Origin of the sequence: Sphingomonas sp. CFBP 13714, assembly GCF_014842205.1 — a bacterium.
Classification (GTDB): domain Bacteria; phylum Pseudomonadota; class Alphaproteobacteria; order Sphingomonadales; family Sphingomonadaceae; genus Sphingomonas; species Sphingomonas aerolata.
This window is the reverse complement of the sequence record NZ_JACYVG010000007.1, coordinates 57,672-242,587: the sequence shown is the minus strand read 5'-3', so window position 1 is coordinate 242,587 and position 184,916 is coordinate 57,672. Positions and strand designations below refer to the sequence as shown.

167 protein-coding genes, 1 tRNA gene and 1 pseudogene (1 of these 169 only partly in view) are annotated in these 184,916 nt (G+C 67.5%); 81 read left to right on the top strand and 88 right to left on the bottom strand.

Annotation, left to right across the window (positions count from 1 at the left end; all coding sequences use genetic code 11):
* Positions 1-86 precede the first annotated feature (86 nt).
* From IFT54_RS16645 to IFT54_RS16615, 7 genes are all read right to left on the bottom strand, one after another.
* Positions 87-1,358 (bottom strand): Y-family DNA polymerase, encoded by a 1,272-nt coding sequence (locus IFT54_RS16645; RefSeq protein WP_192071422.1) that lies wholly within the window; start codon positions 1,356-1,358, stop codon positions 87-89.
* Positions 1,355-1,780, bottom strand: coding sequence for a LexA family protein (locus IFT54_RS16640; RefSeq protein WP_192071421.1), 426 nt, complete (start codon positions 1,778-1,780; stop codon positions 1,355-1,357). The genes IFT54_RS16645 and IFT54_RS16640 overlap by 4 nt, the downstream gene beginning before the upstream one ends.
* A gap of 441 nt (positions 1,781-2,221) precedes the next feature.
* Positions 2,222-3,724, bottom strand: coding sequence for a hypothetical protein (locus tag IFT54_RS16635; protein WP_192071420.1), 1,503 nt, complete (start codon positions 3,722-3,724; stop codon positions 2,222-2,224).
* A complete protein-coding gene (locus IFT54_RS16630) occupies positions 3,721-5,976 on the bottom strand; it encodes a KGGVGR-motif variant AAA ATPase (protein ID WP_274604166.1) in 2,256 nt (751 codons plus the stop codon). The genes IFT54_RS16635 and IFT54_RS16630 overlap by 4 nt, the downstream gene beginning before the upstream one ends.
* Positions 5,976-6,686 (bottom strand): helix-turn-helix domain-containing protein, encoded by a 711-nt coding sequence (locus IFT54_RS16625; protein ID WP_192071418.1) that lies wholly within the window; start codon positions 6,684-6,686, stop codon positions 5,976-5,978. Before IFT54_RS16625 ends, IFT54_RS16630 begins: the two co-directional genes overlap by 1 nt.
* 363 nt (positions 6,687-7,049) lie before the next feature.
* Positions 7,050-7,763 (bottom strand): replication protein A, encoded by a 714-nt coding sequence (locus IFT54_RS16620; RefSeq protein WP_192071417.1) that lies wholly within the window; start codon positions 7,761-7,763, stop codon positions 7,050-7,052.
* Between the two features lie 144 nt (positions 7,764-7,907).
* Entirely contained in the window at positions 7,908-8,612 is a 705-nt protein-coding gene (locus tag IFT54_RS16615; protein ID WP_192071416.1) for a dihydrofolate reductase family protein, read from the bottom strand.
* Positions 8,613-8,775: 163 nt separating this feature from the next.
* Here IFT54_RS16615 and IFT54_RS16610 point away from each other — a divergent pair, with 163 nt between their 5' ends.
* Positions 8,776-9,780 (top strand): SDR family oxidoreductase, encoded by a 1,005-nt coding sequence (locus tag IFT54_RS16610; RefSeq protein WP_192071415.1) that lies wholly within the window; start codon positions 8,776-8,778, stop codon positions 9,778-9,780.
* A 144-nt stretch (positions 9,781-9,924) separates the two neighbouring features.
* Positions 9,925-10,734 (top strand): retroviral-like aspartic protease family protein, encoded by an 810-nt coding sequence (locus tag IFT54_RS20935; protein WP_192071414.1) that lies wholly within the window; start codon positions 9,925-9,927, stop codon positions 10,732-10,734.
* 57 nt (positions 10,735-10,791) lie between these two features.
* Here the strand turns inward: IFT54_RS20935 and IFT54_RS16600 are convergent, their stop codons facing one another.
* The gene (locus tag IFT54_RS16600) at positions 10,792-11,631 is read right to left on the bottom strand and encodes a hydroxypyruvate isomerase family protein (protein ID WP_192071413.1); all 840 of its coding nucleotides are present in this window, start codon (positions 11,629-11,631) and stop codon (positions 10,792-10,794) included.
* A gap of 154 nt (positions 11,632-11,785) precedes the next feature.
* Between IFT54_RS16600 and IFT54_RS16595 the strand changes: the two genes are divergently transcribed.
* Positions 11,786-12,061 (top strand): hypothetical protein, encoded by a 276-nt coding sequence (locus IFT54_RS16595; RefSeq protein ID WP_243845694.1) that lies wholly within the window; start codon positions 11,786-11,788, stop codon positions 12,059-12,061.
* 10 nt (positions 12,062-12,071) lie between these two features.
* Here IFT54_RS16595 and IFT54_RS16590 read toward each other — a convergent pair whose 3' ends face one another.
* Positions 12,072-12,599, bottom strand: a complete 528-nt coding sequence (locus IFT54_RS16590; RefSeq protein ID WP_192071412.1) for a hypothetical protein — start codon at positions 12,597-12,599, stop codon at positions 12,072-12,074.
* A gap of 97 nt (positions 12,600-12,696) precedes the next feature.
* Complete coding sequence (locus IFT54_RS16585) at positions 12,697-12,957, bottom strand: hypothetical protein (protein ID WP_037532231.1); 261 nt, start codon at positions 12,955-12,957, stop codon at positions 12,697-12,699.
* Between the two features lie 244 nt (positions 12,958-13,201).
* On the opposite strand from IFT54_RS16585, the gene IFT54_RS16580 reads away from it, so the two are divergent.
* Positions 13,202-14,320, top strand: a complete 1,119-nt coding sequence (locus tag IFT54_RS16580; RefSeq protein ID WP_037532237.1) for a fatty acid desaturase family protein — start codon at positions 13,202-13,204, stop codon at positions 14,318-14,320.
* 77 nt (positions 14,321-14,397) lie between these two features.
* A complete protein-coding gene (locus tag IFT54_RS16575; protein WP_192071411.1) occupies positions 14,398-14,715 on the top strand; it encodes a hypothetical protein in 318 nt (105 codons plus the stop codon).
* A gap of 76 nt (positions 14,716-14,791) precedes the next feature.
* On the opposite strand, the gene IFT54_RS16570 is transcribed toward IFT54_RS16575, so the two are convergent.
* From IFT54_RS16570 to IFT54_RS16555, 4 genes are all read right to left on the bottom strand, one after another.
* Positions 14,792-15,883: an acyl-CoA dehydrogenase family protein gene (locus IFT54_RS16570; protein ID WP_192071410.1), complete on the bottom strand. Its 1,092-nt coding sequence runs from the start codon at positions 15,881-15,883 to the stop codon at positions 14,792-14,794.
* A gap of 4 nt (positions 15,884-15,887) precedes the next feature.
* A complete protein-coding gene (locus tag IFT54_RS16565) occupies positions 15,888-17,096 on the bottom strand; it encodes an acyl-CoA dehydrogenase family protein (protein ID WP_192071443.1) in 1,209 nt (402 codons plus the stop codon).
* Positions 17,097-17,263: 167 nt separating this feature from the next.
* Positions 17,264-18,808, bottom strand: a complete 1,545-nt coding sequence (locus IFT54_RS16560) for an alginate export family protein (protein ID WP_416365559.1) — start codon at positions 18,806-18,808, stop codon at positions 17,264-17,266.
* 61 nt (positions 18,809-18,869) lie between these two features.
* Complete coding sequence (locus tag IFT54_RS16555) at positions 18,870-20,219, bottom strand: dicarboxylate/amino acid:cation symporter (protein ID WP_031393226.1); 1,350 nt, start codon at positions 20,217-20,219, stop codon at positions 18,870-18,872.
* 203 nt (positions 20,220-20,422) lie between these two features.
* Between IFT54_RS16555 and IFT54_RS16550 the strand changes: the two genes are divergently transcribed.
* Positions 20,423-22,207, top strand: a complete 1,785-nt coding sequence (locus IFT54_RS16550) for a sensor histidine kinase (RefSeq protein WP_197984716.1) — start codon at positions 20,423-20,425, stop codon at positions 22,205-22,207.
* Positions 22,204-23,529, top strand: coding sequence for a sigma-54-dependent transcriptional regulator (locus IFT54_RS16545; protein ID WP_056409201.1), 1,326 nt, complete (start codon positions 22,204-22,206; stop codon positions 23,527-23,529). Before IFT54_RS16550 ends, IFT54_RS16545 begins: the two co-directional genes overlap by 4 nt.
* A gap of 227 nt (positions 23,530-23,756) precedes the next feature.
* Here IFT54_RS16545 and IFT54_RS16540 read toward each other — a convergent pair whose 3' ends face one another.
* From IFT54_RS16540 to rpiA, 15 genes are all read right to left on the bottom strand, one after another.
* On the bottom strand, positions 23,757-24,812 hold the full coding sequence (locus IFT54_RS16540) for an AbrB family transcriptional regulator (RefSeq protein WP_192071408.1): 1,056 nt from the start codon (positions 24,810-24,812) through the stop codon (positions 23,757-23,759).
* Entirely contained in the window at positions 24,809-25,471 is a 663-nt protein-coding gene (locus IFT54_RS16535) for a hypothetical protein (RefSeq protein ID WP_192071441.1), read from the bottom strand. The genes IFT54_RS16540 and IFT54_RS16535 overlap by 4 nt, the downstream gene beginning before the upstream one ends.
* Positions 25,468-26,766: an Hsp70 family protein gene (locus IFT54_RS16530; RefSeq protein WP_192071407.1), complete on the bottom strand. Its 1,299-nt coding sequence runs from the start codon at positions 26,764-26,766 to the stop codon at positions 25,468-25,470. Before IFT54_RS16530 ends, IFT54_RS16535 begins: the two co-directional genes overlap by 4 nt.
* Before the next feature lie 100 nt (positions 26,767-26,866).
* Positions 26,867-30,127 carry a PAS domain-containing protein gene (locus tag IFT54_RS16525; protein WP_192071406.1) on the bottom strand — a complete coding sequence of 1,087 codons (3,261 nt, stop codon included), beginning with the start codon at positions 30,125-30,127 and terminating at the stop codon, positions 26,867-26,869.
* 47 nt (positions 30,128-30,174) lie between these two features.
* On the bottom strand, positions 30,175-30,657 hold the full coding sequence (locus tag IFT54_RS16520) for a YaiI/YqxD family protein (RefSeq protein ID WP_192071405.1): 483 nt from the start codon (positions 30,655-30,657) through the stop codon (positions 30,175-30,177).
* A gap of 288 nt (positions 30,658-30,945) precedes the next feature.
* Complete coding sequence (locus IFT54_RS16515; RefSeq protein ID WP_056409192.1) at positions 30,946-32,712, bottom strand: DEAD/DEAH box helicase; 1,767 nt, start codon at positions 32,710-32,712, stop codon at positions 30,946-30,948.
* A 57-nt stretch (positions 32,713-32,769) separates the two neighbouring features.
* Positions 32,770-33,942: an NAD(P)/FAD-dependent oxidoreductase gene (locus tag IFT54_RS16510; protein WP_274604165.1), complete on the bottom strand. Its 1,173-nt coding sequence runs from the start codon at positions 33,940-33,942 to the stop codon at positions 32,770-32,772.
* Positions 33,943-34,250: 308 nt separating this feature from the next.
* Entirely contained in the window at positions 34,251-34,433 is a 183-nt protein-coding gene (locus IFT54_RS16505; protein WP_031396458.1) for a hypothetical protein, read from the bottom strand.
* Positions 34,433-34,888, bottom strand: coding sequence for a GreA/GreB family elongation factor (locus tag IFT54_RS16500; protein ID WP_031441771.1), 456 nt, complete (start codon positions 34,886-34,888; stop codon positions 34,433-34,435). Before IFT54_RS16500 ends, IFT54_RS16505 begins: the two co-directional genes overlap by 1 nt.
* A gap of 4 nt (positions 34,889-34,892) precedes the next feature.
* Entirely contained in the window at positions 34,893-35,636 is a 744-nt protein-coding gene (locus IFT54_RS16495; protein ID WP_031396456.1) for an HAD-IIB family hydrolase, read from the bottom strand.
* The gene (locus IFT54_RS16490; RefSeq protein ID WP_192071404.1) at positions 35,633-36,445 is read right to left on the bottom strand and encodes a Cof-type HAD-IIB family hydrolase; all 813 of its coding nucleotides are present in this window, start codon (positions 36,443-36,445) and stop codon (positions 35,633-35,635) included. The genes IFT54_RS16495 and IFT54_RS16490 overlap by 4 nt, the downstream gene beginning before the upstream one ends.
* A complete protein-coding gene (gene gnd / locus IFT54_RS16485) occupies positions 36,442-37,425 on the bottom strand; it encodes a phosphogluconate dehydrogenase (NAD(+)-dependent, decarboxylating) (protein WP_037528983.1) in 984 nt (327 codons plus the stop codon). The genes IFT54_RS16490 and gnd overlap by 4 nt, the downstream gene beginning before the upstream one ends.
* A 147-nt stretch (positions 37,426-37,572) precedes the next feature.
* On the bottom strand, positions 37,573-38,697 hold the full coding sequence (gene tal / locus IFT54_RS16480) for a transaldolase (protein ID WP_192071403.1): 1,125 nt from the start codon (positions 38,695-38,697) through the stop codon (positions 37,573-37,575).
* Entirely contained in the window at positions 38,697-40,790 is a 2,094-nt protein-coding gene (tkt, locus tag IFT54_RS16475) for a transketolase (RefSeq protein ID WP_192071402.1), read from the bottom strand. Before tkt ends, tal begins: the two co-directional genes overlap by 1 nt.
* Positions 40,791-40,860: 70 nt before the next feature.
* Positions 40,861-41,535 carry a ribose-5-phosphate isomerase RpiA gene (gene rpiA, locus IFT54_RS16470; RefSeq protein ID WP_192071401.1) on the bottom strand — a complete coding sequence of 225 codons (675 nt, stop codon included), beginning with the start codon at positions 41,533-41,535 and terminating at the stop codon, positions 40,861-40,863.
* Positions 41,536-42,058: 523 nt separating this feature from the next.
* On the opposite strand from rpiA, the gene IFT54_RS16465 reads away from it, so the two are divergent.
* The 3 genes from IFT54_RS16465 to IFT54_RS16455 are packed head-to-tail and all read left to right on the top strand — an operon-like array spanning position 42,059 to position 48,090.
* Positions 42,059-43,249 (top strand): efflux RND transporter periplasmic adaptor subunit, encoded by a 1,191-nt coding sequence (locus IFT54_RS16465; RefSeq protein WP_056679550.1) that lies wholly within the window; start codon positions 42,059-42,061, stop codon positions 43,247-43,249.
* Between the two features lie 6 nt (positions 43,250-43,255).
* On the top strand, positions 43,256-46,531 hold the full coding sequence (locus IFT54_RS16460) for a multidrug efflux RND transporter permease subunit (RefSeq protein WP_042467751.1): 3,276 nt from the start codon (positions 43,256-43,258) through the stop codon (positions 46,529-46,531).
* The gene (locus IFT54_RS16455) at positions 46,528-48,090 is read left to right on the top strand and encodes an efflux transporter outer membrane subunit (RefSeq protein WP_192071400.1); all 1,563 of its coding nucleotides are present in this window, start codon (positions 46,528-46,530) and stop codon (positions 48,088-48,090) included. The genes IFT54_RS16460 and IFT54_RS16455 overlap by 4 nt, the downstream gene beginning before the upstream one ends.
* A 46-nt stretch (positions 48,091-48,136) precedes the next feature.
* Here IFT54_RS16455 and IFT54_RS16450 read toward each other — a convergent pair whose 3' ends face one another.
* The gene (locus tag IFT54_RS16450) at positions 48,137-48,574 is read right to left on the bottom strand and encodes a phasin family protein (RefSeq protein ID WP_236701822.1); all 438 of its coding nucleotides are present in this window, start codon (positions 48,572-48,574) and stop codon (positions 48,137-48,139) included.
* A gap of 262 nt (positions 48,575-48,836) precedes the next feature.
* On the opposite strand from IFT54_RS16450, the gene acnA reads away from it, so the two are divergent.
* The gene (gene acnA / locus IFT54_RS16445) at positions 48,837-51,521 is read left to right on the top strand and encodes an aconitate hydratase AcnA (protein ID WP_192071399.1); all 2,685 of its coding nucleotides are present in this window, start codon (positions 48,837-48,839) and stop codon (positions 51,519-51,521) included.
* Positions 51,522-51,980: 459 nt separating this feature from the next.
* Here acnA and mtnP read toward each other — a convergent pair whose 3' ends face one another.
* The 9 genes from mtnP to IFT54_RS16400 form a co-directional block, all read right to left on the bottom strand.
* Positions 51,981-52,844: an S-methyl-5'-thioadenosine phosphorylase gene (gene mtnP / locus IFT54_RS16440; RefSeq protein WP_192071398.1), complete on the bottom strand. Its 864-nt coding sequence runs from the start codon at positions 52,842-52,844 to the stop codon at positions 51,981-51,983.
* Entirely contained in the window at positions 52,841-54,232 is a 1,392-nt protein-coding gene (locus tag IFT54_RS16435; RefSeq protein ID WP_107931942.1) for an amino acid permease, read from the bottom strand. The genes mtnP and IFT54_RS16435 overlap by 4 nt, the downstream gene beginning before the upstream one ends.
* Positions 54,233-54,399: 167 nt before the next feature.
* Positions 54,400-54,753: a HesB/IscA family protein gene (locus IFT54_RS16430; protein WP_031441054.1), complete on the bottom strand. Its 354-nt coding sequence runs from the start codon at positions 54,751-54,753 to the stop codon at positions 54,400-54,402.
* Positions 54,754-54,880: 127 nt separating this feature from the next.
* A complete protein-coding gene (locus IFT54_RS16425; protein ID WP_031395029.1) occupies positions 54,881-55,342 on the bottom strand; it encodes an SUF system Fe-S cluster assembly protein in 462 nt (153 codons plus the stop codon).
* The gene (locus IFT54_RS16420; protein WP_197984724.1) at positions 55,339-56,547 is read right to left on the bottom strand and encodes a cysteine desulfurase; all 1,209 of its coding nucleotides are present in this window, start codon (positions 56,545-56,547) and stop codon (positions 55,339-55,341) included. Before IFT54_RS16420 ends, IFT54_RS16425 begins: the two co-directional genes overlap by 4 nt.
* A gap of 2 nt (positions 56,548-56,549) precedes the next feature.
* Positions 56,550-57,623 (bottom strand): SufD family Fe-S cluster assembly protein, encoded by a 1,074-nt coding sequence (locus IFT54_RS16415; RefSeq protein ID WP_192071396.1) that lies wholly within the window; start codon positions 57,621-57,623, stop codon positions 56,550-56,552.
* Between the two features lie 157 nt (positions 57,624-57,780).
* On the bottom strand, positions 57,781-58,524 hold the full coding sequence (gene sufC, locus IFT54_RS16410; RefSeq protein WP_056020499.1) for a Fe-S cluster assembly ATPase SufC: 744 nt from the start codon (positions 58,522-58,524) through the stop codon (positions 57,781-57,783).
* Positions 58,525-58,620: 96 nt separating this feature from the next.
* A complete protein-coding gene (gene sufB, locus IFT54_RS16405; RefSeq protein ID WP_056020496.1) occupies positions 58,621-60,111 on the bottom strand; it encodes a Fe-S cluster assembly protein SufB in 1,491 nt (496 codons plus the stop codon).
* 124 nt (positions 60,112-60,235) lie between these two features.
* Complete coding sequence (locus tag IFT54_RS16400; protein WP_166746936.1) at positions 60,236-60,664, bottom strand: SUF system Fe-S cluster assembly regulator; 429 nt, start codon at positions 60,662-60,664, stop codon at positions 60,236-60,238.
* Positions 60,665-60,898: 234 nt separating this feature from the next.
* Here IFT54_RS16400 and IFT54_RS16395 point away from each other — a divergent pair, with 234 nt between their 5' ends.
* The 3 genes from IFT54_RS16395 (at position 60,899) to IFT54_RS16385 (ending at position 65,760) form a co-directional block, all read left to right on the top strand.
* The gene (locus IFT54_RS16395; RefSeq protein ID WP_192071395.1) at positions 60,899-61,930 is read left to right on the top strand and encodes a quinone-dependent dihydroorotate dehydrogenase; all 1,032 of its coding nucleotides are present in this window, start codon (positions 60,899-60,901) and stop codon (positions 61,928-61,930) included.
* A gap of 91 nt (positions 61,931-62,021) precedes the next feature.
* Positions 62,022-63,770, top strand: coding sequence for a gamma-glutamyltransferase (ggt, locus tag IFT54_RS16390; protein ID WP_192071394.1), 1,749 nt, complete (start codon positions 62,022-62,024; stop codon positions 63,768-63,770).
* Between the two features lie 199 nt (positions 63,771-63,969).
* Positions 63,970-65,760 (top strand): AMP-dependent synthetase/ligase, encoded by a 1,791-nt coding sequence (locus tag IFT54_RS16385; protein WP_192071393.1) that lies wholly within the window; start codon positions 63,970-63,972, stop codon positions 65,758-65,760.
* 33 nt (positions 65,761-65,793) lie between these two features.
* Here IFT54_RS16385 and IFT54_RS16380 read toward each other — a convergent pair whose 3' ends face one another.
* Together IFT54_RS16380 and IFT54_RS16375 are read right to left on the bottom strand one after the other, a co-directional pair.
* Positions 65,794-66,279 carry a hypothetical protein gene (locus tag IFT54_RS16380; RefSeq protein ID WP_037531841.1) on the bottom strand — a complete coding sequence of 162 codons (486 nt, stop codon included), beginning with the start codon at positions 66,277-66,279 and terminating at the stop codon, positions 65,794-65,796.
* A 151-nt stretch (positions 66,280-66,430) separates the two neighbouring features.
* Positions 66,431-69,409 (bottom strand): M16 family metallopeptidase, encoded by a 2,979-nt coding sequence (locus IFT54_RS16375; protein WP_192071392.1) that lies wholly within the window; start codon positions 69,407-69,409, stop codon positions 66,431-66,433.
* A gap of 153 nt (positions 69,410-69,562) precedes the next feature.
* Here IFT54_RS16375 and IFT54_RS16370 point away from each other — a divergent pair, with 153 nt between their 5' ends.
* The 12 genes from IFT54_RS16370 to IFT54_RS16315 all read left to right on the top strand — a co-directional run bounded on the left by IFT54_RS16370 (position 69,563) and on the right by IFT54_RS16315 (position 80,284).
* Positions 69,563-70,441 (top strand): aspartyl/asparaginyl beta-hydroxylase domain-containing protein, encoded by an 879-nt coding sequence (locus tag IFT54_RS16370; protein WP_192071391.1) that lies wholly within the window; start codon positions 69,563-69,565, stop codon positions 70,439-70,441.
* Between the two features lie 57 nt (positions 70,442-70,498).
* Positions 70,499-71,071, top strand: coding sequence for a NifU family protein (locus IFT54_RS16365; RefSeq protein ID WP_192071390.1), 573 nt, complete (start codon positions 70,499-70,501; stop codon positions 71,069-71,071).
* The gene (locus IFT54_RS16360) at positions 71,071-71,670 is read left to right on the top strand and encodes a malonic semialdehyde reductase (RefSeq protein WP_192071389.1); all 600 of its coding nucleotides are present in this window, start codon (positions 71,071-71,073) and stop codon (positions 71,668-71,670) included. The genes IFT54_RS16365 and IFT54_RS16360 overlap by 1 nt, the downstream gene beginning before the upstream one ends.
* A gap of 39 nt (positions 71,671-71,709) precedes the next feature.
* A complete protein-coding gene (tsaB, locus tag IFT54_RS16355) occupies positions 71,710-72,342 on the top strand; it encodes a tRNA (adenosine(37)-N6)-threonylcarbamoyltransferase complex dimerization subunit type 1 TsaB (RefSeq protein WP_056409152.1) in 633 nt (210 codons plus the stop codon).
* Positions 72,342-72,851 (top strand): GNAT family N-acetyltransferase, encoded by a 510-nt coding sequence (locus tag IFT54_RS16350; protein ID WP_166746943.1) that lies wholly within the window; start codon positions 72,342-72,344, stop codon positions 72,849-72,851. Before tsaB ends, IFT54_RS16350 begins: the two co-directional genes overlap by 1 nt.
* A gap of 75 nt (positions 72,852-72,926) precedes the next feature.
* The gene (locus tag IFT54_RS16345) at positions 72,927-73,349 is read left to right on the top strand and encodes a Fur family transcriptional regulator (protein ID WP_031394622.1); all 423 of its coding nucleotides are present in this window, start codon (positions 72,927-72,929) and stop codon (positions 73,347-73,349) included.
* A gap of 79 nt (positions 73,350-73,428) precedes the next feature.
* Complete coding sequence (locus IFT54_RS16340) at positions 73,429-74,067, top strand: lysophospholipid acyltransferase family protein (RefSeq protein WP_244649116.1); 639 nt, start codon at positions 73,429-73,431, stop codon at positions 74,065-74,067.
* Between the two features lie 376 nt (positions 74,068-74,443).
* The gene (gene miaB, locus IFT54_RS16335) at positions 74,444-75,778 is read left to right on the top strand and encodes a tRNA (N6-isopentenyl adenosine(37)-C2)-methylthiotransferase MiaB (protein ID WP_192071388.1); all 1,335 of its coding nucleotides are present in this window, start codon (positions 74,444-74,446) and stop codon (positions 75,776-75,778) included.
* Between the two features lie 425 nt (positions 75,779-76,203).
* Positions 76,204-77,208: a PhoH family protein gene (locus IFT54_RS16330; RefSeq protein ID WP_056409148.1), complete on the top strand. Its 1,005-nt coding sequence runs from the start codon at positions 76,204-76,206 to the stop codon at positions 77,206-77,208.
* A gap of 123 nt (positions 77,209-77,331) precedes the next feature.
* Positions 77,332-77,841 (top strand): rRNA maturation RNase YbeY, encoded by a 510-nt coding sequence (ybeY, locus tag IFT54_RS16325; protein ID WP_031393855.1) that lies wholly within the window; start codon positions 77,332-77,334, stop codon positions 77,839-77,841.
* Between the two features lie 8 nt (positions 77,842-77,849).
* Entirely contained in the window at positions 77,850-78,749 is a 900-nt protein-coding gene (locus IFT54_RS16320) for a hemolysin family protein (RefSeq protein ID WP_056409144.1), read from the top strand.
* A gap of 209 nt (positions 78,750-78,958) precedes the next feature.
* Positions 78,959-80,284 (top strand): PQQ-dependent sugar dehydrogenase, encoded by a 1,326-nt coding sequence (locus IFT54_RS16315; RefSeq protein ID WP_056409142.1) that lies wholly within the window; start codon positions 78,959-78,961, stop codon positions 80,282-80,284.
* A gap of 123 nt (positions 80,285-80,407) precedes the next feature.
* On the opposite strand, the gene IFT54_RS16310 is transcribed toward IFT54_RS16315, so the two are convergent.
* Together IFT54_RS16310 and IFT54_RS16305 are read right to left on the bottom strand one after the other, a co-directional pair.
* Positions 80,408-80,710 carry a polyhydroxyalkanoic acid system family protein gene (locus IFT54_RS16310; RefSeq protein WP_031438938.1) on the bottom strand — a complete coding sequence of 101 codons (303 nt, stop codon included), beginning with the start codon at positions 80,708-80,710 and terminating at the stop codon, positions 80,408-80,410.
* Between the two features lie 10 nt (positions 80,711-80,720).
* Positions 80,721-81,140 (bottom strand): VOC family protein, encoded by a 420-nt coding sequence (locus tag IFT54_RS16305; protein ID WP_192071387.1) that lies wholly within the window; start codon positions 81,138-81,140, stop codon positions 80,721-80,723.
* A 694-nt stretch (positions 81,141-81,834) separates the two neighbouring features.
* Between IFT54_RS16305 and lnt the strand changes: the two genes are divergently transcribed.
* Both lnt and metK read left to right on the top strand, forming a co-directional pair.
* Positions 81,835-83,394, top strand: coding sequence for an apolipoprotein N-acyltransferase (lnt, locus tag IFT54_RS16300; RefSeq protein WP_342354852.1), 1,560 nt, complete (start codon positions 81,835-81,837; stop codon positions 83,392-83,394).
* A gap of 72 nt (positions 83,395-83,466) precedes the next feature.
* On the top strand, positions 83,467-84,684 hold the full coding sequence (gene metK, locus IFT54_RS16295) for a methionine adenosyltransferase (protein ID WP_031395305.1): 1,218 nt from the start codon (positions 83,467-83,469) through the stop codon (positions 84,682-84,684).
* 91 nt (positions 84,685-84,775) lie between these two features.
* Here metK and IFT54_RS16290 read toward each other — a convergent pair whose 3' ends face one another.
* The 4 genes from IFT54_RS16290 to IFT54_RS16275 all read right to left on the bottom strand — a co-directional run bounded on the left by IFT54_RS16290 (position 84,776) and on the right by IFT54_RS16275 (position 87,812).
* Positions 84,776-85,888 carry an AI-2E family transporter gene (locus IFT54_RS16290; protein WP_192071438.1) on the bottom strand — a complete coding sequence of 371 codons (1,113 nt, stop codon included), beginning with the start codon at positions 85,886-85,888 and terminating at the stop codon, positions 84,776-84,778.
* Between the two features lie 89 nt (positions 85,889-85,977).
* Complete coding sequence (locus IFT54_RS16285; RefSeq protein ID WP_042466252.1) at positions 85,978-86,262, bottom strand: hypothetical protein; 285 nt, start codon at positions 86,260-86,262, stop codon at positions 85,978-85,980.
* Positions 86,263-86,295: 33 nt separating this feature from the next.
* Positions 86,296-86,967: a phosphatase PAP2 family protein gene (locus tag IFT54_RS16280; protein ID WP_192071385.1), complete on the bottom strand. Its 672-nt coding sequence runs from the start codon at positions 86,965-86,967 to the stop codon at positions 86,296-86,298.
* The gene (locus IFT54_RS16275; RefSeq protein ID WP_192071384.1) at positions 86,967-87,812 is read right to left on the bottom strand and encodes a formate/nitrite transporter family protein; all 846 of its coding nucleotides are present in this window, start codon (positions 87,810-87,812) and stop codon (positions 86,967-86,969) included. The genes IFT54_RS16280 and IFT54_RS16275 overlap by 1 nt, the downstream gene beginning before the upstream one ends.
* Positions 87,813-87,877: 65 nt before the next feature.
* Between IFT54_RS16275 and trmB the strand changes: the two genes are divergently transcribed.
* On the top strand, positions 87,878-88,558 hold the full coding sequence (gene trmB, locus IFT54_RS16270; protein ID WP_056409132.1) for a tRNA (guanosine(46)-N7)-methyltransferase TrmB: 681 nt from the start codon (positions 87,878-87,880) through the stop codon (positions 88,556-88,558).
* Here trmB and IFT54_RS16265 read toward each other — a convergent pair.
* On the bottom strand, positions 88,555-89,643 hold the full coding sequence (locus IFT54_RS16265) for a GNAT family N-acetyltransferase (protein WP_192071383.1): 1,089 nt from the start codon (positions 89,641-89,643) through the stop codon (positions 88,555-88,557). The genes trmB and IFT54_RS16265 overlap by 4 nt on opposite strands.
* A 122-nt stretch (positions 89,644-89,765) precedes the next feature.
* Between IFT54_RS16265 and IFT54_RS16260 the strand changes: the two genes are divergently transcribed.
* From IFT54_RS16260 to IFT54_RS16245, 4 genes are all read left to right on the top strand, one after another.
* The gene (locus IFT54_RS16260) at positions 89,766-90,242 is read left to right on the top strand and encodes a DUF2721 domain-containing protein (protein ID WP_031440529.1); all 477 of its coding nucleotides are present in this window, start codon (positions 89,766-89,768) and stop codon (positions 90,240-90,242) included.
* Entirely contained in the window at positions 90,239-90,652 is a 414-nt protein-coding gene (locus tag IFT54_RS16255; RefSeq protein ID WP_166746950.1) for a DUF4345 domain-containing protein, read from the top strand. Before IFT54_RS16260 ends, IFT54_RS16255 begins: the two co-directional genes overlap by 4 nt.
* 39 nt (positions 90,653-90,691) lie before the next feature.
* Positions 90,692-91,888, top strand: coding sequence for a thiolase family protein (locus tag IFT54_RS16250; protein WP_192071382.1), 1,197 nt, complete (start codon positions 90,692-90,694; stop codon positions 91,886-91,888).
* A gap of 222 nt (positions 91,889-92,110) precedes the next feature.
* On the top strand, positions 92,111-92,782 hold the full coding sequence (locus tag IFT54_RS16245; RefSeq protein WP_192071381.1) for a peptidylprolyl isomerase: 672 nt from the start codon (positions 92,111-92,113) through the stop codon (positions 92,780-92,782).
* A 19-nt stretch (positions 92,783-92,801) separates the two neighbouring features.
* On the opposite strand, the gene IFT54_RS16240 is transcribed toward IFT54_RS16245, so the two are convergent.
* The 3 genes from IFT54_RS16240 to IFT54_RS16230 are packed head-to-tail and all read right to left on the bottom strand — an operon-like array spanning position 92,802 to position 96,528.
* Positions 92,802-94,157, bottom strand: a complete 1,356-nt coding sequence (locus tag IFT54_RS16240) for a dihydrolipoamide acetyltransferase family protein (RefSeq protein ID WP_107045644.1) — start codon at positions 94,155-94,157, stop codon at positions 92,802-92,804.
* Positions 94,157-95,164: an alpha-ketoacid dehydrogenase subunit beta gene (locus IFT54_RS16235; RefSeq protein WP_031394420.1), complete on the bottom strand. Its 1,008-nt coding sequence runs from the start codon at positions 95,162-95,164 to the stop codon at positions 94,157-94,159. Before IFT54_RS16235 ends, IFT54_RS16240 begins: the two co-directional genes overlap by 1 nt.
* Before the next feature lie 56 nt (positions 95,165-95,220).
* Positions 95,221-96,528: a thiamine pyrophosphate-dependent enzyme gene (locus IFT54_RS16230; RefSeq protein WP_192007551.1), complete on the bottom strand. Its 1,308-nt coding sequence runs from the start codon at positions 96,526-96,528 to the stop codon at positions 95,221-95,223.
* A gap of 204 nt (positions 96,529-96,732) precedes the next feature.
* On the opposite strand from IFT54_RS16230, the gene IFT54_RS16225 reads away from it, so the two are divergent.
* On the top strand, positions 96,733-97,080 hold the full coding sequence (locus IFT54_RS16225) for an MmcQ/YjbR family DNA-binding protein (RefSeq protein ID WP_192071380.1): 348 nt from the start codon (positions 96,733-96,735) through the stop codon (positions 97,078-97,080).
* A gap of 12 nt (positions 97,081-97,092) precedes the next feature.
* Here IFT54_RS16225 and IFT54_RS16220 read toward each other — a convergent pair whose 3' ends face one another.
* Positions 97,093-98,109 (bottom strand): fumarylacetoacetate hydrolase family protein, encoded by a 1,017-nt coding sequence (locus tag IFT54_RS16220; protein ID WP_192071379.1) that lies wholly within the window; start codon positions 98,107-98,109, stop codon positions 97,093-97,095.
* A 157-nt stretch (positions 98,110-98,266) separates the two neighbouring features.
* On the opposite strand from IFT54_RS16220, the gene gloB reads away from it, so the two are divergent.
* The 13 genes from gloB to IFT54_RS16155 all read left to right on the top strand — a co-directional run bounded on the left by gloB (position 98,267) and on the right by IFT54_RS16155 (position 115,655).
* On the top strand, positions 98,267-98,995 hold the full coding sequence (gene gloB, locus IFT54_RS16215; protein ID WP_192071378.1) for a hydroxyacylglutathione hydrolase: 729 nt from the start codon (positions 98,267-98,269) through the stop codon (positions 98,993-98,995).
* 40 nt (positions 98,996-99,035) lie between these two features.
* Positions 99,036-99,452: a hypothetical protein gene (locus IFT54_RS16210; protein ID WP_192071377.1), complete on the top strand. Its 417-nt coding sequence runs from the start codon at positions 99,036-99,038 to the stop codon at positions 99,450-99,452.
* Between the two features lie 2 nt (positions 99,453-99,454).
* The gene (locus IFT54_RS16205) at positions 99,455-99,817 is read left to right on the top strand and encodes a hypothetical protein (protein ID WP_056679464.1); all 363 of its coding nucleotides are present in this window, start codon (positions 99,455-99,457) and stop codon (positions 99,815-99,817) included.
* Between the two features lie 135 nt (positions 99,818-99,952).
* Complete coding sequence (locus IFT54_RS16200; RefSeq protein ID WP_192071376.1) at positions 99,953-102,124, top strand: TonB-dependent receptor; 2,172 nt, start codon at positions 99,953-99,955, stop codon at positions 102,122-102,124.
* 193 nt (positions 102,125-102,317) lie between these two features.
* Positions 102,318-102,941, top strand: coding sequence for a glutathione S-transferase (locus IFT54_RS16195; protein WP_192071375.1), 624 nt, complete (start codon positions 102,318-102,320; stop codon positions 102,939-102,941).
* A gap of 142 nt (positions 102,942-103,083) precedes the next feature.
* Positions 103,084-105,423 (top strand): TonB-dependent receptor domain-containing protein, encoded by a 2,340-nt coding sequence (locus tag IFT54_RS16190; protein WP_192071437.1) that lies wholly within the window; start codon positions 103,084-103,086, stop codon positions 105,421-105,423.
* A 145-nt stretch (positions 105,424-105,568) separates the two neighbouring features.
* On the top strand, positions 105,569-106,687 hold the full coding sequence (locus tag IFT54_RS16185) for a DUF47 family protein (RefSeq protein ID WP_056679450.1): 1,119 nt from the start codon (positions 105,569-105,571) through the stop codon (positions 106,685-106,687).
* 258 nt (positions 106,688-106,945) lie between these two features.
* Positions 106,946-107,944, top strand: a complete 999-nt coding sequence (locus IFT54_RS16180) for an inorganic phosphate transporter (protein WP_031394897.1) — start codon at positions 106,946-106,948, stop codon at positions 107,942-107,944.
* Positions 107,945-108,020: 76 nt separating this feature from the next.
* On the top strand, positions 108,021-110,693 hold the full coding sequence (locus IFT54_RS16175; RefSeq protein WP_107931877.1) for an EAL domain-containing protein: 2,673 nt from the start codon (positions 108,021-108,023) through the stop codon (positions 110,691-110,693).
* A gap of 408 nt (positions 110,694-111,101) precedes the next feature.
* Positions 111,102-112,988: a ribonucleoside-diphosphate reductase subunit alpha gene (locus IFT54_RS16170; RefSeq protein ID WP_409349135.1), complete on the top strand. Its 1,887-nt coding sequence runs from the start codon at positions 111,102-111,104 to the stop codon at positions 112,986-112,988.
* A gap of 182 nt (positions 112,989-113,170) precedes the next feature.
* Positions 113,171-113,917 (top strand): hypothetical protein, encoded by a 747-nt coding sequence (locus tag IFT54_RS16165; RefSeq protein WP_192071374.1) that lies wholly within the window; start codon positions 113,171-113,173, stop codon positions 113,915-113,917.
* Positions 113,914-115,083 carry a M48 family metallopeptidase gene (locus tag IFT54_RS16160; RefSeq protein WP_192071373.1) on the top strand — a complete coding sequence of 390 codons (1,170 nt, stop codon included), beginning with the start codon at positions 113,914-113,916 and terminating at the stop codon, positions 115,081-115,083. The genes IFT54_RS16165 and IFT54_RS16160 overlap by 4 nt, the downstream gene beginning before the upstream one ends.
* The gene (locus IFT54_RS16155) at positions 115,083-115,655 is read left to right on the top strand and encodes a hypothetical protein (RefSeq protein WP_192071372.1); all 573 of its coding nucleotides are present in this window, start codon (positions 115,083-115,085) and stop codon (positions 115,653-115,655) included. The genes IFT54_RS16160 and IFT54_RS16155 overlap by 1 nt, the downstream gene beginning before the upstream one ends.
* Here the strand turns inward: IFT54_RS16155 and IFT54_RS16150 are convergent.
* The 5 genes from IFT54_RS16150 to IFT54_RS16130 form a co-directional block, all read right to left on the bottom strand.
* Positions 115,652-117,883, bottom strand: a complete 2,232-nt coding sequence (locus IFT54_RS16150; RefSeq protein ID WP_192071371.1) for an ATP-binding protein — start codon at positions 117,881-117,883, stop codon at positions 115,652-115,654. The genes IFT54_RS16155 and IFT54_RS16150 overlap by 4 nt on opposite strands.
* Positions 117,884-118,011: 128 nt before the next feature.
* Positions 118,012-119,688, bottom strand: coding sequence for a response regulator (locus IFT54_RS16145; RefSeq protein ID WP_192071370.1), 1,677 nt, complete (start codon positions 119,686-119,688; stop codon positions 118,012-118,014).
* 10 nt (positions 119,689-119,698) lie between these two features.
* A complete protein-coding gene (locus tag IFT54_RS16140; protein WP_056680741.1) occupies positions 119,699-121,207 on the bottom strand; it encodes an ATPase domain-containing protein in 1,509 nt (502 codons plus the stop codon).
* Between the two features lie 171 nt (positions 121,208-121,378).
* Entirely contained in the window at positions 121,379-123,187 is a 1,809-nt protein-coding gene (locus IFT54_RS16135) for a DUF885 domain-containing protein (protein WP_192071369.1), read from the bottom strand.
* A 66-nt stretch (positions 123,188-123,253) separates the two neighbouring features.
* Positions 123,254-123,457, bottom strand: a complete 204-nt coding sequence (locus IFT54_RS16130; protein ID WP_192071368.1) for a DUF5818 domain-containing protein — start codon at positions 123,455-123,457, stop codon at positions 123,254-123,256.
* 176 nt (positions 123,458-123,633) lie between these two features.
* Between IFT54_RS16130 and nhaA the strand changes: the two genes are divergently transcribed.
* Both nhaA and IFT54_RS16120 read left to right on the top strand, forming a co-directional pair.
* A complete protein-coding gene (nhaA, locus tag IFT54_RS16125; protein ID WP_192071367.1) occupies positions 123,634-125,022 on the top strand; it encodes a Na+/H+ antiporter NhaA in 1,389 nt (462 codons plus the stop codon).
* Between the two features lie 63 nt (positions 125,023-125,085).
* Positions 125,086-125,397, top strand: coding sequence for a hypothetical protein (locus tag IFT54_RS16120; RefSeq protein WP_192071366.1), 312 nt, complete (start codon positions 125,086-125,088; stop codon positions 125,395-125,397).
* Positions 125,398-125,858: 461 nt separating this feature from the next.
* Here the strand turns inward: IFT54_RS16120 and IFT54_RS16115 are convergent, their stop codons facing one another.
* Positions 125,859-126,107 (bottom strand): DUF2171 domain-containing protein, encoded by a 249-nt coding sequence (locus IFT54_RS16115; protein ID WP_031396615.1) that lies wholly within the window; start codon positions 126,105-126,107, stop codon positions 125,859-125,861.
* 56 nt (positions 126,108-126,163) lie between these two features.
* On the opposite strand from IFT54_RS16115, the gene IFT54_RS16110 reads away from it, so the two are divergent.
* Genes IFT54_RS16110 through IFT54_RS16090 form a run of 5 tightly spaced genes read left to right on the top strand, consistent with a single transcriptional unit; the run spans position 126,164 to position 129,004 of the window.
* Positions 126,164-126,367, top strand: coding sequence for a hypothetical protein (locus IFT54_RS16110; RefSeq protein ID WP_031396614.1), 204 nt, complete (start codon positions 126,164-126,166; stop codon positions 126,365-126,367).
* The gene (locus tag IFT54_RS16105) at positions 126,364-126,627 is read left to right on the top strand and encodes a hypothetical protein (protein WP_031396613.1); all 264 of its coding nucleotides are present in this window, start codon (positions 126,364-126,366) and stop codon (positions 126,625-126,627) included. Before IFT54_RS16110 ends, IFT54_RS16105 begins: the two co-directional genes overlap by 4 nt.
* A 45-nt stretch (positions 126,628-126,672) precedes the next feature.
* Positions 126,673-127,728, top strand: coding sequence for a ribonucleotide-diphosphate reductase subunit beta (locus IFT54_RS16100; protein ID WP_056409090.1), 1,056 nt, complete (start codon positions 126,673-126,675; stop codon positions 127,726-127,728).
* Entirely contained in the window at positions 127,725-128,219 is a 495-nt protein-coding gene (locus tag IFT54_RS20780) for a type II toxin-antitoxin system antitoxin SocA domain-containing protein (protein WP_192071365.1), read from the top strand. Before IFT54_RS16100 ends, IFT54_RS20780 begins: the two co-directional genes overlap by 4 nt.
* Positions 128,219-129,004: a hypothetical protein gene (locus tag IFT54_RS16090; protein WP_192071364.1), complete on the top strand. Its 786-nt coding sequence runs from the start codon at positions 128,219-128,221 to the stop codon at positions 129,002-129,004. Before IFT54_RS20780 ends, IFT54_RS16090 begins: the two co-directional genes overlap by 1 nt.
* Here the strand turns inward: IFT54_RS16090 and IFT54_RS16085 are convergent.
* The 6 genes from IFT54_RS16085 to IFT54_RS16060 all read right to left on the bottom strand — a co-directional run bounded on the left by IFT54_RS16085 (position 129,001) and on the right by IFT54_RS16060 (position 133,552).
* Positions 129,001-129,216, bottom strand: coding sequence for a hypothetical protein (locus tag IFT54_RS16085; RefSeq protein ID WP_192071363.1), 216 nt, complete (start codon positions 129,214-129,216; stop codon positions 129,001-129,003). The two genes, IFT54_RS16090 and IFT54_RS16085, sit on opposite strands and share 4 nt — an antisense overlap.
* Before the next feature lie 39 nt (positions 129,217-129,255).
* Positions 129,256-130,020, bottom strand: a complete 765-nt coding sequence (locus tag IFT54_RS16080) for a thermonuclease family protein (RefSeq protein WP_342354851.1) — start codon at positions 130,018-130,020, stop codon at positions 129,256-129,258.
* A 232-nt stretch (positions 130,021-130,252) separates the two neighbouring features.
* Positions 130,253-130,918 carry a hypothetical protein gene (locus tag IFT54_RS16075; protein ID WP_056409088.1) on the bottom strand — a complete coding sequence of 222 codons (666 nt, stop codon included), beginning with the start codon at positions 130,916-130,918 and terminating at the stop codon, positions 130,253-130,255.
* 265 nt (positions 130,919-131,183) lie between these two features.
* Positions 131,184-131,804: a hypothetical protein gene (locus IFT54_RS16070; protein ID WP_192071362.1), complete on the bottom strand. Its 621-nt coding sequence runs from the start codon at positions 131,802-131,804 to the stop codon at positions 131,184-131,186.
* 74 nt (positions 131,805-131,878) lie between these two features.
* Positions 131,879-132,220, bottom strand: a complete 342-nt coding sequence (locus IFT54_RS16065) for a hypothetical protein (protein ID WP_037530490.1) — start codon at positions 132,218-132,220, stop codon at positions 131,879-131,881.
* A 72-nt stretch (positions 132,221-132,292) separates the two neighbouring features.
* A complete protein-coding gene (locus IFT54_RS16060) occupies positions 132,293-133,552 on the bottom strand; it encodes a multidrug effflux MFS transporter (RefSeq protein ID WP_183935045.1) in 1,260 nt (419 codons plus the stop codon).
* A gap of 141 nt (positions 133,553-133,693) precedes the next feature.
* Here IFT54_RS16060 and IFT54_RS16055 point away from each other — a divergent pair, with 141 nt between their 5' ends.
* A complete protein-coding gene (locus IFT54_RS16055; protein ID WP_192071361.1) occupies positions 133,694-134,650 on the top strand; it encodes an isopenicillin N synthase family dioxygenase in 957 nt (318 codons plus the stop codon).
* Between the two features lie 315 nt (positions 134,651-134,965).
* Here IFT54_RS16055 and IFT54_RS16050 read toward each other — a convergent pair whose 3' ends face one another.
* From IFT54_RS16050 to hflK, 5 genes are all read right to left on the bottom strand, one after another.
* The gene (locus IFT54_RS16050; protein WP_192071360.1) at positions 134,966-136,198 is read right to left on the bottom strand and encodes a M20 metallopeptidase family protein; all 1,233 of its coding nucleotides are present in this window, start codon (positions 136,196-136,198) and stop codon (positions 134,966-134,968) included.
* 563 nt (positions 136,199-136,761) lie between these two features.
* A complete protein-coding gene (locus IFT54_RS16045; RefSeq protein WP_192071359.1) occupies positions 136,762-138,405 on the bottom strand; it encodes a helicase HerA-like domain-containing protein in 1,644 nt (547 codons plus the stop codon).
* Positions 138,406-138,515: 110 nt separating this feature from the next.
* Complete coding sequence (locus tag IFT54_RS16040; RefSeq protein ID WP_192071358.1) at positions 138,516-140,081, bottom strand: Do family serine endopeptidase; 1,566 nt, start codon at positions 140,079-140,081, stop codon at positions 138,516-138,518.
* Between the two features lie 105 nt (positions 140,082-140,186).
* Positions 140,187-141,053 carry a protease modulator HflC gene (gene hflC / locus IFT54_RS16035; RefSeq protein WP_031395778.1) on the bottom strand — a complete coding sequence of 289 codons (867 nt, stop codon included), beginning with the start codon at positions 141,051-141,053 and terminating at the stop codon, positions 140,187-140,189.
* Complete coding sequence (gene hflK / locus IFT54_RS16030) at positions 141,050-142,216, bottom strand: protease modulator HflK (RefSeq protein ID WP_107931848.1); 1,167 nt, start codon at positions 142,214-142,216, stop codon at positions 141,050-141,052. Before hflK ends, hflC begins: the two co-directional genes overlap by 4 nt.
* A gap of 69 nt (positions 142,217-142,285) precedes the next feature.
* Here hflK and IFT54_RS16025 point away from each other — a divergent pair, with 69 nt between their 5' ends.
* The 4 genes from IFT54_RS16025 (at position 142,286) to IFT54_RS16010 (ending at position 144,811) form a co-directional block, all read left to right on the top strand.
* Positions 142,286-143,236 carry an Mrp/NBP35 family ATP-binding protein gene (locus IFT54_RS16025; RefSeq protein ID WP_192071357.1) on the top strand — a complete coding sequence of 317 codons (951 nt, stop codon included), beginning with the start codon at positions 142,286-142,288 and terminating at the stop codon, positions 143,234-143,236.
* 140 nt (positions 143,237-143,376) lie between these two features.
* The gene (locus IFT54_RS16020; RefSeq protein WP_192071356.1) at positions 143,377-143,820 is read left to right on the top strand and encodes a CoA-binding protein; all 444 of its coding nucleotides are present in this window, start codon (positions 143,377-143,379) and stop codon (positions 143,818-143,820) included.
* Between the two features lie 76 nt (positions 143,821-143,896).
* A complete protein-coding gene (locus tag IFT54_RS16015) occupies positions 143,897-144,235 on the top strand; it encodes a hypothetical protein (RefSeq protein ID WP_192071355.1) in 339 nt (112 codons plus the stop codon).
* Positions 144,236-144,355: 120 nt separating this feature from the next.
* The gene (locus IFT54_RS16010) at positions 144,356-144,811 is read left to right on the top strand and encodes a hypothetical protein (protein WP_192071354.1); all 456 of its coding nucleotides are present in this window, start codon (positions 144,356-144,358) and stop codon (positions 144,809-144,811) included.
* 127 nt (positions 144,812-144,938) lie between these two features.
* Here IFT54_RS16010 and IFT54_RS16005 read toward each other — a convergent pair whose 3' ends face one another.
* Positions 144,939-146,228, bottom strand: a complete 1,290-nt coding sequence (locus IFT54_RS16005) for a homoserine dehydrogenase (RefSeq protein WP_056409065.1) — start codon at positions 146,226-146,228, stop codon at positions 144,939-144,941.
* Between the two features lie 98 nt (positions 146,229-146,326).
* Between IFT54_RS16005 and IFT54_RS16000 the strand changes: the two genes are divergently transcribed.
* Positions 146,327-149,074 (top strand): [protein-PII] uridylyltransferase, encoded by a 2,748-nt coding sequence (locus tag IFT54_RS16000; protein ID WP_192071353.1) that lies wholly within the window; start codon positions 146,327-146,329, stop codon positions 149,072-149,074.
* 210 nt (positions 149,075-149,284) lie between these two features.
* On the opposite strand, the gene IFT54_RS15995 is transcribed toward IFT54_RS16000, so the two are convergent.
* The 4 genes from IFT54_RS15995 to IFT54_RS15980 all read right to left on the bottom strand — a co-directional run bounded on the left by IFT54_RS15995 (position 149,285) and on the right by IFT54_RS15980 (position 156,040).
* Positions 149,285-152,104, bottom strand: coding sequence for a TonB-dependent receptor (locus IFT54_RS15995; RefSeq protein WP_192071352.1), 2,820 nt, complete (start codon positions 152,102-152,104; stop codon positions 149,285-149,287).
* Positions 152,105-152,438: 334 nt separating this feature from the next.
* Positions 152,439-152,969 (bottom strand): translation initiation factor IF-3, encoded by a 531-nt coding sequence (infC, locus tag IFT54_RS15990; RefSeq protein ID WP_031396176.1) that lies wholly within the window; start codon positions 152,967-152,969, stop codon positions 152,439-152,441.
* Between the two features lie 99 nt (positions 152,970-153,068).
* Complete coding sequence (gene thrS, locus IFT54_RS15985; RefSeq protein ID WP_031396175.1) at positions 153,069-155,060, bottom strand: threonine--tRNA ligase; 1,992 nt, start codon at positions 155,058-155,060, stop codon at positions 153,069-153,071.
* A gap of 164 nt (positions 155,061-155,224) precedes the next feature.
* Entirely contained in the window at positions 155,225-156,040 is an 816-nt protein-coding gene (locus tag IFT54_RS15980) for an LD-carboxypeptidase (protein WP_192071351.1), read from the bottom strand.
* A 48-nt stretch (positions 156,041-156,088) separates the two neighbouring features.
* On the opposite strand from IFT54_RS15980, the gene IFT54_RS15975 reads away from it, so the two are divergent.
* From IFT54_RS15975 to IFT54_RS15945, 7 genes are all read left to right on the top strand, one after another.
* Positions 156,089-157,513, top strand: a complete 1,425-nt coding sequence (locus tag IFT54_RS15975; protein ID WP_192071350.1) for a UDP-N-acetylmuramate--L-alanine ligase — start codon at positions 156,089-156,091, stop codon at positions 157,511-157,513.
* Positions 157,514-157,549: 36 nt separating this feature from the next.
* The gene (locus IFT54_RS15970) at positions 157,550-157,804 is read left to right on the top strand and encodes a DUF6356 family protein (RefSeq protein WP_031395112.1); all 255 of its coding nucleotides are present in this window, start codon (positions 157,550-157,552) and stop codon (positions 157,802-157,804) included.
* Between the two features lie 436 nt (positions 157,805-158,240).
* Entirely contained in the window at positions 158,241-158,648 is a 408-nt protein-coding gene (locus IFT54_RS15965) for a hypothetical protein (RefSeq protein WP_192071349.1), read from the top strand.
* Complete coding sequence (locus IFT54_RS15960; RefSeq protein WP_192071348.1) at positions 158,645-158,848, top strand: helix-turn-helix transcriptional regulator; 204 nt, start codon at positions 158,645-158,647, stop codon at positions 158,846-158,848. The genes IFT54_RS15965 and IFT54_RS15960 overlap by 4 nt, the downstream gene beginning before the upstream one ends.
* A 38-nt stretch (positions 158,849-158,886) precedes the next feature.
* Positions 158,887-159,624 carry an alpha/beta fold hydrolase gene (locus tag IFT54_RS15955; RefSeq protein WP_192071347.1) on the top strand — a complete coding sequence of 246 codons (738 nt, stop codon included), beginning with the start codon at positions 158,887-158,889 and terminating at the stop codon, positions 159,622-159,624.
* Positions 159,621-160,433, top strand: a complete 813-nt coding sequence (locus IFT54_RS15950; RefSeq protein ID WP_320481960.1) for a hypothetical protein — start codon at positions 159,621-159,623, stop codon at positions 160,431-160,433. Before IFT54_RS15955 ends, IFT54_RS15950 begins: the two co-directional genes overlap by 4 nt.
* 154 nt (positions 160,434-160,587) lie before the next feature.
* Positions 160,588-161,001, top strand: a complete 414-nt coding sequence (locus tag IFT54_RS15945; RefSeq protein WP_037531709.1) for a VOC family protein — start codon at positions 160,588-160,590, stop codon at positions 160,999-161,001.
* A 38-nt stretch (positions 161,002-161,039) separates the two neighbouring features.
* On the opposite strand, the gene IFT54_RS15940 is transcribed toward IFT54_RS15945, so the two are convergent.
* On the bottom strand, positions 161,040-161,300 hold the full coding sequence (locus tag IFT54_RS15940; protein WP_192071346.1) for a DUF6894 family protein: 261 nt from the start codon (positions 161,298-161,300) through the stop codon (positions 161,040-161,042).
* Between the two features lie 298 nt (positions 161,301-161,598).
* On the opposite strand from IFT54_RS15940, the gene IFT54_RS15935 reads away from it, so the two are divergent.
* The 3 genes from IFT54_RS15935 (at position 161,599) to IFT54_RS15925 (ending at position 164,334) form a co-directional block, all read left to right on the top strand.
* Positions 161,599-162,339 (top strand): Crp/Fnr family transcriptional regulator, encoded by a 741-nt coding sequence (locus tag IFT54_RS15935; protein ID WP_342354850.1) that lies wholly within the window; start codon positions 161,599-161,601, stop codon positions 162,337-162,339.
* A 240-nt stretch (positions 162,340-162,579) separates the two neighbouring features.
* Complete coding sequence (locus tag IFT54_RS15930; RefSeq protein WP_166746984.1) at positions 162,580-164,010, top strand: DEAD/DEAH box helicase; 1,431 nt, start codon at positions 162,580-162,582, stop codon at positions 164,008-164,010.
* Between the two features lie 57 nt (positions 164,011-164,067).
* A complete protein-coding gene (locus IFT54_RS15925; RefSeq protein WP_037530941.1) occupies positions 164,068-164,334 on the top strand; it encodes a hypothetical protein in 267 nt (88 codons plus the stop codon).
* A 442-nt stretch (positions 164,335-164,776) separates the two neighbouring features.
* Here the strand turns inward: IFT54_RS15925 and hslU are convergent, their stop codons facing one another.
* From hslU to IFT54_RS15900, 5 genes and pseudogenes are all read right to left on the bottom strand, one after another.
* Complete coding sequence (gene hslU / locus IFT54_RS15920) at positions 164,777-166,072, bottom strand: ATP-dependent protease ATPase subunit HslU (RefSeq protein WP_031393589.1); 1,296 nt, start codon at positions 166,070-166,072, stop codon at positions 164,777-164,779.
* Between the two features lie 124 nt (positions 166,073-166,196).
* A complete protein-coding gene (gene hslV / locus IFT54_RS15915) occupies positions 166,197-166,739 on the bottom strand; it encodes an ATP-dependent protease subunit HslV (protein ID WP_081874259.1) in 543 nt (180 codons plus the stop codon).
* Positions 166,740-166,951: 212 nt separating this feature from the next.
* Positions 166,952-167,179 (bottom strand): annotated as a pseudogene (locus IFT54_RS15910) (3TM-type holin); the annotation flags it as partial.
* Between the two features lie 71 nt (positions 167,180-167,250).
* Positions 167,251-167,787 (bottom strand): glycoside hydrolase family 108 protein, encoded by a 537-nt coding sequence (locus IFT54_RS15905; RefSeq protein ID WP_192071344.1) that lies wholly within the window; start codon positions 167,785-167,787, stop codon positions 167,251-167,253.
* Positions 167,788-167,972: 185 nt separating this feature from the next.
* Positions 167,973-168,158 carry a DUF4169 family protein gene (locus IFT54_RS15900; RefSeq protein ID WP_056409275.1) on the bottom strand — a complete coding sequence of 62 codons (186 nt, stop codon included), beginning with the start codon at positions 168,156-168,158 and terminating at the stop codon, positions 167,973-167,975.
* 57 nt (positions 168,159-168,215) lie between these two features.
* On the opposite strand from IFT54_RS15900, the gene IFT54_RS15895 reads away from it, so the two are divergent.
* On the top strand, positions 168,216-168,674 hold the full coding sequence (locus IFT54_RS15895) for a DUF3617 domain-containing protein (RefSeq protein ID WP_192071343.1): 459 nt from the start codon (positions 168,216-168,218) through the stop codon (positions 168,672-168,674).
* A gap of 75 nt (positions 168,675-168,749) precedes the next feature.
* Here IFT54_RS15895 and IFT54_RS15890 read toward each other — a convergent pair.
* Positions 168,750-168,826, bottom strand: a tRNA-Pro gene (locus IFT54_RS15890).
* 200 nt (positions 168,827-169,026) lie between these two features.
* Here IFT54_RS15890 and yajC point away from each other — a divergent pair.
* The 4 genes from yajC to IFT54_RS15870 are packed head-to-tail and all read left to right on the top strand — an operon-like array spanning position 169,027 to position 172,359.
* The gene (gene yajC / locus IFT54_RS15885) at positions 169,027-169,365 is read left to right on the top strand and encodes a preprotein translocase subunit YajC (protein WP_037532337.1); all 339 of its coding nucleotides are present in this window, start codon (positions 169,027-169,029) and stop codon (positions 169,363-169,365) included.
* Positions 169,365-170,969 (top strand): protein translocase subunit SecD, encoded by a 1,605-nt coding sequence (gene secD, locus IFT54_RS15880; RefSeq protein ID WP_056409036.1) that lies wholly within the window; start codon positions 169,365-169,367, stop codon positions 170,967-170,969. The genes yajC and secD overlap by 1 nt, the downstream gene beginning before the upstream one ends.
* A gap of 16 nt (positions 170,970-170,985) precedes the next feature.
* Positions 170,986-171,951 carry a protein translocase subunit SecF gene (gene secF, locus IFT54_RS15875; protein WP_031441217.1) on the top strand — a complete coding sequence of 322 codons (966 nt, stop codon included), beginning with the start codon at positions 170,986-170,988 and terminating at the stop codon, positions 171,949-171,951.
* A gap of 39 nt (positions 171,952-171,990) precedes the next feature.
* Positions 171,991-172,359, top strand: coding sequence for an Mth938-like domain-containing protein (locus IFT54_RS15870; protein ID WP_192071434.1), 369 nt, complete (start codon positions 171,991-171,993; stop codon positions 172,357-172,359).
* A gap of 27 nt (positions 172,360-172,386) precedes the next feature.
* Here IFT54_RS15870 and IFT54_RS15865 read toward each other — a convergent pair whose 3' ends face one another.
* From IFT54_RS15865 to IFT54_RS15855, 3 genes are all read right to left on the bottom strand, one after another.
* Positions 172,387-173,568: a glycosyltransferase gene (locus IFT54_RS15865; protein ID WP_192071342.1), complete on the bottom strand. Its 1,182-nt coding sequence runs from the start codon at positions 173,566-173,568 to the stop codon at positions 172,387-172,389.
* A gap of 43 nt (positions 173,569-173,611) precedes the next feature.
* The gene (locus tag IFT54_RS15860) at positions 173,612-174,094 is read right to left on the bottom strand and encodes a hemerythrin domain-containing protein (protein WP_056409029.1); all 483 of its coding nucleotides are present in this window, start codon (positions 174,092-174,094) and stop codon (positions 173,612-173,614) included.
* Positions 174,095-174,171: 77 nt separating this feature from the next.
* Positions 174,172-175,179 carry a class 1 fructose-bisphosphatase gene (locus tag IFT54_RS15855; protein ID WP_031395046.1) on the bottom strand — a complete coding sequence of 336 codons (1,008 nt, stop codon included), beginning with the start codon at positions 175,177-175,179 and terminating at the stop codon, positions 174,172-174,174.
* Between the two features lie 170 nt (positions 175,180-175,349).
* On the opposite strand from IFT54_RS15855, the gene IFT54_RS15850 reads away from it, so the two are divergent.
* Genes IFT54_RS15850 through IFT54_RS15840 form a run of 3 tightly spaced genes read left to right on the top strand, consistent with a single transcriptional unit; the run spans position 175,350 to position 178,341 of the window.
* The gene (locus tag IFT54_RS15850) at positions 175,350-176,474 is read left to right on the top strand and encodes an 8-amino-7-oxononanoate synthase (RefSeq protein ID WP_192071341.1); all 1,125 of its coding nucleotides are present in this window, start codon (positions 175,350-175,352) and stop codon (positions 176,472-176,474) included.
* Positions 176,471-177,094 carry a dethiobiotin synthase gene (gene bioD / locus IFT54_RS15845; protein WP_192071340.1) on the top strand — a complete coding sequence of 208 codons (624 nt, stop codon included), beginning with the start codon at positions 176,471-176,473 and terminating at the stop codon, positions 177,092-177,094. The genes IFT54_RS15850 and bioD overlap by 4 nt, the downstream gene beginning before the upstream one ends.
* Positions 177,091-178,341 (top strand): adenosylmethionine--8-amino-7-oxononanoate transaminase, encoded by a 1,251-nt coding sequence (locus tag IFT54_RS15840; RefSeq protein ID WP_192071339.1) that lies wholly within the window; start codon positions 177,091-177,093, stop codon positions 178,339-178,341. Before bioD ends, IFT54_RS15840 begins: the two co-directional genes overlap by 4 nt.
* On the opposite strand, the gene IFT54_RS15835 is transcribed toward IFT54_RS15840, so the two are convergent.
* Positions 178,338-179,000 (bottom strand): sulfite oxidase-like oxidoreductase, encoded by a 663-nt coding sequence (locus tag IFT54_RS15835; protein ID WP_192071338.1) that lies wholly within the window; start codon positions 178,998-179,000, stop codon positions 178,338-178,340. The two genes, IFT54_RS15840 and IFT54_RS15835, sit on opposite strands and share 4 nt — an antisense overlap.
* A gap of 98 nt (positions 179,001-179,098) precedes the next feature.
* On the opposite strand from IFT54_RS15835, the gene IFT54_RS15830 reads away from it, so the two are divergent.
* Positions 179,099-180,199: a glycosyl transferase gene (locus IFT54_RS15830; RefSeq protein WP_192071337.1), complete on the top strand. Its 1,101-nt coding sequence runs from the start codon at positions 179,099-179,101 to the stop codon at positions 180,197-180,199.
* Between the two features lie 85 nt (positions 180,200-180,284).
* On the top strand, positions 180,285-181,454 hold the full coding sequence (locus tag IFT54_RS15825) for an aspartyl/asparaginyl beta-hydroxylase domain-containing protein (RefSeq protein ID WP_244649114.1): 1,170 nt from the start codon (positions 180,285-180,287) through the stop codon (positions 181,452-181,454).
* 18 nt (positions 181,455-181,472) lie between these two features.
* On the opposite strand, the gene IFT54_RS15820 is transcribed toward IFT54_RS15825, so the two are convergent.
* The 3 genes from IFT54_RS15820 to IFT54_RS15810 all read right to left on the bottom strand — a co-directional run bounded on the left by IFT54_RS15820 (position 181,473) and on the right by IFT54_RS15810 (position 183,777).
* A complete protein-coding gene (locus IFT54_RS15820) occupies positions 181,473-182,018 on the bottom strand; it encodes an energy transducer TonB (RefSeq protein ID WP_031393775.1) in 546 nt (181 codons plus the stop codon).
* Positions 182,019-182,129: 111 nt separating this feature from the next.
* Positions 182,130-183,443 (bottom strand): aspartyl/asparaginyl beta-hydroxylase domain-containing protein, encoded by a 1,314-nt coding sequence (locus IFT54_RS15815; protein ID WP_342354848.1) that lies wholly within the window; start codon positions 183,441-183,443, stop codon positions 182,130-182,132.
* On the bottom strand, positions 183,433-183,777 hold the full coding sequence (locus IFT54_RS15810) for a hypothetical protein (RefSeq protein ID WP_192071336.1): 345 nt from the start codon (positions 183,775-183,777) through the stop codon (positions 183,433-183,435). Before IFT54_RS15810 ends, IFT54_RS15815 begins: the two co-directional genes overlap by 11 nt.
* 93 nt (positions 183,778-183,870) lie before the next feature.
* Between IFT54_RS15810 and IFT54_RS15805 the strand changes: the two genes are divergently transcribed.
* On the top strand, positions 183,871-184,916 hold the 5' portion of the coding sequence (locus IFT54_RS15805) for a hypothetical protein (RefSeq protein ID WP_244649112.1). The gene runs 16 nt beyond the window's last position; only the first 1,046 of its 1,062 coding nucleotides appear in the window; its start codon is at positions 183,871-183,873; its stop codon lies off the right edge, out of view.

Here is a 184,916-nt window from a genome sequence, read left to right as displayed (position 1 = left end):
GTAACGCAGGTCGATGTTTACGGCGTTGCCCTCTTAAGGAACGTCTGCTCTCCACCAAGCCCGGACATTCGCGTGCGCTCGCCAACCTATCGCGCACGTACTTTCGGCACCTCACGGATGTCGGTTGTCCAAGCGGGTGATTTCATTTCGGATCGCATCTTCCACTGCCGCTTGAAGCCTTGCGAAGCGGTCGTGGCGGCAAACTTTCCAAAGCGGGTGTTGATCTCGTCCAGGGCGCCCATCAACCGGTCGCGCTTGTCCGTGTCGCCCTCGAACAATGTCCGGGGGCGCATATCCGCCGCGATCAGATCGTCGAGCAGTATGCCGGCCTTGGTGTACGCATAGCCATCGCGCCAGGCGGCCGACGCGCCGCGCTTCGCCGCGGCGATGAGTTCCAGGCTGTCGCTGGTCATCGGGTGTAGAGCCACGGTGCGCGAGCCGGCATATTGCGGCCGGTCGGGTTTGTGTCTGTTGGTGTGGAAGAACGCGGTCAGCCGGCCCGCGACGAGCCCATGCGAGCGAAGCTTCTCGCCCGCCCGCATCGCATATTGCGTGAGCGCGCCGAACAGCGTGTGGAAGTCGCTCACCGGCGTGCCGAACGAGCGCGTGACTGCCATGCCCTTGCGTTGCGGGGCGATGGTCTCGACCGCATCGGACGGGACGCCGCGCAGCTCGCCGACCAGGCGCTCGAGCACGACCGTGCCGACCGCGCGCGCCTGCTTCATCGGCATGTCGCGCAGCGCGCCGGCATTGTCGATGCCGAGCGCCAGCAGCTTCCGTGCCGTCGCACCGCCCACGCCCCAGACGTCCTCGACCGGAAACCGGTCCATCACCCATTTGCGAACCGCATCATCCCGCAGATCGGCCACGCCGTCGAACATCGGGTTCTTCTTGGCCGCGGCGTTGCCAAGCTTCGCCAGCGTCTTTGTGTCACCGATGCCGACGCAGGTGGGGATCGTCGTCCACTGGCGCACTTGGGCGCGCATCGCGTTCACGTGCGCGACCAGGTCCCGGTCCTCGAAGCCGGTCAGGTCGAGGAAGGTTTCGTCGATCGAGTAGATCTCGAAGTCCCGCGCGAAGGCATCGCATGCCGCGACGACCCGGCGCTGCATGTCGCCATACAGGGTATAGTTTGACGACAGGACGCGGATCCCGTGCGCGCGGATCTTGTCGCGCAGCAGGTGGACGGGCTCGCCCATCTTGATGCCGAGCGCCTTGGCCTCTGCCGAGCGGGCGACGGCGCATCCGTCATTGTTCGACAGCACGATCACGGGCACGCCGATGAGGCTGCTGTCGAACGCGCGCTCGCACGAGACATAGTAGTTGTTGCAGTCGATGAGCGCGATCGGCCCGCTCACCGGACTTGGCGCGCGACGCCGACGACGACGCCCCAGATCTCGACATTCTCGTCGACGAGCGTGTGCGGGTAGCCTTCCGCTTCGGGGACGAGCCAGTGCCGGCCATCCATGTGTCGCAGGCGCTTCAGCGTGCGGTCTCCATGGACCAGGGCGACGACGATCGCGCCCGCGCGCGGCGTCTTGGATCGGTCGACGACGATCAGGTCGCCGTCGTTGATGCCCGCGCCCAGCATGGAGTGGCCGTCGACGCGCATGATGTAGCTGGCGGCGGGGTGCTGGACGAGCCAGGCGCCGAGGTCGATCGGCTCCTCCATGTCGTCCTGTGCCGGCGACGGAAAGCCAGCTGGCGTCCGCGACAGGAAGAACGGCACCTCGAGCGGTATCAGGTCGAACGGGACATCGTGGAGGTGGAGGTGTTGCATGACGGTTCCCGCGACTCTTTGGACCGCCATCTAGCGCGAGTCGGAACATAAAGGGAACACATGATTTCAGTGGGGTACTGCCATTTGCGCTGGGACCACGTCCGTCACCCGGTTGCGCTGTGGCGGCATAGCGCCGGCCAGCCCTCGAAGCCCGCCAGGCGATCCGGACCGGACCAAGCGGCTACAAGCCCGCGCCCCCAAAAGCAGCGCAAGAACCCCCGCCTCGCCCGCGGGCTTTTTGGGCCTCTCTTGATGCAAACTGAGATTTGATGCGAGGCTTAGGGAAACTGTGGCCTTTTAGGCCTTTTTGACGTGCATCTGCTGATGCGGATTGACGCACCTAGCCAGAATTTCGACGACGCTCCTCAGACCCTGCGCAAGGGCGCCATCAACGTCGAACGTGCATGGCACTGCCACTTCCATCTCTTGATGACCATCGATCTATTTTTGTACCCAGCCCGTTCGCGAACGCCATCGTATCGAACCATGACGCCGATGTGCGCTCTCGGGCGTAACCTGCGCCATAACGCCGGTTGGCTCGCCTGGATCGCCCCGATTTGTATATTTGGGGCCAACGGCCACCCCCATTTCATCACCCGAATATTTTTTTATTTGCCAGTGTTTCATTGTTAGGCTGCTAACAACTATAAATCGGGCTTCCGACATACCTGATAGGTCTTCCGCGCGCTTGGATGGCCATCGCCCGATGGATGTGCCACTATCCAAGATCGGCACAATTACCCAATCTGGTCTAAATTCTTGTAAAAGTTGGCCTACCAAGCTCATCATAATATCTTGGCAGATTAAAACGACACAACGCCCTAGTCCATCAACGTCTGCCACCGTAATCGAGTCGGACCATGTTATGCGTTCCATAAGCTGCGGCGGAGTACTGCCGCCACATATATCCAAATTGTCTGACGTGCTCTTGAGCATTCCATAAGCCGATACCTTTCGGTGACGCCAAAGCGTCGCGCCGTGCCCATTTATGATTGTTGCTTCATTATAGGGATAGCCGCTTTCACCATCGCTTGAGACTATCGATGATTGAGATAGGCCTGATCCTGAAACTAACATTCTTGGCCGTTCACCGGACATGGCAGATAAACCAGCCGCAATCTTTTCAATGTCGGCTTCGTCAATGGTCAATTCTGGAGCAACGACGATGTCACTGTCAGGGCGCTCTTGAACTGCCTTCAAGAGTATATCAGACGGTTCGTATCCAACGCCCTTCACAACATCAAGAAATGTCACCTTCCCATCTGGCGTTACTACTGGAACCAAGTCGCTCCCGTTCTCTGCCAGAGGTACGAACGTGACTACCTCACTCGCAGCGCGATCGTGCCTATTTCCAACGCCACAATCAGTCGACTGGTCTATTACCTTTACGGTAACATTAATGGTACGACCGTCCTCCTTGAACGATGTCCGGTCGATTACTTTTACCGCTGCAAACTGATCTACTAGCGAGAATGTAGCCTCTTCCAGCGCAAGTTTGGGACTACGCGCAAAAGGACCGCGAGCGATTAGCATCAGCTCGTCATTTGCTGCGTAAGCTCCACCTACGGTACGCAGTTCCCGCACGTCGTTAAGCCACGACGGCAACGTGCTCGACCCCATACCGGAAACGATTGAACGAGGATGAATAGCAAGCAAAGCATCGTCAATTCCACGCATAGCAGCTAAAGCTATACTCGCTCGAAGGCGCCGTGCCATAAATTGGGTGCCTGGATCCCAATGCACTTCAAGAGAGTCGCAAAGCGAGCCGACGGCCTCGGTTGGATCATCCTTAGCGAGCGCGCCACGAACAGCCGGAGCTAGCATTAACGGTAATTCAACTTCACCAGACAGCCTTTCACGGCTCATTTTGCTGACGTACCGCCATAGCAACAAAAATAGCCCAGCCGGATCTTTGGCACCCTTCCAATCTCGAGGCTGACTCATTTGCTGGCCCGAAATAGTCGATCCCGCATTTTCTCAACTCGCCGTCGCAGCGACTCTACCGCTGACTCCGGCGCCTCCGCACTCGCTAACACCTCAGCCAGTGAAATGTACGCCGCAAATATCTTCCGAAATTGTACCTCATTCTGCTTTTCGTCGCTATTTACAACAATTCGGGTAGCGCGATTTAGCTGTTGCTCGGCAGCCTCAGCGATAGCAACCAGGGCATCATTACGAAGCGGGTTGTCCAGATCAGCCACCAAGGCGAGCTGCTCTAACAAACGACTGAACTCAATAACCTCGGTTACGCCGTGCATACCGATACCGATGGGTACCCGCAGCCCTTTGGGCCGCGCAAACGCCGCGATCGAAAAGTTGATGCTCTGATTACCTGCGTCGGCGTCTCGAAGAATTATACTCGTCAACTTTATAAAGCGATCTATGCCGCGCGTTACGCTAGGGCGCCACAATTGCGCAGCCGTAACTACCCTGTTGCTGGCCAAAGGATCATCCTCGTCCAGCTGAGCTAAGCCAACATGCGCCTCTGCCGCCAAGCTGCGCCCACGCGAACCCTCTGGCCCTTCCAGCAATTTAATCACTCTTTGCCATTGCTCAGCGGGGTTTCCGAGCTTGGGATCCCGTGTGAACACGTTAGCACGTTGCGCCGCTATTTCGGCATGACCAAGAGCAACCCCTTCGGCTTCCTCAGGCTGAATAGGCCCACTAATCTCGTCTAGAAGACTTTGAGCATAATCTAACTCGTCTTCCACTTTACCCCAAGGGGTGCTGGGCTTGCGCAGCCGTGCATTTTCGACATGGAGATGCGCTCGACGCACGAGCGTACCAGTAGTTTGCGGCCCGGAAGCAAGGATCGCGTCGCGTTCCGCATTTCCTTTCAGGCTTCTCTCGCGATTTCCGCTCGCCCAGCGTATATCATATTCATCAAGAGCGTTCACGAGATGCAGGCGCCAATCGCCTTCACCTATTGAATGAAGCTGGCGAAGTAAAAGAATGGCCTTTTGCGCTAGTATCTCTGTTGGAAACTCTCGGTCGTCACTCCATAACCAATCAGAAGCCTGCAATCCGGCAGAAACAAGCGCCTCAACATAGTCAGCATGAAGCTCCCGGCTAGGATCTGCATCGAGAGCACCATCAAGGAACCTTGCAATTTCCTCGAATGCTCGATCTGGATCGGCAGTCTTTAGCGAGCCAAGGTATTCAACTGTCGTCATACGCGGCTGGAGACGACGACGAACTGAATCTATCCAAACCTGATCGACTTTTGGAACATCAAAAGCGGCACCGGTTATTTCCTGTGTCATCCTCAGATATTCAAAGGTAAGCGGGTCCGCTGTCGCACTCGTAGCAACAAATGGCGCAAGCGTCTCATAGAACGGAATATTTGCAGCCGCTCCAATCGACAAACGCGTCATATCACGTTCAATCGCTTGTGATTCTAGTCCTGCGTTCCGTAGTTCCCGATGCGCACGCGCCCGTGCATCGGCTTCCTCCGTCGGTCGGTCCTTAGAGACCCTCATCGGCGATAGCCTAATAGCAACTTCATTCCCGCGCGCAGCACGGATTGATGCTGCAATATCCGCCACACCTTCAGTATTTTGCCGATTTAGCACAAAGCATAATACAACCTCATCAGGAAGCTGCATGGTACAAATGCCTGCGACGTCGGCTAGCCCCGTACGGCTATCGATTAAGATTATATCATAGTTTCTGCGCGCCCACGCCCGCATTGCTTCGAGCATCAACCCTCCCGCGAAGTCGCTGAAGAAGCTTGGCCAATTAAAGCGTGATAAAGCCTCTGCATATGGCAAAGGCTCTACCGTTCCAACTATAGAGGACCCAGCCCCAACGATGTCGAGCTTTGCTCCAGCGGGGAGCCTGGTCTTTGGCAGCAGTGGAGAGGCACAGTCTTTGAATGGAGCACCGGATTTAAAGCGCTTAAATATCGAAGACGCCTCTTCCGGCCGTGTCGCCGTTAACAAAGCATCGCGCCAGTCGGTAAAAAGGTTCAAAACCCCGTTAGATTTCCGAATATTCCCCGCAGCCTCATGCTCGGTAACGCCACGGTAGTACACAGCCAAGCCTGGGGCCTCTAAGTCCCAGTCCATTAGAAGGACCCTTTTACCCGCCATTGCCGCTATGAAGCCGACGTTTGCGACAGCCATAGTGCGGCCTACGCCGCCTTTATAAGAAAAGAACGTCGTGATCCGCCCGGCGGTTCGGGACACCTTAGCCATCACCCATATTTCCGCGGATTGGATCGACCTCGGAACGGTTGAGCGCCCTGCATATGAGGGCTCAACGTCTCACGAGCTTTTTCAAGAGTCTTCTGCACTTCGCGAGGTCTAATAATAGCGTCAACTTCCTGCGCTATAACTAACCCAAGAGCATCCACCGTATCTTTTGCAGCAGGGGTTAGCATATTAACCACGACAGTTCCCTGCCGCCGTGATGTTACTATCCCAATAGACCGCAAAACTGCCAGCTTTCGACTAACAGTCTCAATTCTTGTCCCGACCTTGTCTCGCAATGCGGACACGCTGAGGGGCTCAGCGTACATCGCTTGAATATAAGGAAGATAGCGAGCGTCCCGGACGTGATTGATAAACCTATCGTCAGCACGAGTATCGGCGATGCGTGCTGCCAGAAGCTGAGCAAAAGCAATCTTACCGAGCACGTAGCTTGCAGCTATGTCTCCGCCCTCAAGCCCCCTTGAGACAGCTTGGACAGCCGGCGACGCCGTCGACGCCATCTGGCGATAAAACTGCTCTAGAATATCCGATGCGTCGCGAACCCGCGCCGCGTCCGGCGCGTCAATTGCCGATCGCAGGCGATCCGCTACTGCGGCGAACGTTGCACTGGGGATGGCAGTCCCGTCGGCTGCCGCACTAAGCGCCGCGTCAAGAGCAGGCCAATATGACTTTTGCTTGATAGGAGTGTTTTTCACAGCATGTATCTAGCCACCCTTCGCCACCCGATCAACTACCGATCAATAACGAAGTTTGAGTGACATTCGATCCCCGAACGAACGTTCAGATCGCCCTCTACGCAGCGAGGGGCGGCACCCTATCCGCGCAGCACCGCGAGAGCCGCTTCATGACGCCAAATATTCAGCGATAGATTAGCAAACTTCTCACGACATTGTCATTGATCGGTCTCGACGAAATTCACGCATCCTCCCCAGGATGCACGGGACGGCGCAAGCCGGCACGCTCACCCGCGGTCGCTGGATGGTGAGCCCGTTGCTTTCGGGGCCTCGGGGCTTGGTGGAGCAGCAAACCTGCGCACGCCAACGGCGTTCCTCTTATATTTAACCTTGCAGGGACGGGTTCTGACCACCCGGTGAATTCGCGTTACAGATGTCAACGCGCCGCCCCAGCGAAGCGAGGGCCTTGGCGAGAGGCGACTCGTTGCCGGCCCGGAACGCGGCCAGGTCCTCGGCGGAGACGGTCGCCAGCATCGCCGCCGTCTGCTCTTCCTCGGCCTTCCTGCGGGTGACCTCGTCGTCGGGCAGAGGCCCCTTCCCCATCATCCGGCGGACCATGTCGGCCGCCTCCTTGGGCAGGCCGAACCAATACGCGTTCGTCACCTGCTTCACCTGGGGGCCGAAGGCGTCGGGGTCCTCGATCGGCTCGAACCGGCGGATCCAGTTGAGGAAGCCGTGATCCTTCAGACGTGCGAGCGCGCTGACGATCGCGCCGCGCGACCGCCGCAGCCGTTCGGCGAGCGTCGCGATGGCGGGCTCGAGCCGGCCGGTCTTAAAGTCGATGATGCGCATCAGCTCACGCAGCACGTCGACGCCGATCGCACCGAGCGGTCCGTTACGCTTGCCGGCGATCTTGTGCTTCCGGTCATAGACCTCGGCCGCGCGCATTCGCGCGTTGCGTTCGGCCTTGTTGAAGGGGCGCCAATAGCGCTGCTCGCGCTCACCCGCGCGATAGCTGCTGCGGCGGACCGGCTGGCCCGTGCGATGCCCCTTTTTGGCCTTGCCGCCGGCGATCTGAAACAGCGAACGGGCGCTCACGACCGGTTAGCCAGTGCGTCAGAAAACCGCAGGATTTCGCGCCCGCCGTCTTTGTGGTTAGCCAAGCCAACATATTGAACCGGCGCGATTAACGGAGACCAGTCGGGTGCACCAATTCCGTTCCGCCATGTACGCCGACTGCGCTTAGCCGACCGCCGCCACCCGGTACCGCAAATTGACCGCCCCGGCGGCCAATTGTTCGCATCCGAGCAGCGACAGCGTCACCTTGCCCTTCAGACCGTCGCCCGCCGCGACGATCCGCTCCGCATCGGCCCCACCGTCGAGTGCGGGTGCGATGACGAGGCTGAGTTCGTCGACCAGACCGGCGGCGAGGAACGAGCCGTTGATGCCGGCGCCGCCTTCGAGCAACAATGTTTCGATACCGAGTTCGCGGCGCAGCGTTGTTAGCGCACCGGCGAGGTCTATCTCGTCGCTGTCCGACACAAGGTAGGACACGCCATTGGCGGCGAGCTCCGCGAGATGGGCGTCGCTCACCCCGCGTCCGAGCAGCACGACCACAGGGTCGCCGCCGATGTCGGGCCCGGCGAAGCGGATCTTGCCGGCGCGATCGAGCGTGATCGCGAAGGACGCGGCATCGCGCACCTGGAACAGCGACGGTCGCACGGGCGCGTCCGCCGTCGTCGACGCACGCGGCTCTCCCTTCGCCATCTCCGCCATGGTGACGCGTCCGACGATCCAGCCATCGGCGTCGAGGCGCTCGTGCAGCGACTCATAGGCGCGCGTCCACGCCTTGGCGGTGCCATCCGGGCTGTCGGTGTAGCGGCTGGGATGCAGGCCACCATCGACCGACGTGGTCATGAGGCAGATGATGCGGGGGCGGTCGGTCATGGTGGGATACTCGCGGGTGCAGATCGGGGATGAACGCCGCTCGGCACCCGCGGTTTCCGCGGTATCGGACCGGATGACCGCGCCGAGGGAACGGTCCGCGCCGCGGTTCGTCGAGCAGGGACCAGCACGCCGGCGACCCCGACCCACCGACAAGGATCCGATCATGAGCAACGGTGAAACCTCCCGCCGCAGCATCCTGGGCAGTGCCGCCATCGGCCTTGCAGCCGCGGCCGCGCCGGGCATGGCGCGGGTACAATCGGCCGAGGCATCCGCCACCGGGCCCGCCCCCAGCCTGCGCGATCCGCGCAATGCGTACACCCGCACCCCCTTCCCCGAGCAGCGCCAGGCCTGGCCCGCGCTCGCCAGCAAGATGACCCCCCGCCCCGATCATGGCGAGCAGAGCTATCGCGGCAGCGGCAAGCTGGTCGGTCGCAAGGCGCTGCTCACCGGCGGCGACAGCGGCATCGGACGCGCCGCCGCGATCGCCTTTGCGCGCGAGGGCGCGGACGTCGCGATCAACTATTATCCCAGCGAGGAGCCCGACGCGCGCGAGGTCGCCGACCTGATCCGGCAGGCGGGGCGCAAGGCGGTGCTGCTGCCCGCCGACATCCGCACGCAAAAGGCCTGCGAGGATACGGTCAAAAAAGCGATCGCGCAGCTCGGCGGTCTCGATCTCCTGGTCAACAATGCCGCCTATCAGCAGTCCAAGGCGGACATCATGGAGATCAGCGACGAACAGTTCGTCCGCACCTACGAGACCAACGTGTTCCACGTCTTCCGCTTTTCGAAGGCCGCGATCCCCGCGATGCCGCCGGGTTCGGTGATCATCAACACGATCTCGCAGAACGCCTATGACCCGAATGACGACCTGATCGATTATGCCTCGACCAAGGCGGCGATCCAGAACCTGACGCGCGGCATGGCCAAGCAGCTCGCCAAGAAGGGCATCCGCGTGAACGCCGTGTCGCCCGGCCCGATCTGGACACCGCTCCAGGTCGCCGGCGGGCAGCTGCCGGGCAAGATGCACGAATTCGGCCAGGACACGCCGCTCGGCCGCGCGGGACAGCCGTCCGAACTCGCGATATTGTTCGTCGCGCTGGCGTCCGGCGAGGCGAGCTACTCGACCGGGACCGCGGTCGGCGCGCATGGCGGTGCGGGCTTCCCCTGATCCCCGGCCGCGCCCGCGTCGCCAAGCGCCATGGACATCGACCGCAGCGCGTCCTGCCGCGCTAACCAACTGTAAACACACTGCCGCTAGGGTTCCTTTGATCCTCCGGGACGGATGTCCGTGGACGAGGAAAAGAGGACTGCCGTGGGCATCAGAGCAACCGTCCGCGCAGGGGCACTCGCGATCGCGCTGGCTTCCGCGCTGTCCGCTACCGCTGCCGCCGCGCAGGTCCGCGTGCAGGTCGGCGGGCAGGTGCAGGACGTCCCGGCGAACACGGTGCGCACCGTCACCACAATCAACGGTCGGACGCGCATCGTCGACACTGCGTGGCGCGGCGGCACGGCGACACCGGGCATGGCGGTGATCACGACGACCGAGACGACCGACGAGGACGACGAGGGGCACATATTGTCGCGCACCGTCGTCACCTGCATCGAGCCGCAGCGCACGATGGTCGCCGCCGTGAGCTATGCGCCGCCGCCGCCGCCCCGCATCGAGCTCGACCCCGCCGATTTCGACCCCGCCGATTTCGACGAGCCCGTGACCTTCGCGCAGCCACATGTCCTGCGGATCAATCGCGATCCCTGGGGCGGGCATTTCGTCGCGGCGATGATGGTCAACGGCGTCCGCATCCGTGCGATCGTCGATACCGGCGCGGCCTACACCATCCTGTCGGCGGACGATGCGCGCGCGACAGGGGCCGACCGTGCCGTGCAGCGCGAGGAAACCGCGATCGGCATCGGCGGCTATACCCGGCTCGGCGTCGCGCGCGTCGCCTCGGTCGAGATCGGCGGGCAGAGTCTGGGCCGGATGGCGATGCGCATCGGCCAGCGCGGCATGCCCTATACGCTGCTCGGCCAGCCCGAGATCGCGCGGCTGGGACGCGTGACGATCGAGGACGGGGTGATGACGATCACGCCGCGCGCGCTGACGACGCAGCTCGCGATGCGCTGAGTCCCGGGCCACGCGCTGGCCCCGGCAGTTACGAAACGTCGACCGTCCGGCTCCCGGTCACACCGTGCAGGTCCGGACCGCCTGGGCAAGCGCCGTCAGGGGATCGCCGACGGGCACGAATTCATGTGCGAAATAGCCCTGGAATTTCAGATCGGCGACGCTGCGGGCTACCGCCTGCCAATCGACCTCCTGCGTGCCGTCGAGGTTATGCCGTCCGGGAACCCCGCCGGTATGAAAATGGCCGATCCACTGGATGTTCTTGCGGATCGTGTCGATCAGGTCGCCTTCCATGATCTGCATATGGTAGATGTCGTAGAGCAGCTTCACGCGGGGCGAGGCGACTTCCTTGGCGACCCGCACGCCCCAGGCGGTGTGGTCGGCCATGTAATCGGGGTGGTCGACCTTGCTGTTGAGCAGCTCGACGCAGATCGTCACATCATGATCCTCGGCGATCCGCTTGAGACGGTTCAGCCCCGCGACGGCGTTGTCGGCGCCCTCCGCGTCGGACAGGCCCCGGCGATTGCCTGAAAAGGCGATCACATTGGGGACGCCTGCCTTTGCGGCCTGCGGGATACCGATGCGGAACGCCCGTTCGATCGCCGCGTGGTTTTCCCGCCGGTTCAGGCCATTGGGGATGGTCATGATGTCGGCGGCATAGCCCATGGTGCAGCGCAGTCCGTGCCGGCGCGGCACCGCATATTCGGCGGGCTGGAGCAGGTCGATGCCATCCAGCCCGATCCGCGCCGCGGCGGCGCACAGCGCGTCGAGCGGCATGTCCTGGTAGCACCAGCGGCTGACGGACTGCTTCAGCCGGCCACGCCGCGCGGACGCCGCGGCGATCGCCGGGGTTGCGCACAGGGCGAGAGAAGAAGCGATGACAGTGCGCCGAGTAATCATGCCCGCACACTAGGCCAGACGGCCCTTCCGGCAAGCGGTATTGCACCCCGACGCCACGCGCCGCGATTGGCGTGCGACCAAGCCCTTGATCACGGGGAGATTTCGTGGTGGTCGGGGGACAAAGCGAACCTCGCTTGTCAGGAACCGGGGGCGCATGATGGAGATGCCGGCGATGTCCGACGATTATGCACGCGGACGGCGGGACGGGCTTCGTCTCGCACTCTCGATCCTGGCGGCCGAGGAGGCCAAATGGGAGGCGCTGCTCGGTGAGAGTTCCTCCTGGCGGACGAACGCGACGCGCGCGATCCGGCACAAGGCCTATCAGGTCGCGACCAAACGCGTGCAGACCGCGCTCAACCGCCTGTTGCCCAAGGCGGAAACGGCGTTGCCGGCCGAGATCGCATCGATGATCGATCAGGCCGGATTATAGGGGAACCGTGTCAGCGGCGGTTGGCGTTGAACGCGGCCTTCTCGGCCTCGGTGGCGCGACGTGGCGCGGCTTCGAGCTGGGGCAGCCGCAAGGGCGGGCGTGACGGGTCGCGACGGGTGGTCGTGGCATCGGTGCTTACCGTCCGGCGCGGGGTGGGCGTCGGGGCGGCCGTGGGCGGTGCGGATGGCGGGGCATCCTGCAGTGCATAGGCCTTGGCTTCGACGGCCGCGAGACGGCCCTTGAGCAGGTCGATCTCGACCGTCTCGGGCGTGGTCTGCATCTCCGCGAGCGATTTTTCGAGCGCCTCGATGCGCTTTTCGGCAATCGAGAGGCGGACGGACTCTTCGGTGCGGGCGATATCCTGCGCGACTCGTTGCGTCTCGGTGCGCCTGAAATCGGCATCACGCCGCGCCATCGGGTCGCGGCTGTCCGTATCAGCGCCCCCGCGCGCCCAGCGTGGCGGATCGCACGCCGACAATGCCAGGGGCAGTGCGAGCGACGGGACGATCAGGGCGCAGCATCGGACGATACGGGTCATGTCCCAGCCCTACACGTCGCAGCGTTGAAACGTCTATCGCCCGATACCGGGCGACAGAGGTTGCGGGGGCGGCGCGACCGCCGCCCCCGCGCTTAACTCAGTTGCTGTCCGAGTTGTCGTCGTCATTTTCCTTGTCGATGACAAGGTAGGTGACGCCCGCGAGCATGCCGACGCCGATGACGAGCGGTGCGATGCTGTCCGCTGCGATCTTGCTCGAGCGCTTGGTGGCGGTGCCGGTGCGAACCGACGACGCGACCGACAGCGACTTTGCAGCGTTGCCGGTTGCCGGTGCTGCGCTCGCCGCGACGGGGAGGGCAGTCATGGCAAGCGCCGCTGCGCCAAGGATCAATGTCTTCATAAAATTCGCTTTCTCGAAAATGAGCCCGGTTGGGAACCACCGCCCTAACGATTGCGCCAGCAAAGCGTTCCTAATTCAGATCAACGATGCAGGCGGGTCTTCACGGCCCCGCATGTCTGTCGCAACGGCGGCGCGCAGTCGGTCGCGGCCCGACCGGGTGGTTGATTCCGATCGTCCCATCACCATTTTTCAGCCTGAATTCTTCTGTATCGACGACGATACGTCACCCGAAAATGGTATGATCATGGCAACCGCATTCGTCACGCCCGACCCCCTTGCTGCGACCCTGTCGCGGGCCTCGGCCGCGCTCGCACGCCCCAAGGCGGCGCAGGCGGGTCGCGAGGATATCGCGATGATCAAGGCCGCGGCGTCGCTGACGCGCGACCTGCATGCGGCGCGCCCGATCGTTTACTGGACCGATCTGATCGCGTCGGCGGGTCTCGGCTATGCAGGCATGGCGGTGGCGATCGTCGCGACGCCGGTCTGGGCCAAGCTGCTCGGCGCGGTCGTCGCCGTGCTCGCCTTGTACCGCGCGCTCAGCTTCATCCACGAACTGTCGCACATGAAGCCGAACGCCGTGCGTGGCTTCACGGCTGGGTGGAACATCCTGTTCGGGGTGCCAGTGATGATGCCGTCGCTGATGTACGAGGGCGTCCACACGCTCCACCATGCCAAGACTCGCTACGGCACGAACCGCGATCCGGAATATATGCCGCTTGCCCGCGGACCCGCGGCGACGCTCGCGATCTTCGTGCTGGTGTCGGCGTTGCTGCCGATCGGGCTGATCCTGCGCTACGGCGTACTTGCGCCGCTGTCGCTGCTGTCGCCCAAGCTGCGCGAGATCGTCGTCACGCGCTATTCCGCGCTCGCGATCAACCCGCAGTTCCGCCGCAAGCCGCCCGAGGGCGCGGCGCTGCGCAGCTGGCGGATCTGGGAGACCGCGGCGAGCATCTGGGCGATCAGCTTCGTCGTGCTAACCGCGACCGGCGTGTTCCCGCTTGCCGCCTCGCTCACCTTCCTCGCCATCGTCTCGGCGATCGCGGTGCTCAACCAGGTCCGCACGCTGGTCGCGCATCTGTGGGAGAATGAGGGCGATGCGATGAGCATCACCGACCAGTATCTCGACAGCGTCAACGTGCCGCCGCCGGGCCTGCTCGCCGAGATCTGGGCGCCGGTCGGCCTGCGCTATCACGCGCTGCACCATCTGCTGCCGGGGCTGCCCTATCATGCGCTGCCGGAGGCGCATCGCCGCCTGACGGGCGAGCTTGGTGACGGGTCGTCCTATCACCATGCCAATTACTCGACGCTGTCGGGGCTGATCGTCAATCTGGTCAAGGCCTGCCGCAAGGCGGTGCGCGGCTGATCACGCCGGTATCGCTGCGCCAATCATCACGGTAAGCCCCCGCCCGGGCAGCACCCTGCCCGCGGCGGAGGCTCTACGTGTTACCCAAACTCTACCATCAGTGGATCGACTGGGTTGGCGACGGCACCGGCCTTCCCGACACCATCCTGCATATCCATGCGGGCATGGCGCTGCTGATGATCGCACGGCTCATCACGCGGCGCTCGTTCGGCACCTTCATCCCCTGGACGGTGGTCGCGGCGGGCGAGGCGTTCAACGAGATCATGGACCGGCTGAACTACGGGTCGTGGCGCTGGGACGACACGCTGGTCGATATCGCGAACACGATGTTCTGGCCGACGGTGATCTGCCTCGGTGTCCGCCTGCGGCCCATCATCGGCAAGCGCGGGCGGTAGGTCGCGCGCGCATCCACCCTTCCGTCATCCTGACTTTCGTCAGGGTGACGGAGCGGGTGAGACCGCTCGACGCGCCTCAGGCGGCCTTGGCGAGGTCGATATAGCGCTGGAGGTGATGGTCCTCGTCGCCGAGCTGGTGGTCGATCATCACCAGCCGCTTGGCGTAATGCGACACCGCATATTCCCAGGTCATGCCGATCCCGCCGTGGAGCTGGATCGATTCCTCAGCGACCAGCGCGCCCGTCCGGCCGATCGTGTATTTCGCCGCCGCCAGCGCCCGCGCGCGCGCGGTCGCGTCGTCGCCGTCGAACGCCGCCGCCGCGTTGATCACCGCGGACTGCGCCTGCTCGATCTCGAGCAGCACGGTCGCCATGCGGTGCTGGAGCGCCTGGAACTTGCCGATCGGCACGCCGAACTGCTTGCGGTCGCGCAGATAGCCGAGCGTCGCCTCCTTGACGAACGCCATCGCGCCGAGCGCCTCGGCGGACAGCGCGAGCAGCCCCGCCTCGATCGCCGCGTCGACGATCGCACGCCCCTGCCCGTCCGTGCCGATCCGGGCGTCCGGGCCGAGCGCGACGCCGTCGAACGTCACCTCGCCAGCGCCGCCGCCCTCGACGACGCTGTAGCGGCGGACCGACACCCCGGCGGCGTCGGCGGGGACGAGCAGGACGAGCGGATCGCCCGGCTGTTCGACGCTGACGACGAAGACCGATGCGGCCCCCGCCTGGTGCACGACCGCCTTGGTGCCGCTGAGCGTCCAGCCGTCGCCAGCGCGCGTTGCGGTCACGGGCGCTTGCGCATGCTCGTGCGCGAAGGCGGCGATCGTCTCGCCCGAGACGATTCTTCCTAGCACCTCGTCGTGCCCGCCCGCCGCGGCGAGCGCGCGGCCGGCCATCAGCGCGCCGAGGAACGGCTCGACCACCAGCGCCCGGCCGAGCGCCTCGAACACCACCATGATGTCGAACCCGCTGCCACCGAATCCGCCCGCGGCCTCGTCGAACAGCGCGGAGACGATGCCGAGCTCGGTCAGCTGCTGCCAGACGGCGGGGTCGTAGCCCGCTTCGCCATAGGCACCAGCGTTGCGCGTCTCGATCGGATAGCCGTCGCGGAGTGCCCGGACGAGCGTGTCGGCCAGCATCCGGCGGTCATCGCTATGCTCGAAGTTCATATGCTCAGAGACCCAATATGGCTTTGGAGATGATGTTCTTCTGGATCTCGTTGGATCCGCCGAAGATCGACAGCTTGCGGTTGTTGAAATAGCTCGGCGATGCGGTCGCGGCATCGTCGGGCCCGACCGGCTCGCCATTCCACCCCGCCTCGAGCGCCTCGGGGATATAGGGCGCGGCATAGGCCCCATAGGCACGCCGCGTCAGCGCGGTGATCTCCTGGCGGATCTCGGTCCCCTTGATCTTGAGCATCGAGCTTTCCGCGCCCGGCGCACCGCCGCCCGCCACCGCCGCGACGACGCGCAAATTGGTGGTCTGCATGTTGGCGAGGTCGATCTCGACGCGCGCCATCCGCGCCGCGAACAGCGGATCGTCGGCGAGCGGGCGGCCATTCTTCGTCTGCGTCCGCGCGACCGCTTTCAGCTGCTCGAACGACGCGATCGAGAAGCCGACGCCGGCGATGTTGGTCCGCTCATAGGTCAGCAGATATTTGGCGTAGGTCCAGCCGTCATTCTCGGTTCCGACCAGATTCTCGACCGGCACCTCGACATCGGTGAAGAACACCTCGTTCACCTCCTGCTCGCCGTCGATCAGCGTGATCGGGCGGACCTCGATGCCGGGGGTCTTCATGTCGATCAGCAGGAAGCTGATCCCCTCCTGCTTCTTGGCGGCAGGATCGGTGCGGACGAGGCAGAAGATCATGTCGGCATGCTGGCCGAGCGTCGTCCAGGTCTTCTGCCCGTTGACGACATAGACCTCGCGGCCATTCCGCGTCTCGCGCACCGCGGTGGTCTTGAGCCCGGCGAGATCGGAGCCGGCGCCGGGTTCCGAATAGCCCTGGCACCACCAGTCGGAGCCGTCGAGGATGCGCGGCAGCCAGTGGCGCTTCTGCTCCTCCGACCCGTATTTGATCAGCACCGGCCCCAGCATGTTGACGCCGAACGGCACCACGCGCGGCGCGTGCGCGAGCGCGGATTCATTGTCGAAGATGAACCGCTGGATCACGCTCCAGCCCGGCCCGCCCCATTCGCGCGGCCAGTGATTGGCGAGCCAGCCGCGGTCGTTAAGGATCGCGTGCCATTCCTCCATGTCGGCCTTGCGCAGCCGCCTGCCCTCGCGGACCAGCGTCGAGAGACGCGCGGGGAGTTTTTCGCGGAAGAAGTCGCGCACCTCCTCGCGGAAGGCCTCTTCGTCGGGTGTGAAGCTCAGATCCATGACCATGTGACTCCTGATGATGGAGCCCATGTGCCACAGTCGATCACGAAATTGAAGGACCGGTATGGTCGGAAGGACGGAAAATACGGGTGGGTGCGACGCAGGTTAATCCTGACGGTATCGCGTGCCGTCACGACCCTCCCCCGCTAGGGGGAGGATCGAGGTCATCAGAAGCGGTAGCTGAGCCAGCCGGCGAGGAAGTCCGAGTTCTTGTACCCGGCGCGGGTCAGTGACGACCCCGCGATCAGATGCTCGTAACGGCCGGTAAAGGACAGCCGCGACGAGATCGGATAGACCGCCTGGAAACGGATCGTGTCGGCGATCTTGCTGCCCGACACATTCTGCGTGCCGGCAAAGGCGCTGCCATTGGCGCGGTACACCGCGTCATTCTGCGAATCGCGCCACGACAGCTGATATTCCGCGGTCAGACGCAGCTTGTCGAGCACGGTGAAGCTGACGTTCGGCGCGACCGCGATCAGGTTGGTCGGCGTCGCGAACAGCTGATAGCTGTAATAGATGTTGTTGCCGAACGGTGCGAGCGCGGTGCGCAGCGTGCCGTTCCCGTAGGCACCACCACCGCTGGCATAATCCGCGTGGAAGCCGACGCGGGGTGCGTTGCGCCCCTTGCCGAGCTTGTAGGTCTGCGCGAGCAGGATCAGCCACGCCTTGATCGAGCGGTTGTCATAGCTGCCGCCCTGATAATTGACGGTCCAGTCGAGATTGACCGGCCCCGCATCACCCCAGAAATGCAGCCCGTAGAAATTGCGGACCTCGCGCGCATTGTCGGTGCCCCAGACCGCATTGCGGTTGCGCAGCCGCCAGAGGAACGGGTCGAGATACAGCTTCGACCCGCCGAGCAGCGTGTCGGGGAGGACGACGCCGGTCGAGATGCCCGAGAAGCGCCGTGCGCTTTCCGCATCGTCGTCGCGCGTGCCCTGCGTGCCGTAGGCGGTCGGCTTGAAGTCGAACACGTCGGCGCGCACGCCCGCGGTCCGCGCCCAGGCGCGAAAGCCGTTGAACCCGAAATACAGCGTGTTGTTGTCGCGCGGCACGACCATCAGGTTCGGGCCGTCGGCAAAGGTCTGGCGACCATAGCGGACCCCGACATCGACATCGGCGACGGTGCCCGTCAGGTCAACGAACGCCTGCTGCACCGCGAGCTTGTTGCGCAGGTTCGGCAGCACGTTACCGAGATTTTCACCCTCGAGCGTGCCGTGCGCGACCTCGCCATAGAAGCGCAGATGCTCGCCGACATGCAGGTCGGCACCGCCGAACAGGCGAAGGATGTCCTGCCGCTGCGCTTCGCTGTCACGCAGATTGGGGTTGGTGGTGTGGTTGACGCGCAGCCGCGCCTCGCCCGACAGCGTCAGGTAGACATCGCCATCGGCCGCGATCGAGATGAATTTCAGCTGGTCGACGATGTCCTTGCGCTTGGCCGGGTCGCGCAGCTTCGACCAGTCCTCCGCCCAGCGTGACTGGTTGTAGCCGCCCGCGGTGACGCCGTCGCCGACCGCGGCATTGGGATAGCTCTCGGCGATCGGCGAGGCCGCGCTGGTGCCGGCGGCGTCCTTGGACACGGGACCGAGCCGTTCGCGCGCCTTGGGCGGCGCGCTTTCGGGAGCAGCCTGTTGCGGCGCGGCCTGGGCGAGCGCCATTGCGGGAAGGGTCGCGACGGCAAAGCCGGCCGCATGGCGCACGCGGCGCATCATCATCGAGGTCATAAAAGCTATCCGGTACTGGTCGCGGGGCCGGCCAACGCCGGCCCCGTCGGGATCATGCGGCAGGAGCGGCGGCGGTCGTGATCGGCGCCGGTGCGAGTTCGGGCAGCTGGCCCGACAGCGCCGCGTTCAGCTTGTCGCGGTCGAGCGCACCTTCCCAGCGGGCGACGACGATCGTCGCGACCGCGTTGCCGATGAAGTTGGTCAGGCTGCGGCACTCGCTCATGAAGCGGTCGACGCCGAGGATCAGCGCCATGCCCGCGATCGGCACGGTCGGCACGATCGACAGCGTGGCCGCCAGCGTGATGAAGCCCGCGCCGGTCACGCCCGCGGCGCCCTTGGACGAGATCATCGCGACGACGAGCAGCAGCAGTTCCTGGCCCAGCGTCAGGTCGGTGTTCGTCGCCTGTGCGATGAACAGCGCGGCCAGCGTCATGTAGATGTTGGTGCCGTCGAGGTTGAACGAATAACCGGTCGGCACGACCAGCCCGACGACCGACTTTTCGCAGCCCGCAGCCTCCATCTTCTGGATCAGGTTCGGAAGCGCGGCCTCCGACGACGAGGTGCCGAGCACCAGCAGCAATTCGGCCTTGAGATACTTGATCAGCTTGAAGATCGAGAAGCCCGTCAGGCGCGCGACGGTGCCGAGGATGACGACGACGAACAGCGCCGCGGTCAAGTAGAAGGTCGCGACCAGCGCGCCGAGATTGGCGAGGCTGCCGATCCCGTATTTGCCGATCGTGAACGCGATCGCGCCGAACGCGCCGAGCGGGGCTGCGCGCATCAAGATGCCGACCAGCTTGAAGACGATCAGGCTGAGACGCTCGAGGAAGTTGAGCACGGGCTTGGCAGGCTCGCCGACCAGGCTCAGCGAGATGCCGAACAGGATCGCGATCAGCAAAATCTGCAGGATGTTGCCGTCGGTGAACGCGCTGACCATCGTGTCCGGGATGATGCTCATCAGGAACCCGGTGATCGTCGTCTCATGCGCCTTGACTGTATAGTCGGCGATGCCCTTGGTATCGAGCGAGGCGGCGTCGATGTTCATCCCCGCGCCCGGCTGGACGACATTGGCGACGATCAGGCCGACGATCAGTGCGAGCGTCGAGAAGAACAGGAAATAGGCGAAAGCCTTGCCCGCGACGCGACCGACCGCGCCCAGTTCCTTCATCCCGGCGATACCCGTGACGAGCGTCAGGAAGATCACCGGGGCGATGATCATCTTCACCAGCTTGATGAACGCGTCGCCGAGCGGCTTGAGCGCCGCGCCGTACGTCGGATAGAAATGCCCGAGCGCTGCACCCAGCGCGATCGCGATCAGCACCTGGATATAGAGCTGGCTGGTCCAGCCTTTGCGTGCCGGCGTTTCCGCGACCGCATATGTCTGGGATGGTAGGGTCAACATCGCCTCCTGAAAGTCTCGTCCACTCACGCGGGACGTTAGTGAGGGCGGTAATGCCGGGCCGGACCCCGGACTACAAGTGATCACGTCAAGTACGTCAAACCCTTGGATTCGCGTGGGTTTGCTCCGTACCGATGCTTCGAATGTGCGGAAAATGCACATTTTTGCCGATGGCGTCACACGAATGTGTGTGATAATCCGCACAGATGAGACGGACTCGATCCTCGCTGGTGACGACCGCGTTGGCGGTGCTGATGGCGTTCGCCGCGCTCGGTGTGATCGTCTCGGTGGTCGCCTCCGTCTATGGCCGGCGGACGGTGGCGGATGCGACCGCCGCGGTCCGGCTGCGGGCGATGCAACAGACGCGCAGCAACCTGCGGCTGCTCGAGGCGGAACTGCAGACCTACCGCCTGCTCCCCGTCATGCTCGGCGAATATACCGATGTCCGCGCGGCCCTCGCGTCGGGCACGGTCGATCCGGCGCTCAACGCCAAGCTCGCGCTGCTCGCGGCGCGCACCGGTGCACCGGTCATCTATGCGCTCGATACGCAGGGGATGACGATCGCCGCGTCGAATGCTGACCGCCCCGACAGCTTTCTCGGGCATGATTATCGCTACCGCGACTATTTCACCAAGGTGATGGCCTCGGGCGCGACCGAGTTCTTCGCGCTGGGCAGTGTCAGCGGACGCCCCGGCCTCTATCTCTCGCGTCGGATCGACCGCGCGGGACGGCCGCTTGGCGTCGTCGTCGTCAAGGTCGAGTTCGACCGCATCGCGCAGGCCTGGATCCAGGATCACATGGCGACCTTCGTCGTCGATGCGGACGGCGTGATCCTGATCTCCAGCGATCCGCGACTCGAATTCCACACGACACGCGCGCTGTCTCCTGCACGGCGTCGGACACTCGCGCAGACGCGGCAGTTCGGCACGCTGCCGCTGCTCCGCGCACCGCTGACGCTGGCGGACGACCGGTCGCGCCTCGGCGACGGGACGCCTGCGGTGACGGTGTCGCTGCCCGTGCCGATCGCGGGCTGGCATCTGGTCCATATGGAGCCGCTCGACGCCGCGCTGCGGAGTGCGGCGGTGCGGACGCGCTCGGCGACGACGATCGCCGCGCTGGCGACGATCGCGGCGATGCTCGGCGCATGGTGGCTGCACCAGCGCCGCAAGCGCAACGCCGGTGCGCGGGCCGAGCTCGAGGCCGAGGTCGCACGCCGCACCGCCGAGCTCAGCGCCACCGCCGACCGGCTGCAGATCGAGGTCGAGCAGCGCGAGGCCGCCGACCAGCGCTTCCGCCAGGCGCGCGAGGAGCTCGCCCATGCCAACCGCGTCGGCTCGATCGGCACGATCACCGCGAGCGTCGCGCACGAGATCAACCAGCCGGTCGCGGCGATCCGCACCTTTGCCGACAATGCCGCCGCATTCCTCGCGCGCGACGAACCCGCGCGCGCCGCGACCAACCTGCAGGCGATCGTCGAGCTGACCAGCCGGATCGGCACGATCACCGCGGGGCTGCGACGCTATGCCAGGCGGGGCGCGGGCTCGATCGGCCCGGTCGCGCTCGACGCGGCGATCGACGGCGTCCGCCTGCTGATCGGCGACCGCTTCCGGGCGAAGGGCGTGACGCTCGACCTGCCGAGCGGGCCCGAGGCGCGGCTGACCGTGATCGCCGGCCGAGTCCGGCTCGAACAGGTGCTCGTCAACCTGCTCCAGAACGCGCTCGACGCGGTCGCCGAGCGGCCCGATGCGCGCGTCGACGTCACCGTCGGGCGCAAGGGCCGCGACGTCGTGCTGACCGTCGCCGACAACGGCCCCGGCATCGATCCCGGCATCGCCGACGACCTGTTCACCCCGTTCGCGACGAGCAAGACCGACGGCCTCGGCCTCGGGCTCGGCATCGCGCGCGACATCATGACCGAGTTCGGCGGCACGCTCGACCTCGTCCCTGCTCCACGAGGCGCCGTCTTCCGCATGATCCTGGTAAAAGCATGAGCGAGCAGAGCGTCCTGCTCGTCGACGACGACGACGTGCTGCGCGGTGCGCTCGAACAGTCGTTCGAACTCGCCGGGATCGCGGTGATCGCCGAGCGCGACCCGACCGTCGCACTCGCGCGGATCGATGCGGGGTTCGACGGCGCGGTGGTGTCCGACATCCGCATGCCCAAGATGGACGGGCTCGAGCTGTTCCGCCGCATCGCCGCGATCGACCACGAGATCCCGGTGCTGCTGATGACCGGCCATGGCGACGTCGCGATGGCGGTCGCAGCCCTCAAGAACGGCGCGTTCGACTTCATCCCCAAGCCGTTTGCGACCGACCATCTGATCGCGGGCGCCAGGCGGGCGCTTGAGATGCGCCGCCTCGTCCTCGACAACCGCCGGCTGCGCGCCGCCGCCGAGGAGACGATCGGCGCCGAGCCGCTGATCGGCGAGACCCCGGTGATGGTCCGGCTGCGCGAGACGATGCGCCAGATCGCGCAGGCCGATATCGACGTGCTGGTCGAGGGCGAGACCGGGACCGGCAAGGAGCTCGTCGCGGTGCTGCTCCACCGCTGGAGCAACCGCCGGTCGCGGCCGTTCGTCGCGGTCAACTGCGCTGCGTTACCGGAGGCGGTCGCGGAGATCGAGCTGTTCGGCCATGACGGGGATTCGCGCTTGCCCCGCACCGGCCGGATCGAGGCGTCGAACCGCGGCACATTGTTCCTCGACGAGATCGAGAGCACCTTGCCCGCGGTCCAGGCCAAATTGCTGCGCGTGCTCGAGGAGCGCGAGGTCATGCCGGTCGGCGGCGACCTGCCGCGTGCGCTCGACCTGCGCGTGATCGCCGCGGCGAAACCCGGGCTCGACCAGGCGGTCGAGGATGGCCGGTTCCGCGCCGAACTGCTGTTCCGGCTCGACGCGGTGCGGCTGCGCATCCCGCCGCTGCGCGAACGGCGCGACGACGTGCCCTTGCTGTTCGGGCATCTGCTGCACCAGGCCGCCGAGCGGTTCGGGCGCGAGGTGCCGACGATCGACACCGCGACGCTCGCCTATCTCGGCCAGCATGACTGGCCGGGCAATGTCCGCGAGCTCGACAATCTGGCGAAACGGCTGGTGCTGCGCGTCGAGGCGGATGCGCCGGCGGACGAGGATGGTGACCTGCCGCTCCCCGCGCGTGTCGACAAGTTCGAGGAAGCGACGATCCGCGCGACCTTGCACCAGGTCAGCGGCGACGTCCGCTCCGCGCTCGCCGCGCTCGGCATCCCGCGCAAGACCTTCTACGACAAGCTGAAACGCCACGAGATCGACGTCGAGGCCTATCGCCCGACCAAGGGGTGACGCCCCCGACCCCGTTCGCCCTGAGCAAAGTCGAAGGGCAGGCCGAGACTACCGGTAACGCCCCCAACTCCGTTCGCCCTGAGCGAAGTCGAAGGGCAGGCCGGGACTACCGGTAACGCCCCCAACTCCGTTCGCCCTGAGCGAAGTCGAAGGGCAGGCCGCGCGCGTAGGTGCTTCGACTTCGCTCAGCACGAACGGACGGGGGTTCGGTACGCGGGTACGGCGCGTCAGGTCGGAATGACCGGCACCACCCCGCCCTGCCGCGTCGCCACGAACCGCGCGAGCGGCGGTCCGATCAGCAGCACGCCCAGGAACCGCATCACCTGCAACGCCATCACGAACGGCACGTCGACCGGGCTCGACGCGGCGATGATCGCGACCGAATCCATCCCGCCGGGGCTCGACGCAAGATAGGCGGTGACCGGATCGATCCCCGCCCAGCGCGTCAGCGCCACCGCGATCCCGCCACAGAATGCGATCAGCAGTCCGACCGACAGCAGGATCCGCGGCATCGCCTTGCCCGCCACGCGGAGCGTATCGCGCGTGAACGACAGCCCGATCTTCCACCCGACCACCGCATAGCTGATCGCGAGCAGCCATTGCGGCAGCACCGGCTGCGCGATCCCGGTAACGTTCAACACCCCGCCCAGCACGAGCGGACCGAGCAACGCGCCCGCGGGCAGCCGCAGCTTGACGCCAAGACCCGCGCCGACTCCCGCGATTGCCACCGTCCGCAGCACCGCGACCGGATCGACGCCCACGAACCACGCCGCGGCCGGATGGTGCCCGCTCCCGCCGCCGACCATCACCGCCGCCAGCACCGAGGCGACGACCGCGACGCACACGACGCGGGTATAGGTCATCACCGCGACCAGCCGCGAGTCCGCGCCGTACGCCTGCGCCATCAACACCATCGCGCTCGCCGCGCCCGGCGTCGAACCCCATACCGCGACCGTCCCCGGCAGCACCTGCCAGCGGCTGAGCAGATAGCCGAGCACGCTGCTGGCCGCGAGCGTCGCGACATTGACTGCGAGGAACACCGGCCAGTGCTGCGCGACGGTCGCGACGATCCCGGTGGTGATCGACCCCGCGATCAGCGTCCCGACCGCCGCCTGTGCGCCGCGAAAGGCGAGGATCGGCACCCCCAGTGACCCGCCGCGCACCGCGAGCACGACCGCCGCGATCATCGGCCCGAGCAGCAGTCCGGCGGGGAGTCCGATCCATTCCAGCGCGCCCGCCACCAGCGCTGACAGCGCGACCAGCAGAGCCCAGCGCCAGATCATGCCTTCGTCGCGAACCAGATCACATGACGCGCGCCGCCCTTGCGCGTCGCGCGCGCGACGACCTCGTCGACCGCGAACCCCGCCTCGTCGAGCCGGCGGGCGAAGGGCTTGCTCGGCGCCGACGACCAGACCGCGAGCACCCCGCCCGGCCGCAGCGCCGCACGCGCCCGCGCGAGCCCCGCCGCGCCGTAGAGCCGGTCGTTGCCCGGCCGCGAAATTCCGTCGGGGCCATTGTCGACGTCGAGCAGGATCGCATCCCACGCGCCGTCCGCGATCGCCGCGGCGACATCGCCCTCGAAGATCCGCGTGCGCGGGTCGGTCAGGCTGTCGCCGTGCAACGCCGCCATCGGCCCGCGCGCCCATTCGACCACCGCGGGCACGATCTCGGCGACCGCCACCTCGGCATCGGGCCCGAGCCGCGCGAGTGCTGCACGCAGCGTGAAGCCCATGCCGAGCCCGCCGATCAGCATCCGCACACCCGGCCGCGCGCCGATCCGTTCGCACGCCTGCTCGGCCAGCGCCTCTTCCGACCCGCTCAGCCGGCTGTTCATCAGCTCGTTCGCGCCGAGCATGATCGAGAATTCCGCGCCGCGCTGGAGCAGCCGCAACTCGCCGCCGCCCGGCACCTGCGCCGTCCCGAGAAGAACCCGCGGGATCATGCCGACCACGCCGCAATATCGTCCTGCTCGCCGATCAGTGCGAGCCCGTGCGCGATCGAGGTCAGCTCGCCGCCGCTCATGATCGCCGCCTCGCCGAACCGCTCGACGAAGATCTGCCGCACCCGCGGGATTAGCGACGACCCACCGGTCAGGAACACGCGGTCGATATCGCCGCCGCCGACCTTGGCCGCCGCCAGCGCCTGATCGACCGTCGCCTCGATCCGTGCGACGTCGTCGGCGATCCAGCCCTCGAACTGCGCGCGAGTCACCTCGGCCTCGATCTCCAGCCCCGCGCCCGCAAAGTGGAAATGCGCGTCCTCGCCCTGCGACAAGGCCCGCTTCAGCGTGCCGACCGCGTCGTACAGCGGATAGCCGAGCTCGTTCTCGATCACCGCGATCATCCGCCCGATCGCATCGGGGTCGATCGCGGTCTTCTGCAACCGCTCGAGCTCGGTCATCGTCTTGCGGTTGCGCATCAGCGCGAGCCTGGACCAGTCCGCGAAATCGGCGAAATAGGCGCGCGGGATCTCGAGCTCCTTGCCGAACGACTTGTACGCGCCGCCCTTGCCCAGCATCGGCAGCACCAGCCGGTCGAGGATGCGGTAGTCGAACCGGTCGCCCGCAATGCCGATGCCCGCATGGCCGAGCGGCGTACAGCGTCGTGCCGCCCCCGGCTCGGCGACGCGCACGACCGAGAAGTCGCTCGTGCCGCCACCGAAATCGGCGACCAGGATCGTCGCGGGCTCGGTCAGCCGCGTCGCATAGCTGTACGCAGCACCAAGCGGTTCGTAGACATAATGGATCTCCGCGCCGAAGCCCTTGAACATCGCGTCGTAGCGCGTCCGCGCCAGCGCTTCGTCGGGCCGCGCGCCGGCATATTCGACCGGCCGCCCGACGACGATCCGCTGCGGCCGCGTGTCGAGTTTGCCGCCCGCATGCGCGATCAGCTTGTCGAGGAACAGCTTGCCCATCTCCTCGAAGCGATAGCGCTTGTCGAAGACCGAGGCCTGTTCGAACGTCTTCATCGCCGCGACCGACTTGAACGACTGGATGAACCGGCTGTCGAGCGGATATTCCATATATTCCGCGATCGCCCACGGCCCCGCATCGACCGCAAGCCCCTTGCCGCTGTCATCCTGCCAGAAGCAGAGCGCGGAGCGGAACACCGGGCTGGTCTCGGCGGGGGCGGCGAAGGTCACGAGTTCGGGCGTGCCGCCGGGCGTCCCGAGCGCCACGACGCTGTTGGTCGTGCCGAAGTCGAGCCCCAGTGCGGGACTCGCGGCTGGCGTTTGCATGAAGGTCTCCGGGAGCGGGTGGCGCCTGCCTATGCCGACCGGGGCCCCGGGATGGCAACCGGTAAAGTCGCGTGCGGCGCGTCTTCGCGCTCGCCCGGGGTCAGCGCGCGACCATCTCGCGGATCCGTTCGGCGAGCATGTCGAGCGCGAACGGCTTGGTGATCATCTCCATCCCCGCACCCAGAAACTCGCCGCGCACCGCCGCCTTTTCGGCATAGCCGGTGACGAACAGGATGCGCAGATCGGGGCGATGCCGCCGCGCGACCTCGGCCAGCTGGCGCCCGTCCATCCCGGGCAGGCCGACATCGCTGACCAGCAGGTCGATCCGCCGCCCGCTCTCGAGGATCGGGATCGCCGCGCGCGCGTCGCCCGCCTCCATCACACCGTAACCGAGGCTGCCGAGGATATCGACGATCAGCATCCGCACCGCGACATCGTCCTCGACCACCAGCACGCATTCGCCGTCCGCGCGCGGCAGGTCGCGGTCCGCGGTCGGCGCGCTGGCCGCCGCGGTGCCGTGGAAGCGCGGCAGGTACAGCTTGACCGTCGTGCCCTCGCCCTCCTCCGAACAGATCCGGACATGCCCGCCCGACTGGCGCGCAAAGCCATAGATCATCGACAGGCCGAGCCCGGTGCCCTGCCCGATCGGCTTGGTGGTGAAGAAGGGGTCGAACGCCTTCTCGATCACCGCCTTCGACATGCCCGTGCCAGTGTCGCTGACGCCGATCGCGACATAGTCGCCGGGCGCGAGATCGCCGATCGCCTCGGTATAGCGCGCGTCGAGATGCGTGTTCTCGGTCTCGATCGTCAGCAGCCCGCCCTTTGGCATCGCGTCGCGCGCGTTGATCGCGAGGTTAAGCAGCGCGCTTTCGAGCTGGTTGGCATCCGTCGTCACCGGCCAGGTCGCGTCCTGCCGCCGGATCTCGAGCCGCGCATTCTCGCCGAGCGTCCGTGCGAGCAGATCCTCCATATCGCCGATCAGCCGGTCGACATCGGTCGCCTTCACGTCGAGCGACTGGCGCCGCGAAAAGGCGAGCAGCCGCTGCGTCAGCCCCGCGGCACGTTGCGCGGAGACCGTCGCCGCCTCCAGATAGCGGTCGACCTTGTCCGGGCGCGGTTCGGGCACGTTGCGCCGGACCATGTCGAGTCCGCCCAGGATACCGGTGAGCATGTTGTTGAAATCATGCGCGATGCCGCCGGTCAGCTGGCCGACCGCCTCCATCTTCTGCGCCTGGCGCAGCGCATCCTCGGCGCGCGCGAGCTGTGCCTCGCGTTCCTTGTCCGCGGTGACGTCGCGCCCGACCGCGTTGATCAGCCCGTCGCCCGGCCGCGCCGCCCAGCTGATCCAGCGATAGCTGCCATCCTTGTGGGCATAGCGATTGTCGATCCGCGCGACCGCCTCGCCGCGGGCGATCCCCGCCGCGGCCAGGCCGGTATGCGCAACGTCGTCGGGGTGGAGCAGCGAGAAGAGCTGGCGTCCGACGATCTCGTCCATCGACCAGCCGAGCATGTCGGTCCAGGCGGGATTGGCGGCGACGATCGTGCCGTCGAACTCGGCGCGCAGCATGATGTCGGACGACAATTCCCACAACCGGTCGCGGTCGGCGGTCGACACCTCGACCGCTTCGGCCAGTCCCTCGTTGATCGCGCGCAGCTGGCGCTCCGCCGCCTTGCGCGTCGACTGGTCGAGGATCGCGCCGATCATCCGCGTCGGCGCGCCGTCCTCGTCGCGGATGACATAGCCGCGGTCGAGCACATCGGCATAGCGGCCGTCGGCGCAGGCGAACCGGTATTCGTCGGTCCAGTCGCTGTCCTGCCCGTAAATCACCGCATCGATGCTCGCATGGATCCGCGCGCGGTCCTCCGGATGGACCTGGTCCAGCCACCAGTCGCCGGTCGACTTCGCATCGGGCAGGACATGGCCATAGGCGCGCGTCAGCGCCTCGTTCCACAGCACCGAGTTGCTCCGCAGGTCCCAGTCCCAGATCGCGTCGTTGGTCGCACGGCTGGCGAGCCGCAGCCGCTCGCTCGTCTCGCGCAGCGCCGCCTGTGCGCGGCGATCGTCGCTCATGTCGACGACCGTCCCGACCAGTCGGATCGGACTATCGCCATCGAAGAACGCGATGCCGTGCGCGACGATATGGCGCTCGACGCCGTCGCTCTGGCCGATCGTGCGATATTCCGAATCGAACATCCGCGTGCCGCGCGGATCAAGCGCGGCGGCGACTTGCGCATCGGCAGCTGCCCGGTCGTCGGGGTGGAGATTGGCGAGGAAGGCGGACTCGTAATCGACCGGCGCGCCCGCCGGGATCCCGAACAGCGCGCGGCACCGGTCGTCCCAGCGCAGCATGCCGTCCGCCGGCCGATAGTCGAACCGCCCCAGCCGCGCGACCCGCGTCGCCAGTTCCAGCTCCTCGCGGCTTTCGGACAGCGCGACCTCGTTGCGGCGGCGCTCGCTGATGTCGTTGAACAGCACCGCGACATGGTTCAGCTCGGGCGCATCGACGCGGTAGGCATAGACCTCGAACCAGCGATCCTGCAGCGCGGAGGCGGGGTCCTCGAACCGCAGCGGCTCGCCGGTCGTCGCGACATGGCCGTACAGGTCGAACCAGCGCTGTTCCATGTCGGGCGCGACGTCGCGCATCGTCCGCCCGATCATGTCGTCGAGCCCGGTGTTGCGCGCAAACGCCCGGTTCACCTCGAGGAAGCGATAGTCGTACGGCGCACCGTCGGCGAACAGCACTTCGATCACGCAGAACCCCGCATCGATCGATTCGAACAGAGAGCGATAGCGTGCCTCGCTCGCCTTCACCGCGATCTCACCGCGCACCCGGTCGACCGCGTCCGACGTGCGCAGCGCAACGTCTTCAACGAGCGCGATATCCGCCCTGGTCCAATCGCGCGGCGTGGCCTCGTGCAGATACAGGACCGCCGCCAGCCGCCCGTCGCGGAGCAGCGGCGCGGCGATCAGCGCGCCGACGCCGGCCTGCGCCCAGCACCGCGCGGTCGCCGGATCGCGCGCGCGTGCGTCGGTCGCGCAATCGTCGACGATCACCGTGAGCCCGCGCCGCAGATCGGCGATCACGCCCGCGCCCAGTGCCGCGTCCCCGGTTTCGTCTGGCGTCGCGGCGAGGCCGGGCAGCGTCCCGTTCGACCAGTCGCCGACGCCCCGGGTCATCGCGCCGTCCGCCGACACCTCGTCATAGCCGCAGCGCGCGACGTCGAGATGCGAGCCCAGCGCCGCTGCGGCCGCCGCCATGATGTCGTCGGGTCGCGCCATCGTACGGAACAGGTCGACCAGCGCGAGCTGGAACGCCTGTCGCGCGAGCAGTTCATCACGATCGAGCAGAGGGGGACGCATAACCTATGTGTGCCCGGAGAGACCGGGGAAGTCGAGCCATGCCTGGCTCAGCCGCGCTTCAGCCGGACCAGCGCAGCGTCGAGCGCGGACAGGAAACGCGACCGGTCCGCCTTGGCAAAGGGTGCAGGGCCGCCGATCACGTCGCCGCCCGCGCGCAGATCGGCCATGATCGCGCGCGTGGCGATCGCACCGCCGATCGAGCTGGTGGTGAACGGCTTGCCGGTGTTCGCGAGCACGGTCGCCCCCGCCTTCACGCAGCGATCGGCGAGCAGGATGTCGGCGGTGATCACCACCGCCTTCGCATCGGCCTGCTCGGCGATCCAGTCGTCGGCGGCGTCGAACCCGTCGCTGACGACGACGCGGTTGACGAGCGGGTGGACGGGTATGCGGAAATGGCTGTTCGCGACGATGGTGACGGGCACCTCGTGCCGCCACGCGACCTTGTAGATCTCGTCCTTGACGGGACACGCATCGGCGTCGACGAGGATGCGGAGCGAGGGTGCGGTGGGTGCGGTGGGTGCGGTCGTCATCGGCTATCTCCCGAGTTCACCAACGTCGTCATTTTGACGAAAGTCAGGATCCAGGATCAAGCAAGACGGCGTCCGCGGCTCTGGATCCTGACTTTCGTCAGGATGACGGGGCTGAGAGGGTTCTCGGCATCGTCAGGATGAAGGAGCTAAGACGGCTCCCGGCATCGTCAGGACGCCGGCGCCGGAGGCGGCCCGCGCCCTCACCCCGTTCGCCCTGAGCGAAGTCGAAGGGCATGCCCCAAGCCGGGGTGCTTCGACGTCGCTCAGCACGAACGGAAGGCGGCAGGGTCAGCTACGCTCGCGGTTGCCGCGATACGGCGCCTTGCGCGCCGGCGCCGGACCGCCGCGCGGGGCCGCGCGGTGCAGCGTCGAGCGCGGGGCGCCCGCATTGCTGCGGCCACCGCCACCGGCATGGCGTGCGGTGCTCTCGGGCGCGCCTTGCATTGCCTCGATCGCGACGCCGCTCTCCTCTTCGCCCGCCTGCGCGGTGCGCTGGATCGCTGCCGAGAAGCGCGATGCGACGGCGCGCGGGATCTCGAACGCGGTCTCGTTCGGGCCGATGCGGATCGCACCGATCTCGGACTTGGTGATGTGCCCGCGACGGCAGATCAGCGGCAGGATCCAGCGCGGATCGGCGTTCTGGCGACGACCGATGTCCATGCGGAACCAGACGGTGTCCTCAAAGCCCGCGCGTGGACCCTGGCTGCGATCATCGCTGACCGACTGCTTGCTCTGGTCGATCAGATCCTCGGCCTGCGGCATCGTCGCGCGGTGCATGTGGACCAGCGCCGCGGCGATATCCTCAGGGGTCTTCTCGGCCATCAGGCGGGTCGCCAGCTCGCGATCCTCGTCCTCGACCTCGACCGGCTGCATCAGCATCGTGATCAGACGCTCATGGTCGTTCTTGCGGATGTCCTCGGCGGTCGGGGCGTTGACCCACTCCGCGTTGATCTTCGCACCTTTCAGCATCATGTCGACGCGACGGCGACGCGGGAACGGCACGATCAGCACGGCGGTGCCCTTCTTGCCCGCACGACCGGTACGACCCGAGCGATGCTGAAGCGTCTCGGCATCGCGTGGCAGTTCGACGTGAACGACGAGGCTGAGCGTCGGCAGATCGATGCCGCGCGCGGCGACGTCGGTCGCGACGCAGACGCGCGCACGACGGTCACGCAGGGCCTGGAGCGCGGCGTTACGCTCGTTCTGCGAATGCTCGCCCGACAGCGCGACCGCGGCGAAACCGCGCTCGACGAGGCTTGCATGCAGATGGCGGACATTGTCGCGAGTCGCGCAGAACAGCATCGCCGTTTCCGCTTCGTGGAAGCGCAGCAGGTTGATCACCGCATGCTCGATCTCGGACGGCGAGACCGTGACGGCCTGGTACGAGATGTCGCCATGACCGCGATCCTCGCCGACGGTCGAGATCCGCACCGCGTCGCGCTGGTAGCGCTTGGCGAGCGCGACGATCGGCCGCGGCATCGTCGCCGAGAACAGCAGCGTCCGGCGCTGCTCGGGCGACGCGTCGAGGATCTGCTCGAGATCCTCGCGGAAGCCCATGTCGAGCATCTCGTCGGCCTCGTCTAGCACCGCGACCTTCAGGGCCGACAGGTCGAGCGCGCCGCGCTCGAGATGGTCGCGCAGACGGCCGGGCGTGCCGACGACGATATGCGCGCCGTGTGCGAGGCTGCGACGCTCCTTCGACGCGTCCATCCCGCCGACGCAGGTCGAGATGCGCGCACCCGCCTTGGCATAGAGCCACATCAGCTCGCGGCTGACCTGCAGCGCGAGTTCGCGCGTCGGTGCGATGCAGAGCACGAGCGGCTTGTGCGGCGCCGGCAGTCGCTGGACGCCGTCCTCGCCTGCTTCACCGAGCAGTTCGCCGGCCATCGCCAGGCCGAACGCGACGGTCTTGCCCGAGCCGGTCTGCGCCGACACGACGAGATCGCGACCGACCGCATTCTCCTCGATCACATGCGCCTGGACGGGGGTGAGCGCGGTATAGCCACGCGCGGCGAGCGCTTCGGAAAGAAGCGACGGAATATTTGAAAAAGGCATGTACGTCCTAATTGGTGGCCGGCTTGACGCTACGGCAAAGCACTGGCGTGATGGTCCCTACAGGACTTGGCCCGCGGCCCACCCGCTCGCCCATGCCCATTGGAAGTTGTAGCCGCCGAGCCACCCTGTGACATCGACCGCTTCGCCGACCGCATACAGGTTTTTTACGCGTTTGGCTTCCATTGTTTGTGAAGAAAGCTCAGCAGTGCTGATTCCGCCCGCCGTCACTTCCGCCTTGGCATAGCCTTCGCTGCCATTTGGCGTGAATTGCCAGTGACTTAGCGCACGCTCCGCATCCTGCAGCCGGCGATCGGTGAGCGTCGAAATCTCCCCCGTCATCCCCAGTCGCTCGCTCAGCGTCTCCGCGAGTCGGTCGGGCAGCGTGCCCCCGAGCAGTTTGCGCAAGGTCGTGCGCGGCGTGGTGCGCTTCGCCGCGGGGAGCCAGCCGGAGTCGCGGTCGGGGACGAAATCGATGCCCACCGGCTGGCCGTGCCGCCAATAGGACGAGGCCTGCAGGATCGCCGGGCCCGACAGTCCGCGATGCGTGAACAGCGCCGCCTCGCGAAACGCGGTCTTGCCGGCCGTCGCAACGACGTCGGCGGCGACGCCCGACAGCTCGCGGAACAGGATCTCGTCGCCGCCTAGCGTCAGCGGGACGAGCGCGGGCCGCGGCTCGACCACCTTCAGCCCGAATTGCCGCGCCAGATCATAGGCAAAGCCGGTCGCGCCCATCTTCGGGATCGACGGCCCGCCGGTCGCGATCACCAGCGCGGGCGCGGTGACCGCGCGACCATCGATCGCGACGCGGTAGCCGCCATCGCCATGCTCGACCCCCGTGACCGCGCGCCCGAGCGACAGGTCGACCCGCCCCTTGTCGCATTCGTCGAGCAACATCTCGACGATCTGTTTCGCCGAGCCGTCGCAGAACAGCTGCCCCAGCGTCTTTTCGTGCCACGCGATCCCGTAGCTCTCGACGAGCGCCAGGAAATCCTGCGCGGTGTAGCGGCCGAGCGCGGACTTGGCGAAGTGCGGATTGGCGGAGATATAGCGGTCGGCGGCGGTGTGCATGTTGGTGAAATTGCACCGCCCGCCGCCCGAGATCAGGATCTTCTTCCCCGCCTGCTCGGCATGATCGACGAGCAGGATCCGCCGCCCGCGCTGCCCCGCAACCGCGGCGCACATGAGCCCGGCGGCGCCGGCGCCAAGGATGATCGCGTCGTAATCGGACAAGGTTCGCTCCGTGCGGCGCGGGGTGCCGGCCGCTGGTCAAAGGTGTTTTCCCGCGAAGGCGGGACCCAGGCTGGGCTCCCGCCTTCGCGGGAGAACAAGGCCGGATTCAGCGCGTTCGGGATCGCCCATATAGGCGCCACCGGCTCCTAACGAAAGCACCACCCCGGCGAAGGCCGGGGCCCAGTTGGGGGACGGCAATGACGCACGTCGCGCGCCGTTACCCCCACCTCTCCAACTGGACCCCGGCCTCCGCCGGGGTGGTGAATTCTTCAATCGTCATCCTGACGAAAATCAGGACAACGGAAAAATCAGCGCAGCTTCGCGATATTCAGCGAATCTTCCTTCGCGCGCGTCTTCACCGATTCCTCGCTCCGCGTCAGCGCCTTGGCGATCGCCTTCAGCGCCATGCCCTTCTTGGCGAGCGTGTGCAGCTTCTGGATCTCGTCCTGGGTCCAGGGCTGGCGGTGCCGTTCGAATTTCGCCTCGGCCATTATGCGATCTCCACTATCTCGATCGCATCCGCCTTGCCGGCAAACGCCACCGTCTCGCCCACCGCGGCGCCCATCAGCGCGCGCGCGAGCGGGGCGGAGAAAGCGAGGCGATCCTCGCCCGGCTCCGCCTCGTCACCGCCGACGATCGCGATCGTCCGCTCCGCGCCATTCATCCGCACGCGCACCGACGATCCGATTCCGACCTCACCCTCTTCGGGCTCGGGCGCGAGTTCGGCGGTCGTCTGGCGCGTGTGCCAGTAGCGCAGGTCGCGCAGCAGGACCTTCCGCGCTTCCTCGTCCGTCTCGGCCGCCACTGCCGCCTCGATCGTCTCGACGCGCTCGCCGATCAGCGCAAGGCCGCGCGCCGTGACCAGATTGGGCCCCGGCGCGATTGGCTGTTCGAACTTCGGCTCAAGATGCTCCTCGTCGCTTTCACGGCGAAACGCGACGCTCATGCGCTTACTTCAGGCATGCGACGATCCCGGCGATCGCCGCCAGCGTGCCGTCGACATTCTTCACCTTCACGACGTCGAGCCCGAGCTGCTCGGCTGGATAGTCGTTGCCGCCCGGGAAGATCGCGTCGCCGATGAACATCATCTTGTCGAGCGCGATGCCGCTCGCCTCGTTGAGCTTCTTCAGGCCATACGCCTTGTCGACACCTTCGCGCGTGATGTCGATCGAGGTCGCGCCGCCCATGTTGATCGACAGACCCGGCAGACGCTGGCGCAGATCGGCCTGGATCACCTTGCGCTTGGCGAAATCGGGATCCCAGCTGTGTTTGGCGTCGATCGGTGCTTCCTGGCCGAGCGCGGAGAAGGTGATCTGGCTGCCGCGATCCTCGATCCGCTCACCCCAGGTCTGCTCGGGGACGAACCCGGTCGCCTCGAGCGACTCGTCGAACGCCTTCAGGATCTTCTGCTTCTCGTCTTCCTCGAACAGCTCGGCATAGACCGCACGCCAGGCGTCGTCGAACCGGTACAGCTTGGTGCCGGTCGTCGGCATCAGCCACAACTTGGTGCGATCAGCGCGCTCGGGCAGGCGGCTCGCGACCTGCTTTTCGAACTGCGGCCAGTCGCCACCCGAGATCACCGCGACATGCGCGACGTCGAGCAGGTCCGCGAGCGCCTCGCCCATCGGCTCCTGCAAGGGCTGCTTGCTTTCGGCCAGCGTTCCGTCGAGGTCAAAGGCAACCAACTCTTTCATGCGGAAACTCCAGTCAGGATAAATGTATCGATCGCGTGCGCGACGCCATCGGCATCGTTCGCGGTGGTAATCTCGTGCGCGACGTCGCGGACGGACTGCGGCGCATTGCCCATCGCGATCGCCAGCCTGGCCCGCTTGAGCATCGCGATGTCGTTCGCCTGGTCGCCGATCGCCGCGGTCTGCGTCAGGCTGATGCCGAACGCGTCCGCGAGTTCCTCGATCCCGCTGCCCTTGTTGCCCGCCACGGGCGTGATGTCGAGATAATAGGTCTGGCTCTGGACGATCGTCGCCTGCGCGTCGAACTTCGCCGCGACCTTGGCGTGCAGGTCGCGCAGCAGATCCTCGTCGTCGCTGACGAACGTCACCTTGTCCGCCTTGCCGAGCAGCTCGGTGAAGTCGGCGACGATCACCGGATCCTGCGCGGAGGCCTTGCGCTCGCTGTCGACATGGCTGCCCTGGTCGGTGCTGGCATACCAGATGTCGTCGGCGAAGATCCAGGTGTCGACCGCCGCGTCACCGATGATCTCCATCGCGCCGCGCACGACGTCGATATCGACCATGTGGTGCTCGATCACGGTCCCGTCGCGCTTGAACACGATCCCGCCGTTGAACGCGCCCATCGGCTCGTCGATGCCGAGCAGTTCGGCGATCGGCATCATGCCCGATCGCGGCCGCGCGCTGATGATCGTGAAGCCCAGCCCCGCCGCCTTCAGCCGCCTGACCGCATCGACGGTCGCGGGTGCGACCTTCTTGTCCTTGTCGACGAGCGTGCCGTCGACGTCGGACACGAGCAGCTTGATGTCGTTCACTGAGGCATCTCGACATGCCCGCCAAAGCCGAAGCGCATCGCCGACAACAGCTTGTCGCCGAACGTATGGTCGACCCGGCTGCGATAGCGTGCGTAGAGCGCGGCGCTCAGCACGTTGGCGGGCACCTTCTCCTCCATCGCCGCGTCGATCGTCCACTGGCCCTCGCCCGAATCCGCGACGCTGCCGCTGAACCCCTCGAGCGTGCCGTCCTTGGCCAGCGCGATCGCCGACAGGTCGAGCAGCCACGACGAGATCACGCTGCCGCGACGCCACACCTCGGCGACGTCGGTCAGGTTGATGTCGAAGCGCTGGTCCTCGGCGACATGCTCGCCCGACTTGCCCTTGAGGATGTCGAAGCCCTCGGCATAGGCCTGCATCAGGCCGTATTCGATGCCGTTATGGACCATCTTGACGAAATGCCCGGCACCCGGAGGGCCGGCGTGGATATAGCCCTTTTCCGCACGCGGATCGGCCTGCCCCTCGATGCGGCCCGGCGTGCGGACGATCTCGCCCATGCCCGGTGCCAGCGTGTCGAAGATCGGATCGAGATAATCGACCGTCTCTGTCTCGCCGCCGATCATCATGCAATAGCCGCGCTCGAGGCCCCAGACGCCGCCCGACGTGCCGACGTCGACATAGCGGATGCCCTTTTCGGCGAGCTCCTTCGCGCGGCGGACGTCGTCCTTGTAGAAGCTGTTGCCGCCGTCGATGATGATGTCGCCCTCGGCGGCCTTTTCGGCGATCGCCTGCACGGTCTGCTCGGTCGGCTCGCCTGCGGGCACCATCACCCACCAGATCGCCGGCGTGTCGAGCTTGCCGCGCATGTCGTCGAGCGAGTCCGCACCGATCGCACCATCCGCCGCGAGCTTCTTCACCGCCTCCGCATCGCGATCGAACGCGACGACCTCATGGCCGTTCTTCATCAACCGGCGCGCGATATTGCCGCCCATCCGGCCGAGGCCGATCAGTCCGATCTTCATGATTCACTCCGCGCTTTCGCTGGAAAATACCTGCCGTTCGTCCCGAGTAGACGTCGAGCGTGTCGAGACGACGTATCGAGGGACATGTACCTCGATACGGTCTCTCGGCTTCGCTCGATCCCTACTCGGCACGAGCGGGAACGTGTCTTACGCCGTTGCCGGCTGCTTCTTCGCGATCGACCCGAGAAGGTCGTCGAACGCCTTCACGAACGACGCGACGCCCTCTTCGACCAGCGTGCCGGTCACGCCGGCCAGGTCGAGGCCCAGCCGCTCGGCTTCCGCCAGCACATGCTTCGCGCCGTCGACATCCGCGGTGATCGTCTCCGCCGCGGTGCCATGGTCGCGAAACGCGTCCATCGTCTTTGGCGGCATCGTGTTGACCGTGTCACGGCCGATCAGCGTGTCGATGTAGAGCGTGTCCGGATAGCTCGGATCCTTGACCCCGGTCGACGCCCACAACAGCCGCTGCGGCTGGGCGCCCTTGGCGGCGAGCGCCTGCCAGCGATCCGACTTCAGGAACTCGAGATACCATTGATACGCCATCTTCGCGTTGGCGATCGCGACCTTGCCGCGCACCGCCTTCAGCGCATCCGCCTCGGCATCACCCTTTTCGAGCCTTGCATCGATCTGCTTGTCGATCATCGTATCGATCCGGCTGACGAAGAAGCTCGCGACGCTGGCGATCTTGTCGATCGGCTTGCCCTCGGCCACGCGCTTCTCGAGTCCCGCGGCATAGGCCTCGGCGACGCGGACATAGGCGTCGATCGAGAACAGCAAGGTCACGTTGACGTTGATCCCTTCCGAGATCGCGGTCGAGATCGCCGGGCCGCCCGCGAGCGTCCCCGGGATCTTGATCATCAGGTTCGGCCGGTCGACCGCCGTCCACAGCTTGCGCGCCTCGGCGATCGTCGCGTCGGTATCGTCCGAGATATAGGGCGACACTTCGAGGCTGACATAGCCGTCCTTCGCGTCGAGCCGGTCGTACACGGGCTTCAGCGTCTCCGCCGCCGCCTTGATGTCCTGGATCGCGAGATGCTCGTAGCGGTCGATCGTCGCCGCGCCGGGATTCTCCTCGTCGAACTTGGCGAGCGTCGAGTCATAGGCCTCGCCGTGGCCCATCGCCTTTTCGAAGATCGACGGGTTGGACGTGACACCGGTCAGCCCGTCCTCATCGACCAGCTTCTGGAGACCACCGGCCTCCAGGAACTTCCGGTCGACGAAATCGAGCCATACCGCCTGGCCGAAGCCTTCGAGTTCGTTGAGCGCACCCATCACTTGGTCTCCATAACCTGGCGGGCAACCTTGACGACATTGTCGACGGTGAACCCGAACTTGTCCTGCAGTTTGGCGAGCGGTGCCGAGGCACCGAAGGTCGACATCGTCACGGTCGCGCCGTCGAGCCCGACATAGCGGTCCCAGCCGATCGACCCGGCCATCTCGATCGCGACGCGGGCGCGCACGCCCCGCGGCAATACGCTTTCCTTGTAGGCGGCGTCCTGCAGTTCGTAGCGATACCAGCTCGGCATCGACACGACCCGGCTCTTCACGCCGTCCGCGACCAGCTTCTCATGCGCGTCGACCGCGAGCGACACTTCGCTGCCCGTCGCAATCAGGATCACGTCGGGCGTGCCGTCACAGTCCGCAAGGACGTAGCCGCCCTGCTCGACGCCATCCGCGCTCGCATATTTGGTCCGGTCGAGCGTCGGCAAAGCCTGGCGCGACAGGATCAGCGCGGCGGGCGTGCTGGCATCCTTCAGGACCGCCTTCCATGCCGCGACGACCTCGTTCGCGTCGCTCGGGCGGATCGTGTCGAGACCCGGGATCGCACGCAGCGTCGCCAGATGCTCGATCGGCTGATGCGTCGGGCCATCCTCGCCGACGCCGATCGAATCATGCGTGAACACCCAGACCGCGCCGACCTCCATGATCGCCGACAGGCGCACCGGTGCGCGCATGTAATCGACGAAGACGAGGAAGGTGGAGCCGTAGGAGCGCAGATGCGACAGCGCCATGCCGTTGACGATCGCACCCATGCCATGTTCGCGAATGCCGAAATGGAAGTTGCGGCCGGCATAGTTGTTCGCCTCGAACGAGGGCTGGCCCTTGATGTCGGTCTTGGTCGAGGGCGCGAGATCCGCCGAGCCGCCGATCAGCCACGGCACCTTGGCGGCGATCGCATTGAGCACCTTGCCGCCCGAATCACGGCTGGCGACACCCTTGGGATCGGCCTCGAACACCGGAATGTCCGCATCCCAGCCCTCGGGCAGCTCATCCTTGAGCAGCAGGTCGAGTTCGGCCGACAGCTCGGGATATGCATCCCGATATTTGTCGGTCAGCGCGACCCATTCGTCGCGCAGCTTCGCGCCACGCTCTGCGATCGCACCGTTGAAATGCTCGATTACGCCGTCCGGAACGTAGAAGGACTTGTCCTCGGGCCAGCCATAGGCCTGCTTGGTGAGGCGGATATTCTCGTCGCCGAGCGGCTCGCCATGCGCCTTCTCACTGCCCGCCTTGGGGCTGCCGTAACCGATCACCGAATGCACGACGATGAAGGTCGGCTTGTCGGTGGTCGCCTTGAACGTCTCGATCGCACGGCTCAGCGCCGCGGTGTCGTTGGCGTCGTCGACATGGATGACGTTCCAGCCGTAAGCGTCGAAGCGCAGGCCGACATCCTCGTCGAACGCGAGATCGGTCGCGCCCTCGATCGAGATGTGGTTGCTGTCGTAGATCCAGCACAGATTGCTGAGCTTCAGATGCCCGGCCATGCTCGCCGCTTCGGCCGAGACGCCCTCCATCATGTCGCCGTCACCACAGATGGTGTAGACGTCATGGTCGAACAGCGTGAAGCCGTCCTTGTTGTAGCGCGCCGCGAGCCAGCGCTCGGCGATCGCCATGCCGACCGAATTGCCGCAACCCTGGCCGAGCGGACCGGTCGTGGTCTCGACACCCGTGGTGTGGCGATATTCGGGGTGGCCCGGGGTCTTGGACGAGAGCTGGCGGAACTGCCGGATGTCCTCGAGGCTGACCGCCTCCTTGCCGCTCTTCTCGCCGTCCGCGCTGATTTCCTCGATCTTGGCGAGGTGGATCAGCGCATAGAGCAGCATCGACGCATGGCCGACCGACAGCACGAACCGGTCACGATTGGGCCAGTCGGCGTGCTTGGGATCGTAGCGCAGGAATTTCGACCAGAGCGTGTAGCCGACCGGCGCGAGCGCCATCGGCGTGCCGGGATGGCCCGAATTGGCCTTCTGCACCGCGTCCATCGACAGCGTGCGGATCGTATCGATCGTCAGACGCTCGGGCGAACCGTCCTCGTGCAGGTTCGGATCCGCCTTCGTCGTGGGGGCGGTTGCGGTATCGGTCATGAAAGAAAGCCTCGCTCTAGACGGTGACCGAACGCCGCGCATCCGATCTGGTTGCCAACATAGGATGCCTTTAGGCGGATGCACCCGAGCGTTCCAGTCGCGTAACGACGCCTTTCGATGCAATATACGCGGCATCGACCTCGTCGAGGAACAATCCGTGGCCCAGCACGCCCGGAATCGCCGCCAGCACCGCAGCGAGCGCGTGCGGGTCGTCGAGTGCCGGAAATTGGCAATCCGCGACAAGATTGTCCTGATCCGTCCGATAGTTGGGGCGAATCACCGGCGCTCCGCCAAGGTCGCTCAGCACGCGCATCACATAGCCTCGCGCGAAGGGCAGCAGCTCGACGGGCAGCTTCGCCGCACCGATCCGTTCGACCCGCTTCGATCCGTCCGCAATCACGACCATCCGTGCCGAGCTTGCGGCGACGATCTTCTCGCGCAGCATCGCCCCGCCCGCGCCCTTGATCGCGAAACAGCGCGCATCGATCTCGTCCGCGCCGTCGATCGTCAGGTCGACCTGCGCGATATCGGCAAAGTCGAGCACCGCAATACCCACCTGCCGCGCCAGCATGCCGCTCGCCTCGGACGTGACGACCGCGCGGACGTCGAGCCCCGCCGCGACCCGCTCGCCCAGCGCGCGGATCGCGAACGCCGCGGTCGACCCGGTACCCAGCCCGACCAGCATCCCGTCCCGAACCTCCGCCACCGCCGCCACCGCCGCCGCCTGCTTGTCGTTATCGATCATGTGTTGCGCCTTTTCAAATCAACTGCCCCCGATCCAATCCAACCGCCCCCGTCCCTCCCGTTCGCCCCTCCCGTTCGCCCGCCCCCCTCCCGTTCGCCCTGAGCGAAGTCGAAGGGCATGCCCCAGGAGAAGGTGCTTCGACTTCGCTCAGCACGAACGGGGGGGGACGGACGGGTTTGGGAATACGAACGGATCAGGAGAACGAACCGCCTCGAGGAATCATCCTAACAGCCCCCCAAAGCCCCCGTCATCCTGACGAAAGTCAGGATCCAGAACCACCAACGATCCCCTCGCGACCCCGGATCCCGACCTTCGCCAACACAACCGACCGCAAAAAACCCCACCACGGAAACACCACAAAACACCCCCACCAACAAACCAGGTTACTCTTTCTTCCCTATTTTTCGCGTCCGCTTTTCAACTGACATACTTCTGGTACATCCGCATGGTTTAGCCGGCCCTCATCTGATCGCGGATACCCCACTTGATAGCCAAACGACTTACCCCTTGGCGCTACGCCGTGATGGCACCCGCGCTGATCGGCCTCGCGGCCTGTTCCGGTGGCGGCGGCGATGCCGCAAAAGGCAAGGGCAAGGGCGGTCAGCCGGGTCAGGGCACCCCCACCGTCGGCTATGTCGTCATCCAGCCGTCGAGCGTCGCGATGACCACCGAGCTGAGCGGCCGCACGACCGCGTTCGAAAGCTCGGACGTCCGGCCCCAGGTGACCGGGATCATCCGTCGCCGCTTCTTCACCGAAGGCACGCTCGTCAAGAAGGGCCAGCCGCTCTACGAGATCGACCCGCGTCTCTACCGCGCCGCCGCCAACGAGGCGCAGGCCAATCTGCAGAGCGCGCGCGCCAATGCCGAGGCGCAGGGCATCCTTGCGCAGCGCTACAAGCCGCTCGCCGAGATGGAGGCGATCAGCAAGCAGGACTATACCAACGCGATCGCGACCTCGCGCCAGGCGACCGCCTCGGTCGCACAGACCCGCGCCGCGCTCGAGACCGCGCAGATCAACCTGAAGTTCACGACCGTCCCCGCGCCGATCACCGGGCGGATCGGCCGCTCGCTGTTCACCGTCGGCGCGCTCGTCTCCGCGACGCAGACCGATCCGCTGTCGCAGATCCAGCGGCTCGACCCGATCTTCGTCGACATCCAGCAAGCCTCGGGCGACCTGCTCGCGCTGCGCCGCTCGCTCGGCCAGAACGGCATCGTCCCGACCCGCGCCGAGGTCCGCCTCAAGCTCGAGGATGGCAGCGATTACGGCGCGACCGGCTCGGTCGAATTCGCCGAAGCGCTGGTCAACACCGAGACCGGCACGGTGACGCTGCGCGCGCGCTTCCCCAATCCCCAGGGGCTGTTGCTGCCCGGCATGTTCGTCCAGGCGAAGTTCGCGCAGGCGATCAACCAGCGCGCCTTCCTGGTGCCGCAAGCGGGCGTCGCGCGCGACGCGAAGGGCAATGCGACCGTCTATGTCGTCAGCGCCGACAACAAGGCGGTGCAGAAGACCATCAAGGCCGACCGGACGCAGGGCCCCTATTGGGTCGTCACCAGCGGGCTCAACCCCGGCGACCGGATCATCACGCAGGGGCTGTCGAAGATCGCCCCCAATCAGAGCGTGAAGCCGGTCCCCGAAAACACCGCGCAAAAGATCGAAGCGCCCAAGGGCGACTCCTCGGGTGGCGATAAGGCCAGCCAGAAAAAGGCCGGCTAGACCCTTATGTTATCCCGTGTCTTCATCGATCGCCCGATCTTTGCCTGGGTGCTCGCGATCATCGTGATGCTCGGCGGCATCGGCGCGATCATGAGCCTGCCGATCGCGCAATATCCCGACGTCGCGCCGCCACAGGTCACGATCCGCGCGACCTTCCCGGGCGCCAACGCGCAGACGATCCAGAACAGCGTGACGCAGGTCGTCGAACAGTCGCTGACCGGGATCGACGGGCTGATCTATTTCAGCTCGTCCTCGTCGTCGCGCGGCTCGGTGACGGTCACGGTCACGTTCGAAAAGGGCACCGATCCCGACATTGCGCAGGTCCAGGTGCAGAACCAGGTCCAGCAGACACTATCACGCCTGCCCACCCAGGTGCAGCAGCAGGGCCTCGTCGTCCGCAAGTCGAACCCGGACAACCTCCTGATCGTCGGCGTCTATGACGAGACCGACAAGCTGACCAACCAGGACGTCTCGGACTATCTCGTCTCGAACCTCCAGGATCCGCTCGGCCGTATTCCCGGCATCGGCGACAGCAACGTCTTCGGCGCGCAGTATGCGATGCGGATCTGGCTCGACCCGAACAAGCTGGCGAGTTTCCAGCTGATCCCGAGCGACGTGACGACCGCGATCCAGGCGCAGAATACCGAGGTCGCGGCCGGCGAACTCGGCGGCCAGCCCCAGCCCGACACGCAGATGCTCAACGCGACCGTGACCGCGCAGTCGCGTCTCCAGACACCCGAACAATTCGCCAACATCATCCTGAAGACGACCAACACCAGCGCGACGGTCAAGCTGCGCGACGTCGCGCGGATCGAACTGGGCGCCGAAAACTACAACGCGCGCAGCCGCGTCAACGCGCATCCGGGCGCGGGCATCGCGGTGCTGCTGGCCCCCGGCGCCGACGCGCTCAAGACCGCCGAGCTGGTCAAGGCCTATGTCGAGAAGTCCGCCAAGAGCTTCCCGCCCGGCCTCAAATTCGCTTACGCCAACGACACGACCAACTTCATCAAGCTGTCGATCGAGGAGGTCATCAAGACGCTGATCGAGGCGGTCATCCTCGTCGTCATCGTCATGTTCGTGTTCCTGCAGAGCTGGCGCGCGACGCTGATCCCGACGATCGCGGTGCCGGTCGTGCTGCTCGGCACGTTCGGCGTCTTCTATCTCGCGGGCTTCTCGATCAACACGCTCACGCTGTTCGGGCTCGTGCTCGCGATCGGCCTGCTCGTCGACGACGCGATCGTCGTCGTCGAGAATGTCGAGCGCCTGATGGAGGAAAATCCCGACATGTCGCCGCGCGAGGCGACGATCGAGTCGATGAACGAGATCACTGTCGCACTCGTCGCGATCGCGCTGGTGTTGTCCGCGGTGTTCCTACCGATGGCGTTCTTCGGCGGGTCGACCGGCGTAATCTACCGCCAGTTCTCGCTGACGATGGTGTCGGCGATGGTCCTGTCGGTGCTCGTCGCGCTGATCCTGTCGCCGGCGCTGACCGCGACGTTGCTCAAGCAGAAGAAGAAGGATGCCGACGGCAATCCCGAACAGAGCTGGGGCGAGCGCAAATTTCCGAAGGTCGCGCATTTTTTCACGCGCGCGGGCGACAAGTTCAACGACACGTTCGAAAAGGGTACCAGGAAATACGTCGGCGCCGTCCAGTCGGTGGTCAATCGCAAATGGCTGTTCCTGCTGATCTATGCCGCGGTCGTCGCGCTGCTCGCGGTGATGTTCCTCCGTCTGCCCACGGGCTTCCTGCCGACCGAGGACCAGGGCACCGGCATCGTCCAGTTCCAGCTGCCCGCGGGCGCGACGCAAGGGCGCACCTTCGCGCTGCAGAAGCAGATCGAGAAATATTACTTCACCAACGAGAAGGCCAATGTGAGCACGATGTTCACCGTCAGCGGCGGCGGTGGCGGTGGTGCGAGCGGGCAGAATACCGGCCAGGGCTTCGTTTCGTTCGCGCCGTGGGAAAACCGTGAGGGCAAGGAAAACACCGCCGAGGCGATCACCGGCCGCGCGGCCCAGGCGTTCGCGGGTTTCCGCGATGCGCAGGTCTATTCGCTCGTCCCGCCGGCGATCCGTGGTCTCGGCTCGTCGAACGGCTTCACGATGCAGCTGCAGAACAGCGGCAGCCTGAGCCAGACCGAATTCAACGCCGCGCGCGACAAGCTGCTCGCGCTCGCCCGCGCCGATTCCTCGCTGACCGCGATCCGCCTGACCGAATTGCCCGACGTCGCGACGCTGCGCGTCGATGCCGACCAGCAGAAGCTCTCGACGCTCGGGCTGACCCAGGCGAACGTGAACTCGACGCTGTCGACCGCCTGGGGTGGCCAGTATGTCAACGACTTCATCGACCGCGGCCGCGTCAAGCGCGTCTATGTCCAGGGCGACGCGCAGTTCCGCGCCGCGCCCTCGGACCTGAGCCAGTGGTTCGTCCGCGGATCGAACGGCCAGATGGCGCCCTTCTCCTCGTTCGCGCGGACCAGCTGGTCGCAGGCACCGACGACGCTGTCGCGGTTCAACGGCATCTCGTCCTACGAGATCCAGGGCTCGGGCGCGGCGGGCGTCAGCTCGGGCGACGCGATGACCCGGATCGCCGAGCTGGCCGGGAAAATCCCCGGCACCTCGGTCGCGTGGTCCGGCCTGTCCTATCAGGAACGCCTGTCGTCGGGTCAGGCGCCGATCCTCTACGGGCTGTCGCTGCTCGTCGTCTTCCTGTGCCTCGCCGCGCTCTATGAAAGCTGGTCGATCCCGATCGCGGTGCTGCTCGTCATCCCCTTGGGCCTCGTCGGCGCGATCCTCGCGGTGACGCTGCGCGGGCTCATCAACGACGTGTATCTCCAGATCGGGCTGCTCACGACGATGGGGCTCGCGGCGAAGAACGCGATCCTGATGATCGAGTTCGCGGAGCAGGAAGAGCGCAAGGGCAAGCGCGTCATCGAGGCTGCGCTGTCCGCCGCCAAGATCCGTCTTCGCCCGATCCTGATGACGTCGTTCGCGTTCATCCTCGGCGTGTTGCCGCTCGCGCTGTCGACCGGTGCGGGCGCGAACAGCCGCATCGCGATCGGCACCGCGGTGGTCGGCGGGATGCTGACCGCGACCCTGCTCGCGATCTTCTACATCCCGCTGTTCTTCGTGCTCGTCCGCCGCGGCGCGCGCGACGGCATCGCCAAGCTGCGTGGTCGCCCGACCGGCTTCCACGGCGGCGAGGACGACCATGACGGTCGCGATTCCGAAAAGCTCGGCCCTCCCGAACAACCAGGCCCCCACCGGCCGGAGCCCGCATGATGCGTTCGCCACTCCTGATCCTCGCCGCGTCGACCGCGCTCGCGGGCTGCTCGCTCGCCCCCAAATATGTCCGGCCCGAGCTGCCGACGCCGGTGTCCTGGCCGGTCGGCGACGCCTATCTGCGTCAGTCCGAGGCGGCGCTGCCGGCCTTCACCTACCGCGACGTGTTCCGGGACCCGCGGCTCCAGCAGATCATCGTCCAGGCGCTCGCGAACAACCGCGACCTGCGCGTCGCCGCCGCGAACATCGCCGCGACCCGCGCGCAATATCGCATCCAGCGCGCCGACCTGCTCCCCCAGATCGATGCGAGCGGCCGCTACAGCTATTCGGGCGGCGGCAATGGCGCGCGCAGCACCGCGACGAGCAACACGGGCACAGGCACGGGCACGGGCGGCACAGGGACCGGGACAGGTACCGGCACGGGGACCGGCGGCACCGGCACGGGCGGGACCGTCGTCAGCTCGTCCAGCTCGAACAGCGCCTTCTCGGTCGACCTCGGCACCACCGCGTTCGAGCTCGACCTGTTCGGCCGCATCCGCTCGCTCACCGGTGCCGCACTCAACCGCTATTTCGAGACCGAGGCCGCCGCGCGCGCGACCCGGCTGACGCTGGTCGGCGACATCGCCGACGCGTGGCTGACCTATGCCTCCGACCAGAGCCTGCTCAAGATCGCGCAGGACACCGTCGCCAGCTCGCAGCGCAGCGTCACGCTCACCCAGGCGCGGCTCCGCGGCGGCGTCGCGCCGCGCACCGACCTGCGCCAGGCCCAGCAGATCCTGTTCACCGCGGAATCCGACCTCGCGACCCAGAAGACTGCACTCGCGCAGGACATCAACGCGCTGCAACTGCTCGTCGGTGCGCCGGTCGACGCCGCGCTGCTGCCCGCCTCGATCGAGCAGGCGCTGCCGACCGTCGCCACCCTGCCCGCGGGCCTCGACAGCGGCATCCTGCTCCGCCGCCCCGACGTCGTTCAGGCGGAATATGAGCTGCGTGCGACCAATGCCGAGATCGGCGCGGCGCGCGCCGAGCTGTTCCCGCGCGTCTCGCTCACCGGCCTGCTCGGCTTTGCCAGCAGCGCGCTGACCTCGCTGTTTTCGGGCGGCGCGTTCAACTATTCGGTCGCGCCCTCGATCAGCTACCCGATCTTCCGCGCCGGCGCGGGCGTCGCCAATGTCGAATACACGAAGGCGCAGCGCGACGCCGCGCTCGCGACCTACGAGAAATCGATCCAGACCGCGTTCCAGGAAACCGCCGACGCGCTCGCGCGCCAGGGGACGATCGCCGATCAGCTCGCCGCCAACGTCAATTTCGCCGCGGCGGCGCAGGACACCTATCGCCTGTCCGACGCGCGCTATCGCGGCGGCATCGACACCTTCCTCAGCTCGCTCGACGCGCAGCGCTCGCTCTACACCGCGCAGCGCAACCTCGTCGCGACGCAGCTCATCGGCGCGAGCAACCGGGTCACGCTCTACCGCGTGCTCGGCGGCGACTCGACGCTCGAGGCGACCGGCAACGGACCGCGCCCGGTCACCGCCACCGGCGCACCACGCGCCGAATAGGCCGGTCGCGCCGGGCCGATCCGGTCGGCCCGGCGCGGGTCGATGATCAGCCGCCCTTCATCGGCGTGACCGCGTCGCGCCCGAACCGCATGATCAGCTCGCCGATCTCGCGCGCCTGGCTCATGCTGCGCTCGCTCTGTGTCCGCAGATAGTCGCTCTGGATCTTCATCACGTCTGTCAGGTCCTTGGCGGACGCCGCTTCGCGCATCGCCGCGAACGCCTCACGCGTGTTCTGTTCGGCCTGGTCGATCATCTTCGCGCCGATCGTCGACCCGTTCTCCGCCATCTTGCGTCCCGATTCCTTCAGCGCCTCGCCCGCGCGCTTGGCGGGTTCACCGAAATGATCCGAAAACGCGGCCTGCGCGCTCTGCGCATCCGCCTGCATCCGGTCGGTCGCAGTCTTCGCCGCACCCGCGGCCTGATCGGTCGCGGCCTTTGCCCGATCAGCACCCTTGTCGATCGCGGCTTTGACATCGTCTGACATATTTACGGTCCTCTCCATTCCGGCGTGCTTGCTGCATCGACCTTCGACGGGCCCGAAGCATAACCGGTTGTGGCCCGGTCGCAATGTTAGTCGCGCACGCGAAACCGCGTCTAAGGCAAAACCCGCCCTTCCCCCGCTCGCCCCCCCTTGCTAAGGCCCCGGCAGTAACCGCATTCAGGTCGGTCCCCTACGCGCCCCCGCGGTCCCATAGGCCGCTTTCCCCTCGGCGCCCGGCGGCCCGACGCCCACGGGAAGGACCCCTATGACTGCCATCGGCCAGGACACCCTCAAGACCCGCACGAGCCTTTCGACCGGCGGCAAGTCGTACGACTATTACAGCCTCGCCAAGGCCTCCGAACAGCTCGGCGACATCAGCCGCCTGCCCTTCTCGATGAAGGTGCTGCTCGAGAACCTGCTGCGCTTCGAGGACGGCGTCACCGTCACGCGCGACGACATCCAGGCGATCGTCGACTGGCAGAAGGAGCGTCGCAGCGACCGCGAGATCCAGTATCGCCCGGCGCGCGTGCTGATGCAGGATTTCACCGGCGTGCCTTGCGTCGTCGATCTCGCCGCGATGCGCGACGCGATGACCAAGCTCGGTGGCAACCCCGAGAAGATCAACCCGCAGGTTCCCGTCCACCTCGTCATCGATCACTCGGTGATGGTCGACGAGTTCGGCACGCCCAAGGCGTTCGAGGATAACGTCGACCTCGAATATGAGCGCAACATCGAGCGCTACGAGTTCCTGAAGTGGGGCAGCAAGGCGCTCGACAATTTCCAGGTCGTGCCCCCCGGCACCGGCATCTGCCACCAGGTGAACCTCGAATATATCGGCCAGGCCGTCTGGTCGTCGGCCTCGTCGGGTGATCATGGCGACGGCACGATGATCGCCTATCCGGATACGCTGGTCGGCACCGACAGCCACACGACGATGATCAACGGTCTCGGCGTGCTCGGCTGGGGCGTCGGCGGGATCGAGGCCGAGGCTGCGATGCTCGGCCAGCCCGTGTCGATGCTGATCCCCGAAGTCGTCGGCTTCAAGCTGACCGGCGCGCTGAACGAGGGCATCACCGCCACCGATCTCGTGCTCACCGTCACGCAGATGCTGCGCGCCAAGGGCGTGGTCGGCCGCTTCGTCGAGTTCTTCGGCCCCGGCCTGTCGTCGATGACGCTCGCCGATCGCGCGACGATCGCCAACATGGCGCCGGAATATGGCGCGACCTGCGGCTTCTTCCCGATCGACGACAAGACGCTCGATTACATGCGCCTCACCGCGCGCTCTGACGAGAATGTCGAGCTGGTCGAGGCGTACGCCAAGGCCAACGGCTTCTGGCGCGACGAGAATGCCGAAGACCCCGTCTTCACCGACACGCTCGAGCTCGACATGGGCTCGGTCGTCGCCAGCCTCGCCGGCCCGAAGCGCCCGCAGGACCGCGTCAGCCTCAACAAGGTCGACGAGGTGTTCAACAGCGACCTCCACAAGCTGTACCACAAGGAGCAGCCCGAGCGCGTCGCGGTCGAGGGTCGTGAGCATGACATCGGCGACGGCGACGTCGTGATCGCCGCGATCACCAGCTGCACCAACACGTCGAACCCGTCGGTGCTCGTCGCCGCCGGCCTCGTCGCCCGCAAGGCGAACGCGCTGGGCCTCAAGTCGAAGCCCTGGGTGAAGACCTCGCTCGCGCCGGGTTCGCAGGTCGTCACCGACTATCTCGACAAGGCCGGCCTCACCGCCGACCTGAACGCGCTCGGCTTCAACCTCGTCGGCTATGGTTGCACGACCTGCATCGGCAATTCGGGTCCGCTGGCCCCTGCCATCTCGTCGGCGATCAACGAGAACGACCTCGTCGCCGCGTCGGTCCTCTCGGGCAACCGCAACTTCGAGGGCCGCGTCTCGCCCGACGTCCGCGCCAACTTCCTGGCCAGCCCGCCGCTCGTCGTCGCCTATGCGATCAAGGGCACCGTCACGACCGACATGATCGAGACGCCGCTGGGTCAGGGCACCGACGGCCAGGACGTGTATCTGCGCGACATCTGGCCGACCAACGAGGAGGTCCGCAGCACTATGGACGCCAATATCGACGCGTCGATGTTCGGTGCGCGCTACGGCGACGTCTATGCGGGCGACTCGAAGTGGCGCGAGATCGACGTCACGGGTTCGGACACCTACGCCTGGCGCGCAGGGTCGACCTATGTCGCCAACCCGCCCTATTTCGAGGGCCTCAGCATGACGCCGTCGCCGGTGCAGGACATCATCGACGCCAAGCCGCTCGCGATCCTCGGCGATTCGATCACCACCGATCACATCTCGCCCGCAGGCTCGATCAAGGCGGACAGCCCGGCCGGCCGTTTCCTCCAGGAGCATCAGGTCAGCAAGGCCGACTTCAACAGCTATGGCGCCCGTCGCGGCAACCATGACGTGATGATGCGCGGCACCTTCGCCAACATCCGCATCAAGAACGAGATGGTCCCCGGCGTCGAAGGCGGCATGTCCAAATATGACGGCGAGGTCATGGCGATCTACGACGCCGCGATGCGCTTCAAGCAGGACGGCACGCCACTCGTGATCGTCGCGGGCAAGGAATATGGCACCGGTTCGTCGCGCGACTGGGCGGCCAAGGGCACCAACCTGCTCGGCGTCCGCGCGGTCATCACCGAGAGCTTCGAGCGTATCCACCGCTCGAACCTGGTCGGCATGGGCGTGCTGCCGCTGCAGTTCGCGGAAGGCACCGATCGCAAGACGCTCGGCCTCGACGGCTCGGAGACGTTCACCATCCTCGACGTGGCGAGCATCCGCCCGCGTCAGGACGTGAGCGTGAAGATGACCCGCGCCGACGGCACCAGCGAGACGTTCGAGACCAAGTGCCGGATCGATACCGTCAACGAGCTGGAATATTTCCTCAACGGCGGGATCCTGCACTACGTCCTGCGCAAGCTGGCCGCGTAAGCGACCGACGTCGTCCCGGAGCGATCCGGGGCGACGCCTGCGCCCTGAACGACCGTCATCCCAGCGAAGGCCGGAATATCCCCGTGAGGCGCATGTCGCCCACTACAAGGGATATCCCGGCCCTCGCTGGGATGACGTGTTTTGGATGGCGAGTTTCACCAGACGGCGCGTCTCGAACGCGACCCGGGCCCGGCAGAAAAAAGCGGGGCGACCATGACGGTCGCCCCGTAGTTCAGGGAGGGACCGGGAGGGGGAACAACCCGGCCACGTCGCCGTCCACAGGGGGAGAGGGAGCGGCGACCCCCACCTCATCGCGCCGATATGTTGCACCAATGTGTCGGCGACCACGGATCGCCGCAATTCTTCCGCCGATCACCGCACCCGGTGGCAAACCACCACCTCCCCCAACCGTCATCCTGACGAACGTCAGGACCCAGAGCCTCGCGCGTCACGCCGCCGCTAGAGCGCCCGCCCCGCCACCGCGTCGAGTTTCGCCACCAGCGCCGGATCCCGCGCGCCCTGCGCCGTGATGATCGCACTGTCGAGACAGGTATCGATCGGCGACGCCGGACGCTCCGCCGGCAGCCCGCGCAGCAACGCCATCACCATCGCCCGCGCTTTCGCCGCATTCGCGCCGAGCTGCGCAATTACCTCCGCGACATCGACCCCCGCCGCCTCCTCGCGCCAGCAGTCATAGTCGGTCACCATCCCGACCAGCGCATAGGGCAGCTCCGCCTCACGCGCGAGCTTGGCCTCGGGCATCGCAGTCATCCCGATCACGTCGCACCCCCATTGGCGGTAGAGCCGGCTCTCCGCGCGCGTCGAGAATTGCGGCCCCTCCATCGCCAGATAGGTGCCGCGATCGTCGACCTGCGCGCCGGCCTGACGCGCAGCGTTGGCGGCATAGCCTGACAGGCGCGGACACACCGGGTCCGCCATCGAGACATGCGCGACAAGGCCCGTGCCGAAGAAGCTCGACACCCGCCCTTTGGTCCGGTCGATGAACTGGTCGACGATCGTGAAGCTCCCCGGCGGCCGCGCCTCGACCAGCGACCCGACCGATGACACCGCCAGCACATCGGTCACCCCCAGCCGCTTCAGCGCATCGATGTTCGCGCGCGCGTTCAGCTCAGAGGGCGAAATCCGGTGCCCTCGCCCGTGCCGCGGCAGGAACGCAACCCCGACAGGCCCTACGCGCCCGGTATAGATCGCATCCGACGGCGCACCCCAGGGTGTCTCCACCGTCTGCCAGCGCCCGTCCTCGATCCCCTCGACCGCATACAGCCCCGAGCCGCCGATGATCCCGATCGTCCAGCCGCTCATTCGGCAAGCGCCCGCGGCCGCGCATAGGCGAAGTAGATCACCAGCCCGAGCAGGTTCCACAGCCCGAAATAGAGTTGTGTCTTCGAGGGAAGGCTGAAGAACAGGTACAGGCAGCCGAGAATGCCGACGATGCCCACCAGAGTCGCGGCAGGCGCGCGGAAGGTCCGCACCGCATCGGGCGCGCGGCGACGCATCACCAGCATGCACGCGCACACCGCAACGAACGCCGCGAGCGTCCCCGCATTGGCGAGCGCGGCGATCTCCGCAAGCGGCAGCAGCCCCGCGATCACCGCGACGATCGCCGCAGTGATCCACGTGATCCGCACCGGCGCACCGCGCTTCGACACCTTGGCGAGGCCGAGCGGCAGCAGTCCGTCACGCGCCATCGTGAAGAAGATCCGGCTCTGCCCGAACAGGAAGGCGAGCAGCACGGTCGGCAACGCGATGACCGCCGACGCGCCCAGGAACGTCGCGAACCCCGGCCGCCCGATCTCGCGCAGGATCAGCGCGAGCGGCTCGGCGGAGCCTGCAAACCGCGTGTAGGACAGCGCCCCCACCGCGGCGACCGCGACGAGGATATAGATCGCGATGCACGCCACCATCGACCCGAGGATGCCGATCGCGAGGTCGCGGCCCGGATTCTTCGTCTCTTCCGCCGCGGTCGAGATCGCGTCAAACCCGTAGAATGCGAAGAAGATGATCGCCGCCGCCGCCATCACGCCGCGTTCGGCGCCGTCGGGCTGGACGGCCTTGGGGAAGCCATAGGGCATGAACGGCTGCAGGTTCGCGCTGTTGAAATAATGGAGCGCGATGAACACGAACACGGTCAGCGCGATCATCTTCACCGCCACCAGCACCGCGTTCAGCGTCGCACTCTCGCGCGTCCCGAACGACAGCACGCCTGCGACGACCGCGATGATCACGATCGCCGGCACGTTCAGGACGCCGCCGAGTTCGGGGCTGAGCGTCAGCGCCTCGGGAAACCCGAACGCGCCGCGCAGCAACGGCGCGGCATAACCCGACCAGCCGACCGCGACGGTCGACACCACCAGCGAATATTCGAGGATCAGGCTCCAGCCGATCACCCAGGCGATCAGCTCGCCGAGCACGACATAGCTGTATGTATAGGCGCTGCCCGACGCCGGGATCATCGTTGCCATCTCCGCATAGGCGAGCGCGGCACAGGCACAGATCCCGCCGGCGATGATGAACGACAGGATGACCGCCGGCCCCGCGAGCCCCGCCCCGACGCCGATCAGCGTCAGGATCCCCGTGCCGACGATCCCGCCCACACCCATCGCGACCAGATGCGGCCACGACAAAGTCCGCGCGAGCTGATGCTCGGGCGGCTGCTCGGTGACGATTTTTCGGCGAAACAGACTGGCCACGTAGATCCCCTCTTCTTCAGGGGGGAGTGGCACAGGACGGGATGGGCAAGCAAGGCGGCCGGACGGCCGGCATCGCCTTGGCTCGGCCGGATCTTTGTTCTCCCGCGAAGGCGGGAGCCCAGTCTGGGTCCCCGCCTTCGCGGGGACACATTAGTTCACGGCAGAATTTAGACCGTAAAGCTTTCCCCGCACCCGCACGCACCCTTGGCGTTGGGGTTCTGGAACACGAACCCGGCCGTGAAGTCATCCTCGACCCAGTCCATCGTCGAGCCGATCAGGTACAATATCGACCCGCCATCGACGAACAGCGTGCCGCCAGGCGTGTCGATCCGCTCGTCGAACGGCTTGGCCTCGCTCACATAATCGACCGAATAAGCGAGCCCCGAACAGCCGCGCTTGGGCGTCGACAGCTTGACCCCGATCGACTCCTCCGGCGCGCGCGCCATCAGGTCCGCGATCCGCGCATGCGCGGTCGCGGTCAGGTTCAGCGCCGCCGGCCGTGCTCGTAATGTCGTCGCCATGGCTCGTTCCTTCCATCTAAAGCCCCTCCCCTTCAGGGGAGGGGTTGGGGTGGGGCGCCCGACCGGATCGCGCGCTTGGGGTAAGGCCCCACCCCCGTCCCCTCCCCTGAAGGGGAGGGGCACGTCGTTACAGCATGCCCAGTTCGAGCTTCGCCTCGTCGGACATCTTCTGCGGATCCCATGCCGGATCCCACACCAGATTCACCTCGGCGACACCGACACCCGGCACCGCACCGACGCGCATCTCGACCTCCATCGGCATCGATTCCGCGACCGGACAGTTCGGCGTGGTCAGCGTCATCGTGACGACCGCATGCCCGTCCTCGGTCACCTCGACGCCGTAGATAAGCCCCAGGTCATAGATGTTCACCGGGATCTCGGGATCATAGATGTCCTTCAGCGCGTCGATGATCGCATCATAGACCGCGCCGCCCGGTTCGCCGGGGGAGTCCACCTGCGGCTTCTGCGCCAGGAACCCGGCGAGATAGTCGCGCTTGCGCTCCGCATCGCCGTCGGTGTCGAGCACGACACGCGCCTTGGGCGGCGACTGCACCGCCTCGACTTCCTCGATCTCGAACCGATCGCTCATCCAAATATCCTCGTTACTCGCGCGATACCGCGCACCAGCGCATCCACGTCAGCAGGACCGTTATAGACACCGAAGCTCGCCCTGGCCGTCGCCTCGACGCCCAGCATCTCCATCAGCGGCTGGGCGCAATGATGGCCAGCCCGGATCGCGACGCGCTCTTCGTCCAATATGGTGCCGATGTCGTGCGGATGAACCCCTTCGATCGTGAACGAGACGATCCCCGCCGAGTCCGCAGGCCCGTAGAGCCGCACCGAATTGATCCCCGACAGCGCCTCGCGCGTCGCCGTCACCAGCGCGGTCTCATGCGCATGGATCGCCGCCAGCCCGATGCTCTCGACATAGTCGATCGCCGCATGCAGCCCGAGCGCGCCGACGATATGCGGCGTTCCCGCCTCGAACCGTCCCGGCGGCGGCGCGTACGTCGTCTTCGCGAACGACACCTTGTCGATCATCGACCCGCCACCCTGATAGGGCGGCATCGCGTCGAGCAGCGCGGGCTTTGCCCACAGCACGCCGATCCCGGTCGGGCCGTACAACTTGTGCCCGGAAAACACGTAGAAGTCGCAGCCGATCGCAGACACGTCGACCGCGATCCGCGGCACCGACTGGCAGCCGTCGAGCAGGATCTTCGCGCCGACCGAATGCGCGATCTCCGTCGCACGCTTCGCGTCGAGCACCGAGCCAAGCACGTTCGACACATGGCCGAGCGCGACCAGCTTGTGCGCGGGCGTGATCATCCGCTCCATCGCATCGAGATCGATGCGGTGGTCTTCGGTCAGCGGCAGCACGTCGATCGCAACGCCGCGCGCCTCGGCGATCATCTGCCACGGCACGATGTTCGAATGATGCTCGAGCATCGACAGCAGGATGCGGTCGCCCGCCTTCAGCTGGGTCCCCGCCCAGCAGGTCGCGACCAGGTTGATCGCCTCGGTCGCACCGCGCACGAACACGATCTCATCGGGCGATCCCGCGCCGATGAACCGCGCCACCGCCCCCCGCGCCGCTTCATACGCGACCGTCATGTCTGCGGAGCGCTGGTACACGCCGCGGTGCACGGTCGCATAGGTCTCGCCATATGCGCGCGTGATCGCGTCGACCACGACTTGCGGCTTCTGCGCGGTGGCGGCGGTATCGAGATACGCCCAGCCCTCGGGGATAGCCGGGAAGTCCGACACCCGGTCGAGCGGGCGCGTTTCGAGCGTCAGAGTCACAATGCTGCCTCCAGCCACGCATCCGCGTCCGCGACGAACGCGTCGCGCACCGTCTCGTCCGCGATCTGCGCGAACGCATCGCCGACGAACGCGCGCGTCAGCAGCGCCTGCGCCTTGGCATGCGGGATGCCGCGGCTCTGCATGTAGAACAGCGCGCGCTGGTCGAGCTCGCCGACCGTCGCGCCGTGCGCGCACTTCACGTCGTCGGCGAAGATCTCGAGCTCGGGCTTCAGATTGACCGTCGCGGTCCGCTTGAGCAGCAATCCGCGCAGCGACTGCACGCCGTCGGTCTTCTGCGCATCGCGCGCCACCTCGACGCGCGCCGCAAGGCTCGCGGTCGACGTGTCCGCTGCGACCGCGCGCCAGATCTGCTTGCTCTGCCCGTTCAGCGCGGCATGCCGCACCGACAGCGCGCATTCCTGTCGCTGGTCGCGCCGCGTCAGCAGCGCGCCGCCATATTCGGCGAACGCATCGTCGCCCGACACGGTGATCGCGCCGTCGATCCGCGTCCCCGCATCGCCCGCGCCCAGCATCGTCACGATCAGGCTCGCCCCCGCCCCGACATCCGCCTCGTCGCGCACCGACACGAAGCCGGCGGTCTGCAGCAACCGCACCGCACGCGTCAGCTTCGCGCCCGCGCCGAGCGTCATCCGCGTCGACCGGTTCGACCAGCCGGTCCCGACATAGGTCTCGACCACCGACGCCTGCGCGCCGTCCGCGAGCACGATCTCGGCGGGAACATGGTTCTCGCCCCCGGTCGCGATATGGACGATCTGGATCAGCTCGGCCGAAGCGTGCGCCTCGACGCGCAACGACCAGCCATGGCCGGTCGTCCGCGCGCCCAGCACATGCGTGCCACCCTCGAGCGGCGCGATCGCGACATGCCGCAAATCGCTGCGACCCTCGTCGAGCACGCCATCGACGAATACCGCCCGCGCGCCCTCGAGCTCGAGGAACCACGAGCCCACCAGCGCCTCACCGCGCGGCAACCCCGCCGCCGCCGCAATCGCCGCCGGATCACCCCAGCGCCACGACTCCTCGCGCGTGGAGGGAAGTTCGAGAACGCTCATGATGCGGCCCACGAAAACGAGAATGGTTCACGCGAAGGCGCGAAGGCGCGAAGAGGCGTTGGAAGGATATTGCTGACGAGATTATTGACCACACGCCCTTCGCGCCTTTGCGCCTTCGCGTGAGCCCAATCTTTCCTGCCTGCGGCGCGAAGGTAGATCATGCGGCGATCCCCACATAGCCTTCGCTCTCGAGCTGCTGCGCGAGTTCCTTGCCGCCCGAGCGGACGATGCGGCCGTCGGCAAGCACATGGACAAAGTCCGGCTCCACATAATCGAGCAGCCGCTGGTAATGCGTGATCAGCAGCACCGCCTTGTCGGGCGCGCGCATGATGCGGTTGATGCCGTCGCCGACGACGCGCAGCGCATCGATGTCGAGGCCGGAATCCGTCTCGTCGAGGATGGCGAACTTCGGGTTGACGATGCCCATCTGCACCATCTCATTGCGCTTCTTTTCACCGCCCGAAAAGCCGACATTCACCGGCCGCTTGAGCATGTCGTAATCCATGCCGAGCAGATCCGCCTGCCCGCGCGCGAGCTTCAGGAACTCGCCGCCCGACAACGCCTTCTCGTCGCGCGTCGCGCGCTGGGCATTGAGCGCCTCGCGCAGAAACTGGACGTTCGACACGCCGGGGATCTCGACCGGATACTGGAAGCCGAGGAACACGCCCGCCGCGGCGCGCTCATGCGCCTCGAGCTCGAGCAGGTCGACGCCGTCGAACGTCACCGAGCCCGCCGTGACCTCGTACCCGGGCCGCCCGCCGAGCACATAGCCCAGCGTCGACTTGCCCGCGCCGTTCGGCCCCATGATCGCGTGCACCTCGCCCGCATTCACCTCGAGCGAGAGGCCCTTGAGGATTTCCTTGCCGTCGATCTCGGCGTGAAGGTTTTCAATTTTCAGCATCGAATTCTGCCCAATTCCAAATCTCTAAATTTCCGCGGCGCGTCCTGCGCCAGCGCTGTCCCGTCATGCCCGCGCCGGCGGGATGACGGGCGGGGATCACCCCACAGACCCTTCCAGCGAAATCCCCAGCAGCTTCTGCGCCTCGACCGCGAACTCCATCGGCAGCTGCTGCAGCACCTCGCGCGCGAAGCCGTTGACGATCAGCGCGACCGCCGCCTCCGCATCCAGCCCGCGCGACATCGCGTAGAACAGCTGGTCCTCGGAGATCTTCGACGTCGTCGCCTCATGCTCGATCTGCGCGGACGGGTTGCGGACTTCGATATACGGCACGGTATGCGCGCCGCACTGGTCGCCGAGCAGCAGGCTGTCGCACTGCGTGAAGTTGCGCACGCCCTCCGCGGTCGGCGCGACGCGCACCAGCCCGCGATAGGTGTTGTCCGACCGCCCCGCCGAAATCCCCTTCGACACGATCGTCGAGCGGGTATTCTTGCCGAGGTGGATCATCTTCGTGCCGGTATCGGCCTGCTGGCGATTGTTCGTCACCGCGACCGAATAGAATTCGCCGACCGAGCCATCGCCCGCCAGCACACACGACGGATATTTCCACGTGATCGCACTGCCCGTCTCGACCTGCGTCCAGCTGACCTTCGAATTTTTGCCCTGGCACAGAGCGCGCTTGGTGACGAAATTGTAGATCCCGCCGACGCCGTTCTCGTCGCCCGGATACCAGTTCTGCACGGTCGAATATTTGATCTCGGCATCGTCGAGCACGACGAGTTCGACGACCGCCGCGTGCAGCTGGTTCTCGTCGCGCATCGGCGCGGTGCAGCCTTCGAGATACGAGACGTACGACCCCTTGTCGGCGACGATCAGCGTGCGTTCGAACTGGCCGGTATTCTCGGCATTGATCCGGAAATAGGTCGACAGCTCCATCGGGCAGCGCACGCCCTCGGGAATGTAAACGAACGTGCCGTCGGAGAAGACCGCCGAGTTGAGCGTCGCGAAGTAATTGTCACGCTGCGGCACGACCTTGCCCAGCCACTTCCGCACGAGATCGGGATATTCCTTGATCGCCTCCGAGATCGACCGGAAGATCACGCCCGCGGCCTCGAGCTCCTTGCGGAACGTGGTCGCGACCGAGACGCTGTCGAACACCGCATCGACCGCGACGCGGCGCTTCGGCGTGCCGTCCTCGTTCAGCGGATCCTCGACCACGCCCGCGAGCATCTTCTGCTCGCCGATCGGAATGCCGAGCTTTTCATAGACGCGCAGGATCTCGGGATCGACCTCGTCGAGGCTCCCGAGCTTCGGCTTCGCCTTCGGCTCCGCATAGTAATAGGCGTCCTGGTAATCGATCGGCGGCACGTTGAGCTTCGACCAGTCGGGCGCTTCCATCGTCTGCCACAGCGCGAACGCCTTCAGCCGCCAATCGAGCATCCACTGCGGCTCGCCCTTCTTGGCGGAAATGAAGCGCACCGTGTCTTCCGACAGGCCCTTGGGCGCGAATTCCTGTTCGATGTCCGAGGAGAAGCCCCACTCGTACGTCTTGTTCGCGGCGGCATAGGCCTCTGCGTTCCGGGTAGCCATCATTCCATCTCCGCCGCAACGCGGCTCTCTAAAAACTCTGCGATCTCTGCGTCTCTGCGCGAATACGAGATTGTGCGCGCGGAGGCGCAGAGATCGCGGAGAAAGGGGTAAGTCGCTGCACGCGTCATGCGGGCACCGGCGAATTCGGGACTTGCAAAAGGCTGGCGAGCGTCACGTCGGCAAGTGCGCCGCGGACTGCGCCGTTGACCGCGTTCCAGTGCGGCTTCACCTTGCACGTCTGGTCGATGCAGCAATCCTGCGCCGCACCGTCGACGCACGCGGTCAGCGCGATCGGACCCTCGACCGCCTCGATGATGTCGGCGAGCGAGATCGACGCAGGCGGCCGCGCCAGGCGAAATCCGCCGCCGGTCCCGCGCGTGCTCTCGATCAGCCCCGCCGCCGACAAGCGGCTGACCAGCTTCTGCACGGTCGGCAGCGGCACGCCGGTCTCCTCGCTCAGCAGCGTCGCGTTCAGCCGCGCGATACCACCGCAATGACGCGCCGCGGCGCTCATCATCACGACCGCATAGTCCGCTAGGCTGGAAAGACGCATGGTGGCTTGTGAGTCCAATCGGACCGATATGATCCGATTGACAAATGGGCTTTGCGACGGGCAGCGTCAACCCGTCCGCCAGTGCTAACGACTCGCAACTGAGTCCACTTCGTCATTCCCGCGGAGGCGGGAATCCACTCTGCCTTTTGCCCCTGCGGACCGATGGATTCCCGCCTGCGCGGGAATGACGGAAGAAGGGTTTGGCCGCCCCAGCCGATCTGGGTAAGAGCGCGCATGGCCTTCTACCACCCGCTTCTCTTCCGCCTCGACGCCGAACGCGCGCATGGCCTGACGATCGCCGCGCTCGCCGCATGGGGCAAGGCGGGCACGCCGCTCGCGCCATCCGTCCCGCGGCTTGCGACCAGCGTGGCGGGGATCGCCTTCCCCAACCCGGTCGGCCTCGCCGCCGGCGTCGACAAGGACGGTCGCGCGATCGACGGGTTCTTCGGGCTCGGGTTCGGCAGTGTCGAGATCGGCACGCTCACCCCCCTGCCCCAGCCCGGCAACCCGAAGCCGCGCATCTTCCGTCTCCCCGAAGACCGCGCGGTGATCAACCGCCTCGGCTTCAACAATGGCGGCCTCGACGCGGCGCTCGACCGTGCGAAAGCCCATGCGCGCGGCAAGGGCGTGCTCGGCATCAATGTCGGCGCGAACAAGGATGCGAGCGATCGCACCGCGGATTACGTCCACGGCGTCACCCGCGCCGCGCCGCACGCCGATTACATCACGATCAACATCAGCTCGCCCAACACCCCCGGCCTGCGCGACCTGCAACATGGTGCAGCACTGCGCGACCTGCTCGCGGCCTGCACCGCCGCCAAGGGCAGCACGCCGATCTTCCTCAAGGTCGCGCCCGACCTCGAGCCCGCGGATATCGACGACATCGCCCGCGCCGCGATCGACAACCGGATCGACGCGCTGATCGTCAACAACACGACAATCGGCCGCCCCGGCCTGCGCTCGGCGAACGCGACGGAAACCGGCGGCCTGTCCGGCGCCCCGCTCGCCCCCCTCGCCCGCCAGCGCCTCGCCGACTTCCGCAAGGCAACCGGCGCCGCGATCCCGCTGATCTCGGTCGGCGGCATCGGCAGCGGTGCGGAAGCCTATGCCCGCCTCCGCGCGGGCGCGAGCCTCGTCCAGCTCTACACCGCGCTGGTGTATGAAGGCCCCGGCCTCCCCGCACGGATGCTGCGCGAGCTCGACGCGCTGCTCACCCGCGACGGCTTCGCCACCATCGCCGACGCGATCGGCGTCGACGCCCGCTGACACATTTCGTCATCCCGGCAAAAGCTTGGATGACGGCGAGTTTGCGGCGGACGCCTTGCCACCCACCCGATCCACGCTAGGTTCGCACGCGATGAAGACTCCCCTCCTCGCGCTCGCGCTGCTCCTCCCCACCGCCACCGCCGAAGCCCGCCGGACCGCCCCCACCCCCGCCCCGGCGAAGGATCAGGGCATGGTCAGTGCCGCCGACCCCCGCGCCGCCGCCGCGGGTGTCGAGATCCTGCGCGCGGGCGGCAGCGCGACCGATGCGGCGATCGCGACGATGCTCGCGCTCAACGTGGTCGAGCCGCAGAGCTCGGGGATCGGCGGCGGCAGCTTCTGGGTCAGCCATGCGGCGAATGGCGGGCTCAGCACGATCGATGCGCGCGAAAAGGCGCCCGCCGCCGCCGATCCGCGCTGGTTCTATGCCGCCGACGGCACCCCGCTCAGCCACCGCGACGCGGTTCCCGGTGGTCGCAGCGTCGGCGTCCCCGGCGCGCTGCGCGGCATGGCGCTCGCGCACCGTGCGTCGGGCAGGCTCCCCTGGGCGCGGCTGTTCGACCCCGCGATCCGGCTCGCGACCAATGGCTTCAAGGCGTCGCCGCGGCTGGTCAACGGGATGAAGGCGTATGGCGGCCACATCACGCCTGAAACGCGCACGCTCTTCTCCGCCCCCGACGGATCGCCCGTCGCGATCGGCGCGATGATCAGGAACCCCGCCCAGGCGGCTTTGCTCCAGCGGATCGCCGCGCGCGGCGCCGACAGCTTCTATGTCGGGCCCGAGGCGCAGAAGATCGTCACCACGGTCAACACCGCCGCGCGCAATCCGTCGAAGATGACGACCGGCGACCTCGCCAGCTATGACGCAAAGACCCGCGCGCCGGTCTGCGTCACCTACCGCGTCCACCGCATCTGCGGCATGGGCCCGCCCTCGTCGGGGGGCATCGCCGTGCTGATGATCCTGAAACAGCTCGAACGCTTCGACATGGCCAAGCTCGGCAAGGACAGTCCGCAGGCGTGGCACCTGTTCGCCGAAAGCTCGCGGCTCGCCTATGCCGACCGCGACCTCTATGTCGGCGATCCCGATTTCGTGTCGGTGCCGGTCAAGGGCATGCTCGACCCCGCCTATCTCGCCTCACGCTCGGCACTGATCCAGCCCACCACGACGATGGCCAGCGTCAGCGCAGGCTCGCCCCCCGGCGCCCCGGCCCGGCAATCCGCCCCGGTCAGCGAAGTCCCCGGCACCACCGACCTCGCGGTCGCCGATGCACGCGGCAACGTCGTCGAGGTGACGACCACGGTCGAGGGCTATTTCGGCTCGGGGCTGACCGTCGACGGCACCGTGCTCAACAACCAGCTCACCGACTTCGACACCGTGCCCGAAAAGGGCGGCTATCTCGTCGCCAACCGCGTCGAGGGCGGCAAGCGCCCGCGCAGCTCGATGTCGCCGACGATCGTCTACGGCCCCGACGGCAAGGTCCGGCTCGCGGTCGGCGCCGCGGGCGGCTCGACGATCATCGCGCAGGTCGCGAAAGCGATCATCGGCGTCGTCGACTGGAAACTGTCCGCACAGGATTCGATCGCGCTCGGCCTGATCTACGCGCCCGGCCATGTCGCCGCGGTCGAGAAGGGCACCGAGCGCGAGGCGATGATCCCCGCGCTCGAGGCGCTGGGCGAGACGGTGCAGGTCACCGCGCTCGGCCTCAAGGCGAACGCGGTCGAGCGGGTGAACGGCCGCTGGGTCGGTGCCGCGGATCCACGCAGCGAAGGCGTCGGAATCGCGCAGGACGGCACCGTGACCCAGATCCAGCGCGTCGGCGCCCTCCAGCGCGCACCGGAATAGCATGCCCCGCCCCTTTGTCGTCATCCCCGCGCAGGCGGGGATCCATTGGCGCTGACGTCGGTGATCCCACAGGCCGGTCAGCCAATATGGGTTCCCGCCTCCGCGGGAATGACGACGGACCGTTAGCAGACTATACCGCACCAAAGACCGAGCGGCCCCGCGAGGGGACACAGTTCGCAAGAGCGCCCCAGGAGAGACCATGCCCCGCCAGCTCGAACCCTTCCCCAACCTCGTCACCATGTTCTTCGCGCGCGCCGCGGAGAGGGGCGACTCGCCGTTCCTCTGGACCAAGCAGAGCGGCGCCTGGGTGGCGACCAGCTGGGCCGAGGCCGCGCGACAGGTGGCGAGCCTCGCCACGGCCCTCACCGCGATCGGGCTGAAACGCGGCGACCGGGTGATGCTGGTCAGCGAGAATCGCCCCGAATGGTGCCTCAGCGACCTCGCGATCATGGCGGCGGGATGCGTGACGGTGCCGACCTATGTCACCAACACCGAACGCGATCACCTCCACATCATCGAGAATGCGGGCGCCTGCGCGATCATCGTCTCGACCGCGAAGCTGGCGAAGACGGTGCTCCCCGCGGTCCTGCGCTCGAATCAGGCGCAGATCGTGATCGGGCTGGAGGACATGCGCGTCCCCGCCGCGATCGATTTCCACAACTGGCACGCGCTGATCGCCGCGCACCCGACCACGCCCGAGACCGCGGCGGCGCGCGCGACCTTCACCCGCGACGATCTCGCCTGCATCATCTACACCTCGGGCACCGGCGGCGCCCCGCGCGGCGTGATGCAGCATCACGGCGCGATCCTGCACAATTGCGCAGGCTGCGCTGCCGTCATCTCGGAGGATTTCGGCTGGGACGATGAGGTCTTCCTGTCGTTCCTGCCGCTCAGCCACGCCTATGAACATACCGGCGGCCAGCATTTCCCGATCTCCTTGGGCGGCCAGATCTATTATGCCGAAGGGCTCGAGAAGCTCGCCGCCAACATCGAGGAGACGCGCCCGACGATCATGTTCGTCGTCCCCCGCCTGTTCGAGGTGCTGCGCACGCGCGTCTCGAAGACGATCGAGAAACAGGGCGGCGCGTCCGCCTATCTGCTCGCCCGCGCGCTCGACATCGGCGCCAGACGCTATGCGGGCAAGCTCCGCCTGATCGACCGGCCGGCGCAGGCCGCCGTCGCGACCCTGTTCAAGCCCAAGATCGCCAAGAAGTTCGGCGGCCGGCTGAAGGCGATGATCTCGGGCGGCGCGCCGCTCAACCCGGAGGTCGGGCTGTTCTTCGAATCGATCGGCCTCACCTTCCTGCAGGGCTATGGTCAGACCGAAGCCGCGCCCGTCATCTCGTGCAACCGCCCCAAGGCGGGCGTGCGGATGGACTCGGTCGGCCCGCCGCTCAAGGATACCGAGGTGCGGATCGCCGAGGATGGCGAGATCCTGGTGCGCGGCGAACTCGTCATGCACGGCTATTGGCGCAACGACGCCGAGACCGCGAAGGTGCTGAAGGACGGCTGGCTCCACACCGGCGACGTCGGCGAGATCGACGCGCAGGGTCGCATCCGCATCACCGACCGCAAGAAGGACCTGATCATCAACGACAAGGGCGACAATGTCGCTCCGCAGAAGATCGAGGGGATGCTGACGCTCCAGCCCGAGATCGTCCAGGCGATGATCGCCGGCGACAAGCGCCCCTATATGGTCGCGCTGATCGTGCCCGATCCCGAATGGACGCAGCAATGGTGCGCGTCGAACGGCGATGCGTGCAATTTCAGCAGGCTGGCCGAGAACAGCGAGTTCCGCACCGCGCTGGGTCACGCGATCGAACGCGTGAACAAGGATCTGACCGTCACCGAACGCGTCCGCCGCTTCGTGCTGGCGGACGGGCCGTTCACGATCGAGAACGAACAGCTGACGCCCAGCCTCAAGATCCGCCGCCACGTCATCCGCCAGGCCTATGGCGACCGGCTCGACGCGCTCTATCTCAAGGGCTGACGAATGGGGGGCCACATTGGCCCCCCCGCCCCCTCAGGCTGCGCCCAGCGGAAGGTTGCTGCGCTTGCAGACATAGGTCGCCAGCTCCTCGCGGAGCGGCAGCCCGGCGATCGGCCGCAACGGACCGTCATAGGCGATGCTCGTCTCGACCAGCGAACGGCGCGGCGCGACGCCCAGAACATGGAACAGGCGACGCTCGCAATCGACTTCGGTGCGGGCATAGGCGACGCGGCCGGCATGCTCCTGGCGGATGATCGCGATCACCGTGCCGCCGATCGCCCGGCGCTCGCGCAGCAGGAAATAGCGCGAGGCGGTGTCCGACGGGGTCGGGATCAGGTCGCCCTTGACCGTCAGCGCGGGCGGCGCCGGCGCTGCGACTTCGGTTTCGCCCAGATTGCGCAGCGATACGCCCGCAGTGCTCATCGCATTGTTGTCGACCGCATCGGTCGACGGCGCGCCCGAACAGGCGGACACGCCCAACCCGCCGGCAACCGCCAGCGCTAACCACGTCTTCTTCATCAATACACTCCCGGGTATGAATCAGGTTCAAACGCCCGCGGCATGACGATCGATCCGGTGGTGCGGATCGATCCCCGCGGCCCGACGTTGCGCGAGGATATTTTCTTCGGCGAAGGGCGCGCACCGACCGGCACGCGCCCTCCCGGTCCGCTTATTTCGCCGCCGGCTTGGGCGCCGCGGCGGGCACCACCGCCATCGTCCAGTCGCGGTCGGGGCGCAGATATTTCGCCGCGACCGCCTGCAGGTCCGCCGGCGTCGTCGACACCAGATCCTCGGCGATCCGCTTGGTCGCGTCGATCCGCCGCGGATCATAGGTCGCCCCGCCGAGCTGCTGCATCCAGAACTGGTTCCCGGTCGATGCGCGCATGATATACTGCCCCATCGGCCGCTTGATCCGCTGCAGCTCGTCATCCGCGATCGGCGTCGAGACGAGCTCGGCGGCGATCTTGCGCGCGGTCTCGAAGAAGAACGCGACCTTTTCCGGCGCGACCTGGCCGATCGCGACGAGGCGACCGCCGCTGTTCATCCCGGTCGGCCACTGGCTCTGCACGTTCGGGCTGTAGCTCGCGCCCGCCGCCTGGCGGAGCCGCTCGAACAGCCGGTCGGCGAACACCTGCGCGAGCACGTCGAGGCGACGGCTTTCGGTGATCGCCTCGATCCCGCCCCCGGTCGGCCAGGCGATGACCGCCGCCGCCTGGTTCTGCGGGCCGGTATGCGTGCGCATCACCGGGGTCGCGACATGCGCGGGGAAGCGCACCGGCGCCGCCACCGCGGTCGACGCGGATCGCGGGGCGATCGCACCGAAGCTCTTGGCGACCGCGGCGATCGCCTCCTCGCTCTTCACGTCGCCGAACACCGACACCTCGATCGGCCCGGTCTTGAGCAGCGGCTCCCAGAACTTGCGGAAGTCCTTGGCGTTGAGTGCCTCGACCGACTCGCGCGACGGCGTGCCCCAGCGCGGATCGCCCGCGCGCAACAGCTTCTCCAGGTCGCGCGACAGCACGCCGTCGGGCGACGATTCATAGCCCGCAAACGCCGCCAGCGCCGCGACCCGCGCGCGCGCGACCGGGGCCGCATCCCATGCCGGGAAGGCGAGCTTGGCGGCCATCAGCGTCAGCTGGTCGGCATAATCCGCAGGCGAGGTCAGCGCGCCCAGCGTGAACGCGTCGTCATCGATCCCGAAGTCGAGGCCGATGCGACGCCCGGCGGTCAGCTGATCGAGATCGCCCTGGTCGAGCTTGCCGATCCCGCCCGCGACCAGCGCGAGGTCGCCCGCCCAGGCCGGACTCGGCTTGTTCGCCGGGATCGCGCTGTAACCGCGACCGAACCGGACGCGGACATAGACGCGACCGGTCTCGCCCGTATTGGGGAACAGCAGCAGGCGGGTGCCATTGGCATAGGTCACCTGCTCCATGTCGAACGCGGCGATCTTTTCGCGCGACGCCACGACGCCGGGCTTGCCCAGCGGCGGCAGCGCGGCGAACGTCACCGCATTCTGCTGGCGACGCAGCCCCGCGAGACCCGAGACATCGGCCTTCAGCGCGGTCTCGAGCTTGGCCACAGCGGCGGGGTCAGGCGTGATCGTGTTGACCAGCGCGCGCGTCGCGGTCCCCTCGAAGATCCGCTTCGACGCCGCGAGCAGCGTGGCGGGGGTAAACATGCCCTTCGCCTTGGCGTCCTGCAGGATCTTGTACGATGTCTCGGGGCCCGCGACCGTCTCGCGGATGTCGAGCGCACCGACCATGTCGTCGGCCTGACGCGCGCCCGCCTCGACCCGCGCGGTCTCCACCTGGGTGCGCATGATCGTGTCGAAATCGGCATATTCGCGGTCGACCTCGGCCTGGCTCGGCGCGTTGGTCTGCGCATCGGCGATCACCGCGCGCACGTCCTTCAGCGCCGCTTCCCAGTCGGTCCCGATCGGCACGATGTTGACGCTGGTCAGGTTCGCCGACCGCGACACGTCGTCGATCGACACCCCCGCCTGGAGGTAGCTGCCACCGGCGCGCGCGCGCGTCTCGAGCCGCCGGCTGATCAGCCGCGTCGCCAGCACGTCGACCAGCCGCGTCTGGTTCATGATCGCGGTGTCGTCCTTGTACACCCAGGGCCGGACCACGCCGAGCGTGACGACCGCGGGCAGCGACGGCTCGGCGATCGCCTGTGCGGCGGGGGCGGCGGGATCGGGCTTGCCGAAATCGGGCGCCGCGGTGAACGCGCCGACCGGTTTCCAGTCCGCGAAGTTCTTGACGATCAGCCGTCCGAACAGCGCCGGGTCCATGTCGCCCGAAATGATGACGACGGTGTTCTCGGGCCGGTACCAGCGATCGTGGAACGCCTTGATACTCGCGCCGGTCGCCGCCTCGAGTGTCTTGATGCTGCCGATCGGCGACCGGTCCGCGAGCGGCTGGCCGGCGAAGAAGGTCGACCGGATCGCATCGCCGATCCGCACCTGGGGTCCGGGCTGCTCGCGCTGTTCGGCGAGCACCACCGGGCGCTCGGCGGTGACCGTCGCATCGGTCAGCACCGGCTGCTCCATCATCCCCGACAGGATCTTCAGGCTGTCGTCGAGCCCCGCCTCGCTCGCCGAGGGCAGGTCGAGCTTGTAGGTCGTCGAGACGGGCGTGGTCTGCGCGTTGGTATCCGACCCGAACGTCGCGCCGAACCGCTGCCAGACGCGCTTGGCCTCGCCGTCGGGGACGTATTTCGAGCCGCGGAACGACAGATGCTCGATGAAATGCGCATAGCCGCGCTCGGCGTCGCTCTCGTTCAGCGACCCGGCATCGACGCGGACGCGGACCGACACCTGACCCGGCGGGACGCCGTTCTTGCGCACGGCAAAGCGCAGCCCGTTGGGCAGCGTGCCGAACTTCCACTCGGGATCGCGGGTGAGATCGCTGCCCTTGTACAGCCACGCGGTGGTGTCGATTCCGGGCAGCCCCGGCAGCGTCGGCGCCTCGCCGGGCATCGCCACGGTCTGCGGCTGGACGGGTGCCGCAGGTGCCGCAGGTGCCGCCGCGGGCGGCTTGGCGCGGGACGCGGGCCGCGTCCCCGATTGGCCGATGGCAGGGATCGCCAGACACAGCACGAGCGACAGGAAGACGGGAGCGCCGAGCGCGCGGGGGGTAAACGCCATGCCGTCCTGTAGCGCCCCCGGCCGCCGACCGCCAGCGCCGTGCCCGTCGCGCGCGCCGCGCCATCATTTCGTCCCATAGCCGCGCTATCTCAATCACCTGCAAGCGCGGATACGGGCGCGCGGTACGAGCGAACGACGAAGAGTGGAGTGCGAATGCAAGCCGAAGTCAGGGCGAAGACCGGGACCGCGACGGGTCCGGCAATGTGGCGAAATTCTGGTCGCGATCCCCGCAGCACCCCCCACCGCACCCCCGATCTGACGGTCATTTCGGGTGCGCCCCGGCCCGGCGCGCCGCTCGCGGCGGAACCCGGCCGGCCACTGATCATCCGCGTCGGCAAGCATCTGCGCGGCGTGTTCGACCGGCTGATCGCGAGCTCGTCGCTGGTCTCGAACGACCCGGTGCTCGACGTCCGCGACTTCGCCTGGACGCAGCTGCTGCGCGAGCATTGGCGCGACATCCGTGACGAGGCGGTCGCGGTCGCGCTGCGCGGCGAGGCTTCGCCCAGCCTCGCGACGATCTCGCCCGATCACCGCGCGATCGCCGAGATCGACAAGTGGCGCTCGTTCTTCCTCTGGGGCTATGGCTATCCGATCGACGAGAATCTGGTGCGCTGCCCGCGCACGCGCGATCTCGTCGCGCAGATCCCCGGGCTCAACAGCGCCTTCTTCTCGATCCTCGCGCCCGGCACGCACATTCCGGAGCATCGCGGCGTGACCAAGGGGCTGATCACCTGTCACCTGGGCCTGATCGTGCCGCGCGACGGCGACGTCCGGATGCGCGTCCACGACCGCACCGTCCGCTGGTCGGAGGGCGAGACGCTGGTGTTCGACGACACCTATAACCACGCGGTCTGGAACGACACGAGCGGCACGCGCGTCGTCCTGCTCATCCAGTTCGAACGGGCACTGCGCAATCCGGGCAAGTGGATCGCCGACGCCTTCCTGAACGTCGTCCGCCGCTCCGCCTTCGTCCAGGACGCGGTCCGCAACATCGGCGACTGGAACGCCGCGGTGAAACAACTAGACGTCTGACCCGCGGCAAAGAAGAGTTTGCTTGATCCCTCCGCCCCCCGTCGCCACATGCACCCCATGCTGATCGAAACGGAATCCACCCCGAACCCCGCGACGTTGAAGTTCCTGCCGGGACGCACCGTCATGGAGTCCGGCACCCGCGACTTCGCCACCCCCGAGGAGGCGGAGGCGAGTTCGCTCGCCGACGCGATCTTCCGGCTCGGCGACGTGACCGGCGTGTTCTTCGGTCGCGACTTCGTCTCGGTGACCGCCGCGCTCGGCGTCGCCTGGTCGGATTTGAAGCCCGACGTGCTCGCGATCATGCTCGACCACTTCTCCGCCGCGATGCCGCTGTTCCGCCCTGCGAGCGCTGGCTTCTCGGTGCCGTCCGACGACACCGTGCTGACCGACGACCCCGCCGATGCCGATATCGTCGCGCAGATCCGCGACCTGATCGAGACGCGCGTCCGCCCCGCGGTCGCCAATGACGGCGGCGACATCGTCTATCGCGGCTTCGACAAGGGCAAGGTGTTCCTCCAGCTCCAGGGCGCGTGCGCCGGCTGCCCCTCGTCGAGCGCGACGCTCAAGAACGGCATCGAGCAGCTGCTGAAATATTACGTCCCCGAAGTCACCGAAGTGCGCGCCGTCTGATGAGCCTGCGCGGTCCCCAGCCCGACGCCGTGCTCGACGCGATCTTCCGCGAGGCGCGCAGCTATAACGGCTATACCGACCGCCCGGTCGCGACGGCCGATCTGCACGCGATCTGGGACCTGATGAAATGGGGTCCGACGTCCGCCAACCAGTTGCCCGCGCGGCTGGTCTGGTGCGTCAGCGACGAGTCCAAGCAGAAGCTTGCCGACGCGTGCAGCGCGCAGAACCAGCCCAAGATCCTGAACGCCCCAGTCTCGGTGATCATCGGCATGGACACCGAATTCCACGAGCATCTGCCCGAGCTGTTTCCGCACGCCGATGCGAAATCCTGGTTCACGGGCAGTGCCGAACTGCGTGCGGCGTCCGCCTTCCGCAATTCGACGCTGCAGGGCGCCTATTTCATCATCGCCGCGCGGATGCTCGGGCTCGACACCGGACCGATGTCGGGGTTCGACGCGGACAAGGTCGATGCCGCGTTCTTCGCCGACACGCCCGCGGTCCATACCAACTTCATCGCGACGCTCGGCTATGGCGATCCCGCGACGATCTTCGCCAGGTCGCCACGCCCCGACTTCGCGAAGTTCAACAGCATCGCCTGACATGACGCCCTCTTCCCGGAGGGGAGAGGGATTACCGATATGCGCACGCTGATCATAGAGACGTCCACCGCCGCCTGTTCGGTCGCGCTCGCCGATGACGGCGTGATCGTCGCGCGGACGCATGACGTCGTCGGACGCGGTCATGCCGAACGGCTCGTGCCGATGATCGCCGCGCTGCCCGGCGGCGGCCGCGCCGACCGCATCCTCGTCGATGTCGGCCCCGGCAGCTTCACCGGCGTCCGCGTCGGCATCGCCGCCGCGCGTGGCCTCGCGCTCGGCTGGTCGGCGACGGTCACCGGCTTCTCGTCGCTGCCTTTGGTCGCCGCGGCGGGATTCGACGATCGCTTAACCGATGATATTGCAGTAGTTTTAGAGGGCGGGCATGGCGAGGTCTTCATGCAGTGCTTTGCCGCCGATCTGTCGCCGCGCACCGACATGGTGTCGCTGAAGCCCGACGCGGCGCTCGCGGCGCTGGCGGGGCGGCGTGCGGTCGGCAATGGCGTCCGCTGGCTCGCCGCGCTCGCCGATGATCTCGACCTGACCGAGGCGCTGCCCGACGCGGGCGCCGCGATCCTGCTGCCCGAGACGCTCACCGCGCTGCCGCCCGTCCCGATCTACGGCCGCGCGCCCGATGCGAAGCCCGCCGCGGTGCGTCCGGCGGTGCCGCGCTGATGGCGACCCGCGCCGTGCCCCCGCCCTCCGACGAAGACGCGGCATCCGCGGTCGTGTTGCGCGCGGGCGACGCGCGCGACCTCGCGATCGTCGACGCGCTGATGGGCGACGCGTTCGACCCAGCGTACGGCGAGGCGTGGACGCGCACCCAGTGCCTCGGCGTACTCGCGCTGCCAGGCATCCAGCTCGTCCTCGCCTTTGTCGACGATCGGCCCGCGGGCTTCGCGATGACGCGGACCGTGCTCGACGAGGCGGAGCTGTTGCTGATCGCGGTCGCCACCGATGCGCGCCGCCGCGGCATCGGCACCGCGCTGGTCGGCGCGGTGATCGCCGACTGCATCGCTGCGAACGTCGCCACGCTGCATCTCGAGGTGCGCGCGGGCAATGACGCGGTCCAACTCTACACCGCGCACGGTTTCGCCAAGGTCGGCGAACGCCGCGCTTATTACCGTGGCCGGTCGGGGGTGGCGCACGACGCGCACACCTATTCGCGCGCGATCGGTAGCTGAGGCTTATTGCGAGTCACTATCCCTTTTCGCAACAGCGTTAACCGCCTACATGGAGGTTTACCAAGGGAATGACACATGCCGCGCAAGATCGATCTGGAAGCCCTCTGTAACGAGAAGGGCCTGCGCATTACCGAGCAGCGCCGCGTCATCGCGCGCGTCCTGTCCGAAGCGGATGATCATCCCGATGTCGAAAAGGTCTATGAGCGCGCCTCGGCGATCGACCCCGGCATCTCGATCGCGACCGTGTATCGCACCGTGCGACTGTTCGAGGAGGCGGGCATTCTCGACCGCCATGACTTCGGCGACGGTCGCGCGCGCTACGAACCCGCGCCCGAGGCGCATCACGACCATCTGATCGACGTCGAGAGCGGCAAGGTGATCGAATTCGTCGACCCCGAGCTCGAACAGCTGCAAAAGGCGATCGCCGAGAAGCTCGGCTTCCGGCTCGTCGATCACCGCATGGAACTCTACGGCGTCGCGCTGACCCGCAAGGACTGATCCGATCGGGCGCCTGCGTCTCGTCGCGCGGCTCGCGGCGCTGCTGATCGCGCTGCTGCTCGCGCTGCCGGTCCACGGGTTGTGGCGGCTGTTCGGCCGGCGATCGCCCTGGCCGCCGCGCTTTCTCGGGCTGGTCGGCCGGATCGTCGGCGCGCGGCGACGGATCGTAGGCACGCCGCTGCGCCATGACGTGGTGTTCGTCGCCAATCATCTCAGCTGGATCGACATCCTGCTGCTGTCGGGCGCGACCGGCACCGCGTTCATCGCCAAGGCCGAGTTGCGCGGCGTACCGCTGGTCGGCTGGCTCTGCACGCTGAACGCGACCATCTTCGTCAGCCGCGCCGATCGCATGGCGGTGACCGCGCAGATCGCGCAGCTTCGCGACACGCTCGCGCGCGACTGGCCCGTTACGCTCTTCCCTGAGGGCACGACCGGCGACGGCGTCACGCTCCTCCCCTTCAAGGCCGCGCTGCTCGCCGCGCTCGACCCGCCCCCGCCCGGCGTCCGCGTCCAGCCGGTCCGCATCGACTATGGCCCCGCCACGCACGAGCTCGCCTGGGTCGGCGACGAACCCGGCCAGCACCACGCCGCCCGCGTCCTGAAACGCCGCGGCAGCTTCGTCGCGACGCTGCACTTCGCCGAGCCCTTCGCCCCCGCCGACCACGGCAACCGCAAAGCCATAGCCACCGAAGCCCGCCGCCGCATCGAAGCCCTATGACTACGCTGTAAGGGAGAGCGCGTTGCCCTCACCCCGCCCCCAACACCACCCCGGCAAAGGCCGGGGCCCAGTTGGCAAGGCCGCAGTAACGAAGCGCTGCCCTCAGTCAGCAACGTCCCCCAACTGGCCCCCGGCCTCCGCCGGGGCGGTGCAGTAGGGTACCGCCCCCTCACCCAAACCCAACACCACCCCGGCGAAGGCCGGGGCCCAGTTGGCAAGGCCGCAGTAACGAAGCGTTGCCCTAAGTCAGCAACGCCCCCCAACTGGACCCCGGCCTCCGCCGGGGAGGTGCACATAGTTGATGTCGTGGCATTCTCGGATACCGCCCCCGAAGACGCCCCTCCCCCCACGCACACAAATTTGGTACGGCGCGCGCATGACCTCGAAACCCAAGACCTATCACGTCAAGTCGTTCGGCTGCCAGATGAACGTCTATGACGGCGAGCGCATGGCCGAACTGATGGCCGCCGACGGGCTGACCCAGGCCGATGCGGTCGACGCCGACATCGTCGTGCTCAACACCTGTCACATCCGCGAACGCGCCACCGAAAAGGTCTATTCGGATATCGGCCGGCTGCGCAAGGACCAGCTGCGCAAGAACGGCAAGACGCCGATGATCGCGGTCGCCGGCTGCGTCGCACAGGCCGAGGGGCAGGAGATCTTCACCCGCGCCAAGGTCGACGTCGTCGTCGGCCCGCAGGCCTATCACAACCTCCCCGACCTCGTCGCCAAGGCCGCCGCGGGCACGCCGTCGCTCGACACCGACATGCCGCTGCTGTCGAAGTTCGGCGCGCTCCCGACCCGCCGCAAGGTCGCGCCCTCGGCGTTCCTGACCGTGCAGGAAGGCTGCGACAAGTTCTGCACCTATTGCGTCGTCCCCTACACGCGCGGCGCCGAGATCAGCCGCCCCTTCGCGGCGATCGTCGACGAGGCGAAGGCGTTGGTCGACGCCGGCGCGCGCGAGATCACGCTGCTCGGCCAGAACGTCAACGCCTGGTCCGAGGACGCCAATACTCCAGAGGGGCGCGGCCTCCACGACCTGATCCGCGACCTCGACCGCATCCCCGGCCTCGCACGGATCCGCTACACGACCAGCCACCCCAACGACATGACGCCGGGCCTGATCGACGCGCACCGCGACGTCGAGAGCCTGATGCCGTTCCTCCACCTCCCCGTCCAGGCGGGCAGCGACCGCGTGCTGAAGGCGATGAACCGCAGCCACACGCGCGACTCCTATCTCCGCCTGCTCGACCGCGTCCGCGCGGTGCGCCCCGACATCGCGCTGTCGGGCGACTTCATCGTCGGCTTCCCCGGCGAGACCGACGCCGAGTTCGAGGACACGCTGAGCCTCGTCGACGCGGTCGGCTATGCGCAGGCCTACAGCTTCAAATACAGCCCGCGCCCCGGCACCCCCGCCGCCGCGATTACCGAGCAAGTGCCCGAGACGGTGATGGACGAGCGCCTCCAGCGCCTCCAGGCCGCGCTCAACCGCGACCAGCACGCGTTCAACGCCGCCACCGTCGGCCGCACCTGCACCGTGCTGCTCGAACGCCCCGGCAAGCTCCCCGGCCAGCTGATCGGCAAGTCCCCATGGCTGCAATCGGTCCACCTGATCGGCGACCATGCGATCGGCGACCTGGTGGAGGTGACGCTCGCGGCCGCCGGCCCCAATTCGCTGACCGGCGTGGAACGCATCGCCCAGGCCGCCTGAAAACTGCCCCACCTTTTACCACCACCCCGGCGAAGGCCGGGGCCCAGTTGGGGGACGGAAATAACGACGGACGATCCCCCGTTACATCGAGCTTCCCAACTGGACCCCGGCCTCCGCCGGAGTGGCATGGTGATCGTGGGAATCGCGCGCCTCGCCCCACCCGCTGAGGCTTTCAGGCAACGCCCCCCAGCCTTCGCACACCACACCGAAACTACCGCTGTCCCCCACCCGAATCCCCTGCCACACTCGCCCCCGATGCAGCTTCGCCCACGCGACTCGAATCATCGCCAGCCAGGCGCCCCGGTGCCGCTTGAACGCGCGGGCTCCCATGCTCATCTCTGGTCGAACGCCATCCCAGGCGTGATGCGTGCCGGCCCGACCATACCCGATCACCGATCCGACACGTCTGCCCCCGAAAGGACCGCATGAGCCGTAAACCCGTTCCCGCCCAGTCCGGTGACCGCGCCCGAGTCGAACTGCTGTTCGACAAGCCCCAACTCCTCGTCCGGCTCTTCGGCCAGTACGACCAGAATCTGGTAGCGCTAGAAAACCGCCTCGGTGTGTACATCACCGCGCGCGGCAACAAGATTGGTCTGGAGGGCACCGCGGAACAGGTCGCCAAGGCGCGCGACGTGCTCCACGATCTCTATGCCCGGATCCAGCGCGGCGAGGATGTCGACACCGGCCTCGTCGACGCGTCGATCGCGATGGCGGACGAACCCGTGCTCGAAGGCATCATCCGCGCCGATGCCGGCGGCGGCGCTGCTCCGCCGATCATGATCCGCACGCGCAAGAAGACGATCGTCCCGCGCACGCCGGCACAGGCGCATTACATGCGCGAGCTGACCAACAACGACATGATCTTCGCGCTCGGGCCAGCAGGCACCGGCAAGACCTATGTCGCGGTCGCGCAGGCGGTCCAGCAGCTCATCACCGGCAGCGTCCAGCGCCTGATCCTGTCGCGCCCCGCGGTCGAGGCGGGCGAGCGGCTGGGCTTCCTCCCCGGCGACATGAAGGAGAAGGTCGATCCCTATCTCCGTCCCTTGTACGATGCGCTCTACGACTGCCTCCCCGCCGAGCAGGTCGAACGCCGCATCGCGAGCGGCGAGATCGAGGTCGCGCCGATCGCCTTCATGCGCGGCCGCACGCTGGCCGACGCGTTCGTCATCCTCGACGAGGCGCAGAACACCACGCCCGCGCAGATGAAGATGTTCCTCACCCGCTTCGGTCAGAACAGCCGGATGGTGATTTGCGGCGATCCCAAGCAGGTCGACATCCCCGGCGGCGTCGCCGCCTCGGGTCTGGCCGATGCGGTCCGCCGTCTGGAGGGGGTCGAGAGCATCTCGATGTGCCGCTTCACCGTCGGCGACGTCGTCCGCCACCCGATCGTCGGCCGCGTCGTCGAAGCCTATGAGGGCAGCGACGCGTGATCCCTGCGCGGCTGTTCCGGACATGCCGGGATAGCCGCCGGGCCATCCGCATACCGTAAGGGGTGCGGAACTTTGCCACCTGTGTAATGATTTCGTCCTGACGTTTCCGCCGGAAGGACCCGCATGCTCGAAATCGCGCTCTCTTCGGAGGCTCCCTGGCCCGACCAGGACTGGGACGGCCTTGCCCAGCGCGCCGCGACCGCGGCGATCGAACGCACCCCGCACGGCCAGCTGCTGACCGGCGCCGCCACGGTCGAGATCTCGTTCCGGCTCGCGTCGGACGACGAGGTCCACACGCTCAACAAGCAATATCGCCAGAAGGACAAGCCGACCAACGTCCTGTCCTTCCCGATGGTCCAGGCCGATCTGCTCGAGACGATCGCGCAGAATTCGGACGATGGCGAGGTGCTGCTCGGCGACATCATCCTCGCGCACGGCGTCTGCGTCGCGGAAGCCGCGGAGCGCGGCATCTCGGTCGAGGATCATGCGATGCATCTGATGGTGCACGGCACGCTGCATCTGCTAGGCTATGATCATATGGACGACGACGAGGCGGAGGGTATGGAGCAGATCGAACGCGACGCGCTCGCCGCGCTCGGGCTCCACGATCCCTATCTCATCACAGAGGACTGACGACCACGATGGCCGATGGCCCCAATGCCGGAAACGGCGATAGTACCGACAGTATCTGGCGCGGGCTGAAAGGCCTGATCTTCGGTGCCCCCGACGAATCGCTGCGCGATCAGCTAGAGGATGCGATCGACCGGCACGAGGGCGATCCCGCCCCCGATGCCAAGGGCGATCTCACCCCGCTCGAACGCCAGATGGTCCGCAACCTGCTGCATTTCAGCGAGCGGGACGCAGGCGATGTCGGCGTGCCGCGCGCGGACATCATCGCGGTCGAGGAGGAGACGTCGTTCGCCGACCTCGTCAAGCTGTTCGCCGAGGCCGGCCACAGCCGCCTGCCGGTCTATCGCGACAATCTCGATACGATCATCGGCATGGTCCATATCAAGGACGTCTTCACGATCCTCGCGACCGGCGCCGAGCATCCGACGACGCTCGCCGGGCTGATCCGCGAGCCGCTCTACGCACCGATGTCGCGCGGCGCGCTCGATCTGCTCGCCGACATGCGCCAGAAGCACGTCCATCTGACGATCGTGCTCGACGAATATTCGGGCACCGAGGGCCTCGTCACGTTCGAGGACCTGATCGAGGAGATCGTCGGCGATATCGAGGACGAGCATGACGACGCGCCGCAGGTGCTGATGACGCCGATCGACGGCGGGGCCTGGGACGCGGACGCGCGCGCCGAGCTCGAGGATGCCGCCGAACTGATCGACCCGCGGCTCGCCGAGGTCGATGGCGATATCGACACTTTGGGCGGTCTCGCCGCGCTGCTCGCAGGCCATGTCCCGCAGATCGGCGAATGCGTCGATCATCCGAGCGGCTGGAAGCTCGAAGTCACCGAAGCCGACGAACGCCGCGTCAACCGCCTCCGCCTCCACCCCCCGGTCGTGCTGGTAGAGGACGACGACTGACACGAAGGGGGCGGTGCGTCGGCCGACACGACCCGCCCCCCCCCGCACGTCATTCCCGCGAAGGCGGGAACCCATACCGGCTGACCATCCGACAGCACGCAGACCCTGCCGCTCTGGATCCCCGCCTCCGCGAGGATGACGAAGCTCGCGGGATACCCAACCGCAATCGCGCCATTGCCCCCGCCCGCACTCCCGCCTAACTCTCCTGCATGCGCAAACACATCCTCATCGTGCTCGGGCTGATCATCCTTGTCGGGATCGCCGGGTTCACCTGGCTCGCCTGGCCCGATACCGCCCGGCTCGACGTCAACCAGGTCACCGGCAAGCGGCCCGACATTACCGCGCCGCGGATCCAGATGCTGCCGACGATCGGCGTCGCCAAGGCGGTCGGCTGGCCCAAGGGCGCGATGCCGACCGCGGCGGCGGGGATGAAGGTCCAGCCGTTCGCGGCCGGGCTCGATCATCCGCGCTGGCTCTACCGCCTGCCCAATGGCGACGTGCTGGTCGCCGAGACCAATTCGCCACCGCGTAAAGGTCCCGGCGTCGTCACGACGGTGATGAACTTCCTGATGGGCCGCGCGGGTGCGGGCGTGCCCTCGGCCAACCGCATCACGCTGCTGCGCGACGCGGATGGCGACGGCGTGGCGGAGACGCGCTCGGCCTTCATGACCGGGCTCAACTCGCCCTTCGGCATGACGCTGATGGATGGCCAGCTCTATATCGGCAACACCGACGCGCTGGTCCGCGTGCCCTATACCGAGGGCGCGACCCGGATCACTGCCAAGCCCGAGCGTGTCATCCCGCTCAACGGCGGCGGCAATCACTGGGCGCGCAACGTGATCGCCGCCCCGGACGGCAAGACGCTTTATGTCGGCGTCGGCTCGGCGTCGAACATCGCCGAAAACGGCATGGACGCAGAGAAATACCGCGCCAACATCCTGCAGGTCTGGCCGAAGGACAAGAACTGGCGGATCTATGCCGCCGGTCTGCGCAACCCCAACGGCATGGCGATCAACCCCAAATCGGGCCAGCTCTGGACCGTCGTTAACGAACGCGACATGCTCGGCTCGGACCTCGCGCCCGACTATCTGACCCAGGTCGAGTTCGGCGATCACTTCGGCTGGCCCTGGTATTATTGGGGCGGCTATCCCGACGATCGGGTCGAGCCGAAGAACCCCGCGCTCCAGCAATATGCCAAGCGTCCCGACTATGCGCTCGGACCGCATGTCGCCGCGCTCGGCCTGACCTTCGCGAGCGACGCGAAACTCGGCGACCGCTTCACCAACGGCGTGTTCGTCGGCGAGCACGGCTCGTGGAACCGCAAGCCGCTCTCGGGCTACAAGGTCGTCTATATCCCGTTCGGCGACACCGGCTTCCCGGCGGCGAACGCAAAGCCCGTCGACGTGCTCGGCGGCTTCCTCAACAAGGATGGCGAAGCACAGGGCCGCCCGGTCGGCGTCATCACCGACAAGAGCGGCGCGCTGCTCGTCGCCGACGACGTCGGCAACACGATCTGGCGCGTCAGCACGAAGTAAGTGCCTTCTTCCCCGTCATCCTGACGAAAGTCAGGACCCAGGATCACGAGCGCGTCGTGTGTAACTCTGGGTCCTGACGTTCGTCAGGATGACGGGCGGGGCGGCATCAAGCCGCGCAAACCCTCAGCGCAGCAGCTTCGGCCCTTCCTTGCGGATCATGTCCTGCACCTTGCCTGCGAACAGCCCGAGCAGCCCCGGCAGGTCGACGATCGCATGGACAGTGTCCTCGAACACCGTGACCTTGCTGCCGATCACCTGCCCCATCGCGCTCACGGTGAAGTGCAGTGTATCGCCTTCCCAGCGCCGATCGGTCACCGATCCGCCGGGGATCTTCGATCCGATCGTGTCGATGCCGCTGTCGAGCCGCGAGCGCACCCCCGCCTTGCCGAGCTTGTGGGGGATATCGACCGAAATGGGATTGGACATTCTTTGATCCTCAGTGTGCGAACAGCATCGCGTCCTGTGCGAACGCCTTGAACTCGAGCGCGTTGCCGCTGGGGTCGCAAAAGAACATCGTCGCCTGCTCGCCGACTTCGCCCTTGAAGCGGACATGCGGCGCGATCCCGAACCGGACCCCCGCCGCCGCGACCCGCTCGGACAGGCTGGTCCAGTCGTCCATCGTCAGCACGACGCCGAAATGCGGCACCGGCACCTGATGCCCGTCGACCGCATTCTCGACCGCGATCGCCTTCGCCGCCGGATCGAGATGCGCGACGATCTGATGCCCGAACAGGTCGAAATCGATCCAGTGGTCACTCGACCGCCCCTCGGGACAGCCAAGCGTCCCCCCGTAAAAGGCCCGCGCGGCGGCGAGGTCATGGACGGGAAAGGCGAGATGAAAGGGGCGCAGCGTCATGCGGGCAGGATAGAGCGGATGATCCCCTGCGTCACCCCGCCCTCGCTATGCGATGCCCGCCGACCGTCTGCCGCTCAAGTACCGCCCCCATTCCTCTCCACCACCCCGGCGAAGGCCAGGGTCCAGTTGGGGGGCGGTGGTAACGAAGGACAGCGCGCCGTCACTGCGACCTTCCCACCTGGGCCCCGGCCTCCGCCGGGGTGGTGCAAGGGATGCGGCCTGCACGATCCTAATTGTCGATATAGTACCAGCTGCCCGCAAGAAGATGGCACCACCCCGGCGAAGGCCGGGGCCCAGTTGGGGGACGGTGGTAACAAAGGACATCGCGTCGTCACTGCGACCTCCCCACCTGGACCCCGGCCTTCGCCGGGGAGGTGCAAGGGATGCGGCCTGCACGATGCTAATTGTCGATATATTACCAGCCGCCCGCAAGAAGATGGCACCACCCCGGCGAAGGCCGGGGCCCAGTTGGGGGACGGTAATAACTAAAGGTTGCGCGTCGTCACGGCGACCTTCCCAGCTGGACCCCGGCCTTCGCCGGGGTGGTCATGTGTGGGGGTAGATTCAGGAGTTGGTGTCGATGCCAACGAAAACGCCCCACCGCACCAGCCCCGCCCCCCTCTCCCGCCCCACCGCCACGTCAGATGCAGCCTCAGATATTGCCCGCCCCCCGCCGCCACGCCATAGCGCAGGCGTGACCCGCTCTCCCGCCCGCGCCGCCCTCACCTCCCCCGCGCTCGCCTGCGTCCTGCTCGGCGCGATCGCCGCGACGGGGTTTGCGCCGCTCGATCTCTGGCCGCTCGCGCTGGTCGCAGTCGCCGCGTGGCTTGCGCTCGTCCACGATGCACCGACGTTCCGCCAGGCGCTGTGGCGCGGCTGGCTGTTCGGGCTCGGGCATTTCACCGTCAACAACAACTGGTTCCAGCACGCGTTCGACTTTCAGGACGCGATGCCACCGGTGCTCGGCTATTTCGCCGCGGTCGGGCTCGCGCTCTATCTCGCGATCTTCCCGATGGTCGCTGCAGGCCTCGCCTGGCGGTTCGGACGCCGCGCGACCGCGACGCCCGACCCCGCCTTCATCCTCGTCTTCGCCGCGGCGTGGATCGCGACCGAGTGGCTGCGCAGCGTGTTGTTCACCGGCTATGCCTGGGATCCGCTGGGGGTGATGTGGCTGCCCGCGATCGGCATCGCGCGGCTGTCCGCCTGGATCGGCACCTATGCGCTGTCGGGGGTGACGATCGTCGCGGCGGGATCGCTGTGGATGCTCAGCCGTCGCCGCGTCGCGATGCCCGCGATCGTCGTGCCCCTGCTCGCGCTCGCCGCGATGTCGGCGCTGTGGACCGACGCCCCCGCCGCCCCCGCCAATGCCCCGCGCGTCCGCGTCGTCCAGCCCGATATCGGCCAGGAGGATCGCAGCGAATCGGACGGCGAACGCGTCCTGTCCGCACTCGAAAAGCTGTCGGGCACCCCCGGCGCCACCCCCCGCCTCGTCGTCTGGCCGGAAGGCGTGGTGCGCGACTATCTCGAGGACGGCTATCCCTTCTACGCCTATGACTGGTCGAGCCCGGCCTATCTGCGCCGCCGGATCGCGCGGCTGCTCGGCCCCGACGACATCCTGCTGACCGGCGGCACGTCTTTGTCGTTCGACCGCGAGGACCGGATCGCGGGCGCGACCAATTCGGTGTTCGCGATCGACGCACAGGCGCGGCTGCGCGGCCGCTACGACAAGGCGCATCTCGTCCCCTACGGCGAATATCTGCCGATGCCGTGGCTGCTGAAACCGCTCGGGCTCGCGCGGCTCGTCCCCGGCGACATCGACTTCACCTCGGGCGAGGGGCCGGGCAATCTGACGCTTGCGGGCTTCGGGTCGATCGGCATCCAGATCTGCTACGAGATCATCTTCTCGGGCCAGACGGTCGACCGCGCGCACCGCCCGCGGCTGTTGTTCAACCCCTCGAACGACGCCTGGTTCGGCAGCTGGGGCCCGCCGCAGCATCTGGCCCAGGCGCGGATGCGCGCGATCGAGGAGGGGCTGCCGATCGTCCGCGCCACCCCGACCGGCATCTCCGCGATCATCGCCGCGGACGGCCGCCTGCTCGCCACCGTCGCGCATGAGATCGCAGGTGCGGCCGAGCTGCCGATGCCGACCGCGCTGCCCGTGACGCTGTTCGCGCGGCTCGGCAATCTGGCGGCGGGGCTGGTCATGGCGGCGATGATCGCCTTGGCCGTTGCCCTGCGCCGCCGCGAACGCTAGAAGGACATATAAAGCTTTCCTTATATGATGCTCCGCGGTGCCCCACCGCCGGGCCTTTTGCGAAGAGGTTTCATGCGCAAGTCCTTTCTCTTCACCTCCGAGTCGGTCTCCGAAGGCCATCCCGACAAGGTCGCCGACCAGATCAGCGACACGATCGTCGACCTGTTCCTCGCCAAGGATCCGCAGGCACGTATCGCCTGCGAGACGCTGACGACCACGCAGCTCGTCGTCCTCGCCGGCGAGATCCGCGGCAAGGGCATTTATGAGAACGACCAGTGGGCCGATGGCGTGCTCGACGAGATCGAGGCGGCCGTCCGCAACACCGTCAAGGAAATCGGCTACGAGCAGTCGGGCTTCCACTGGAACGAGTTCCGTTTCGAGAACAATCTCCACGGCCAGTCCGCGGAGATCGCGATGGGCGTCGACGAGAGCGGCAACAAAGACGAGGGTGCCGGCGACCAGGGCATCATGTTCGGGTACGCGACCGACGAGACGCCGGGCCTGATGCCCGCCACGCTCTACTACAGCCACAAGATCCTCGAGCGGATGGCCGCCGATCGCCATTCGGGCGCAGCCCCGTTCCTCGAGCCCGACGCCAAGAGCCAGGTGACGCTCGCCTATGAGAACGAGAAGCCGGTCCGTGCGACCGCGCTCGTCGTCTCGACCCAGCACGCACCGGGCTATTCGGAAAAGGGCAAGAACCCTGATCCGGCCAAGTACGCCGAGCTGCGCGACTATGTCATGGGCGTGTTCACCGACGTGCTGCCCGCGGGCTTCATCTCGGACGAGACCGCGATCTACATCAACCCGACCGGCGCGTTCGAGATCGGTGGCCCTGACGGCGACGCCGGCGTCACCGGCCGCAAGATCATCGTCGACACCTACGGCGGCGCAGCCCCGCATGGTGGCGGCGCATTCTCGGGCAAGGATCCGACGAAGGTCGATCGCTCGGCCGCCTATGTCGCGCGCTATCTGGCGAAGAACGTCGTCGCCGCCGGGCTCGCCCGCCGCTGCACGATCCAGCTGAGCTACGCGATCGGCATCGCCGAGCCGCTGTCGGTCTATGTCGACACGCACGGCACCGGCACGGTCGAAGAGGCCAAGCTCGAGGCGGTCCTGCCCAAGCTCGTCCGCCTCACGCCCAAGGGCATCCGCGAGCACCTCAAGCTCAACGCGCCGATCTACAAGAAGACCGCGGCGTACGGCCATTTCGGCCGCGAGCCCGAGGGTGACAGCTTCACCTGGGAGCGCACCGATCTGGTCGACAAGCTGAAGGCGGCAACCGCCTGAAGCACCTCGCCCGATAGGCGATACAGAAAAGCCTCCCCCGGACCGTCCGGGGGAGGCTTTTTCATGTCCGCTACGCAGGATCGGGTCGCGATCAGCCGGGTGGCGACCGGTCGGCCCCCGCCGCGTCGCCGACCAGCGGCGCGCTCGCGCGCTGCCGATGCCGCTGCTCGGTCAGGATCTGCCACGACGCCAGGAACAGCGCCGCGACCAGCGGCCCGACGACGATGCCGCTGAGGCCGATCAGCTCGATCCCGCCCAGCGTCGTGACCAGCACGACGAAATCGGGAATCCCCGTGTCGCGCCCGACCAGGATCGGTCGCAGGATATTGTCCGCCATACCGATCACGACGACGCCCGAGATGATCACCACCAGCCCCTGCCAGATCGCGGTGGTCGCGAGCAGATAGACCGCGACCGGAACCCAGACGATCGCCGGCCCGAGCGCGGGCAGCAGCGAGGTCAGCGCCATCAGCAGGCCCCAGAGCAGGGCCGCCGGCAGCCCGACGATCCAGAAGGTCGCCGCACCCAGCCCGCCCTGGACCAGCGCGACGATCACCGTGCCCTTGATCGTCGCGCGCACGACCGACACGAACTTGTCGACAAGCGCGGCGGTGACCGACCGCTCGAGCGGCAGCGCGTCGCAGATCTTCGGCCCGATCGTCTCGCCGTCGCGCAGCAGGAAGAACATCACGTACAGCGCGATACCGAAGGCGAGCAGGAAGGCGGCGGCGTTGCGCCCGATCGACAGCGCCTGGCTGGCGATCGTCCGCACGCTGTTGCCCATCGTCTGCGACAGTCGCGCCTGGATCCGCTCGATCGAATCGAACCCGGCCTTGTCGAGCAGCGTTTGCAGACGCGTCGGCAACGCATCATGCACCTGGTTGAAATAGGCGGCGAAATTGATCTCGCCATTCTGGATGCGGGTATACACCGTGCCCGCCTGGTCGACGATCATCCCGCCGATGATCATGCTCGGCACGACGACCGCGAACAGGATGATCAGCAGCGTCAGCGCAGCGGCGGTGTTGCGACGCGTCGGCATCCGCTCCAGCAGACGCTGGAACAGCGGCTGGAACAGGATCGCGGCGAGCGCCGCCCACAGCAGCGCCAGGGCGTACGACCAGACGACCACGACGAGCGCGATCGTGATCACCACCAGGAATATCAGGAATCCGCCCGTTTCGAGCCGGCGCCGGTTGATCATCATGCATCCCCCCCAACATCGTCGGTCGGCCCCAGGCGCCGCCGACGATACCGCCCCCGCCCGAATCGGCGGGGACGGCATCATTGTACTTAGCGCAGCGCGGCGCTGCCGTTGACGAGGGCCGCCTTCTGCTCGTTCGACATCGCGGCGGCGTTCACGTCCGCGTCGTCGACCGCCTCGCCCTGCTTCTCGCCCTGATCGCGAACCGCCTCGGCGCGATCCTCGAGATTGTCGGCAGCCGCCTCGAGCGCGTCGGCGCGGTTCTCCGCGGCGCCCTCGACCTGGCTGCCCAGCTTGTCGTCACCCTTGCCGCCACAGGCTGCGAGCGGAATGGTCAGCGTTGCGAGCATGAGCGCGGTAGCAATGGTCTTCATGTATAAATCCCTCTTGTGAGGCCATCCAAACCGTCACGCTGACGAAACGGTTCCCTCGACCCCGTTCGGCACTGTCGCGGGGTCGTGATCCGCGGATCTTTCCGTGTTTTCAGTGACATGCTCGACGACCGGCGCGACACGGTCGAACAGTGCGCTGACCGCCGCCTCGGCGATCCAGCCGACCGCCGCGCCGACGACCAGGTCGGACAGATAATGCTTGCCGTTGACCGGCTGCGCCGCCGCCACCGCGACCGTCGCCAGCGCCGACGGCATCGCCGCGCCGTCGATATCGCGCGACGCCGCACGCGCGACCGCGACCGCGCCCGCGGTATGGCCCGACGGGAAGGACGTCTGCTTGTGGTCCTGGCTGTCGCCCGTCTCGAACCGCGCCTTGCCGGTGTCGAGCGCATGGCCCGGCCGCGTCCGGTCGACCGAATGCTTGATCACCGATTTCGCCGCGGTCGCCGCCAGGTGCGAGGCAAGCATCCGCGCGCCGCCGCGGATCAGGTCGGGCCGCCGCGCGACCAGCCCGATAACCAGCGTGCCGATCGACGTCGCGATCAGCTGCGGCTGGTCGGCGACCTCGGCGAGGAAGCCGGTCGCCTTCACCACCGGCGCGTCGCGGTGTTCGGCCAGCTTGTAGGTCGCCTTGCGGTCGGCCTCGGCGATCTTGGCTGCCGCACTCTTGCTCTTGCCCGTCATCATCAGTCCTTCTGTCGCATTTCGCCGCGCACCTGCGCATGCGCCAGCAGCGCGAACACTCCCGCACCACCGACGAGATTCCCCATGATTGCCGGCAGCAACAGTCCGGCAAAGGTCCGGACCAGGTCGACATGCCCGGTGAACAGCAGCAGGAACGCCTCGTCCGATCCGACGATCGAATGGCTGAACCCGCCGATCGCGACCACATAGGTCACCGCGAAGATCACCATGAACGCCTCGCCGCGCGCATTGGGCAGCGACCAGGCGAGGATCGCGATCATGAACCCCGCCGGGATCGCGTTGACGAACGTCGCCCAGGCGCCAAGCTCGGTGATCCGCATCGACACCGCGATCATCGCTTCGCGCAGCTCCGCCCCGCCCAGCACGCCGCCCGCGATCGCCGCCGCGGTCAGCGCGGTGCCGAGCAGGTTGGCGCCCAGCACGATGCCCCACAGCCGCAACGTCCGCCGCAGCGCCCAGCGCGACGGCGTGGTCACCAGCGGCAGCATCGCGCTGATCGTGCTCTCGGTGAACAATTGCATCCGCCCGAGAATGACGACCAGGAACCCCGCCGGATAGCCGAGCGACACGACCAGCTCGCGCCACGGCGTATCGGGCAGCGCGGCGTGGAGCGCGCCCTCGGCGACCAGCGACGCAGTGATCGCGAGCCCCGCCGCGAGCGCGGAGAAGAACAGCGAAACCCCCGGGCGCGCGAGTTCGTCCTCGCCCGCCTCGCGCACCGCGCGGTGGAGATCGCCCGCGTCCGCCGCCTTCAGGTCCTCGACGTCCTGCTCGGGCCCCTCGGGTGCGGACCCGGTGTCCGACGTGGTGGTGCTGTTTTCGGCCATTACGGCCTTGTAACGGACCGCTACGTGCTTTGCTCCCGCGCAATCGACCGCTAGAGCGCGCGGCGATGAACGATCCCGCCACCATTCGCCGCCTCTATGGCCGTCGCCAGGGCCACAAGCTTCGCCAGGGCCAGTCCGCGCTCGTCGAGGAGATGCTCCCGCGTCTGTCGGTTCCCGAGACGGGGATCGTCGACGCCGCCACCCTGTTCGGCGACGACCGCCCGCTGCATGTCGAGATCGGCTTCGGCGCGGGCGAACATCTCGCCGGCCAGGCATCGGCCAATCCGGATGTCGGCTTCATCGGCTGCGAACCGTTCCTCAACGGCGTCGTCGGCGCGCTCGGCCATATCCGCGACGGCGGGCTGACCAATGTCCGGCTCTATATGGGCGACGCGCTCGAGGTGATCGAGCGGCTGCCCGATGCCAGCCTCGACCGGCTCTACCTCCTCCACCCCGATCCCTGGCGCAAGGCGCGGCACGCCAAGCGGCGCATGGTCAATCACGGTCCGCTCGACACGATCGCCGCCAAGCTGAAGCCCGGCGCCGAATTCCGGCTCGGCACCGACGATCCGACCTATTGCCGCTGGTCGATGATGATCATGGACCAGCGCCGCGACTTCACCTGGCAGGCGCGCACCCCGCAGGACTTCCTGACCCGCCCCGACGACTGGCCCGAGACGCGCTATGAGCGGAAAGCCCGGCGCCAGGGCCATGAGGTCTGGTATTTCCGCTATATCCGCGACTAGCGCCCGCCGCTGCGCCGCCACCAACCGGCCAGCGCGCGACCGGCGAGCGCGGGCAGCCCGGGCCTGAGTAACAGCCAGTCGCGGATCGGCGCGCCCTCCGTCGCGCCGATCACCCGCTTGTAGCCGCTGTCGCCCGCGCCCCAGTCGACCCTGGTCGCGCCGCGCGCCATCGCCGCGACCAGGTTGCGCCAGTAGAGCAGCTTGCCCGGCGAATGCTTGGCGAAACGCGGGTCGTAGCTGTTGGCGATCGCATAGATCAGCGTCCCCGTATCGATGTCGAACGAGAAGGCGGCGGGCACGCCGTCGACGCGGAGCAGCGCCGCGCGGAACATCCCCGCCAGCACCGGATCGACCGCCGCCGCCTGCCAGAAGGCGAGATGGCCGTCGGTCGTGAACTTCATGTCGCGACGATCGGTTTCCTGCGCGACCCAGCTCGTCTGCTCGACCGCGCCCAGATCGGCGAACCGCGCCGGCCAGTCCGCCCCCGCCAGCGCCTGCCAGTCGAGCGCGCCATGCTCGGCCAGATGCTTTTCGTGAAACCGGTTCTTGCGCAGCGTCGAGTTGCGCGGCCAGCGCTCGCCATCGACGCTCGGCACGAGGTCGAGCACCCAGGCGTCGCCGACATGCCGGTCGATCGCGCACCAGCCCGCCCCCCGCGCGCTCGCGATCAGCGCGTCCGCCGCCGGATCGCCGTCCTGAACCGGGCCGATCCGCAGGCCGTTGCACTGCACAGATAGTCCGCGCAGCGCCGCCGCGCGTGCCGCCTCGCTTGCCCCCATCGCCATGCCGAAACTGCGGAACGGCCAGTAACAGCCCGGCACCGTCGCCAGCCGCAGCCACGCCGGGCCGAGCGCGACGAACGGCAACGCGATCGCCGCGACGCCGTCCTCCTCGACCACCAAGGTCTTCGCACGGCCGCCATAGGCACTCAGCGCGGCCGCATACCAGCCATAGCGCAGGAACCGGTGGCTCGGCGCCGCGCGCGCGGCGACCGCGTCGATCGCGATGCTCAGGCCCTCGACCACGCTTGCCTGCGCGCTCGGTGGCACCGGCACGCGGTCGGACAGGAGCATCGGCTTCGACATCTCACGCCCCCTAGCAGCAATCCCTTACCAGGTAGTGCAGGATCGCACCCGTCGCCGCGGGGCTTCAGGGCGGGGGCGGGATTGGCTTCCCTCCGGCGCGGTTATTCCGCATGATGATCAGGATGATACCCCTTCCCGCCGTTTCGACGATCGCGCAGACGATCCAGCTGTCGCTTGCGCCCGTCTTCATGCTCGCGGGCATCGGCCAGCTGCTCAACGTGCTCGCCGGTCGCCTCTCGCGCGTGATCGACCGCGCCCGCCAGCTCGAAAAGCTCCATCCCAGCAGCGCGGGGCCCGAACGCATCCGCCATATCTGGGAGTTGCGGCTGCTCGACCGGCGGATGACGATCATCAACGCCTCGCTCTTCCTCGCGGTGTCGAGCGCGATCATGACCTGTATCGTCATTGCGCTGCTGTTCATCGCCGAACTCGCCAAGCTGCACTTCGGGACCTATGTCGCGGTCTCGTTCATCCTCGCGATGATCCTGCTGATCGCCGCCTTTGCCAGCTTCATGATCGAGGTGCGGATCTCGCTGGTCGCCTTCCGCATCCGCCCCGAACTGCTCGACAACCCCGAACTGCTCGACAAGCTGACATGACGCTCGAACACCGCCTGCTGCAGGGCGTCGTCGCGCTCGCCTGCCTCCTGCCGCTGCTCGTCGGCGGTCAGGGGATCGTCCACGGCCCCGCGCCGTTCGGCCACCTCGCCGACGTGCCCCGCGATCTCGACAGCCATTTCCGCTATATCTCGGGCATCTTCTTCGCGACCGGGCTCGGCTTTCTCAGCTGCATTCCGCACATCGAGACCAAGGGCCCGCGCTTCCGCCTGCTCGGCGGGCTGATCGTGGTCGGCGGCTTCGCGCGGCTCGTCTCGCTGATCGATGTCGGCATGCCGTCGCGCGGACATGTGCTGGGGCTCGGCATGGAAATCCTCGTCGTGCCGCTGCTGATGCTCTGGCAGGCGCGCCTCGCCCGCCGGGCCCTTTCCAACGCCGGACCGAATCCCTAGACGAGGCTTGACCATACCCGGTCCTCGAAAGGTCCAAGCATGCGTGAAGCCGCCATCGTCTCGACTGCCCGTACCGCCATCGGCAAAGCCTATCGCGGCGCGTTCAACGCGACCGAGGCACCGGTGCTCGGCGGGCACGTCATGAACGCGGTGGTCGAGCGCGCCGGGATCGACCCCGCGCGCATCGACGAGGTGTTCTGGGGCGTCGGCAACCAATGGGGGACTCAAGGCGGCAACGCCGGGCGCATGGCGCTCTTCGCCGCCGGCCTGCCCGAATCGGTTCCCGCGGTCACGCTCGACCGCAAATGCGGCTCGGGGCTGACCGCGGTCGCGCTCGCTGCCCGCACGATCATCTGTGACGAGGCCGATGTCGCGCTGGCGGGCGGGATGGAATCGATCAGCTACACCGTGACGAAGGACGCGCCGCGCTACGTCAACCAGAGCGTCACCGCGCGCGAGCCCGCCGCCTATATCCCGATGATCGAGACCGCCGAGATCGTCGCGCGCAAATATGGCATCAGCCGCGAGGCGCAGGACGCCTATGCCGCGATGAGCCAGCAGCGCGCCGCCGCCGGCCTCGCGAGCGGCGCGTTCGCCGAGGAGATCGTGCCGATCACCGTCGAGAAGGCGCTGTTCGACAAGCAGGGCGCGCGCACCGGCAGCGAGCACGTCACGCTGACCCAGGACGAGGGGATCCGCGCGGGCACGACTGCGGAGGCGCTCGCCGGGCTCAAGACGGTCTGGCCGGGCGGCGATTTCTCCAGCCCGGGGACCAGCGTCACCGCGGGCAATGCCAGCCAGCTCTCCGACGGCGCCTCCGCACAGCTGCTGATGGACCGCCGGACCGCGGAGGCCGAGGGCAAGGAGATCCTCGGTATCTATCGCGGCTTCCAGTCCGCGGGCTGCGATCCCGCCGAAATGGGCATCGGCCCGGTCTTCGCGATCCCCAAGCTGCTCGACCGCGCCGGGCTGACCGTCGCGGACATCGGCCTGTGGGAGCTGAACGAGGCGTTCGCGTCGCAATGCCTCTATTGCCGCGACCATCTCGGCATCGATCCCGAAAAGTACAACGTCAATGGCGGCGCGATCGCGGTCGGCCACCCCTTCGGCATGACCGGCTCGCGCCTCGTCGGCCACGCACTGATCGAAGGGCGCAAGCGCGGCGTCCGCTATGTGGTGGTCTCGATGTGCACCGCCGGCGGCATGGGCGCCGCGGGCCTGTTCGAGATCGTCTGACGTGACGGGGTGGGAGGGATGACGCACCCTTCCGTCGCTCCGCACCATCCACCCTGCCCCCTCCCGTCATCCTGACGAACGTCAGGATCCAGGGTAACAGGCCACAGCGCTCCTGGCTCTGGATCCTCACTTTCGTCAGGATGACGGCGGGTATAGAGGCTCAGCCTGTCCGGGATCGCCGACCCGGCGAAGGCCCCGAATGACAAAGGTCGTGCCCTGCGTATGCGTTTCCTCCTCCTCCCGGCACTCGCGCTGCTGGCCACCCCGGCCTCCGCCGCCCCCCAGAAGCCCACCCCCGCGAAACCCGGCACCGTCCGCGTCCGCCTCACCACCTCCGAAGGCCCGATCACGCTCGCGCTCGACACGCGCCATGCCCCCAAGACCAGCGCGAACTTCCTCGCCTATGTCGATGACGGCCGCTTCGACGGCACCGATTTCTACCGTGCCGCGCGCAGCAAGAAGGCGCCCAAATTCGGCTTCGTCCAGGGCGGCATCCGCACCGACGCGCGGCGCATCCTGCCCGCCTTCCCGCTCGAGACGACGACGCAGACCGGCATCCGCCATCTCGACGCGACGATCTCGATGGCGCGCGGCAGCGAACCCGGCTCGGCGGGCGGCAATTTCTTCATCACCGTCGGCCCGACGCCCGCGATGGACGCGCGTCCGGGCTATCTCGGCTATGCGGCCTTCGGCCATGTCGTCGGCGGCATGGACACGGTCCGCCGCATCCTCGCCAAGCCGACCGGTGGCGGGCTCGACGCGTTCAAGGGCCAGATGATCCTCAACCGCGTCGCGCTGATCAGTGCCAAGCGGCTCGACGGCACGCCCCGCCCGACCAGCGGCCCGCGACCATGGCTGTTGAAGACCCGCCCCACCCCGCCACGGCCGCGCTGACGCCCCACGGTCCGGGACCTCAGTCCGCGAACAGCAGGACCGGCGTCTCGAGATACTTTTTCAGCCCCTGGACGAAGCTCGCCGCGTCCCAGCCATCGACGACGCGGTGGTCGCAGCTGATCGACAGGTTCATCAGCTTCGCACGGACCACTTCGTCTCCCTTAAATACGGGGCGTTCGACGATCTTGTTCGGCCCGATGATCGCGACCTCGGGCCGGTTGATCACCGGTGTCGTCGCGATCCCGCCGAGCGGCCCGAGCGAGGTGACGGTAATCGTCCCGCCACCCATCTCGTTCGGCGCGAGCTTGCCCGCGCGCGCCGCCTCGGCGAGCCGCGTGATCTCGGTCGCGAGCTGCCAGACGTTGCGGTCCTGCGCGTCGCGGATCACGGGCACGGTCAGCCCCGCATCGGTCTGCGCCGCCATGCCCAGATGAATGCTGCCGTGGCGGGTGACCACGCCCGCCTCGTCGTCGTAGCGCGCGTTGAGCATCGGGAAATCGGGGATCGTCTTGCAAATCGCGACGATCATCAGCGGCAGCATCGTCAGCTTGGGTCGCCCGCCACGATTGGCGTTCAGATCCGCACGCATCGCTTCCAGCGCGGTGACGTCGATCTCGTCGACATAGGTGAAATGCGGGATCGCGCGCTTCGACGCGGCCATGTTCTCGGCGATCTTGCGCCGCATGCCGATGACCTTGATCGGCTGGTCCGCGCGCGCCCGGCTCGCCCCCGGCGCCTGATAGCCCTGCCCCGCGCCATACCGCAGATACGCGTCGAGATCGGCATGACGGACCCGGTCGGACTCGGTCTTCACCGACGCCAGATCAATCCCCAGATCCCGTGCCCGCGCCCGCACCGCGGGCGACGCCAGTGCGTGTGCCTTGGCGGCAGCGGCGACCAACCCCTCACTCCCCCCCGGCGAAGGCCGGGGTCCAGTTGGAACGTCTGCAGTGATAGCGGTCCGAGGCTCGTCATCTGCCGACCCCACCTGGGCCCCGGCCTCCGCCGGGGTGGTGGAGGTCGGCGTATCGACCACCTCCTCAACCCCCGGATTCTCCGCCTCATACTGCTCCGCCGTCTCCGCCTGCGCCGCCGTCAACGGCGCCGCCACGACCTCGCCCCCGGCGTCGACCGCATCCGTCTCGATCACCACCAGCGCAGCACCGATCGACACCTGATCCCCGACCTCGCCCGCCAACTCGACGACGACGCCCGACACGGGCGACTCCATCTCGACGGTCGCCTTGTCGGTCATCATGTCCGCGACCGGCGAATCCTCCTCGACGCGGTCGCCGATCGCGACGTGCCATGCGACGATCTCGGCTTCCGAGATGCCTTCGCCGATATCCGGCAGTTTGAAGGTAAAGCGAGCCATTATGCGTCCTTCATGATCTTCTTGAGGGCCTCGGTGATACGGACCGGCCCCGGGAAATAGGCCCATTCCAGGCTGTGCGGGTAGGGCGTGTCGAACCCGGTTACGCGCTCGATCGGTGCCTCGAGATGGTAGAAGCACCGCTCCTGCACCAGCGCCGACAGCTCCGCGCCAAAGCCGCTGGTCCGCGTCGCCTCGTGGACGATCATGCAGCGCCCGGTCTTCTTCACCGACGCCTCGATCGTCTCGATGTCGAGCGGGACGAGCGTGCGCAGGTCGACGATCTCCGCGTCGATCCCCGTCTCGGCGATCACCGCCGCGCAGACATGCACCATCGTCCCGTAGGCGAGGATCGTCAGCGCCTCGCCCGCCCGGACGATCTTCGCCTTGCCGAGCTCGATCTTGTAATAGCCGGTCGGCACCTCGCCCGCCGGATGCTTCGACCAGTTCTGCGACGGCCGATCCCAATAGCCGTCGAACGGCCCGTTATAGATGCGCTTGGGCTCGAAGAAGAGCGTCGGGTCATTGTCCTCGATCGCCGCGATCAGCAGGCCCTTCGCGTCATAGGGCGTCGACGGGATCACCGTCTTAATCCCCGACATGTGCGTGAAGAGCCCCTCGGGGCTCTGGCTGTGAGTCTGCCCGCCGAAGATGCCGCCGCCGAACGGCGATCGCACCGTGATCGGCGAGGTGAACTCGCCCGCCGAGCGATAGCGCAGCCGCGCGGCTTCCGACACGAGCTGGTCGAGCGCGGGATAGATGTAATCCGCGAACTGGATCTCGGGGACGGGACGCAGGCCATACGCGCCCATGCCGACCGCGACGCCGATGATCCCGCATTCGGTGATCGGCGTGTCGAACACGCGCGTCTTGCCGTGCTTGGCCTGAAGCCCCGCGGTCGCGCGGAACACGCCGCCGAAATAGCCGACATCCTCGCCCATCACGATCACGTCGGGATCGCGCGTCATCATGATGTCCATGGCCGAGTTGATCGCCTGGATCATGTTCATCCGGCTGGTCTCGCCGCCGTCCGCTGCGTCGGACTCGGGTGCCTCGATCATGTCGCTCATGCCTTGCGATCCCATGGACGGCCGCTTGCCGCCTCTTCATCGAGCATCTGCTGACGCTGCTCCTTCAGATGCCAGGGCAGCTCCTCGAACACGCCGTCGAACAGCGATTCGAGCGGCTGGTGCAGCCCATGGCCGAGGATGCCGTTCTTCTCGGCCTCCTTCTGCGCGGCCTTGACCTGCTCGGCGAGCTCCTTGTCCTGCGCCGCGTGGCGTTCGTCGTCCCATTCGCCGATCGCGATCAGGTGATCCTTCAACCGCTTGATCGGGTCGCCGAGCGGCCACGCATTGGGCTCGCCTTCGCTGCGATACTGGCCGGGATCGTCCGAGGTCGAATGGCCTTCCGCGCGGTAGGTGAAATGCTCGATCAGCGTCGGCCCCTGATTGGTCCGCGCCCGCTCGGCCGCCCATTCAGTGGCTGCGTACACGGCAAGCGCATCGTTCCCATCGACGCGAAGCCCGGCAATGCCATAGCCGACCGCCCGCGCCGCAAACGTCGTCGCCTCCGCGCCGGCAAACCCGGAGAAGCTCGAAATCGCCCACTGGTTGTTGACGACGTTGAAGATCACCGGCGCGCGGTAGACCGCGGCGAAGGTGCACGCCGAATGGAAGTCGCCTTCCGCGGTCGATCCCTCGCCGCACCAGGTCGCCGCGATCCGCGTGTCGCCCTTGGCCGCCGACGCCATCGCCCAGCCCACCGCCTGCGGATATTGCGTCGTAAGGTTGCCCGAGATCGAGAAGAACCCGGCTTCCTTGACCGAATACATGATCGGCAGCTGCTTGCCGCCGAGCCGGTCCGCGGTGTTCGAATAGATCTGGTTCATCATGTCGACGAGGCTCCAGCCCCGTGCGATGAGCAGCCCCTGCTGCCGATAGGAGGGGAAGCACATGTCCTCGTAATCGAGCGCATAGGCCGCCGCGACCGCGACCGCCTCCTCGCCCAGCGCCTTCATGTAGAAGCTCGTCTTGCCCTGACGCTGCGCGCGGAACATGCGCTCGTCGAACGCGCGGAGCAGCGCCATGCTGCGCAGCATACGGCGCAGCATATCGGGCGAAAGCTTGGGATCCCATGGCCCCACCGCATGGCCCTCGTCGTCGAGAACGCGGACCAGCGTATAGGCGAGATCAGTGAAATCGCTCGCCTTGTCCGCGGTATCGGGGCGCCGCGCCTGCCCCGCGGGCGGCACGTCGACTTCGGCGAAATCGACCGGATCGCCGGGTCGAAACTTCGGTTCGGGCACATGCAGCGTCAATCCGGGTAGATTGCGCAGCGGCTGCGAATCGGCGCGAGGGTGCTCGCTGGCCATCGTCACTCCATCTCCATCGCCCGGCGGCGTACGCGCCGGATCGCTCTTCACGGCCTTGTTATAAAATTTCAACGGCATTGGCGAGAGGGAGTTTTGTTCGGTTGCCGCATTCGCACCGGCGGCGTGCAACGCCGTGCGATCAATGCGATAGCATCACCCTGCGGACGCGGGGATACAGGGGCAGACAGGGGGAGGCAGGGCGACATGCTGCAGGACTGGGACGCCGTCGTCGCGATCGGATGCACGCTGCCGGGTGTCGAGCCGGGCACCAGCTACGGCCGGCCCGCACTCAGGTTCCGCGGCAAGACGCTCGCGTCGACCACCGCGCCCGATCCCGGCAGCTTCGTGCTCCATATCGGCCTCGACGAGAAGGAGATCCTGCTCGACACCGATCCCGCGACCTTCTGGCAGACCGATCATTATGACGGCTGGCCGGCGGTGCTGGTCCGCTACGGCACCGGCGCGGGCGAGCGGATCGCGGATCTGCTCGCCCGCGCCTGGTGGGACCGTGCTACCGCGGCTCAGCGCAAGGCCTATGGCGAGCGCCCCTAGCCGGCTCGCGCGCTACTCCACCGTCTGCTCGATCACCCCGAAGATTGGCCGATGCCGGTCGTCCTCCGCCCAGATCCGCACCGTATCGCCCTTTTTCAGGAACGGGGTCACCGCCGCGCCGCCCGCGATCGTCTCGATCGTCCGCACTTCGGCCAGGCAGGAATAGCCGACGCCGCCCTCTGCGATCGGCTTGCCCGGCCCGCCATCCGCGCCGCGGTTCGACACCGTGCCCGACCCGACGATCGTCCCCGCGCCCAGCTTGCGCGTCTTGGCGGCATGCGCGATCAGCGTGCCGAAATCGAACGTCATGTCCTCGCCCGCCTCGGCGCGACCAAAGGGCTGGCCGTTCAGGTCGACCATCAGCTTGCGGTGCAGCTTGCCGTCCTGCCACCAGTCGCCGAGCGATTCGGGCGTCACGAACACCGGCGAAAACGCACTGGCGGGCTTCGACTGGAAGAAGCCGAATCCCTTGCCCAGCTCGGCCGGGATCAGGTTGCGCAGCGACACGTCGTTAGTCAGCCCGACCAGCCGCACCGCCGCCAGCGCCTCCTCGCGGCTCGCGCCCATCGCCACGTCGCCGGTGACGACGACGACCTCGCCCTCCATGTCGCAGCCCCAGCTCTCGTCGGCGAGCGGGATCGGGTCGCGCGGCCCCAGAAACCCGTCCGACCCGCCCTGATACATCAGCGGATCGTGCCAGAAGCTGTCGGGCATCTCGGCCGCACGCGCCTGCCGCACGAGCGCGACATGGTTCACATAGGCCGACCCATCCGCCCACTGGTAGGCGCGCGGCAGCGGCGACGCCGCGTCATGCTCGTGGAAGCGCCGCATCGGGATCATCTCATGCTCCAGATCGGTCGACAGATTCTCGAGCATCGGCGCAAGCCGGTCCCAGTCGTCGAGCGCGGCCTGCAGCGTCGGCGCGATATGCGTCGCATCGGCATACCAGGCGAGGTCGTTCGACACGACGACGAGCCGGCCGTCACGGCCCCGGGCTGGATCTGCGTCCTTCAGGCTGGCCAGTTTCATTGCGGATCCTCTCAATGTTTTCACCACCCTACGCCCGCCCGCCGCAGGAAGTCGAGACCGGCGGTCGCACGCGCATCCCGACCGGCCGCTCATGCGTTATCCTTGCATCCCCCCGACCCCGGCGCCACACTTGGCCACCGCCTTCGAAAGCTCCGCCATGCCCCTCGATATCGTCCGCGTGCCCGTCCTCAGCGACAATTACGCCTGGCTGATCCACGATCCCGACAGCGGCAAAACGGTCGCGCTCGACCCGGGCGAGGCGGATCCGGTGATCGCCGCGGCGACCGCGCGCGGCTGGCGGATCGATCAGGTCTGGACGACGCACTGGCATCCCGATCACACCGGCGGCAACGCCGCGATCCGCGCTCAGGGCGCGATCGTCACCGGTCCCGCCGCCGAGGCCGCGAAGATCCCGACGCTCGACCATACCGTGACCGAGGGCGACGTCGTCACGCTCGGCGCGCACGCCGCGCAGGTGATGACCGTGCCCGGGCATACCCAAGGCCATATCGCCTTCCACTTCGCCGACGACGCGGTGATCTTCACCGGCGACACGCTGTTTGCGATGGGCTGCGGCCGGCTGTTCGAGGGCACGCCCGCCGACATGTTCGCCAACATGCAACGTTACGCAGCACTGCCCGACGAGACGCAGGTTTATTGCGGCCATGAATATACCCAGTCGAACGGCCGCTACGCGCTGGTCGCCGAGCCCGACAATGCCGCGATCCGCGAGCGGATGGCCGAGGTCGACGCGGCCCGCGCGCGCGGCGAGGCGACCGTGCCGACGACGATCGGGCTCGAACGCGCGACCAATCCGTTTCTCCGCGCGACCTCGGCCGCCGAGCTCGGCGAGCGGCGCGCGGCAAAGGATGCGTTCAAGGGCTGAATAGGCTATGTCTGCCCCTCGGGGGCGCAAAGGAAACCGCATGCGCATCATGACACGCTTATCGCTGCTCTGCCTGACGATCGCCGCCACCGCCTGTACGGCGACCCCGCGCGAACAGGCGCAGATCGCGCAGCGCGAAACCGAAACGCAGCGAAAGCTCGCGACCGCGCTCAAGGGGCTGACCCCGGGCGAGCCGACCCTGTGCCTCAACACCTTCGGCCAGAAACAGGTGACCAGCTACGGCTCGACGTTCCTCTACCGCGTCAACAACGGCACGATCTACCGGACCGAGACCAATGGCGGGTGCGGCGATCTCGACCGCAACATCCTGATCACGCGGACGCCCTCGGGCCAGCTCTGCCGCGGCGATATCGCCAACACGATCGACCGCGCCAGTCGCTTCCCCAGCGGCAGCTGCAGCTTCGGGGAATTCGTCCCCTATCGGAAGGTTCGGTGAGGATGCCGCGCTCCGGCCGGATCGCCGCCCTCGCCGCGCTCGCGCTAACACTCGTCGCCGGCCGCGACGATCCGCTCGCGGGGCGCATCGCTGGCGCACCGGTCCGCTGCATCGGCATCGGCCTGGTCCAGGGGCCGACGATCCTCGACGCGACCACCATCCTCTATCGCCAGTCGGGCAAGCGCGTCTGGCGCACCGGCCCGGTCGGCCCCTGTCCGCAATTGCGCCCGCTGTCGACGATCATCGTCGACATCTATGGCGGCCAGCTCTGCCGCAACGACCGGTTCCGGCTGATCGAACCCGGCCTGTCGATCCCCTCCCCCTCCTGCCGCTTCACCGACTTCACCCCCTACGACAAACCCTGACGCCCGGCCGCCCCGGATGATATGTTGCATCATGGCAACAACCCGCCGCCCAATTTTCCGCAGCTGCGAACATGTGCTTTGATATGATACATCATTCGCGCTAGGCGGCAGCTCCGGGGTTCAAGGAGCGTTTCTATGCGTAAGACTTTCATCGGGATCAGCGCGCTGGCGGTCTTCGCCGCGACCGCTGCGACCGCCCAGACCGACACGACGCCGACCGGCGCACCGGCCGATACGTCTGCCGCAACCCCAGCCCCGACCCGCACCCCGCGCGCCGCCGCCGAGATTCTCGTCACCGCCCCCGTCCGCCAGAGCGAGACCGACGTCCTCCAGGGCACCTCGATCCTCTCGGGCGCCGAGCTCACCCGCAACCTGCGCCCGACCATCGGCGAGACGCTCGCGCGCCAGCCCGGCGTGTCCGCCACCTCGTTCGGCCCCAGCGCGTCGCGCCCGATCCTGCGCGGCTTCCAGGGCGAGCGCATCCGCGTGCTGACCGACGGGATCGGCTCGATCGACGTCTCGAACACCTCGGTCGATCACGCGGTCATCATCGACCCGCTGCTCGCCGAGCGGATCGAGGTGCTGCGCGGCCCCTCCGCCCTCCTGTTCGGCTCGTCCGCGGTCGGCGGCGTCGTCAACGTCATCGACACGCGCATCCCGCGCACCGTCCCCGAAAACGGCTACCGCGTGAACGGCATCGCGACCTACGGCTCGGCCGCGAACGAGCGCTCGGGCGGCGCCGCCGGTGACGTCGCGGTCGGCCAGCATCTCGTCCTCCACGCCGACGGCTCCTATCTGAAGTCGGGCAATCTGCGCACCGGCGGCAACATCCTGTCGTCGCAGGCGCGCGCCGCCGCGCTCAGCCAGGTCGGCCTCCCGCAGGACACCGACGAGCCGATCGACTTCGCCGGCTCCGCCGCCCTGCGCGGCAAGCTGCCCAACACCAAGTCCGAGACCTGGACCGCCGGCGTCGGTGCGTCGATCATCACCGATGGCGGCAATCTCGGCGTGTCGTACAGCCATTATGACAGCCTCTACGGCGTGCCGATCCGCTACGCGACCGCGGTCGGCCAGGAGCAGGAGGCGCCCCGCCTCGACGTCGTCCAGAACCGCGTCGACCTGCGCGGCGAGATCAACACCGGCGGCGGCTTCCTCGACAAGATCCGCGTCCGCGCCGGCCATGCGACCTATCGCCATTTCGAGCTCGAACCCGATGGCGGCGTCGGCACCGCCTTCTTCAACAACGGCACCGAAGGTCGCATCGAGCTCGTCCAGGCCAATCGCGGCGGCTGGCAGGGCGCCTCGGGCGTGCAATATTTCAACCGCCTGTTCGACGTGAACGGCGACGAAGCCTTCCTGCCGCGCAACGAGACCAACCAGACCGGCCTCTTCACGCTCCAGCAATATAGCGCCGGCGCATTCCGGGCCGAGGGCGGGCTACGCTACGAGACGACGTCGCTCTCCGCCAAGACCCCGCTCGACGACCTCCGCTTCTTCCGCGGCAGCCGCAGCTTCGACGCGGTCTCGGGCTCGCTCGGCGCCTCCTACGGCGTGACCGACGCGGTCCGGCTCGGCATCAACCTCTCGCACACCGAGCGCGCGCCGTCGGCCGAAGAGCTGTTCGCAAACGGCGGTCATGCCGGCACCCAGGCCTATGAATTCGGCAGCCCCGATTTCAAGCTCGAGAAGAGCTGGGGCATCGAGGGCACGCTCCACGCGCATGGCGACGGCTTCAGCTTCGACGCGTCGGCCTATTACAACGACTTCTCCAACTATATCTCGGAGAACCAGGTCGCGCAGAGCGTCTGCCAGACCGCCGCCGATCCGTCGGGGCGCGAGGTCGACCTGCCCTGCTTCCAGTATCAGCAGGCGGATGCGCGCTATTACGGGTTCGAGGCCAATGCCTCGGTCCGGCTCGCGCAGATCGGCGGCTATGTGCTGAACGCCGACCTGCTCGGCGATTATGTCCGCGCGACGATCGTCGACAACGGCCCCGTGCCGCGCATCCCGCCGATGCGCGTGCTCGGCGGGATCGAGGCGCAGGGCGACCGCGTCAACGGCCGGCTCGAGGTCGAGCACGTCTTCGACCAGGACCGCATCGCCGCGTTCGAGACGACCACCAACGGCTATACGATGGTCAACGCGACCCTGGGCTTCAACCCGTTCGGCAAGGACAGCAAGACCTCGATCCTGCTCAGCGCGAACAACCTGTTCGACGTCGAAGCCCGCCGCCACGCCAGCTTCCTCAAGGACTTCGCCCCCCTAGCCGGCCGCGACATCCGCGCGACGCTCCGCTTCGGGCTGTAACGGGGGGGCCGCTCCCCACGCCCAGAAAAGGAGCACCACCCCGGCGAAGGCCGGGGCCCAGTTGGGAGGACCAGCATGATAACCCACAGCCCGCCGTCACGACCGCCTTCCCACCTGGGCCCCGGCCTCCGCCGGGGTGAAGCTCGCGGCGAGCGCGGTGGCCGATAACCGGCCCGCCCCCTATACCCAACCCATGCTCCCCATCCTCTACAGCTTCCGCCGCTGCCCCTACGCAATCCGCGCCCGCAGCGCGGTCGTCGTCAGTGGCATCGCGGTCGAGCTCCGCGAAATCGTCCTGCGCGACAAGCCTGCCGCGATGCTTGCCGCCTCCCCCAAGGGCACCGTCCCCGTCCTGATCCTCCCCGACGCCCGCGTCATCGACCAGAGCCTCGCCATCATGCACTGGGCGCTCGCCACAGCCGACCCACTCGACTGGCTCGCCGGAGAGGACGCCGATCTGATCGCGACCAACGACGGTGCGTTCAAGCATCATCTCGACCGCTACAAATATGCCGATCGCCACGGCACCGACCCGCTCGAGCACCGTGCCGCCGCCACCGCGATCCTCGCCGATCTCGACGCGCGGCTGGCAGCCACCGGCCACCTCGCCGGCCCCCGCGTCACGCTGACCGACATCGCGATCCTCCCCTTCGTCCGCCAGTTCGCGCAGACCGATCGCGGCTGGTTCGACACGCTCCCCCTCCCCGCGCTCCACGACTGGCTGGGCCGCTATCTCGCAAGCCCGCTCTTCGCCGCCGTCATGCCCAAATTCGCGCCGTGGCAGCCGGATGCGCCGACTGTCATTTTTCCAACATGATCCGCGCCTAGCGCATCGCCGGGGGGCATTGCGACAGCATGAGCCGCGCGACGGCGATCACGGTCCACGGGGGTGGCCGCGATCGGCGCGCGCGGCTCGTCGGGTGTCCCTTCGGTAAAACCAAGAAGATCATCCAGGGAATATCACCGTGACACGCACCCGTCTGACCACGTCGCTCCTGCGCGGCATCGCACCCGCGACATTGCTGCTCGCCGCCCTGCCCGCCGCCGCCCAGGACACGACCACCGCCCCTGCTGCCGCCCCCGCTGAAGACGGCCTCGGCGAGATCGTCGTCACCGCCGAACGCCGCTCGGAGAATCTTCAGCGCGTGCCGCTGTCGGTCGGCGTCGCATCGGGCGATGCGTTGCGCGCGTTCCAGGCGGGTGGCGACGACACGCTGCTGTCGCTGTCGGGCCGCGTCCCCGGCCTCTATGTCGAGACGACCACCGGCCGCATCTTCCCGCGCTTCTACATCCGCGGTCTCGGCAACATCGATTTCTACCTCGGCGCGTCGCAGCCGGTCACGATCATCCAGGACGACGTGATCCTCGAGCATGTCGTGCTGAAGTCGAACCCGGTCTATGACGTCCGCCAGGTCGAAGTGCTGCGCGGCCCGCAGGGCTCGCTGTTCGGCCGCAACACGACCGCGGGCATCATCAAGTTCGACACGATCAAGCCGACCAACGACTTCGACAGCCGCGCCTCGGCCTCGGTCGGCACCTATGGCAGCGTCAGCGTCGACGCGGGCGTCGGTGGCCCGCTGATCAAGGACCTGCTGTCGATCCGCGTCTCGACGTTGCTCCAGCACCGCGAAAACTATGTCGACAACGTCTATGCCGGCGTCACGCAGGACAGCACCGCGACCCCGCGCAAGAACGCGATGGGCGGCTTCGACGACCGCAACGTCCGCGTCCAGCTCGCGCTGACCCCGGGCAACGCCTTCTCGCTCGACCTGTCGGGCCATGCGCGCTGGTATGACGGCACCTCGACGCTGTTCCACCGCGCCGCGCTGAAGAAGGGCTCGAACGACGTCCAGGCCGAGCCGCGCAACATCGTCGCGCTCGACGAAGGCAATGACAATCCGCAGAGCTACACCACCTATGGCGGGTCGGTCCGCGCGACCTACGACTTCGGCCCTGCCGCGCTCACCTCGATCACCGCGTACGAGACGACCTCGGGCTTCAGCCGCGGCGACACCGATGGCGGCGCGGGCGCGAACTTCCCCGTCCGCGGCACGGCGAACGGCTTCGGCCAGTCGCAGGGCCAGATCCGCGATCTCGACCAGTGGTCGCAGGAGCTGCGTCTGTCGGGCACGCAGGGCGGTCGCTTCAACTGGCAGGTCGGCGGCCTGTATTTCGACACGCGCGACATCACCGATTTTTACCAGCGGACCTTCTTCCTGACGACCGCACAGCGCAACCCGAACAACTGGGTCCGCCTCCACGACGTCAACACCTCCTGGGCAGGCTTCGGCCAGATCAGCTACGAGCTGATGGACCGGCTGACGCTCACCGCCGGCGGCCGCATCACCGAGGACAAGAAGCGCACGCAGCTGCTCAAGCCCGTCCAGAATGTCGCCGGTGTCAGCCAGTATCCGGCCGGCTTCCGCACCGACGTCACGCTGAAGGCGACCAAGCCGAGCTGGGACGCGAGCCTCCTCTATCAGGCGAGCCCCGACATCAGCCTCTACTCGCGGATCGCACAGGGCTTCCGCGGACCGACGATCCAGGGCCGCTCGGCGGTGTTCAACTCGGACTTCTCGACCGCCAATTCGGAGACGATCCTGTCGTGGGAGACGGGCATCAAGACCCGCCTGCTCGACAACACGCTCAGCCTCAACGCGACCGTGTTCGGCTACCGCGTCAACGACATCCAGCTCAACGGCAACGACCTCAACGGCAACGGCATCCTGTTCAACGGCAACAAGGCCGAGGCGTACGGCATGGAGGCCGAGGCGAACTGGAAGCCCGTTCCCAACCTCACGCTCGGCGCCGGGCTCAGCCTGCTCCACAGCGCGATTCGCGACAAGACGACCGAGGTGCAGATCTGCGCGCTCAACAACGCGGTCGTCTGCACGCCCTCCGCGGCGGTCCGCCCCGTCCCCGGCGCGTTCGGCACGACCTTCCTCGTCAAGATCGACGGCGAGCCCCTGCCCAATGCGCCGGAGTATAATGTCGACCTGACCGCACGCTACGACCAGCCGCTCGGCAATGGCGGTCGCGCGTTCATCGCGGGCGACTTCAACATCCAGGGCTATACGCAGTTCGTGCTCTACAAGACAAAGGAGTTCACCGCGAACGGCAACTTCGAAGGCGGCCTGAAGATCGGCTATGCCGCGCCCGACGACGCCTATGAACTCGCCGTGTTCGCACGCAACATCACCGGCGAGAAGAACCTGAAGGGCGTGATCGAGAACTATATGGCCGCGGTGTTCAACGAACCGCGGATCATCGGCGTCTCGCTCAGCGGCAAGTTCCGCTGACAAGACTGGCGTGGCGGTGACCCCGCCACGCCATCCCCTCGCGGATCGTGGCGGCTCATCCGCCACGCCACCTTTGCGGAGCGTCTGGCGCTCGCGCGCGGTGCGTGTCAGACATCGGGTTTGACCTTGCCCGAGGACCCGACCGATCCGCCAGATCGCTGCCCTGCCCTATCGGATCACCGCCGACGGATCCGCCGAGATCCTGCTCATCACCTCGCGCGAGACGCGGCGTTGGGTGATCCCCAAGGGCAATCCGATTGCCGGCCTCGCCTCGCACGAGGCGGCCGCGCAGGAGGCGTTCGAGGAAGCCGGGATTCGCGGCATCCCCTGCCCCAGCGCGGTCGGCGATTTCTGCTACGACAAGCGGCGCCGCAGCGGGCGTCTCCGGCCGATGATCGTCAGCGTCTATCCGATGCAGGTCGTCGAACAGGTCGCGGACTGGCCCGAGCGGGATCAGCGCGAGACACGGTGGTTTCCGCCTGATAAGGCCGCCGCCGCGGTCGACGAGCCCGAACTCAAGGCTCTGATCCGAGGATTCCGAAAGCCACCGATCCCGGTGGCGTTCGAACAACGCGTGCTGCCGGTGCTGCGGTCACGAATGAGGAGGCGTTTTCCGATGCTGGGCTGGTTCCAGGCACTCATGCCCAAGCAGGGGCGGTTCTTCGAGCTGTTCGACGCGCATGCCGCGACGCTCGTCGCGGGCGCCGACGCGCTCGCCCGGCTGCTCCACGGCGAAGGCTCGATCGAAAGCCAGATCGCCGAGATCGTCCGCCGCGAACACGAGGCCGACGACATCACGCGCGAGGTCCTGCAGGACGTCCGCCGGGTGTTCGTGACGCCGTTCGACCGCAGCGCGATCACCGACCTGATCGGCGTGATGGACGATGCGATCGACCAGATGAACGGCACCGCCAACGCGATCGCGCTGTACGAGGTGACCGAGTTTGCGCCCGAGATGCGCGACATGGCGGGGATCATCGTCGAGGCCGCGCGAATCACCGCCGAGGCGATCCCGCTGCTCCGCTCGCTCGGCAGCAACGCCGGCCGTCTCCACGACCTGACCGCCCGGCTGATCCAGATCGAGGGTCACGCCGACGACATCCACGACACCGGCCTGCGCGCGCTCTTCGCCGCGTCGAAGAGCCACGCCGACCCGATGGCCTTCATCATCGGCCGCGAAATCTATTCGAGCCTCGAAAAGATCGTCGACCGCTTCGAAGACGTCGCCAACGAGATCCAGGGACTCGTCATCGACCATGCGTGACGCGTCGTTTCGGCCCGAAGCATCCCCCGTGACACCCCCCCGGCGAAGGCCGGGGCCCAGTTGCGGGACGACTATGGCTGGATCGACCGTTTGTTACGCGTTATTTCAGCCCGCGACCTCCCCCAAGGCACCCCCCCGGCGAAGGCCGGGGCCCAGTTGGGGAACGGCCATGGCCGAGGGCAGCGCACCGTTACTGCGACCTCTCCAACTGGACCCCGGCCTCCGCCGGGGTGGTAACACTGCGTTCGAGGCAGCCGCATGATCCTCTCGCTCCCGGTCCTCATCGGCCTGATCGGCATCGCGCTGCTGTTCGATTTTCTCAACGGCCTGCACGACGCCGCGAATTCGATCGCGACGGTCGTCTCGACGCGCGTGCTCAAACCCCAATATGCCGTACTCTGGGCGGCATTCTTCAACTTCATCGCCTTTGCCGTCTTCGGCCTCCACGTCGCGCAGACCGTCGGCACCGGCATCGTCCATGCGCAGGTGATCGACGCGCAGGTGATCTTCGCCGCGCTGATCGGCGCGATCGCGTGGAACGTCATCACCTGGGTGCTCGGCATCCCCTCGAGCAGCAGCCACGCGCTGATCGGCGGGCTGCTCGGCGCGGGCGTCGCTAAGATCGGCTTCGGCGCGATCGTCTGGAGCGGCGTGATCAAGACCGTCAGCGCGATCTTCGTCTCGCCCGCGGTCGGCCTGCTGCTCGCGCTGCTGCTCGTCCTGCTCGTCGCCTGGACCAGCCTGAAACTCACCCCCCTCGGCGTCGACAAGCGCTTCCGCAAGCTCCAGCTGATCTCCGCCGCGCTCTATTCGCTCGGCCATGGCGGCAACGACGCGCAGAAGACGATGGGGATCATCGCGGTGCTGCTCTATTCGCAGGGGCTGCTCGGCGGCGAGTTCCACGTGCCCTTCTGGGTCGTGCTGTCCTGCCAGGCGGCGATGGCGCTCGGCACGCTGTCGGGCGGCTGGCGGATCGTCCACACCATGGGGTCGAAGATCACCCGGCTGACCCCCGCGCAGGGCTTCTGCGCGGAGACCGGCGGCGCGATCACGCTGTTCGCCGCGACCTTCTGGGGCGTGCCGGTCTCGTCGACGCACACGATCACCGGCGCGATCGTCGGCGTCGGCGCCGCGCGACGCCTGTCCGCGGTGCGCTGGAACGTCGCCAGCAACATCATCATCGCCTGGACGGTGACGCTGCCCGCCGCCGCAGCCATCGGTGCGGCGACCTACTGGCTGACCGGGCTATTTATCTGATAAATGCAGGCGCTTACGGTCTGTTAAGCATGATCGGAGGGCAATTGCGCAACCGCTGATGCGGTACGCTTGCGGGATGTTCTCGCGCTCCCCCGCCATTCCCCTCCGCGATCATCCCGACGCCACGAGCCTCATCCTGTTCGGGCTTGTCGAAAGCGACGAGGATGCGTGGAGCGCCGCGCAGCATGTCCGCCTCGCCAAGGTCGGCGCGGTCTGGCCGGTCGCGCTGATCGCGCATCTCGTCGCCGCGGCGATCGTCTTCGGCGTTTCGCTGGCGGCACGGCCGGCGCTGATCGCCGCAGTGGCGGTGCATGCGGGGGTGATCGCCCTGCTGTCCGGCGCGGCCTTCGCGACGGTGCGCAGCAGGACGCTGCGCGAATGGCCGATCCATCGCCGCAACGCGGTGCTCGCGACCTGCGCCGCCGGGCTCTCCGCCGCGCTCCTGTCCCTGCTCTGGGTCACCGTCGAGCTGCCGGGCGGGCCGATCGAGCTCGCCGGGCTGGTCGCGATCGTCGGCGCGATCAGCGTCACCGCGATCACGCTTTACGCCGTGCGCGCCGCGACCCTGGGGTTCGGCATCGGCCTGGCGCTGATGCTGACCTTGCTGTCGGGCGTCGGCATCGCACCGGTCGTCGCGATCGCCGCCTTTGCCGGCTTTGCCGCGGTCGCCTACCGGATGGCGCGGATCGACTATGCGCTCGCGCTCGATCACGCGGACCAGTCGAGCGAGGGCCGGCTCGCGATGAAGCTAATGGCGGAGTTCGAGAATTACGGCCCCGGCTGGTTCTGGGAAGCCGACCGGCGCGGCCGCATCACCTATATCTCGCCCAAGATGGCGCACGCGCTCCCGCCGCCGTCGGATCCGGAGGAGGGGTGCGACCCGTCGTCCGGGCTGGTCGGCTGCATCCTCACCGACCTGTTCCGCATGGACAGCGAGGCGCCCGGCACCGAACGCACGCTCGCCTTCCATCTGTCGTCGCGCACCTCCTTCTCGGACTATTCGGTCTGCGCCGCCGCCGACCCCGCGCCCGAGCGCTGGTGGTCGATGTCGGGCCGCCCGGTGATCGACGAGATCGGCCGCTTCCAGGGCTTTATCGGCACCGGCTTCGACCTCACCGAAAAGCGCAAGGCCGATGCCGAGATCAACCGTCTCGCGCTGTTCGACGGGCTGACCGGGCTCGCCAACCGCCAGCGGATGCGGCTGTCGCTCGACAAGACGCTCGCGCAGCAGGCCGGGCCCTACCGCCCGACCGCCTTGTTCCTGATGGATCTCGACCGGTTCAAGGCGGTCAACGACACGCTCGGCCACCAGGCGGGCGACCTGCTGCTCAAACAGGTCGCACAGCGGCTCACGCGCGTGGTCGGCGATGCGGGGCTGGTCGGCCGGCTCGGTGGCGACGAGTTCCAGGTCGTGCTCCCCGGCGTCGACAACCGCGACACGCTCAGCACCCTGTCGCGCGAGCTCATCCTCGCGCTGTCGCAACCCTATTTCATCAGCGGCGCGTCGGTCTCGATCGGCTGTTCGATCGGCATCGCGATCACGCCGCAGCACGGCAAGGATTCGGAGACGCTGATCCGCAACGCCGATCTCGCGCTCTATGCGGCCAAGGCCGATGGCCGCGGCGTCCACCGCTTCTATTCGGACGACATGCTGGCGGGGGCGAAATCGCGCAAGCAGCTCGAGGACGATCTGCGCATCGCGGTGACCGAGGGCGCGTTCCACCTCTGCTACCAGCCCGTCGTCAGCACCAAGTCGACGCGGATCGTCGGCTATGAGGCGCTGATCCGCTGGAACCACCCGACGCGCGGCCCCGTGTCGCCCGCCGACTTCATCCCGATCGCCGAGGAATGCGGGCTGATCGAGGCGATCGGCACTTGGGTCCTGCGCACCGCGTGCAACGCCGCCGCGCGCTGGCCTGCCGACGTCCGCGTCGCGGTCAACGTCTCGCCGATCCAGTTCGCCAACCCCGCACTGCCAGCCCTCGTCACCAGCGCGCTCGCCCAGTCCGGGCTGCCCGCCAACCGGCTCGAGCTCGAGATCACCGAAGGCGTCTTCCTCGACGAGAGCGCGTCCTCCGACCAGATGTTCAAGGCGCTCAAAGGGATCGGCGTCCGGCTCGCGCTCGACGATTTCGGCACCGGCTATTCGTCGCTCGGCTACTTACGCACCGCGCCGTTCGACAAGATCAAGATCGACCAGTCGTTCGTGAAGGGCGCGGCCGAGCCCGGCAACCGCAACGCCGCAATCATCAAGGCGATCGTCATGCTCGCCGACACGCTCGGCATGGAGACGACCGCGGAAGGCGTCGAGCTGCAGGACGAGATCGCGCTCGTCCGCGATCTCGGCTGCAGCCATATCCAGGGCTATGTCTATGGCCGCCCGGTCCTCAACGAGGTGGTGATGGAACAGCTTTCCACCGCCGCGGGGGTGGCGACCGCCGCCGGGTTCAAGACCAGCCGCGCGCCGCGCGTGCGGATGCTGCGCTCGGCGCGTCTGCTGGTCGAGGACACGCTCGTCGATGTCCGCGTCCGCGACATCTCGACCAGCGGCGCGATGGTCGAGGGGCTGATGGTCCGCGGCGATCCGACCGGCGCCGGCGTCTCGATCGAGCTCGTCGATGGGCAGATGATCGGCGCACAGATTCGCTGGCTGCGCGACGGCCGCGCCGGGCTCGCCTTCGACCATCCGGTCGATATCGAACGGCTCGGCCCCCCGCCGCTGGTCCGCGGGATGCGTCGCGCGGGCTGACCGCGGGCGCGCGCGGCTCGCTCGAAAATATTTCGAAAGGCGCGAAATCCGCTTGCGTATCGCGAACCCGGCGCAGATCCACGCGTCGCGCCGCCGCCGCCGCCTTGAGATGCCCCCATCGACCCCGGGCAGGGCCGCAACGGGCCAACTAGCGGCTTGCACCCGCTGCGGGATTGGCACAGTATCTGGGGGCTACTTACAGCGGCAGGCCCTATCTCTGGTAGAACATGGTGCGCCCCTCGGGCTGCCACTCCTGATTGTCGACAGGCGTGACCACGCGCTGCCGATCAGTTTTTGTTCCTCTTTTGATCTGCCTGATGATAGCATGGGATATGCTCCCGATTCGAACGATTACAGAATTTTAGGAGCGGTCTTTTGGATTTCAGAGACAGCAGCCGGGATAGCGACATGACGACCGACACCATCGAACAGACCCTCGACACGCCCGCAGCAGAGGCCCCCAAGGCGCCGCGTCAGGCGCAGGACAGCCATTCCGTGCGCGCGCAGATCTACCCGGTCGAGGTCGATCACAGCCGCGACGCGCTGCTGACCGAATTCGGCAAGGAGACGCTGAAGGACCGCTATCTGCTCCCGGGCGAGAGCTATCAGGACCTGTTCGTCCGCGTCGCCTCTGCGTACGCCGATGACGCCGGCCACGCACAGCGTCTCTACGACGCGATCTCGAAGCTCTGGTTCATGCCCGCCACCCCCGTTCTCTCGAACGGCGGCACCGGTCGCGGCCTGCCGATCTCCTGCTATCTCAACTCGGTCCCCGACAGCCTCGGCGGCATCGTCGACACCTGGAACGAGAATGTCTGGCTCGCCTCGCGCGGCGGCGGCATCGGCACCTACTGGGGCAATGTCCGCGGCATCGGCGAGCCGGTCGGCCTCAACGGCAAGACCAGCGGCATCATCCCGTTCGTCCGCGTCATGGATTCGCTCACCCTCGCCATCTCGCAGGGCTCGCTGCGCCGCGGTTCGGCGGCCGTCTATCTCGACGTCTCGCATCCCGAGATCGAGGAATTCCTCGAGATCCGCAAACCCTCGGGCGATTTCAACCGCAAGGCGCTGAACCTCCACCACGGCGTGCTGATCACCGACGCCTTCATGGAGGCGGTGCGCAACGGCGAGGAATGGCATCTCCGCTCACCGAAGGATCAGGCGATCCGCGCCACCGTCGACGCGCGCTCGCTGTTCCAGAAGCTCGTCGAGACGCGTCTCCAGACCGGCGAGCCCTACATCGTCTTTGCCGATCACGTGAACAAGGCGATGCCCAAGCATCACCGCGAACTGGGCCTCAAGGTCTCGACCTCGAACCTGTGCTCGGAAATCACGCTGCCGACCGGCAAGGATCATCTCGGCAACGAGCGGACCGCGGTCTGCTGCCTGTCGTCGCTGAACCTCGAAACCTGGGATCAGTGGAAGGACGAGAAGGGCCTGATCGAGGACGTGATGCGCTTCCTCGACAACGTGCTGCAGGATTATATCGACCGCCACGAGCCTGGCATGGAACGCGCCGCCTATTCGGCGGGCCGCGAGCGCTCGGTCGGCCTTGGCGTCATGGGCTTCCACAGCTTCCTTCAGGCACGCGGCATCCCGTTCGAAGGCGCGATGGCCAAGTCGTGGAATCTGCGGATGTTCAAGCATATCAACGCGCAGGCCAACGAAGCTTCGATGCAGCTCGCGATCGAGCGCGGGCCCTGCCCCGACGCCGCCGATGTCGGCGCGATGGAGCGGTTCAGCTGCAAGATGGCGATCGCACCGACCGCGTCGATCAGCATCATCTGCGGCGGCACGTCGGCCTGCATCGAGCCGATCCCGGCGAACATCTACACGCACAAGACGCTCTCGGGCAGCTTCTCGATCAAGAACCCGTATCTCGAGAAGATGCTCGCCGAAAAGTCGAAGAACTCGGACGCGGTGTGGAACTCGATCCTCGAACAGGGCGGTTCGGTCCAGCATCTCGACTTCCTCTCGACCGAGGAAAAGGACTGCTACAAGACGTCGTTCGAGATCGACCAGCGCTGGCTGCTCGAACTCGCCGCGGACCGCACGCCATACATCGACCAGGCGCAGTCGCTGAACCTGTTCATCCCCGCGGACGTGGAAAAGTGGGACCTGCTGATGCTCCACTTCCGCGCCTGGGAGCTCGGCATCAAGTCGCTCTACTATCTCCGCTCCAAGTCGGTGCAGCGCGCCGGCTTCGCGGGCGGGGTCGAGGCGGACAACACCATCGACCTGCGTCAGATCGACGTCGAGTCGAAGGATTATGACGAGTGCCTCGCCTGCCAGTAAGCCCCCGACCCATCACCGTGGCGGGCCCGCCCGCCGCCTGATCGAACAGCCTGTCGCGCCGCTAGCGCGACAGGCTTTTTCGTGCGCGCGCGGGCTAGGTCCAAAGCGGGCCGGTCTGCAGCTTGTCGCCCCCGTGCGCGCGGCCTAGCCCGGTCGCCGGGACAGCGCGCTGGGGGGCGTCGATGGGGACAAGGCTCGCGACGCGTCTGGCGATCATGCTGCTGGCCCTCACGCCCGCGCCACCCGCCGCCGCCCGCCAGAGAAGCGCGCAGAAGACCGGCTTCACACTGCCCGCCGGCAGCGGCAGGACCATCCTCCTGGTCCGCCCCAGCATCCGCGTCGGCGCGCGCTCGACCGGCGGGATGTTCGAACCCAATGGCGACTGGACCGACCAGGCCCGCCGCAACATCGAAACCGCACTCGCCGCGCAGCAACAGGCGCTCGGCAACCGCGTGATCCCCGCACCCATAGCGGACGGCGATGCGGCGCAGCTGATGGCGGACTATGCCGCGCTGTTCGCCGCGGTCTCGCAATCAGTGATCCGCTATCAATTCTTCGCCGGCGACCGGCTGCCGACCAAGAAACGGGCGACACAGGCCGGACGGTTCGACTGGACGCTCGGGCCCGGCATCGCGCGGCTGCCCGGCGCGCGCGACGCCGATTACGCGCTCTTCCTCAGCACCAGCGACGCCTATGGCTCGACCGGGCGCAAGCTGCTGCAGATCGTCGCGATGCTGGGGCCAGGCATCCCGCTCAGCGCGGGCGAACATGCGGGCTATGCCGGGCTGGTCGATCTGCGGACCGGCGACCTGCTCTGGCTCAACGCCGACCGCGCGATGGGCGGCGACCTGCGCACCCCGGAAGGCGCCGCCCGCCGCGTCCAGCAGCTGCTCGCCGATTTCCCCGGCAGCACCCCCGCCCCCCGATGACCGTCACCGCGTTCGCCCTCGCCCTGCTTGCGGCCACCGCCCCCGCCCCGCCCCCCTATGCCGGCGCCTATCAACCGCGCGGCGTCGACGAGATCGGCGCCTGGGCCGAGGCGGACGAGGACGAACGGCAACTCGCGTCGTCGCCGCTGCTGATCCGCGACGCCGCGCTTAACGCCTATGTCCGCCGCGCGCTCTGCGACACGGTCGGCGCGGCGCGCTGCGCCAGCGTGCGCGTCTATGTCCTGCGCGTGCCTTTGTTCAACGCGAGCATGGCGGCGAACGGGACGATGCGCGTGTTCAGCGGCCTGCTGCTCCGCGCCCGCAGCGAGGCGGCGCTCGGCGCGGTACTCGGACATGAATTCGGCCATTTCGAACGCCGCCACACGCTTGCGCAGTTCCGGGCGCAGCGTACCGGATCCGACCTGCTCGGCTGGGGCGCGGTGCTCGCGGCGATGGCCCCCGATGCCGATCTGCGCCGCCGCTTCGCCACGCTCGGCCGATCGGTCTATGGCGCGCTCTACCGCTTCTCGCGCGATCAGGAGCGCGAGGCCGACCGGCTCGGGATTGGCTATCTCAACGCCAGCCACCTCCGCCCGCAGGCCGCCGCGCAGTTGTGGCAGAACGCGATCGCCGAGGCCGGGGCCTCCGCGGTCGCGCGCGGCGCGCACCGCCCGCGGCTCGACCGCATCGGCTTCTACGCCTCGCATCCGCCCGAGGCCGAACGCGCCGCCACGCTGACCGCGCTCGCTTTGCCCGACGCGGCGGACCGCGACGACGGCGCCGACCGCCATGCCGAAGCACTCGCGCCATGGCTGCCGCTGTTCCTCGACGACCAGATCAAGCTCAACGACTTCGGCGCCAGCGCCTATCTGATCGCCGCCTGTGCCGCGCGCGGCTGGACCGCGGCACTGTGGCGCGCACGCGGCGACCTGTACCGCGCCCGCGGCAACCCCCGCGACCTCGTCAACGCCGCGCACTTCTACGCGCAAGCCACCGTGCTCGACCCGGGCCTCGCCGCCGCACAGCGCGGATTGGGGCTCGCACTGGTCCGGACCGGCCGCCTTGCGGAGGGACAGGCGGCACTACGCCGCTATCTCGCGCTCGACCCCGCCGCCGGCGATGCGACCATGATCGCGGCCCTGATCGCCGCCCCGGAGGACCGCTGATGCGCTACCCGCTGCTCCCCGCCCTCCTCATGCTCCTGCCCGCGCCCGCCGACGCCAACGCCTATCGCGCGCAGGGCAAGCCGGTCCGCGTCGCCCGGACGATGACCGTCACCCCGCCGCGCGACTGGAACCAGCTCTCCGCCCGACCGGGCCGCAAGGCGGAGGTCTGGACGCTCGACGGCGAGCGGCTCAATGCGGTCACCTGGTTCGGCGGGATCGCACCCGGTGAGGCGCTGCTGCGCGAACCCCGGCGGCGCAAGACGCTCCCCCGCTACAGCGACGCGATGCTGCTCGCCGAAATCCCCGAACTGCTCGAATCGACCTATCGCAGCGCGGGCGGGATCGCGGATTTCAGGCTCACCACCGCGGCGCCCGACCCGTTTCTCGGCCATGCCGGCATCCGCTTCGGCTATGCCTATGTCGACGCCGACGACCTGCCCCGCCGGGGCGAGGCGCGCGCGGCGATCGTCGCCGGGCTGCTCTACATCGTCACCTTCGACGCGCCGCGCACCGACTATTTCGACCGGCTGCTCGGCGACGTCCACCGCCTCACCGACAGCGCCGCGCTCTAGAACGCGCCCGCCGCCAGCGGCCGGTCCGCCTCCATCACCGCGTGCAGCGCCCGCGCGAGCTCCGCCATCGAATAAGGTTTGTGCAACAGCGCAAAGCCCTGCGCGCCGTCCTTCGAAATCACGTCGCTATAGCCGCTGGTCAGCAGCACGCGCATCGCGGGAAAGTCCCGGCGGACATATTGCGCCAGCGCGACGCCGTTCATCCCCGGCATCACCACGTCGGAGAACATCACGTCGAACGCGTCCACCTCCCGCGCCAGGATCGTCAGCGCCTCCTCGGCATCGCGCGCGAACACGATCGCGTGCCCCAGATCGGCGAGCGCGGACATTGCGAAGTCGCCGACCGCGGCATTGTCCTCGACCACCAGGATCCGCAGCGACGGCCCGTCGCCGCGCGCCTCCGCCGCGATGCCGCCCCCCGCCGGCACGCCGGTCGGATCATGCGGCAGGTACAACGTGAACGTCGCGCCAGCGCCCGGCGTGCTCTCGACGATCACCTCCCCGCCCGACTGCTTCACGAACCCGAACACCTGCGACAGCCCCAGCCCGGTGCCGTGGCCGATCGCCTTCGACGTGAAGAACGGCTCGAAGATATGCTCGATATGCGCCGGGTCGATCCCGCTGCCCGTGTCGCGCACGCCGATCGTCACGAAATCCCCGTCGCGCGCGACATGGCCGCGCACCGCCGGGATCCGCGCCGCGCGCCCGACCACGATCCTCAGCGCGCCGCGCCCCGCCATCGCGTCGCGCGCATTGACCGCCAGGTTGACGATCGCGGTCTCGAGCTGGCTCGCATCCGCATGCGTCAGGCACGGCGTGTCGGGCAGGCTCAGCGCGATGTCGATGAACGATCCCGACAGCGTCGCCAGCATGTCGGTCATCCCGCTGACGACGGCGCGGACGTCGAGCACCTCGGGGGTCAGCGACGATCGCCGGGCAAAGGCGAGCAGCTGGTTGGTCAGCTTGGTCGCGCGGTCGGCGGTGTCCGCGATCGCGGTGATGTAGCGGTCGCGCCGATCCGCGCTCAGGTCGGGACGCCGCAACAGGTCGGTCGATCCGCGGATCACCGTCAGCAGATTGTTGAAATCATGCGCGATACCCCCGGTCAGCTGGCCCAGCGTCTCCATCTTCTGCGCCTGGCGCAGCGCCTCGTGCGCCTGGGTCAGCTCCGCGGTCCGCTCGGCCACGCGCTGTTCGAGCGTGTCGTTGACCTCCTGCACCGCCTTGAACAATTGCGCATTGTCGATCGCGATCGCCGCCTGCGCCGCGACGCCGACCAGCAGCCGCTCGTGCCGTTCGCCGAAACGGCCGGGCTCGGAATGGCCGAACAGCAGCCCGCCCAGCACCACCCCGGTGCGCGACGTGACCGGCACCGACAGATAGCTGCGCACCGGCAGATGCCCGCGCGGCATCCCGTAATGCGGCGCGCTCTTGCCGTAGCGCGGGTCGGTGCGGATATCGTCCGAGCGGATCACGCCCTCGTTGCGGAAGGTCGGTCCGAACACCGCGGTCGCGCGCGGCCGGCCGAGCTTTTCGAACGCCGCACGCTCCGCCCCGGCCAGCGTGAACAGATGCAGCCGCTCGCCGGTCTCGTCCATCAGGTTGTGGAAATAGGCGCCGAACTCCGCCCCGGTCAGCTTGACCCCCGCATCGGTGACCATCTGGATCAGCGGTTCAAGCTCGAGCTCGGCGACCAGCGCCGCACCGGTGACGTTCAGCGTTTCCAGGCTGTGCGTCTCCCAGCGCAGGCTGCGCTCGGCGAGCACCGCGTCGGTCGTCTCGATCACCACCGCCAGCACGCCCGCGGGCACCCCGTCCGCATCGAGCACGGGCGAATAATTGAGGTCGAGGAACACCGTCTCGGCCTCGCCGTGGCGGTACAGCGTCAGCTCCTGCCGCGCATAGCTCCGCGTCTTGCCGGCCATCCCGGCGCGCACCACGCCGTCGTTGAACGCCGCCGCCTCCGTCCAGGCCTCGCGCACCGGCATGCCGAGGATCGCGGGGTGCTTGTCCTGCGCGATCGTCGCATAGCGCGCATTGTAGAGCAGGATCCCCTCCTCGCCCCACAGCAGCGCCATCGGCACCGGCGCGCGCAACAGGATCGACACCACAGTCCGCAGATGCGGCGGCCAGCCCTCGATCGGGCCGAGCGGGGTCGCCGACCAGTCGAACGCAGCGATCAGCGCCGCGAGCGGTCCGTCGCCCAGGAATCCATGCCGCTCAGTCACGCTGCCCCACCTTGCCCCCACCCCGGGTCCGAAATCCTGCGTCCCTGATCACCGTACACGCACGGGCCTTAACCCCATCCTATACACCGCACCGCCACCGCGAAACGCTGCAATGTCCGTCACCTGCGCTACTGTGTCGACTCCGCCGACAGTGCGTCGCCGATCCGCGCCGCGACCTCGCCGATGCGATAGGGTTTCTTAAGCACCGTCTCCGCCGCCAGCTCGTCGCCGAACGTCGCGACATCGGCATAGCCGCTCGCGAACAGCAGCGGCATGGCGGGCGCGACTGCGCGAATCCGCCGCGCCAGGTCGACGCCCGACATGCCCGGCATCACCACGTCGGTCAGCACCAGGTCGAACGACGCGCGCCCGAATTCGGTCAGCGCCTCGGACCCGCTCGCCGCCGCGACCACCTGATAGCCGATCTCCTCGATCATCTGCGCCGCGACCCCGCGGACGTCATTGTCGTCGTCGACCACCAGGATCCGCTGCCGCGACCCGGTCGCCTGGGCCAGCCGCTCGATCGCGACCGGGTCCGCGACCTCGGTCGTCCGCGGCAGGTACAAGGTGATCACCGTCCCCTCGTTCTCCGCGCTGACGATCCGGACCGTGCCGCCCGACTGACGGGCAAAGCCGTAGACCTGCGCGAGCCCAAGGCCCGTGCCCTTGCCCTGCCCCTTGGTGGTGAAGAACGGCTCGAACGCGCGCGCCAGCACCGCGGGCGTCATCCCCGCACCGGTATCGGCGACCTCGATCGCGACATAGGCGCCCGGGTTCAGCTCGGCGGTCAGCGCGTCGGGCACCGCGGCCAGGTTGCGCGTCGCGATCCGCACCACCCCGCCCGACGGCATCGCGTCGCGCGCGTTGATCGCCAGGTTGAGCAGCACGACCTCGAGCTGCGTCGGATCGACCATTGCGCGCCAGACATCGTCCGCCAGATCGAGCTCGACCGTCACCGCCGCCCCGATCGACCGCGCGAGCAGGTCCGCCATCGACGCGACGACCTGATTGGGCTCGACCGGCACCGGCGACAGATGCTGGCGCCGCGAAAAGGACAGGAGCTGCGCGGTCAGCGTCGCGCCGCGCTCACCCGCCTGCAACGCCATGCTCGCCAGCCGCCGGATCTTCTCGTCATCGGTCCGCCGCAGCAACAGGTCGAGCGAGCCGATCACCGCAGTCAGCAGATTGTTGAAATCATGCGCGATGCCCCCGGTCAGCTGGCCGATCGCTTCCATCTTCTGCGCCTGCACCAGCCGCGCCTCGGCCCGCTCGCGCTCGGCGATTTCCGCGGTCAGCCGGTCGTTCGCCGCCGCCAGTTCGCGCGTCCGCGCCTCGACCTTCGCCTCCAGCGTGTCGGCCAGATCGCGCAGCTCGGCGCGTGCCTTTTCGCGGTCCTCGAAATGCCGTGCCGCGAGCCGCTGGCGTTGTCGCGCGCGCAGTGCCGCGCGCGCCGCGCTGACCAGCGACGCGGGATGCAGCGGGCGTTCGAGCAGCGTGACGTTGGCGACCGCCTCGACCTCGCGCGCGCCGCGCCGCGGCTCGCCGCGCTTGCTCAGCAGGATGAACGGAAAGTCGGACCAGGGCGCCTGCGCCGCGATCGCCGCGAGCAGCCGTTCCTGGTCGAGCCGCGACAGCGCGTCGTCGGTCAGGATCGCGCCGGCATGCGTGCCCCCCGCGATCGCCGCGAACAGCGCGGTCCCGTCGGCATCCGGCACCGCGGCGATATCGGCGGAGCGCAGCACCTGCGCGGTCACATCGGCGTCGCGGCCGGTCGGCGCGACCACCAGGAAATCGTCGGTCATCATCGCCGGTCGGTCAGGATTCGTCACGGTTCGTCAGCAGGGCGGCGCTGCCCCCATATTCGGGTGTCCCGGTCAGCACGCCGCGAAACCCGGTCAGCTGCGGGCCGACGCGGATCCCGCCGCTGTCGATCCGGAACTCGCGCAAGGTCCCCTCATGCGGACCCATGCGGCGTTTCAGGAACGACATCACCCGCCGGATCGCGCCATCCGCCTCGAAGAACCTGAGCAGCATCACCGAATCCGCCAGATAGGTCAGGTCGACCGGCGACTGCATCGTCCCGATCATCCCGGTCTGCGTCAGCACCAGCAGCCCCAGCACGCCCTGCTGGTTCAGATAGGTCACGACCTCGTGCATCTGCAGCAGCATGTGCTGCTCCTCGGGCATGGCGAGCTGATAGCCCGACAGCGAGTCGAGCACGACCACCGTCGCGCCGACCCGCTCGACCTGGTCGCGGATGATCCCGGTCAGCTCGCCTGGCGACAATTCGCCCGGATCGACCTGGCGGAAACACAGCCGCCCCGCCGCGACATGGTCGCTGAGGTCGAGGTCCATCCCCGCCGCGCGGCGCATGAACACGCGCTCGGTCTCGTCGAAGCTGACGAACAGCGCCTTTTCCCCGCGTTCGAGCGCGGCGAAGACATATTGCAGCGACAGCGTCGTCTTGCCCGATCCCGACGGCCCGATGATCAGTGTCGTCGTCCCGTAATCGAGCCCGCCGCCCGACAGCGTGTCCAGCTCCTCGATCCCGCTCGACGCCAGCCGGTCGACGAAACCGGTATCGGGATGCGCGACCGCGGTCAGCCGTGGAAAGATCTGCAGCCCGCCGCGCCGGATCACGAAGTCGTGGAAGCCGCCGCGAAACGCGCGCGCGCGCATCTTGTACACGCGCAGCCGCCGCCGCTCGGATCCATAGGGCAGCGCGATCTGTTCGAGCCGAACGACGCCGTGCGCCAGGCTGTGCAGGCTGAGATCGTCCTCGGTCTGCGTCAGATCGTCGAGGAACAAGGCGGTGCAGCCACGCTGCGCGAAATAATGCTTGAGCGCGAGCAGCTGCCGGCGGAACCGCAGCGGCCCCTGCGCGAGCAGGCGGATCTCGGACAGGCTGTCGAACACGATCCGCGTCGGCTCGACCTTGCTCACCGCCTCCATCACCATGTTGACCGTCTCGCCGAGTTCGAGATCGGACGAATAGACGATCGATTGTTCGCGATCGACGTCGAGGCTGAGCTCGGGCGGCACCAGCTCGAAGATGTCGACCCCGGTCATGTCCCAGCCATGCGTCCTGGCGACATGGAGCAGCTCGTCACGGCTTTCCGACAGCGTGATGTACAGGCACCGCTCGCCCGCATCGCGCCCGGCGAGCAGGAACTGCAGCCCGAGCGTGGTCTTGCCCGACCCCGGCTCACCCTCGATCAGGTGGACGCGGTTATACGCATAGCCGCCGTCGAGGATGTAGTTCAGCGGGTCGAGGCCGGTCGATACGACGCTCCCGTCGGAGGGTGATGACGGTTCTTGACGCACGCGACATTTCTCCAGGCCAGTCCGGGCGCCGCGCCGGACCATGTCCGGTTCGAGAGCCCCCGCCCAACAACCCCCCGGCAACGCACAAGTTTCCGCTGCGGGATTTTTGCAAAAGTCACCGCGGTCCGGCCGCGTAGGCGGGGGGGCGGCGGGCTGGAGGACTGGGGGGCCTTAAGCCCCCGCCCCCGTCCGGCGCACCACGCGTTCGAGGATCGCGAGCGGCATCGCCCCCTTCAGCAACACCGCATGGAAGTCCTTCGGCGTATATCCCGGCCGCGTCTTCGCCTCGTCGCGCAGGCGGGTCCACACCGTGTGGCCGATCTTGTAGCTGCACGCCTGGCCCGGCCAGACGGTGTAGCGGTCGATCTCGCCCTGGCTGCGGCCGCGCGCGATTCCCGTCGTCGCGATCAGGTAATCGGTCGCCTTTTCGCGGCTCCAGCGTTTCGCGTGCATCCCGCTGTCGACCACCAGCCGCGTCGCGCGGAACAGCAGCGACTGGAGATAGCCGACCTGCCCCAGCGGATCGCCCTCGTACATCCCCATTTCGTCGGCGAGCTGTTCGGCATAGAGCGCCCAGCCCTCCGAATAGCCGCTGAAGAAGCCGCGCCGGCGGATCAGCGGGATCTGCTCGCTTTCGAGCGCGAGGCTGACCTGGAGATGATGCCCCGGCACCGCCTCGTGATGCGTCAGCGTGGCGAGCCCGAATTTGGGCCGGTCGAACGTGTCGCGCAGGTTGATATAGTAGATCGCCGGCCGCGACCCGTCGAGCGAGGCGTTCTGGTAATAGCCGCCCGGCGCGCCCGCCTGGATCGTCGGCGGCACGCGGCGCACCTCGACCGGCGCCTTGGGCAGGCTCGCGAACGCCTCGGGCAGCCGTGCCTGCATCGCGACGATCTGCCGGTTGAGATGCGCGAGCAGCGCGTCACGGCCCGCATCGGTGTTGGGATAGAGCTGGTCGGGCCGCTTGTTGAGCGCCACCAGCCGCTCGCCGACGGTCCCTTGCGTCATCCCCTGCGTCTTCAGGATGCCGTCGATCCGCGCGCCGATCTCGGCGACCTGCGCGAGGCCCAGCCGGTGGATCTCGTCCCCGCTCATCGCCACCGTCGTCGCGGCCTCCGCCGCCGCGGCATAATAGGCGTCGCCATCGGGCAGCCGCCAGCAGCCCGCATCGTGCACCGCCTTGGTGCGCAGTTCGGCGACCAGCGCACGCTGCCGTTCGAGCGCGGGGCGGACGTCGCGCTCGACGATCGCGGTCGCGCGCGCGACGCGGTCGTCGGGCAGCCCCGCGGCCTTCAGCTTGGTGGCGAAACTCGTCACCATCACGCTCTGCGCGGCCGCGCCCTCCATCGCGCTGCCCAGCTGTTTCAGCGTCGTGTCGAGGATATAATCGGGCGCGAACACGCCGCGCGCCGCGTCGCTGCGCTGCTGCTCGCTGCTGTCGTCGATCGCCTTGGGCAGCGCGGACAGTCGCTGCAGATACGCATCCGCCTCGCCCGCATCGCGCACCCGCGTCTGCGATTCGAGGAAATCGGGCACGTCGCGATACGGCCCGGTCAGCTGGCTCAGCACATAGGGCGCGAACCGCCCGAGGCTGCTGCCATAGGTGAACCGCTTCGCGCCCGCGACCGCGCGCGTCAGCTGATAGGTCACGATCTCGTGATCGAGCGCGGCGTCGCTCGACAGCCCGCTCGTCCCGAACGCGCGCAGCTCGGCGAGTTCCTTCGTCGCCTGCGCCAGCTCGCGCGCGCGTCCCGCCGCCGACTGGTCGTCGAGCCGCGCCTTCAGGCCGCTGCGCGTCCCCGTGTCGAGCCCCAGCCGCGTCGCCTGTTCGGGCGAGTCGTCGAGCCGCGCATAGAAGAACCGGTCGAGCATCGTGCGCAGCGCCGCGTCGCGCGATCCCGCGGCGGCGGCCCCCTTCAGCGGGACCGCGCCGATGACGGACGCGGCAGCGGCACTCGTTAGAAACCGACGACGATGCATGGACTACTCCCCTGATTCGGGGAGGGTGTAGCATCCGGGCGGTCTCGATCCACCCCGGGCCGGCTTTCAGACGGGCGAGACGCCGTCCGCATTCACCAGGTCGTCGCTGACCAGTGTGCCGACCAGCCGCACGCGCTTCTCGACCAGGTCGACCGGCGTGCGGTGGAGCTCGAGCTCATAGCGCCCGCCCATGTCACGGCGCAGATAGAACGCACCGCCGTCACGGATCAGCGTCCCCGTCTCGTCGATCTTGGTTCCGATGGTCGTCATGGCGCGCGGCCTCCTGCCAGCGGCGATACCGCAGGTGACGCGCGACGCAACCCCCGGCGGCGTCGGTCCGCCGGCAGAAGTGTCCCACGCGCCCAAGGGATACGGCAAGGGATACGACAGGCGGTCTGCACCGTTATACCCGCACGCGCGTCCTGCCGACGCGATCCTGGAACATCATGGCCCTCACCCCCCGTCTCTCCGGCAAGCTGGCGGCGCGCGCGCATCATTCGCCTGCCGCCGCCGGTTTCCTCCACCGCCTCGCACCGTTCTTCGCCGCCGATCAGGTCGTCGGCGGGCCGCTGCTCATCGCCACGATCGTCGCCTTGGTCTGCACCAACCTGCCGATCGCGCATGATTATCAGACGATGTGGGACAGCACGCTCGAAATCCGGCTCGGCAGCTTCCGCGCCGCGCACCCGCTCGCCGACTGGGTGAACGAGGCGCTGTTGCCGCTGTTCTTCCTGATCATCGGCGCGGAGGTGAAGCGCGAATTCACCAAGGGCGCGCTGTCGACCCTGCGCACCGCGATGTTTCCGCTCGCCGGCGCGATCGGCGGGATCCTCGTTCCCGTCGCGGTCTATCTCGCCTTCAACTACGGCACAGAAGCCGCGAGCGGCTGGGGCACCGTCATCACCTCCGACACCGCGTTCGCGCTCGCGATCATCGGCATGTTCGCGACCCGGCTGCCCGTGTCGATCCGCGCGGTGCTGCTGGCGTTTGCCGCGATCGACGATGTCGGCGGGCTGCTCGTCATCGCGGTCGCCTATACCGGCACGCTGGTCGTGCCGATGCTCGTCGTCGCGGCGGTCGCCTATGTCGCGATCTTCGTGCTGCTGCGGCTGAAGCTCGTCTCGCCCATCCCCTATGTGCTGCTCGGGCTGATCGTCTGGGCGGGCGTCTATGCGTCTGGCATCCATGCGACGATCGCCGGCGTGATGCTCGGGCTGTTGTCGCCGACCCAGTCGCGGCTGTCCGAACGCCGCTTCGCCGAGCGCGTTCAGGCCCCGATCGACCGTTTCAAGCAGGCGGTCGACGAGGCGGAGTCGGGCGACCCCGAGGAAAACGAGGAAATCCAGCGCAAGGCGCAGCAACAGCTCGGCTATATCCAGGAAATGACCGAGGCGACCGACGAACCCGCCGAACGTCTCGTCCAGATGCTCAACCCCTGGGTGTCCTATGTCGTCCTGCCGCTGTTCGCGCTGTCGGCGGTGCGGATCCACTTCTCGTCCGACCTGCTCGCCGACGCCGCGGGATCGCTGCTCGGGATCGGCGTGTTCGCCGGGCTCGCGTTCGGCAAGCCGCTCGGTTTCGTCACCGCGACGTGGCTGGCGGTCAAGGCGGGCGCCGCCGAACTGCCCGACGCGGTCACCTGGCGGATGGTGCTCGCGATCGGCGCCTTGTCGGGGATCGGCTTCACCATCTCGCTGTTCATCGCCAATCTCGCCTTTCCCGATGCGCAGCGGACCGAAATGGCCTCGCTCGCGGTGCTCGCCGCGTCGCTCGCCTCGGGCGCGCTCGGCTATGTCCTTCTCCGCACCGCCGCGGCGCGGACCGAGGCCGGCTGAGCACGGAACCTCCGCCGGCCACCGGGCGCTTCCATTGGGTTCTCGCGTGATGGAGGTATGACGATGACCGAAGCCTATTGGGGCGACACGACGCCGCCCGACATCGACTGGCGGATGAGCGCCGCGCTCGAAAACGTACCCCGCGGCGACACCGACGTCGCCGAGGTCACCAGCCTCGAGACCGCGGTCCGCACCTGGACCACGCTCGATCCCGAGCACCGGCGCGCCGCGACGCTGACGCCCGAGCATGCGCTCCAGATCGGGCCCGAGGGCGCGGTCCGGCACTTCACCGGCGACGCGATTGCAGCACTCGCCGCACTGCTCCCGACCGCCGGTCGCGCGGCCCCGGTCGACGACGACCCCGAAGCCGCCTGATCGCGTCGTTTCGGGGCCCGGACAACGCCTGTCCGGCCCCGAAACCCGCGGAATTCCGCGGCCCGGCGGGGGTCTCGACCACCCGACCGCCTCCCGACGCCCGATCCCGTATCTGGTGTCGAAACGCGCCCGACCACACCATCCCTAGGTGCAAGTCGGATAATTCGCGGCTCTTATCGAAATAAGTGCATAGCGATATCCGGCCCGATCATGTAGATAAATGGCGTCACGCAGCGCCGCCCATCGGCGACGCCGGGCCCAGCTAGGACGGAGACGACATGCGCAGCAAATCGCACTCTGCCGCCGGGCGGACACTGGCCGACGCCACCCCAATTCGGGTGCCCTGTGCCACGGCCCGCAGCCGTGCATGCATGACGCAGAAAGGGCGCCCCGGATCGCTCCGGAACGCCCCTGTCGTGCACTCGGCGCGCCCCCTCCGCTCGGGAGAGGGCGCCGCGCGGTTACTCGCTCTCTTCGAACGTCAGCGCGTTTGCGCCGGTCGCGCTCAGGCGGACCTTGTCACCCTCGATCTCGGCGACGAGACCGAGCGAGATGTAGTGATGCTTGGCGCCCTGCCCGTCCTGCGACTGCGGCGAATCATTCTTGGTCAGCTTGATGCGGTCGCCGTCGACATGATCGACGGTACCGACATGAACGCCGTCCGCGCCGATGACTTCAGCGTGTTCCTTGATCTGGGTTGCGTCGACCATTTTGCGTCTCCTGTGGTGGGTCCGGGTGCAGAACGCGCGTCTCGGGCATTGGTCGCATGACCTATGGCAGCGCCATCATGTTTGTCGTCGCGGCCCTGCTCGGGATCATCGGCGTCGCGATGCTGTTGCGGCTGCGCAGCCCCGATGTCAGCGACAAGCAGGTCTATGCCTTCCGGATGATCGGCATCATGCTCACCTCGGGCGCGATCGTGCTCGCGCTGTCGGCGGGTGCGATGTGGCAATGGACGCTCGAATCGTGAACACGCTCGTCCTGATCCTCGCGGTCGTCGGCATCTGCGCGGCGAACATGATCCTCGGCCGTCACTGGAGCCGGCTCGACCATAATCCCTGGTCGGGCGACTTTCGCGGCGAGACCTTCTGGGGTCCGACGCCCGGCTGGAACCCCGGCGCGCTCGACATCGGCAAGATCCGCCAGCGCGGCCGCGTGCTGATGATCGCCGCACCGATCGCGTCGCTGCTGTTCCTCGTCGTCGTCATCACCAGTTCAAGCCGTTTCTAGCTTCACCAGTTTCCTCAATTTCCCAAATTTGTCCCGGAGTATCCCATGTCCCTCCTCGAAGCCCGCAAGCAGTACAAGCCGTTCGAATATCCCTGGGCGTTCGAATTCTGGAAGCGCCAGCAGCAGCTCCACTGGCTCCCCGAGGAAGTGCCCCTGGGTGAGGATTGCCGCGACTGGGCGCAGAAGCTCAGCGACCACGAGCGCAACCTGCTGACGCAGATCTTCCGCTTCTTCACCCAGGCCGATGTCGAGGTGCAGGATTGCTACCACGAGAAATACGGCCGCGTGTTCAAGCCGACCGAGATCAAGATGATGCTGGCCGCGTTCAGCAACATGGAGACGGTGCACATCGCCGCCTACAGCCATCTGCTCGACACCATCGGCATGCCCGAGAGCGAATATGGCGCCTTCCTCGAATATGCCGAGCTGAAGGACAAGCATGATTACATGCAGAGCTTCGGCGTCGACAATGACGAGGATATCGCGCGCACGCTCGCGATGTTCGGCGGCTTCACCGAGGGCGTCCAGCTCTTCGCCTCGTTCGCGATGCTGATGAACTTCCCGCGCTTCAACAAGATGAAGGGCATGGGCCAGATCGTCACCTGGTCGATCCGCGACGAGTCCCTGCACTGCGAGGGCATCATCAAGATGTTCCACACCTTCTGCGCCGAGCGTCAGTGCCTGACCAAGGCGGTCAAGGACGACATCGCCGACGTCTGCCAGACGACGATCCGGCTTGAGGACAACTTCATCGATCTCGCCTTCGAAATGGGTCCGGTCAACGGCATGACCCCCAAGGAGATCAAGAAGTATATCCGCTTCATCGCCGACTGGCGCATGACGCAGCTCGGCCTGAAGCCGATCTACATGATCGACGAGCACCCGCTCCCCTGGCTCGCCCCGATGCTCAACGGCGTCGAGCACGCCAACTTCTTCGAACAGCGCGCCACCGAATATTCGAAGGCCGCGACCAAGGGCCAGTGGAACGACGTCTGGGACAGCTTCGACAAGCGCCAGACCGCCAAGAAGGGCCCCGCCGCGAACGAGGACCTCGCCGACGGCGGCGACATGTTCTCGCTGGCTGGGGTTGCGGCGGAGTGACAACAGGGAGTGACCCAAGAGCCGTTGCCAACTTCATTCTCGATGTTGGCGATGCTCTTGGGCACCCCACCTCAAATTTAGTTTTAAACAAGGTAAGCTATTTTCTTCATGGCGCTTATTTAGCCCATTTTGGAAAACCTTTGATTGATGCCAGGATTGAGGCTTGGGACTACGGACCAGTCATTCGTGAAATATATCACGAATTTAAACACTACAAAGAGCGACCTATAAAAAGCAGGGCTCAGCGTATAAATCGCCAAACTGGTGATAAAGAGATATGCAATTATAGTTTTTCAAGTGAAAAGGCTAAGTTTTTACAAGAAATTGCAGCTTCATATTTAGCACTTCGGCCTGGCGCACTTGTAGAGCTTTCTCATGTTCCTGATGGGCCTTGGCATGAGGTTTGGTTTCATAACCACCGGGTGAATCCTGGAATGGAAATATCCAATGATTTGATCATGAGCCACTTTAATAAGAAGGCGAGGCACTGATGCTAAACTTTGATGCAGTGGCAAAAAAGATTCTGCGCCCGCCAAGCGCTCAGAATTGTGCCCGCCTTAACTCGATCGGTGACGAGAGCGAGACCACAAGACTTATCGTGAATTTCGCACTCGGCATTCCACCATTCAATTACATATCAGCAATAAAACAATGCAGCACACATGTGCAATTTGGCCTTAGTTTAGAGACAGCAAAAAACGCCGTCCTTCGCTCTGGGTCACCGGCGGGCCGCCAGCAAAATGCAGCATTCGTTGAAGCATTTTTCAACTATGATGAGACCCGCGGCTATTCTCGATTACGTAACGTCGAGAATTTTGACGGTGAATATCGCCTTTCGCGTGATGTACGAGTACCAACCCGGCCGACTTTCACTATACTTGAGAACGGAGAATTAGTTCCCGTATCCTTGTGCGGCTGGAAGTCTTTACCCTTAGATATCGCCCAAATGCGCTTTTGGATGACGATGCTTGAGGAAGGCCTTTACTCTCACGCTGACTATCGAAGGTCTGCGGCAGAAATTGTTTTCCTCCTTGGCAATACCGGCGGAATCGATTCTCCTCGAATTGCGCATGTCATAAAGCGTGGCGATTACACGCTGCTATCTCGTTCTGAGATGCGCGACCAAGCTGACTTATATGTAAAAGCGCAAGCTGCTGCGCTACCGATAGCTAAAGCAATCTGGGAAGAGCGAGAACGAAAACGTAACGATCACGCCATTGATACCATGATCAAACCCGAGATCCACGAACCAACCAGTCCGGGCCTTTTCGACTAAGCGACCACGTATCGCTGTCCAATGGCGACATTAATTTTAACGATCATTCGAAAACCCCGTAGCACTTCATCTGCCGGGATCATCGCGGACCGATCGCGCGCCTGTGCCAGACCGCGCTCGACTTTCGCGCGCTTCCAGCCGTCATAGCCGCGGCCGACCGGCCCATCGTCACCGACTTCCAGCTTTTCCCGCGCCTCGACCTGTGGAGCCATGGCGACGGCATATCAGCGTTTCGGCCTTGCAGTAAGCCCTCAGCACCAGGGCGACCGCTTGCCCCCGCCATAACGCCGCGCCAGCCCCTCGCGGACCAGCGTGTCGCCCAGCGACCGCCCGTCGCGCTGCACCAGCCGCAGTTTCCGCCCATATTTGTCGACATCGCGCTTGATCCGCGTCAGCGTGAACGGCCCGGCATTGAGCAGCGCCTGCATCCGCAGCGTCGCGCGCTGGCCCGCGCGCGCTTCCGCCTTGCAGCGCGGCGGGTGCGTTTCGGGGGTGTCGATATCGGCGATGCGGATCTTGGTGCGGTTCATCCAGAAGGTGTCGCCGTCGACCATGCAGTTGACCCGCTTCGCCCGGCCACAGATCGTGAAGCGCGCCGACACCGCCTTCCCCGCCCCCACCGCGCCGGCCCCAGCGCCAGAACCAGCCCCAGACCCGGCCCCGACGATCAGCCCGCCCGCCGCACCAGCCGCCGCAGCCGCCGCGGTCGCAGCCGCGCTGCCGAGGCCTGCGGCGGACGGCGCGACGTCGGTGGCGGTATCGCGCAGCCGCCCCCAGCCGCCCGGCACGTGAAGCTGACCCGCGGGCCAGGTCACGCCGAATCCGGTCGGCCATTCGACCTTCAGACCCGGCGGGACGAGCGGCGACCAGTCGATCTTGCGCAACGTCGGCACCATCAGCCCGATCAGCACACCGTAGAACACCAGGCGGAGCTGTAGCGCGAGACCCGGACCGCTCCGACGACGGGCGCCACCCGTCCCGCGATTGCCGCTCAGCAACCGCATAAAATCAAACACATACTCCATCGCCTTTCGCGCCTACGCGGCCACGAGTCGATGTCACTCGCCCGTCGACTCACATGCGGCGAAGCGAGTCGGAAATGCGCCAGAACGCATCGGGAACATCAGGAGGACGTCATGGCACCGCCCGACGCCTCTCCACCCGGCCCGGCCGATCCGCGCCGGACACAAAAAAGGGCGGGGTGCGATCGCTCGCACCCCGCCCGATTTCACGTACCTAAGCCAAGGCTCAGAAGTGCGTGACGATACCCAGCATCGGGCGGAAGCTCTGCGCGTCGCCGAAGGTGTTGACCTCGGCGCGGATGCGGAAGCCCGCGTTGCCGGTGATGCCCTTCAGGCCGATGCTCTGCGGACCGACTTCGGCGCCGATGCCGTAGGTGATCGCGCTATAGTCGCGGTTCGTGTTGGGAACCGTGTTCGACAGGCCCGAGAAATGGTCGAAGTTGACCCACTGGTAGCCGACCTTGCCGTAGATCAGGCCGCTGTCGCCAGCGCGGAGACCGAAACGGCCTGCTGCGCCATACTGCCAGTCGATGTTGCCATCGATGCCCTTGATCACGTTACCTTCTGCGCCGACGAAGACCGGGCCCAGCGGAACGTTGACGCCCAGGACGCCCTGAACGAGCGAACCCGAGGGCTTGTAGCCGCGACGCAGCGTGCCGTTGGCGTTCAGCGCCTGCGGGATGCCGTGGCCGGCTTCGTTGTCGAACTGCTCCCAACCGCCCATGACGCCGAAATACGGCTCGATCCCGAAGGCCTTCGAGCCGTCCGGTGCAGCGGCTTCGCCGGGCGCTGCGCTGTTGTCGGTGGGGGCAGGAGCCGACATGTCCTGCGCGAACGCCGGAGCGGCGAGGGCGGCTGCTGCGATGGCGACTGCGATGGAAAGCTTACGCATATTCGAATGACCTTCTTGTTTCGTTCTGGGTCCCGCCGCCCCGGACAACCCGTGGCGCGTGACACTCAGGCCCTCCAAACAGGTCGATGACGAAAATGTTGCACCGCCGTGCGTCGATTTCGGGAACAATCGCCGGCTGTGGCAAGATGGCAACGGTTTCTGACGGTCGGATGAACGAACAGAGGCGAAACCGCGGCCATCATGGCGGCTTCGTGGCTTTTCCCGGGCGGCGGCAAGACGCTACGGATAGCCGGGTTTCAGCGGCTTAGCGGCGTCCGGGCGCGCTGTTGGCGGGCGCGCGCGGTGGCGGGATCACCGGGTCGACCGACGTGGATTCGATCCGCCAGAGATGTGCCTCGGCGCTCGCGGTCTCGATCCCGTCATTGACGCGGTGCAGCAGAACCATCCCGTCATCGGCAAAGCGCGTCCCGTCAGTCAGCGTCCCCGTCACGCGCACCGGCACCGAGATGTGCAGCTGGCCCGCGCCTGCATCGACGCTGCCCGGCGCGGCAATGCTCGCATCATAACGTGCGTAGCGCGCGAAGCGGTTCGCAAACCCCGCCCGGTCGAGCGTCGAGGATTCGCCGTCGCGACACCAGAGCGCGCGCGCCCCGGCAAAATCATGCGCCGCGATCCGCTGGTAATAGCGCCGGACCACCGCCGCCGCCGCCTCGGGCAGGGTCTCGGGCGCCGCCGCCGCGATCTTGGTGGTGCCGACGGGATGCCGGCCGGGGCGGCTGTCCGCCGCATAACGCGCGATGTTCTGTTGCGCGCGCGCCGCCGCCGCGGTCACGTCGAGCTGCTGCTGCTTTGGGTCCGAGCAGCCGCCCAGGCCGCATCCCAGAAGGATCGGCATCACGCCGCCGGTTGCGATCACGATACGCACGCGCGCCTCCTACATCGAAGCGGAGACGCGCGTGTGGGGATCGCTGCCGCACGCGCGTCGGGGGATCGCAGGGATCAGGGCTTCAGCGCGACGTCGTCGGCATCGTCCAGCTCGTCATCGTCGATGCTGCCATCGTCGAGCTCGTCCTGGACGTCGTCCTCGTCGATATCATCCTCGTCCATCGTCACGGTCGAATCGGTCTGGCCGACCGCTTCCGAATCCATGTCGATGTCGTCGATCGGCTCGTCCTCGTCGTCGTCCGTGCCCAGATCGGGGCTCAGATCGGTGACGATCGCGCCGTCGACCGGGCCGCTGCGCGTCGCCTCGAGGATCTCGGCGCGCTGGCTCTCGTCATAGCCGTCCTCGTCATACCCGTCGTCGCCCGTGCCCATGCCGGGAACCTGATGTCCGCCCATGCTATCGCTCCTGCTCAGGCCGCGTCGTGCGGTCTCGCGTCAAGGAACGGCGGGCACGCGTGCCCGGTTCCGTCACTCGGCCGGTTTGACGACGATCGCAGGCCGGAACAGGCGGCCCCGTTCCGTCAGCGCGACGACTGCCAGCGCGGCGAGCCCCGCGAGCAGGAAGCCGAGCACCAGCGGCACCGTCGTCCCGTCGAACGCCTGGCCGATCACCGCGCCGATCACCGCGCCCGCGGTGACGCTGACGAACCCCTGCACGCTCGACGCGGTGCCGGCGATCCGCCCCATATTCTCCATCGCCATCGCCGAGAAATTCGACGTCGCCAGCCCGAAACAGCCGAGCGTCAGCGCCTGGAACACCGCAAAGCTGGTGAGCGATTCCCAGTCCGCCTCGATCGCGCCCAGATGCACCAGCGACACCAGGATGAGCCCCGACAGCGCGCAGTGGCTGATCAGCCGCGTGCCGAGCTTCATCACGATCCGCGAATTCATCAGATTGGCCGCCGCCATCGTCACCGAGGTAACGGCGAAGATCAGCGCGAGCAGGTCGGGCTTGGCGAACACGTCCGCCATGATCTGCTGGATCGAGTTGAGATAACCGTACAGCGACCCCATCAGCGCGGTCGCCGCCAGCGTATAGCCGAGCGACAGCCGGTCGCTAAGCGTCTGCCGCCAGTCCGACAGGATCCGCGCCGGCGTGATCGGCAGGACGTTCTCGGGCGCCAGCGTCTCGGGCATCCGGACCCAGAACCAGGCGAGCACGACCAGCGTCAGGCCTGCGATCACCCAGAAGATCGCGCGCCAGTCGCCGAACTGCAGCACGCTCCAGCCGAAGGTCGGCGCCAGGATCGGCACGATCATGAACACCATGAACGCGATCGACATCACCCGCGCCATCGCCCGCCCGTGATAACAATCCCGCACCAGCGCGATCGTCGCGACCCGCGCCGCCGCGATCACCGCCCCGCCTGCGACCCGCGCGATCAGCAGCAATGTGAAGCTCCCCGCCAGCGCGCAGGCGACATTGGCGAGCGCGTACAGCCCCAGCGACCAGAGCAGCACCGTGCGGCGCCCGAACCGGTCGGCGAGCGGCCCGTGGACGAGCTGCGCGACGCCGAAGCCGATGACGAACGCGGTCACGATATATTGCCGGCTGTTCTCGCTCGCGATCCCCAGCGACTCGCCGATCGCGGGCAGCGCGGGCAGCATCGAATCGATCCCCAGCGCGGTCAGCGACATGAGGGCTGCGACCAGCGCCACGAACTCGACAAAGCCGATCGGCGCGCCGCGCATCGCGGGCGCGTCGGATACTGGGGTTTCTGCGGTCATGATGCGGCGCCCTACCGCGTTATCGCTACCTACGAAACCCGCTATCCACCCCGCCACAGCCGCCACGCGAAATCCCGCCAGGCAATTGGCACCGCCCCCCCGCGTCGCTATATCGACGCTCCCCTATCCGGACATCCTTCCATGCTCGACAGCCCCGCCGCCCAGGTTTCCACGCTCAGCCTCGCCGATCAGGCGCGCGACCCCGACGGCTTTGCCGCCGCGCTCGGCAACTCGTTCGAACGCTTCGGTTTTGCGATCGTCGCCAATCACGGCATCCCGACCGAGCTGATCGACCAGGCCTGGGCCGAGACCAAGGCGCTGTTCGAGCTGCCCGAGGACGAGAAGCGCGGCTATTTCGCCCCCGGCGGCGGCGGCGCACGCGGCTACACCCCGTTCAAGACCGAGATCGCCAAGGACGCGAAAGTCGTCGACCTCAAGGAATTCTGGCATGTCGGCCGCGAGCTCCCCGCCGGCCACCGCTACGAGGCGCAGATGTCGCCGAACGTCTGGCCGACCCGGCCCGAGGGCTTCAAGCCGGTCTTCCTCGACCTGTTCAAGGCGTTCGACACCGCGGGCGACAAATTGCTCTCCGCGATCGCGCGCCACCTGAAGCTCGCGCCCGACTGGTTCGACCCCGCGGTCAAGGACGGCAACAGCGTCCTGCGCCTGCTCCACTACCCGCCGATCCCCGCCGATGCCGAGGGCGTCCGCGCCGGCGCGCATGAGGACATCAACCTCATCACCCTGCTGCTCGGTGCGGAGGAGGCGGGCCTCGAACTGCTCGACCGCGCGAACGGCCGCTGGCTGTCGATCAAGCCGCCCGAGGGTGCGATGGTCGTCAATGTCGGCGACATGCTCCAGCGGCTGACCAACCACGTCCTGCCCTCGACCACGCACCGCGTCGTCAACCCGCCGCCCGAGCGCCGCGGCCATTCGCGCTACTCGATGCCGTTCTTCCTGCATCCCGCGCCGGATTTCCTGATTCAGACGCTGCCGGCGACGATCACCGCGGAAAACCCCAACCGCTACCCCACCCCGATCACCGCGCACGACTATCTCTACGAACGCCTGGTAGAGATCGGCCTGATCAAGAAGTAACCGCCCCGCACACCCCCCACTCCACCCCGGCGAAGGCCGGGGCCCAGTTGGGGGACGGCAGTAACCCCGGACACCGCTCCGTTACGCCGACCTCTCCACCTGGACCCCGGCCTCCGCCGGCGTGGCGAGACACGTGCGGCCTGCCCCCCCTCAACCACCCCGGCGAAGGCCGGGGCCCAGTTGGGGGACGGTGATAACGTCGGACACCGCTCCGTTACACAGCCCTCCCACCTGCGCCCCGGCCTTCGCCGGGGAGGGGCAACAGGGTGGCGCGCGCGCTCCCCCGGATCAGTCCGGCGGAGCGCACGCCCCCCCTCAATCGAACCCGTTCGCCAGAAACCGCTCCGCCACCGCGCAGTGCACCGCGATCCCGTGCGCCATCACCCGCTCGTCGATCGTCATCTTCGTATTGTGCAGCGGCGGATTGGTCCGCGGGTCGCTCCCCTCGGGCGCCGCGCCGATGAACGCCATCGCCCCCGGCAGCTTCTGCAGCACGTAGGAGAAATCCTCCGCGCCCATCATCGGCGGCATCACCTGATACGCGCCCTCGCCGCCGATCGTCGTCGCCACCGCCTTGATCAGATCGGTCGCGCGCGGATCGTTCACGGTGACGGGATAACCCTGCTCGATCGTCGGCGTCCCGACCGCACCATGCGCCGCGGCGATCCCCTCGACCATCCGCACGAACGCCGCGCGCAGCTGTTCGCGCGTCCGCTCGGACAAGGTCCGCATCGTCCCCAGCATCTCGACGCTCGACGGGATGACGTTGTGCGCCGACCCCGCGTTGAGCTTGGTGATCGACAGCACCGCCGGATCCGTCACCGCCACCTGTCGCGCGACATAGGTCTGCAGCGCGGTGACGATCTCGCATGCGATCGGCAGCGGATCGAGGCAGTCGTGCGGCATCGCCGCATGCCCGCCGCGCCCGGTGATCGTCGCGCGCAGCGTGTCGGTCGACGCCATCAGCGTCCCCGACCGGCTGACGACATGCCCCATCGGCATGTTGGGCGAGATGTGCAGCGCGAACCCCGCCTCGGGCAATGGCGCATCGAGCAGCCCGTCGGCGATCATGTGCCGCGCGCCGTGATGCCCCTCCTCGCCCGGCTGGAACATGAACACGACGGTACCCGGCAACTCGTCCCGCCGCGCGCACAGCGCCTTGGCCGCGCCGACCAGCATCGCGGTATGCGAATCATGCCCGCACGCATGCATCGCCCCGTCGACCTTCGACGCGAACGGCAAGCCGGTCTCCTCCTGCATCGGCAACGCATCCATGTCGCCGCGCAGCAGCACGGTCCGCCCATTGCCCCCCGCGGTACCGCCGCCCCGCCCGCCGCGCAGGATCGCGACGAACCCGGTGGTCGAGGTCGCCTCGCGGATCTCGAGCGGCAGCCCCGCCAGCGCCGCCTTCACCTTGTCCGATGTGCGCGGACAGTGCAGCCCGACCTCGGGATCCGCATGGATCGCGCGCCGCAACTCGATCGCCGCATCCAGACTCTCCTCACCGATCGCGGCCCAGTCGGTGGTGGATTCGAAATCGAGCGACATGATCGGGTACCTTTGCAAGACGTGGTGCACCGGCCCGGCCAACGCCCGGCCCGTGCCGATACCCCCCTATACCACAGCCCCCCACCCCCTCCACCACCTCGCTCCCCCCCTTGTGTCCCCGCAAAGGCGGGGACCCAGTCTGGGCACCCGCCTTCGCGGGTGACCATGGGGGAGGACACGCCACCCCCCAAAGAGCGCCACCACCCCGGCGAAGGCCGGGGCCCAGTTGGGGGACGCCAGTGATGCAGGACAGCGCTCCGTTACTCCAACCTCCCCAACTGGGCCCCGGCCTCCGCCGGGGTGGTATGCGCGAGATCACACGCCCCCGCTCCCCGTTGTGTCCCCGCGAAGGCGGGGACCCAGTCTGGGCACCCGCCTTCGCGGGTGAACACACGGGGGCACGCCAGCCCCCCAAAACGCGCCACCACCCCGGCGAAGGCCGGGGCCCAGTTGGGGGACGCCAGTGATGCAGGACAGCGCTCCGTTACAGCGACCTCCCCAACTGGGCCCCGGCCTCCGCCGGGGTGGTATGCGCGGAAGCAGGAGCGTCACCCCACCCCCGATCACCCCCGAAACAACCCTCCCAGCACCCCGCGCAGCACGCTCCCCACAAGACCACCCCCCGACGCCCCGCCGCGCGACCGCGACCGGCTGCTCGTCCCGAACACCTGTTTCCCGATCTCGTTCGCCACCTGCCGCCCGATCGACGAGCTCGCCGCGCGCGTCGCGGAACTCGCCATCTTCGCCCAGGGCGAATCCGCCGCCTCGCGCTCCGCCGCGCGCTCCAACCGCTCCGCCTCGCGCTCCGCCGCCCGCGCCTCCCGCGCCGCCTTCGCGTCGAGCTTCGCCTGCGCCACCGCCGCCTTCTCCGCCGCGGTCGTCGCCTTCGCCTCGGCCGCCGCCGCGCTCGCCGCCTCGGTCTTCGCCGCGAGCAGCTCCTCCGCCGACTCGCGATCGACCAGCGTGTCGTATTTCGCCCCGATCGCATCCGTCTCGATCATCACCGCGCGCTCGGCGGGCGTGATCGGCGCGACCCGCGACACCGGCGGCTTGATCAGCGTGCGCGCGACCGGCGTCGGCGACCCGTCCGCCTGCAACAGCGACACCAGGGCCTCGCCCACCTTCAGCTCGGTGATCGCGGTCGCGACATCGACTCCCGGATTCGCCCGGAACGTCTCCGCCGCCGAGCGCACCGCCGCCTGGTCGCGCGGCGTGAACGCGCGCAGCGCATGCTGCACCCGGTTGCCCAGCTGCCCCGCGATCGTCTCGGGGATGTCGATCGGGTTCTGCGTTATGAAATACACGCCCACGCCCTTCGACCGGATCAGCCGCACGACCTGCGCGATCGTGTCGAGCAGCGCCTTGGGCGCGGCATCGAACAGCAGATGCGCCTCGTCGAAGAAGAAGCACAGCACCGGCTTGTCGGGATCGCCGATCTCCGGAAGCTGTTCGAACAGCTCGCTCATCAGCCACAGCAGGAAGGTCGAATAGAGCTTGGGGCTCGCCATCAGCTTGTCCGCGGCGAGGATGTTGACCAGCCCCCGCCCGCGATCGTCGACGCCGATGAAATCACGCAATTCGAGCGCGGGCTCGCCGAAGAAATGCTCCGCGCCCTGGCTGCGCAACTGGAGCAGCGCACGCTGGATCGCGCCGATCGACTGTTTCGACACGTTGCCGTACGTCGTCGTCAGCTCGTCCGCCCGCCCCGCGCACTCGCTCAGCATCGCCTGCAGATCGTCGAGATCGATCAGCAGCAGCCCTTCGGTGTCCGCGACATGGAAGGCGATCGTCAGCACCCCCTCCTGCACCTCGTTGAGATCCAGCAGCCGCGCGAGCAGCACCGGCCCCATCTCGCTGATCGTCGTGCGGATCGGATGCCCCTGCTCGCCGAACAGGTCCCAGAACTGCACCGGCGTGTCCGCATAGGCCCAGCCGTCATCGCCGATCGCCCTCGCGCGCTCGGCAAAGATCGCATGCGTCTTCGCGGTCGGCGATCCCGCCATGGCGAGCCCCGACAGGTCGCCCTTCACGTCCGCGACGAAGCACGGCACGCCGTTCGCCGAAAACCCCTCGATGATCCCCTGCACGGTCACGGTCTTGCCCGTGCCCGTCGCGCCCGCGATCAGCCCGTGCCGGTTCGCGCGTCTGAGTTCGAGCGTCTGCCGCGTACCGTCCGCGCTCGCGCCGATGAAGATGCCGTCGCCCATGCTGCTATGTCCTCGCTGTCGATCCCGATCCTAACCCCGCGCCCCGCAAAGAAAAAGGACCGCCGCTCGGGTGAGCGACGGTCCTTCGGGACACGCGAGTGTCGGGTGGATTACTTGATCTTGACCGGCAGGAACTGCGCCGGCCCGCGCCCGCGCTTGACCTGCAACAGCACCTGGGGGCGCCCGGCGGCCTTGGCCGTCGTGACCGCGCCCTGCAGCTCGGTTGCGCTGCGCACCGGCGTGCCGTTGACCGAGATGATCACGTCGCCACGCTTGAGCTTGCCGAACGCATCGCTCGTCTGCGCGACGGCCGCGATCACCACGCCCTGCGTGCCCGCCTCGACGCCGACCGCCTGCGCGATCGCCGGGGTCAGCGGCTGGACGCCGATCCCGAGCGCCGCACCCGCGGTCGGTGCCGCACCGGTCGCTGCATCATCGTCATCGCCGTCGTCGGTGCCAAAGCCCTGCGCGTCACCGCCCAGCGTCGCCGCCAGCTTGTCAGCGCTCGGCCGCGGCACGACGACCACGTTCGCGCTCGTCGGCTTGCCGTTGCGCAGGATGTCGAGCCGCGCGGTCTGGCCGGGCTTCACGTTCGACACGAGGTAGGACAGCGACTGGTCGACCGTGACCACCTGGCCGTTGACCTTGGTCACCACGTCGCCCGCGCGCACGCCGGCGCGCGCCGCAGGCCCGCCCGCGGTGACGTCGTTGATCAGCTCGCCCTGATTCTTGGCGATGCCGAGCGCTGCGGCGGTATCCTCGTCGATCGTGCCGCCACGGCCCAGCGTCACGCCGATATAGCCACGCTCGATCGTGCCACCCTTCATGAAGGTCGCGATGATCGGCTTGGCGGTCGCCGCGGGGATCGCGAAGCCGATCCCGATATTGCCGCCCGACTGGCTGAAGATCTGCGAATTCACGCCGATCACATTGCCGTTCAGGTCGAACATCGGCCCGCCCGAATTGCCCTGGTTGATCGACGCGTCGGTCTGGATGAAGCGGTCATACGCGCCGCCCTGTCCGGTGACGCGGTTGATCGCCGAGATGATCCCCGCGGTCACCGTGCCGCCCAGCCCGAACGGCTCGCCGATCGCGACGACCCAGTCGCCGACGCGCGCGCCGTTCGAATCGCCGAACTTGACGAAGGGCAGGTTGGGCGCGTCGATCTTCAGCAGCGCCAGGTCCGATTCCTGGTCCTTGCCGATGACCTTGGCGACATATTCCTTCTTGTTGCTCAGCGTCACCGTGATCGAATCGACCGTCGCGCCCTGCGCGCCCGGCGAGATCACGTGATTGTTGGTAACGACATAGCCGTCCGCCGAGATCAGGAAGCCCGAGCCGAGCGACGCGCCCTCGCGCTTGACCGGCGGGCCACCCTGCGGACCGCCGCCCATGCCGCCGAACAGCTCGCCGAACGGCGTGCCCGCGAACGGGTTGGCCTGCTGCTTCTGGACGATCGTCTGCTTGGTCGAGATGTTCACGACCGCGGGCTGGAGCCGCGCGACCATGTCGGCAAAGCTCATCGGCGCGCCGGGCTTGGGCACGACCGCCTGGATCGCGCCAGGTTCGTTCTGGGCGACCTGGCCGGTCCCCGAAGCGGTGCCGGGCTGGAGCGCGAGCGTCGCGGTCGCGCCGCCGAGCAGTAGAGCGCTGGTAATGCCGTAGGCGTAACGCACTGGATATTGTCCTCTCGTTTCATCGTCCGAAACCGGGGTTTCATCGCCGATTACGGCTGAACGACGCTTGAATATGAACGGGTGTTCAGAGCAAGCTCACGGGCTTTAACGCCCGCGGCCCTCGAATTCCCGCAGATAGCTGTTGTTCGGCGAAAGAATTATCGACGTCGATCCTTCGGGTGCCGGACCGCCATCTGCCCCGAACGTGTGCCGGTAGGACTGCATGGCCCGATAGAAGTCGTAGAAGTCGGCATCCTTGCCAAAACTCTCGGCATAGATCTTCGCCGAATCGGCATCCGCCTGCGCGCGGACGATCTGCGCCTGCTTCTGGCCCTCGGCACGGATCGTGATCGCCTCCTGCTGGCGTGCGCTCGACATGCGCTTGAGCGCGCTTTCGAGCGGCAGGCCGACGGGCAGGTTCGCCTGCTTGATCCGCACGTCGACGATCTCGACGCCGTACTGGCTCGCGACGCGCTGCAACCCGGTCTGGATATTGTCCATCAGCTCGGACCGCTCGGGGCTGAGCAGTTCGACGAAGCGCCGCTTGCCCAGCTCGTTGCGCAGCGCCGACCCCAGGATCGGGCGCAGCTGGTCGGGGATGCGTTCCTCGCTGCCGACCGCGTTGCGCATCTTGCGCGGGTCGACGACGCGGTAGCGTGCATAGGCATCGACCTCGAGCCGCAGCTGGTCGGTCGACAGCACCAGCGTGTTATCGAGCTCGATGTCCTGCACGCGCTTGTCGATCCACACGATGCGGTCGATGAACGGCACGCGCGCGATCAGCCCGGCACCGGTCTGGCCGAAGGGCTGGCCGGGCGCATAGGCGTTGACCGTCCGGATCGGCTGGCCGAACCGCAGGATCACCGCCTGCTGCGTTTCCGGCACGATCGCAAAGCTCGCCGCGGCAAGGATCACGAGCACCAGCGCGATCGCGCCCGCGATCAGCGGGTTACGCCAGGTCAGGCCGTTCACTGGGCGGCTCCCGGCTGGGCGGCGGCGGCGGCCGCAGCCGGCGCGGGCGTCGCCGGCTGGGCGGCGCGCGGCGCGACCTCCGGATCGGCGAGCCGCTTGCCGTTGCGCAACGGCAGATAGGGGACGACGCCGCCCGGGGTCTCGACGATCGTCTTGTCGCTCTTGGCCAATACCGCTTCCATGGTCTCGTAATACATCCGTCGACGCGTCACCTCGGGGGCGAGGCGATATTGCTCATAGACCTTGTCGAACGATGCGGCCTCGCCCTGCGCGCGCGCCACGACCTGCTGCGCATAGGAGCGCGACTGGTTGAGGTTGGCGATCGCCTCCTGCTGCGCCGCGGTCACCGCGTTGAAGTCCTCGACGATCTGCGCGGGCGCGGCGGCCTGCTTGATCGCGACGCCCTGGATGCGGACGCCCGACTTATAGTCGTTCAGGATCTGCTGGGTCAGCTCGGCGACGCGCTGCTCGATCACCGTGCGGCCCGTGCCGATCGCCTGCTCCAGCGTCGTCGTCGCGACCACCGCGCGCATCGCGCTCTCGGCCGCGGCGCGTACCGTGGTGTTCGGCTCGGCGAGCTGGAACACGTAGTCGCGCGGATCGGCGATGTCCCAGCGCACCGAATAGGCCAGATCGATGATGTTCTGGTCGCCGGTCAGCGTCAGGTTCTCGCCGTCGCCGACGGGGAAATTGTCGGTGCGGATATTCTGCACGTCGACCACCTCGACGCTCGCGATCGGCGCGGGCGGGGTCAGGCGGATGCCCGGGTCAAGCGTGCCGGCATATTTGCCGAAATAGGTGACGACACCGCGCTGCTGCGGCCCGATCTGGTGGAACGACGTAAACAGAAGCCACAGGACCACGATCACCGCCACCGCGATCGCCCACAGCGCGCGCGCATTGGCACCCGTCGGCAGGCCGCCGAAACCGCCGCCGCTGCTGCCGCCGCCGCCACCGCCGCCCGAGACCCGCGCCTTTTTCAGGAATTCGTCGAGCGCGCTCGGCTTGCCCGTCGGCTTGCGACCGCCGGGGGGCAGCGCCCAGGGATTGCGGGGGCCGCCGCCCTCGCCGGCATTGTCGTCACCCGAGCCGCCCCAGGGGCCCTTTGGCGTTTCGACGGCGAGAATGGGGGGACGCCGGAGCCAGCGCGTAAAGATCGTCATCCAACCTTTATAGGTGTGCCATCGCGGAAAAACAGTGCCAAGCGCCCGCCACGGGCCTATCTGGCGGCGATGATCGACATTCAAGCGGTAAAGGCGGCGATTGCCGCAGTGGCGGGCACGCGCGCCACGGTGCGACTCGAAGGAACCCGCCTCGGCGTGGTCGTCGATGCGACCGGGCTCGACCCGAAGGCGCGCGACGCGCTCGAGGCGACGGTGAAGATGGCCGCGACCGCGCCGGGCGTCGGCGAGGTGCGCGTGGTCATGACCGCCGAACGCACCACCCGCCGGCTGATCGCGGTCGCCAGCGGCAAGGGCGGGGTCGGCAAATCGACGCTGTCCGCCAACCTCGCCATCGCGCTGTCCAGGGCCGGGCGCCGCGTCGGCCTCGTCGACGCGGACATTTACGGCCCGTCGCAGCCGCGGCTGATGGGGGTCGAGGGCACCCGCCCGACCGCGAAGGACAAGGTGCTCGACCCGGTCCCCACCCCCTACGGCGTCCCCCTCCTGTCGATGGGCCAGCTCGTTGATCCCGGCCGCGCGCTCGCCTGGCGCGGGCCGATGGCGGCGGGCGCGCTCGGCCAGCTGGTCGAGGCGGACTGGGGCGCAACCGACACGCTGGTGCTCGACCTTCCTCCCGGCACCGGCGACGTCCAGCTGACGATGGTCCAGAAATACCGTCCCGCGGGCGCGATCATCGTCTCGACCCCGCAGGATCTCGCGCTGATCGACGCGCGCCGCGCGATCGACCTGTTCGAAAAGGCCGGCATCCCGATCATCGGGCTGGTCGAGAACATGGCGGGCTATGTCTGCCCGCATTGCGGCGAGAGTTCGGATCCGTTCGGCAACGGCGGTGCCGAAGCGGCGGCGCGGGAGCTCGGCATCGCGTTCCTCGGCCGCGTCCCGCTGACGCTGTCGATCCGCACCGCCTCCGACGCGGGAACGCCGCCCGCGGCCGAGCCCGACGACGTGATCTTCGCCGCCCTCGCCGCTCAGGTCGTCGCATGGATTGGAAAAATGTGAAACGTTTTGGGGCCCGCGCCGTTGTGCTGTTACCGGTCGTGCCTGGCGCGTAGAGCTACGGCACGAGCGGACCAGGATTCCAGCCACCCGACCGGTCTATGTAAAGACCCGGACGGGTGCTCCCCGAAGAGGACGCCGCGATGCCTCTTACCGCCGATTCCGATATCAAGGCGCTGCTCGAAAACGCGCGCACGATCGCGCTGGTCGGCGCCTCCGACCGCCCCGACCGCCCCTCCTACGGCGTGATGGCGCGGATGCAGGCGCACGGCTACCGCGTCATCCCGGTCAATCCGCAGATCACCGGCGAGCACATCCACGGCGAATTCGTCTTCCGCGAACTCGCCCAGCTCGGCGACCAAATCGACATCGTCGACATCTTCCGCAATTCCGCCGCCGCGGGCGAGGCCGTCGACCAGGCGATCGCGATCGGTGCGAAAGCGGTGTGGATGCAGCTCGGCGTGATCAACGAGGCTGCCGCCGCCCGCGCCGAAGCCGCCGGGCTTCAGGTCGTCATGGACCGCTGCCCCGCGATCGAAATCCCCCGGCTCGGCGTCGCCAGAATAGATCGGGATCCGACCGACTGACGCTTGCGGCTCGCCTGCGCGTGCGTCACCCTCGCGACGAGCTTCGTATCGGCCCATCGCGTATCGGGGACAGGTCATGTTCGCCTTGCTTCTGGCTCTCGTTCAGGACCCGCTGCTCGCCAAGGCCAGCGAGCGACTCGCCGCCGAACCCCGCTGCGTCATCGATCCCGCCTCGACCGACATCACCGTCTGCGGCCTGCGCCAGGCGGATCGGTTCCGCGTGCCGTTCGTCGAGCACGACCCCGGCGATCCGCGCCACGAAAGCCTCGCCGCGGAACGCGTCCGGCTGCTCAACGCGCGCACCCCGGTCCAGGACATGGGCCCGTTCCAGGTCGGCGGCGGCATGGCCGGCGTGTCGGTCGGCATCGGCGCGGCGGGCGTCACCGCCGGCGGCCTCCGCAAACCCGCACCCTGACCCCCGCGCCATCACGCCCCCGCCATCAGCCCCCCGCCATCTGGACAGTGGCAAGACGCCCCGATCGGGTCCATGCTCCGCCGATGCCAGTGATCACCGCAAACCGTTGAGGCGCCGTCGATGATTCTCGTCACCCTGCTCGCGCTCGCACAGGCCGGCGCTACACCTGCGGCCAAGCCCGCCGCCACACAGGTATCGTCCGCCCCGACCGAGAAGAGCTGGTCGATCCTCAATCCCCCCGACTGCCCGGTGGTGAAGGAGGGCGACAAGACGATCACCGTCTGCGCGCCCGGCACCCAATCGGGCCCGCGCCTCCCGCTCCCCGACTGGGGCCCGCCCGACCGCCCCGTCGCCTCCAACCCGAACATGACCGCGATCCGCGCACTCTCGCTCGAGGGCACGCCCTGCGCCGCGACCCAGAGCGGCTGCCAGTCCGGCTTCGGCCCGCCGATCGTCCCCCTCATCGCCGGCGCCGTCGCGCTCGCCAAGAGCGCCTTCGCCAGAAAACCCGACAAGACCGGCCGCATCGCCATCGACCTGTCCGACCCCGCACCCCCGCCCCCCGCGCGGCCGTAACGCACCGCCGTCATCCTGACGAAAGTCAGGATCCAGAGCCACACAGTGCAGCCCTCCGCCACCCTGAATCCTGACCTTCGTCAGGATGACGGCAAAACGTGGCACACCCGCATGCCCACCCCCAAAATCACCCCAGAATATGCATCCACAACGGCTGCCCCACGAGACTCTGCGACCCCCGCAATTTCTCCAGCGCCTGCGCGACAGACCGTTCCGGCCCCTCATGCGTCACGATCGCGACGAGCACGCTGCCGTCCGCCATCGCGCCGCGCTGGATCAGGCTCTCGATCGAGACGCCCGCGTCGCGCATCGCCGCGGCGATCTCGGCCAGCACGCCGACCCGGTCCGCGACCGTGAAGCGCAGATAGGCGCGCCCGCGCCGTTCGCCGCTGTCCGCGGTCGCCGCCGCGACCAGCGACGCCGCCGGCATCGCATAGGGCGGCCCGTATTCGCCGCGCGCAATGTCGATCAGGTCCGCGACCACCGCGCTCGCGGTCGGCCCGTCGCCCGCGCCCGCACCCTGGAACAGCAGCCGCCCGACGAAATTGCCCTCCGCGACCACGGCATTGAGCGACCCCGTCACATGCGCGAGCGGATGGTCGACCGGCACCAGATGCGCATGCACGCGCTGGAACAGCCCGTCGGGCCCGTCCTCCGCCAGTCCGAGCAGCCGCACGCGGTAGCCCAAAGCCGCCGCCTCGGCGATGTCCGCGCCCAGCAAATGCCGGATGCCGCTCGCCGCCACCGCGTCGAACGCCGGCCGCGTCCCGAACGCGATCGAGGCGAGGATCGACAGCTTGTGCGCCGCATCCACCCCGTCGATGTCGAAGCTCGGATCCGCCTCGGCAAAGCCCAGCGCCTGCGCCTCGGCGAGGATCTCGGCGAAATCGCGCCCCTCCGCCTCCATCTTGCTCAGGATGAAATTGCACGTCCCGTTGAGGATCCCGTAGACCCGCCCGATCGCGTTCGCCGCCGCGCCCTCGCGCAGGCCCTTGATGACCGGGATCCCGCCCGCGACCGCCGCCTCGAACTTCAACGCGACGCGCGCCGCCTCCGCCGCGGTCGCCAGCTCATAGCCGTGATGCGCGAGCATCGCCTTGTTCGCGGTGACGAACGACTTGCCCGCGGCGAGCGTCGAGCGTGCGAGCGTCAGCGCGGGACCGTCCGATCCGCCGATCAGCTCGACGACGACATCGACGTCCGCCTGCTGCGCCAGCGCGGTCGTGTCGTCGACCCAGGCGAACCGCGTCAGATCGACGCCGCGATCCTTGTAGCGGTCGCGCGCCGACACCGCGACGACCTCGATCGCGCGCCCGGCCCGTCTGGCGATCAGCTCGCGGTTCGCGTCGAGCAGCCGGATGACGCCGCCCCCCACGGTTCCCAGGCCCGCCAGTCCCACGCGCAACGCTTCGCTCATCGTCTTCCTTTCGCCAAACCCGCGCGAAGACCTAGGGTTCGGGAAGGATTCCCGCAATCAAGATGACGAATGGCGCCGCGCGCCCTATCTGGTCCCGCATGACCGGCCGCTTCGATCACCTGCCCAACCGCCGCGCGATCATCGATCGCCGCGCGGTCGCCGACACCATCGCCGCGCTGGACGAGACCGACCCGGTCGCGCTCGGCCGCCAGGCGACGATCCTGCTCAAGGCCGCGCTCGACGCGGGCCGGGTCGAGGTCGCCAAGCGGCTCGCCGAACATCCCAGCCGCGGGCTCGAGGTGTCGAGCGCGCAGGCCTATCTGATCGACCAGCTGCTCCGCCTGCTGTTCGATTTCACCACCACCCGGCTGCACCCTGCGCCCGCGCCCACCCCCGACGACCGGCTCACGCTGATCGCGGTCGGCGGCTATGGCCGCGGCGAGATGGCGCCGCATTCGGATGTCGATATCGGCTTCCTCACGCCGGGCAAGCAGACCCCGCGGGTCGAACGCATCATCGAATCGATGCTCTACACGCTCTGGGATCTCGGCCTGAAGCTCGGCCAGTCCAGCCGCTCGCTCGACGAGATGATCCGCCAGGCCAAGGCCGACATCACCGTCCGCACCGCCTTGCTCGAGGCGCGCTACGTCACCGGCGACATGGATCTTTACGAAGAGGCGTCGCGCCGGTTCAAGGTCGAGGTCCAGGCGGATACCGCGCGCGCGTTCATCGCCGACAAGCTCGTCGAGCGCGACCTGCGCCACCGCAAGATGGGCGACACGCGCTATGTCGTCGAACCCAACGTCAAGGAGGGCAAGGGCGGCCTGCGCGATCTCCACGCGCTCTTCTGGATCGGCAAGTATATCTACGACGTCCAGCGCGCGGCACAGCTCGTCGATGTCGGGCTGTTCACCAAGGCGGAATATCGCCTCTTCCACCGCGCCGACAATTTCTTCCAGGCGGTGCGCTGCCACCTCCACAGCATCACCGGTCGCGCCGAGGACCGGCTGACCTTCGACGTCCAGCGCGAGATCGCCGACCGGATGCGCTTCTCCGACCGCCCGGGCAAGCCGAAGGTCGAGCGCTTCATGCATTTCTACTTTCTCCAGGCGAAGACCGTCGGCGACCTGACCGGCGTCTTCCTCGCGCATCTCGACGAGAAATTCGCCGCGCGCGGCCGCCGCTTCGGGCTGCCGACGATCCGCCGCAGCCCGCGCCGCCTCAACGGCTTCGTCCTCGACCGCGGGCGGCTCGCCTTGCCCGACGACGACTTCTTCCGCGCAAGTCCGGTCCGGCTGATCGAGATCTTCCAGCTCGCCGACCGCAACACGCTCGAGATCCACCCGCTCGCGATGCGCGCGGCCGCCCGCGACGTGAAGCTCGTCGACGACATCCGCGACGATCCCACCGCCAACGCGCTGTTCCTCGATGTCCTCAGCTCGCCGCGCGATCCCGAACTCGTCCTGCGCTGGATGAACGAGACCGGCGTCTTCGGCCGGTTCGTGCCCGATTTCGGCCGCGTCGTCGCGCAGATGCAGTTCGACATGTACCACCACTACACCGTCGACGAACACACGATCCGCGCGCTCGGCCTGCTCGCGCGGATCGAGAATGGCGCTTTGAAGGACGACCATCCGCTCGCCAGCGCGATCTTCCGCCAGATCGTCTCGCGCCGCGTCCTCTATGTCGCGGTGCTGCTCCACGACATCGCCAAGGGCCGCGGCGGCGATCACTCGATCCTCGGCGCCGAAGTCGCGCAGCGCCTCTGCCCGCGCTTCGGCCTGAGCCCTGCGGAGACCGAGACCGTCGCCTGGCTCGTCCGCTGGCATCTGCTGATGTCCGCGACCGCGTTCAAGCGCGACCTGTCGGACTTTAAGACGATCCTCGACTTCTGCGACGTGGTGCAGAGCCCCGAGCGGCTGCGCCTCCTGCTCGTCCTCACCATCGTCGATATCCGCGCGGTCGGCCCGGGCGTCTGGAACGGCTGGAAGCGGCAATTGCTCGGCGACCTCTATGAATCCGCCGAGGAGGTGCTCCGGCTCGGCCACAAGCAGAAGGGTCGCGCCGAACGCATCGCCGCCAAGCACGAGACGCTCCACGCCGCTCTCGGCTGGAGCGACGCCGAGTTCGCCGCGTTCGTCCGCCGCATGCCCGAGGCCTATTGGATCGCCGAGCCCGAGGATGTACTCGTCCACAATGCCCGCTTCCTCGCCGGCACCGGCGACGCGCAGCTCGCGATCGACGCGCATGTCTATCCGGGCCGCGGCGCGACTCTGGTGACGATCTACGCCGCGGATCATCCCGGGCTCTTCTACCGCATCGCCGGCGCGATCCATGTCGCAGGCGGCAACATCATCGACGCGCGGATCCACACCACGCGCGACGGCATGGCGGTCGACAATTTCCTCGTCCAGGATCCGTTCGGCCGCCCGTTCGACGGCAGCGAACAGCTCGCCCGGCTCAAGACCGCGATCGAGGATGCGCTCGCCAACCGCGGCAAGCTCGCCGACCGCCTCGTCGCCAAGCCCCTCCCGCGCGCGCGCGCCGAGGCGTTCGACATCGTCCCCAACGCGATGATCGACAACCGCGCCTCGAACCGCTTCACCGTGGTCGAGGTCAACGCCCGCGACGGCCCCGCCCTGCTCAACCGGCTCGCCCAGGCGCTGTTCCAGTCGAAGGTGACGATCCACTCCGCGCATGTCGCGACGTACGGCGAACGCGCGGTCGACACCTTCTACATCACCGACCTCACCGGCGACCGCATCACCGCCCCCGCCCGACTGAAGACGCTCGAACGCCGCCTGCTCGCGGCGGCCGCCGGCAAGCAACTCGACCTCGCCGCCTGACTAATCGTCATCCTCCCCCTCCCGTCATCCCCCTTTTCTTTTCGTCATCCTGACGAAAATCAGGACCCAGAGCCACAAAGGCCACCCCCCGTAACCCTGGGTCCCGGGTCAAGCCCGGGATGACGGAAGGGCGCGACCCTCCCCGCCACAAACAAGAAAGGCCGGCCCGCTCTCCCGAGCGGACCGGCCTTCCCTAGCGACGTTGAACGCTCAGAACCGCGTGCGCACCGTCAGCCCATAGGTCCGCGGCTCGGCGAGGTACGAGGTGAAGATCTGGTTCCCCACCCCGCCGAACGCCTTCACCTGGTCGAGATTGCCCGCGCCCTGGAACGGCGCGTTGAAGCCGACCTGCTGGTAATCGGTGTCGAGCAGGTTCTGCGCCCACAATTCGACCGCCCATTTCTGCGCCGGCCCACGGATGCCGATCCGCGCGTTCATCAGGAAGAAGCCGTCCTGCGCCTTCTCGGTGAACAGGTCCGACCCGGTATTATAGTCGCTGGTCATGCGGCCATCGATGTAGAACAGCCCGGTGATCCCCGACGACCCCAGCTCGGGCGTCCACGTCCCCGACGCGGTGACCGTGTGCTTGGGCGCGTTCGACAGCGTGTTGCCCGACAGCAGGAACAGCGCGGGGTCGAGGGCCTCGCCCGTCTCCGACCCGACCAGGTTGTTCTTGAAGGTCGTGTCGACATAGGTGTAGCCGAGCGACACCGCGACGTCGCGGACCGGGAACAGCCCCGCCTCGAGCTCGACGCCCTGCGACCGCACGCCGTATTTCACGTCGCCGGTGCACGCGCCCGTCGCCGCACTCGCATCGCGATCCGCGCCGTTCAGGCTGGTGTCGCACGAGCTGATGTTCTGGACGATGAAGTTGGTGCCGTTGAACGTGTTCAGCTGGAAGTTCTTGAACTCCTGGCGGAAGCCCGCGACGTTGAAGGTGAACTGCGCGGAGGTGAACTTCAGCCCCAGCTCATAGGAATTGACCGTCTCGGGATCGAACCGCAGCCGGCTCGCGCTCGCATTGGTCGGCGCCGCGAACACGTTCGCGGTCAGGTCCGACCGGTCGAGATTGTACCCGCCCGCCTTGTAGCCGCGCGAATAGGACGCATAGAGCAGCGTGTCGGTGCGCGGCTTGTACGACACGATCCCCGTGCCGCTGAACTCGCCTTCCTTGAACCCGTCGTTGAGGTCGAGCCCGTTCAGCGCCGAGGTCGAATTGCCCGTGCAGGTCAGCGTGACGATCCCGCCAACCAGAGTCTTCAGGCTGGCGGGCACTGCAGCGCTCGCCAGCAGCGGGCTCAGCGCCGCCTGCTGCGCGGGGCAGACGGTGTTGTTGTTGTTGAAATCGGCGTGGAAATCCTTCTGCTCATGCGTGTAGCGAAGCCCGCCGGTGATCGACAGCTTGTCGGTGACCTTGAAAATGTTGTGCGTGAAGAACGCGTAATTCTCGCTGTCCTGATAATAGGTCGACCGCTGATCGCCCAGATTGTTGAGCGTGCTCAGCCGGTCGATGCCGCTCAGGATGGTACCGGTCAGCGCGCCGAAGGCGGGCTGCGTGCCCGGAACCTGTCCGGACAGGACCGCACGTCCCGCCGCGCTGAGGCAGCCCGGATTGGCCGGATTGCGCAGCGCCGCCGCCGGGTTGACCGTCGCGACGATCCGGCACGCGGCGAACGCGCCGTACTGCGTCCCGAACTTCAGATTGTCCGCGACGACCAGGTCTTCCTTGGAATAATAGCCGCCGACCAGCCAGTCGAGCTTGTCGTCGAACAGCGACCCGTTCAGCCGGACTTCCTGGCTGAAGGTGTGGAACTGGCGATAGCTGTTGCCGTCGTCCGCGCGGTAGCCGATGTCGAGATTGCCGTAGTCGATGTCGGCCGCGCCGCCCGACTTGTACTCGCGATACGCGGTGATCGAGGTCAGCTGCGCAAAGCCCAGATTCGCGTCGATCTGGCCCGAGCCGCCATAATCCTCGGTGATGTTCGAATAGGCGCGGCCCAGCGTGTTGGCGATGCGGCGGTTATACGGATCGCCCTGGCTCGGGAACACCGCACCCATGCTCTGCATGACCTGCTGGATGCGGTTGCCCGCGGGGTTGATCGCGAAGTCGCCCGCGACGCCCGGCGTCGGGTCGATCTTCTCGCGCGTGTCGATATAGACCGCACCACAGCATTTCTCGTCACGCCGCGTGTAATCGCCGATCAGCCGCACCGACACGTCGGCGCTCGGCTCGAACAGCAGCTGCCCGCGCACGAAATAGCGGTTGCGGTCGTTATAATCGGTCTGGTTGATGACGTCGTAATAATAGCCGTCGCGCTTGCCGAACACGCCGTCGAGCCGGAACGCCAGCTTGTCCTTGATGATCGGCCCGGTCAGCCCGCCCGCGATGCGGATATTGTTGTAATTGCCATAGGTCGCGTCGCCATAGCCGCCGAACTGGTAGGACGGCAGCTTGGTCAGGATGTTGATCGTGCCCGCCGATGCGTTGCGCCCGGCCAGCGTCCCCTGCGGCCCGCGCAGCACCTCGATCCGGTCGACTTCGCCGAGATCGTTCAGACCCGAACCCGTGCGGCTGCGATAGACGCCGTCAATGAACACCGCGACCGAGCTTTCAAGGCCGGGATTGTCGCCGACCGTGCCGATGCCGCGGATACGCGCCGAGGCGTTCGCCTCCGAGCCGGTCGACGAGATCAGCAGCGACGGCGCGAGCTGGGTCATCTGGCGGATGTCGGTCGCACCCGAATTCTGCAGCGCGGCCTGGCCGACCGCGGACACCGCGATCGGAACGTTCGACAGCCGCTCGGAACGCCGGGTCGCGGTGATGACGATGTCGCCCGCATTGATCGGCTGGGGATTCGCGTTCTCGGCAACCGGCTGCTGCTGCGCATCGACCGACGCGGCGGCGGTACCCGATGTATTTGAGGGTACGGTCTGCGCCTCGGGCTGCGTCGTCGGGACATCCTGTGCGAAGGCCGGCGCCGCGATCGCGATCGTCGCGGCGGCAGACAACAGATATGCGGTCATGCGCATGGGCATCTCTCCTGGCGGCTTCGAATTATTTCGAATTTCCGGTTTGGTCAGGAGGTAATTGGAATTTTCATGCAGCGTCCACCGATTTCCGTATGCGGAAGTAACTTTCCGGTCGCTGTGTCGCACTTCCGCAACACCGAGCAATAACACCGCGTGATAGCCCCGAAATCGATGCATCGCGCACGGGTGGTTCGACCGCGGCGGTTGACGCTACGGAAAGGGTCATGGTGACCTGCACCCCAACGCAAACGGCCCACCGCCCCGGACAGGGGGCGATGGGCCGGTCGCTATCGTCGTATCGCGTCCCGCATTGCGGGGCCGCGTCGTCACGCCGTTACTTGGGCGCGAGCACCATCAGCATCTGACGGCCTTCCATGCGCGGATACGCCTCGATCTTGGCGATCTCCGCGACGTCGTCCTGCACGCGCTTCAACAGGTTCATGCCCAGCTGGCCATGGCTCAGCTCGCGGCCACGGAAGCGCAGCGTGATCTTGACCTTGTCGCCCTCGCCGATGAAGTCGTTCACCTTCTTCATCTTCGTGTCGTAATCATGGTCGTCGATGTTCGGACGCATCTTGATCTCCTTGATCTCCTGCGTCTTCTGCGACTTGCGTGCGAGGTTCGCCTTCTTCTGCGCCTCGTACTTGAACTTGCCGACATCGAGGAACTTGGCGACGGGCGGATCGGCGTTGGGCGAGACCTCAACCAGGTCCAGACCATGCTCGGCCGCCTGCTCGATCGCTTCGCGCGTGTACATCACGCCCAGATTTTCGCCCTCGTGATCGATCACGCGGACCTTCTGGCTCTGGATGAATTCGTTGAATCGCGGGCCGTTCATCGCGGGCGTCTGCATGGGCCGGCGCATCGTGGGAGGACGTATGGGGGTTGCTCCTGTTGTTTCTGACGAAGTATTTGGGCCGGCTTATAGCGCAGAAAGCTCTGCGCGGAAAGCCGGCCTCGTCCATCACATATCGGGAGCGCGCGCCTCGATCGCAAGGCGTGCCACCGCCTCGTCGAGCGACAGCATCTCCTGCCCCTGGCTGCCCAGCCGGCGAATCGCGACCGTCGCCTCGTCCGCCTCGCGCTTGCCGACCACGAACAGCACCGGCACCTTGGCCAGGCTGTGCTCGCGCACCTTGTAGTTGATCTTCTCGTTGCGCAGGTCGGTCTCGACGCGGATCCCCGCCTTGCGCAGCGCGGCCACGACACTGTGCGCATAGTCGTCCGCATCCGACACGATCGTCGCGACCACCACCTGCACCGGCGCCAGCCACAGCGGGAAGCGCCCGGCATGATGCTCGATCAATATGCCGATGAACCGCTCGAACGTGCCCAGAATCGCGCGGTGGAGCATCACCGGCCGATGCCGCTCGCCATCCGCGCCCACGTACGACGCGTCGAGTCGCTCGGGCAGCACGCGGTCCGACTGGATCGTGCCGACCTGCCACGTCCGCCCGATCGCATCGGTCAGGTGGAATTCGAGCTTGGGCGCATAGAACGCCCCCTCGCCCGGCAGCTCCTCGAAATTCGCCTTGATCGTGTCGGACAAGGTCGACTGCATCACCGCCTCGCGCAGCTCGGCCTCCGCCTTGTCCCACATCGCGTCGTCGCCGAACCGCTTCTCGGGACGCAGCGCGAGCTTCACCGCATAATCCTCGAAGCCCAGATGCTTGTACACGCTGTCGAGCAGCTCGCAGAACTTGCGCACCTCCTCGACCAGCTGGTCCTCGCGGACGAAGATATGCGCGTCGTCCTGCGTGAACTGCCGCACGCGCATGATGCCGTGCAGCGCGCCATGCGGCTCGTTGCGGTGGCAGCAGCCGAACTCCGCCATCCGGATCGGCAGGTCGCGGTACGACTTGATCCCCTGCTTGAAGATCAGCACGTGCGCCGGGCAGTTCATCGGCTTGAGCGCCATCAGGTCGCCTTCGCCCGACAGGACCGCGCCCTCGTCTTCCACATTGGGAATCTCGTCGGGCACCACGAACATGTTCTCGCGATACTTGCCCCAGTGGCCCGACTGTTCCCACTGCTTGGCGTCCATCAGCTGCGGCGTCTTCACCTCGGCATAGTCCGCCGCGTCGAGCCGCCGGCGCATATACGCCTCCAGCTGGCGCCAGAGCACGAAGCCGTTGGGATGCCAGAACACCGAGCCCTGCGCCTCGCTCTGGAGGTGGAACAGGTCCATCTCCTGCCCGATCTTGCGGTGATCGCGCTTGGCGGCTTCCTCCAGCCGGAACAGATGCTGGTCGAGCTGCTTCTTGTTGAGCCAGCCGGTGCCGTAGATCCGGCTGAGCATCGCGTTCTTCTGGTCGCCGCGCCAATAGGCGCCGCTCACGCGCGTCAGCTTGAACGCCGCGGGATCGAGCTTGCCGGTCGACACCATGTGCGGCCCCCGGCACATGTCGAGCCACTCGCCCTGGCGGTAGATGGTCAGTTCCTCGCCCTCGGGCAGCTCGGCGGCCCATTCGGCCTTGAACGTCTCGCCCTGCTCGGTCCAGCGGTCAATGAGCTGCTGGCGGCTCCAGACCTCGCGCAGGAACGGCTCGTTCCGCGCGATGATCGCGCGCATCTCGGCCTCGATCGCGGGCAGGTCCTCGTCGGTGAACGGCCGGTCCTTCGGCGCGAAGTCGTAATAGAAGCCGTCATCGGTCGCGGGCCCGAAGGTGATCTGCGTGCCGGGAAACAGATGCTGCACCGCCTCCGCCATCACATGCGCCAGGTCATGCCGCACCAGCTCGAGCGCATCCGCCTCGTCGCGCGCGGTGACGAGCGCCAGCTGCGTATCCCCCTCGAACGGCCGCCCGAGATCCCGCACCTGCCCATCGATCCGCGCCGCCAGCGCCGCCTTGGCAAGCCCCGGCCCGATCGCCGCAGCGACATCCGCGGGCGTAGTCCCGGGCGCAACCTCGCGGACGGAACCGTCGGGAAGCGTAATGCGGAACATGGCAGACATGAGGAACTTTCTCGTGATGGAAGAGCGGCGCTTATGCCGTCGCCCAGCCGATATAGGCAACCCGCCTCGCACCGACACCCCAGCGCACCCGTCATCCTGACGAAAGTCAGGATCCAGAGCCAAACAGCACCCCGCCCCGTAGCGCTGAGGCGTGACGAGCCCCCTCACCCCACCCCAAACGGCACCACATGGTTCCCCTGCGTGTGCCCCACCTCGGCCCGCCCCAGATACGGCACCCCCATGTCCCGCGCCCACCGCACCATCATGTAATCCAGCGTCTCCCCCCAGGCCGGCTCGTTCGCCTGCACCGCGGTCACCGCCCCGAGCCTGAGCCCGGCAATCCCCTTCAGCTGCGTCGCGTTCGCCACCTTGAACAGCATCCGGTCGATCGCATACATCGGCTCCGACACCTCCTCGACGATCAGCACATGATCGGTCAGATCCGGCAGCCACGGCGTCCCGATCAGCGACGTCAGGATCGACAGGTTGAACGCCGCCGAAGGCTGCCCCCCGAGCCCCGGCTCGAGTCCGCTGCGATCCCCCCGCGCCATCCACCCGAGCGACCGCGCCACCGTCGCCTCGCCGTCATGCCGGTTGATGTCGCTCACCATCGGCCCGTGCGCCACGCGCCCGATCCGCCGCGCGTACAGCGCCCCCAGCAGGAACCCGACATCCGAATAGCCCAGATACGTCTTGTGCCGCGCCGCGCGCGCCAGCTCGGGCATCACCATCTGCAGGATCCGGTTCGCGCCATAGCCCCCGCGCAGGAACCAGATCGCGTCAAACGCCGGATCGTTCGCATATTCCAGAAACGCCGCCGCCCGCGCGAAGTCCGACCCCGCGAAATGCCCGTCGGTCGCGGTGCATTGCGGATGGAACACCAGCTCGACCTCGGGAAACGCGCACGCCGCATAGGCGGCGACCACGGGGATCGCCGAAGGATTGGTCCGGCTCGACGCGGCGAGAACACCGATGCGCATGGTTCGTCCTGTCTTGCCCCGTTACGCAACCGCCGATAGCGCGAGCACATGGATATCACCAACCCCTCCGACCAGACCGCCGCCGACCAGCCCGCCTATTTCTTCATCGGCATCGGCGGGTCGGGGATGATGCCGCTCGCGATGATCCTCGCGGGCCGCGGCGCGACCGTCGCGGGCTCGGACCGCAATCTCGACCAGGGCCGCGTCCCCGCCAAGTTCGACGACCTCGCCGCCAAGGGCGTCGCGCTCTTCCCGCAGGACGGCAGCGGCATCGTCTCCGCGGACCAGCACGTCGTCGCCTCCGCCGCGATCGAGCCGACCGTCCCCGACATGATCGCCGCCGCCGCGCTTGGCTGCCCGCGCGCCACCCGCGCCGAGCTGCTTGCGTCCCTGTTCAACGACAGCCGCCTGCCGATCGGTGTCGCCGGCACCAGCGGCAAGTCGACCGTCACCGGCATGATCGGCTGGATCCTCCACACCGCCGGCCGCGACCCCACCGTGATGAACGGCGCGGTGATGAAGAACTTCGCAGGGCCCGACGCCCCCTTCGCCAGCGCGCTGGTGGGGGCCGGCGACACCTTCGTCAGCGAAGTCGACGAAAGCGACGGCTCGATTGCGCATTACGCGCCCAGAATCGCCGTCCTCAACAATGTCAGCCTCGACCACAAGTCGCTCGAGGAACTGCGCCAGCTGTTCGGCACCTTCATCGCCAAGGCCGAGACCGCGGTCGTCAACGCCAACGACCCCGACGCGGCAGCCCTCGCCGCGCGCCTCCCCCGCGGCCAGGTCACCACCTTCGCGATCGACGCGTCCGCCGACCTCCGCGCCGAGAACCTGAAGCCCGAACCCTTTGCGATTGGCTTCGACCTCGTCTCGCGCGGCGTCCGCACGCGCGTGAAACTCGCGGTCCCCGGCCGCCACAACGTCTCGAACGCGCTCGCCGCGATCGGCGCGGCAATGGCCGCCGACGTGTCGCTGCCCGACGCGGTCAAGGCACTCGCGAGTTTCACCGGCCTGCGCCGCCGCTTCGATCTCGTCGGCGAAGCGAACGGCGTCGCGGTGATCGACGATTTCGGCCACAACCCCGACAAGATCGCCGCCACGCTCGACACGCTCCACGCCTTTCCCGGCCGCCTGCTGATCCTGTTCCAGCCGCACGGCTATGGCCCCTTGAAGGTCATGGGCACCGAGCTCGTCGCCACCTTCGTCGCGAGGCTGGCCCCCGAAGACCTGCTCGTCCTCCCCGACCCGGCCTATTATGGCGGCACCGTCACCCGCGAGGTCACCAGCGCCGACATCGTCGCCCGGATCGCCGCGGAAGGCCGCGACGCCCGCCACATCCCCGACCGCGCCGACGCCGCCGCGCTGCTCGTCGCCGAGGCCCGCCCCGGCGACCGCATCGTCGTGATGGGCGCGCGCGACGACACGCTCAGCCTGCTCGCGGCGACCATGGTCGAATCCCTCGCCGGCTGATAGGATAAGCCCGATCCCCCGTCCGGAGACCCGCCGATGTTCCGCCGCCTCTTCCTCGACCATCCCGCCACCGTCGGCGAAAGCTATGCCGAGCATTTCGGCGTCGCCAGCCGGTTCGGCGTGACGATGATCGCCGGCGGCCTCGGCGCGCTCGTCCACGCGGTCGTCCCCGCTTTGTGCAAGACCAGCGGCAGCGACACGGTCCGCGAACTCCACCGCCAGATGGTCGCCAAACGCGGCGCGGTGGCGGCCGACCAGACCCAGATGAAGACGGTAGAATTCATCATCTGACCCCGTCCCCCCGCGAAAGCGGGGGCCCAGGACGAAGGCGGTAAGCGCCGCCCACCCCCCACCCGTCATCCAGACGAAAGTCAGGACCCAGAGCCAAGCAGCGCTGCGCCCCGTGACCCTGGATCCTGGGTCAAGCCCAGGATGACGGCGGTGAAGTGCAGCCCTCCACCCGTCCTCCCGACGGCGGGGAAGCGCCGCCCTCCCCACTCGCCATCCGGACGGCGGGGAAGCGCCGCCCCCCTCCCCCGTCATCCTGACGAAAGTCAGGATCCAGAGCCAAGCAGCACCGAGCCCTGCCACCCTGGACTCTCGCCTACGTGGGAGAACGGACAGTCGCGATCGCATCCCCTCAACCCCGCCCCCGCTGTAAAGCCACCTTGACTCCCACACCCTCCAATGACAAGCTTCCTTTACCGATTCGAAAGGACGCTTGACCATGCACAAGAGCCCCGCGCTGCGCCGCTACAACGCCACCGTTCTCGGTCTCAGCCTTGCGTACATGGGCACGCTGTTCGGCGTGGTGGCGCTGTTCCGCAGCCATCCGCCGACCGGCCCGCTCGCCTATCTCCTCGCGGTGCTGCCCGCGCTTCCGCTGCTCAGCGTCTTCCTCGCCTGGGGCCGCTATCTGCGCGACGAGCCCGACGAATATATCCGCACGATGAACGTCCGCCAGACGCTGATCGCCACCGTCTTCATGCTCTGCGCGACGACGATCTGGGGCTTTCTCGAAAGCTTCGGCCTGGTGCCCCATGTCCCGGCCTATTCGGCGGGCGTGCTCTGGTTTGCCGGCCTGATGCTCGGCGGGTGCCTCAACATCGCCGCGGTTCGCGCAGGGACAGCATGAAGAACCGCCTGAAAGTCCTGCGCGCCGAACGCGACTGGAGCCAGGGCGACCTCGCCGACCGCCTCGACGTCTCGCGCCAGAGCGTCAACGCGATCGAGACCGGCCGCTACGACCCCTCGCTCCCGCTCGCCTTCCGCATCGCCGAGCTGTTCGGCCTTGCGATCGAGGACATCTTCACCAGCCCCTCTGCACCCACCTGACCTAGCCCCACCCGCCCGCTTTGGCTAAAGCCCCGCGCATGACCGACACCACCACCCCCGCGCCGGACCGCCCCCGCCTCGCCTATCACCACACGACCGGCACCGGCCCGACGATCGTCTTCCTGTCGGGCTATGGCTCGGACATGACGGGCACCAAGGCGGTCACGCTCGAGGCCTGGGCGAAATCGCAAAGCCGCGCCTATCTCCGCTTCGACTATGGCGGCTGCGGCCGGAGCGAGGGCGCGTTCGAGGATCAGACGCTCGTCGACTGGCGCGACGACGTGATCGCGATGCTCGAGGCGCTGGCGGACGGCCCCGCGGTGCTCGTCGGCTCGTCGCTCGGCGGCTGGCTGATGCTGCTGGTGGCGAAGGCCCGCCCCGATCTGGTCGCAGCGCTCGTCGGCATCGCCCCCGCGCCCGACTTCACCGACTGGGGCTTCACCCCTGAGGAAAAACTGACGCTGCTCAGCGCGGGCCGGCTCGAACGCGCCAACGATTACGGCCCCGAACCCACCGTCTACACCCGCGGCTTCTGGGCGTCGGGCGAGGCGAACCGGCTGATGTTCGGCTGGATCGAGATCCGCTGCCCCGTCCGCCTGATCCAGGGCCAGCGCGACAAGGCGGTGCCGTGGCTGCGGACCACCCGGCTCGCCGAGCTGCTTCGTTCAGCCGATGTGCAGACATTGCTCGTCAAGGACGGCGATCACCGCCTGTCACGCGATTCCGACATCGCGCTGATCATCCGCGCGGTCGAGGATGTGATCGCCCGCCTATGATCCTGATGCTGCTCGCCCCCGCGCTGCTCCTGTCCCAGGCCGCCAGCCCCGCCACAAAGCCTGCCGCCAGGCCGACAGCGACACCGGCCGCCAGGCCCGCCGCCGCCGGCCCCGCCGACGATGCCACCCGGCTCCAGCGCTGCATCGCGACGATCGCCACCGATCCGGTCGCCGCGCGTGCCGAGGCGGGCCGCTGGCGGATGGCGGGCGGCGGCGCCGCGGCGCGCGACTGTGGCGGGCTCGCCTTTGCCGCGGAAAAGAACTGGGCCGCCGCCGCCGCCGAATTCGAGAGCGCGGCGCGCGACGCACAGCTCGCGCACGACGATCGCGCCGCGACCTACTGGGCGCAGGGTGGCAATGCCTGGCTCGCCGCGGGCGACGCGACCAAGGCGCGCACCGCGCTCGATTCGGCACTCACCGCGGGGACGCTGACCGGGCTCCAGCTCGGCGAGGCACGGCTCGACCATGCGCGCGCGCTCGTCGCCGCGGACGATCTCGCCTCCGCGCGCACCGATATCGATCTCGCGCTGACCACCGCGGGCGACGATCCGCTCGCCTGGCTGCTGTCCGCAACGCTCGCGCGGCGGATGGGCAATCTGCCCCGCGCCCGCGGCGACATCGCCGAGGCGCTCAAGCGCTCCCCCGACGACGCCTCGGTCCAGCTCGAGGCGGGCAACATCGCCGCGCGCGACGGCGACGAGACCCGCGCCCGCGCCGCCTGGGCCGAAGCCGCACGCCTCGCCCCCGACACCCCCACCGCCCGCAACGCCATCGCCGCGCTCCGCCAGTTCGACCCGCCCAAACCCTGATCGGCCCGGAGAGCCGCACCCGCGCCACCGTCATTCCCGCGCAGGCGGGAACCCAGACGGGCAACCCTCACGGCCCACCTACCACCACCCGCCCCTCTGGAACCCCGCCGGGGCGCCGCCTATCTACCGGCGATCCAACCCGAAAAGGCCGTCCATGAAATATCTGCACACGATGATCCGGGTCACCGATCCGGCCAAGACGATCGCGTTCTTCGAGCTGCTCGGGCTGAAGGAGGCCCGCCGCCTCGAAAACGAGCAGGGTCGCTTCACGCTGATCTTCCTCTCCGCGCCCGGCGACGAGAGCGCCGAGGTCGAGCTGACGCACAACTGGGATCCGGAAGAGTATGGCGAAGGCCGCAATTTCGGCCATCTCGCCTACCGCGTCGACAATATCTACGAGACCTGCCAGCGGCTCCAGGATGCCGGCGTGACGATCAACCGCCCGCCGCGCGACGGCCACATGGCGTTCGTCCGCACCCCCGACAACATCTCGATCGAGCTGTTGCAGGACGGCCGGCTCGACCCCGCCGAGCCCTGGGCGTCGATGCCCAACACCGGCCACTGGTAAGGGCCACTGGTAAGGATCGTCGGCCCGCCCGCCGCGCGTCACGCGCGGCGGCGGGCTGGCATCGTCCCGGCCGCCATCGCCGCGGCACAGTCGGCGACGTGGACCGTCGCACCGCCGCCCTCGATGATCTCAATCCGCATCGTCAGGTCGACACAGCCCTGGCGGATGTCCTCCGCCAGCATCTCGCGCATCGCGACGATCGCATGCTCGATCGCCGCCGCGCGGTGCGCGAGCTCGATCCCCTCGTGATCCTCGATCACCTCGCCGCCCAGGGCGATCTGAAATCTGTATCGCGGCATCAGCGACATCCTGTGCGTTCGACGCGACGGCCGGGGCGACCGGCGCTGCCGCGCCCAGTGTTCGCCCCTGTTTCTCGCAAGGCGTCTACGCCCCTGCGCGACGATCGGTTCCGCGCCATCCGTATAGCGCGAGGCACCCGACATTTTCTTACAATAACCGACAATTTCCGAAATGCGCGTCTAACCTATGTTTGAGCGAGACTATAACGCCTGTGATAGTGCAGGGCGCCTCTGGGCAAGCTATGCTTAACCCGGCGACTGAGAGTTCGATATGCTCCCGCCCGAGCGGAGCCTGCATGTGGATTACCCCATCGTCGTCACCGATCATCTGATTGCCAAGCTCGCGACCCGGGTCGAGCTGAGCGCGGCGGATCGCGTGGCGATCGCGGCGCTGCCGTGCAAGCTGCGCACGATCGACCAGTCGACCTATATGCTGCGCGAGGGGCAACGCCCGCTGCGCTGCGCGTTCGTGATCGACGGCTTTGCCTATCGCCAGAAGCTCACCCCCGATGGCGAGCGCGAGATCGTCTCGATCCTGATGCCCGGCGACTTCATCGATCTCCAGAACCTGTTCCTCGAGGAATCGGATCACGACGTCCAGGCATTGACCCGGATCACCGTCGCCGAAATCCCGATCCCCGCACTGCGCGAGATCGTCGCGGTCTCGCCGCAGATCGCCACCGCCTTGTGGATCGAGGCGCTGGTCGAAGCGTCGATCCACCGCGAATGGCTGCTCAACGTCGGCCGCCGCAACGCCAAGATGCGGCTCGCGCATCTGCTCTGCGAATTCTCCGCCCGGCTGCGCGCCTCCTCGCTCAGCGACGCGGACGGCAGCTACGAACTGCCGATGACTCAGGAACAGATGGGCGATGCGCTCGGCCTGACCCCGGTCCATGTCAACCGCGTGCTCCGCGCGCTCGAGACCGACGGGCTGATCACGCGGCGCAAGCGGCAGATCGGCGTCGTCGACTGGTGTGCGCTGCGCGACGCCGCCGAATTCAATGAACGCTATCTCCACCTGACCCAGACGCGCAGCTGAGGACGGGGCCTGAGGACGGGGCCAGAGCCGCCCCGACCCGGCCACTCTTGACTTTTCGACCGGTCGCGCGCATCTGACCGCCATCGAGGTGTCATGCAGCGTGATCGGACCTGAACAAGGTCCAGGCTCCGTCTCGGTCGTTTCTAACGGGCTTCCCTTTTCACGCGGGGTGTCAAAACACCACGCCCCTCGCGCGTCCTCCTGTGGATTCGCGAGCCCGGCACATTTGAGAGACTTTTCATGTCCTTTTCCAACCTCGGCCTCGCCGAGCCCCTCGTCCGCGCGCTCGAAGCCAAGGGCTATACCGAGCCGACGCCGATCCAGGCCCAGTCGATCCCGATCCTGCTCGAGGGCGGCGATCTGCTCGGCATCGCGCAGACCGGCACCGGCAAGACCGCCGCGTTTGTGCTGCCCTCGATTCAGCGCCTGACCGAGACGCAGAAGCGCGTCCTGCCGACGCATTGCCGCATGCTCGTCCTCGCGCCGACCCGCGAACTCGCCAGCCAGATCGCCGACAGCGCGCGCGCTTACGGCCAGTTCAGCAAGATGTCGGTGACCACCGTGTTCGGCGGCACCAGCATCAACAAGAACCGCCAGGATCTCAGCCGCGGCGTCGACATCCTCGTCGCCACGCCGGGCCGCCTGATCGACCTGATCGAGCAGGGCTTCTGCAACCTGTCGATGATCGAGATCCTCGTGCTCGACGAAGCCGACCAGATGATGGACCTCGGCTTCATCCACGCGCTGAAGAAGATCGTCCGCATGCTGCCGAAGAAGCGCCAGACGCTGTTCTTCTCGGCGACGATGCCGACCGCTATCCGCGATCTCGCGTCGCAGTTCCTGCTCGATCCAAAGACCGTCTCGGTCAAGCCCGCCGCGACCACCGCGGAGCGCGTCGACCAGTATGTCACCTTCTGCAACCAGTCGGAAAAGCAGGCGCTGCTGACGATCACGCTGGGCGATCCCGCGATCGACCGTGCGCTCGTCTTCACGCGCACCAAGCACGGCGCCGACCGCGTCGTGAAGCTGCTCGCGGGCAACGGCATCGCCTCGAACGCGATCCACGGCAACAAGAGCCAGGGCCAGCGCGAGCGCGCGCTCGGCGAATTCAAGCAGGGCAAGGTCAAGGTCCTGATCGCGACCGACATCGCCGCACGCGGCATCGACGTCTCGGGCGTCAGCCACGTCATCAACTTCGAGCTGCCCAACGTCGCCGAGCAATATGTCCACCGCATCGGCCGCACCGCACGTGCGGGCGCCAGCGGCATCGCCGTCGCGTTCTGCGCGGATGACGAGAAGGCCTATCTGCGCGACATCGAGCGGATCACCCGCCAGAAGGTGACGGTCCGCCCGCTGCCCGACGATTTCGTCAACCTGTCGAACCAGATCAAGCAGACGCGCGTCAAGACGATGGGCGCCGATCCCGAGGTCCGGATCGACCGTCCGCGCGATCCCGCACGTCCCCGCGCCACCCACGCGCCCCGCGCGACCGGCACCACCGGCCGCAACTATGCGGGCGCGAGCCGTGGCGGTCAGGGCGGTGGCCAGGGTGGCGGCGGCGGTCGTCCCCAGGGCGGCGGTCGTCCCGGCGGCCAGGGCGGTGGTCGCCCCGCCGGCGGCGGTCGCCCCGGCGGCCAGGGCCGCGGCGCCGGCCCCAGCTCGGCACGCTAAGGCCCCATGTCTTTGCCTCGCGGGTTTGCTATAGGCAGACCTGCGAGGAGAAGACTGATGGACGTCTCGAATACCCCGATCGCCGAACGCATCGCCCGCGTCCTGGCGGGCCAGCGGATCAGCGCCAATGCCGGCGGCGACGCCGCCTCCGCGTCGCGCCTGATCGACGACGCCTGGACCGACTATCTCCCCGACGCGCTCGCGGTCCTGCGCACCTTGCGCGAACCCGACCAGACCATGGCCGCCGCCGGCGACCCCGCCATCTGGGAAACCATGGTCCTCGCCGCGCTAAAGGCCGCCCGCCCGCAGACGGTGGTGCTGTAGCGCCCGCCAAGCGACGGACCACGCCTCCCCCAAGCTGACGACCGTGGTGCGCGCGCCACCTCACCCCCCCGCGTCATCCTGACGAAAGTCAGGACCCAGAGCCAAAAGCGACCCCGCCCGTAACCCTGGATCCTGGGTCAAGCCCAGGATGACGTAAGAGAGTAGCGCCCGCCCCCCCACCCGCTCGCCCCGAGCGAAGTCGAAGGGCCGGCCCCCCACCCGTTCACCCTGAGCGAAGTCGAAGGGCCGGCCCCCCACCCGTTCGCCCTGAGCGAAGTCGAAGGGCCTGCGCCCCCGCCCGTTCGCCCTGAGCGAAGTCGAAGGGCCGGCACCCCCACCCGTTCGCCCTGAGCGAAGTCGAAGGGCCGGCCCCAAGTGCTTCGACTACGCTCAGCACGAACGGGCCGGGGGCGCGTACCTCACCCCCACGCTCACCCCCAGACTAAAGCACGAACCGGCTGAGATCCGTATTCCGCGCAATCTCCTTCAGCTGGCTGTCGACATACGCCCCGTCGATCACCACGCTCGACCCGCCGCGATCCTCGGCATTGTAGCTGACGTCCTCGAGCAGCTTCTCCATCACCGTCTGCAACCGCCGCGCACCGATATTCTCGACCTCGGCATTCACCTCCGCGGCGATCCGTGCGACCGCGGCGATGCCGTCCTCGGTGAAGCGGATCTCGACGCCTTCCGTGGCGATCAGCGCCTTGTACTGCAGCGGCAGCGACGCCTTGGTGTCCGACAGGATCGCGACGAAATCCCCCTCGGTCAGGCCCTTCAGCTCGACCCGGATCGGCAGACGCCCCTGCAACTCGGGCAGCAGGTCGCTCGGCTTGGCCACATGGAACGCCCCGCTCGCGATGAACAGGATATGGTCGGTCTTCATCGGCCCGTATTTGGTCGCGACCGTCGTCCCCTCGATCAGCGGCAACAGGTCGCGCTGCACGCCCTCGCGGCTCACCGACCCGCCGCGCCCGTCCGACACCGCGATCTTGTCGATCTCGTCGAGGAACACGATCCCGTTCGCCTCGGCATCCGCCAGCGCGACGCGACTCACCTCGTCCTGGTCGAGCCGCTTGTCCGCCTCTTCCTCGACCAGCTTGTCCCACGCCGCGGTCACCGTCAGCTTGCGGCGCTTCAATTGCTGCCCGCCGCCCAGCGACTTCATCATCTCGCCGATATTGATCATCTGCGGCGCACCACCGGGGATCTCGAACGGCGTCGTCGGCGTCTGCTCGACCTCGATCTCGACCTCGGCCGCGTTCAGATGCCCGTCGAGGAACCGCTGCTTGAAGCTCTCGCGCGTCGCGGTGCTCGAATCCTTGCCGACCAGCGCGTCGAGCAGCCGGCCCATCGCCGCCTCCTCCGCCTTGTCCTTCACCGCGATCCGCCGGCGTTCCTTCTCCAGCCGGATTGCCTCCTCGACCAGGTCGCGCGCGATCTGCTCGACGTCGCGGCCGACATAGCCGACCTCGGTGAACTTGGTCGCCTCGACCTTGACGAACGGCGCATCGGCGAGCTTGGCCAGACGCCGGCTGATCTCGGTCTTGCCGCAGCCGGTCGGCCCGATCATCAGGATGTTCTTCGGCGTCACCTCGTCGCGCAGATCCTCGCTGAGCTGCTGGCGCCGCCACCGGTTGCGCATCGCCACCGCGACCGCGCGCTTGGCGGCGGCCTGGCCGATGATATGCGCATCGAGCGCGGCGACGATTGCCTTGGGGGTAAGCTGGTCGTTCATGATCACTCTTCTTCGCCCCTCCCCTTCAGGGGAGGGGTTGGGGGTGGGGACTATCCGCGGGCGGAGCGCTTGATGAAGCCCCCCACCCCAACCCCTCCCCTGAAGGAGAGGGGCTTCCGGGTCTTCAGCTGGTCGAGTCCATCGACTCCACGGTCAGCCGGTCATTGGTGTACACACAGAGCTCGGACGCGATTCCCATCGCCTTGCGGCACAGCACCTCGGCATCGCTCTCATACTCGACGAGCGCGCGCGCCGCGGCGAGCGCGTAATTGCCGCCCGATCCGATCGCCGCGACGCCGTTCTCGGGCTCGAGCACATCGCCATTGCCCGTCAGGATCAGCGTCACGTCCTTGTCCGCGACGATCATCATCGCCTCGAGGTTGCGCAGGAACTTGTCGGTCCGCCAGTCCTTGGCGAGTTCGACCGCAGCGCGGAGCAACTGCCCCTGATGCTGTTCCAGCTTGCGTTCGAGCCGTTCGAACAGCGTGAAGGCGTCCGCGGTCGCGCCGGCGAACCCGCCGATCACCGACCCGTCGCCGAGCCGCCGTACCTTGCGCGCATTGGGTTTCATGACCGTCTGGCCCATCGAGACCTGGCCGTCGCCGATCACGACGACCTTGCCGCCGCGCCGGACCGAAAGGATGGTGGTGCCGTGCCAGACCGGCATGGCGTGGGGATCATTTGCACTCATGACCGCGATGTAGGGTGCGCTTTCGACCACGCAACGGTCCGCTGCACCGACCCCCTGCACCACCCCCTCACCCTCCCGCTCGACTTCCCTGTCGGCTTCCCGGTTACCTTCCCCCTTTTCGTCATCCTGACGAAAGTCAGGACCCAGAGCCTCGAACGCCACGCGCGCCGCTCCGATACCAGCCCCGCTCACCGCCGCTTCCCCCACTCACGCGCCGCGGTATACCCCAGATACCCCGTCCCGAAGAGCGCATAGAGCGGCTCGGGGATCGCCCCCAGATACGCCCCCACGCCCGCCGCGATCGCCTGCGCCGCCGCCGGCCGCACCGCCGCGAGCAGCCCCACCGGGATCGCCCCCAGCAGCAACGCGTACATCACGTACAGGAACCCCGGCCGCGCCCGCGTCACCCACGGATCGGCGGGCAGCTCCGCCCCCTCCTCAACGCCTCTCGTCATGACACCCCCCTGGAAAAGTGGCGCTTTCCGCCTCACGCCCGGTTGGCGAGCCAGCCATAGAGAAACGCCTCGTTCGCCGGCCGCCGCTCCGCCAGCGCGACATAGCGCTCGCCCTGCAGCGCCTCGATCGCCTTCAGCAGCACCGCCTCGCCCCCCGTCCCGCGTCGCTTGAGGAACCCCGCCAGCGCCGCGAGCGTCCCCGCCCCGATCCGGCCATCGACGACGAGGTCGGGATAATCGCTCGCCCCGCGATTGAGCGCGTTCAGCGCCCGCTGCAGAAACCCGCTCGCGACCGCCGGCCCCATATTCACCCCGGTATCGAACAATTCGCCCGCAATATCCGGCGCGAGCCGGCCAACCCCCTCATATCCGGGGTCAATCCAGTAAGCCTGCCGATAGATTGCGACCGCCGCCGCCCGCGGAAACACCCGCATGTCCCCCGCAAACCCATGCGCCCGCGCCACCGCCTGCGTGATCCCGAACCGCGTCGCCCCCCCGCGATCCGCCGGATGATCGCCGTACCCGCCCTCACGATCGATCACCGCCTCGATCAGCCCACCGATCTCCATCCCCGACCCCCCGATTCGCCCGTCACCATATAACCATATAGGTTAGCAGAAAGCAATATCGGAGCCGGTAATGGTAAAAGACGAACACCCCAACCACACCCGTCATCCTGACGAAAGTCAGGATCCAGAGCCCAGCAAACCCACCCCTCGACTCAACCCCGCACCCGGCAACCCACTCCCAAACCTCAGCTTTCCTCCCCATCAAGCCGCGCCCCATCCAGCACCCGCTCCCCCCGCGCCCGCTCCTCAGCATCCCGCGCGCGCTCCGCCTTGGTCCGCCCGAACGCCGCCCGGTTCGCGTCCGCCACCACCCCCGCCTCGCGCCGCACCCGCGCTTTGCGCGCCCGCCGCAAATTGATGATCTCGCCCATGAAACCCCTCGCACACCGCTTGCCAGCACCCCGCCGGCGCTACAGACTGCCCTTCCTATGCGCCATCCCGTCCTGCTGTCCGCCCTCCTCCTGCTCCCCACCGCCGCCTCGGCGCAGGCGCTGCCGCCCGGCGCCTGGGCGATCACCTCGACCGCGGTCGAGCTCGTCATTCCGGGGGCGCCGGGGTTCATCCTGCGGATGATGCGTGGAAAATCGAAGACCGAGCGCAAATGCCTGCCGCCCGAACAGGCCTCGTCGGGCGTCGCCGCGCTGTTCGTCCCCAAGCCCGAGGCGCGCTGCACCGTCGAACGCGCGCAGTTCTCGGGCAGGCGGATCGACCATGTCATGACCTGTCCGCAGAAAAAGGGGGCGCCGATGCGGATCGTCCGCGCGGGCAGCTATGGCGCGACGGGCTTCACCGCGCGGATGACGATGACCGGCGACACCGACAAGGGCGCGATGCGGATCGTCGCGGATCAGGTCGCGGCACGCACCGGCCCCGTCTGCAAACGCTGACACCAGGATCTGGAATGGCACGATATTTCGTGCCCGGGAGCGGCATCGCCTCTGGCGGCCGGCTCCGGAAATTTCTGGTCGGGGCGACAGGATTCGAACCTGCGACCCCCACACCCCCAGTGTGATGCGCTACCAGGCTGCGCTACGCCCCGACCGAAGGGCGCGCATTATGCGGATGTTGCGCGCGATGCAAGCACGCGATTGCGGCAAAGCCCATAATCGTCCGTCTCATCGCGGCCCGGCCACGCTTCACCGGCGCACATTGGTTGCGCGGGGCGGCAACCGGTGATAGCGGCATCGCCCATGCGAGCGCGGGCGTATGGCGCCTGCCCACCAGCCAAAACGGGACTCCATGTTCATTTCCCCAGCATATGCGCAGGCCGCCGGCGAGACGGCGACATCGGGCGGCATCGCCTCGTTCCTGAGCCTCGCGCCGCTCTTCCTCGTCTTCATCGTCTTCTATTTCCTGATGATCCGTCCGCAGCAAAAGCGGATGAAGGCGCTCCAGGCGTCGGTCGCGGCGGTCAAGAAGAATGACAGCGTCGTCACCGCGGGCGGCATCATCGGCAAGGTGACCAAGGTCGAGGACGCGATCGTCGAGGTCGAGATCGCGCCCAACACGCGCGTCCGCGTCGTCAAGGCGACGCTCACCGACATCACCAGCCCGAACACGAAGCCGGCGAACGACTGATGTTGGATTTCCCCCGCTGGAAGGTCGCGTCGATCATCGGCCTGCTGGCCGTGCTCTGCGCGCTTGCGATCCCGAGCTTCTTCTCCGAATCGACGACCAGCAAGTGGGGGGCGATTCCGCATAAGCGGATCAACCTGGGTCTCGATCTGGCGGGCGGCAGCTATCTGCTGCTCGAGGCGGACACCGCCGATCTCGCCAATTCGCGGATCGAGGCGATGCGCGACAGCATCGCGGGCACGATGCGCAACGGCACGCCGCGGATCGCGATCGGCGATATTTCGGTGCGTGGCGGGCAGCTTAGCTTCCTGCTCCGCGATCCGAGCCAGGTCGATGCCGCGCGCGAGCGGCTGCTCTCGATCACCGGCGGTGGCGCCGGGATGAGCGGCCAGCGCGAATGGGACATCAACGTCGTCGACACGAGCCGGTTCGTGCTCAAGCCGACCGAGGCCGGGCTCCAGCAGGCGATCGACACCGCGATGAAGGACGCGACCGAAGTCGTCCGCCGCCGCATCGACGAACTCGGCACCAAGGAGCCGACGATCGTCCGCCAGGGCGCGACGCGTATCGTCGTCCAGGTGCCGGGCCTGCAGAATCCGCAGGCGCTCAAGAACCTGCTCGGCAAGACCGCAAAGCTCGAATTCAAGCTGGTCGACGAGACCGCGAACCCCGCCGATCTCGTCAAGGGCATCGCCCCCGTCGGCAGCCAGGTCATTCCTTATCCCGGCAATCCGCAGGGCATTCCGTTCATCGCAGTCAAGCGATCGGTGATCATCTCGGGCGATCAGCTCGCCGATGCCCGCCAGGAGTTCGAGCCGCAGACCAACGCGCCGCAGGTGGCGATCACCTTCGACGCGGTCGGTGGCCGACGTTTCGCCAAGGTCACGCAGGAGAACACGAACAAGCCGTTCGCGATCATCCTCGACAATTCGGTGATCTCCGCGCCCAACATCAACGAGCCGATCCTCGGTGGCCGCGCCTCGATCTCGGGCAATTTCACGGTCGAATCAGCCAATTCGCTCGCCATCTCGCTGCGGTCGGGCAAGCTGCCGATCAATCTGAAGATCATCGCCGAGAGCACCGTCAGCCCTGATCTCGGCAAGGATTCGATCCGCGCCGGCGTGCTCGCCAGCATCGTCGCGGCGCTCGCGGTGATCGTGTTCATGTTCGTGACCTATGGCCGGTTCGGCCTCTATGCGAACCTCGCGGTGGTCATCAACATCCTCGTGATCGTCGCGGTCATGGCGATGCTCAACGCGACGCTGACGCTGCCCGGCATCGCCGGCTTCGTGCTGACGATCGGTACCGCGGTCGACGCCAACGTGCTGATCAACGAGCGTATTCGCGAGGAACGCCGCCGCGGGCGCAACATCGTCCAGGCGGTCGAGCTCGGCTATAAGGAGGCGTCGCGGACGATCTTCGAAGCGAACGTCACGCATGCGATCACCGGGGTGATCATGCTCCTGCTGGGCTCAGGCCCGGTCAAGGGCTTTGCGGTCGTGCTGCTGATCGGCATCTGCACCAGCGTGTTCACCGCGGTGACCTTCACGCGGATGCTCGTGGCGCTCTGGCTGCGCAAGAACCGCCCCACCACGATCAATATTTGAGGCGGGAGACATCATCATGCGCCTGCTGAAACTCGTACCCGACAACACCAACCTGAAGTTCGTCTCGCTCCGCAAATGGGCGTTCGGGCTGACCATCCTCCTGTCGCTCGCCGCCGTCGGGCTGGTCTTCGCCAAGGGTCTGAACATGGGCGTCGACTTTGTCGGCGGCGTCCTGATCGAGGAGCGGTTCGCAACCCCGCCGTCGATCGACGCGGTCCGTACCGAGGTTGATCGTCTCGGCGTCGGCGAAGCCTCGATCCAGTCCTTCGCCGATCCGACCGTGCTGTCGATCCGTCTGCCGATCCCCGAAAGCACCGACGAGGGTGCGACCAACGCGCTCGTCAAGAAGGTTGCCGACGATCTGGCGGTCAAGTTCCCCGGCGCGACCTTCTCGAAATACGACACGATCTCGGGCAAGGTCTCGGACGAGCTGATCAGCAAGGGGCTGCTCGCGGTCGGGCTCGCCATCCTCGGCATCGGCCTGTTCGCGGTGGTCCGCTTCGAATGGCAGTTCGGCGTTTCGACCGTCGTCGCGATCGTCCACGACCTGTTGATGACGCTCGGTTTCTTCGCGCTGACGCAGTTCGAGTTCGACCTCAACATCGTCGCCGCGGTGCTGACGATCGTGTCCTATTCGATCAACGACAAGATCGTCATCGACGACCGTATCCGCGAGAATATGCGCCGCTACCGGAAAATGGACATGCGCGAGATCATCGATCTGTCGGTGAACGAGACGCTGCCGCGCACCGTCATGACCTCGGTCACGATCCTGCTCGCGCTGACCGCGATGCTGGTGCTCGGCGGCCATGTGCTGCGCGGCTTCACCGCAGCGATGATCCTCGGCATCGTCGTCGGCACCTATTCGTCGATCTACGTGTCGTCGTCGCTGCTCATCACGCTTGGCCTGCGCGCCGAGCCGGAGGGCCGCAAGGGCGATCGCGACGACGCCGAGCGCGTGGGCCCGAAGGCCGGCCGCTGATGCGCGGCGGGCCCGGCGCGTGAGGATAAGCGCGTGAGAATGGACAAGGAAAAGACCGACGGACCGATGATCTCGGCGATCGGTCACGGCGGGTTCCGGGTCGACGACGGCTATTATACCGCGCTGCTGATCACCCCGTCGCGCGCCGACGGCTGGACCCCGCCGCCGTTCGAGGCCCTGGCCGCGGACGATGTCGCCAGCGTCCTCGCGCTGTCGCCCAGGCCCGAATTCCTGCTGCTCGGCACCGGATCGCAGCTGCGCCAGCCCGCCGCCGCCTTCCGCCGCGCGGTCGAGGCGCAGGGCGTCGGGATCGAGGCGATGGACAGCCGCGCCGCCGCGCGCGCCTGGGCCGTGCTCCGCGGCGAAGGCCGCTGGATCGCCGCCGCGCTCTACCCGCTCGAAGGCTGAGGCCTTTCAGGCGGTTGGTCGGGCGCGCTAGGCCCCGCCCCCGACCAGCCCCGCCAGATGCGCGAACAGCGCGGCGCTGTTCGCCTCCCAGGTAAAGCGCGCCGCGACACGCCGCGTCGCCTCTCTCGCCGGCGGCGCGGCCAGGATCCCCGCAATCGCCGCACCGAACGCCGCGACGTCGCGCGGCACGATCCGGCCGGCCTCGTCCGACGTGACCACCTCGCCCGCCCCGCCCGCATCGGTGATCACGATCGGCGTCCCGCAGGCGAGCGCCTCGACCCATGCGTTCGCGAGCCCCTCGGACGCCGACGCCAGCGCCATCACGTCGGCGGTCGCGACCAGCCGCGGAATCGCCTCATGCAAGACGCTGCCGAGCAGCCGGACCCTGTCCCCCACGCCCAGCGTCCGGATCAGCGCCTCCAGCCGACCCCGGTCGCCCCCCTCGCCCGCGATCCTCAGCGAAACACCCGGCAGGCGCGCGACCGCGTCGATCACCACGTCATGCCCCTTGCGCGGGATCAGCGCCCCGACCGACAGCACCAGCGGCCCCGTCACGCCGAGCCGCGCCGCCTCGGCCGCACGCGCCGCCGCGTCGATCGGGCGGAACCGGTCCTGGTCGACCCCGGTATGATGCACCCGGATCCGCGCCCCCGGCATCCCCATCGCGATCATCTCCGCCCGCATCGCCGCGCTGACCGCGAGCAGCCCGTCCGCCGCGCAGCCCGCACGCCGGATCTGCGCCCGCGTGCCCGCCGCACGACCCCAATGATGAATATCCGCCCCCCGCGCCTTGATCGACACGGGCACGCCATAGCGTCGCCCGAGCGCGACCGCGGCGACGCCGTCGGGAAAGAAGAACGATGCATCAATGACATCGAACGGAAAATCTGGCCGCAAGGCATCGAGCACCGGGATCAGCGCGCGAGTCAGCGCCGCGGCATGCCACCGCCCCCCGGTCGCAGGGATCGTCGTGAACCGCGGCCGCTGCACGCCCACCCCGCGCCATGTCTCCTTAAGCGGTAGCTGCGCGAGCGGCGCGAAACGCGGCATCAGGCGCAGCGGTCCGGGCGGCAGGCCGATCGGTGCAACGACACGCAGGTCGACCCCCGGATGCGCTGCGAGCCCCAGCGTCTGCCGCTCGACAAAGACGCCGAAATTGGGCCGGCTCGCATCGGGAAACAGCGTGGACAGGGTCAGGACGCGCATCATGGCCCTCGGTATCGCCGCCGGGTTAAGAACCCTGTCGCTGCGATTATTGCAGGTCGACCGGCCCGGTCGCGATCACCCCCGCGCGCAGGGCATCGTCATAGAGCAGCGCACTTTCGCGCTGCACCTGATGCGTCAGCCGCGCGAGCATCGCCTCGGCCTCGCCGCGGAACTCATACCAGTCCGCAGGCTCGATCGTCGGCAGCCAGTGCGCGATGAACACCCGCCATTCGCGCCGCAACGCGTCGAGTTCCGCGGCCATGACCGCGACCGTCTCGGGCGAATAGTCCGCCTCGGTCGCGATCGCGGTCAGGTCGATCACCTCGTCCTCGACGCCCAGATGGTCCGCGACCAGCACCGCGAGCTCGAGCAATTTGCGCGACGCCGCCGCGCAATTATGCCCGCGCCGCTGCAACAGCGCGACGAGGTCGGCGCAGCGTTCGGCGATACGGTCATGATCGTCGATCAGGCGTCGCCACGACGTCCGGTCGTCACGCTGTTCGGCGAGTCTTTGTGAGGTGACTTCCATCGAATTTCTCCCCTTTTCAACGCGCGCCCTCGTCCGTCATGCCCCAACCCCCGACCGCCGGCGGGTGACGATGCGCGCTACTCCCGATAGGCGGTGGTTATCGCTTCGACCTCGGCCGGATCGCCCATGATCAGGCCGATCCGCTGGTGCAGGCTGCTCGGCTCGATCGACAGGATGCGCTGCTCGCCGTCGGTGGCGGCGCCCCCCGCCTGCTCCATCAGCATCGCCATCGGATTGCCCTCGTACATCAGCCGCAGCTTGCCGACCTTGCCCGGCTGGCGGACGTCGCGCGGGTACAGGAATACGCCGCCGCGCTTGAGGATGCGGTGCGCATCGGCGACCATCGATCCGGTCCAGCGCATGTTGTAATCGGTGCCGATCGGCCCGTCCTTGCCCGCGATCCGCTCGTCGATGAACCGCGTCACCTCGGGCGACCATTGCCGCGCATTCGACGTGTTGATCGCGAATTCGCGCTTGCCACCGGGCATGCGGATGTTGGTGTCGGTCATCACCCACGACCCGATCTCGCGGTCGAGCGTGAACTCGTGCACCCCCGCGCCGACCGTCAGCACCAGGATCGTCTGCGGACCATAGACCGCATAGCCCGCCGCGACCTGCGTCTGCCCCGCCTGGAGGAAATCCTGCTCGGACACATCGGCACCCGACGCGGTCTCGGCGGCGCGCAGCACCGAAAAGATCGTGCCGACCGACAGATCGACGTCGATATTGCTCGACCCGTCGATCGGATCGAACAGCAGCAGATATTCACCCTTGGGATAGCGGTTGGGGACGAGGTGGATCGTCTCCATCTCCTCCGACGCCATTGCCGCCAAGTGGCCGCCCCATTCGTTCGCCTCGAGCAGCATCTCGTTGGCGATCACGTCGAGCTTCTTCTGCACCTCGCCCTGGACATTCTCGCTCTCGAGGCTGCCGAGCACGCCGCCCAGCGCCCCCTTGCCGATCGCATGGCTGATCGCCTTGCACGACCGCGCGACGACCTCGATCAGCAGGCGCAGCTGCGGCTGCAGCGTGCCGGCCTCGCGTTGCTGTTCGATCAGGAACTGGGTCAGCGTCTTGCGCTTCATGGGCAGGGTACCTTCGACCGGAATGGAGAATGCAATCGTGGTTAGCCAAGCCGATCCTGCTATACCATAGGAGAGAAATGCCCGATCCGACCGAACGATCCCTCTTTATGACGCGGTGTTTCGGCCAATCGGCTCGCGCTGACGCGGCGTTGTCGCTAGAGGCTGCCGCGATGTCCGCGTTCGATCAGCATCATCGCGACCTCTCCGCACTTGCCACGGCAACGCGCCGCCGCGCGCTGATCGCGCGGCAAGGGGTTGATTTCGCATCCAATGATTATCTCGCGCTCGGCCAGAGTGGGCGGATCGCCGCGGCCGTCGCGGCCGCGCTGGCGCGCGGCGTCGCGGTCGGTTCGGGCGGATCGCGGCTGCTCCGCGGCAATGATCCCGAACATATCCTGCTCGAAACCGAGGCGGCGGCGTTCTTCGGTGCGGAGGCGGCGTTGTACTTCTCGACCGGTTATGCCGCCAACGCCGCGCTGTTCGCGACGCTGCCGCAGACCGGCGACCTCGTCGTCCACGACACGCTGATCCATGCGAGCGCGCATGAGGGGATGCGGCTCGGTCGCGCGGCGTGTGTCTCGGCGGCGCATAACGACGTCACCGCCTTTGCCGATGCGATCGCGCAGTGGCGCCGGGCGGGCGGCACCGGCCGCCCCTGGATCGCGGTCGAAAGCCTCTACAGCATGGACGGCGACCGCGCGCCGCTCGACGCGCTCGTCGCGCTCGCCGAGGCGCATGACGGCGTCGTGCTGATCGACGAGGCGCATGCCACCGGCGTGTTCGGCGACGATGGCCGCGGCCTCGCCGGGCATCTGGAGGGACGACCCGACATCGTCACGCTGCGCACCTGCGGCAAGGCGATGGGGTGCGAGGGCGCGCTGGTCTGCGGCCCCGAAATTGTCCGCGACTTCCTCGTCAACCGGGCCCGCGCGTTCATCTTCTCGACCGCACCCTCGCCGCTGATGGCGAGCGCCGCGCGCGCGAGCCTGCAGATCCTCGTCGACGAACCCGACCGCCGCACCGCCCTGCGTGCGCTCATCGCCACCGCCGAAACCGTGCTCGCGCCCTACGGCGTCGTGCCGACCGGATCGCAGATCCTGCCGCTCGTGCTCGGCGACGATGCGACGACGATGCGCGTCGCGGCGGCGGTCCAAGCGGCCGGGTTCGACGTCCGCGGGATCCGCCCGCCGACCGTGCCCAAGGGCACGTCGCGCCTGCGGATCTCGCTCACGCTCAACGTTACCGCACCCCAGATTGCGGGGCTCGGCGACGCGTTGCAAAAGGCCCTGTCATGACCCGCCTCGTCGTTACCGGCACCGACACCGATGTCGGCAAGACCGTCTTTGCCGCCGCGCTCGCGGGCGCGCTCAACGCAAGCTATTGGAAACCCGTTCAGGCCGGGCTCGACGGCGGCAGCGATGCGTCGCGCGTCGCGGCGCTGTCCGGCCTCGCGCGCGAGCGGATCCTGCCCGAGGCCTATCGGCTGACCACGCCCTGCTCGCCCGACCGCGCGGCGACGATCGACGGCGTGACGATCGACCTCGACCGGCTCGTGCCGCCTGCGCTGCCCGGCCCGCTGGTGATCGAGGGGGCGGGCGGGGTGATGGTGCCGCTGACCGACACCCGCGTCTTTGCCGACCTGTTCGCACAGTGGCGGTTGCCCGTCGTGATCGTCGCGCGCACCGCGCTCGGCACGATCAACCACAGCCTGTTGTCGATCGAGGCGCTGCGCCGCCGCGACGTGCCGATCCTCGGCGTCGCGTTCGTCGGCGATGCGGTCCCGCACAGCGAGGCGGCGATCGTCCGGCTGGGCGACGTGCGACATCTCGGCCGGCTGCCGATGCTCCCCCGGCTCGACGCCGCCGCGCTCAGTGCCGCCTTCGCCGCCAGTTTCCGGCTCGAGGATTTCCGATGACGTCGCCGATCTGGCATCCCTTCACCCAGCATGGTCTGGGCGACCCGATCCCCCGCATCGTCCGGACCGAGGGGGCGGCGCTTCATACCAGCGACGGGCGGCGGATCGTCGACGCGATCTCGTCCTGGTGGGTGACGACGCATGGCCACCGCCATCCCCGGATCATGGCCGCGATCGCCGAGGAGGCGGGGCGGATGGACCAGATCATCTTCGCCGGCTGGACGCACGAGCCCGCCGAAACGCTCGCACGTGGCCTCGTCGCGGTCATGCCCGAGGCGCTGCGCCACGTCTTCTTCTCCGATTCCGGTTCGACCGCGGTCGAGGTCGCGCTGAAGATGGCGCTCGGTTACTGGCGCAACCGCGACGAACCGCGCGACCGGATCCTGGTGCTCGAACACAGCTATCACGGCGACACGATCGGGACGATGTCGGTCGGTGAACGCGGTGTCTACAACCGCGCCTATGCGCCGTTGCTGTTCGACGTCGGCACCATCCCCTTCCCGCACCCCGGCGCCGAACAGGCCACGCTCGACGCGCTCGAGGCAGCATGCCGCGCCGCGCCCGCCGCGTTCATCGTCGAACCGCTCGTGCTCGGCGCGGGCGGCATGCTGATCTATCCGCCGCACGTGCTCGCCGAGATGCGCGCGATCTGCGCCCGTCACGCCGTGCTGTTCATCGCCGACGAGGTGATGACCGGCTGGGGCCGTACCGGCACGCTGCTCGCCTGCGAGCAGGCGGGCGTCGTGCCCGACATCCTGTGCCTGTCCAAGGGCTTGACCGGCGGCGCGGTCCCGCTCGCGGTGACGATGGCGACCGCGGAGATCTTCGACGCGCATGTGTCCGATGATCGCGCGCGCATGTTCTTCCACTCCTCGAGTTACACCGCCAACCCGATCGCCTGCGCCGCCGCCAACGCGAACCTCGCGATCTGGCGCGACGAGCCGGTGCATGACCGGATCGCGACACTCGGTGCACGACAGGCGGCGCATCTCGACCGCATCGCCCGCCTGCCCGGCGTGACCAATCCGCGCCGCATCGGCACGATCGCCGCGGTCGACCTGCAGGTCGGCGATCGCGGCTATCTGTCGGATCTCGGCCCGAAACTGCTGCGCTTCTTCACGGCACGCGACCTGTTGCTGCGGCCGCTCGGCAACACCGTCTACGTCATGCCGCCCTATTGCATCGACGAGGCCGACCTCGACGCGATCTATGCCGCGATCGAGGAGGCGTGCGCGACCCTGCTCTAGTCCTCGCTGTAGCGTTCCTCGGCCCAGGGATCGCCGCGCCGGTGATAGCCATTGACCTCCCAGAAGCCCGGCTTGTCCGCGCCCAGAAACGCGATCCGCGAAATCCACTTCGCGCTTTTCCAGAAATAGAGATGCGGGATGACGAGGCGGACCGGGCCGCCATGCTCGCGCGTCAGCGGCTTGCCCTGCCAGCTGTGGACGAGCAGCGCGTCCGCCGCAGCGAAATCCGCCAGCGGGACATTGGTGGTGTAGCCGTCATAGCCGTGCAGCGTCAGGAACGCCGCCGAATCGCCCGGGCCGACATGGTCGAGCAGGTCGCGCGTCGCCACGCCCGACCAGTCATTGTCGTAGCGCGACCAGGTCGTGACGCAGTGAATGTCCGACCGCACCGCGGTCTGCGGCAACGCCATGAACCCCGCCCAGTCGAGCGTCACCGGCCGCTCGACCAGCCCGTCGATCGTCAGCCGCCACCGCTCGCGCGCGATATCGGGCTGCTGGCCGAGATCGAGCACCGGCCAGTCGCGGACCAGATGCTGCCCCGGCGGCAACCGGTCGCCCTCCGCGCGGTCCGTCGCCCCCGTCAGGAACTTGCCCTCGCTTGCCCAGCGCTGCTTCGACCGCGTCAGCTTGGTCGGTTCGGACCTGTCATCATCGCTCATACGGCACAGACTAGGCGGCTTGCGGCGACGGGGCCACTGTCGATTTCCCGGGGGATTTCCCAGGGGATTTCACGCTGCGGAGCGGGTATCCCCCGACAATGCCTCAACCGATCACCTTCTATGTCGGCCATCAGGGCCGCGGCCATGCCAATCGCGCAATGGCGATCATCGACGCGTTGCCCGCCGGCCGCGCCGTCACGATCTTGACCGCACGCCCCGCTTTGTTCGACGGCTTCGCGCGTCCCGTCATGCTGGTGCCCCTGCCCGACGAGGGCGCGGCCGGCCACAGCCCCCCGCCGGCCCTCGCCGCGCAGCCCACCCCCGACATCCTCCACCGCGCACCGATCGGCGACGCGGCGATCCGCGCGACGATGCGGACGATCCTCGACCACCTCGATGCGGTCGATCCCGCGCTGTTCGTGGTCGACGTCTCCGCCGAGATCGCGCTGCTGGCCCGCATCGCCAGCGTCCCCGCGATCGGGATCCGGATGCACGGCAACCGCGGCGATGCCGCGCATCTCGCCGGCTATCGCGCCTGTGTCGGCCTGCTCGCGCCCTTTGACGAAGCGCTCGAACAGCCCGAGACCCCTGACTGGATCCGCGCCATGACCCATTATGCGGGCGGGCTGTGCACCGCGCAGGACGTCGTGCCGGGCAAGGCGGAGGCGCGGGCGATGCTCGGCCTCTCCCCCGACCGCGAGATCGTCGTCGTGCTGACCGGCGGCGGTGGCGCGGGCACGCCCTATGCGCCGCTGACCATGGCCGCGCGCGCGCTGCCAGAGACCGACTGGCTCGTGCTCGGCCCCGTCCAGCGCGAAGGCCATGAGACCGATTTCGGCAATCTCCACCTGCGCGGCTGGGTCGGGACGATCACCGCGCACATCGCCGCGGCCGACGTCGTCGTCGCCTCCAGTGGCGATACCATCGTCCACGAAATCGCGCGCGTCGGCCGCCCCTATGTCTGCGCGCCCGAATGGCGCTATTTCGACGAACAGATGCGCAAGGCCGAACGCCTGGCCGAACTCGGCGCCGCAATCCTGGTGCCAAGCTGGCCCGGCGCATCGACCCCATGGCGCGGCCTGCTCGACGCCGCCAAGGCGCTCGCCCCCGCCGCACTCGCAAGCCTCCACACCCCCACCGCCGCGAGCAGCGCCGCGAATTATCTCGACCGGCTCGCCACCGATCTTTGGACACGCTGAACCGGCACCCCCGGAATGGAAGACAGGCGGGTCCGATCCGGACGTTTTTAGCTGTATCCGATTCATTGCCAGGCTAGCCTGCGTCATGCACCTGACCCGGCCACAGGCCGACTCGCTCGCCCGTGAGGGCATGACCGCGCTGCGCAACGGCAACGCCGCTGTCGCCTATGAAAAATTGTCGCTGTTGCGCGACGGTGCGCCGGGAATGCCCGCGCCCTGGTTCCTGATCGCGCAGGCGGCGCAGGCGCTCGGGCGCGACGATGAGGCCGACGACGCGCTCGTCCGCTTTCTCGGGACCGAGCCCCGGCATCTCGGCGCACTGCTGACGATGGCGGCGCTCAAGCGTCGTCGTCGGGACGATCGTGCGGCGGAGTCCTTCTATCGCACCGCGCTGTCGGCTGCCTCCCAGCCAGGTGCGACCATCGCCCCCGCGCTCGTCCCCCTGCTTCGGGCGGGCGAGACGTTCCTGACCGAAGTCGCCGGCCGTTTCTCGGCGCATCTCGACGCGGCCCTCAAAGACATGCCGCGCGCGGCGGGTCCCCGGATCCACCACGCGCTCGACCTGCTGCTCGGCCGGAGCGAGCTCTATCTTCAGCAACCCTCGATGTTCTATTTCCCGGGCCTGGCGCAGCGTGCCTATTTCGAGCGCGACGAGTTTGACTGGGTCGCCCCGATCGAAGCGGCGACCGGCGCGATCCGAGCCGAACTCGACGCAGTGCTCGCGGCCGGAGAGGGCTTTGCACCCTATGTACAGACGATGGCCGGTCGACCACCGCCCGCAAACCCGCTGCTCGACGATCCGGGCTGGGGCGCCTTTCACCTCTGGCGTGGTGGCGTGCCGGTCGAGCCCAATGCGACGATGTGCCCGAACACGATGGCCGCGCTGTCGCTGGCGCCGATCCCTGTGATTCCCGGACGGTCGCCGATGGCGATCTTCTCGCGCCTGACCCCCGGCACGCATATCCGCCCGCATCACGGCATGCTCAACACGCGGCTGATCTGCCACCTCCCCCTGATCGCGCCCGACGGATGCGCGCTGCGCGTCGGGGCCGAGACGCGGCCGTGGCGGGACGGCAGGATGCTGATATTCGACGATTCTTTCGAGCACGAGGCGTGGAACCGGGGGACGCAGACCCGGATCGTCCTGCTGTTCGAAATCTGGCGTCCCGAACTGACCGCAACCGAACGCGACGCGCTGACCGACATATTCGCCGCGATCGACCGGTATCAGGGTCCCGTAGTCGATACCGGCTAGACGCGGCCGGCGTGTCGATCAGTCGCCCGGCATCGCGCGGGTATGCATCTCGCGGGTCTCGTCCTGCGCCAGTTCATACTGGCGTCGCCACTCCGCCTTGGTCAGGCAGATGCGCTGGCTTGCGACCAGCGAGCCCGTCCTCGCCTGCGCACGACAGATCTTCTTCTCCGGCAAGGGCCCCGCGGTTGCTGACGCGGTCGTGGGTCGGACACCCGCAGGCAGCGTCCACACGACTTGCCCCTCCTGCCGGGTCGTCGGCCCGCCGCCGCCCGGTGCGACATAGGCCGCAATCTGCGCATGCGAGAACAGGAAGTCGCACGTCGCCTCGTCGAGCGACGCAAAGCCGCTGCTCTTCGAAACCGCACATTCGCGCAACCGCCCCTGCCGGTCCACGGTGACGCTGATCCCGACGGTTCCCTGCTCACCGCGACGCAGCGCTCCGCGCGGATAATTGGCGAGCTGAACCCGTGCATTCTTTTCCCGGAGCGCCTGCAGCGCGGGATCGTCTGCAGATGCAGTGGAGACGGGTGCGATTTGCGCCCCGACGGCCGATAGGCCGACCATACCTCCGACGAGCGCGATGACCCACGACCCCCGGCTTGCCCATGACAGCGTCGTCCGCATAGTTTCGTCTCCCAGCCAGTATTTCACCACCGCAGCCTCGCGCGGGCAAGCTCAATCCACCACGTCGCCCGCCATGCCCAGCTGCGCGCCGAGCGTCCCGAACATCCGCCGCATCATCGCGATTTCGCTCGCGGTGAGATGCGGGTTCCAGACGTCGACGATCAGGACGGCGCGAATCTCGTCGCTGTCGTTCCACGCCTCATGCTCGATCGTGTCGTCAAACACGAACGCCTCACCGACGCGCCACGCTCGGGTCTCGCCACCGACCCGAAAGCCGCATCGGTCGGGAACGATCAGGGGGAGATGCACGACGGACCGGATATTGCTGACCCCCGTATGCGGCGGCAGCCGCGTGCCGGGCTTGAGGACCGAAAAGAAGGCGGACGGCCCGCGGCCGGGAATGTCCGCCAGCGGCAGCGTCTCCAGCATCGCCGCGGTTTGCGGGCACCGCGTGCACACCGCATCGTCGCGCACGCCATACCGCCACAGATATCGGGCGCTCCACAGATCCGACCCGTCGAGCGGGGTCCACCGGTTCGGCGGCGTGCCCGGCGTCATCGCGACATAGGGCGCGAAGCCCGATGCCCCATCGGCAAGAAGGTTTTCCAGCTCTGCGCGGATCGCCGGCGTGGCGGCTTCGAACGCGGCCAGCCAGGGAAAATGCCGCCGGGGAAAGAATTCGTCGGCGGGCAGGAATGGAAAATGCAGCCCATGGGGTACCGGCGCATGGATCGCCCGACGACCGAGCATCGCATCGATACAGACGTCGATGCGACGTCGGTCGTCCGCGGCCGCATCCTCCCGCAACGGTGCAAGCGCCGTATCGATGGCATCGGACAGCGCACGTGTATGCTGCGCGATGCGATCCGAGGCACGGACGAGGAGCTGGCTTAACGCCGGCGACCGCTCGGGGAGCGACTGAACGATCGTGGCCACCCCACCCCAGCGAAATGCCGCCGCCGCAGTGTTACCGACGCGGTCCTGCAGTTCGGCCAGCCGGACGTTCGCCATCAGATTGCGCTGGTCGAGGGCAAGTGCGCGTTCGAGCGCGGTCTGTTCCCCCACGCTGTCGCCGAGCCCGCGATAGGCGCTCGCCAGGTTCATCCACAGCGGCGACGCGGCAGGGTCAGCCGTCGTCGCGCGCGCGAAATAGCCGACTGCCATGCTATCGCCCCGCGCCAACGCGTCGAGGCCCAGCGCGTTGAGCGCAACAGGATGTTCGGGCGCAATGCCGAGCACGTCGTGAAAGACGGCGCAGGCCCGCGCACCGTCGCCGGCACGCTGCGCGGTTTCGGCGGCTTGCAACAACATCTCAAGCGACGGCCCCGGCTGCTGGCGCATCACCGCGGCGCCGTTATTGCGCACCGCTACGTGCGGCACGTTCGACCATATCCTGTCCAGCGGCACGTCCCGCCTGCGCGATCTGGTCCCATTCTGCGCGCGTATGGCATTCGCGTCGCGTCTCGATCAGCGATCCCGACGGCGCCGATCGCTTGCAGATCCGACGCTCGGCCGGCGGCGTCGCGGCCGGTGGCGCCTCATCGCGCTGCGCCATCGTTGCGCCGGCCGCTGCCAGAGTGAACGCGGACGGCGCCGCCACGATCAGCAACACCCCGGCAAGACCCGATCGGACCGCCGATCCATACCATGTCGTCCGCATCATCATGCCGCTCCGCAATGCATTGCCGAGACGCATCATGACGGGTCCTTTCAGTTTCGCAACGAGATTTTGGCCGATTCGGACGTACCAAGACTGGTAGCGGTCGGGACCATGATATGCGATCCCGATGCCATGACCCGTCCGACCCGCCCGCCCGCCCCCGCTCGGGAATCCGCCACGTCTGTCGGCGCACAGATCGGCGATCCGTGCTGGCTGGCCCATCGTTACGATCCGGACCATGATGCGGTGCATTTCATCGCGGCGGACCGGGCGCAGCGTGGCGTGGCGACCTTCCTCACCGACGAGTATCTGCCTTCGTCGGCCACGCCAGTAGTGGTGCCACGACGCGACGCCGTCGCGGCCGCCCCGCCCGCTGCACCGGTTCATTTCATTTTGCACTCGGCCTATTGCTGTTCGACGATGCTGGCGCAGGCACTCGACATGCCCGGCTTCGCCACCGCGCTGAAAGAGCCGGTAATTCTCAACGATCTCGTCGGCTGGCGTCACCGCGGCGGTCATCCCGCGCGCGTCGGTGAGGTCCTTGATGCGACGCTGACACTGCTTGGCCGCGCCTTCGAACCCGGCGAGGCGGTGGTGATCAAGCCGTCGAACGTCGTCAACGCCCTCGCGCCGGCAATGCTGGCGATGCGGCCACAGGCCCGCGCCGTGCTGCTCTACGCGCCGTTGCGCATCTATCTGACGTCGATCGCACGAAAGGGCATGTGGGGCCGACTTTGGGTGCGCGAGCTTCTGGCCAAGCAGCTCGCCGACGGCATCGTTGATCTGGGCCTCACGCCCGAGGATATCTTCAGGCTGACCGATCTGCAGGCAGCAGCGGTAGGGTGGATCGCGCAGGCCGATCTGTTCGCTGGCCTGGTCGCCCGCTTTCCGGACCGCGTCAGAACGTTGCAGAGCGAAACTTTGCTCGCCAACCCCTTGGCCGCGGTGACGGCCCTGGCACGCTTCTATGCACTCCCCGACGATCCGCCGACCGTGCAGGCGCTGCTCGACGGCCCTGCCTTTGCGCGCAATGCCAAGGACGGCAAGACCTATGGCGCGGCGGACAGGGTACGCGAGCACGAGACCGGCGCGGCACTCCACGCCGACGAGATCGACAAGGTGGTCATCTGGGCAGAGGCGGTCGCACGCACCGCCGGCGTCGCGCTTGATCCCCCGGC

Excerpts from the sequence above, each read along its gene's own strand:
- IFT54_RS16545 (WP_056409201.1), top strand. The coding sequence starts at position 22,204 with ATGAGCGAGCAGAGCGTCCTGCTCGTCGACGACGACGACGTGCTGCGC.
- IFT54_RS16235 (WP_031394420.1), bottom strand. The coding sequence starts at position 95,164 with ATGAACATGATCCAGGCGATCAACTCGGCCATGGACATCATGATGACG.
- infC (WP_031396176.1), bottom strand. The coding sequence starts at position 152,969 with ATGCGCCGGCCCATGCAGACGCCCGCGATGAACGGCCCGCGATTCAAC.
- tsaB (WP_056409152.1), top strand. The coding sequence starts at position 71,710 with ATGCGCACGCTGATCATAGAGACGTCCACCGCCGCCTGTTCGGTCGCG.
- IFT54_RS16535 (WP_192071441.1), bottom strand. The coding sequence starts at position 25,471 with ATGATCCCGCGGGTTCTTCTCGGGACGGCGCAGGTGCCGGGCGGCGGC.
- gnd (WP_037528983.1), bottom strand. The coding sequence starts at position 37,425 with ATGAAGATCGGACTGATCGGCCTCGGCCGGATGGGCGGCAATATCGCG.
- IFT54_RS16525 (WP_192071406.1), bottom strand. The coding sequence starts at position 30,127 with ATGCGTCCCCCTCTGCTCGATCGTGATGAACTGCTCGCGCGACAGGCG.
- IFT54_RS16585 (WP_037532231.1), bottom strand. The coding sequence starts at position 12,957 with ATGAAGACATTGATCCTTGGCGCAGCGGCGCTTGCCATGACTGCCCTC.
- IFT54_RS16165 (WP_192071374.1), top strand. The coding sequence starts at position 113,171 with ATGGGGACAAGGCTCGCGACGCGTCTGGCGATCATGCTGCTGGCCCTC.
- IFT54_RS16315 (WP_056409142.1), top strand. The coding sequence starts at position 78,959 with ATGCGCAAACACATCCTCATCGTGCTCGGGCTGATCATCCTTGTCGGG.
- IFT54_RS16320 (WP_056409144.1), top strand. The coding sequence starts at position 77,850 with ATGGCCGATGGCCCCAATGCCGGAAACGGCGATAGTACCGACAGTATC.
- IFT54_RS16275 (WP_192071384.1), bottom strand. The coding sequence starts at position 87,812 with ATGGCCGAAAACAGCACCACCACGTCGGACACCGGGTCCGCACCCGAG.
- IFT54_RS16640 (WP_192071421.1), bottom strand. The coding sequence starts at position 1,780 with ATGCAACACCTCCACCTCCACGATGTCCCGTTCGACCTGATACCGCTC.
- IFT54_RS15995 (WP_192071352.1), bottom strand. The coding sequence starts at position 152,104 with ATGCGCATGACCGCATATCTGTTGTCTGCCGCCGCGACGATCGCGATC.
- IFT54_RS16360 (WP_192071389.1), top strand. The coding sequence starts at position 71,071 with ATGAGCCTGCGCGGTCCCCAGCCCGACGCCGTGCTCGACGCGATCTTC.
- IFT54_RS16380 (WP_037531841.1), bottom strand. The coding sequence starts at position 66,279 with ATGAAGAAGACGTGGTTAGCGCTGGCGGTTGCCGGCGGGTTGGGCGTG.
- IFT54_RS16200 (WP_192071376.1), top strand. The coding sequence starts at position 99,953 with ATGCGTAAGACTTTCATCGGGATCAGCGCGCTGGCGGTCTTCGCCGCG.
- IFT54_RS16050 (WP_192071360.1), bottom strand. The coding sequence starts at position 136,198 with ATGTCGCTCGATTTCGAATCCACCACCGACTGGGCCGCGATCGGTGAG.
- IFT54_RS16290 (WP_192071438.1), bottom strand. The coding sequence starts at position 85,888 with ATGATCAACCGGCGCCGGCTCGAAACGGGCGGATTCCTGATATTCCTG.
- IFT54_RS15850 (WP_192071341.1), top strand. The coding sequence starts at position 175,350 with ATGTCCGCGTTCGATCAGCATCATCGCGACCTCTCCGCACTTGCCACG.
- IFT54_RS16500 (WP_031441771.1), bottom strand. The coding sequence starts at position 34,888 with ATGAGCGTCGCGTTTCGCCGTGAAAGCGACGAGGAGCATCTTGAGCCG.
- IFT54_RS16310 (WP_031438938.1), bottom strand. The coding sequence starts at position 80,710 with ATGTCCAATCCCATTTCGGTCGATATCCCCCACAAGCTCGGCAAGGCG.
- IFT54_RS16090 (WP_192071364.1), top strand. The coding sequence starts at position 128,219 with ATGCTAAACTTTGATGCAGTGGCAAAAAAGATTCTGCGCCCGCCAAGC.
- IFT54_RS15835 (WP_192071338.1), bottom strand. The coding sequence starts at position 179,000 with ATGAGCGATGATGACAGGTCCGAACCGACCAAGCTGACGCGGTCGAAG.
- IFT54_RS16260 (WP_031440529.1), top strand. The coding sequence starts at position 89,766 with ATGATACCCCTTCCCGCCGTTTCGACGATCGCGCAGACGATCCAGCTG.
- bioD (WP_192071340.1), top strand. The coding sequence starts at position 176,471 with ATGACCCGCCTCGTCGTTACCGGCACCGACACCGATGTCGGCAAGACC.
- IFT54_RS16075 (WP_056409088.1), bottom strand. The coding sequence starts at position 130,918 with ATGCGTAAGCTTTCCATCGCAGTCGCCATCGCAGCAGCCGCCCTCGCC.
- IFT54_RS16195 (WP_192071375.1), top strand. The coding sequence starts at position 102,318 with ATGCTCCCCATCCTCTACAGCTTCCGCCGCTGCCCCTACGCAATCCGC.
- IFT54_RS16205 (WP_056679464.1), top strand. The coding sequence starts at position 99,455 with ATGCCGCGCTCCGGCCGGATCGCCGCCCTCGCCGCGCTCGCGCTAACA.
- IFT54_RS16100 (WP_056409090.1), top strand. The coding sequence starts at position 126,673 with ATGTCCCTCCTCGAAGCCCGCAAGCAGTACAAGCCGTTCGAATATCCC.
- IFT54_RS15830 (WP_192071337.1), top strand. The coding sequence starts at position 179,099 with ATGCCTCAACCGATCACCTTCTATGTCGGCCATCAGGGCCGCGGCCAT.
- IFT54_RS15955 (WP_192071347.1), top strand. The coding sequence starts at position 158,887 with ATGACCGACACCACCACCCCCGCGCCGGACCGCCCCCGCCTCGCCTAT.
- IFT54_RS16065 (WP_037530490.1), bottom strand. The coding sequence starts at position 132,220 with ATGGGCGGACATCAGGTTCCCGGCATGGGCACGGGCGACGACGGGTAT.
- IFT54_RS16130 (WP_192071368.1), bottom strand. The coding sequence starts at position 123,457 with ATGACGACCATCGGAACCAAGATCGACGAGACGGGGACGCTGATCCGT.
- IFT54_RS15970 (WP_031395112.1), top strand. The coding sequence starts at position 157,550 with ATGTTCCGCCGCCTCTTCCTCGACCATCCCGCCACCGTCGGCGAAAGC.
- IFT54_RS16280 (WP_192071385.1), bottom strand. The coding sequence starts at position 86,967 with ATGATGACGGGCAAGAGCAAGAGTGCGGCAGCCAAGATCGCCGAGGCC.
- ybeY (WP_031393855.1), top strand. The coding sequence starts at position 77,332 with ATGCTCGAAATCGCGCTCTCTTCGGAGGCTCCCTGGCCCGACCAGGAC.
- IFT54_RS16230 (WP_192007551.1), bottom strand. The coding sequence starts at position 96,528 with ATGGCCAGCGAGCACCCTCGCGCCGATTCGCAGCCGCTGCGCAATCTA.
- IFT54_RS15945 (WP_037531709.1), top strand. The coding sequence starts at position 160,588 with ATGAAATATCTGCACACGATGATCCGGGTCACCGATCCGGCCAAGACG.
- IFT54_RS15865 (WP_192071342.1), bottom strand. The coding sequence starts at position 173,568 with ATGATGCGCGTCCTGACCCTGTCCACGCTGTTTCCCGATGCGAGCCGG.
- sufC (WP_056020499.1), bottom strand. The coding sequence starts at position 58,524 with ATGCTGAAAATTGAAAACCTTCACGCCGAGATCGACGGCAAGGAAATC.
- gloB (WP_192071378.1), top strand. The coding sequence starts at position 98,267 with ATGCCCCTCGATATCGTCCGCGTGCCCGTCCTCAGCGACAATTACGCC.
- IFT54_RS16265 (WP_192071383.1), bottom strand. The coding sequence starts at position 89,643 with ATGTCGAAGCCGATGCTCCTGTCCGACCGCGTGCCGGTGCCACCGAGC.
- IFT54_RS16345 (WP_031394622.1), top strand. The coding sequence starts at position 72,927 with ATGCCGCGCAAGATCGATCTGGAAGCCCTCTGTAACGAGAAGGGCCTG.
- IFT54_RS16135 (WP_192071369.1), bottom strand. The coding sequence starts at position 123,187 with ATGCATCGTCGTCGGTTTCTAACGAGTGCCGCTGCCGCGTCCGTCATC.
- secD (WP_056409036.1), top strand. The coding sequence starts at position 169,365 with ATGTTGGATTTCCCCCGCTGGAAGGTCGCGTCGATCATCGGCCTGCTG.
- IFT54_RS16430 (WP_031441054.1), bottom strand. The coding sequence starts at position 54,753 with ATGGCGACGACATTACGAGCACGGCCGGCGGCGCTGAACCTGACCGCG.
- IFT54_RS16025 (WP_192071357.1), top strand. The coding sequence starts at position 142,286 with ATGATCGACATTCAAGCGGTAAAGGCGGCGATTGCCGCAGTGGCGGGC.
- IFT54_RS16305 (WP_192071387.1), bottom strand. The coding sequence starts at position 81,140 with ATGACGCTGCGCCCCTTTCATCTCGCCTTTCCCGTCCATGACCTCGCC.
- IFT54_RS16055 (WP_192071361.1), top strand. The coding sequence starts at position 133,694 with ATGCTCGACAGCCCCGCCGCCCAGGTTTCCACGCTCAGCCTCGCCGAT.
- IFT54_RS16425 (WP_031395029.1), bottom strand. The coding sequence starts at position 55,342 with ATGAGCGATCGGTTCGAGATCGAGGAAGTCGAGGCGGTGCAGTCGCCG.
- tkt (WP_192071402.1), bottom strand. The coding sequence starts at position 40,790 with ATGACCGATACCGCAACCGCCCCCACGACGAAGGCGGATCCGAACCTG.
- IFT54_RS16540 (WP_192071408.1), bottom strand. The coding sequence starts at position 24,812 with ATGATCTGGCGCTGGGCTCTGCTGGTCGCGCTGTCAGCGCTGGTGGCG.
- IFT54_RS16110 (WP_031396614.1), top strand. The coding sequence starts at position 126,164 with ATGACCTATGGCAGCGCCATCATGTTTGTCGTCGCGGCCCTGCTCGGG.
- IFT54_RS16560 (WP_416365559.1), bottom strand. The coding sequence starts at position 18,808 with ATGATGATGCGCCGCGTGCGCCATGCGGCCGGCTTTGCCGTCGCGACC.
- secF (WP_031441217.1), top strand. The coding sequence starts at position 170,986 with ATGCGCCTGCTGAAACTCGTACCCGACAACACCAACCTGAAGTTCGTC.
- IFT54_RS16020 (WP_192071356.1), top strand. The coding sequence starts at position 143,377 with ATGCCTCTTACCGCCGATTCCGATATCAAGGCGCTGCTCGAAAACGCG.
- IFT54_RS15930 (WP_166746984.1), top strand. The coding sequence starts at position 162,580 with ATGTCCTTTTCCAACCTCGGCCTCGCCGAGCCCCTCGTCCGCGCGCTC.
- IFT54_RS15960 (WP_192071348.1), top strand. The coding sequence starts at position 158,645 with ATGAAGAACCGCCTGAAAGTCCTGCGCGCCGAACGCGACTGGAGCCAG.
- IFT54_RS16160 (WP_192071373.1), top strand. The coding sequence starts at position 113,914 with ATGACCGTCACCGCGTTCGCCCTCGCCCTGCTTGCGGCCACCGCCCCC.
- IFT54_RS15950 (WP_320481960.1), top strand. The coding sequence starts at position 159,621 with ATGATCCTGATGCTGCTCGCCCCCGCGCTGCTCCTGTCCCAGGCCGCC.
- IFT54_RS16630 (WP_274604166.1), bottom strand. The coding sequence starts at position 5,976 with ATGGCTAAGGTGTCCCGAACCGCCGGGCGGATCACGACGTTCTTTTCT.
- IFT54_RS16505 (WP_031396458.1), bottom strand. The coding sequence starts at position 34,433 with ATGGCCGAGGCGAAATTCGAACGGCACCGCCAGCCCTGGACCCAGGAC.
- IFT54_RS16045 (WP_192071359.1), bottom strand. The coding sequence starts at position 138,405 with ATGGGCGACGGCATCTTCATCGGCGCGAGCGCGGACGGTACGCGGCAG.
- hslU (WP_031393589.1), bottom strand. The coding sequence starts at position 166,072 with ATGAACGACCAGCTTACCCCCAAGGCAATCGTCGCCGCGCTCGATGCG.
- IFT54_RS16565 (WP_192071443.1), bottom strand. The coding sequence starts at position 17,096 with ATGGATCTGAGCTTCACACCCGACGAAGAGGCCTTCCGCGAGGAGGTG.
- tal (WP_192071403.1), bottom strand. The coding sequence starts at position 38,697 with ATGGGTGCGCTCAACGAACTCGAAGGCTTCGGCCAGGCGGTATGGCTC.
- IFT54_RS16330 (WP_056409148.1), top strand. The coding sequence starts at position 76,204 with ATGAGCCGTAAACCCGTTCCCGCCCAGTCCGGTGACCGCGCCCGAGTC.
- IFT54_RS16220 (WP_192071379.1), bottom strand. The coding sequence starts at position 98,109 with ATGAAACTGGCCAGCCTGAAGGACGCAGATCCAGCCCGGGGCCGTGAC.
- IFT54_RS16515 (WP_056409192.1), bottom strand. The coding sequence starts at position 32,712 with ATGCCTTTTTCAAATATTCCGTCGCTTCTTTCCGAAGCGCTCGCCGCG.
- trmB (WP_056409132.1), top strand. The coding sequence starts at position 87,878 with ATGAACGATCCCGCCACCATTCGCCGCCTCTATGGCCGTCGCCAGGGC.
- IFT54_RS16455 (WP_192071400.1), top strand. The coding sequence starts at position 46,528 with ATGATGCGTTCGCCACTCCTGATCCTCGCCGCGTCGACCGCGCTCGCG.
- IFT54_RS16250 (WP_192071382.1), top strand. The coding sequence starts at position 90,692 with ATGCGTGAAGCCGCCATCGTCTCGACTGCCCGTACCGCCATCGGCAAA.
- yajC (WP_037532337.1), top strand. The coding sequence starts at position 169,027 with ATGTTCATTTCCCCAGCATATGCGCAGGCCGCCGGCGAGACGGCGACA.
- IFT54_RS16180 (WP_031394897.1), top strand. The coding sequence starts at position 106,946 with ATGATCCTCTCGCTCCCGGTCCTCATCGGCCTGATCGGCATCGCGCTG.
- IFT54_RS16120 (WP_192071366.1), top strand. The coding sequence starts at position 125,086 with ATGACCGAAGCCTATTGGGGCGACACGACGCCGCCCGACATCGACTGG.
- IFT54_RS16450 (WP_236701822.1), bottom strand. The coding sequence starts at position 48,574 with ATGTCAGACGATGTCAAAGCCGCGATCGACAAGGGTGCTGATCGGGCA.
- IFT54_RS16595 (WP_243845694.1), top strand. The coding sequence starts at position 11,786 with ATGATGGAGATGCCGGCGATGTCCGACGATTATGCACGCGGACGGCGG.
- hslV (WP_081874259.1), bottom strand. The coding sequence starts at position 166,739 with ATGCCGGTCTGGCACGGCACCACCATCCTTTCGGTCCGGCGCGGCGGC.
- IFT54_RS16245 (WP_192071381.1), top strand. The coding sequence starts at position 92,111 with ATGCGTTTCCTCCTCCTCCCGGCACTCGCGCTGCTGGCCACCCCGGCC.
- IFT54_RS15905 (WP_192071344.1), bottom strand. The coding sequence starts at position 167,787 with ATGGAGATCGGTGGGCTGATCGAGGCGGTGATCGATCGTGAGGGCGGG.
- IFT54_RS16600 (WP_192071413.1), bottom strand. The coding sequence starts at position 11,631 with ATGATTACTCGGCGCACTGTCATCGCTTCTTCTCTCGCCCTGTGCGCA.
- IFT54_RS16015 (WP_192071355.1), top strand. The coding sequence starts at position 143,897 with ATGTTCGCCTTGCTTCTGGCTCTCGTTCAGGACCCGCTGCTCGCCAAG.
- IFT54_RS15980 (WP_192071351.1), bottom strand. The coding sequence starts at position 156,040 with ATGCGCATCGGTGTTCTCGCCGCGTCGAGCCGGACCAATCCTTCGGCG.
- ggt (WP_192071394.1), top strand. The coding sequence starts at position 62,022 with ATGAAGACTCCCCTCCTCGCGCTCGCGCTGCTCCTCCCCACCGCCACC.
- IFT54_RS16610 (WP_192071415.1), top strand. The coding sequence starts at position 8,776 with ATGAGCAACGGTGAAACCTCCCGCCGCAGCATCCTGGGCAGTGCCGCC.
- nhaA (WP_192071367.1), top strand. The coding sequence starts at position 123,634 with ATGGCCCTCACCCCCCGTCTCTCCGGCAAGCTGGCGGCGCGCGCGCAT.
- IFT54_RS16060 (WP_183935045.1), bottom strand. The coding sequence starts at position 133,552 with ATGACCGCAGAAACCCCAGTATCCGACGCGCCCGCGATGCGCGGCGCG.
- IFT54_RS16350 (WP_166746943.1), top strand. The coding sequence starts at position 72,342 with ATGGCGACCCGCGCCGTGCCCCCGCCCTCCGACGAAGACGCGGCATCC.
- IFT54_RS16005 (WP_056409065.1), bottom strand. The coding sequence starts at position 146,228 with ATGAGCGAAGCGTTGCGCGTGGGACTGGCGGGCCTGGGAACCGTGGGG.
- IFT54_RS16170 (WP_409349135.1), top strand. The coding sequence starts at position 111,102 with ATGACGACCGACACCATCGAACAGACCCTCGACACGCCCGCAGCAGAG.
- IFT54_RS16635 (WP_192071420.1), bottom strand. The coding sequence starts at position 3,724 with ATGAGTCAGCCTCGAGATTGGAAGGGTGCCAAAGATCCGGCTGGGCTA.
- IFT54_RS15860 (WP_056409029.1), bottom strand. The coding sequence starts at position 174,094 with ATGGAAGTCACCTCACAAAGACTCGCCGAACAGCGTGACGACCGGACG.
- IFT54_RS15895 (WP_192071343.1), top strand. The coding sequence starts at position 168,216 with ATGCGCCATCCCGTCCTGCTGTCCGCCCTCCTCCTGCTCCCCACCGCC.
- IFT54_RS16530 (WP_192071407.1), bottom strand. The coding sequence starts at position 26,766 with ATGCAAACGCCAGCCGCGAGTCCCGCACTGGGGCTCGACTTCGGCACG.
- IFT54_RS16010 (WP_192071354.1), top strand. The coding sequence starts at position 144,356 with ATGATTCTCGTCACCCTGCTCGCGCTCGCACAGGCCGGCGCTACACCT.
- IFT54_RS16555 (WP_031393226.1), bottom strand. The coding sequence starts at position 20,219 with ATGTTGACCCTACCATCCCAGACATATGCGGTCGCGGAAACGCCGGCA.
- IFT54_RS16465 (WP_056679550.1), top strand. The coding sequence starts at position 42,059 with ATGGCACCCGCGCTGATCGGCCTCGCGGCCTGTTCCGGTGGCGGCGGC.
- IFT54_RS15925 (WP_037530941.1), top strand. The coding sequence starts at position 164,068 with ATGGACGTCTCGAATACCCCGATCGCCGAACGCATCGCCCGCGTCCTG.
- metK (WP_031395305.1), top strand. The coding sequence starts at position 83,467 with ATGCGCAAGTCCTTTCTCTTCACCTCCGAGTCGGTCTCCGAAGGCCAT.
- IFT54_RS16370 (WP_192071391.1), top strand. The coding sequence starts at position 69,563 with ATGCAAGCCGAAGTCAGGGCGAAGACCGGGACCGCGACGGGTCCGGCA.
- IFT54_RS16285 (WP_042466252.1), bottom strand. The coding sequence starts at position 86,262 with ATGAAGACCATTGCTACCGCGCTCATGCTCGCAACGCTGACCATTCCG.
- IFT54_RS15810 (WP_192071336.1), bottom strand. The coding sequence starts at position 183,777 with ATGATGCGTCTCGGCAATGCATTGCGGAGCGGCATGATGATGCGGACG.
- IFT54_RS16175 (WP_107931877.1), top strand. The coding sequence starts at position 108,021 with ATGTTCTCGCGCTCCCCCGCCATTCCCCTCCGCGATCATCCCGACGCC.
- IFT54_RS16145 (WP_192071370.1), bottom strand. The coding sequence starts at position 119,688 with ATGATGACCGACGATTTCCTGGTGGTCGCGCCGACCGGCCGCGACGCC.
- IFT54_RS16365 (WP_192071390.1), top strand. The coding sequence starts at position 70,499 with ATGCTGATCGAAACGGAATCCACCCCGAACCCCGCGACGTTGAAGTTC.
- IFT54_RS16000 (WP_192071353.1), top strand. The coding sequence starts at position 146,327 with ATGACCGGCCGCTTCGATCACCTGCCCAACCGCCGCGCGATCATCGAT.
- IFT54_RS16460 (WP_042467751.1), top strand. The coding sequence starts at position 43,256 with ATGTTATCCCGTGTCTTCATCGATCGCCCGATCTTTGCCTGGGTGCTC.
- IFT54_RS15975 (WP_192071350.1), top strand. The coding sequence starts at position 156,089 with ATGGATATCACCAACCCCTCCGACCAGACCGCCGCCGACCAGCCCGCC.
- IFT54_RS16225 (WP_192071380.1), top strand. The coding sequence starts at position 96,733 with ATGCTGCAGGACTGGGACGCCGTCGTCGCGATCGGATGCACGCTGCCG.
- IFT54_RS16240 (WP_107045644.1), bottom strand. The coding sequence starts at position 94,157 with ATGGCTCGCTTTACCTTCAAACTGCCGGATATCGGCGAAGGCATCTCG.
- IFT54_RS16415 (WP_192071396.1), bottom strand. The coding sequence starts at position 57,623 with ATGAGCGTTCTCGAACTTCCCTCCACGCGCGAGGAGTCGTGGCGCTGG.
- IFT54_RS16385 (WP_192071393.1), top strand. The coding sequence starts at position 63,970 with ATGCCCCGCCAGCTCGAACCCTTCCCCAACCTCGTCACCATGTTCTTC.
- IFT54_RS15965 (WP_192071349.1), top strand. The coding sequence starts at position 158,241 with ATGCACAAGAGCCCCGCGCTGCGCCGCTACAACGCCACCGTTCTCGGT.
- IFT54_RS15825 (WP_244649114.1), top strand. The coding sequence starts at position 180,285 with ATGCACCTGACCCGGCCACAGGCCGACTCGCTCGCCCGTGAGGGCATG.
- IFT54_RS16570 (WP_192071410.1), bottom strand. The coding sequence starts at position 15,883 with ATGAACTTCGAGCATAGCGATGACCGCCGGATGCTGGCCGACACGCTC.
- IFT54_RS16085 (WP_192071363.1), bottom strand. The coding sequence starts at position 129,216 with ATGGCTCCACAGGTCGAGGCGCGGGAAAAGCTGGAAGTCGGTGACGAT.
- IFT54_RS16255 (WP_166746950.1), top strand. The coding sequence starts at position 90,239 with ATGACGCTCGAACACCGCCTGCTGCAGGGCGTCGTCGCGCTCGCCTGC.
- IFT54_RS16375 (WP_192071392.1), bottom strand. The coding sequence starts at position 69,409 with ATGGCGTTTACCCCCCGCGCGCTCGGCGCTCCCGTCTTCCTGTCGCTC.
- IFT54_RS16615 (WP_192071416.1), bottom strand. The coding sequence starts at position 8,612 with ATGACCGACCGCCCCCGCATCATCTGCCTCATGACCACGTCGGTCGAT.
- miaB (WP_192071388.1), top strand. The coding sequence starts at position 74,444 with ATGACCTCGAAACCCAAGACCTATCACGTCAAGTCGTTCGGCTGCCAG.
- IFT54_RS15840 (WP_192071339.1), top strand. The coding sequence starts at position 177,091 with ATGACGTCGCCGATCTGGCATCCCTTCACCCAGCATGGTCTGGGCGAC.
- IFT54_RS15855 (WP_031395046.1), bottom strand. The coding sequence starts at position 175,179 with ATGAAGCGCAAGACGCTGACCCAGTTCCTGATCGAACAGCAACGCGAG.
- rpiA (WP_192071401.1), bottom strand. The coding sequence starts at position 41,535 with ATGATCGATAACGACAAGCAGGCGGCGGCGGTGGCGGCGGTGGCGGAG.
- IFT54_RS15900 (WP_056409275.1), bottom strand. The coding sequence starts at position 168,158 with ATGGGCGAGATCATCAATTTGCGGCGGGCGCGCAAAGCGCGGGTGCGG.
- IFT54_RS16550 (WP_197984716.1), top strand. The coding sequence starts at position 20,423 with ATGAGACGGACTCGATCCTCGCTGGTGACGACCGCGTTGGCGGTGCTG.
- sufB (WP_056020496.1), bottom strand. The coding sequence starts at position 60,111 with ATGGCTACCCGGAACGCAGAGGCCTATGCCGCCGCGAACAAGACGTAC.
- thrS (WP_031396175.1), bottom strand. The coding sequence starts at position 155,060 with ATGTCTGCCATGTTCCGCATTACGCTTCCCGACGGTTCCGTCCGCGAG.
- IFT54_RS16400 (WP_166746936.1), bottom strand. The coding sequence starts at position 60,664 with ATGCGTCTTTCCAGCCTAGCGGACTATGCGGTCGTGATGATGAGCGCC.
- IFT54_RS16115 (WP_031396615.1), bottom strand. The coding sequence starts at position 126,107 with ATGGTCGACGCAACCCAGATCAAGGAACACGCTGAAGTCATCGGCGCG.
- IFT54_RS16210 (WP_192071377.1), top strand. The coding sequence starts at position 99,036 with ATGCGCATCATGACACGCTTATCGCTGCTCTGCCTGACGATCGCCGCC.
- IFT54_RS16520 (WP_192071405.1), bottom strand. The coding sequence starts at position 30,657 with ATGACGACCGCACCCACCGCACCCACCGCACCCTCGCTCCGCATCCTC.
- hflK (WP_107931848.1), bottom strand. The coding sequence starts at position 142,216 with ATGACGATCTTTACGCGCTGGCTCCGGCGTCCCCCCATTCTCGCCGTC.
- IFT54_RS16155 (WP_192071372.1), top strand. The coding sequence starts at position 115,083 with ATGCGCTACCCGCTGCTCCCCGCCCTCCTCATGCTCCTGCCCGCGCCC.
- IFT54_RS15940 (WP_192071346.1), bottom strand. The coding sequence starts at position 161,300 with ATGCCGCGATACAGATTTCAGATCGCCCTGGGCGGCGAGGTGATCGAG.
- IFT54_RS16590 (WP_192071412.1), bottom strand. The coding sequence starts at position 12,599 with ATGACCCGTATCGTCCGATGCTGCGCCCTGATCGTCCCGTCGCTCGCA.
- IFT54_RS16580 (WP_037532237.1), top strand. The coding sequence starts at position 13,202 with ATGGCAACCGCATTCGTCACGCCCGACCCCCTTGCTGCGACCCTGTCG.
- IFT54_RS16395 (WP_192071395.1), top strand. The coding sequence starts at position 60,899 with ATGGCCTTCTACCACCCGCTTCTCTTCCGCCTCGACGCCGAACGCGCG.
- IFT54_RS15870 (WP_192071434.1), top strand. The coding sequence starts at position 171,991 with ATGGACAAGGAAAAGACCGACGGACCGATGATCTCGGCGATCGGTCAC.
- IFT54_RS15820 (WP_031393775.1), bottom strand. The coding sequence starts at position 182,018 with ATGGTCGGCCTATCGGCCGTCGGGGCGCAAATCGCACCCGTCTCCACT.
- mtnP (WP_192071398.1), bottom strand. The coding sequence starts at position 52,844 with ATGAGCGGCTGGACGATCGGGATCATCGGCGGCTCGGGGCTGTATGCG.
- IFT54_RS16495 (WP_031396456.1), bottom strand. The coding sequence starts at position 35,636 with ATGAAAGAGTTGGTTGCCTTTGACCTCGACGGAACGCTGGCCGAAAGC.
- acnA (WP_192071399.1), top strand. The coding sequence starts at position 48,837 with ATGACTGCCATCGGCCAGGACACCCTCAAGACCCGCACGAGCCTTTCG.